This is a genomic window from Ilumatobacter fluminis, from assembly GCF_004364865.1.
In the GTDB taxonomy this organism is placed as follows: domain Bacteria; phylum Actinomycetota; class Acidimicrobiia; order Acidimicrobiales; family Ilumatobacteraceae; genus Ilumatobacter; species Ilumatobacter fluminis.
The window spans coordinates 3,288,006-3,518,691 of record NZ_SOAU01000001.1 but is presented as its reverse complement, the minus strand read 5'-3'; the positions used below and the strand labels follow the sequence as shown (position 1 = coordinate 3,518,691).

General features: G+C 68.9%; 208 protein-coding genes (1 of these 208 running past the window's edge). 120 read left to right on the top strand and 88 right to left on the bottom strand.

What is annotated here, in order from left to right; translation table 11 throughout:
* Positions 1 to 137: 137 nt before the first annotated feature.
* Positions 138 to 2,399, top strand: coding sequence for a YceI family protein (locus BDK89_RS15915; RefSeq protein ID WP_133869890.1), 2,262 nt, complete (start codon positions 138 to 140; stop codon positions 2,397 to 2,399).
* Positions 2,400 to 2,476: 77 nt separating this feature from the next.
* Here the strand turns inward: BDK89_RS15915 and BDK89_RS15910 are convergent, their stop codons facing one another.
* The 5 genes from BDK89_RS15910 to BDK89_RS15890 all read right to left on the bottom strand — a co-directional run bounded on the left by BDK89_RS15910 (position 2,477) and on the right by BDK89_RS15890 (position 8,334).
* The gene (locus BDK89_RS15910) at positions 2,477 to 3,487 is read right to left on the bottom strand and encodes an NADP-dependent oxidoreductase (protein WP_133869889.1); all 1,011 of its coding nucleotides are present in this window, start codon (positions 3,485 to 3,487) and stop codon (positions 2,477 to 2,479) included.
* 99 nt (positions 3,488 to 3,586) lie between these two features.
* Positions 3,587 to 4,321, bottom strand: a complete 735-nt coding sequence (gene otsB, locus BDK89_RS15905) for a trehalose-phosphatase (RefSeq protein ID WP_133869888.1) — start codon at positions 4,319 to 4,321, stop codon at positions 3,587 to 3,589.
* Positions 4,321 to 5,703 (bottom strand): alpha,alpha-trehalose-phosphate synthase (UDP-forming), encoded by a 1,383-nt coding sequence (locus BDK89_RS15900; RefSeq protein ID WP_133869887.1) that lies wholly within the window; start codon positions 5,701 to 5,703, stop codon positions 4,321 to 4,323. The genes otsB and BDK89_RS15900 overlap by 1 nt, the downstream gene beginning before the upstream one ends.
* A gap of 68 nt (positions 5,704 to 5,771) precedes the next feature.
* A complete protein-coding gene (locus tag BDK89_RS15895) occupies positions 5,772 to 6,935 on the bottom strand; it encodes a cystathionine gamma-synthase (RefSeq protein WP_133869886.1) in 1,164 nt (387 codons plus the stop codon).
* Positions 6,928 to 8,334 carry a pyridoxal-phosphate dependent enzyme gene (locus BDK89_RS15890; RefSeq protein WP_133869885.1) on the bottom strand — a complete coding sequence of 469 codons (1,407 nt, stop codon included), beginning with the start codon at positions 8,332 to 8,334 and terminating at the stop codon, positions 6,928 to 6,930. The genes BDK89_RS15895 and BDK89_RS15890 overlap by 8 nt, the downstream gene beginning before the upstream one ends.
* Positions 8,335 to 8,508: 174 nt before the next feature.
* Between BDK89_RS15890 and BDK89_RS15885 the strand changes: the two genes are divergently transcribed.
* Complete coding sequence (locus tag BDK89_RS15885) at positions 8,509 to 9,729, top strand: YibE/F family protein (protein ID WP_133869884.1); 1,221 nt, start codon at positions 8,509 to 8,511, stop codon at positions 9,727 to 9,729.
* Here the strand turns inward: BDK89_RS15885 and BDK89_RS15880 are convergent, their stop codons facing one another.
* Complete coding sequence (locus BDK89_RS15880) at positions 9,730 to 10,041, bottom strand: glutaredoxin family protein (protein ID WP_133869883.1); 312 nt, start codon at positions 10,039 to 10,041, stop codon at positions 9,730 to 9,732.
* 67 nt (positions 10,042 to 10,108) lie between these two features.
* Positions 10,109 to 10,570: an SRPBCC family protein gene (locus BDK89_RS15875; protein WP_133869882.1), complete on the bottom strand. Its 462-nt coding sequence runs from the start codon at positions 10,568 to 10,570 to the stop codon at positions 10,109 to 10,111.
* Positions 10,571 to 10,620: 50 nt separating this feature from the next.
* Here BDK89_RS15875 and BDK89_RS15870 point away from each other — a divergent pair, with 50 nt between their 5' ends.
* Positions 10,621 to 12,027: an SWIM zinc finger family protein gene (locus BDK89_RS15870; RefSeq protein WP_133869881.1), complete on the top strand. Its 1,407-nt coding sequence runs from the start codon at positions 10,621 to 10,623 to the stop codon at positions 12,025 to 12,027.
* A 34-nt stretch (positions 12,028 to 12,061) separates the two neighbouring features.
* Positions 12,062 to 12,847 carry a DUF5691 domain-containing protein gene (locus BDK89_RS15865; protein WP_133869880.1) on the top strand — a complete coding sequence of 262 codons (786 nt, stop codon included), beginning with the start codon at positions 12,062 to 12,064 and terminating at the stop codon, positions 12,845 to 12,847.
* Between the two features lie 83 nt (positions 12,848 to 12,930).
* Here BDK89_RS15865 and BDK89_RS15860 read toward each other — a convergent pair whose 3' ends face one another.
* Together BDK89_RS15860 and BDK89_RS15855 are read right to left on the bottom strand one after the other, a co-directional pair.
* Complete coding sequence (locus BDK89_RS15860) at positions 12,931 to 13,923, bottom strand: GNAT family N-acetyltransferase (RefSeq protein WP_133869879.1); 993 nt, start codon at positions 13,921 to 13,923, stop codon at positions 12,931 to 12,933.
* 51 nt (positions 13,924 to 13,974) lie between these two features.
* Positions 13,975 to 14,424 (bottom strand): MmcQ/YjbR family DNA-binding protein, encoded by a 450-nt coding sequence (locus BDK89_RS15855; protein WP_208294095.1) that lies wholly within the window; start codon positions 14,422 to 14,424, stop codon positions 13,975 to 13,977.
* Between the two features lie 31 nt (positions 14,425 to 14,455).
* Here BDK89_RS15855 and BDK89_RS15850 point away from each other — a divergent pair, with 31 nt between their 5' ends.
* From BDK89_RS15850 to BDK89_RS15840, 3 genes are read left to right on the top strand one after another with little or no spacing between them, the layout of a single operon-like run.
* The gene (locus BDK89_RS15850) at positions 14,456 to 15,547 is read left to right on the top strand and encodes an ATP-binding protein (protein ID WP_133869878.1); all 1,092 of its coding nucleotides are present in this window, start codon (positions 14,456 to 14,458) and stop codon (positions 15,545 to 15,547) included.
* A gap of 7 nt (positions 15,548 to 15,554) precedes the next feature.
* Positions 15,555 to 17,771, top strand: a complete 2,217-nt coding sequence (locus tag BDK89_RS15845) for a DUF5682 family protein (RefSeq protein WP_208294094.1) — start codon at positions 15,555 to 15,557, stop codon at positions 17,769 to 17,771.
* A complete protein-coding gene (locus BDK89_RS15840) occupies positions 17,768 to 18,916 on the top strand; it encodes a VWA domain-containing protein (protein WP_243839189.1) in 1,149 nt (382 codons plus the stop codon). The genes BDK89_RS15845 and BDK89_RS15840 overlap by 4 nt, the downstream gene beginning before the upstream one ends.
* Before the next feature lie 9 nt (positions 18,917 to 18,925).
* Here the strand turns inward: BDK89_RS15840 and BDK89_RS15835 are convergent, their stop codons facing one another.
* Together BDK89_RS15835 and BDK89_RS15830 are read right to left on the bottom strand one after the other, a co-directional pair.
* On the bottom strand, positions 18,926 to 19,633 hold the full coding sequence (locus BDK89_RS15835; RefSeq protein WP_243839188.1) for a potassium channel family protein: 708 nt from the start codon (positions 19,631 to 19,633) through the stop codon (positions 18,926 to 18,928).
* A gap of 35 nt (positions 19,634 to 19,668) precedes the next feature.
* On the bottom strand, positions 19,669 to 21,009 hold the full coding sequence (locus BDK89_RS15830; protein ID WP_208294093.1) for a TrkH family potassium uptake protein: 1,341 nt from the start codon (positions 21,007 to 21,009) through the stop codon (positions 19,669 to 19,671).
* 171 nt (positions 21,010 to 21,180) lie between these two features.
* Here BDK89_RS15830 and BDK89_RS15825 point away from each other — a divergent pair, with 171 nt between their 5' ends.
* The 3 genes from BDK89_RS15825 to BDK89_RS15815 all read left to right on the top strand — a co-directional run bounded on the left by BDK89_RS15825 (position 21,181) and on the right by BDK89_RS15815 (position 24,038).
* Positions 21,181 to 21,642: a hypothetical protein gene (locus BDK89_RS15825; protein ID WP_133869876.1), complete on the top strand. Its 462-nt coding sequence runs from the start codon at positions 21,181 to 21,183 to the stop codon at positions 21,640 to 21,642.
* Positions 21,643 to 21,736: 94 nt separating this feature from the next.
* Positions 21,737 to 22,453, top strand: a complete 717-nt coding sequence (locus BDK89_RS15820) for a hypothetical protein (protein ID WP_133869875.1) — start codon at positions 21,737 to 21,739, stop codon at positions 22,451 to 22,453.
* Between the two features lie 4 nt (positions 22,454 to 22,457).
* Positions 22,458 to 24,038: a DNA polymerase Y family protein gene (locus tag BDK89_RS15815; RefSeq protein ID WP_133869874.1), complete on the top strand. Its 1,581-nt coding sequence runs from the start codon at positions 22,458 to 22,460 to the stop codon at positions 24,036 to 24,038.
* An 18-nt stretch (positions 24,039 to 24,056) separates the two neighbouring features.
* Here BDK89_RS15815 and BDK89_RS15810 read toward each other — a convergent pair whose 3' ends face one another.
* Entirely contained in the window at positions 24,057 to 24,899 is an 843-nt protein-coding gene (locus BDK89_RS15810; RefSeq protein WP_133869873.1) for a response regulator transcription factor, read from the bottom strand.
* 108 nt (positions 24,900 to 25,007) lie between these two features.
* On the opposite strand from BDK89_RS15810, the gene BDK89_RS21845 reads away from it, so the two are divergent.
* Positions 25,008 to 25,562, top strand: coding sequence for an NUDIX domain-containing protein (locus BDK89_RS21845; protein WP_166657622.1), 555 nt, complete (start codon positions 25,008 to 25,010; stop codon positions 25,560 to 25,562).
* 19 nt (positions 25,563 to 25,581) lie between these two features.
* Here the strand turns inward: BDK89_RS21845 and BDK89_RS15800 are convergent, their stop codons facing one another.
* Genes BDK89_RS15800 through BDK89_RS15790 form a run of 3 tightly spaced genes read right to left on the bottom strand, consistent with a single transcriptional unit; the run spans position 25,582 to position 27,628 of the window.
* Complete coding sequence (locus BDK89_RS15800) at positions 25,582 to 25,983, bottom strand: hypothetical protein (RefSeq protein WP_133869871.1); 402 nt, start codon at positions 25,981 to 25,983, stop codon at positions 25,582 to 25,584.
* Positions 25,984 to 25,995: 12 nt separating this feature from the next.
* Positions 25,996 to 26,481, bottom strand: coding sequence for an SHOCT domain-containing protein (locus BDK89_RS15795; RefSeq protein ID WP_133869870.1), 486 nt, complete (start codon positions 26,479 to 26,481; stop codon positions 25,996 to 25,998).
* Between the two features lie 55 nt (positions 26,482 to 26,536).
* A complete protein-coding gene (locus BDK89_RS15790) occupies positions 26,537 to 27,628 on the bottom strand; it encodes an AAA family ATPase (RefSeq protein WP_133869869.1) in 1,092 nt (363 codons plus the stop codon).
* A 130-nt stretch (positions 27,629 to 27,758) separates the two neighbouring features.
* Between BDK89_RS15790 and BDK89_RS15785 the strand changes: the two genes are divergently transcribed.
* Positions 27,759 to 31,190 carry an error-prone DNA polymerase gene (locus BDK89_RS15785; protein WP_133869868.1) on the top strand — a complete coding sequence of 1,144 codons (3,432 nt, stop codon included), beginning with the start codon at positions 27,759 to 27,761 and terminating at the stop codon, positions 31,188 to 31,190.
* Between the two features lie 6 nt (positions 31,191 to 31,196).
* On the opposite strand, the gene BDK89_RS15780 is transcribed toward BDK89_RS15785, so the two are convergent.
* The 3 genes from BDK89_RS15780 to BDK89_RS15770 are packed head-to-tail and all read right to left on the bottom strand — an operon-like array spanning position 31,197 to position 32,380.
* Positions 31,197 to 31,571 (bottom strand): roadblock/LC7 domain-containing protein, encoded by a 375-nt coding sequence (locus BDK89_RS15780; protein ID WP_133869867.1) that lies wholly within the window; start codon positions 31,569 to 31,571, stop codon positions 31,197 to 31,199.
* A 21-nt stretch (positions 31,572 to 31,592) separates the two neighbouring features.
* A complete protein-coding gene (locus BDK89_RS15775; RefSeq protein ID WP_133869866.1) occupies positions 31,593 to 32,072 on the bottom strand; it encodes an NUDIX hydrolase in 480 nt (159 codons plus the stop codon).
* Between the two features lie 20 nt (positions 32,073 to 32,092).
* Positions 32,093 to 32,380, bottom strand: coding sequence for a DUF3039 domain-containing protein (locus BDK89_RS15770; protein ID WP_166657621.1), 288 nt, complete (start codon positions 32,378 to 32,380; stop codon positions 32,093 to 32,095).
* A 37-nt stretch (positions 32,381 to 32,417) separates the two neighbouring features.
* On the opposite strand from BDK89_RS15770, the gene BDK89_RS15765 reads away from it, so the two are divergent.
* The gene (locus tag BDK89_RS15765) at positions 32,418 to 33,083 is read left to right on the top strand and encodes a ferredoxin (RefSeq protein WP_133869865.1); all 666 of its coding nucleotides are present in this window, start codon (positions 32,418 to 32,420) and stop codon (positions 33,081 to 33,083) included.
* 19 nt (positions 33,084 to 33,102) lie between these two features.
* Here the strand turns inward: BDK89_RS15765 and BDK89_RS15760 are convergent, their stop codons facing one another.
* A complete protein-coding gene (locus BDK89_RS15760; protein WP_133869864.1) occupies positions 33,103 to 34,458 on the bottom strand; it encodes a M20/M25/M40 family metallo-hydrolase in 1,356 nt (451 codons plus the stop codon).
* A gap of 216 nt (positions 34,459 to 34,674) precedes the next feature.
* Positions 34,675 to 35,355, bottom strand: a complete 681-nt coding sequence (locus tag BDK89_RS15755; protein WP_166657620.1) for an HD domain-containing protein — start codon at positions 35,353 to 35,355, stop codon at positions 34,675 to 34,677.
* A 28-nt stretch (positions 35,356 to 35,383) separates the two neighbouring features.
* Here BDK89_RS15755 and BDK89_RS15750 point away from each other — a divergent pair, with 28 nt between their 5' ends.
* The gene (locus BDK89_RS15750; RefSeq protein ID WP_133869862.1) at positions 35,384 to 35,695 is read left to right on the top strand and encodes a DUF4031 domain-containing protein; all 312 of its coding nucleotides are present in this window, start codon (positions 35,384 to 35,386) and stop codon (positions 35,693 to 35,695) included.
* Here BDK89_RS15750 and BDK89_RS15745 read toward each other — a convergent pair.
* The gene (locus tag BDK89_RS15745) at positions 35,628 to 36,083 is read right to left on the bottom strand and encodes a hypothetical protein (RefSeq protein ID WP_133869861.1); all 456 of its coding nucleotides are present in this window, start codon (positions 36,081 to 36,083) and stop codon (positions 35,628 to 35,630) included. The two genes, BDK89_RS15750 and BDK89_RS15745, sit on opposite strands and share 68 nt — an antisense overlap.
* Before the next feature lie 202 nt (positions 36,084 to 36,285).
* Here BDK89_RS15745 and BDK89_RS15740 point away from each other — a divergent pair, with 202 nt between their 5' ends.
* Entirely contained in the window at positions 36,286 to 36,588 is a 303-nt protein-coding gene (locus BDK89_RS15740; protein ID WP_208294091.1) for an arsenate reductase family protein, read from the top strand.
* A 56-nt stretch (positions 36,589 to 36,644) separates the two neighbouring features.
* On the opposite strand, the gene BDK89_RS15735 is transcribed toward BDK89_RS15740, so the two are convergent.
* The 4 genes from BDK89_RS15735 to BDK89_RS15720 form a co-directional block, all read right to left on the bottom strand.
* On the bottom strand, positions 36,645 to 38,081 hold the full coding sequence (locus BDK89_RS15735; RefSeq protein WP_133869859.1) for an aldehyde dehydrogenase family protein: 1,437 nt from the start codon (positions 38,079 to 38,081) through the stop codon (positions 36,645 to 36,647).
* Between the two features lie 77 nt (positions 38,082 to 38,158).
* On the bottom strand, positions 38,159 to 38,881 hold the full coding sequence (locus BDK89_RS15730; protein ID WP_133869858.1) for a GntR family transcriptional regulator: 723 nt from the start codon (positions 38,879 to 38,881) through the stop codon (positions 38,159 to 38,161).
* Positions 38,878 to 39,534, bottom strand: coding sequence for a carboxymuconolactone decarboxylase family protein (locus BDK89_RS15725; protein WP_133869857.1), 657 nt, complete (start codon positions 39,532 to 39,534; stop codon positions 38,878 to 38,880). The genes BDK89_RS15730 and BDK89_RS15725 overlap by 4 nt, the downstream gene beginning before the upstream one ends.
* A gap of 3 nt (positions 39,535 to 39,537) precedes the next feature.
* Positions 39,538 to 40,071 carry a VOC family protein gene (locus BDK89_RS15720; RefSeq protein WP_133869856.1) on the bottom strand — a complete coding sequence of 178 codons (534 nt, stop codon included), beginning with the start codon at positions 40,069 to 40,071 and terminating at the stop codon, positions 39,538 to 39,540.
* A gap of 118 nt (positions 40,072 to 40,189) precedes the next feature.
* On the opposite strand from BDK89_RS15720, the gene BDK89_RS15715 reads away from it, so the two are divergent.
* Genes BDK89_RS15715 through BDK89_RS15705 form a run of 3 tightly spaced genes read left to right on the top strand, consistent with a single transcriptional unit; the run spans position 40,190 to position 45,018 of the window.
* A complete protein-coding gene (locus BDK89_RS15715) occupies positions 40,190 to 41,416 on the top strand; it encodes a CaiB/BaiF CoA transferase family protein (RefSeq protein WP_133869855.1) in 1,227 nt (408 codons plus the stop codon).
* A gap of 33 nt (positions 41,417 to 41,449) precedes the next feature.
* Positions 41,450 to 43,234: an ABC transporter ATP-binding protein gene (locus BDK89_RS15710; protein WP_133869854.1), complete on the top strand. Its 1,785-nt coding sequence runs from the start codon at positions 41,450 to 41,452 to the stop codon at positions 43,232 to 43,234.
* The gene (locus tag BDK89_RS15705; protein ID WP_133869853.1) at positions 43,234 to 45,018 is read left to right on the top strand and encodes an ABC transporter ATP-binding protein; all 1,785 of its coding nucleotides are present in this window, start codon (positions 43,234 to 43,236) and stop codon (positions 45,016 to 45,018) included. The genes BDK89_RS15710 and BDK89_RS15705 overlap by 1 nt, the downstream gene beginning before the upstream one ends.
* Before the next feature lie 57 nt (positions 45,019 to 45,075).
* On the opposite strand, the gene BDK89_RS15700 is transcribed toward BDK89_RS15705, so the two are convergent.
* From BDK89_RS15700 to BDK89_RS15690, 3 genes are read right to left on the bottom strand one after another with little or no spacing between them, the layout of a single operon-like run.
* On the bottom strand, positions 45,076 to 47,550 hold the full coding sequence (locus BDK89_RS15700; RefSeq protein ID WP_133869852.1) for a glycoside hydrolase family 2 protein: 2,475 nt from the start codon (positions 47,548 to 47,550) through the stop codon (positions 45,076 to 45,078).
* Positions 47,547 to 48,695 carry an ABC transporter ATP-binding protein gene (locus BDK89_RS15695; protein ID WP_133869851.1) on the bottom strand — a complete coding sequence of 383 codons (1,149 nt, stop codon included), beginning with the start codon at positions 48,693 to 48,695 and terminating at the stop codon, positions 47,547 to 47,549. Before BDK89_RS15695 ends, BDK89_RS15700 begins: the two co-directional genes overlap by 4 nt.
* Positions 48,696 to 48,730: 35 nt before the next feature.
* Positions 48,731 to 50,080 (bottom strand): GH1 family beta-glucosidase, encoded by a 1,350-nt coding sequence (locus BDK89_RS15690; RefSeq protein WP_133869850.1) that lies wholly within the window; start codon positions 50,078 to 50,080, stop codon positions 48,731 to 48,733.
* 246 nt (positions 50,081 to 50,326) lie between these two features.
* On the opposite strand from BDK89_RS15690, the gene BDK89_RS15685 reads away from it, so the two are divergent.
* The 5 genes from BDK89_RS15685 (at position 50,327) to BDK89_RS15665 (ending at position 56,760) form a co-directional block, all read left to right on the top strand.
* A complete protein-coding gene (locus tag BDK89_RS15685) occupies positions 50,327 to 51,328 on the top strand; it encodes a LacI family DNA-binding transcriptional regulator (RefSeq protein ID WP_166657619.1) in 1,002 nt (333 codons plus the stop codon).
* 99 nt (positions 51,329 to 51,427) lie between these two features.
* Complete coding sequence (locus tag BDK89_RS15680; protein WP_133869848.1) at positions 51,428 to 52,999, top strand: ABC transporter substrate-binding protein; 1,572 nt, start codon at positions 51,428 to 51,430, stop codon at positions 52,997 to 52,999.
* A 38-nt stretch (positions 53,000 to 53,037) separates the two neighbouring features.
* Entirely contained in the window at positions 53,038 to 54,003 is a 966-nt protein-coding gene (locus tag BDK89_RS15675; RefSeq protein WP_133869847.1) for a carbohydrate ABC transporter permease, read from the top strand.
* Entirely contained in the window at positions 54,003 to 55,820 is a 1,818-nt protein-coding gene (locus tag BDK89_RS15670; RefSeq protein ID WP_133869846.1) for an ABC transporter permease subunit, read from the top strand. Before BDK89_RS15675 ends, BDK89_RS15670 begins: the two co-directional genes overlap by 1 nt.
* Positions 55,821 to 55,917: 97 nt before the next feature.
* Entirely contained in the window at positions 55,918 to 56,760 is an 843-nt protein-coding gene (locus BDK89_RS15665; RefSeq protein WP_133869845.1) for a hotdog family protein, read from the top strand.
* A gap of 48 nt (positions 56,761 to 56,808) precedes the next feature.
* Here BDK89_RS15665 and BDK89_RS15660 read toward each other — a convergent pair whose 3' ends face one another.
* From BDK89_RS15660 to BDK89_RS15640, 5 genes are all read right to left on the bottom strand, one after another.
* Positions 56,809 to 57,447 (bottom strand): nucleoside deaminase, encoded by a 639-nt coding sequence (locus BDK89_RS15660; protein WP_133869844.1) that lies wholly within the window; start codon positions 57,445 to 57,447, stop codon positions 56,809 to 56,811.
* 4 nt (positions 57,448 to 57,451) lie between these two features.
* Positions 57,452 to 58,234, bottom strand: a complete 783-nt coding sequence (locus BDK89_RS15655; RefSeq protein WP_341785683.1) for an amino acid ABC transporter ATP-binding protein — start codon at positions 58,232 to 58,234, stop codon at positions 57,452 to 57,454.
* Between the two features lie 23 nt (positions 58,235 to 58,257).
* The gene (locus BDK89_RS15650; RefSeq protein ID WP_133869843.1) at positions 58,258 to 59,697 is read right to left on the bottom strand and encodes an amino acid ABC transporter permease; all 1,440 of its coding nucleotides are present in this window, start codon (positions 59,695 to 59,697) and stop codon (positions 58,258 to 58,260) included.
* A 1-nt stretch (position 59,698) separates the two neighbouring features.
* Positions 59,699 to 61,009, bottom strand: coding sequence for an ABC transporter permease subunit (locus BDK89_RS15645; protein WP_243839256.1), 1,311 nt, complete (start codon positions 61,007 to 61,009; stop codon positions 59,699 to 59,701).
* 152 nt (positions 61,010 to 61,161) lie between these two features.
* Complete coding sequence (locus BDK89_RS15640) at positions 61,162 to 62,340, bottom strand: amino acid ABC transporter substrate-binding protein (RefSeq protein ID WP_133869841.1); 1,179 nt, start codon at positions 62,338 to 62,340, stop codon at positions 61,162 to 61,164.
* A gap of 204 nt (positions 62,341 to 62,544) precedes the next feature.
* On the opposite strand from BDK89_RS15640, the gene BDK89_RS15635 reads away from it, so the two are divergent.
* Positions 62,545 to 64,005 carry a leucyl aminopeptidase gene (locus BDK89_RS15635; RefSeq protein ID WP_243839187.1) on the top strand — a complete coding sequence of 487 codons (1,461 nt, stop codon included), beginning with the start codon at positions 62,545 to 62,547 and terminating at the stop codon, positions 64,003 to 64,005.
* A gap of 33 nt (positions 64,006 to 64,038) precedes the next feature.
* Here the strand turns inward: BDK89_RS15635 and BDK89_RS21840 are convergent, their stop codons facing one another.
* Complete coding sequence (locus BDK89_RS21840) at positions 64,039 to 64,410, bottom strand: hypothetical protein (protein WP_166657261.1); 372 nt, start codon at positions 64,408 to 64,410, stop codon at positions 64,039 to 64,041.
* Between the two features lie 396 nt (positions 64,411 to 64,806).
* Here BDK89_RS21840 and BDK89_RS15625 point away from each other — a divergent pair, with 396 nt between their 5' ends.
* From BDK89_RS15625 to BDK89_RS15595, 7 genes are all read left to right on the top strand, one after another.
* On the top strand, positions 64,807 to 65,559 hold the full coding sequence (locus tag BDK89_RS15625; protein WP_133869838.1) for an SIR2 family NAD-dependent protein deacylase: 753 nt from the start codon (positions 64,807 to 64,809) through the stop codon (positions 65,557 to 65,559).
* Positions 65,560 to 65,626: 67 nt separating this feature from the next.
* On the top strand, positions 65,627 to 68,548 hold the full coding sequence (locus BDK89_RS15620) for a TIGR03032 family protein (RefSeq protein WP_133869837.1): 2,922 nt from the start codon (positions 65,627 to 65,629) through the stop codon (positions 68,546 to 68,548).
* Positions 68,549 to 68,648: 100 nt separating this feature from the next.
* Positions 68,649 to 71,615, top strand: coding sequence for a right-handed parallel beta-helix repeat-containing protein (locus BDK89_RS15615; RefSeq protein ID WP_166657617.1), 2,967 nt, complete (start codon positions 68,649 to 68,651; stop codon positions 71,613 to 71,615).
* Between the two features lie 90 nt (positions 71,616 to 71,705).
* A complete protein-coding gene (gene moeB / locus BDK89_RS15610; protein ID WP_133869835.1) occupies positions 71,706 to 72,869 on the top strand; it encodes a molybdopterin-synthase adenylyltransferase MoeB in 1,164 nt (387 codons plus the stop codon).
* A gap of 114 nt (positions 72,870 to 72,983) precedes the next feature.
* Entirely contained in the window at positions 72,984 to 74,297 is a 1,314-nt protein-coding gene (locus BDK89_RS15605) for an SGNH/GDSL hydrolase family protein (RefSeq protein ID WP_133869834.1), read from the top strand.
* Positions 74,252 to 74,929: a TetR/AcrR family transcriptional regulator gene (locus BDK89_RS15600; protein WP_133869833.1), complete on the top strand. Its 678-nt coding sequence runs from the start codon at positions 74,252 to 74,254 to the stop codon at positions 74,927 to 74,929. Before BDK89_RS15605 ends, BDK89_RS15600 begins: the two co-directional genes overlap by 46 nt.
* Positions 74,930 to 74,953: 24 nt before the next feature.
* Complete coding sequence (locus tag BDK89_RS15595; protein WP_133869832.1) at positions 74,954 to 75,796, top strand: TauD/TfdA dioxygenase family protein; 843 nt, start codon at positions 74,954 to 74,956, stop codon at positions 75,794 to 75,796.
* Between the two features lie 163 nt (positions 75,797 to 75,959).
* Here BDK89_RS15595 and BDK89_RS15590 read toward each other — a convergent pair whose 3' ends face one another.
* On the bottom strand, positions 75,960 to 79,928 hold the full coding sequence (locus BDK89_RS15590) for a fibronectin type III domain-containing protein (RefSeq protein WP_133869831.1): 3,969 nt from the start codon (positions 79,926 to 79,928) through the stop codon (positions 75,960 to 75,962).
* A gap of 131 nt (positions 79,929 to 80,059) precedes the next feature.
* On the opposite strand from BDK89_RS15590, the gene BDK89_RS15585 reads away from it, so the two are divergent.
* Complete coding sequence (locus BDK89_RS15585; RefSeq protein WP_133869830.1) at positions 80,060 to 80,749, top strand: response regulator transcription factor; 690 nt, start codon at positions 80,060 to 80,062, stop codon at positions 80,747 to 80,749.
* Entirely contained in the window at positions 80,746 to 81,996 is a 1,251-nt protein-coding gene (locus tag BDK89_RS15580; protein WP_133869829.1) for a sensor histidine kinase, read from the top strand. The genes BDK89_RS15585 and BDK89_RS15580 overlap by 4 nt, the downstream gene beginning before the upstream one ends.
* 5 nt (positions 81,997 to 82,001) lie before the next feature.
* Here BDK89_RS15580 and BDK89_RS15575 read toward each other — a convergent pair whose 3' ends face one another.
* From BDK89_RS15575 to BDK89_RS15550, 6 genes are all read right to left on the bottom strand, one after another.
* A complete protein-coding gene (locus tag BDK89_RS15575) occupies positions 82,002 to 82,871 on the bottom strand; it encodes an EamA family transporter (protein WP_166657616.1) in 870 nt (289 codons plus the stop codon).
* 90 nt (positions 82,872 to 82,961) lie between these two features.
* Positions 82,962 to 83,936: an ABC transporter ATP-binding protein gene (locus BDK89_RS22475; protein WP_133869827.1), complete on the bottom strand. Its 975-nt coding sequence runs from the start codon at positions 83,934 to 83,936 to the stop codon at positions 82,962 to 82,964.
* The gene (locus tag BDK89_RS15565) at positions 83,933 to 84,910 is read right to left on the bottom strand and encodes an ABC transporter ATP-binding protein (RefSeq protein ID WP_243839186.1); all 978 of its coding nucleotides are present in this window, start codon (positions 84,908 to 84,910) and stop codon (positions 83,933 to 83,935) included. The genes BDK89_RS22475 and BDK89_RS15565 overlap by 4 nt, the downstream gene beginning before the upstream one ends.
* Entirely contained in the window at positions 84,907 to 85,764 is an 858-nt protein-coding gene (locus tag BDK89_RS22200; protein WP_133869825.1) for an ABC transporter permease, read from the bottom strand. The genes BDK89_RS15565 and BDK89_RS22200 overlap by 4 nt, the downstream gene beginning before the upstream one ends.
* Positions 85,765 to 85,811: 47 nt before the next feature.
* Entirely contained in the window at positions 85,812 to 86,780 is a 969-nt protein-coding gene (locus BDK89_RS15555; protein WP_133869824.1) for an ABC transporter permease, read from the bottom strand.
* 66 nt (positions 86,781 to 86,846) lie between these two features.
* Entirely contained in the window at positions 86,847 to 88,733 is a 1,887-nt protein-coding gene (locus BDK89_RS15550) for an ABC transporter substrate-binding protein (RefSeq protein WP_133869823.1), read from the bottom strand.
* Between the two features lie 327 nt (positions 88,734 to 89,060).
* Here BDK89_RS15550 and BDK89_RS15545 point away from each other — a divergent pair, with 327 nt between their 5' ends.
* Both BDK89_RS15545 and BDK89_RS15540 read left to right on the top strand, forming a co-directional pair.
* Positions 89,061 to 90,035 (top strand): DMT family transporter, encoded by a 975-nt coding sequence (locus tag BDK89_RS15545; protein WP_133869822.1) that lies wholly within the window; start codon positions 89,061 to 89,063, stop codon positions 90,033 to 90,035.
* Between the two features lie 50 nt (positions 90,036 to 90,085).
* Entirely contained in the window at positions 90,086 to 90,400 is a 315-nt protein-coding gene (locus BDK89_RS15540) for a hypothetical protein (RefSeq protein WP_133869821.1), read from the top strand.
* Positions 90,401 to 90,425: 25 nt separating this feature from the next.
* Here the strand turns inward: BDK89_RS15540 and BDK89_RS15535 are convergent, their stop codons facing one another.
* The 4 genes from BDK89_RS15535 to BDK89_RS15520 all read right to left on the bottom strand — a co-directional run bounded on the left by BDK89_RS15535 (position 90,426) and on the right by BDK89_RS15520 (position 93,911).
* Positions 90,426 to 91,244: a class II aldolase/adducin family protein gene (locus BDK89_RS15535; RefSeq protein ID WP_208294088.1), complete on the bottom strand. Its 819-nt coding sequence runs from the start codon at positions 91,242 to 91,244 to the stop codon at positions 90,426 to 90,428.
* A gap of 21 nt (positions 91,245 to 91,265) precedes the next feature.
* A complete protein-coding gene (locus tag BDK89_RS15530) occupies positions 91,266 to 91,907 on the bottom strand; it encodes an adenylate kinase family protein (RefSeq protein ID WP_133869820.1) in 642 nt (213 codons plus the stop codon).
* 42 nt (positions 91,908 to 91,949) lie between these two features.
* The gene (locus BDK89_RS15525) at positions 91,950 to 92,477 is read right to left on the bottom strand and encodes a hypothetical protein (RefSeq protein ID WP_133869819.1); all 528 of its coding nucleotides are present in this window, start codon (positions 92,475 to 92,477) and stop codon (positions 91,950 to 91,952) included.
* A gap of 129 nt (positions 92,478 to 92,606) precedes the next feature.
* Entirely contained in the window at positions 92,607 to 93,911 is a 1,305-nt protein-coding gene (locus BDK89_RS15520; protein WP_166657615.1) for an HNH endonuclease signature motif containing protein, read from the bottom strand.
* Positions 93,912 to 94,039: 128 nt separating this feature from the next.
* Here BDK89_RS15520 and BDK89_RS15515 point away from each other — a divergent pair, with 128 nt between their 5' ends.
* The 4 genes from BDK89_RS15515 (at position 94,040) to BDK89_RS15500 (ending at position 96,776) form a co-directional block, all read left to right on the top strand.
* Positions 94,040 to 94,435 (top strand): hypothetical protein, encoded by a 396-nt coding sequence (locus BDK89_RS15515; RefSeq protein WP_133869817.1) that lies wholly within the window; start codon positions 94,040 to 94,042, stop codon positions 94,433 to 94,435.
* A gap of 75 nt (positions 94,436 to 94,510) precedes the next feature.
* On the top strand, positions 94,511 to 95,017 hold the full coding sequence (locus BDK89_RS15510; protein ID WP_243839255.1) for a P-loop nucleotide/nucleoside kinase family protein: 507 nt from the start codon (positions 94,511 to 94,513) through the stop codon (positions 95,015 to 95,017).
* 151 nt (positions 95,018 to 95,168) lie between these two features.
* A complete protein-coding gene (locus tag BDK89_RS15505) occupies positions 95,169 to 96,062 on the top strand; it encodes an NAD-dependent epimerase/dehydratase family protein (protein ID WP_133869815.1) in 894 nt (297 codons plus the stop codon).
* A gap of 48 nt (positions 96,063 to 96,110) precedes the next feature.
* Positions 96,111 to 96,776 carry a GNAT family N-acetyltransferase gene (locus BDK89_RS15500; RefSeq protein WP_133869814.1) on the top strand — a complete coding sequence of 222 codons (666 nt, stop codon included), beginning with the start codon at positions 96,111 to 96,113 and terminating at the stop codon, positions 96,774 to 96,776.
* 30 nt (positions 96,777 to 96,806) lie between these two features.
* On the opposite strand, the gene BDK89_RS15495 is transcribed toward BDK89_RS15500, so the two are convergent.
* Complete coding sequence (locus BDK89_RS15495; RefSeq protein ID WP_133869813.1) at positions 96,807 to 97,541, bottom strand: DinB family protein; 735 nt, start codon at positions 97,539 to 97,541, stop codon at positions 96,807 to 96,809.
* 66 nt (positions 97,542 to 97,607) lie between these two features.
* Here BDK89_RS15495 and BDK89_RS15490 point away from each other — a divergent pair, with 66 nt between their 5' ends.
* Both BDK89_RS15490 and BDK89_RS15485 read left to right on the top strand, forming a co-directional pair.
* Positions 97,608 to 97,991 (top strand): RidA family protein, encoded by a 384-nt coding sequence (locus BDK89_RS15490; RefSeq protein ID WP_243839184.1) that lies wholly within the window; start codon positions 97,608 to 97,610, stop codon positions 97,989 to 97,991.
* A gap of 14 nt (positions 97,992 to 98,005) precedes the next feature.
* Positions 98,006 to 98,389: a nitroreductase/quinone reductase family protein gene (locus BDK89_RS15485; protein ID WP_133869811.1), complete on the top strand. Its 384-nt coding sequence runs from the start codon at positions 98,006 to 98,008 to the stop codon at positions 98,387 to 98,389.
* Between the two features lie 4 nt (positions 98,390 to 98,393).
* On the opposite strand, the gene BDK89_RS15480 is transcribed toward BDK89_RS15485, so the two are convergent.
* The gene (locus BDK89_RS15480) at positions 98,394 to 98,951 is read right to left on the bottom strand and encodes a nitroreductase family protein (RefSeq protein WP_133869810.1); all 558 of its coding nucleotides are present in this window, start codon (positions 98,949 to 98,951) and stop codon (positions 98,394 to 98,396) included.
* Positions 98,952 to 98,971: 20 nt separating this feature from the next.
* Positions 98,972 to 99,676 (bottom strand): pirin family protein, encoded by a 705-nt coding sequence (locus tag BDK89_RS15475; RefSeq protein WP_133869809.1) that lies wholly within the window; start codon positions 99,674 to 99,676, stop codon positions 98,972 to 98,974.
* A gap of 75 nt (positions 99,677 to 99,751) precedes the next feature.
* Here BDK89_RS15475 and BDK89_RS15470 point away from each other — a divergent pair, with 75 nt between their 5' ends.
* The 5 genes from BDK89_RS15470 to BDK89_RS15450 are packed head-to-tail and all read left to right on the top strand — an operon-like array spanning position 99,752 to position 103,060.
* Positions 99,752 to 100,654, top strand: coding sequence for a DMT family transporter (locus BDK89_RS15470; protein ID WP_133869808.1), 903 nt, complete (start codon positions 99,752 to 99,754; stop codon positions 100,652 to 100,654).
* On the top strand, positions 100,651 to 101,115 hold the full coding sequence (locus tag BDK89_RS15465) for a universal stress protein (protein ID WP_133869807.1): 465 nt from the start codon (positions 100,651 to 100,653) through the stop codon (positions 101,113 to 101,115). Before BDK89_RS15470 ends, BDK89_RS15465 begins: the two co-directional genes overlap by 4 nt.
* Positions 101,116 to 101,169: 54 nt before the next feature.
* Positions 101,170 to 101,649, top strand: coding sequence for a nitroreductase family deazaflavin-dependent oxidoreductase (locus BDK89_RS15460; protein WP_133869806.1), 480 nt, complete (start codon positions 101,170 to 101,172; stop codon positions 101,647 to 101,649).
* Positions 101,650 to 101,682: 33 nt separating this feature from the next.
* The gene (locus tag BDK89_RS15455; protein ID WP_133869805.1) at positions 101,683 to 101,952 is read left to right on the top strand and encodes a MoaD/ThiS family protein; all 270 of its coding nucleotides are present in this window, start codon (positions 101,683 to 101,685) and stop codon (positions 101,950 to 101,952) included.
* Between the two features lies 1 nt (position 101,953).
* Positions 101,954 to 103,060 (top strand): WD40/YVTN/BNR-like repeat-containing protein, encoded by a 1,107-nt coding sequence (locus tag BDK89_RS15450; protein ID WP_133869804.1) that lies wholly within the window; start codon positions 101,954 to 101,956, stop codon positions 103,058 to 103,060.
* Between the two features lie 32 nt (positions 103,061 to 103,092).
* Here BDK89_RS15450 and ligD read toward each other — a convergent pair whose 3' ends face one another.
* Positions 103,093 to 104,118 (bottom strand): non-homologous end-joining DNA ligase, encoded by a 1,026-nt coding sequence (ligD, locus tag BDK89_RS15445; protein WP_133869803.1) that lies wholly within the window; start codon positions 104,116 to 104,118, stop codon positions 103,093 to 103,095.
* A gap of 40 nt (positions 104,119 to 104,158) precedes the next feature.
* Here ligD and BDK89_RS15440 point away from each other — a divergent pair, with 40 nt between their 5' ends.
* Positions 104,159 to 105,544, top strand: a complete 1,386-nt coding sequence (locus tag BDK89_RS15440; RefSeq protein ID WP_133869802.1) for an aminotransferase — start codon at positions 104,159 to 104,161, stop codon at positions 105,542 to 105,544.
* A 55-nt stretch (positions 105,545 to 105,599) separates the two neighbouring features.
* Positions 105,600 to 106,811, top strand: a complete 1,212-nt coding sequence (locus BDK89_RS15435) for an MFS transporter (protein ID WP_133869801.1) — start codon at positions 105,600 to 105,602, stop codon at positions 106,809 to 106,811.
* 15 nt (positions 106,812 to 106,826) lie between these two features.
* Here the strand turns inward: BDK89_RS15435 and BDK89_RS15430 are convergent, their stop codons facing one another.
* The gene (locus BDK89_RS15430; protein ID WP_133869800.1) at positions 106,827 to 107,693 is read right to left on the bottom strand and encodes a DMT family transporter; all 867 of its coding nucleotides are present in this window, start codon (positions 107,691 to 107,693) and stop codon (positions 106,827 to 106,829) included.
* Between the two features lie 162 nt (positions 107,694 to 107,855).
* On the opposite strand from BDK89_RS15430, the gene BDK89_RS15425 reads away from it, so the two are divergent.
* The 5 genes from BDK89_RS15425 (at position 107,856) to BDK89_RS15405 (ending at position 113,745) form a co-directional block, all read left to right on the top strand.
* The gene (locus tag BDK89_RS15425; protein WP_133869799.1) at positions 107,856 to 109,067 is read left to right on the top strand and encodes a quaternary amine ABC transporter ATP-binding protein; all 1,212 of its coding nucleotides are present in this window, start codon (positions 107,856 to 107,858) and stop codon (positions 109,065 to 109,067) included.
* Positions 109,064 to 111,229 (top strand): ABC transporter permease, encoded by a 2,166-nt coding sequence (locus tag BDK89_RS15420; protein ID WP_133869798.1) that lies wholly within the window; start codon positions 109,064 to 109,066, stop codon positions 111,227 to 111,229. The genes BDK89_RS15425 and BDK89_RS15420 overlap by 4 nt, the downstream gene beginning before the upstream one ends.
* A 61-nt stretch (positions 111,230 to 111,290) precedes the next feature.
* Positions 111,291 to 112,511 carry a glycine betaine ABC transporter substrate-binding protein gene (locus BDK89_RS15415; RefSeq protein WP_166657614.1) on the top strand — a complete coding sequence of 407 codons (1,221 nt, stop codon included), beginning with the start codon at positions 111,291 to 111,293 and terminating at the stop codon, positions 112,509 to 112,511.
* A gap of 93 nt (positions 112,512 to 112,604) precedes the next feature.
* Positions 112,605 to 113,450, top strand: coding sequence for a carbohydrate kinase family protein (locus BDK89_RS15410; protein WP_166657613.1), 846 nt, complete (start codon positions 112,605 to 112,607; stop codon positions 113,448 to 113,450).
* A 10-nt stretch (positions 113,451 to 113,460) separates the two neighbouring features.
* Complete coding sequence (locus tag BDK89_RS15405) at positions 113,461 to 113,745, top strand: hypothetical protein (RefSeq protein ID WP_133869795.1); 285 nt, start codon at positions 113,461 to 113,463, stop codon at positions 113,743 to 113,745.
* A gap of 17 nt (positions 113,746 to 113,762) precedes the next feature.
* Here BDK89_RS15405 and dapD read toward each other — a convergent pair whose 3' ends face one another.
* Positions 113,763 to 114,707: a 2,3,4,5-tetrahydropyridine-2,6-dicarboxylate N-succinyltransferase gene (dapD, locus tag BDK89_RS15400; RefSeq protein WP_133869794.1), complete on the bottom strand. Its 945-nt coding sequence runs from the start codon at positions 114,705 to 114,707 to the stop codon at positions 113,763 to 113,765.
* Entirely contained in the window at positions 114,704 to 116,179 is a 1,476-nt protein-coding gene (gene lysS, locus BDK89_RS15395) for a lysine--tRNA ligase (RefSeq protein WP_341785689.1), read from the bottom strand. Before lysS ends, dapD begins: the two co-directional genes overlap by 4 nt.
* Before the next feature lie 132 nt (positions 116,180 to 116,311).
* Here lysS and BDK89_RS15390 point away from each other — a divergent pair, with 132 nt between their 5' ends.
* A complete protein-coding gene (locus tag BDK89_RS15390) occupies positions 116,312 to 117,691 on the top strand; it encodes a M15 family metallopeptidase (RefSeq protein WP_133869792.1) in 1,380 nt (459 codons plus the stop codon).
* Positions 117,692 to 117,701: 10 nt separating this feature from the next.
* Positions 117,702 to 119,069: a dihydrolipoyl dehydrogenase family protein gene (locus BDK89_RS15385; RefSeq protein WP_243839182.1), complete on the top strand. Its 1,368-nt coding sequence runs from the start codon at positions 117,702 to 117,704 to the stop codon at positions 119,067 to 119,069.
* Positions 119,070 to 119,073: 4 nt separating this feature from the next.
* Here BDK89_RS15385 and BDK89_RS15380 read toward each other — a convergent pair whose 3' ends face one another.
* Positions 119,074 to 120,927, bottom strand: coding sequence for a hybrid sensor histidine kinase/response regulator (locus tag BDK89_RS15380; protein WP_133869790.1), 1,854 nt, complete (start codon positions 120,925 to 120,927; stop codon positions 119,074 to 119,076).
* 2 nt (positions 120,928 to 120,929) lie between these two features.
* Entirely contained in the window at positions 120,930 to 121,601 is a 672-nt protein-coding gene (locus tag BDK89_RS15375) for a LuxR C-terminal-related transcriptional regulator (protein ID WP_133869789.1), read from the bottom strand.
* A 77-nt stretch (positions 121,602 to 121,678) separates the two neighbouring features.
* On the opposite strand from BDK89_RS15375, the gene BDK89_RS15370 reads away from it, so the two are divergent.
* Positions 121,679 to 124,888 carry a putative bifunctional diguanylate cyclase/phosphodiesterase gene (locus BDK89_RS15370; RefSeq protein WP_133869788.1) on the top strand — a complete coding sequence of 1,070 codons (3,210 nt, stop codon included), beginning with the start codon at positions 121,679 to 121,681 and terminating at the stop codon, positions 124,886 to 124,888.
* 27 nt (positions 124,889 to 124,915) lie between these two features.
* Here BDK89_RS15370 and BDK89_RS15365 read toward each other — a convergent pair whose 3' ends face one another.
* Entirely contained in the window at positions 124,916 to 126,673 is a 1,758-nt protein-coding gene (locus BDK89_RS15365; RefSeq protein ID WP_133869787.1) for an acetyl/propionyl/methylcrotonyl-CoA carboxylase subunit alpha, read from the bottom strand.
* Between the two features lie 19 nt (positions 126,674 to 126,692).
* On the opposite strand from BDK89_RS15365, the gene BDK89_RS15360 reads away from it, so the two are divergent.
* From BDK89_RS15360 to BDK89_RS15300, 13 genes are all read left to right on the top strand, one after another.
* Positions 126,693 to 127,391: a biotin--[acetyl-CoA-carboxylase] ligase gene (locus BDK89_RS15360; RefSeq protein ID WP_166657612.1), complete on the top strand. Its 699-nt coding sequence runs from the start codon at positions 126,693 to 126,695 to the stop codon at positions 127,389 to 127,391.
* A 90-nt stretch (positions 127,392 to 127,481) separates the two neighbouring features.
* Positions 127,482 to 128,537 carry an LCP family protein gene (locus tag BDK89_RS15355; protein ID WP_133869785.1) on the top strand — a complete coding sequence of 352 codons (1,056 nt, stop codon included), beginning with the start codon at positions 127,482 to 127,484 and terminating at the stop codon, positions 128,535 to 128,537.
* A gap of 10 nt (positions 128,538 to 128,547) precedes the next feature.
* Positions 128,548 to 129,627 carry a glucose-1-phosphate thymidylyltransferase gene (locus tag BDK89_RS15350; protein ID WP_133869784.1) on the top strand — a complete coding sequence of 360 codons (1,080 nt, stop codon included), beginning with the start codon at positions 128,548 to 128,550 and terminating at the stop codon, positions 129,625 to 129,627.
* Positions 129,628 to 129,640: 13 nt separating this feature from the next.
* The gene (locus BDK89_RS15345; RefSeq protein WP_133869783.1) at positions 129,641 to 130,216 is read left to right on the top strand and encodes a dTDP-4-dehydrorhamnose 3,5-epimerase family protein; all 576 of its coding nucleotides are present in this window, start codon (positions 129,641 to 129,643) and stop codon (positions 130,214 to 130,216) included.
* On the top strand, positions 130,213 to 131,178 hold the full coding sequence (gene rfbB / locus BDK89_RS15340; RefSeq protein WP_133869782.1) for a dTDP-glucose 4,6-dehydratase: 966 nt from the start codon (positions 130,213 to 130,215) through the stop codon (positions 131,176 to 131,178). Before BDK89_RS15345 ends, rfbB begins: the two co-directional genes overlap by 4 nt.
* Complete coding sequence (gene rfbD / locus BDK89_RS15335) at positions 131,178 to 132,023, top strand: dTDP-4-dehydrorhamnose reductase (protein WP_133869781.1); 846 nt, start codon at positions 131,178 to 131,180, stop codon at positions 132,021 to 132,023. Before rfbB ends, rfbD begins: the two co-directional genes overlap by 1 nt.
* A gap of 97 nt (positions 132,024 to 132,120) precedes the next feature.
* Entirely contained in the window at positions 132,121 to 132,690 is a 570-nt protein-coding gene (locus BDK89_RS15330) for a mismatch-specific DNA-glycosylase (protein WP_133869780.1), read from the top strand.
* Positions 132,687 to 133,754, top strand: a complete 1,068-nt coding sequence (locus BDK89_RS15325) for a glycosyltransferase family 4 protein (protein ID WP_133869779.1) — start codon at positions 132,687 to 132,689, stop codon at positions 133,752 to 133,754. Before BDK89_RS15330 ends, BDK89_RS15325 begins: the two co-directional genes overlap by 4 nt.
* Positions 133,751 to 134,869, top strand: coding sequence for a glycosyltransferase family 4 protein (locus BDK89_RS15320; protein ID WP_133869778.1), 1,119 nt, complete (start codon positions 133,751 to 133,753; stop codon positions 134,867 to 134,869). Before BDK89_RS15325 ends, BDK89_RS15320 begins: the two co-directional genes overlap by 4 nt.
* A 13-nt stretch (positions 134,870 to 134,882) precedes the next feature.
* Positions 134,883 to 136,112 carry a glycosyltransferase family 4 protein gene (locus BDK89_RS15315; RefSeq protein WP_133869777.1) on the top strand — a complete coding sequence of 410 codons (1,230 nt, stop codon included), beginning with the start codon at positions 134,883 to 134,885 and terminating at the stop codon, positions 136,110 to 136,112.
* 47 nt (positions 136,113 to 136,159) lie between these two features.
* Positions 136,160 to 137,062, top strand: a complete 903-nt coding sequence (locus BDK89_RS15310) for a hypothetical protein (RefSeq protein ID WP_133869776.1) — start codon at positions 136,160 to 136,162, stop codon at positions 137,060 to 137,062.
* Positions 137,062 to 138,060 (top strand): nucleotidyltransferase family protein, encoded by a 999-nt coding sequence (locus tag BDK89_RS15305; protein ID WP_133869775.1) that lies wholly within the window; start codon positions 137,062 to 137,064, stop codon positions 138,058 to 138,060. Before BDK89_RS15310 ends, BDK89_RS15305 begins: the two co-directional genes overlap by 1 nt.
* Before the next feature lie 17 nt (positions 138,061 to 138,077).
* On the top strand, positions 138,078 to 138,989 hold the full coding sequence (locus BDK89_RS15300) for an NAD-dependent epimerase/dehydratase family protein (protein WP_166657611.1): 912 nt from the start codon (positions 138,078 to 138,080) through the stop codon (positions 138,987 to 138,989).
* Between the two features lie 4 nt (positions 138,990 to 138,993).
* On the opposite strand, the gene cofD is transcribed toward BDK89_RS15300, so the two are convergent.
* Entirely contained in the window at positions 138,994 to 139,962 is a 969-nt protein-coding gene (gene cofD, locus BDK89_RS15295) for a 2-phospho-L-lactate transferase (RefSeq protein ID WP_133869773.1), read from the bottom strand.
* Entirely contained in the window at positions 139,959 to 141,041 is a 1,083-nt protein-coding gene (locus tag BDK89_RS15290) for a glycosyltransferase family 4 protein (protein WP_166657610.1), read from the bottom strand. Before BDK89_RS15290 ends, cofD begins: the two co-directional genes overlap by 4 nt.
* A 75-nt stretch (positions 141,042 to 141,116) precedes the next feature.
* Here BDK89_RS15290 and gmd point away from each other — a divergent pair, with 75 nt between their 5' ends.
* Positions 141,117 to 142,109, top strand: coding sequence for a GDP-mannose 4,6-dehydratase (gmd, locus tag BDK89_RS15285; RefSeq protein ID WP_133869771.1), 993 nt, complete (start codon positions 141,117 to 141,119; stop codon positions 142,107 to 142,109).
* A 12-nt stretch (positions 142,110 to 142,121) separates the two neighbouring features.
* On the opposite strand, the gene BDK89_RS15280 is transcribed toward gmd, so the two are convergent.
* Genes BDK89_RS15280 through BDK89_RS15270 form a run of 3 tightly spaced genes read right to left on the bottom strand, consistent with a single transcriptional unit; the run spans position 142,122 to position 143,916 of the window.
* The gene (locus BDK89_RS15280; protein WP_133869770.1) at positions 142,122 to 142,709 is read right to left on the bottom strand and encodes an NAD(P)H-dependent oxidoreductase; all 588 of its coding nucleotides are present in this window, start codon (positions 142,707 to 142,709) and stop codon (positions 142,122 to 142,124) included.
* Positions 142,709 to 143,299, bottom strand: coding sequence for an NAD(P)H-dependent oxidoreductase (locus tag BDK89_RS15275; protein ID WP_166657609.1), 591 nt, complete (start codon positions 143,297 to 143,299; stop codon positions 142,709 to 142,711). The genes BDK89_RS15280 and BDK89_RS15275 overlap by 1 nt, the downstream gene beginning before the upstream one ends.
* On the bottom strand, positions 143,296 to 143,916 hold the full coding sequence (locus tag BDK89_RS15270; RefSeq protein ID WP_133869768.1) for a GNAT family N-acetyltransferase: 621 nt from the start codon (positions 143,914 to 143,916) through the stop codon (positions 143,296 to 143,298). Before BDK89_RS15270 ends, BDK89_RS15275 begins: the two co-directional genes overlap by 4 nt.
* 54 nt (positions 143,917 to 143,970) lie before the next feature.
* Here BDK89_RS15270 and BDK89_RS15265 point away from each other — a divergent pair, with 54 nt between their 5' ends.
* Together BDK89_RS15265 and BDK89_RS15260 are read left to right on the top strand one after the other, a co-directional pair.
* A complete protein-coding gene (locus BDK89_RS15265) occupies positions 143,971 to 145,128 on the top strand; it encodes a MalY/PatB family protein (RefSeq protein ID WP_166657608.1) in 1,158 nt (385 codons plus the stop codon).
* 89 nt (positions 145,129 to 145,217) lie between these two features.
* A complete protein-coding gene (locus BDK89_RS15260; protein ID WP_133869766.1) occupies positions 145,218 to 146,126 on the top strand; it encodes a cytochrome c biogenesis CcdA family protein in 909 nt (302 codons plus the stop codon).
* 1 nt (position 146,127) lies between these two features.
* Here the strand turns inward: BDK89_RS15260 and BDK89_RS15255 are convergent, their stop codons facing one another.
* From BDK89_RS15255 to BDK89_RS15230, 6 genes are all read right to left on the bottom strand, one after another.
* A complete protein-coding gene (locus BDK89_RS15255; protein ID WP_166657607.1) occupies positions 146,128 to 146,802 on the bottom strand; it encodes a DUF2889 domain-containing protein in 675 nt (224 codons plus the stop codon).
* 190 nt (positions 146,803 to 146,992) lie between these two features.
* Positions 146,993 to 148,789: a phosphoenolpyruvate carboxykinase (GTP) gene (locus BDK89_RS15250; protein WP_133869764.1), complete on the bottom strand. Its 1,797-nt coding sequence runs from the start codon at positions 148,787 to 148,789 to the stop codon at positions 146,993 to 146,995.
* A gap of 204 nt (positions 148,790 to 148,993) precedes the next feature.
* The gene (locus BDK89_RS15245; protein WP_133869763.1) at positions 148,994 to 149,218 is read right to left on the bottom strand and encodes a S1 domain-containing protein; all 225 of its coding nucleotides are present in this window, start codon (positions 149,216 to 149,218) and stop codon (positions 148,994 to 148,996) included.
* A 100-nt stretch (positions 149,219 to 149,318) separates the two neighbouring features.
* Entirely contained in the window at positions 149,319 to 149,507 is a 189-nt protein-coding gene (gene rpmB / locus BDK89_RS15240) for a 50S ribosomal protein L28 (RefSeq protein WP_133869762.1), read from the bottom strand.
* Between the two features lie 93 nt (positions 149,508 to 149,600).
* On the bottom strand, positions 149,601 to 151,490 hold the full coding sequence (locus tag BDK89_RS15235) for a DEAD/DEAH box helicase (RefSeq protein ID WP_133869761.1): 1,890 nt from the start codon (positions 151,488 to 151,490) through the stop codon (positions 149,601 to 149,603).
* A 62-nt stretch (positions 151,491 to 151,552) separates the two neighbouring features.
* Positions 151,553 to 151,759: a hypothetical protein gene (locus BDK89_RS15230; RefSeq protein ID WP_133869760.1), complete on the bottom strand. Its 207-nt coding sequence runs from the start codon at positions 151,757 to 151,759 to the stop codon at positions 151,553 to 151,555.
* A gap of 198 nt (positions 151,760 to 151,957) precedes the next feature.
* On the opposite strand from BDK89_RS15230, the gene BDK89_RS15225 reads away from it, so the two are divergent.
* From BDK89_RS15225 to BDK89_RS15210, 4 genes are all read left to right on the top strand, one after another.
* Positions 151,958 to 153,646 (top strand): DAK2 domain-containing protein, encoded by a 1,689-nt coding sequence (locus tag BDK89_RS15225; protein ID WP_166657606.1) that lies wholly within the window; start codon positions 151,958 to 151,960, stop codon positions 153,644 to 153,646.
* A 13-nt stretch (positions 153,647 to 153,659) separates the two neighbouring features.
* Positions 153,660 to 155,789 (top strand): ATP-dependent DNA helicase RecG, encoded by a 2,130-nt coding sequence (gene recG / locus BDK89_RS15220; RefSeq protein ID WP_133869758.1) that lies wholly within the window; start codon positions 153,660 to 153,662, stop codon positions 155,787 to 155,789.
* Positions 155,790 to 155,833: 44 nt separating this feature from the next.
* The gene (gene rarD, locus BDK89_RS15215) at positions 155,834 to 156,763 is read left to right on the top strand and encodes an EamA family transporter RarD (RefSeq protein WP_133869757.1); all 930 of its coding nucleotides are present in this window, start codon (positions 155,834 to 155,836) and stop codon (positions 156,761 to 156,763) included.
* A 71-nt stretch (positions 156,764 to 156,834) separates the two neighbouring features.
* Entirely contained in the window at positions 156,835 to 157,503 is a 669-nt protein-coding gene (locus BDK89_RS15210) for an endonuclease III domain-containing protein (protein ID WP_133869756.1), read from the top strand.
* An 18-nt stretch (positions 157,504 to 157,521) separates the two neighbouring features.
* On the opposite strand, the gene BDK89_RS15205 is transcribed toward BDK89_RS15210, so the two are convergent.
* Both BDK89_RS15205 and BDK89_RS21830 read right to left on the bottom strand, forming a co-directional pair.
* On the bottom strand, positions 157,522 to 158,487 hold the full coding sequence (locus tag BDK89_RS15205) for a hypothetical protein (RefSeq protein WP_133869755.1): 966 nt from the start codon (positions 158,485 to 158,487) through the stop codon (positions 157,522 to 157,524).
* 100 nt (positions 158,488 to 158,587) lie between these two features.
* Entirely contained in the window at positions 158,588 to 158,764 is a 177-nt protein-coding gene (locus tag BDK89_RS21830) for a hypothetical protein (protein WP_166657605.1), read from the bottom strand.
* A gap of 54 nt (positions 158,765 to 158,818) precedes the next feature.
* On the opposite strand from BDK89_RS21830, the gene rsmD reads away from it, so the two are divergent.
* The 6 genes from rsmD (at position 158,819) to plsX (ending at position 162,344) form a co-directional block, all read left to right on the top strand.
* Complete coding sequence (gene rsmD, locus BDK89_RS15200; RefSeq protein WP_133869754.1) at positions 158,819 to 159,361, top strand: 16S rRNA (guanine(966)-N(2))-methyltransferase RsmD; 543 nt, start codon at positions 158,819 to 158,821, stop codon at positions 159,359 to 159,361.
* A gap of 22 nt (positions 159,362 to 159,383) precedes the next feature.
* Entirely contained in the window at positions 159,384 to 159,872 is a 489-nt protein-coding gene (gene coaD, locus BDK89_RS15195; RefSeq protein ID WP_166657604.1) for a pantetheine-phosphate adenylyltransferase, read from the top strand.
* A gap of 13 nt (positions 159,873 to 159,885) precedes the next feature.
* A complete protein-coding gene (locus BDK89_RS15190; RefSeq protein WP_133869753.1) occupies positions 159,886 to 160,545 on the top strand; it encodes an ATP synthase subunit B family protein in 660 nt (219 codons plus the stop codon).
* Positions 160,542 to 161,072, top strand: coding sequence for a YceD family protein (locus BDK89_RS15185; RefSeq protein ID WP_133869752.1), 531 nt, complete (start codon positions 160,542 to 160,544; stop codon positions 161,070 to 161,072). Before BDK89_RS15190 ends, BDK89_RS15185 begins: the two co-directional genes overlap by 4 nt.
* Positions 161,073 to 161,158: 86 nt before the next feature.
* Positions 161,159 to 161,338 carry a 50S ribosomal protein L32 gene (rpmF, locus tag BDK89_RS15180; RefSeq protein WP_133869751.1) on the top strand — a complete coding sequence of 60 codons (180 nt, stop codon included), beginning with the start codon at positions 161,159 to 161,161 and terminating at the stop codon, positions 161,336 to 161,338.
* Positions 161,339 to 161,348: 10 nt separating this feature from the next.
* On the top strand, positions 161,349 to 162,344 hold the full coding sequence (plsX, locus tag BDK89_RS15175; RefSeq protein WP_208294087.1) for a phosphate acyltransferase PlsX: 996 nt from the start codon (positions 161,349 to 161,351) through the stop codon (positions 162,342 to 162,344).
* A gap of 35 nt (positions 162,345 to 162,379) precedes the next feature.
* Here plsX and BDK89_RS15170 read toward each other — a convergent pair whose 3' ends face one another.
* Positions 162,380 to 162,790, bottom strand: coding sequence for a CBS domain-containing protein (locus BDK89_RS15170; RefSeq protein ID WP_133869750.1), 411 nt, complete (start codon positions 162,788 to 162,790; stop codon positions 162,380 to 162,382).
* Between the two features lie 125 nt (positions 162,791 to 162,915).
* Between BDK89_RS15170 and BDK89_RS22600 the strand changes: the two genes are divergently transcribed.
* From BDK89_RS22600 to BDK89_RS15160, 3 genes are read left to right on the top strand one after another with little or no spacing between them, the layout of a single operon-like run.
* Positions 162,916 to 163,050 carry a hypothetical protein gene (locus tag BDK89_RS22600; protein WP_279586792.1) on the top strand — a complete coding sequence of 45 codons (135 nt, stop codon included), beginning with the start codon at positions 162,916 to 162,918 and terminating at the stop codon, positions 163,048 to 163,050.
* Between the two features lie 14 nt (positions 163,051 to 163,064).
* Complete coding sequence (locus BDK89_RS15165) at positions 163,065 to 163,514, top strand: YlcI/YnfO family protein (RefSeq protein ID WP_166657603.1); 450 nt, start codon at positions 163,065 to 163,067, stop codon at positions 163,512 to 163,514.
* Between the two features lie 16 nt (positions 163,515 to 163,530).
* Positions 163,531 to 164,295 carry a DUF4097 family beta strand repeat-containing protein gene (locus tag BDK89_RS15160; RefSeq protein ID WP_166657602.1) on the top strand — a complete coding sequence of 255 codons (765 nt, stop codon included), beginning with the start codon at positions 163,531 to 163,533 and terminating at the stop codon, positions 164,293 to 164,295.
* 24 nt (positions 164,296 to 164,319) lie between these two features.
* Here the strand turns inward: BDK89_RS15160 and BDK89_RS15155 are convergent, their stop codons facing one another.
* The 4 genes from BDK89_RS15155 to BDK89_RS15140 form a co-directional block, all read right to left on the bottom strand.
* Positions 164,320 to 165,075 carry an iron ABC transporter ATP-binding protein gene (locus BDK89_RS15155; protein ID WP_133869747.1) on the bottom strand — a complete coding sequence of 252 codons (756 nt, stop codon included), beginning with the start codon at positions 165,073 to 165,075 and terminating at the stop codon, positions 164,320 to 164,322.
* Positions 165,072 to 166,133, bottom strand: a complete 1,062-nt coding sequence (locus BDK89_RS15150; protein WP_208294086.1) for an iron chelate uptake ABC transporter family permease subunit — start codon at positions 166,131 to 166,133, stop codon at positions 165,072 to 165,074. Before BDK89_RS15150 ends, BDK89_RS15155 begins: the two co-directional genes overlap by 4 nt.
* A complete protein-coding gene (locus BDK89_RS15145) occupies positions 166,126 to 167,085 on the bottom strand; it encodes an ABC transporter permease (RefSeq protein WP_208294085.1) in 960 nt (319 codons plus the stop codon). The genes BDK89_RS15150 and BDK89_RS15145 overlap by 8 nt, the downstream gene beginning before the upstream one ends.
* Before the next feature lie 61 nt (positions 167,086 to 167,146).
* On the bottom strand, positions 167,147 to 168,271 hold the full coding sequence (locus tag BDK89_RS15140) for a siderophore ABC transporter substrate-binding protein (protein ID WP_166657601.1): 1,125 nt from the start codon (positions 168,269 to 168,271) through the stop codon (positions 167,147 to 167,149).
* Between the two features lie 186 nt (positions 168,272 to 168,457).
* Here BDK89_RS15140 and BDK89_RS15135 point away from each other — a divergent pair, with 186 nt between their 5' ends.
* The 8 genes from BDK89_RS15135 to BDK89_RS15100 all read left to right on the top strand — a co-directional run bounded on the left by BDK89_RS15135 (position 168,458) and on the right by BDK89_RS15100 (position 178,124).
* Positions 168,458 to 168,940, top strand: coding sequence for an RNA polymerase sigma factor (locus BDK89_RS15135; protein ID WP_243839253.1), 483 nt, complete (start codon positions 168,458 to 168,460; stop codon positions 168,938 to 168,940).
* Complete coding sequence (locus tag BDK89_RS15130) at positions 168,937 to 170,841, top strand: PASTA domain-containing protein (RefSeq protein WP_133869743.1); 1,905 nt, start codon at positions 168,937 to 168,939, stop codon at positions 170,839 to 170,841. Before BDK89_RS15135 ends, BDK89_RS15130 begins: the two co-directional genes overlap by 4 nt.
* 351 nt (positions 170,842 to 171,192) lie before the next feature.
* Positions 171,193 to 171,486, top strand: coding sequence for a phosphopantetheine-binding protein (locus BDK89_RS15125; RefSeq protein WP_133869742.1), 294 nt, complete (start codon positions 171,193 to 171,195; stop codon positions 171,484 to 171,486).
* A 4-nt stretch (positions 171,487 to 171,490) separates the two neighbouring features.
* The gene (gene rnc / locus BDK89_RS15120) at positions 171,491 to 172,174 is read left to right on the top strand and encodes a ribonuclease III (protein WP_133869741.1); all 684 of its coding nucleotides are present in this window, start codon (positions 171,491 to 171,493) and stop codon (positions 172,172 to 172,174) included.
* Between the two features lie 4 nt (positions 172,175 to 172,178).
* Complete coding sequence (gene mutM / locus BDK89_RS15115) at positions 172,179 to 173,030, top strand: bifunctional DNA-formamidopyrimidine glycosylase/DNA-(apurinic or apyrimidinic site) lyase (protein ID WP_133869740.1); 852 nt, start codon at positions 172,179 to 172,181, stop codon at positions 173,028 to 173,030.
* A 63-nt stretch (positions 173,031 to 173,093) separates the two neighbouring features.
* Positions 173,094 to 176,573: a chromosome segregation protein SMC gene (smc, locus tag BDK89_RS15110; protein ID WP_166657600.1), complete on the top strand. Its 3,480-nt coding sequence runs from the start codon at positions 173,094 to 173,096 to the stop codon at positions 176,571 to 176,573.
* A 110-nt stretch (positions 176,574 to 176,683) separates the two neighbouring features.
* Positions 176,684 to 177,400 (top strand): flavodoxin family protein, encoded by a 717-nt coding sequence (locus BDK89_RS15105; RefSeq protein ID WP_133869738.1) that lies wholly within the window; start codon positions 176,684 to 176,686, stop codon positions 177,398 to 177,400.
* A gap of 19 nt (positions 177,401 to 177,419) precedes the next feature.
* Complete coding sequence (locus BDK89_RS15100) at positions 177,420 to 178,124, top strand: polyamine aminopropyltransferase (protein ID WP_133869737.1); 705 nt, start codon at positions 177,420 to 177,422, stop codon at positions 178,122 to 178,124.
* 136 nt (positions 178,125 to 178,260) lie between these two features.
* On the opposite strand, the gene BDK89_RS15095 is transcribed toward BDK89_RS15100, so the two are convergent.
* Positions 178,261 to 178,890 (bottom strand): peroxiredoxin, encoded by a 630-nt coding sequence (locus tag BDK89_RS15095; RefSeq protein ID WP_133869736.1) that lies wholly within the window; start codon positions 178,888 to 178,890, stop codon positions 178,261 to 178,263.
* 147 nt (positions 178,891 to 179,037) lie between these two features.
* On the opposite strand from BDK89_RS15095, the gene ftsY reads away from it, so the two are divergent.
* The 3 genes from ftsY (at position 179,038) to ffh (ending at position 183,780) form a co-directional block, all read left to right on the top strand.
* A complete protein-coding gene (gene ftsY, locus BDK89_RS15090; RefSeq protein ID WP_133869735.1) occupies positions 179,038 to 180,186 on the top strand; it encodes a signal recognition particle-docking protein FtsY in 1,149 nt (382 codons plus the stop codon).
* Between the two features lie 19 nt (positions 180,187 to 180,205).
* Entirely contained in the window at positions 180,206 to 182,158 is a 1,953-nt protein-coding gene (locus BDK89_RS15085; RefSeq protein ID WP_133869734.1) for a hypothetical protein, read from the top strand.
* 173 nt (positions 182,159 to 182,331) lie between these two features.
* Positions 182,332 to 183,780, top strand: coding sequence for a signal recognition particle protein (ffh, locus tag BDK89_RS15080; protein WP_133869733.1), 1,449 nt, complete (start codon positions 182,332 to 182,334; stop codon positions 183,778 to 183,780).
* Positions 183,781 to 183,783: 3 nt separating this feature from the next.
* On the opposite strand, the gene BDK89_RS15075 is transcribed toward ffh, so the two are convergent.
* Complete coding sequence (locus tag BDK89_RS15075; RefSeq protein WP_133869732.1) at positions 183,784 to 184,236, bottom strand: hypothetical protein; 453 nt, start codon at positions 184,234 to 184,236, stop codon at positions 183,784 to 183,786.
* Between the two features lie 200 nt (positions 184,237 to 184,436).
* Here BDK89_RS15075 and rpsP point away from each other — a divergent pair, with 200 nt between their 5' ends.
* The 7 genes from rpsP to BDK89_RS15040 all read left to right on the top strand — a co-directional run bounded on the left by rpsP (position 184,437) and on the right by BDK89_RS15040 (position 187,935).
* Positions 184,437 to 184,700 carry a 30S ribosomal protein S16 gene (gene rpsP, locus BDK89_RS15070; RefSeq protein WP_133869731.1) on the top strand — a complete coding sequence of 88 codons (264 nt, stop codon included), beginning with the start codon at positions 184,437 to 184,439 and terminating at the stop codon, positions 184,698 to 184,700.
* Positions 184,697 to 184,951: a KH domain-containing protein gene (locus BDK89_RS15065; RefSeq protein WP_133869730.1), complete on the top strand. Its 255-nt coding sequence runs from the start codon at positions 184,697 to 184,699 to the stop codon at positions 184,949 to 184,951. Before rpsP ends, BDK89_RS15065 begins: the two co-directional genes overlap by 4 nt.
* A 206-nt stretch (positions 184,952 to 185,157) precedes the next feature.
* Entirely contained in the window at positions 185,158 to 185,658 is a 501-nt protein-coding gene (locus BDK89_RS15060; protein ID WP_133869729.1) for a ribosome maturation factor RimM, read from the top strand.
* A 4-nt stretch (positions 185,659 to 185,662) separates the two neighbouring features.
* Positions 185,663 to 186,397, top strand: coding sequence for a tRNA (guanosine(37)-N1)-methyltransferase TrmD (trmD, locus tag BDK89_RS15055; RefSeq protein WP_133869728.1), 735 nt, complete (start codon positions 185,663 to 185,665; stop codon positions 186,395 to 186,397).
* Between the two features lie 52 nt (positions 186,398 to 186,449).
* Positions 186,450 to 186,797: a 50S ribosomal protein L19 gene (gene rplS, locus BDK89_RS15050; RefSeq protein ID WP_133869727.1), complete on the top strand. Its 348-nt coding sequence runs from the start codon at positions 186,450 to 186,452 to the stop codon at positions 186,795 to 186,797.
* Entirely contained in the window at positions 186,794 to 187,156 is a 363-nt protein-coding gene (locus BDK89_RS15045; protein WP_133869726.1) for a YraN family protein, read from the top strand. Before rplS ends, BDK89_RS15045 begins: the two co-directional genes overlap by 4 nt.
* Before the next feature lie 188 nt (positions 187,157 to 187,344).
* Positions 187,345 to 187,935: a hypothetical protein gene (locus tag BDK89_RS15040; RefSeq protein WP_133869725.1), complete on the top strand. Its 591-nt coding sequence runs from the start codon at positions 187,345 to 187,347 to the stop codon at positions 187,933 to 187,935.
* On the opposite strand, the gene BDK89_RS15035 is transcribed toward BDK89_RS15040, so the two are convergent.
* The 4 genes from BDK89_RS15035 to BDK89_RS15020 are packed head-to-tail and all read right to left on the bottom strand — an operon-like array spanning position 187,916 to position 195,201.
* On the bottom strand, positions 187,916 to 191,224 hold the full coding sequence (locus tag BDK89_RS15035; RefSeq protein ID WP_133869724.1) for a UvrD-helicase domain-containing protein: 3,309 nt from the start codon (positions 191,222 to 191,224) through the stop codon (positions 187,916 to 187,918). The two genes, BDK89_RS15040 and BDK89_RS15035, sit on opposite strands and share 20 nt — an antisense overlap.
* Complete coding sequence (locus BDK89_RS15030) at positions 191,221 to 194,232, bottom strand: PD-(D/E)XK nuclease family protein (RefSeq protein WP_133869723.1); 3,012 nt, start codon at positions 194,230 to 194,232, stop codon at positions 191,221 to 191,223. Before BDK89_RS15030 ends, BDK89_RS15035 begins: the two co-directional genes overlap by 4 nt.
* Positions 194,233 to 194,274: 42 nt before the next feature.
* Positions 194,275 to 194,958: a ribulose-phosphate 3-epimerase gene (gene rpe / locus BDK89_RS15025; RefSeq protein WP_133869722.1), complete on the bottom strand. Its 684-nt coding sequence runs from the start codon at positions 194,956 to 194,958 to the stop codon at positions 194,275 to 194,277.
* Between the two features lie 30 nt (positions 194,959 to 194,988).
* A complete protein-coding gene (locus tag BDK89_RS15020) occupies positions 194,989 to 195,201 on the bottom strand; it encodes an SPOR domain-containing protein (protein WP_133869721.1) in 213 nt (70 codons plus the stop codon).
* A 47-nt stretch (positions 195,202 to 195,248) separates the two neighbouring features.
* On the opposite strand from BDK89_RS15020, the gene BDK89_RS15015 reads away from it, so the two are divergent.
* Positions 195,249 to 196,442: a class I SAM-dependent RNA methyltransferase gene (locus tag BDK89_RS15015; protein WP_133869720.1), complete on the top strand. Its 1,194-nt coding sequence runs from the start codon at positions 195,249 to 195,251 to the stop codon at positions 196,440 to 196,442.
* Between the two features lie 31 nt (positions 196,443 to 196,473).
* The gene (locus BDK89_RS15010) at positions 196,474 to 197,382 is read left to right on the top strand and encodes a pseudouridine-5'-phosphate glycosidase (RefSeq protein ID WP_208294084.1); all 909 of its coding nucleotides are present in this window, start codon (positions 196,474 to 196,476) and stop codon (positions 197,380 to 197,382) included.
* Between the two features lie 3 nt (positions 197,383 to 197,385).
* Here BDK89_RS15010 and BDK89_RS15005 read toward each other — a convergent pair whose 3' ends face one another.
* Positions 197,386 to 198,711 (bottom strand): lipopolysaccharide biosynthesis protein, encoded by a 1,326-nt coding sequence (locus BDK89_RS15005; protein ID WP_133869719.1) that lies wholly within the window; start codon positions 198,709 to 198,711, stop codon positions 197,386 to 197,388.
* Positions 198,712 to 198,789: 78 nt separating this feature from the next.
* Entirely contained in the window at positions 198,790 to 199,152 is a 363-nt protein-coding gene (locus BDK89_RS15000) for a hypothetical protein (protein WP_133869718.1), read from the bottom strand.
* Between the two features lie 187 nt (positions 199,153 to 199,339).
* On the opposite strand from BDK89_RS15000, the gene BDK89_RS14995 reads away from it, so the two are divergent.
* From BDK89_RS14995 to BDK89_RS14985, 3 genes are read left to right on the top strand one after another with little or no spacing between them, the layout of a single operon-like run.
* Entirely contained in the window at positions 199,340 to 202,663 is a 3,324-nt protein-coding gene (locus BDK89_RS14995) for a glycosyltransferase (RefSeq protein WP_133869717.1), read from the top strand.
* On the top strand, positions 202,660 to 204,093 hold the full coding sequence (locus BDK89_RS14990; RefSeq protein ID WP_133869716.1) for a DUF5719 family protein: 1,434 nt from the start codon (positions 202,660 to 202,662) through the stop codon (positions 204,091 to 204,093). Before BDK89_RS14995 ends, BDK89_RS14990 begins: the two co-directional genes overlap by 4 nt.
* 4 nt (positions 204,094 to 204,097) lie before the next feature.
* Complete coding sequence (locus BDK89_RS14985; RefSeq protein ID WP_133869715.1) at positions 204,098 to 204,547, top strand: thioredoxin domain-containing protein; 450 nt, start codon at positions 204,098 to 204,100, stop codon at positions 204,545 to 204,547.
* A gap of 48 nt (positions 204,548 to 204,595) precedes the next feature.
* On the opposite strand, the gene ftsH is transcribed toward BDK89_RS14985, so the two are convergent.
* On the bottom strand, positions 204,596 to 206,572 hold the full coding sequence (ftsH, locus tag BDK89_RS14980) for an ATP-dependent zinc metalloprotease FtsH (protein WP_133869714.1): 1,977 nt from the start codon (positions 206,570 to 206,572) through the stop codon (positions 204,596 to 204,598).
* Positions 206,573 to 206,664: 92 nt separating this feature from the next.
* Between ftsH and BDK89_RS14975 the strand changes: the two genes are divergently transcribed.
* The 9 genes from BDK89_RS14975 to BDK89_RS14935 all read left to right on the top strand — a co-directional run bounded on the left by BDK89_RS14975 (position 206,665) and on the right by BDK89_RS14935 (position 217,599).
* Positions 206,665 to 206,889: a DUF3499 family protein gene (locus BDK89_RS14975; protein ID WP_133869713.1), complete on the top strand. Its 225-nt coding sequence runs from the start codon at positions 206,665 to 206,667 to the stop codon at positions 206,887 to 206,889.
* Between the two features lie 74 nt (positions 206,890 to 206,963).
* Positions 206,964 to 207,656 carry a CPBP family intramembrane glutamic endopeptidase gene (locus tag BDK89_RS14970; protein ID WP_133869712.1) on the top strand — a complete coding sequence of 231 codons (693 nt, stop codon included), beginning with the start codon at positions 206,964 to 206,966 and terminating at the stop codon, positions 207,654 to 207,656.
* A gap of 53 nt (positions 207,657 to 207,709) precedes the next feature.
* Positions 207,710 to 210,445 carry a hypothetical protein gene (locus tag BDK89_RS14965; RefSeq protein ID WP_133869711.1) on the top strand — a complete coding sequence of 912 codons (2,736 nt, stop codon included), beginning with the start codon at positions 207,710 to 207,712 and terminating at the stop codon, positions 210,443 to 210,445.
* A gap of 11 nt (positions 210,446 to 210,456) precedes the next feature.
* Complete coding sequence (locus tag BDK89_RS14960) at positions 210,457 to 211,812, top strand: phosphohexomutase domain-containing protein (protein ID WP_133869710.1); 1,356 nt, start codon at positions 210,457 to 210,459, stop codon at positions 211,810 to 211,812.
* Positions 211,813 to 211,848: 36 nt separating this feature from the next.
* A complete protein-coding gene (locus BDK89_RS14955; RefSeq protein WP_133869709.1) occupies positions 211,849 to 212,061 on the top strand; it encodes a Trm112 family protein in 213 nt (70 codons plus the stop codon).
* A 46-nt stretch (positions 212,062 to 212,107) separates the two neighbouring features.
* Complete coding sequence (locus BDK89_RS14950) at positions 212,108 to 213,583, top strand: hypothetical protein (protein ID WP_133869708.1); 1,476 nt, start codon at positions 212,108 to 212,110, stop codon at positions 213,581 to 213,583.
* Positions 213,584 to 213,709: 126 nt separating this feature from the next.
* Positions 213,710 to 215,167 carry an adenosylhomocysteinase gene (gene ahcY, locus BDK89_RS14945; protein WP_133869707.1) on the top strand — a complete coding sequence of 486 codons (1,458 nt, stop codon included), beginning with the start codon at positions 213,710 to 213,712 and terminating at the stop codon, positions 215,165 to 215,167.
* Positions 215,168 to 215,440: 273 nt separating this feature from the next.
* Entirely contained in the window at positions 215,441 to 217,285 is a 1,845-nt protein-coding gene (locus tag BDK89_RS14940; RefSeq protein ID WP_166657599.1) for an alkyl/aryl-sulfatase, read from the top strand.
* A 38-nt stretch (positions 217,286 to 217,323) separates the two neighbouring features.
* Positions 217,324 to 217,599: an antitoxin gene (locus BDK89_RS14935; protein ID WP_133869705.1), complete on the top strand. Its 276-nt coding sequence runs from the start codon at positions 217,324 to 217,326 to the stop codon at positions 217,597 to 217,599.
* Between the two features lie 9 nt (positions 217,600 to 217,608).
* On the opposite strand, the gene BDK89_RS14930 is transcribed toward BDK89_RS14935, so the two are convergent.
* Both BDK89_RS14930 and BDK89_RS14925 read right to left on the bottom strand, forming a co-directional pair.
* On the bottom strand, positions 217,609 to 223,752 hold the full coding sequence (locus tag BDK89_RS14930; RefSeq protein ID WP_133869704.1) for an alpha-2-macroglobulin family protein: 6,144 nt from the start codon (positions 223,750 to 223,752) through the stop codon (positions 217,609 to 217,611).
* 97 nt (positions 223,753 to 223,849) lie between these two features.
* Positions 223,850 to 224,842 carry a MaoC/PaaZ C-terminal domain-containing protein gene (locus BDK89_RS14925; protein ID WP_166657598.1) on the bottom strand — a complete coding sequence of 331 codons (993 nt, stop codon included), beginning with the start codon at positions 224,840 to 224,842 and terminating at the stop codon, positions 223,850 to 223,852.
* A gap of 60 nt (positions 224,843 to 224,902) precedes the next feature.
* On the opposite strand from BDK89_RS14925, the gene panB reads away from it, so the two are divergent.
* From panB to trmB, 3 genes are read left to right on the top strand one after another with little or no spacing between them, the layout of a single operon-like run.
* Positions 224,903 to 225,751 carry a 3-methyl-2-oxobutanoate hydroxymethyltransferase gene (gene panB / locus BDK89_RS14920; protein ID WP_133869702.1) on the top strand — a complete coding sequence of 283 codons (849 nt, stop codon included), beginning with the start codon at positions 224,903 to 224,905 and terminating at the stop codon, positions 225,749 to 225,751.
* Positions 225,752 to 225,755: 4 nt separating this feature from the next.
* A complete protein-coding gene (locus BDK89_RS14915) occupies positions 225,756 to 226,709 on the top strand; it encodes an isopenicillin N synthase family dioxygenase (protein ID WP_133869701.1) in 954 nt (317 codons plus the stop codon).
* Positions 226,709 to 227,374 carry a tRNA (guanosine(46)-N7)-methyltransferase TrmB gene (gene trmB / locus BDK89_RS14910; RefSeq protein ID WP_133869700.1) on the top strand — a complete coding sequence of 222 codons (666 nt, stop codon included), beginning with the start codon at positions 226,709 to 226,711 and terminating at the stop codon, positions 227,372 to 227,374. The genes BDK89_RS14915 and trmB overlap by 1 nt, the downstream gene beginning before the upstream one ends.
* Positions 227,375 to 227,390: 16 nt before the next feature.
* Here the strand turns inward: trmB and BDK89_RS22595 are convergent, their stop codons facing one another.
* From BDK89_RS22595 to ettA, 4 genes are all read right to left on the bottom strand, one after another.
* Positions 227,391 to 228,953 (bottom strand): collagen-binding domain-containing protein, encoded by a 1,563-nt coding sequence (locus BDK89_RS22595; protein ID WP_133869699.1) that lies wholly within the window; start codon positions 228,951 to 228,953, stop codon positions 227,391 to 227,393.
* Between the two features lie 252 nt (positions 228,954 to 229,205).
* On the bottom strand, positions 229,206 to 229,544 hold the full coding sequence (locus tag BDK89_RS14900) for an MmcQ/YjbR family DNA-binding protein (protein WP_133869698.1): 339 nt from the start codon (positions 229,542 to 229,544) through the stop codon (positions 229,206 to 229,208).
* Between the two features lie 221 nt (positions 229,545 to 229,765).
* Entirely contained in the window at positions 229,766 to 230,200 is a 435-nt protein-coding gene (gene merB / locus BDK89_RS14895) for an organomercurial lyase (RefSeq protein WP_133869697.1), read from the bottom strand.
* Positions 230,201 to 230,204: 4 nt separating this feature from the next.
* Positions 230,205 to 230,686, bottom strand: the 3' end of a protein-coding gene (ettA, locus tag BDK89_RS14890; protein WP_133869696.1) for an energy-dependent translational throttle protein EttA. 1,210 nt of this gene lie beyond the right edge of the window; the window shows 482 of its 1,692 coding nt (coding positions 1,211–1,692); its start codon lies off the right edge, out of view — the gene reads right to left on this strand; it ends in the stop codon at positions 230,205 to 230,207.

The window sequence follows — 230,686 nt, the reverse complement described above, 5'->3', positions numbered from 1 at the left end:
GACACGGATGCTCGGACCCACGCCATCGGGTGGTCGGTTGGGGTCTGACCTCATCCGACACGGATGCTCGGACCCACGCCATCGGGTGGTCGGTTGGGGTCTGACCTCATCCGACCGGCTCCACTAACGTCGTCCGGGTGCTGGCACACCTGACGTCGTCGATGGGGTGGAACTGGGCGACCCTGATCGTGGTCGTCCTGATCCTCGCGGCCGTCGTGGCGTTCGCGTGGTCGTGGCGAGCGATGCATCGCGAGGCGTCGTCGCGCCCACCGACCGCCCTCATGTTCGGTGTGCCGGTCGTGGCCGCGGCGGTGGCGTTCGGCGCGTGGTTCACCGCCGACGAGTGGGACTGGCTGCTCGCCGACGGCACGGTCCGCTCGGACGGCGCCGAGGCCCCGCCCGTCGAGGTCGCCGACGGGTCGGAACGGTTCGTGCTCGTCGATGGGTCGCAGGTGACCTACCGCATCGACGAGCGGTTGGGCGGGAGCGATTCGACCGCGGTCGGCACCACGACGGTGTTGGCCGGTGAGATCGCCGTCGACCGCGAGACCCCGTCCGACTCCGTGCTCGGCACGATCGTCGTCAACGTCGAACGGTTCGAGTCCGATTCCACCCTGCGCGACAAGCGGATCCGGCACGACTTCCTCGAATCGACCGAGTACCCGTACGCCACCTTCGTCCCGACCAGCGTCGAGGGCCTGCCCGACCGATCGACCGACGGTCAGCGCATCCCGGTCGAGATCACGGGCGATTTGACCGTGAAGGAGACGACGGCGACCGAGACGTTCGGTGGCTGGGTCCGCATCGACGACGACCGGCTGACCGCCGAGATGTCGACCACGGCGCTGATGTCGACCTACGACGTGGGGCCGATCGCGATCTCCGGGCTGGTGTCGACCAGCGACGAGGTCGAGCTCACGTTCTCCCTCGTGGCCGTACCGAGCGGCGCCGTCGACGAGCTGGACGAGTTCGAGCTGGCCGGCGATCCCGCTCCGATCGACACCACGCAACCCGCTGCGACCTCGGCGCCCGACGACGCCGCGGCAGCGCCGACGACCACGGTCGAGCCGGCCTACGACACCGCGCGCTTCTCCGCGGCGGTGCTCCCCACCATCGAGACCCACTGCGCCTCGTGCCACGTGCCTGGCGGACCGGGCGCAGCAACCGTCGAGTTCGCCACCATCGCCGACGTCGCAGCGGTCGCTGCCGACATCGCCCTCGTCACCGAGTCGCGCTACATGCCGCCGTGGACGGCCAGCGACCTGTCGGTCGACTTCGAACACGACTGGTCGCTCTCCGACGAGCAGATCGCCGAGATCGCAGCGTGGGCCGAGGCCGACGGTGCCGTCGACGTCGAACCGTCGACGGGGTTGGAGCCGCGTAATGCGATCGTCGTCCCACTCGACGCCGACGTCACCGTGGCTGCCGAGCCGTACACCGGCTCGGTCGATCAGCGCGACGACTATCGCTGCCAGATCTACGAGATGCCGCCCGCCGACGACACCCGCTGGATCACGGGCTACACGATCGTCCCCGACCAGGTCGAGATCGTCCACCACGCGATCTTCTTCCGTGCCGACGCTGCCGTGATGGACGACGCACGAGCGCTCGACGCACGCGACGAGGCCCCGGGTTGGCCGTGCTTCGGACTCGCCGGTTTGCGTGGAACCGAGCAGATCGGTGGCTGGGCGCCGGGGCAGCAGCCCAAGACGTATGCCGAGGGCTCCGGCATCCGGATGGAACCCGGCGACTTCCTCGTCACCCAGATCCACTACCACTACGACCACGACGCACCCGCCGACGAGTCCGCCCTCGACGTCGAGTTCGCCGATGCCGATCAGGTCGCCGCCGCCGACGGCGCGTTCGACGACGTCGTCGTCACGACCTACCTCGCCCCCGCAGAGATCCCGTGTCGCGACGACGAGAGCGGTCCGCTGTGCGACCGTGCGACGGTGATCGCCGACATCCGCGACAAGTTCGGCGACTTCGCCGCGATCATCCCCGACGGGCTCATCGCCCAGTGCGGCGCCGACCTGCAGGCGATGATGGCCGACACCGACGGGGTCGGCTACGCCTCGTGTGATCACCGTGCCAGTGCCTACGGCGAGATCGTCGGTGTGCTCGGACACATGCACGAGTTCGGCGAGACGTTCCGGATGACGCTGAATCCGGGCACGGCCGATGAGCAGATCCTGCTCGACATCCCGAACTGGGCGTTCGAGTGGCAGTTCGACTACCGACCGATCGACACGATCGTCGTCGGACCGGGCGACGTCATCCGCGTCGAGTGCACGTGGGACCGCTCACTCGCCCCGATGCCCGAGCCACGTCACATCACGTGGAACGAGGGCACCGAGGACGAGATGTGCTACTCCACCCTCAGCACCGTCGACCGCTGAGTCGGTCGGTTGATGTCAGACATCAACCGACCAGTTCGGCCATGCGCAACCGCTGCGAGGTCGGTTGATGTCTGACATCAACCGACCGGGTCGGGGGAGACGCGGACCATGCGCTTGCCTCGGTTCTGGCCGGCGAGCAGGCCGACGAGGGCGTCGGGCGCTGCCTCGAGGCCGTCGATCACGTCCTCGACCACGGTCAGCCGGCCATCGGCGGCCCACGCCGACAGATCGGCGATCGCGCGCTCCTGCTGATCGGCGTAGTCCATGACGATGAAGCCCTTCATCGTCAGCCGCTTCGTCACGATCAGACCCGGCACGCCACGCGGACCGGTCGGGGCGTCGGAGTCGTACTGCGACACGGCGCCGCAGCACGAGATGCGTCCGTGCAGGTTCATCGCGAACAGGGCCGCTTCGAGGATCGGCCCGCCGACGTTGTCGAAGTACACGTCGACACCGTCGGGGCAGTGCTCACGCAGTGCCCGCGACAGCTTCTCGCCCCGGTAGTCGATGCAGGCGTCGAAGCCGAGCTCGTCGACGACCCACTGGCACTTCTCCGGCCCGCCGGCGATGCCGACGACCCGGGCGCCAGCGATCTTCCCGATCTGGCCGACGAGCGAGCCGACGGAACCGGCAGCGGCCGACACCAGCAAGGTTTCGCCGGCCTCGATCCCGACGACGTCGAGCAGCCCGTGGTACGCGGTGAGCCCGGCGACGCCCAGCACCGACAGATGGTGGGTGAGGGGACGATGGTCGCCGACCGGTGCCAGGTGGCGGGCGTCGAGCGCCGCGTACTCCTGCCAGCCGACCTCGCCCCACACCAGGTCGCCCTCGGCGAAGCGATCGCTGCGCGACTCGAGCACCTCGGCGATCGCGCCACCGTGCATCACGTCGCCTTCTTCGACGGCCGACTTGTAGGTGGCCCCCTGCATCCACGCCCGGTTGGCGGCGTCGATCGACAACAACACGCTCCGCACGAGCACCTCGCCGTCGCCGACGGTCGGCATGTCGCCGTCGCGGATCGTGAAGTTCGACGTCTCGAGCTTCCCGCTCGGCCGTTCGGTCAGGAGCACCTGCGTGTTGCCACTCATCCCCCGATTCTCCCAGACCCACCTCCGCCCACCCCCACCCGGGCAATGCGTGAACAAACTGCGGAATAGTTCCGCAGTTTGTTCACGCCTTCGGCGGGGTCAGAGGCGGTGGAGGAACTGGACGACGGCGTCGGGGCCGGCGAGTCGGTAGCCGGCTGCGGTGTCGCCGTCGCCGACGCGGATACCGAGGTCGCCGTCGACCATGGCCTCGAACACGCTCTCGTCGGTGACGTCGTCGCCGAGGAACACGACCGGCTGACCCGGCTCGCGTAGCTCGGTGATCGTCTCGCCCTTGCTGCCCGTGCGGGCGAGCAGCTCGCACACCATGTGGCCGTGCTTGACGTGGGCGCCGTCGATCATGCTCGCCAGGTTCTCGACGGCCGCGATCGCCCGCTCGGCGAGTGTGCGGTCGGCTTCGCGCACATGGATCACGACACTGGCCGGCTTGTACTCGAGCCAGGCGCCGTCGCCCGCCGCGTCGACGGCTCGGGTGGCCAGCAGTTCGAGCTGTTCGAACGTGTACTGCTCGTCGTCGTCGAGCGCCAACGGCGGCATGCCGCGGCGTTCGAGGCCGTGGCTGCCGACCACTTCGAGCGTGGGCGGGAAGTCGAACCGATCGAGGTCGCCGACCGAGCGGCCGGACACGATCACGACGCGGGCCCGCATCGCCAAGCGTTCGAGCTCGTCGAGCACGCCCGGACTCAGCGCAGCGTCGTGCGCCTTCTCGACGATCGGGGCGAGCACGCCGTCGACGTCGAACCCGACCAGCGCCGAACCGAGCAGCGGTGCGACCTCGGCGGCCAACCGCTCGGGCGTGATGTCGACCGCGGGCATCACGAGTCGATCAGCACATCGAGGAACGACTTCGCCCAATCCGACACGGTCGACGTCTCGAGTCGCTTCCGCATCGCTTCCATTCGCGGACGCCGCTCGTGGCGGTGCATCTCGACGGCGCGCACGATGGTGTTCTGGAGCGCATGGTCGTCGTGCGGGTTGACGAGCAGGGCCTCGCCCAGCTCGTCGGCGGCACCGGTGAACTCGGACAGCACCAGCACGCCGTCGCCGTCGACGTGGGCGGCGACGTACTCCTTGGCGACGAGGTTCATGCCGTCGCGGAACGGGGTCACCAGCATGACGTCGCCGGCTCTGTAGAGCGGGATCAGCTCGTCGAGCGGGAGCGACTGGTACAGGTAGTGGATGACGGGGAAGCCCAGGCGGGAATGGCGCCCGTTGATCTCCCCGACGATCTGTTCGATCTCACGACGCTCGTCCTGGTACTGCTCGACACCCTCGCGGGTGGGCGTGGCCACCTGCACGAGCACGTGACGCTCGGGGTCGAGACGCCCCTGGTCGAGCAGTTCACCGAACGCCTGCAGCCGGTTGCCGATGCCCTTCGTGTAGTCGAGCCGGTCGACGCCGAGCAGGATCACCTCCGGGTCGCCGAGGCGGCTCCGGATCTGAGCCGTGCGCTGGCGCGTCGCACGTCCGCTCGCCTGCAGCTCGAAGTCTTCGACGTCGATCGAGATCGGGTAGGCGCCGACGTTGACGTTGCGTCCCTCGTAGTGGACCAGACCCTCGTCGAGCTCGGTCGCGTCGAGCAGGTTCTGGGCGGCGGACATGAAGTTGTGCGCGCCCTGTCGGCGCTGGAAGCCGAGCACGTCGGCGCCGAGGAGGCCCTTGATGATCTCGCTCCGCCATGGCAGCCGCTGGAACAGTTCGAGCGGCGGGAACGGGATGTGGTTGAACCACCCGATCCGGACGTCGTTGCGGAGTTCGCGCAGCAACCCGGGGACGAGCTGTAAGTGGTAGTCGTGCACCCATACGGCGGCGTGGGGCGGGGCGATGTTGGCGATCTGGATCGCGAACCGCTGGTTGACGTCGACGTAGCTGTCCCATTCGTCGGAGCGGTAGTTCGACTCTCGGATCGCGTCGTGGTAGAGCGGCCAGAGGGTCCCGTTCGAAAACCCTTCGTAGTACCGGTCGACCTCGTCGCTCGTGATCGGCACCGGGTACAGATCGATCCCGTCGGCGTGCACCACCTCGGCCTGTCCATCGCGTTCGCCGGTCCAGCCGACCCAACTGCCCTTGGTCTCCTGCACGGTGGGCAGCAGCGCTCGGACCAGGCCGCCCGGACTGGTGGTCCAACTGCCGTCTTCGGCTCGGGCGAGCGGAAGACGGTTCGCTGCGACGACCAGGGGACGTTCGGTGGGAGCCACGTGTCCGACGTTACCCGCGCCAGTGGACGGCAAACCCCCGAGCGGGTGACGCCCCGGTCACGTCGCGGTTACGGAGCGGTGTCGAGTGCCTGTTCGAGGTCGGCCACGAGATCGGCGGCGTGCTCGATCCCGACCGACAGCCGGACGAGGTTGTCGGGCACCTCGAGCGGCGACCCGGCCGCGCTCGCGTGGGTCATCGCGCCCGGGTGTTCGATCAGGCTCTCGACGGCGCCGAGCGACTCGGCCAACGTAAAGAGTTCGGTGGACGCCGCCACCCGGCGAGCCGCAGCTTCACCGGCTTTCAGGGTGAAGCTCACCATGCCGCCGTAGTCGCGCATCTGCTTGGCGGCCGCCTCGTGGCCCGGGTGATCGGGCAGCTGCGGGTAGAGCACACGCTCGACCGCACGATGGCCCGACAGCAGGTCGACGATCGCCCGAGCGTTCTCGCAGTGACGGTCCATCCGGACACCCAGCGTCTTGACACCCCGCAGCACCAGGTAGCAGTCGAACGGTGACGGGACGGCACCGGCCGCGTTCTGGGTGAAGCGGATTCGCTCGGCGAGCTCGTCATCGTCGACGGCCACGAAGCCGCCGACCACGTCGCTGTGACCGCCGAGGTACTTCGTCGCCGAGTGGACGACGATGTCGGCGCCGAGCGTGATCGGTTGCTGCAGGTAGGGAGTCGCGAAGGTGTTGTCGACCACGACCAGCGCGTCGCGCTCGTGCGCCATCTCGGCGATCGCCTCGATGTCGAAGCAGGTCAGCAACGGGTTGGTCGGCGTCTCGAGCCAGACCATGCCGACGTCGTCGGGCCACGAGGCAGCGACGGCGTCGAGGTCGGACAGGTCGACCGCGGTCCAGTCGAGACCGAGCGGGGTCCAGACCTTCGAGATCAGCCGGAAGGTGCCGCCGTAGGCGTCGTTGCCGAGCAAGATGCGCTGGCCCGGTTGGAGCAGGCGGAGGATGTTGTCCTCGGCCGCGAGCCCGCTGGCGAAAGCGAGACCGTGTTTCGCGTGCTCGAGCGCGGCGACCTGCTGTTCGACGGCGGTGCGGGTCGGGTTGCCCGACCGGGAGTACTCGTACCCCTGGTGGACGCCGACCTCTGACTGGGCGAACGTCGTCGACAGCGAGATCGGGGTGACGACGGCACCGGTCGACGGGTCGGCCGGCTGTCCGGCGTGGATGGCGAGGGTCTCGAACCCCCAGCCTGCTTGTTCTTCGATCTCACCCATGGGAGGCCTCCGCTCGTTGCTGGAAGTAGGTCAGGACGTCGGTGCGGCTCAAGACGCTGAGCGGGCGTCCGCCCGACAGCACCAACAACGCCGGGGCGGTGTGGAGTTGTTCCAACGCGAACTCGATCTTCTGCCCGATGCCGACCGTCGGCAGGGGCGCGCCCATGACGTCTTCGACGGGCAGGTCCATCGAGCCGGGATCGGCGGCGATGCGCTCCATCAGTTCGAGCTCGTCGACCGAGCCCGCGACCTCGGCGTTGGCGAACGGCGGCGTGTTCTTGCACACCGGGAGCTGGCTGATGCCGTGCTCGCGCATCCGCTCGACCGCCTGACGCACCGTGTCGGTCGGGTTGACATAGAGCAGCTTGTCGAGATCGTCACCACGGGCGTCGAGCACGGCGCCGACGCACTGCTCGCACTCGGTGACGAAGCCGAAGTTGACCATCCAGTCCTCGTTGAAGATGCGCGACAGGTAGCCGCGACCCGAGTCGGGGTTGAGGACGACGACGAGATCGTCGGGCTTCGCACGCTTGGCGACCTGGATCGCAGCGGCGACTGCGAGGCCGCCCGAGCCACCGATCAGGATGCCCTCGGTGCGGCTCACGTGGCGGGCCATCGCGAAGCTGTCGGCGTCGCTGACGGGGATCACCTCGTCGTAGAGGTCGGGGCGCCAGGCGTTCGGGAAGAAGTCTTCACCGACGCCTTCGACGAGGTAGGGGCGGCCCGTGCCACCCGAGAACACCGAACCCTCGGGGTCGGCCGCGACGATCTGGATGTCGGCGTTCTGTTCCTTGAGGTACCGGGCGGTGCCGGTGATCGTGCCGCACGTGCCGGCGCCCGCCACGAAGTGCGTGATCCGGCCGGCGGTCTGCTCCCAGATCTCGGGGCCGGTCGTTTTGTAATGCGCCTCGGGGTTGTCGGGGTTGCCGTACTGGTTCGGGCGGTAGGCGTTGCGTTCGTGGGTGAGCCGTTCGGCGACCTTGTAGTAGCTGCGCGGGTCGTCGGGTGCGACGGCGACGGGGCACACCACGACCTCGGCGCCGTACGCCTTCAGGAGGTCGATCTTCTCCTGGCCGTTCTTGTCGGTCATCACGAACACGCACTGGTAGCCACGCTGCGCCGCGACGATGGCGAGACCGACACCGGTGTTGCCGCTCGTCGGCTCGACGATCGTGCCGCCAGGTTTCAGCTCACCGGACCGTTCGGCGGCGAGGATCATCTCGAGCGCCGGGCGGTCCTTCGCGGAGCCACCGGGGTTGGTGGTCTCCATCTTCATCGCCAGCACCGATGGGATCTGTTCGACCTCCATCATGCGGTCGAGTCGGACGATGGGCGTGTTGCCGAACACATCGATCACCGAATCGGCGATGGACGTGCCCGCCAGTCGTGGGTCGGCCATGACCAGGCAACGTAGTGGGCCGGACCGAAGATTCCCCTGCGGAGTCGATCGACGGGCCGTGACGGGCCGTGACGGGCAGCGACGTCGCGACACCAGCGGGCATGACCGGCCGGCCCGGGGTGGGTGTGGCACCGTGGACGTCGTGATCCAGCCCCACGACACGGACGACCACGCATGAGCCACGGGCACGGGCACGCGTCCGGCGACGACGACGTCGTCGTCGATCCGCGGTGGTTGGCGTGGCTCTGGCCGGTCCTGATCGGTCTCGGTGTCGTCGTCGTGATCGCGATGGCGGTGCTCTGGCCGCTCGGCGACGACGAAACGGTCGACGATCCCTTGCTGCTCGACGCCGATCCCGTCGCTGCGGACGTGGTCGACGATCGGCTGATCACCTGCTCCAGCGGCGTCGGCGACTGTCGCTGGATCGAGTTCGAGATGACCGACGGTCCGTACGAGGGAGAGTCGGCGTCGATCGAGCTGCCGGCCGACTCGCGGGTCCGCGAGGGCGACGCGATCCTGCTCACCGTCTTCGAGACCGAGGCCGGGCGGCTCGTGTTCGACTTCTACGACTTCCAACGCTCCACGGCGCTCTGGGTGCTGGTCGCGCTGTTCGCGGTCGCCGTGATAGCGCTCGGACGATGGCGTGGCGTCGGAGCGTTGGCCGGGCTCGCCGTGAGCCTGTTCGTCATCGTCGTCTTCGCGCTCCCGGCGATCCTCGACGGCACCGACGCCGTGCTGATCGCCGTCGTCGCCGCCGCGGCGATCGCCTACGTGGCGCTGTTCCTCGCGCACGGCTTCCACCCCTCGACCGCCATCGCACTGCTCGCGACCCTGGCCAGCCTGCTGATCACCGTGGTGTTGGCACAGCTGTTCGTGGGGTTCACGAACCTGACCGGCCTCAGCGACGACAACAGCCTGCTGCTGTTCGGCCTCGGCGAAGGGGTCGACGCCCGCGGCATCCTGCTCGCCGGGATCGTGATCGGCTCGCTCGGCGTGCTCGACGACGTGACGGTCACCCAGGTGTCGGCGGTGTGGCAGCTCAAGTCGGTGCAGCGCGAGCTGCCGACACGCGAACTCGCCGGCCGGGCGATGCGGATCGGGCGCGATCACATCTCGTCGACGGTCAACACCTTGTTCCTCGCCTACGCCGGTACGGCGCTGCCGTTGCTGCTGCTGTTCACGAGCGCCCAGCAGAGCGTCGGCTCGGTGCTCACACGCGAACTGGTCGCGGTCGAGATCGTCCGCACGCTGGTCGGGTCGATCGGCCTGGTCGCATCGGTACCGATCGCGACCTGGTTGGCGGCGCTGGCCGTGTCGTCGACAGCCGGTCCTTCGCCGGTCGAGGGCGATCCCACCGTCGGTCTCGACGGTGACCCGGCCGACGATCGTGTGTAGTCAGCCGAAGATCTTGCGGAGGAGGCCGGGTTCGGGCGGTTCGAAATCGTCGGGGAGCAGGTGCGGCGCCGTCTTCATCAGGTACTCGGCGACGTCGGATGCGCTCGGGTTCACCATCGCCACGCCGTCGATCACGACCGTCGGCACCGTCTCGTTCCCGCCGGCGTGCTCGCGGACGACGGCCGCTGCCTCGGGATCGTCCCAGATGTTGTGGTCGACCGTCTGGATGCCAGCCTTGTCGAGTCCGCGTCGGAGCATCGTGCAGAACGGGCAGCCGGGGCGCCAGTAGTAGTTCACGCTGTCGGGGGTCATCGCCGTGGTCATCGTGGTGGTGCAACCAGCGTGGGCGTCGGTCTGTTCCCGACCGCGACGGCCCGCGTCAGGCGAACAGGTCGGCGAGGCGCTCGAGGGTGGCGTCGATGTTGGCGCAGTGCTTCTTCGGGTAGCCCATGAGCTCGATGCCCTTCGACGACACCGCCGTCGAGTAGTCGAACGTCTCGGTCACGAGGGTGCCGCCGTCGACCGGCTCGAGCTCGTAGCGCCAGCGGTGCTTACCGAGGTGCTGCCATGCGATCAGCCGGTTCTCCTCGTACTCGACCACCGTGTTGGTGATGCGGTACGGGAGCGGCCCCATCTTCATGTCCATACCGAACCTGGTGCCCATTTCGAGGCGAGCGGTGTCGCCGCGTGCCTGCTGCACCATGCCCGACCCGTCGATCTCGCCGTGGCGGGTCGGGTCGGTGAGCAGGTCGAAGATCTGCTCGGGTGTCGCATCCACGACGCGCGAGCCCGACACCTGCTGGGCCTCGCGGTCGACGGTCGCCTTCGTCACGTCAGCCATGACCCGATGGTACTCCGCACATCGCGACACCCCCTCGGTACGGTGGCGCCGTGGCCGAAGCGTGGACCGTCGAGCAGGTGGCGGCAGTCGCGCCGTCGCCGCGTGCGGTCGCCGCGGCCGAACCGCTCGCCGTCACGGCGCGCTGGTCGGCGTTGGGCGTCGACGATCGAGCGCTGTGGGGCCGGTGCCGGGGATCGGGCGCCGAGCCGTACGACACGATGGTCGACCACGTCGAGGCGGCATGGCGGTGCACGTGCCCCAGCCGCAAGCTGCCCTGCAAACACGCAGTGGCGCTCCTGCTGCTGTGGCTTCGCGGCGGTGTCCCCGACGGGGCGGCGCCCGCCGCGGTCGCGAGCTGGGTCGAGCAGCGCGACCGGCGCTCGAAGCCTGCCCCGGGGGCGGGCGGCGGTGCCGGCGACGATGCCGGAGCGACGAGCGATCCGGCGTCCGACGGGCGCGACGAAGCCGCCGATGCCGACGAACCCGCACCGCCCGACCGCGACGAACTCGACCGTTCGCGCGACGAGCGCATCGCCCGGATGCTCGAGGGGCTGACCGAACTCGACCGATGGCTCGACGACCGGATGCGCACCGGGCTCGCCGACCCGGCGCTCGCCCGCTACGACACGTGGGACGCACTCGCCGCACGCCTGGTCGACGCACGTGCCGGCGCGCTCGCCAACCGGGTCCGTCGACTCGCCGGACTCGTCGGCTCGTCACCCGACTGGCACAGCGACGTCCTCGTCGAACTCGGCATGCTGCACCTGTTGGCCCGGGCCGGTCGCCACCTGCCCGAGTTGCCGGGGCCGCTCGCCGACGCCGTGGCCGTGTCGTCCGGTTGGCAGGTCAAGCGGGCCGACGTGCTCGGGGGTGTTCCCGACACCGACGAGTGGTTCGTCGCCGGTCGCAGCGACGTCCGCGAAGACCGCATCGAGGTGCGACGCCTGTGGCTCTACGGCACTACGACCAAGCGGTGGGCGATGCTGCTCTCGTTCGCCGCCTACCAGCAGGTGCTCGACGACTCGTTCACCGTCGGCACCGTCGTCCACGCCGACCTGCACCGGTACCCGGGCGGAGCACTGCGGGCGCTGGCGGGGGAGCGGTACGCCGACCCGTTGCCGTTCGTCGAACCGGTCGCGTCGAGCCTGGGGGAGGCCTGCGACCAGATCGGTGTTGCGGTCGCTGCCGAGCCGTGGCTCGAACGCTTCCCGGCCACGGTGCGCGCCACGCCGACGGTGCTCGACGGGCGCTGGGTGCTCGTCGACGACACCGGCACGCTGCCGCTGATCGGGCCGAAGCGTTCGCTCGCCACCCTGCTCGCTGCGTCGGCAGGCTCGGCTGCGACCGTCACGGTCGAGTGGACGCCGTGGGGGCTGCAGCCGCTCACCGTCCACCTCGACGATCGAGCGATCGACATCGGCCCGCGCGCCGATCCGAGCTTCGTGGGGGCGACGTGAGGGGCGCGGCCGATCCGAGCTTCGGGGGAGACACGTGAGCGGCGCGACCGATCTGCACGACTACTGGCGAGAACTCGTCACGGCGGCGATGCTCGGCACCGATCGTCGCGAGCCGCCCTGTCCACCCGACGGTCCGGTGGCCGACCTGGTCGCCGACGCACTCCGTCCCGACCCGGGGTCGCGCATGCTCGCCACGGTCGCGGCGGTGGCGGCAGCCCGGCGGGCGGCGTTCGTGCCGGGGCCGTCCGCCGACGCACTGCAGCGGCCCGAACCCGACGACCGGCCACTGTGCCCGCCGTCCGCCGCAACGACGTGGCGTCAGATCGTCGCCGAATGGTCGGTGCTCGAGGACGAGTGGATGCTGACCGTGATCGAGCGTGGTTTCCGACTGTCGCCCGATGTGCTGGTCGAGGCGCTCGCCCGCCACCGCAACGACGGTGTACGACGGGCGCGCACGATGCTGGCGGGCGGATCGGTCGCCCCGTGGCTCGTCGGTCACGTGCCGGAGCTCGGCGCCGGATCGCAGCGCCGCGTGAGTGCCGAGGCGGTGGCATCACTGCCCGAGCTCCCGATGCCACCCGACCTCGACGAGTTGCGGTCGCTCGACGCTTTGACGGTGAGCCGCCGACTGGCGGGTGGGTTCGAGCAGGGACGGTTCGGGGCCCCCGATCGTGCCGTGCTCGTCAACCTGCTCGCCCGCTGCCGTCCCGCCGTCCTGCTCGAGGTCGCCGCGTCACTGCAGGGCACCGGTGTCGGCCAGGCCCTCGCCCTCGCCGACCTCGCCCGCCTCCGCCACCGCATGCTCACCGAACTCGAATGAACAGAAGGGGTCAGGCACCTTCTGTTCGTGCTGGGTGGTGGGGCTCCGAGCAATCTGAACAGAAGGTGCCTGACCCCTTCTGTTCAGGCAGGCTTGGTGTAGATGGCTTCGTAGGTCTGGAGCTCGAAGCCGAGCTTGGTGTAGAGCTGGAAGGCACCACCGGGATTGTTGGTGTCGACGCCGAGCACCGCTTCGGTCATGCCGCGGTCGCGAACGGCGACCAGCGCCCGGGCGAGGAGTGCACCGGCGATGCCGCGGTTGCGGTAGTCGCGGTGCGTCGAGATGTACTCGGTGTAGCCGCGCCGGTAGCCGCGCGCTGCGTTCTCCTCTGGGTTGATGAAGGGCTTCACCTGGCCGACGATGGTGTCGCCGTCCCACGCCACCTGCCACAGGGTCTCGTCGCGGCTCGGATCGTCGATGACGTGGGCGAACTCGCGCTCGGTGATCTCGGTGAAGTCCCATTCGCCTCGGAAGCACTCGTGGTGGGCGGCGACGATCTCACGCATCTGCTCCGGTTGCACCGGCCGGACCTCGATCCCGTCGGGCAGGGGCAGGTCGGGGATGTCGTCGAGGTTCGGCCGACGGAGCGAGGCGCTCCATTCGGTCGGTTCGTAGCCGCGTGCTTCGAGCCAGGCCGCCTCACCGTCGGTCGGCGTGACGCCGGGGCCGGGATGGTCGGCGTAGCCGCGGTAGCGGGCGGGTCGCTCGGTGATCCATTTGCGGAGGTGCGCCTCGCAGCCGTCGGCGAGCCCGTGGAAGAGGTCGGCACCGAAGTGCGTCGGCAGGGTCGGGACGAACACGATCAGGTCGGTCGTCTGTTCGAGGTCGTGGTGGACCGGCCGGGTGTAGGCGACCAGCGTTCCGTCGCGTTCGACGAGGGCGATGTCGAGGTCGGGGTCGCAATCGGTGAGATGGGCGTAGCTCTGGTCGAGTTGCTCGGTGGTGACCGTCTCGGGGTCGCCCGTGACGAGCCGGTACTCGGTGAGCAGTGCCGCCATCGCCGCATGGTCGGCTGCGCCGGCATACGGCCGAGCCGCGTACCCCTCCGGAAGTGACAACCGCTCCGCCAGATGCATACCGACGACGGTAGTGACGCGGTGAGCGCTGATCGCCAGAGGTTTCGACCGTCAGGTCTGGGCGTCGAGGCGTTTGACGAGGGTCTTGGTGGCGACGGCGCGGTACGACTCCTCGACGAAATCGAACAGGACGTCTCGCTCCTCCTCCGGAACGACGTCGACGAAGATCGTGACCCAGCCGTGTTTGCCGAGGCCGTAGCGGGTGGGGAAGGCCTCGGGGAACGAGAGCGCGTGGTCTCGCGACTCGGGCAGCTTGACGGTCACGACCGGTCGATCGGTGTCGCCGAGGAAGACGAAGATCTTCTTGCCGACCTTCACCACCCGGTCACCCCACGGCTCGTCGGGCCACGCCTCCGGGAACGACAGCGCGAGCTCCTCCAACTCCTCGATCATCCCCCCAGCATGCCCCACGCCGAACGGGGTCGGATACGTTTCGTCGGCCAGCACCTCGTGGACCGAGCGGTCGACGAAACGTATCCGACCCCATTCGCTCGACCCCATCTGTGACACCCCTTGGGTAGCGTCGGGAGCGATGGGTGAGAACGACCGGGATGTGTTGCGGCCGCACGCCGAGGTGCAGTACGCCGACGAGTTGGCGGCGCTGGCCGAGCACGACGATCGGGAGCGGCCGCCCAACTGGCGGCTGTCGCCGTGGGCAGTCGTCGAGTACCTGATGGGCGGCACCCTGCCCGACGGCACGGTGATCGCGCCGAAGTACGTCGGCAAGCGTCGCCTGATCGAGGTGGCGGTCGCGACCCTCGCCACCGACCGGGCGCTCCTGCTGCTCGGGGTGCCCGGCACGGCCAAGACCTGGGTGAGCGAACACCTCGCAGCAGCGATCAGCGGCGACTCGACACAGCTCGTTCAGGGCACCGCCGGCACCACCGAGGAGACCCTCCGGTACGGGTGGAACTATGCGCGGCTCCTGGCCGAGGGCCCGACCGAGGCAGCGCTCGTCCCGTCGCCGATCTACCGCTCGATGCAGGCCGGTGCGATCGCCCGCGTCGAAGAACTCACCCGCATGCCCTCCGACGTGCAGGACGCGCTCGTCACCGCGCTGAGCGAGAAGTCGATGCCGATCCCGGAGCTCGACACCGAGGTCTTGGCGACCCGCGGCTTCAACGTGATCGCCACGGCCAACGATCGCGACCGCGGTGTGAACGACCTGTCGGCTGCGCTCCGCCGACGGTTCAACACGGTCGTGCTCCCGCTGCCCGACACCGCCGACGAGGAGATCGCGATCGTCGCGCAACGCGTCAACGAGCTCGGCACGGCACTCGCGCTGCCGCCCGTGCCGTCGTCGGCCGACGAGATCCGTCGGGTCGTCACGGTCTTCCGTGAGTTGCGAGACGGCCAGACCGCCGACGGCGGCACCAGCCTCAAGGTGCCCTCGGGCACCCTGAGCACCGCCGAGGCGATCTCGGTCGTCACGAACGGGTTGTCGCTCGCCGCACACTTCGGGTCGGGGCAGTTGAGCGCCGACGACGTCGCCGCCGGTGTGGTCGGCGCCGTCGTGCGCGACCCGACCCACGACGGTGTTGCCTGGCGGGAGTACCTCGAGTCGGTCGTCGCCCATCGCGACGGCTGGGGCGACTTCTACGACGCCTGTCGCGCCCTCGGCTGAGGTTGTGGTGGCGCAGCTGCACCTGCTCGGGATCCGGCACCACGGGCCGGGCTCGGCCCGGTCGGTGCTCGCCGCGCTCGACGAGCTGGCGCCCGACGTCGTCCTGGTCGAGTCGCCCGCCGAGACGACGGCAGCGTTCGAGTGGGTCGGATCCGAGGGGCTCGTCCCGCCGGTCGCACTGCTCGGCCACGTGCTCGACCAGCCACACCGGGCGGTGTTCGCCCCGCTGGCGTCGTTCAGCCCCGAGTGGCAGGCAATCCGATGGGCGAACGAGCACCGGGTTCCCGTCGAGGCGATCGACCTGCCGCTCGCCAACACCCTCGCCGGCGGTCCCGACGACGAACGGCTCACCGACGCAGGTGGGGCACCGGTCGACCCGCTCGGTGCACTCGCCGCCGCAGCCGGCGAGCCCGATGCCGAGCGGTGGTGGGAGGACGTGATCGAACACCGTGGCGACGGCCTTCCCGCGTTCGAGGCGGTCGCCGAGGCAATGGCGGCAGTCCGCTCCGGCACGATCACCTCCACTGGCGAGGAGCAGCGGGAGGCCCACATGCGCAAGCGCATCAGGGCCGGGCTGAAGGAGCACGACCGAGTGGTCGTGGTGTGCGGGGCGTGGCACGTGCCCGCCCTCGACGTCACTGCGTCGGGGGCCACGACCGCCACCGCCGACAACGCGACGCTGCGCGGACTGCCCAAGGTGAAGGTGGCGGTCAGCTGGGTGCCGTGGACCCACCAGCGGCTCGCCACGGCAACCGGCTACGGCGCCGGTGTGCGCAGCCCCGGCTGGTACGACCACGTCTTCCGCCACCCCGGCCCCGACGGCGTCGCCCGGTTCTTCGTCGACGCCGCCCAGGTGCTGCGCCGCGCCGACCTGTCCGCCTCGCCCGACCATCTGATCGCCGCGACCCGAATGGCCGACGCCCTCGCCGCTCTCCGGCAACGCCCGCACGCCGGGCTCGACGAGGTGCTCGACGCCGCCGACGCGGTGATGGGCGGCCGGCCCCTCGTGCGGCGCGAGCTCGTCGTCGGCGACGCGATCGGTGGCGTACCCGACGACGCCCCGCAGGTGCCCCTCGCCCGCGATCTCGCCAAACGGCAGCGTTCGGCGCGGCTCAAGCCCGAGTCGGGCGACACGACGGTCGAACTCGACCTCCGGACCCCGAACGGGTTGCGCCGCTCGCACCTGCTGCACCAGCTGACCGCGATCGGGGTGCCGTGGGGCACCCTCACCGACGGCCGCGGTTCGAGCGGTACGTTCCGCGAGACCTGGGAGCTGGCGTGGCGGCCCGAGTGGTCGATCCGAATCATCGAGTACGCCGGGTACGGCACCACCGTCGAGCAGGCGGCCACCCGTCGCCTGGTCGAGCGGTCCGGCGACGCCAGCCGGCTCGTCGATCTGGCGTCGTCGCTCGACCTGGCCCTGCTGGCCGATCTCCCCGACGCCGTCGACCCGATCGTCCACGAGCTCGCGACGCGGGCGGCCCACGACCCCGACGTCGGCGACCTCATGGCGGCACTCGGCCCGCTGGCCACCGCGCAGCGGTACGGCGACGTGCGCACGACCGATCGCGATGCGCTCGCCTCGGTGTTCGACGGTCTCGTCGTCCGGGTGCTGGCCGGACTCGTGCCGGCCTGTGCCTCGCTCGACGACGACGCCGCGGCGTTGATGGTCGAACGACTCAGCGAGGCGCAGCAGGCGCTCGCCCTGGTCGACCACGCCGCTCGCCGACGTGCCTACCCGGAGGTGCTCGAGCAGCTCGCCGAGATCGCCGGGCACGGGCTGGTGCACGGCCGGGCGACCCGCATCCTGCACGACGCCGGCCGGTGGGACAGCGGCACCGTCGAGCGCCGACTCGGCCGCGCCCTCTCTGGCGGCACACCGCCGGCGGCCGGTGCTGCGTTCGTCGAGGGATTCCTGGCCGGGAGCGGTGCCGTGCTGGTGCACGACACCGACCTGCTCGCCGTGGTCGACCGCTGGCTGTCGTCGCTTGCGCCGCAGGCGTTCGACGAGACCGTGCCGCTGCTCCGGCGGACGTTCGGCGCGTTCGAGTCGGCCGAGCGACGCCAACTCGGGCGACTCGTGGCCGGTGAACAACGCGACGCCGTCGCCGGCTACGGGCCCGATCTCGACGCCTCCCGTGTCGACGCCGCACTCACCACGGTGCGACACCTGCTCGGTCTCGCCGTGCACTCGTCGAAGGTGTCGTCGGAGGTGTCGTCGTGAGCGATCCGCAGCGGGTGTCGGAGGCCGAGCGGATGCGGCGGTGGCGGCTCGTGCTCGGTGGCGGCGACGCCGACGGCACCGGCGCCGGCCTGAACGGTGACGACGTCCGCATCGACGCCGCCATGGGCGCTGTCTACGACCAGGAGTCGCAGCCACGGCGGGGTGGTCGTGGGAGCGGCCGGGCGGGCGGTCTCGGCAAGTCGGCGCCTCGCGTCGCGCGCTGGTTGGGCGACATCCGCACCTACTTCCCGACCCCGGTGGTGCAGGTGATGCAGCGCGATGCGATCGACCGGCTCGACCTGAAGCAGCTCCTGCTCGAACCCGAGCTGCTCGAGTCGATCGAACCCGACCTGCACCTCGTCACGACGCTCGTCGAGCTCAACCACCTCTTGCCCGACGAGACGCGAGCGACGGCCCGCCAGGTGATCGCCTCCGTCCTCGCCGATCTCGAACGGCGTCTGACCGACCGCACCCGCGCCGCCGTACACGGCGCCCTGGCACGCGCCAACCGGACCCGCCGACCACGTGCCGGCGACGTCGACTGGGGTCGCACCGTGCACGCCAACCTGCGGCACTACCAGCCCGACTACCGCACCGTTATCCCCGAACGGCTCGTCGGTTTCGGTCGACGCCAGCGCAGCTTGGCGAAAGACGTTGTCATCGCTGTCGACCAGTCGGGCTCGATGGCCGACAGCGTCGTGTACGCGTCGCTGTTCGGTGCGGTGTTGGCGCAGCTGCCGGCGTTGCGGACCCAGCTGATCGCGTTCGACACCTCGGTCACCGATCTCACCCCGGTGCTGCACGATCCCGTCGACGTCCTGTTCGGCGTGCAGCTCGGTGGCGGCACCGACATCGCCGAGGCGCTCGGCTACTGCCGCCGACTGATCACCCGCCCGAACGAGACCGTGCTGGTGCTGATCAGCGACTTGTTCGAGGGCGGCAACGCCGACCTGATGCGGGCACGTGTCGCCCGGATGGTGCAGTCGGGCGTGCGGGTGTTGTGTCTGCTCGCGCTGAGCGACGAGGGTGCGCCGGTGCACGATCAGCAGGCGGCCGCCGACCTCGCCGCCCTCGGCGCGACGGTCATGAGCTGTACCCCCGACCGCTTCCCCGACGTGCTCGCCGACGCGCTCGAAGGTCGCTGACTCGGATGGTCAGTCGCGTTCGCTGAAGCGTTCGACGTCGGCGCGGTGGCCGGCGATCACGATCAGGTCGCTCTTCGACAGCACGGTGTCGCGGTCGGCGTACGTGAACTGCCCGCCCGCCGGCTTCACGCACACGACGGTCACCTTGTACTGGGCGCGCAGGTTCGTGTTGCCCAAGGGAACACCGATCAGTTCGTCGGGTGCCGCCAGCTCGCCGATCACGAAGTCCTCGTCGAGGGCCAGGAACTCGAGCAGTTGGCCGGTCACCAGGTGGGCGACGCGTTGGCCCATGTCGGCCTCGGGGAACACGACGTTGTGCGCGCCGACCCGACGGAGGATGTGGCCGTGCGGTTCGGTGATCGCCTTGGCCCAGATGTTCTTCACGCCGAGGTCGGCGAGTGCCGCGGTGGTGAGGACGCTCGCCTCGATGCCGGTGCCGATGCACACGACGGCGGTGACGGCATCGGCGGCACCGATCTGGCGCAGTGCCCGGACGTTGGTCGTGTCGGCCTGCACGACGTGGGTCAGGTTGCCCGACTGGTTCTGGACGATCTCCGGATTCGAGTCGACGCCGAGCACCTCGTAACCGAGCTCGATGAGGGTGGTCGCCAGGGCCGACCCGAACCGGCCCAGACCGATCACGATGATCTCGCCCTCGTGGCGGACCCGCTCGTGGGTCAGCCCACCCAGCATGGTGTTGATGATCTTGTCGGGCATCGTGCTCCGTGGTGCTCCTGGCCGCCGCAGCGGCATCACCCGATGATCGGGCGTTCCTCGGGGAAAGCGTACGCCCGCTGCCGCTGACGGAGTGCGAGCGCCATCACGAACGTGGTGGGTCCGATCCGGCCGGCGAGCATGACGACGACCAGCACCAGTTGGCCGAACGTCGGGAGTGCACCGGTGATCCCGGTCGAGAGCCCGACCGTGCCGAACGCCGACGCCGCCTCGAACGACGTCTGGGTGAAGCTGAACGGCGAGATCGTGTCGAGGATGACGGCGGTCGTGAACACGATCGTGAGCGACAGCAGTGCGATCGTCATCGCCTGACGCGAGATCCCGACCGGGAGTCGACGGCGGAAGATGTTGATGTCGCTGTCGCCGCGCACCTCCGACCACATCGCGAAACCGAGCACGGCGAAGGTGGTGACCTTGATGCCGCCGCTGGTCGACGCCGGCCCGGCGCCGATGAACATCAGGCACGTCATGATGTTGAGGGTCTCGTCGTGCATCGCGCCGATGTCGATCGTGTTGAAGCCGGCGGTGCGCGGCGTGACGCCCTGGAACCAGGCGGCCTGCAGCTTGTCCCAGATCCCCATCGGACCGAGCGTGTCGACGTTGGTCCATTCGAGCACGAGCACGAGGAACGGTCCGGCGACGAGCAGCACGGCGGTGGCCGCGACGGTGATGCGGGTGTGGAGACTCCACCGCCGGGGCTTGATCCGGCGGCCGAACTCGACGAGGACCGGGAAGCCGAATCCGCCGATGATGAACGCGAACGTGATCGGGAACACCACGAACGGGTCGTCGGCGAACTGCACCAGGCTGTCGGAGTAGAGGGAGATGCCGGCGTTGTTGAACGCCGACACGCCGTGGAAGAGGCCGCTGTAGGCCGCTCGTGCGACGCCGATGTCGTCGTGGGCGACGAACCGGACGAACAGGATCGTGGCGATGCCGAGTTCGACCCCGACGGTGATCTTGGCGATCGCCCCGATCAGGCTGCGGAGCTCGCCGATGTCGACCGCCCCGATCTCGGCCTGGGCGAGCATCCGCTGGCGGAGCCCGATCCGCCGTGAGGCGACGAGGGCGAACACCGAGCCGATCGTCATGATGCCGAAGCCGCCGAGCTGGATCAGGCCGAGGAGCACGAGTTCTCCGAACAGCGAGAACCCCGACATGTCGGTCGTGCCGAGCCCGGTGACCGTCGACGCCGAGGTCGACCAGAACAATGCGTCGACGAACCGATGGGACGAGTCGTCGTCCCAGGCGAACGGCAACGACAGCAGGGCCGTCCCGACGAGGATCAGGGTGACGAAAGCGGCGAGGACGAGCTGTGCCGGGTTGCGGATCGCACCGAGTGCTCGCCGGATGACCACGAAATCGGAGCGTACTGTCGCAACACCCGCGTCCCCGTCGTCGCCGAGTCACCACCGTCCGTTCATGTCGCGCTCAGTTCCGCAGAGGGAACTCAGCGCGACATGAACGTGAACGGCGAGCCGCGAGCGCACTGCAACGCTCGGCATCGCCGTGGTTATCCTGTGATCCCTATGGGTCAGCTCGTCGGAGTCGTCGAAAAGCCGAGTGCCACGCCGGGTGTGGTGCGGTTCGAACTGAATCGTTCCCTCTCGGGGATGGGCCACGAGCGGTACGGGTCGTCGGCCGACACGGTCGGCATCGACACGCCGGGCGCCCGCCTCGCGAGCCTGCTGTTCGACACCGGCCAGGTCGGTGCGGTGCACGTGTACGCCAACGTGGTCACGGTCGACGTGGCCAAGGGCCACGACACCGACGGCCTCGCCCCGATCGTCGCCGAGATGTACCGGTACTGGAAGCCGGGTGTGCAGCCGCCGTCGTTCGAAGACCTGCAGCCCGACGAGCCCGCCGCCGAATCGTCGGGTGGCGGCGGCGAGGGCGACGCCGAGTTGTCCGAGGCCGCCAAGCGCGTCCCGGCACACCTGCTCGAGCGCAGCCGCGCCGCCCGCGAACGCTGGAAGGCGAAGCAAGGCTGATCGTCCTCGACCCGATCGTCGGGTCGTCACATCAGGGCTTCACATCGGTCGGCAGCGAGTCGACAAGCGAACACATGTTCGATAATCTGTCCGGGTGGCCGCCAGCCTTCCCTCCGTCATCCGGACCTCCGACTTGGTCCCGGTCCGCGACCGTGCGATCGCGGTCGAGCCGGCGCTGACACCCCTGTTCCCCGACGCCGGCCTCCGTCGCGGCCACGTCGTGTCGTTCGCAGGCGTGGCGGCTCGTTCGCTCGCCATCGCCACCGCCGCCCGTGGTGTCGCCGACGGTGCCTGGTTGGCGGTGGTCGGGGTCGACGGCTTCGGTGTCGAAGCAGCGATCGAACACGGGATCGCTCCCGAGCGCATCGTGCAGATCCCGGCATCGGGGCCGGTCGAATGGGCGGAACGGCTCGCCGCTGCGGCCGACGGGTTCGAGCTCCTGCTCACCTGCCCGCCGCGTGGCGCCGATCGCCAGATGCGCAAACTCCGACAGCGTCTGCAGGCGCGCGGTGGCGTCCTGCTCGCCGTCCCCCCGGTCGGTGAACACGCACCGTCGATCGGGGCCGACATCGACCTGTCGACCGACGAGGTCGCCTGGATCGGCATCGAGCAGGGGAGCGGCAGGCTCATGGCCCGCCGGGTCACGATCGGTTCGGCCGGGCGTCGCGTCCCCCGGCCGGTCACGATCGACTGCTGGTTGCCCGGTCCCGACGGTCGGGTCGACGTGGTGCAGACCGGCGTGCACCCGGTCGACCATCGTGCCGACGACGTCGACCGTCACGACACGGTCGATCTCCACCGAGCGAGTTGACGCCATGTCCACCGCGTCGACCCGAGCGGTGCCGACCCGGATGGTCGCCGTCTGGTGCCCCGATTGGCCGGTCGTCGCCGCGCACGCCGACCCGGAACGGCCGTCGGTGGTGCTGCACGCCAACCGGGTCGTCGCCGCCAATCCACCGGCCCGCGAGGTCGGGGTGCAGGTCGGCCACCGCCGCCGGCAGGCCCAGTCGATCTGCCCCGAACTCGACCTGTTCGAGCACGACCCCGATCGTGACGCACGCGAGTTCGAGCCGGTCGTCCGCCTGGTCGCTGACATGGCGCCTCGGCTCGAGATCGTCGAACCCGGCCTGATCGCCGTCGCCGCCCGCGGCCCGTCGCGCTACTTCGGCGGCGACCGCTCACTCGCCGATCAGCTCGTCGAACGGGTCGGCCCGATCGCCCCGGTCGCCGTCGGGATCGCCGACGGTCGTTCGGCCGCCACGATCGCCGCCCGTGTCGCGTCGCGGCGCGCCGAGCGGACCGTCGTCGTCGAGCCGGACGCCGGCCCCGAGTTCGTCGCCCGATTGCCCGTGTCGTGGCTCGCCGGCCTCGGAGAGATCACCCCCGACCTCGTCGACCTGTTCGTCCGGATGGGGCTCCGCACCCTCGGGCACGTCGCCGAACTCGACCCCGGCGACGTGTTCGCCCGCTTCGGTGACGAGGGCCGTCGCGCCCACCGGGTCGCCAGCGGTGCCGACGATCGGGCGCTGGCCACGACCGACCCGCCACCCGAATGGTGGGCCGAACACCCCTTCGACGACCCGATCCACCAGCTCGACACGGTCGTCTTCGTCGCCAAGCGGTTGGCCGACCAGTTGGCCGGGGGGTTGGCCGCCGACGGTCGGGTGTGCACCCGACTCGTCGTGGTCGCCGAGTCCGAACACGGGGAGCGGTCCGAGCGGGCCTGGTACCGCGACCGGGGGATGTCGGCGACGTCGATGGTCGAGCGCGTCCGGTGGCAGCTCGACGGGTGGGTGTCGCAACCCGGTGCCATCACCGGTGGCATCGTGCTCGTCCGCCTGATCCCCGACGAGGTCCGCAGCGACGACGGGGTCCAGTCGCGGTTGTGGGGTGAACGGTCGCAGGCCGACCTCGACGCCGGCCGTGCCGTGGCTCGCCTCACCGGCCTCGCCGGTGACGACCAGGTGCGCGTGCCGGTGTGGAACGGCGGGCGCCTGCCCGACGAGCGCTACCGGTGGGAGCCCGCATCGTCGATCGACGTCGAGGAGCTGGCCGACCGGGCACGGCCGTCGGGTGGTCCGTGGCCGGGCGCCCTTCCGGCGCCGTCACCGACCGTCGTGTACGCCGAGCCGGTCGAGGTGGTCGTCGCCGGAGCGAGCGGAGCGCCGGTGCGGGTGTCGGGGCGTGGTGACGTGAGCGAGGCACCTGCCGTGCTCGTCGCCGGACACGCTCGCCACGCCGTGCGGGCGTGGGTCGGGCCCTGGCCGGTCGAGCAGCGATGGTGGTCCGATCGGGCGCGTCGTCTGGCGCGATTCCAGCTCGTCACCGAACACGGGGTGGCGCACCTCGTCGCGCTCGAACAGCAGCGCTGGGTGCTGTTGGCGACGTACGGGTGACCGGGTCGGCCGGAGCGTTCAGCCGAGGATGGTGCCGGTGGCGATCGACGAGGCGGGCTCGGGCTCGCGTTCGTCGTGCTCCGGCTCGTCCCGGGTCGTCACCGGCATGCCGCTCGTGACCTGGGCTTCGGCGGCGTCGAGGATCTCGTTGCTGATCCGGAAGCCGACCCCGCGAACCGTGTGGACCACACGGAGCGAGTCGTCGGCCTTGTCGAGCTTGCGTCGCAGGTTCGACAGGTGGACGTCGACCACGTGGGTGTCGCCGACCCAGTTCGGTCCCCACACCGACTCGAGCAGCTCGGATCGTGACGCCACCTCGGTCGGTCGACGGCACAGGTGCTCGAGCAGTGAGAACTCGATGCGGGTCGCCTGGACCTCCTCGTCGCCGAGGCGGATCTCGTGGCGGCCGGTGTCGACCACCAGCGGGCCGAGCGTGATCACACTCTGCTGCGGTCCGTCCCATTCGGCACGGCGGATCTCTCGGGGCCGACGCATGAGGGCATGGCACCGTGCGACGATCTCGTCGGGGGTGACGGGTACCGACACCGCGTCGTCGGCACCGAAGCGGAGCAGCTCGACGCGGGCCCGGTCGCGGCCGGCGGCGTCGATGCACAGCAGATAACTGTCGGTGTCGTCGCGAAGACGCTGGTAGAGCGGCTTGTGGTCGGGACCCTCCATGTCGGTGTCGATCACCAGCACGTCGGGGGAGAAGGATTCGGCCAGGATCTGCACGGCGTCGGCGTCGCTCGGCGCGCTGACGGCGAACCCGGCGCTGCGAAGGCCGGCTTCGTTGGTGCGTCGCAGACGGAGATCGTCGATGGCGAGCAACACTCGGGGTGCAAACTGGTCGTGTGGTTCCATGATTCGTTCTCTGGCCGAGGCGGGGAGGATCGGCTTGATTGCTGTATCGGTCGACGATTCCGGGAACTCAAGCGCCTTGACGAAATTCCTTCTGGATACCGTGAAGACGTGCGTCACGACCTGCTCGAACTCGTCCGCCGAACCGTCACGGAACGTGACCCGATCGACGACGACGAGGCCCGGTCGATCGAACGAACGCTCTCCGAGTTCGATCGCCTGAACGACCCGCTCGATCAGGAACTCGACCCGGTGCACGTGACCGGCTCGGCGATCGTCGTCGGTCCGCGCGGCGTGCTGCTGCTGAAGCACAAGCGGCTCGGACTCTGGCTCCAGCCCGGTGGTCACATCGATCCGGGTGAGTCGCCGTGGGAGGCGGCGTTGCGCGAGGCGGAGGAGGAGACGGGTCTCGCCGTGTCGTTCACCGACGTCGGCGACCGTGACGGCTGGGCCGGTGTGCCGCACCTCGTCCACGTCGATGTGCACGCCGGCGGGCGAGGTCACACCCACCTCGACCTGCGCTACGTGGTCGACGGTGGCGATGCCGACCCGAACCCGCCCGAAGGCGAGAGTCAGGAGATCGAATGGCTCGACTGGCCCGCCGCCATCGAACGCGCCTCCGACGACCGCCTCACGGCGCTGCTCCGCACCCTCGCCCCGTCGTAGCCGAGGCCGCCCGGCCGGGTCAGGATTCGGAGAGCGTCGCCGGCATGTCGCCGGCAGCGGTCAGGAGCGTCCACCCCTGCTCACCGGGGACGTAGGAGCCCACCGGGTACACCGCATCGCCCTCGCACCGGTAGGCGAACGCAACCTGTGCGTAGCCGATGTCGGCCGACGGTGTGGCGGACACGATTGCGTAGCCGTCGCTCGCCCACGACCGGTCGACCGCCCACCGGGTGTCGGGATGGTCGGGGAACGACGCGCTCGCGACCTCGGGCGTGTGGGCGGCGGCTTCGGCGAGCGAACCCGGCGTCGGCGGATCGCCCGGCGCCGCGAGGTCGTGAAAGTGGAGTCCCTGCTCGCGGTTGACGACAGCGACCTCTGCGACTTTCCAGAATGCGTCCTTCGCCTTGTCGAAAATGCCCATTGGCGTCTCTCCTCACGGGTGCTGATGCATGATGCGGGCCTTCTCGGCCGCGAATTCGTCGTCGGTCAGGACCCCGTCGGCGTGGAGCGCGGCTGCCCGCTCGAGGAGCGTGAGCCGGTCATCGGCCGTGTTCGGCGATGCGGTGTCGGGTGTGGTGTCGTGTCTGGTGCCGTGTGTGGCGTCGATGCCGCCGGCGTCGATGATTGCCTGGGCCTGTGCGTCGATGAGGCTCTGGCGTGTCGGGGCCGTGTCCCAGTCGATCTCCCACCTTTTCGGGTTGCCGCGATCGACGGTGACCGGGAGGACCATGCCGGCCTGTGGGATGTTGACGCGTTTGACCATCATCCCGGTGTCGATCTGCTGCGGTGCGACGCCCGGTGCCTCGATCAGCAGTTGCAGTCGGATCCGCATGATTCGGCCCTGACTCTCGGTCGGGACGCCGACGCCGAGGACCTGAGCGTGTCCTGCGACCGGGTCCTTGATCTTCTTGCCGAACATGGGCAGCAGTGTGACAGCGATCCTTCGGGTGCGATTCGGGCGCACCTGGGGTGGCTCAGAGGGGGAAGCGTCGGCGGATCCAGTCGGCGTAGACGGGGTCGACGACGCGCCAGGCGTTGCCGGCGCGCATGATCTCGCCCTGGTCGACCAGGCGGTCGCGGCTCGATTGGCCCGATCCGGCGGTGAGGCCGATCACCGCTGCCGCGGCACCGAAGATCGGCTCTCCGTTCGACACCAGGCGGAGCAGTTTCTGGTCGTTGGCCTGACTGTGGGCGAACAGGGTCTCGTTGGCCATGTCGGTCTGGCGGCGGACGTGGTCGAGCGCGATGCCCCACAGATCGGCCCGGAACGGCTCGTCGGGCACGGCGTGTCGCCATGCGGCGTCGGCGAGCTGCATCGACCGTTGGGGGTGGCCGCCGGTGAACTCGATCAGTGACGACGCCAGGTTGCCCGGGTCGCGGTCGGTCGACCGGAAGCCGTGGTCGACGATCTGCCGCAGCGCACGGGGTGTGAGCGGTCCGACGTCGACGAGCTCGGCCTGGCCGTAGAACGGTCGGGCGACGTCGGTGAACATCGCCCGCATCAGCGACAGCTGCGATCCGGCGAAGATCAGCCCGACGTCGCGGACGTGGTGCTGCAACTTGGTGCGGAGCAGGCCCGCCGCGCCGTCGACCCGGTCGATGCCGCCGAACTCGTCGAACACCACGAGCATCGGCGTGTTCTGGGCAGCGGTCACGAGCCCGTCGAGCAGGTGGTGGACGACGGCGAGGGCGTCGGGCTGGTCGCTGCCGCGACGGCTGAACATCAGCTTCACGAACCCGAGGTTGATCTCGCCGGCGGAGATGAAGTGATGGAGCCGGTCGAGTGCCGGGCCGCGCACCGACGCCAGTGCGTGATCGAGCCGGACGGCGAGATCGGCGGTGGACGACACCTCGTACAGGTCGACGTGGACGACGGTGGTGCCGGCGTCCTCGAGCTCGGCGCCGACCCGGTGCAGGATGCTGGTCTTGCCGAATCGGCGCGGGCCGAGCAGGGCGGTGACCCGGCGTGCCGTGACCCGCTCGATCAGGTCGCCGACGAGATCGTCGCGACCCTGCACGTGGCGGGCGTCGAGCGGGCCCTGGAACGGGAACGGCGATTCCTCCATGTCCCAACTGTACGCACAGGGGTAGGCGACAGCTACGTCGTGAAGTAGGTAATCGCTACGTTCTCACGTACCTGTTCCTCCGTGAGCAGGCAGGTTGCGGTCGGCGAACATTTGTTCGATACTCGCGACCTTGGGTTTCAACAATCCGTCGTGGAGCTGGAACGAGCTCGAAGCCGAGCTGTCCGGGCGCAACGCCCAGTTGCGTCGCGACGGTCGCGCCCCCGGCTCGCTGTCGTGGAACGCCGGCGGCGACTCGCCCGCCTGGGGTCGCAAGCGCCAGGCGTTCGAACCCTCCCTGACCAGGGTGGCGGGCGCCGTCCCCTACGCCGAGTTGCACTGTCACTCGAACTACTCGTTCCTCGACGGGGCGTCGCACCCCGAGGAGCTGGCGACCGAAGCCGCCCGGCTCGGGCTCGAGGCGCTCGCCCTCACCGACCACGACGGGTTCTACGGGGTCGTCCGCTACGCCGAGGCGGCACGTGCGGTCGGGCTGCCGACCGTGTTCGGGGCCGAGATCACCCTCACACCGGGCCTCGGCGTCGACCAGCACGTCGCCCGTGCCGAGAGCGACACCTTGTTCCAGGTCGACACCGGTGAACTGCCCGACGCCCACGCGCCCGACCCGCACGGCACCCACCTGCTCGTGTTGGCCGACGGGCCGACCGGCTACGCCCGGCTGGCACGTGCGTTGAGCAACGGCCACCTGGCGGGGGAGAAGGGGGCACCGCAGTTCACCTTCGCGGACGTCGCCGACCAGGTCGCCGGCAACTCGTGGGTGCTCACCGGCTGCCGCAAGGGGGCCGTGCCGGAGGCGCTCGTCGACGCGGGCCCGGCGGCGGCGCGACGCGAACTCGAACGGTTGGTGAGCGCGTTCGGGCGCGATCGGGTCCTCGTCGAACTGTGGGACCACGGCGACCCGCTCGACACCGCCCGCAACGACGCCCTGGCCGAACTCGCCCATCGGGTCGGGGTCGAGTGCGTGGCGACCAACAACGTCCACTACGCCACCCCGTCGCAGCGCAAGCTGGCGACCGCCATCGCCGCCGTGCGCGCCCGGCGCAGCATGGACGAACTCGACGCCTGGCTGCCCGCCTGTTCGGGAGCCCACCTGCGATCGGGCGCCGAACAGCTCAGCCGGTTCGCCCGCTACCCGGGCGTCGTCGAACTCGCCGCCGAGATCGGCCGGGCCGCCGCGTTCGACCTGTCGCTCGTCGCGCCCGACCTGCCGCCGTTCCCGTGCCCGACGGTCGACGGACGGCAGCTCACCGAGATGGAGTACCTCCGCCACATCGCCGAAGAGGGCGGCCGACGGATGTACGGCGAGCGACCGGCACCCGCCTCCGTGGCGAACGGAATGATCGTGGAGGACCTGAGCCGACGGGCACGGGCCTGGCAGACGATCGACCGCGAACTCGACATCGTCGAACAGCTCGGCTTCCCCGGCTACTTCCTCGTGGTGTGGGACCTCGTCGAGTTCTGCCGTCGCAACGACATCTACTGCCAGGGCCGGGGGAGTGCCGCCAACTCGGCGGTCTGCTACGCCCTCGGCATCACCAAGGCCGACGCCGTCTCGCTCGGCCTGCTGTTCGAACGGTTCCTGTCCCCGGAACGCGACGGCCCGCCCGACATCGACATCGACATCGAGAGCGATCGCCGCGAGGAGGTGATCCAGTACGTGTACGAGCGCTACGGACGCCACCACACGGCCCAGGTCGCCAACGTCATCACGTACCGCGCCCGCTCGTCGATCCGTGACATGGCCAAGGCGCTCGGCCACTCGACCGGCCAGCAGGACGCCTACGCCAAACAGATCGACGGGTGGGGCGGTGTCGAGGCCACCCGCGCCCAACCCGACTGCACGATCCCCGAACCGGTGCTCGACCTCGCGGCCGAGATCGAGGACGCACCCCGCCACCTCGGCATCCACTCGGGCGGCATGGTCATCTGCGACCGACCGGTCATCGAGGTCTGCCCGGTCGAGTGGGGCCGCATGGAACGCCGCAGCGTGCTGCAGTGGGACAAGGACGACTGCGCCAACGCCGGCCTCGTCAAGTTCGACCTGCTCGGCCTCGGGATGCTGTCCGCGCTCCACTACGCCGTGGATCTGATCGCCGAACACCGGGGCTACGACGTCGACCTCGCCACCATCCCGCAGGAGGACGAGGTGTACGCCATGCTGTGCCGCGCCGACACCGTCGGGGTGTTCCAGATCGAGTCGCGCGCCCAGATGGCGACCCTGCCACGACTCAAGCCGCGCCGGTTCTACGACCTCGTCGTCGAGGTCGCCCTCATCCGCCCCGGACCGATCCAGGGCGGGTCGGTGCACCCGTACATCAAGCGTCGCAATGGCCAGGAGCCGGTCACCTACCTCCACCCGCTGCTCGAGAACGCACTCGGCAAGACGCTCGGGGTGCCGCTGTTCCAGGAGCAGCTGATGCAGATGGCGATCGACGTCGCCGGGTTCACCCCGGCCGAGTCCGACGAGTTGCGCCAGGCGATGGGATCGAAGCGGTCGGCGGCGCGGATGGAACGGCTGCGCGAACGGCTGTATGCGGGGATGGCGGCACGCGGCATCACCGACGACGTCGCCGACGAGATCTTCCACAAGATGAAGGCGTTCGCGAACTACGGGTTCCCCGAATCGCACTCGGTCAGCTTCGCCTACCTCGTCTACGCCTCGTCGTGGATCAAGTACCACGAACCGGCGGCGTTCTGCGCGGCGTTGATCAACGCCCAGCCGATGGGGTTCTGGTCGCCGCACACCCTGGTGCAGGACGCCCGCCGGCACGGGGTGACCGTGCGGACCCCCGACCTCAACGCATCCCTCGCCGCGGCGACGCTCGAGGACGGCGGCGACTCGGTGCGGCTCGGCATCGGATCGATCCGTGGTATCGGCACCGACCTCGCTGAACGGATCGAGGCCGACCGTGTCGAGCACGGCGAGTACGTCTCGCCCGAAGACCTCGTCCGGCGCGTCCCCGATCTCACCACCGCGCACCTGGAGGCGATGGCGACCGGCGGGGTGTTCGGCGAGTGCTTCGGACTCGACCGCCGTGAGGCGCTGTGGGCGGCGGGTGCCGTCTCACAGTCACGCCCCGGACGGCTCCCCGGCATCGTGACCGGCGAGCGGGCGCCGCATCTGCCGGGCATGACCCCGATCGAGGAATCGGTCGCCGACCTGTGGGCCACCGGCGTGTCGCCCGACGGCCACCCGACCCGCTTCCTACGCGAGCGCCTCGACGAGTTGGGTGTCGTCACCTCCACCGGATTGTGGGAGTGCGAGCCGAAGAGCCGGGTCACGATCGCGGGCGTGGTGACGCACCGGCAGCGGCCGATGACCGCGCAGGGCGTGACGTTCCTCAACCTCGAGGACGAAACCGGCCTGATCAACGTCGTCGTGTCGAAAGGATGCTGGGCGCGGTTCCGGACCGTGGCGCGCAGCGCGACGGCGATGGTGATCCGCGGACGGCTCGAGCGCTCGGAAGGGGTGATCAACGTCGTCGCCGAGCACCTCGCCCCGCTGGCGACGGCGGCGTCGACCCCGAGCCGCGACTTCCGGTGAGGCTTGTCAGGTGAGCGCAGTGATCACGCGGCCGGCCGCACGCTGCGATGCCTGGACGATCGCCGCGGCGTCGCCGTGCTCGGCCCCGAAGACGGTGAGCGTCGCGGCGTTGCCGATGTCGAACACCCAGACCTGGACGCCCGACGCCCGCACATAGGTGCTGGCGGTCGTCGCCTCGGTGGCGACCCGGGCGAGCTGGGTCGACAGACCGAGCGCAGCGGCGCCCATCGCCGCGACGGTGCTCGGCTCGGCGTCGATGTCGTCGAGGCGGGCAGCCAGCGGATGACCGTCGGCCGACCCCAGCACCGCCCCGCGCACGTGCGCCGTCGTGCCGACGAACTCGTCGACGATCCGGTCGATCTCGGCCTGCTCCCCGCTCACCCCACCAGTATCCCAGAAGGATCAATCGCTGATGTCGATGGGGCTGGGGGGAGGTCCGTCGGTGAGGAGGGTGCGGAGGTGGGTCGTGAGGCGGTTCGGGATGCACGATTCGGGGGAGGCGTCGAGCTCGTCGACGGTCCACCAGCGGACGTCGTGCAGGAACTCGGCGCGCATCTGCTCCCAGCCGATCGCCGGCACCGGGTCGAAGTGGCCGACCCGCACCAGGAAGTAACGCTCGCGCTGGCCGTCGTGGCCGGTCAACATCGGGAACAGATGGCGACGGTCCCACACGTGCGGGCCGATCGTGGCGCCGGTGAGCCCGAGTTCCTCGTGCAGTTCGCGATGCAGGCCGACGATGTGATCCTCACCAGGATCGAGACCGCCACCGGGTGTGCCCCAGCGGACGTCGCCGCTCGGGAAGACGTACTTCACCATCAGGAGTCGGTCGTCCTCGTCGATGACCAGGCCGCGGGTCGCCTCCCGCCAGTTCGGTTCGGTCATGGCTCGCCGATCGAACGTCGTCAGTCGCCGGGCGTGTCGCGGAGGCCGTCGTTGAAGACCTTGTACATCTCGTAGATCTCCTTGCAGGCCTCGCACACCGGCAGCTGCTTCGGGTCGCGGGCCGGCACCCACACGTGGCCGCACAGCGCCTCGATCGGTGTGCCGTTGATGCGGGCCTCGAGCACCTTGGCCGTCGCCGACTCGCCCGGCTCGACCTTGACGATGTGGGCGACGGGTGGTTCGCCGGTCTCGGTGTCCTGGTCGATCTCGGGGATGACCTCGGCGGGCATCGTCTGCAACTCCGACATGCGTCCCAGTGTGCCACCGATCGGTACGGTCGTGACCGTGACGAGCTACCGCGATCTCGCGTCGGCGATCGAGCCGACCGGCATGGTGGCGCGCGGCGGCTTCGCCGTCGGACCGGACGATCCGGTGCCCGTGCTCGCCGACGGGCGTCGGCCGGCGACGGTGGTGATCGTCGGCAACGTCGGCGGCACCATGTGGCCGATCTTCCGGGCCGAGGAGCGCGACGAGCCCGACCCGCTCGACGCCTGGACCCGCCGTCGGCTCCGACCGATCGCCGAACGGTTCGGTGCCGAGTTCGTGCATCCGAGCGACGAACCGTTCCAACCCTTCCAGCGCTGGGCGCAGCGAGCGAGCGACGTGTGGCAGTCGCCGATCGGGCTGCTCGTCCACCCGACCGACGGTCTGTGGCACGCCCTGCGCGGCGCGTTCTTGTTCGCCGATCCGGTCGAGGGGCTCCCGCCGACCGGCGTGGCGACGTCGCCGTGCGTCGGCTGTGATGCGCCGTGCCTGACGACGTGTCCGGTCGACGCGTTCACGGCCGACGGCTACGACCACGTGTCGTGTCGTGAGTACGTGCGGTCGGGCGCCGAACCGGTGTGTCTCGAGACGGGCTGCGCCGCACGGCGAGCCTGCCCGGTCGACGCCGACGGCTTCTACGGACCCGACCAGATGCGCTTCCACATGCGCGCCTTCGTCGGCTGGTGAACCCGGACGGCGTGCCGGTTCAGCCGACGAGGTCTTTCGAGATGCCGATCCAGAACTCGGTGGCGAGGGCGAGGCTCTCGACGTCGATTCGTTCGTCGTGGCCGTGGAACCGGTTGCCGAAGGTGGCGAAGTCCATCGAGGGCGAGAACAGGCCGGCGCCATAGGCGACACGACCGCGTTGCCGATAGAAGCGGGCGTCGGTGCCGCCCACCACGAGACCGGGGACCAGCGTGGCGTCGGGGTAGACGATCTGGGTCCGCTTGCTGATCGTGTCCCACAGATCGTTGTCGGTCGGCGACTCCGTCGCGACGCCCACCTGGAGGTCGGTCACGTCGACGTGGGGCGCGAGGTCGCCGAGTGCGTCGTCGAGCATCGCCTTCACGTCGTCGTACGAGGTGCCCGGCACCGTGCGGATGTCGACCTCGATGTCGACGGTGTCGGGGATGACGTTCGTCTTCTGCCCGCCCTCGGCGACGTTCGGCGAGATCGTCGTGTGGGTGAGCGCATGACACATCCGGGCCTGGGGGACCGGCAGGGTCGAGATCGCGTCGTAGACCCGCTCCGGGTCGAGCATCGCCGACTTCAGCTCGGCCGGGATCGACAACGAGTCGACGAAACCGGTCCACGTGGGACCGAGCCGCGGGTTCGGCCGGTATTCCGACAACCGGCGCACCACCTCGGCCGCCTTCACGAGCGCGTTGTCGGCACCGAACGGCATCGAGCCGTGACCGGGTGTGCCGCTGACCCGCAGCCGGCGCCACGCCAGGCCCTTCTCGCCGACGTTCACCGTCACGTGACGGTGCCCGTGATCGTCGACGGTCGACCAGCCACCGAGCTCGGTCAGGCAGTAGTCGGCGTCGATCGCCTCGGGGTGGTGCTCGAACATCCACTCGGCGCCCCACGTGCCGCCGGCCTCCTCGTCGGCGACGCCGAAGTAGATGAGGTCGCCCTTCGGCCGGAATCCGCTCCGGGCGAGATCGCGGAAGGCGACCGCCATCGACGAGGTGAGGTTCAACATGTCGATTGCGCCGCGGCCCCAGACCTCTTCGACACCGTCGTCGTTGCGCACCAGCTCACCGCCGAACGGATCTCGGCTCCAGCCGTCGGGGCTGACCGGCACCACGTCGGTGTGACCCATCAGGCACAACGACGGAGCATCGGGGTCGGATCCCTCGATGCGGGCGACGATCGACGCTCGTCCCTCGACCGCCTCGAAGCGCTGCACGTCGAGCCCGGCACCCTCCATGAAGTGCTGCAGCGTGTCGGCGTTCCGGGTCTCCTCGCCCGACTCGCGGGTTCCGTCGTTGACGCACGCGTTCTGGATCATGGTCTGCAGCAGCTCGACGGTCTCGGCGGTCAGGGCGCGTTCGGTCATGGCGTCACCCTATGCCGTGGGGTTCGCTCGGCCGGCTGCGGCTCGGGGTGCGTCGCCGTCGTGGCTGAACGTCCGCTGATCCTTGACCGAACCTGCACTGGTCGTCACGTGCGATTGTGCGTACACTGCACGTGATGACGACCCTTTGGTACAGCCTCGCTGCCTTCCTCGGATTGGCTGCCGTGGCGACCGCTCGCGGGCCGCAGGCCGAGCCGATCAGGGTTCGGGTGCGTCGCTCTCGCCGTCTCCGCCGCTGAGCGGCTGCATCGCCGCCAACTCGGCGGTGAAGTTCGCGCGGGCCCGCTTCTCCCACTGCTCGAGTCGGAGCGACGCCGGGAAGATCGAGGCGCGCTCGAGCATCGACCGCACGAACGCCGTTCGTCCCGCTCGCCACGACGCGTCGTCGAGGTGGCCGTACTCCTTGCGCACGTTGCGGACGTAATCGCTGTACGCGCCCGGCTCGGCGGCGAGCACGCCGAGGTCGGCGGCGAGCATGACGCACGTCGCACGGTCGACGCAGTCGGCGCCGTGGTTCGCAGTCGCCTCGATCATGGTCGCGGCGCGTTCGGTCGGCTCGGGCGGCCACCCGAGGTCGGTGAGCGCCCGACGGGCCATGGCGGCGCTCGCCGTCTCGTTGTCGGATGCCGTCGGGTCGTAGACGACGTCGTGGAAGAACGCCGCCGCGACGACGATGTCGAGGTCGGCGTCGGCGACGTCGGCTGCCGGTGCGAGGGTGCGGACGTGCTGCACCACCCAACGCACGTGTCGGGCCGTGTGATAGTGCCGGCCCTCGGCGCGGTGCGCGCCCATGACGGTGTCGAACCAGTGCTCGGCGTCGGCACCGATCCCCACGTGACGCAGCCAGGCGAGGTGGAGCTCTCGCTCGTCGCCACTCATGCACACCAGTGTGGCAGGCTCGGAGCCCGTGACGATCCTGATCGACGAAGCCCGCTGGTGGTTCCGCGGCCGAAAGTGGTGCCATCTCGTCAGCGACGAGTCGCTCGACGAGCTCCACGCGTTCGCCGACGCCAACGGCATTCCGCGCCGAGGGTTCCAGGGTGACCACTACGACATCCCCGACGAGTACCGCGCCGAACTGATCGACAACGGGGCGACGGTCGTCGAGAGCAGAGAGCTCGTCCGGCGGCTGCGGGCAGCGGGCTTGCGCCTCACGCCGAGCGAGCGTCGAGCCCGCGCCAGCGCGGCGGCGCACCCACCAGATCACGCGGACAGCTGATCGTGCGGCCGAAGACGAACCACTCGACGAGTTCGACGCCCGCCTGATCGGTCAGGTCGCACATCTCGAACCATCGATCGGCGTCGCCCGGTTCGGTGCCGCCGTCCGCGGTCCGATCGGTCGCCACGAGGAGCGCGTCGAGGCCGTTCTCGACCAGGGGCGGGTGGGTGAAGCACTCGATGGCACCGAGGACGTGGTCGGGTTCGTCGGTGCCGTCGACGGTCACGATCGAGAAGCCGCATCGCCGGTCGTCGAGGAGGACGATGACCGTCTCGTGGCGCCGGGGGACGGCGAGCGCCCGACGGAACAGGGAGAGTGCGGTCGCCGGATCGACGATCGGGTCGATGTGGGCGCGTGGGAACCGGTGGATGCCGGTGGGTCGGGACATGATGACCTCGAACGGTGGGGCCGGTGGGACACCGGCGGTTGTCGAGGGGAAGTCGGTACGAGGCACCCTACGGAGGGGGTGTCACATCGCGAGCCGCCGGCGTGGATCGACCCGGCCCGCCATCGTGATCTCGGGGTACGGTGGCGCCATGGCCAAGGTGACCATCTACCACAACCCAAATTGAAACTCGTCGAGCAATGCCGTGCGCATTGCAGAAGAACTCGGGGTCGACGCCGACATCGTCGTGTATCGCAAGAACCCGCCCGACGAGGCGACCTTGCGTGACATCATCGCCAAGCTCGAGGACCCGCCGACCGACCTGGTCCGGCGCGACAGCCTGTTCAAGAAGCTGGAGCTGTCCGACGACGACGTCCGGACGGTCGATCAGATCGTCCAGGTGATCCTCGACAACAAGATGATCATGCAGCGTCCCGTCGTCGTGACCGACGACGCCGCCATCATCGGCCGCCCCAAAGAACGCGTCGCCGAGCTCCTGTCGTCCTGACGCGAGCGGGCCGCCGACTCGCGTCGGCGGCCCGGTTCGACTCCGGTGCTCGGTGATCAGCTGGCGGGGGCTCCCATGATCGCCTTCGTCTCGAGGAACTCTTCGAGGCCGAGGCTGCCCCACTCACGGCCGTTGCCCGACTGCTTGTAGCCGCCGAACGGCGCCTGGAAGTCGGGCCCGGCACCGTTCACGTGCATGTTGCCGGTCCGGATACGGCGGGCGATCGCCATGGCGCGCTCGGGGCTGCCCGACACGTAGCCCGACAGTCCGTAGGGCGTGTCGTTGGCGATGCGTACGGCGTCGTCGTCATCGTCGTAGCCGATGATGACGAGGACCGGACCGAAGATCTCCTCACGGGCGATGCGCATGTCGTTGGTGACGTTCGCGAACAGCGTCGGGCGGATGTAGTAGCCGGCGTCGAGTCCGTCCGGGCGACCGGTGCCGCCGGCGACCAGGGTCGCGCCCTCGTCGATGCCGGCCTGGATGAGGTCCTGGATCTTGTTCCACTGCACCTCGGACACGACCGGTCCGATCGTCGTGCCGTCCTGCGACGGAGGGCCGACGACCACGGCCTCCATCGCGGCCTTGGCGATCGCGGCCGCCTCGTCCATGCGGCTCTTCGGGACGAGCATGCGAGTGGCCGCGTTGCACGACTGGCCCGAGTTCATGCACATGCCGAACGCGTCGCGGCCGATCGCCTCGGCGAAGTCGGCGTCGTCGAGGATGATGTTGGCCGACTTGCCGCCGAGCTCCTGGGCGACCCGCTTGACGGTCGGGGCGGCGTTCTTGGCGACCTCGACGCCGGCGCGGGTGGAGCCGGTGAACGACATCATGTCGACGCCGGGGTGGCCCGACATGTACGAGCCGACACCGGCGCCGTCACCGTTCACCAGGTTGAACACGCCGGCGGGCACACCGGCCTCGTCGAGGATCTCGGCGAAGATGATCGCGTTCAACGGGGCGACTTCCGACGGCTTGAGCACCATCGTGCAGCCTGCGGCGAGAGCCGGCGCGACCTTGCACGAGATCTGGTTGATCGGCCAGTTCCACGGCGTGATCATGCCGACGACACCGATCGGCTCCTTGACCAGGAGCGAGTTGCCGAGCTGTTCTTCGAACTCGAAGCTCGGCAGGACGGCGGCCGTCGTCGCGAAGTGAGCGAGGCCGCTCGCCGCCTGCGCGGCCTTGGCGAGACCGAGCGGCGCACCCATCTCGGCGCTGATGGCGTTGGCGAGATCGTCGGCACGTGCACCGATCAGCTCGGTGACCTTGTTGAGGATCGCGGTGCGCTCGTCGATCGAGGTCTGCGACCACGACTCGAAGGCACGCTGGGCAGCGGCGACGGCGGCGTCGACGTCGGCCTGGCCGCCGAGTGCGATCGTGGCGATCGGTTCCTCGGTGGCGGGATTGATGACGTCGAGGGTGTCGCCGGTGGACGACTCGACCCACTGGCCGTCGATGTAGAACTTGGTCGCGTTCGGGGAGATCTCCATGAGTGCCGACACTACGGCGAGCGACGGGCGCGTGCGGAGTCGGCCGCGCGGGCTTCGTGCCGCACGACTCGTCCGGTTCAGCCGGGCCTGGCGGCGAACAGCTCGGCGACGTCGGCGACCTCGGACAAGCCGGCGAGCAAGGTGTCGCGACCTTGCAGCACGTGTTCGACCATCAGGCGTTCGGCCCGCTCGGGCTCACGGGCGCCGACCGCCTCGGCGATCAGTCGGTGGAACGTCGCCGAACGTTCCAGTTCGGTCGGTTCGAAGTGCTGCAGCGCTTGGAACACGAGCGGCGCGTCGACCGCCGCATGGACCAGGCTCCGGATCCGGCTGTGGCGGCTCATCGCGAGCAACGACTCGTGGAAGTCGGCGTTGGCGGCGTCGAGGTCGCGGACGACGGCGCGGTCGTCGCGTGACCGGAGCCCGGCCTCGGTCGCGCGCTCGAAGCGCTCGAGCGCGCTGCGGAGCCCGATCAGGTCGGCGTGCTCGTGGCGCGTCGCCGCCAGCGACGCTGCATACCCCTCGAGCCGGGCGCGCACGTCGTACAGGTCGGCGATCTCGTGCTCCGACAACGGACGGACGCGTGCCCCGCGGTTGCGTTCGACGACGACGAGCCCTTCCGATTCGAGACGGCGTACCGCTTCGCGCACCGGTGTGCGTGAGCAGTCGAACAGCTCGGCGAGTCGTTGCTCCACGAGACGCGTGCCCGGCAGGAAGTCGCCCTCGACGATGCCCCGCCGCACCCCGTCGTAGACGCGGGCGACGTCGTTCGAGGTGGCGGTGGCGAAGCTGTCGGTCATCCGGCCTCGCCGTCGCTGCTCTCGACGTCATCGGCAGAGATGCGGAGCAGGTCGTCGTCGGCATCGTCGACGAAAACCTCGGTGACCCGCTCGTCGACGTCGTCCCACTCGGTGCGCAACGCGCGCGACATGACGCCGTGCATCATGTAGAGCGACGCAACATAAGTGAGTTCGAGCAGCTCTCGGTCGGAGAAGTGTCCACGCAACCGGTCGAACAGGGCGTCGGGCACGCGGCCGAGGTCGTAGACGAGACAGTCGGTGTAGGCCAGGACGAGCCGGTCGACCTCTCCGAAGCAGTCGGCTGCCGACCAGTGGGGGATCGCAGCGATCTGCTCCTCGGTCGCGCCGAGGCCGCGCAGCGCCTTGCAGTGCTGGGAGAACACGAACTGGCTCTGGGTCGCGTACCCGGCGCGGGCTTGTGCCCACTCGCGCAGTATCGGGTCGATGCTGACCGATCGGTACACGCCGAAGCCCTGGATGGCGTGTTCGAAGACCTTGGTGTCGTTGGCGAAGACGGTCCACCAGTCGCCGGGTGTCCCCGTCGCGGTGCCGGGCTCGACCGCCGGGTCGCGGTCGCCGAACAGGAGGCCGTACATCGACTCGACGAGCGGGTCGGTGTTGTCGGCGCGGGAGACGGGATCGAGGCGCGGCACGGTTCAGGCCGAGATCGGTCGAGCCGGCGCGTGGCGGACGTCGTCGGTGGTCAGCCGGCGTTGCCACGCGGCGAACTCGAGCAGGATGCCGTCGGGGTCCATGAAGTAGATCGAGCGGACGAACACCCCGTCGTGGGGTTCGGCGGCGATCCCGAACTCGGAGTCGTCATGGTTGGCGACGTCGGTGCAGTCGACGCCGGCGGCGCGCAGGCGCTCGACGTACTCGTCGATGCGCTCGGCCGGCACGTCGAAGGCGACATGGTTCATCGAGCCGTGGGCGGTCACGAAGTCGCCGCGGTCGACCCGACCCGCCGGGGATGCGATGCCGGGTGCGCGCGCCGGCGCGTCGGGGAACCAGAAGAACGCGAGCGAGTCGCCGCCCCCGCAGTCGAAGAAGAAGTGCTGGCCTCCCCCGGGCAGCTGGATCGTCTTCGTGAGCGGCATGCCGAGCACGCCCTCGTAGAAGTCGACCGTGCGGCCCATGTCCTCGCACACCAGCGCGAGGTGATTGATCCCCCGGAACTCGAACTCGTTCATGTCTGGATTGTGCGCAATTGCTGCATCGACGTCAAGCGGCCGACCGACAGAGTCGTTACAGTCGCTGATGCTCGGCGAGTTGTTGCGCTTGGGCGCAGTCGAGTTGTATGCAATTGGCATGTCGATCGCACCGTCTTCGGCCGGCCCGCTCGAGGGCATCCGGGTCCTCGAACTCGGCAGCTTCATCGCCGGCCCGTTCGCCGGCCAGCTGTTCGGCGACTACGGCGCCGACGTGATCAAGATCGAAAACCCCGGCACGGGCGACCCGATGCGTTCGTGGGGTGTGACCACCGACGACGGCGACAGCCTGTGGTGGCCCGCGATCGCTCGCAACAAGCGGTCGGTCGTCGCCGATCTCCACGACCCCGACGGGCTCGCCTTCGTCCGGGCGCTGGCCGACACCGCCGACATCGTGCTCGAGAACTTCCGGCCCGGCCGTCTCGCCGAGTTCGGTCTCGACGACGAGACCCTGCGCAGCACCAACCCCGGCGTCATCGTCGTCCACGTCTCTGGGTTCGGTCAGACCGGACCGCGAGCCGCCGAGGCCGGGTTCGGATCGATCGGCGAGGCGGTCGGCGGCATCCGACACACGACCGGCGACCCCGATCGCCCACCGGCCCGATGCGGCATCAGTCTCGGCGACTCGCTCGCCGCCATGCACGCGGTGATGGGCGCACTCGCGGCGCTGCACGAGCGAGAGCGGAGCGGCGTCGGGCAGAGCGTCGACGTGGCGATCTACGAGGCCGTTGCCTCGTTGATGGAGTCGACGATGGTCGACTACGAGGTCGGCGGAGTCGTCCGCCAGCGATCCGGTGGCGTCCTGCCGGGCGTCGCCCCCGCCAACGCCTATCCCTGTGCCGATGGATCAGAGGTGCTGATCGCCGCCAACGCCGACACGGTGTTCCGGCGCCTGGCCGCAGCGATGGCGCCCGATCTCGCGGGCACCGACCTGTCGACCGACGACCGGTTCGCCGAACACGGGCCGAGGGGGCGCAACGCCGACGAACTCGACCGGATCGTCGCCGACTGGGCATCGACCCGCACATCGGCCGACCTCCTCGCGCTCCTCGCCGAACACGGCGTACCCGCCGGACGCGTCTACACCGCGCCCGACATGATCACCGACCCGCACTATCTCGCCCGCGACATGGTCGTGCGCCGGACCGCCCGCGCCGGCTTCGAGACACCGATGAACGGCATCGTGCCGAGGTTCTCCCGCACGCCGGGCTCGGTGCGCGACGTCGGGCCGAACCTGGGTGAACACACCGACGAGGTGCGGGCCGAACTCGCCGCACGAGCGGGACGCGCGGAGCATCGTCGGACGAACGAGACTTCCGACGGTTAGGACCGGCCCATCCCTGGGTACGGTGGTCGGAGCGTGAGCGAGCCTTCGAGTACCACCCCATCCCGAGCGGCCTGGAAGCCGCTGCTGGCGCTCTTGCGTCGCCAGTGGCTCGGACTGGCGCTCGGGGTGGGAGTCGGCCTGCTGTGGACGCTCGGCAAGATCGCCGTTCCCCAGCTGGTGCGCCTCGCGATCGACCGCTCGATCGAAGGCGCCGAGAGCGCCTGGGGCTGGGCCGCCCTGATCGCACTCGCCGGTCTCGTGACCGGCACGTTCACCGCAGCCCGCCGATACGTCGCGTTCTCGCAGAGCCGGCTCGTCGAACGACGGCTTCGCGAGCGGCTCCTCGATCACATCCTCTGCCTCCACATCGGTTACCACGACCGGGCCCAGACGGGCCAGCTGATGAGCCGGGCGTCGAGCGACCTGAACCAGATCCAGGCGTTCGTCGTCATGATCCCGCTGACCGTGTCGAACCTGTTCCTCGTCGTCGTGGTCACGATCGTGCTGTTCTCGATGAACGCCTACTTGGCGCTGTTCGCGCTCGTGCCACTGCCGTTCCTCCTCGTCAACGCCCGCACCTTCTCGACCCGCATCCATCCGGCCGTCCGTGCGGTCCAGCAGGAGCAGGCGCAGCTCGCCACGGTGGTGGAGGAGACCGTGGCCGGGGTTCGCGTCGTCAAGGGCTTCGGCGCCGAGCCGGTCCAGGCGAAGAAGCTCGAAGCCGAGGCCGACGACATCCGCAACGTGTCGCTCGACGCCGCCCGGATCCGGGCGATGCACCTGCCGATCAACGAACTGCTCCCGTCGATCGGCCTCATCGCCGTCCTCGGCATCGGCGGCTATCAGGTCATCAACGGCGAGATGCAGCTCGGCGAACTCGTGGCGTTCAACATCTACGTCCAGATGCTCGTCTGGCCGTTGCGCACGATCGGCATGACCGTCGCCTGGGCGCAACGGGCGACCGCCGCACTCGAACGCGTCGACGAGGTGATGAGCGTGACGCCCGAGATCGTCGATCCGGACGACCCCCGGCCTCGGCCTACCGAGGGTGCCGTTCGTTTCGACGACGTCAGATTCGGCTACGACGCCGACGAGCCGGTGCTCGACGGCTTCGACCTCGACATCGAGCCGGGCACGTCGGTGGCGATCGTCGGCTCGACCGGCAGCGGCAAGTCGACGGTGGCCCGGCTGCTCATCCGCTTCTACGACCCCCAGCACGGCTCGATCGCGCTCGACGGCACCGATCTGCGAGACCTCACCGTCGCCGACGTCCGCCGGTCGGTCGGGTTGGTCTTCGAGGACACCCTGCTGTTCCACGATTCCGTCGGCGCCAACATCGCGTTCGCCCACCCCGAGGCGACGCCCGAACAGGTGCGCCGTGCAGCCGAGCTCGCCGGTGCGGCCGACTTCATCGACGACCTCCCCGACGGCTATGACACGATCATCGGCGAACGCGGGTTCTCGCTGTCGGGCGGACAACGGCAGCGGATCGCGATCGCCCGCTCGATCGTGTCCGACCCCGCCGTGCTGATCCTCGACGACGCGACGAGCGCCGTCGACCCGACCAAGGAGCACCAGATCCGAGACGCCATGTCGACGGTGATGGACGGGCGCACCACCATCGTCATCGCCCACCGTGCCGGCACCATCGCCATGGCCGACCGGGTCGTCCTCGTCGCCGACGGACGCGTGGTCGCCGACGGTGCTCACGACGAGCTCCTCGCACGTGAACCGCACTACCGGGCCGTGCTCGCCGCCGCCGAACTCGCCGATGCCGAACTCGCCGATGCCGACGGTGTGACCGAGGGGGCCGGCTGATGTGGGGCGGGAGCGCCGTCAGCGAGGAAGACCGCCTCGACGCCGACGAGGCGAAGCAGGTGCTGCGTCGTGCGGCGCGGTTCGCCAAGCCGCAGCGCAAGCTCGCGCTCGCCACGCTCGGCTTCGTCACCCTTGCCACGAGCACCACGATCATCGGGCCGCTGCTGCTGCGCTACGGCATCGACGAGGGCATCGCCAAGGGCGACCGAGGCGCCCTCAACCTGGCGATCGGCATCTACATCGTCGTGGTGATCGTCGCCCTCATCGGGTCGCGCCAGCAGTACATCTTCGTGAACCGGGCGGGCGAGGGCTTCCTCCGATCGCTCCGGCTCCGACTGTTCGCCCACATCCAGCGACAAGGCCTCGCATTCTTCGATCGGAACAAGGCCGGCGTTCTCGTCTCGCGCATGACCGCCGACATGGAATCGATGTCGGAACTCGTGCAGTGGGGGCTGCTGCAGTTCGTGTCGGCGGCGATCCTGCTGGTGTTCGCGCTGATCGTCCTGCTCATCATGTCGTGGGAGCTCACCCTGCTCGGCCTGCTGGTGATGCCGTTCATCATCGTGGCGACGCGTCGCTTCCAACGCGACTCGAACGAGGCCTACCTCGAGGTGCGCGAGCGCGTCGGCGAGAACCTCTCGGCGATCCAGGAGAACATCACCGGCGTCCGTGTCATCCAGGCGTCGGTGCGCGAAGGCGAGCAGCGACGGCGCTTCGCCGTGATCAACCGCCAGCTCTACGACGCGCACCTCCACAGCGTGAAGGTGTCCACGTGGTACTTCGGCGCGGTCGAGTTCTTCGGTGTGCTCGCCACGGCGATCGTGATCGGAGCCGGCGGCTGGCTGGCGTCGAGCGGCCAGGTGTCGACCGGTACCGTCGTCGGCGTCGTCCTGTTGTTGTCGAGCCTGTTCGAACCGGTGCAGCAGCTGTCGCAGCTGTACAACACGCTCCAGGCGTCGACCGCTTCGCTCGCCAAGATGTTCCAGATCCTCGACACGACCCCCGACGTCGACGAGCACCACGGCGCGGTCGATCTGCCGGAGTCGGGCGAACTCGCCGTCGACGGGGTCGGGTTCACGTATCCCCGCACCAGCACGCCGGTGCTCGCCGATGTCGACCTCACGATCGCGTCGGGCGAGCGGATCGCGCTCGTGGGTCCCACCGGTGCCGGCAAGTCGACGCTCGCGAAGCTCGTCGCCCGGTTGTACGACCCGACCGAGGGGCACGTCCGCTTCGGTGGTGTCGATCTGCGCGACGCGACGCTGGCGTCGCTGCGGAACCGGATCGTCGTCGTCCCGCAGGAGGGATTCCTCTTCGACGGCACGATCGCCGACAACCTTCGCATCGCCCGACCCGACGCGACCGATGACGATCTGGTGCGCGCCCTCGATGCGATCGGTGTGCGGGCTCGATTCGAGGAGTTCCCCGACGGTCTCGCGACCGAGGTGCGCGAACGCGGATCACGCCTGTCGGCGGGGGAGCGGCAGCTCGTCTCGCTGGCCAGGGCGGCGTTGGTCGACCCGGCGGTGCTCGTGCTCGACGAGGCGACGTCGAGTCTCGACCCGGGCACCGAGGCACTCGTCGAGCAGGCGTTCGAACGGCTCACCGACGGACGCACGACGATCGTCGTCGCCCACCGACTGAGCACCGTACAGCGGGCCGATCGGATCGCCGTCGTGGAGCGCGGTCGTCTCGCCGAACTCGGCACCCACGCCGAGCTGGTCGAACTCGACGGCCACTACGCCCGTCTCGCCGCCGCCTGGACCGCCTCCCAACCCGTCTGACCCCCGGTTCACCCCGGTGAATGCGTGATCAATGTGCGCACCGGGTGCGCACGGAGTTCACGCCTTCGTGGGGCGGTCGAGGGAGGTGAGGGTGGCGGTGTGGCGGAGGGCCGGCAGGGTGGTGAGCGCGTCAAGGTCGGACTCGGCCACACCGCTGATGCGGAACGTGGCCGGTTCGCCGGGGAGCAGGTGGACCAGTTGACGATCGACGGTCGCGTCGGGATGGACCCGCTCGGGGAAGATCGCCAGGTCGCGGACCACGACGTCGGACGTCACGGTCACGACCAGGTCGTCGCCGTCGTGTGACGCATCGAACGACAGGTTCGGTGTCGGCAGTGGCGCCTCACGATCGAGGGCGAACCACCACCATGCCCGCCCGGCATCATCATCGACATCGCCGACGGTCAGCACGTCGGAGCGGGCGCCGGTGGTGGGGGTGAGCGTGAACGAGGCGATGCCGTCGGGAGCGACGGCCAGTTCGACCGGTTCGCTCGACACGATGTCGCCGGTCGCCGAACGCCGCACCGCCTCGGTCGTGACGTGCCACGGTCGGTCGGTGTCGTTGATCGCGAACACGACCAGACGGTCGCCACGCGGCTGCACGGTGAGGAGGCGGGGCCGGTAGGCGTCGCGCAGTGCGTACCACGCCGGCTTGCGGCGGGTCCGCGAGTCGATCACCGCCCAGCTGGTGACGGGCCAGCAGTCGTTCAGCTGCCACCACACGGTGCCCATGCAGTACGGCTTGAGCGAGCGGAAGTGTTCGACGCCCGTGCGGATCGCCCGGGCCTGCACGACCTGGGCTGCGTAGCAGAACGCGTCGAAGTCGTCGACCGTGCCGAATCGGGGTTCGATGCCGCGATCGAGCTTGAGGTCACCGTCGGCCGCCTTCTGGTGGGTGAACCAGGCGTCGGACGACCGGTTCAGTTCGGCCGGATCGAGATACTCCTCGAGGGTCCGTACCGAGGGAGGGGCCTGCCAGCCGAACTCGGAGGCGAAGCGGGGCGTTCGATCGCGATAGCGAACGAGGTCGATCTGGTTCCAGACGTCCCACACGTGGACACATCCGTGTGCATCGGCGTTCGGCGCGACATCGGTCGAACCCGAGAACGGACTGCCCGGCCAGTACGGACGGCCGGGATCGAGCTCGGCACAGACCGACGGGAGGAGCTCGTGGTAGAAGCCGGCACCCCACGGTCGCCCCTCGAGCACCTCCTGCCACGCCCAGTCCCAGAAGCCCCAGATGTTCTCGTTGTTGCCGTTCCAGATCGCGAGCGACGTGTGATGCATCAGGCGAGACACGTTGTCGCGGGCCTCGGCCTCGACCTCGTCGGCGAGGAGGTGTTCGGGATAGGCCGCGCAGGCGAACAGGAAGTCCTGCCAGACCAACACGCCGAGCTCGTCACAGGCGTCGTAGAAGGCGTCGTCTTCGTAGATGCCGCCGCCCCACACACGGAGCAGGTCGACGTTGGCATCGATCGCCTGCCCGATCCGTTCGCGGTAGCGCTCGGCGTCGATGCGGCTCACGAAGACGTCGTCGGGGATCCAGTTGATCCCGTGCACGAACATCGGGCGGCCGTTGACGAGGAACCGGAAGGCGGACCCGTTCGCGTCGGGCGTGGTGTCGAGCTCCACGGTGCGGAACCCGATACGCATCGAGCGCCCGTCGACGCGTTGGCCGCCTTGGAGCAGGCTCACGTCGAGGCGGTAGAGGGGCTGGTCGCCGAGCGTGTGTGGCCACCATCGTCGGACCGCGCCGACGTCGAGCGCGACCCGGACGCGATCGCCGGCGAACGCGACGTCGTGTCGGCATACCTCGACACCGTCGGGATCGACGACCGCGACGGCCACGGTCGCGCCGCCGGTCGATGCCACATCGACCTCGACGTCGAGGCGACCGTGGTCGTCGGCGTCGACCGACACGTGCGGTCGGACGTCGCCGAGCCGGGCGGCCGACCATGCAACGAGCCGAACCGGGCGCCACATGCCGGCGTCGGTGAGCCACGGGCCCCAGTCCCAGCCCCAGCTGCACGCCATCTTGCGGATGTAGTTGAACGGACGACCGAAGTTCGCCGTCGGCCAGTCCCCCTCACGCTCGCGTCGACGCTCGGCCGCGTCGGTCGCCGATCGCACGACGACGTCGATCGTGTTGACGCCAGGTCGGGCCAATGCTGCGACGTCGAATCGGTACCGCCGGTGCATGTTCTCGGTGACGGCGATGATGGTGTCGTTGATCGAGATCTCGGCGAGCGTGTCGAGTCCGTCGAAACAGAGCTCGAGATGATCGTGCGCGAGGTGTCCGTCGTCCACGGTGAACTCGCCGTGGAACCGCCAATCGCATCCGGCGACCCACGCCACCGCGGCCTCGTTCGTGCTCTCGAACGGATCGGGGATGACGCCGGCAGCGAGGAGGTCGGTGAAGACGCCGCCGGGCACCGTTGCCGGGATCGGTTCGACGGCGGGTGCCCCCTCGGCGCGGCGGTGCTGGTGGAGCGTCCACCCGTCGTGCAGGTGGGTCGTGACCGGCGCGGTCACGGCGACACGCGTTCGCCGGTGGTGCCGTCGAACACGTGGAGGTGACGTCCTTCGACGGTGAGGTGCAGCGTGTCGCCGGTGTTGACCACGACCGTGTCGTCGCGGACGTTGATGATGAGTCGGTGCGTCGAACCGTCGTCGTCGACGTCTTCGTTGCCCTCGGGCTGGAACAGCTGCATGTCGTCGACTTCGACGTGGAGGATCTGTTCGGAACCGAGATGTTCGACCAGCCGGACGCGGGCGGGAAGTCCCTCGCCCGACGAGGTGAGTGTCACGTGCTCGGGACGCACCCCGAGCACGAACTGGCCGTGTCCGGCGAGGTCGGCGATCGACGCGAGGTCGGGGGAGAGCGCCGTGATGTCGGCGGTACCCGATGCGGCGAGCACCTGGTCGTCGGAGCGACGGATCGTCGCATCGATGCGGTTCATGGGTGGCGAACCGATGAACCCGGCCACGAACACGTTGGCGGGCTTGTTGTACAGCTCGGTCGGGCTCGCGACCTGCTGGAGGACGCCCAGGTTCATCACGGCGACCCGGTCGCCCATGGTCATGGCCTCGACCTGGTCGTGGGTGACGTAGAACATCGTCGCCTTCAGCTTGCGCTGCAACTCGGACACCTCGGCGCGCATCTGGACGCGGAGCTTGGCATCGAGGTTCGACAGCGGCTCGTCCATCAGGAACACCTCGGGCTGGCGCACCATGGCGCGGCCCATGGCGACGCGCTGACGCTGGCCGCCGGACAGCATGCGCGGCTTGCGATCGAGCAACTCGGTGAGTCGGAGCGTCGCCGCCACGTCGCGGACGCGCTGCTCGCGCTCGGTCTTGTCCATCCCGGCGACCTTCAGCGGGTAGGCGAGGTTCCCCGCGACGGTGAGGTGCGGGTAGAGCGCATAGCTCTGGAACACCATGGCGATGTTGCGTTTGCGGGCCTCGACGCCGTTGACGCAGCGGTCGCCGATCCAGATCTTCCCCTCGCTGATGTCTTCGAGTCCGGCGAGCATGCGCAGCGTCGTCGACTTGCCGCAGCCCGACGGGCCGACGACGACGAGCAGCTCGCCGTCGTCGACGTCGAGGTCGAGGTCGGTGACGGCTTCGAAGCCGTTCGGGTAGCGCTTGACGACGTTCTCGAATCGTACGGTTGCCATGGTGTCCCCCAGGTGTTCGGTGTTCGGTCCGGTGCTCAGTCGGTGGGCAGTGAGCCGGATCGGATGAGGTCGGCGTACCAGAGCGCGCTGCGCTTGGGGCGCCGTTCGAGGCTGTCGGGGTCGACTTCGACGATCCCGAACTTGGGGCCGTAGCCCCACGCCCACTCGAAGTTGTCGAGCAGCGACCAGGCGAAGTAGCCCTCGATCGGGACGCCCTGCTCGATGGCGCCGGCCACCTGCTCGAGGTGGCCACGGAGGTAGGCGATGCGATCGTGGTCGGCCACACGGCCGTCTGCGTCTCGTTCGGTGTCGGGCATCGCCGCGCCGTTCTCGGTGATGAGGAGCTTCGGGAAGTCGTACTCGTCGTCGAGGAAGCGCAGCAGGTCGCCGAGGGCAGGCGGGTGGATCTCCCACCCCATGGCCGTCTCGTCGCCTCGGTCGCCCCGCTCGCCGTCGATCGCCGCCACGAACTTGCGGGTGTAGAAGTTGATCCCGAAGAAGTCGACCGGTTGGGCGATGAGATCGAGATCGCCCGGCAGCACCTCGGCCTGATCCCAGCCGAGCCGTTCGGTGGCGAAGGCCGGGTAGCCGCGCCCGGCGATGGGGTCGGAGTACCAGCGGTTCTCGAACTCGTTCACGATCTGCTGGCGTTCGCGTGCGAACGGCGAATCGCCGACCGGGGTGACCGGCGTGAAGTTGATCACGACGCCGACCTCGTGCGAGGGCTCGATCTCCTTGATGGCCCGGAGTGCCATGCCGTGTGCGAGCAGGACGTGGTGGCTCGCGGCGAGTGCCTCGTCCAGGTCTCGGTGGCCGGGTGCGTGCTCCCCGGTCAGGTAGCCGAGGTTGGCGATCACGTACGGTTCGTTCACCGTCGTCCAGCGGGTCACTCGGTCGCCGAGCCGACGGACGGTGGCGGCCGCGTAGTCGGCGAACGCCTCGGCGGTCGCCCGGTTCGTCCACCCGCCCTGGTCTTGCAGGACCTGGGGCAGGTCCCAGTGGTAGAGCGTCGGATATGGCGTGATCCCGGCCGCGAGCAGCTCGTCGACGAGACGGTCGTAGAAGTCGAGTCCGGCGGCGTTGACCTCGCCCGTGCCGCCCGGGACGACGCGCGGCCACGCGATCGAGAAGCGGTAGGCCGTGAGTCCGAGATCGACCATCAGCGCGACGTCGTCGGCGACCCGGTTGTAATGGTCACAGGCGCGGGTGCCGTCGGTGCCGTCGATGATCGTGCCCGGTGTCGCGCAGAAACGATCCCAGATGCTCTCGCTCTTGCCGTCGGCGTCCGACGCCCCCTCGATCTGGAACGACGACGTCGCTGCTCCCCACACGAAATCGGTGGGGAACGCGCGCGATGCAGGCGTTGTGGAAGCGCTTTCAGTCATGGGAGCAACAGCAGTCACAGGATGAGGTTCCTTCAGGTCATCGGTCACATCGGATCGGCATTTGCCCTGGTCAGAGCACAGATCAACGGTCTGTATTGACAGGCGAACGAACCGAACCGTAACATGGAAGCGTTTCCAGTTCAAGGGTCGTTCTTCGGGCGGCAACCTGTCGGAAACATTGCGAGTGGGTCCCGACGACCTGCCCGTGCAACGATACGGCAAGCGAAGATCTCGGGGGGAGGTTGCGTGGAACAGAAGGTCACGCTCGACGATGTCGCACGACTGAGCGGGGTGTCCCGATCGGCGGCGTCGCGTGCACTCAACGACCGTCCCGGCGTCCGCAGCGACGTCCGTGAACGGGTCAACCGGATCGCCGACCACCTCGGCTTTCGCCCGAACCGGGCAGCGAAGAACCTCGCATCCGGTCGCTCGTCGGTCATCGGGCTCGTGATCCCGTCCGACGACCTGCGGGTCGACCCCTACGGCGCCGCCATGACACACGCGGTCGGACGAGCTGCCTCGCAACTCGACCTCGGCATGATGCTCCACCTCGCCGCAGAAGAACCCGGCGATACGGTCAACCACATCCTGCGCGACGGCCTCATCGACGGCTTGCTCATCAGCTCGGTCGCCGCCGACAAGCAGTGGGTCGACGAGCTCTTCGACTCCGTCCTGCCGACCGTCCTGATCGGCACCCACCCCACCCGTGACGACGTGTTGAGCGTCGATGTCGAGAACACCGAGTCGGCCGCCGGCGCCGTGACGCACCTGTTCGAGCAGGGCTGCGAGCGCGTCGGCTGCATCGCCGGCCCGCTCGACCGTGCCGACGCTCGCGCCCGTCTCGACGGCTATCGCCTCGCCCACGACCGGGCCGGTCGTCCGGTCGACGAGGCCCTCATCGCCCACGGCCGGTTCAGTCGTGCATCCGGTCTGCCGGCGGGTGCCGAGCTGTTCGAGAAGGGGGTCGACGGGATCTTCGCCTCGAACGACGAGATGGCCGTCGGTGCGATCCTCAGCGGCGCCCGGTCGGGATTCCGGGTGCCCGACGACGTGCTCGTCGTCGGTTTCGACGGGACGGCGTTCGACGAGGTCATCGAACCGACGATCACGAGTGTCATCCAACCCTTCGACGAGATCGGACGCACTGCGGTCGAACTCCTCAACAAGCTCGTGCACGGCGAGGCCGGACTGACCTCGGTCTCGATCGTGCCGCCACTGGTGCAAGGAGGTTCGACGACCCGACCCTGACCGCCACCCATGCGCGCTGGAGCCCGAGGACGAGTCGGACCCCAGCCGTTCCCACGACTTCAAGCCTGTCTACAGCCCATCAGAAGGAGAACATCCACCATGCTACGCAGGACGCGTACCTCACGCGGTGCCCGAGTCGGCGCCGTCGTGCTCAGCCTGGCGTTGGTCGCCGCCGCGTGCGGCGGCGACGACGATTCGTCGGACGCCGAAGAACCCGCCGAGGAACCAGCGGAGGAGGCCGAAGAACCGGCCGAAGAACCCGCCGAGGAACCGGCCGAAGAGGCCGAAGAACCGGCCGAAGAACCCGCCGAGGAACCGGCCGACACCGCCGCCGAGGAACCCGCCGAGGAACCGGCGAGTGACGCCACCACCGTTCGGTGGTTCGTCGGTCTCGGTACCGGCTCGCAGGACGAGCAGATCGACCGCCAGCAAGCGCTGGTCGACGACTTCAACTCGACCCACGACGACATCCAGATCGAGGTCGAGTTCGTGCCCAACGAGACGGCCGCCCAGACGCTGGCGACCCAGATCGCAGCGGGCAACGCCCCCGACATCATCGGCCCGGTCGGCCGCGAGGGGTCGAACTCCTTCGCCGGCCAGTACCTCGATCTCGATCCGCTGATCGAGTCGACCGGGTACGACCTGTCGATCTACCCGACCGCCCAGGTCGAGGCGTGGGTCGACGACGACGGTGCGCTTCGCGGCCTGCCGTTCGCGTCGTACCCGTCGGCGATGTTCTTCAACACCGAGCTGTTCGACGCCGCCGGCCTGCCGTACCCGCCCCAGGAGTACGGCCCCGACGGCACCGCCGTCTACGGCGAGGGCACCGAGTACGAAGGCACCTGGGATTGGGCCAAGGTCGAAGAGATCGGCAAGCTCATGACCATCGACTCGGCCGGCCTCAACGCCACCGAGGAGGGCTTCGACAAGGACGACACGGTCCAGTGGGGTTACATCCACCAGTGGACCGAGCCGCCGATGGCGCAGGGCACCTTCTTCGGCGCCGGCAAGATCCTCCAGGAGGACGGCACCGCAGCGATCCCCGAGCAGTGGGTCGAGGAGTGGAACTGGTACCACGCCGCCAAGCACGAGTCGGGCTTCGTCCCGGACCAGACCGAGATCGACTCCGACCTCCTCGCCGGTAACGCGTTCAACTCGGGCAAGGTCGCCATGGCGAACACGCACCAGTGGTACACGTGCTGCCTGTTCGACGGTGACGGCAACGCCGCGAAGTTCTGGGATCTGGCGATCGTGCCGAGCTACGAGGGCAACGTCGTGTCGAAGCTGCACGCCGACATCTTCCGGATCCACAAGGACACGGAGAACCCCGACGAGGCGTTCGCGGTGCTGACCTACTTCCAGGACGACATCGCGCTCGACCTGCTCACCATCTACGGCGCCATGCCGGCCCGTCCCGACATCCAGGCCGACTACTTCGCGAATCTGGACGCCACGTTCGACCAGGGCGTGACGTGGGACGTCATCGTCGCGGGCGGTCAGTACCCCGACGTGCCGAGCCACGAGTCGTACATGCCGGCCTACCTCGAGTCGTTGACCCTGATCGAGGAGTTGGAAGGCGAGATCAGCGGTGACCCGACGCTCGACGTCGACGCACGTGCCGCCGAGATCGAGGCCCAACTCAACGAGATCTGGGCCGCAGCCGAAGGCTGACCCGGACCATCAACACCACCTACGACCCGGACTGACACATGACAGCAGTATTCACTGGGGGGGAGGAGTCGGATCACGGCTCCTCCTCCCTCCGGGGCGAACGCGGCTCCATCGCTCGCCGCGAGCGGCGGTGGGGGCTGTTCTTCGTCTCGCCCTGGATCATCGGCCTCTTCGCCTTCTTCCTGATCCCGATCGTCGCCTCGTTCGTGCTCAGCTTCACGAACTACACCCTCGCCTCCACCGAGCCGACCGAGTTCGTCGGCCTCGACAACTGGAAGCGGATGTTCGACGACCCCCGTGTCTCGCACGGTTTGTGGGTCACCCTCAAGTTCGCGTGCTTCGCCGTCCCGCTCGGCATCTTCGTGCCATTGGCCCTGGCCTACCTGCTCACCGCGAAGCACCTCTGGGGGCGCGGCTTCTTCCGCGTCCTGTTCTACCTCCCCTCCATGGTGCCGTTCATCGCCGCCGTGATCGTCTGGCGCTTCTACCTCAACCCGCAGTCGGGTTGGTGGGCGAAGTTCCTCGGCTGGTTCGGCGTCGACTCGCCCGACTACCTCCGGTCGTCCGCCTGGATCATGCCGACCCTCGCCTACATCGGGCTGTGGGGCATCGGCAACGCGATGATCATCTTCATCGCATCGCTCAACGGCGTGCCGCGTGATCTCTACGAGGCGGCCAGCATCGACGGCGCCGGCACATGGCGCCTGTTCCGTGACGTCACCTGGCCGATGATCTCGCCGATCACCTTCTACAACATCGTGATCCTGCTGGTCGGCCTCGGTCAGTACTTCCTCGTGCCGTTCGCGCTCACCGATCGCAACGGCGGCGTCGACAACATCGCACTCTTCTACACGATGCACTTCTACAACGAGACCTTCGTCAACTTCCGGATGGGATACGGCGCGGCGCTCGCCTGGGCGATGTTCATCGTCGTCTTCTCGCTCACCCTGCTGCTGTTCTGGTCGGCGAAGTACTGGGTGCACTACGAGTACGAGGAGCGCTGATGACCGTCACCTCCGATCCCCCCACCGCCGAGCAGAAGCAGCGGAAGCTGCCGAACCTGGGCAAGGAACCGACCACGACGTACAGCGAGCTCGACGGCCGCAGCAAGCGCTTCCTCTGGGGATCGCTGCTGACGATGTTCACGATGGGCATCGTTGTGCTGTTCCTGTTGCCGTTCGGCTACATGTTCGTGACCTCGCTCAAGACCGAGTCGCAGATCGCCCAGGGCACGATCCTGCCGAAGTCGGCGGTCACCGCCGAGTACGCCGACGCCCAGTTCGACCTGGTTCGCATCACCGGACCCGACGGCGAGCTCCAGGCGATCACCCTGCTCCCCGAAGGAGCCGGTGGCGCCGACGCCGAGGTCTTCGACTGGGACGGCAGCTGGGACACGTTCCTCGCCGAACTCGAAGCAGCGGGCGCCGATCCGGCCGACGTGACGGTCTACTCGGCCGGCACGACCGGTCGCTCGGGATCGGGCGTCAGCCTGCTCATGCCGGGCCAGGACGCGGCGGTGCTCATCAGCGGCGCCGCAGCACCCGAACCGCTCGAGTTCGACGGCTCGACCGAGTCACTCGATGCCGCACTCGTCGAGTCGGGCTACGCCATCGACCAGGTCGCCCTGTTCGCGATGCCCGACCCCGACGGGGGCAATCCGTCGCTCGCGCTGTTGCGCCCGGGTGCCGCGATCAACGCCCTCGTGCCGGTCGACCAGTTGCCGACACGCGTCGACTGGGACTTCACCTACGAAGGCCTCGGCCCGGTCGTCGAGGAACAGCTCGGGATCTCGCTCGACGAGGCCGTGCTGTACACGGTGCCGGCCGCCGACGGGAGCCTGAACGGTGTCGGCATCATCTCGCTCGACGGCGACCCGTCCGCCTTCCTCGACCCTGCCGTGCAGGCGCCCGAGGCGGTCGACACCGGCGACGCCGCCCTCGCGACGACGCTCGACGAGACCTTCAACGTCGAGGTCCGCCAGCTCGAGTTGTACGAGGTCCCGACCGACGACGGCACGGTGCAACTCGCCCTGCTCGAACGCGGCGCCGAGTCGAGCGTGTTCGTCGATCCCGACGACGTCGACGCCGAGCCGATCGTGTGGGAGGGCCGCATCCAGACCATCGATCCGGTCCTCGAGTTCGACCCGACGCTCAAGAACTACCCCGACGCGTGGCGTGCGATGGACTTCGGCACCAAGCTCCGGAACACGGCGATCATCGCCGGTCTCGGCATGGCGGGCACGATCATGTCGTCGACGCTCGTCGCCTACGGCCTGTCGCGATTCCGGATGCCGTTCAAGGGGCTAATCATGCTGTCGCTGATCGCGACGATCATCCTGCCGCGGTTCGTCACCCTGGTGCCGACCTACATCGTGTTCGACCGGCTCGGCTGGATCGGCACGTGGTGGCCCCTGATCATCCCGCACTTCTTCGCGAACGCGTACAACGTCTTCCTGCTGCGGCAGTTCTTCCTGACGATCCCGCGCGACCTCGACGAGGCGGCGGCGATCGACGGTGCCGGGCCGCTGCGCACCCTCCTGACGGTGATCCTGCCGCAGGCGAAGGGTGCGTTGCTCGCCGTGGCGCTGTTCCACTTCTTCTTCGCCTGGAACGACTTCCTCGAGCCCTTGCTCTACCTCGCCGCACGGCCCGACCTGCAGCCGATCTCGATCGGTCTGTACCAGTTCCTCGGCCTCTACGACGCCAACATCCCGCTCATCCAGGCGGGCGCCTTGTTGGGCATGTTGGTGCCGATCCTGGTCTTCCTCGGCCTGCAGAAGATCTTCCTCAAGGGGATCGACCTGTCGGGCTCGGTGAAGTAACCGGCCTCTCGGGGATGGCGGATCTCCCCCTCGACCCGCCATCCCCGGAGTACCCGCCGGTTGGGCGCGCGCCGCAGCGATCGTGGACAATCGTCCGATGACCGAGCAGCCGGCCGACGCGCCACGGAACCCGATGGCCGATCACGTGATCAACAAGATCGGTCTGCACGCCCCCGACCCCGACGGGCCGTGCGGCAACCGGTTGCACCTCCATGTGTCGCCGATGGTGCTGGAGGACGACGGCCATGTCGACTTCGGGGTGCTCGGCGTGTTCTGTGACATGGCCTCGTCGCAGGCGGTCGACATGGGCCCGTTCCTGCATGCCGACATCAGCATCAACCGAATCGCCCGGCCGACGGGCGAGCGACTCTTCGCCACCGCGACGGCGTTGCGTTCGGGCAAGCGGACGACGATCGTGCACCTCGAGATCCTCGACGACGCCGGGGTCCGTGTCGCCGAGAGCACCCAACAGATCGTGACGATGAAGCCGTCACCCGAGATGGCGGCGGCGATGCACGACGGCGATCGCGAGGCGTGGCGCAAGAGGTTCATGTCGGCGTTCGACGGTGAGTGCCGCCTCGACGGCCGACTCCACGACATCATCGGCATCGAGCGCGAGCCCGGCGGCACGACCTGTCGGATGTCGCTCAGCGGCGCGAGCCGCAACGGCTTCGGTGGGCTGCACGGCGGTGTCGCCTTCGATCTGGTGACCGAAGCCGCCGTCGGTGCCGCGGGCGAGTCGTCGCAACCCGGGGGAGCGCTGCTGCGTTACCTCGCACCGGCCACGGTCGGTCCGTTCCGTGCCGTCCCGACGGCGCACGCACGCGACGACGGCTCGACGTTCGCCATGGTCGAGGTCATCGACGAAGGCCAGGACGACCTGCGCTGCATCGTCGCCGAAGTCCACCTCACCACCCCCACCCACCCGACCAAGGCGTGAACAAACTGCGGAATCATTCCGCAGTTTGTTCACGCATTCGGCCAGGGGTCAGCGCGGGAGGCGTGGCCAGAGGGTGGCGAGGGCGGTGTCGACCGTGTCGATCGTGCGGAGGTCGTCGATCGAACCGTCCGCCAGCAGTTCGTCGATCAGCGCCGCCAGTTCCGGATGTTCGGTACGCGCCCGCTGATCGGCGGTGCGGCCGGGGAAGTGCCGCAGCGTGAACGACATCGGCAGGAACCGGGCGAACGCCGCCAGCCGGGCGTGCTCGCCGGTGAACGGCCCGGTGGCGGCCGGCAGGCGCTCTCGGGTCAGGGCGTGGCCACCCCAGAGGTCATCGAGGCCCTCGTAGAACTCGTCACCGGCGGCGAAGTGGACGTGGGCGACCTTGAGCAGCATCGATGTCGAGATGCACATGATGCACGGCTCGAGGGTGGTGTAGACGTGCAGACCCTCGGCGTTGAAGCGGTCGAGCGCAGCAAACGCGTTCATCTCGGCGTGCGCCGTCATGTTGCCCGACAGCAGACCGGGCTCCCGTTCCGTCTGCGCGACCCGGTTTCGGCCGGACGACACGATCGAGCCGTCGGCCGGGTCGACGACGGCGGCGCCGATCCCGAAGTTGCCGGCGACCCACGACGCCCACGCCTCCTCGAACGCCACCCGCCACGGCTGCTCGAGGCCGGCGATCATCGGGTCAGAGGATCTGGCTGAGGAAGAGCTTGGTGCGTTCTTCTTGGGGGTCGGTGAAGAAGTGCTCGGGGCTGCCGACCTCGACGATCTCGCCGTCGGCCATGAACACGACGCGGTCGGCGACCTCGCGGGCGAAGCCCATCTCGTGCGTCACACAGATCATCGTCATGCCGTCGTTGGCGAGGTCCTTCATGGTGTCGAGGACCTCTTTCACCATCTCGGGGTCGAGTGCCGACGTCGGCTCGTCGAACAGGACGACCTTCGGCTTCATCGCCAGGGTGCGGGCGATCGCCACACGCTGCTGCTGGCCACCCGACATCTGTCCCGGGTACTTGTTGGCCTGCTGCGGGATCTTCACCCGCTCGAGCAGCTCCATCGCCGTGGCGTCGGCCTCGGCCTTCGGGATCTTGCGAACGTTGCGCGGTGCCAGCGTGATGTTCTCCATCACCGTGAGGTGCGGGAACAGGTTGAACGACTGGAAGACCATGCCGGTCTCGCGTCGGATCTCCTGGATGTTGCGCACGTCGTCGGAGAGCTCGATGCCGTCGACGACGATCTTGCCGCGGTCGTGGCGCTCGAGCCGGTTGATGCACCGGATGAGCGTCGACTTGCCCGAACCCGACGGGCCGATGACGACGACCACTTCCTGCTGGCCGACCTTGAGGTCGATGTCTTTCAGTGCGTGGAAGTCGCCGAAGAACTTGTGCATCTTCTCGACTTCGATCATCACCTGCCCGGTGCCGCCGGTGATCTCGGTGGCATCGGTGTTGACCGTGGTGGGACTCATGGGTGTTGCTCCTGATCCGGATCTCAGCGGCTGGTGTCGAGTCGCTTCTCGAGGAGGCGGCTCTCACGGGACATGTTGTACGAGAAGGCCCAGAACCCGAACGCCACGAACAGCAGCGTGACGGGGGCGAGGCCACGCCCCAGGAACTGGGGCTGGTTGTTGGCGATCGTCGATGCGCCGAGGAACTCGAGGACGCCGGCGGCGAACAGCAGCGAGGTGTCCTTGAAGAGGGAGATGAACTGGCCGACCATCGCCGGGATGACGGCACGCAGCGCCTGCGGCAGCACGATGAAGCGCTGCATCGGCCCGGGGGCGAGGCCGAGCGCCTGCGCCGCCTCGGTCTGGCCCTTCGCCACGGCCTGGAGGCCGCCTCGCACGATCTCGGCGATGTAGGCGGCGGAGAAGCCAGCGATCACGACGATCGCGAGCGTGAGCGCCGCCGGTGTCTCCCACGACGGCGGGAGGAAGAACGGCAGGAAGACGATCGAGAAGATCAGCAGCGACAGCAGCGGCACGCCACGCACGAACTCGATGAACAGCACCGACGTGGTCTTGACGACCGGCAGATCGGAGCGCCGCCCGAGTGCGAGCAGGATGCCGAGCGGCAGACCGAGCACGATGCCGATCACCGCCGTGAACACGTTGACGTAGAGGCCGCCCCAATCCTTCCAGCCGAACCCCTCGAAGCCGATCGAGGCGATCGCGAAGTAGGCCGCCACACCGATGACGATCGGGATGATCCAGCGCACGGCCTCCTGGGCGCCGGAGGTGGACGGGTCGCCGCGGCGGAACTCGGTGAAGGCCCAGGAGAACAGGACCAGGCCGACGACCACGCCACCGAACTTCGAGGTGCCGGCGACCACCAGCATCGACGCGATCACGAGCAGGGCGGCGACGTAGCCCGACCGGAGCCGGACGGCGGCGGGCGACGCCCAACCGACGTACCGGGCGACGATCGCCGTGGCGACCGAGGTGACCACCAGGATCATCGGGGAGATCGTCTTCGCGAACGAGGCGAACACGACCAGGGCGAGGATGATCGGCCAGAACCGTCGCAGCAACCCGAGGAGCGACTGCGGCTCCACGCCGACGCCCTGGAGCCTGGCCTGTTCGAAGCTGGTACGTGCACGCGCCCCGCTCGCGAACCCGATCGCGAACATGAGCAGATACCCCTGCACCCACAGACGCCACAACTCGTCGTCGGGGAAGCTGCCGATCATGAACACGCGCAACGTGTCGCGGATGATCGTGAAGTCGGCGTCGATCAGCCAGGTGATCGAGAAGTAGGCGACCCAGAGCACGATCAGACCGAACACGACCGTGATGACCGAGTTCAGCTTCGAGTTGAAGAGGTTCTTCTTGACCCACTCACCCGGCGGCAGGTGCGGGACCGATGGGTGGTCGTCGAAGGGGACCTGCGGATCTTCTCCACCCATGTGTGTTTCGACGAACTGATCAGCCATGTCAGCGCCCCACGATCTGGAGTCGACGGTTGATGAGGTTGCCGATCAGCGACAGGATCAGCGAGAGCAGCAGGTACATCAGCATGAGCAACAAGGTGAGCTGCGGTGCCGGGAGCGACTGCCCGTTCAGGTTCTGGATGATCGACGTGGTCTCGGCGAAGCCGATCGCGAGCGCCAGCGAGGTGTTCTTCGAGAAGTTCAGGAACTGGTTGATCAAGGGCGGGAACGCGATGCGCATCGCCTGCGGCAGGATCACGAACCGGTAACGCTGGAAGCTCGACAGCGCGAGCGCCTCGGAGGCCTCGACCTGCCCCTTGTCGACGGCCTGGATGCTGCCGCGCACGATCTCGGCGATGTGGCTGGCGGTGTAGAGCACGAGACCCGACACGAGTGCGGCGTACGGCATCTGCATCCAGATGCCGCCGGAGAACTCACGACCGTTCTCGCTGAGGAGCGGCTTGGAGAAGTCGGCCGGCCCGCCCAGCACGACGTAGGCGACCACGGCGATCGCGAGGAACGTGCCGAGCCCCCACAGGATGCGGTGGTGGGCGGCGCCGGTCTTGACGTGGACGTTCGTGCGCCACACGCCGACGACGACGGCGGCGACGAGGGCGATCAGGATGATCCAACGGAATGCCACGAAGTTGTCGAGGCCGACGACCGACGGGAAACCGAATCGGGCGTTGTTCAGCACGAGCCAGCCACCGAGCGGTCGCCACGATTCGGTGGCTCTCGGGAACGAGGTGAGGTAGACGCCCGACCACACGAAGATGATGACGACGAGTGGCGGGATGTTGCGGAAGAACTCGACGTAGGCGGTCGCTGCCTTGCTGAGCAGCCAGTTGGTCGAGAGGCGGGCGATGCCGATCAGGGTGCCGAGCAACACCGAGAGCGGGATGCCGACGATGATCGCCCGGATCGTGTTCATGAAGCCCGCGACGAGGGCTTCCGACACCGTGTCGGCAGGTGAGAGCGGGTTGTCGGCAATGGTGATGCCGGCGGGTTGGTCGAGGAAGTCGAAGTTGAGTTCGAGGCCGATCCGGTCGGTGCGGGTGGTGAAGTTGCCCCACAGGAACCAGCCGACGGCGACGACGACGATCGCGAACGCGATCTGGGCGACGACGGCGATGACCTTGGTGTCGCGCCACGGCGGCGCGAGCTGGCCGTTGGCCTTGTCGTAGCGGCGTTGGCGGATCATCGCCCAGATCTGGTTGCCCAGCCGGTAGATGACGTAGCCGAGTGTGGCGGCCACGCCAGCGCCCAGGAGCCAGAGCAGGCTCATCACCAGCGTGGTGGCATCGATCGCGAGCATCACGATTCCGGTCCTCGTTTCCCCATCGTCCATCCCCTTCGCGGCGCGTCGACTCGCGCCTCGGTCCGACGAGGGCCCGGCCGGTCGACCGGCCGGGCCCTCCCGTTCAGGTGTGTCGGGCCCGGGTGGGCCCGACACACATCAGTGTCCGATCAGCGGAACGGCGGCACGTACTGCAGACCACCGTTGGTCCACAGATCGTTCGGGCTGCCCTCCAGCGTGAGACCGATCGGGGCCAGGTTGGCCTCGAAGATCTCCTGGTAGTTGCCGACCTGCTTGATCACCTGATAGGCGAAGTCGTTGGGCAGGCCGAGGCCGAGGTCCTTGACCGCCTCGTTGCCGTCCGCGTCGGTGACGGGCTGGCCGAGGAACGTCAGGATGTTCGAGTCCTCGCTGGTGAGGAAGTCGTCGACGTTGGTCGAGTCGATGCCGTACTCCCACGCCTGGATGGTGGCCATGGTCGCCCAGTCGACGACCTGCGCCCACTGGCTGTCACCGTCGGCGACTGCGGGGCCGAGTGGCTCCTTCGAGATGATCTCGGGGAGGATCGTCGTCTCCATCTCCATGCCGGCGGCGAACGAGGCGAGCTGCGACGCGTCGGAGGTCCAGGCCTCGCACTGGCCGGCCTGGAAGGCCGGGTTCAGCTGGTCGTTCGACTCGAACTCGAGCGCCGTCATGTTGAGACCACGGTCGGTCGACACGGCGTTCAGGTTGGTGAGGGTCGTGGTACCGGTCTGCACGCAGACGGTCGCTCCGGCGAGGTCTTCGAGGGTGGTGAAGCCGGTGTCGGCGGGCACCATGAAGCCCTGGCCGTCGTAGAACGTCGTGTGCAGGAACGTGGCCTGCTCGGCGCCGTCGCGGCTGGCGGTGCGGGTGGTGTTGCGGATCAGCACGTCGATCTCGCCCGACTGCAGCGTCGGGAATCGCTCGGCTGCCTCGAGTGCCTTGATCTCGATCGCTTCGGAATCGCCGAGCACCGCGGCGGCGAGTGCACGACAGAAGTCGATGTCGAAACCGGACGCTTCACCGGTCGCGGCGTCGATCGAGCCGAAGCCCGCGAGGCCGTTGTTGCCGCCGCACACGAGCGTGCCGCGGTCCTGGACCGCAGCGAGCACGCTGCCGTCCTGGGTGACCTCGACCGTGTCGTCGGTCGAGTCGTCACCGCTGTCGTCGCTGCTGTCGTCGCTGTCGGCGGCGCTGTCGTCGGTGGCGACGTCGTCGTCGCCGTCATCGGCATCGTCGTCGTCGCCTCCGCAGGCTCCGGCAACGAGTGCAACCGCTGCCAGGCCGGCTGCGAACTTCCAGCGCTTGGTCGTGACCGTTCGGGTCATCTGTCCTCCCATGTAGGTGTGTGCGGGCGCACGCGTGGTCGTGCCCCCATGTCCACGCTGCAGAACCGGGAGTCGCACATCGATCGGGAACCATCGCGACGCCACAGTTGTACAAAGCGTTCAAGCGACACTAGCAGTCACGTGTTGCGTGCTTGTCAAGACCCTGTGTGGTCGCCGCCCGCGGAATCCGGCATCATGGCGGGCATGACGAACCACGCCGCAGTAGCGGTTGCGAGCTCTGTCCCTACGTCTGCCGAGGTCGTCGGCGTCCCGGTCCGGTCGTCCGGCACGGTGCCTCGCCAGCTCGGTCTTTCGCGCTCGGCGCTCGAGGCGAACGGGTTCACCGGCGCTGCCGGCCAGGTGCTCGCCGTGCCCTCGTCGAAGGGCGCGACGATGGTTGCCGTCGGCGCTGGTGACGGCCTGAGCGCGAACGAACTCCGCGACGCGGCCGCCGCGCTCACCCGAGCGTGCGGCAAGCGCGCCTCACTCGCCACGACGCTGCCGATGGTGGCGGCCGACGACGTGAGCGTCGCCGCGGCGGCGCAGGCGGTCACCGAGGGCGTCCTGCTCGCGAGTTACCGCTACGTCGGTTCGAAGAACGATGCGTCGATCGCGAACCCGCTCACCGATGCGACGCTGGTGATGCCGGCCAAGGCGTCGAAGCAGGCGAAGGAGGGCGTGACCGCCGGCATCGCCACGTCGAGGGCCGCCCGGCTCGCCCGCGAGCTCGCGAACACGCCGCCGAACCTGTTGAACGCTCGCGACATCGCCGCCCAGGCGGTCGAGCTCGGCGCCGAGTACGGCTTCGACGTCGAGGTGTTCGACAAGGACCAGCTGACGGTGCTCGGTTGTGGCGGCATCCTCGGCGTGAACGCCGGCTCCACCGAGCCGCCGCGCATGGTCAAGCTCACCTACACCCCGCGCCGCCCCAAGGCCGACGTCGCACTCGTCGGCAAGGGCGTCATGTACGACTCCGGCGGTATCAGCATCAAGCCGAGCAACCCCATGCACGCCCTCATGAAGATGGACATGTCGGGTGCGGCTGCGGTCCTCTCGACGATGACGGCGCTGCGCGACCTCGGCTGCCGCAACCGGGTCACCGCGTGGCTCATGTGCACCGACAACATGCCGTCGGGCTCGGCGCTCAAGCTCGGTGACGTGCTCACCATTCGCAACGGCAAGACGGTCGAGGTGCAGAACACCGACGCCGAGGGCCGCCTCATCCTCGCCGACGGGCTGTCGCTCGCCGCCGAGTCCGAACCCGACGTGATCGTCGACATCGCGACCCTCACCGGCTCGGCCATGGCAGCGCTCGGCACCGAGTACGCCGCGGTCATCGGTTCGTCGCAGCCGGTCGTCGACGCGTTGATCGCGTCGGCCGACACGACCGACGAACCGCTGTGGCAGATGCCGCTGGCGCGCGACAAGTACCGCAAGCTGCTCGACTCGGTCGTGGCCGATATGCGCAACATCGGCGGCCCGTACGCCGGGGCCACGACGGCGGCGATCTTCCTGTCGGAGTTCGTCGGCGACGTGCCGTGGGCGCATCTCGACATCGCCGGTCCGATGAACGCCGAGGGCGACGCCGGGTGGAAGTCGAAGGGTGCGGTCGGGTTCGGCACGCGCCTGCTGGTCGACTTCGCCTGCGGCTTCGAACCGGCCTGACGAGCCGCTCGCTCGCCGCCCGCTCGCCGGTCGTCAGCTCGCCAGGGCGGCCGCCTCGCTCGCGCGGGCGGCGGCCGTGGGCGGCACGCCCAGTTCGACGAGGCGCTGCTCGATCCGACGGCGATCGAGCTGGATCGTGCGGCGGGTCCACTCGTAGTGGGCGCGTTGTACGTCGTCGGGAAGGCGGCTGAGATGCCGCTGCGCGACGTTCGGCAGTCTGCGACGGACGACGAACCCGTCGGGCGTCGGCTGGGCGAGTCCGAACATGACGCAACGGTGGAGCGCCTTGCCGAACGGCGAGTTCGCTCCCTTGGTGTACGACAGGCCCATCGTGGTCGCCGTGTGGGCGAGGTCGATCACGAACCCATCGGGGTCGCGGTCGAACTCGTCGGCGAGACGGCGCATGATCAAGGTGGCGGTGGGTCCGATGACGCTGAGCCAGTAGCGCTCGGCATACGCACTGCGCGGGTCGTGCCCGTTGGCGTCGACGACCGGATCGGCCCAGGGCCGAATCCGAGCGTGCGGCGTCCCGGCGCCGTTCGACGGTGTGGGTGTCGGCGGTGTGGGTGTCGACGCAGTGGGTGTCGACGCAGTGGGCGTTGGCGGTGTGGGTGTCGACGGTGCGGGCGTTGGCGGTGTAGGTGTTGACGGTGTGGTGTCCAAAACGGTCTCCAGGAGCGAGGTCGTCCGGAGGGAAGCCGGTGCCCACAGGAAGGTGACGGGACCGCCGTTGCGGAAACCGGACCCATGGGGACGTCGCCCCGGTTCGGCGGATCGGCTCGGAGACGGCACACTGATCGGATGAACGTGGAGGCTGCTGCACAGGCGATTGCCGACGCCGAGCGGATCGTGGTGCTCACCGGCGCCGGGATCTCGACCGACTCCGGCATCCCCGACTTCCGCGGGCCGAAGGGGATCTGGACGAAGAACCCCGCCGCCGAGAAGGCCTCGCACATCAGCCACTACCTCGACGACCCCGAGGTCAGGCGAGCGGCATGGCTGAACCGGCTCGACGCCCAGGTCTGGACGGCCGAACCGAACCTCGGGCACGAGTGCGTCTACGAGCTCGAGCGGCGCGGCCGCTTGCACGCCGTGGTGACCCAGAACGTCGACGGGCTGCACCAGGCGGCGGGGCACGACCCCGAGAACGTGATCGAGGTGCACGGCACCGTCCGATTCACCCGATGCTGGAACTGCAACGACCGGCGCCCGATGAGCGAATCGCTCGATCGTGTGCGGGCCGGTGAGGCCGATCCGCCGTGCCTCGTCTGTGGCGGCATCTTGAAGTCGGACACGATCAGCTTCGGACAGTCGCTCGTCCCCGAGGTGATCGACCGCGCCCTGCGGGTGAGCGAGGAGTGCGATCTCATGCTGGCCATCGGGTCGACGCTGAGCGTGTACCCGGCAGCCAACTGTGTGCCGACGGCGAAGCGGACCGGATCGACCGTGATCATCCTCAACGGTCAGCCGACCGAGATGGACCGCCACGCCGACCACCTGCTGATCGGCCAGATCGCCGACATCCTCCCCGACCTCGTACGACGTACGAAATAACACCAACTTGACGTTCTCGTGACGATCCCCCGGCCGAGGGGCATGTCTCACTAGGTTCCCGGGCTGCATGCAGCTCACCCGCCCGTTCATCCGACTGCCGTATCAGTTCGACGCCGAACGCCTCCGCGCCGACGTCGACGCCCTGCCGGACGAGGCGTGGCGAGGCCACCCGACCGGCCATGTCGGCAACTCAGCGGTGCTGCTCGTGTCGACCGGTGGCGACCCGACCGACGACACGATCGGTGGGGTCCAGGCCCCGACGCCGTGGCTCGATCAGAGCCCGTACCTCGCCCAGGTGGTCGCGGCGTTCGGCGTCCCGGTCGGTCGAACGCGGCTGATGCGCATCGACGCCGGGGGAGAGGCGACCCCTCACTTCGATGCCCACCTGTACTGGAAGGATCGCGTGCGGATCCACGTGCCGATCATCACGACACCCGACGTGACGTTCGTGTCGGGTTCGGCGAGCACCCACATGGCCGCCGGTGAGTCGTGGGTCTTCGACACCCTGGCCATCCACAACGTGGTGAACCCTGGCGAACAGAGCCGCGTGCACCTCGTGGTCGACACCGTCGGCACGCCGCAGCTGTGGGAGCAGATCCGCTCCGGTGCTGATCCGATCGAGGTGCCGTTCGACCCGAGTCGCCGACCGGTCGTGTTGCCCGAGCAGACCAACCTGCCCGATGTGATGCCGCCCGGTCAGCAGCAGGCGATCGCCGAGGATCTGTTCGAGTTGCTGCCCGACGGCGACGCAGCCGCCTCGCTCCGGTCGGCATGCACCGGGTTCCTCGACGCGTGGAAGACACTCTGGGCGCTCCATGGCCCGTCACCACATGCCGCCGGCTACCGCCGGGAGGTCGACCGGTTCGCCACGGAACTCGGCGGCTTGCCGGATGCCCGACTGCCGTACAACGGTGCCTCGGCCGCATCGCTCGCGATGTCGTGGCTTGCACGCTCGGCGCTCACCGACGCACCCGACCCCGCAGCATCTCGGGTCGTCGTCAGCGAACCGGCGCCACTCGAACCGAAGACGTCGCCGGTCCGCGCCGCCGACCCGCGATTCGACCGACCCGTCATCATCGTGTCGCCCCCACGGGCGGGCAGCACCCTGCTCTTCGAGACGCTCGGCAATTCGCCCGACGTGTTCTCGATCGGCGGCGAGAGCCATCAGCTGATCGAACAGTTCCCGGCGCTCCGACCCGACCACCACGACTGGCACTCGAACGAGCTGTCGGCCGCCGATGCGACCGACGCGGTCGTTGCCGCACTCCGAGACGCCTGGTTCGAGCGGCTCGTCGACCGCAACGGTCAGCCGCCGCCGATGAACGCGACCGGCCTCCGGTTCCTCGAGAAGACCCCGAAGAACGCGCTGCGGATCGAGTTCCTCGACACGGTGTTCCCCGATGCCCGCTACGTGTTCCTGTCACGTGGCCCGCGCGACGAGATCAGTTCGATGATCGACGCGTGGCGCTCGGGCGGCTTCGTCACCTATCCCGAGCTGCCGGGTTGGACCGGGCTGCCGTGGTCGCTGCTCCTGACGCCCGGGTGGCAGGACCTCGTCGGCAAGTCGGTCCAGGAGGTGTGCGCCGCCCAATGGGAGTACACCACCAACAAGATCCTCGACGACCTGGAACGAGTCGCTCCGGGACGGTGGACCGTCGCCGGCTACGACCGACTCGTCGCCGATCCGTTGCCCGAGATCGAGCGGATTTGTGCCGCCGTCGATCTGTCGTGGGAACACGACCTCGCCGACCCGTTGCCGCTCTCCCGCCACACGCTCACGCCGCCGAACCCCGACAAGTGGCGCATGAACTCGACCGAGTTGAACGAGGTGCTTCCGCGGCTCAAGGCGACGGCCGAACGTGCCGCCGCCGTTGCGTCGACGGCGGCCGGGACGGCCCCAGCGGCGACGTCGCGGCCGAAGCGCCCCGCCCCGACCGCCGGCGGGAAGCACCCGTTGGCGAGCGTGCACACCGGCACCGTGCCGGAGTTGCTCGCCAAGGCGAACGCCAACGTGCTGTTGTCGACGTACCAGAGCGGCCGGATGATCACGCTGCGGTCGATGGACGGCGTGCTCAACACCCACTTCACTGCGATGCCGCGCCCGATGGGGATGGCGGCCAAACCCGGCGGTCACCTGGCGGTCGGCACCGCCAACGAGGTGTGGACGTACCGCGATCAGCCGGCGGTCGCCGCGAAGATCGAACCGGCAGGCGCCTACTCGTCGGCGTACGTGCTGCGGCAGCGACACGTGACCGGCGACATCTCGATCCACGAGATGGAGTACGACGCCGACGGCGAATTGTGGATCGTGGCGACCAAGTTCTCGTGTCTCGCCACCCTCGACGCCGATCACAGCTTCGTGCCGCGCTGGCGACCTCCGTTCGTGACCGGCCTGAGTGCCGACGATCGCTGCCATCTCAACGGCATGGCGCTGCGCGACGGCCGCCCCCGCTACGTGACGGCGTTCAGCGAGTCCGACCAGGCGCAGGGCTGGCGCGACACCAAGGCGTTCGGTGGGCTGATCATCGACGTGGACGCCGACGAGATCATGACCCGAGGCCTCTGCATGCCGCACTCGCCCCGCTGGCACCGTGACCAGCTGTGGGTGCTCGAGTCGGGCAAGGGGTCGCTCAGCCGGATCGACCCCGACACCGGCGACGCCGAGGTCGTCACCACCTTGCCCGGCTTCACCCGCGGGATGGAGTTCATCGGCCGCTACGCCCTGATCGGATTGTCGCAGGTGCGCGAATCGGTGTTCGCCGGGCTACCGCTCACCCAGAGCACCGAGCCCCGCCACTCGGGGTTGTGGATCGTCGATCTCGAGACGGCGGCGACGGTCGGGTTCGTCCGGTTCGACGGCCTCGTCCAGGAGGTGTTCGACCTCCAGGTAATCACCGGCGACGGTCACGCCCACCTCGTCGATCTCGACGCCGAACAGCACGTCCGCTCGTTCGTCGTCCCGACTCAAGCGCTGGCCTCAGCGGGCTGACCAGGAGTTTCGCCTCAAGTTCTCCCAGCACAACACCGATATCGACCTCGTGCGGCTGGGCGCACACCACATCAGCGGAAGGAAACACATGACACAGCGGATGGATGCACGCGCTCTGGCGCGCGTCGGAGCGGCGGCCACGGTCACCGTGATGGGCGGCTCGATCGTCGTCAACGGTCAACCGGTCTCGGCGGCCTCGTTCGAGGTGACCACCCTCGATGCGGTCGGCGCAGGCAGCTTGCACCAAGCGGTCACGGACGCGAACGCCGCAGCGGGCGCAGACTCGATCACCTTCGCCGACGGGCTGAGTGGAGCGATCAACCTCTACGGCACACTTCGGATCACCGACGATCTCGCGATCATCGGACCGGGCACCGACGCGATCACGATCTCGTCGCCCGCCACGGCGCTCTACTTCGGCCAATACGGACAGCCGCTCGTCGGGTCGGTGTCGGGCCTGACGATCAGCGGTGCCGACGGCTCCGGCATCCTGGCCTACGAGACCGATCTCCGCTTGACCGACGTCGTGATCACCGGCAACGACGGCGTCGGCGTTCGCGCCTCGGGTGGTTCGTTCGTCCTCGACGCCGGCACGGTCTCCGACAACGGTGACGGCGGCGTCCGCGTTCGGCGAGCCGACAACATGGCAACGCTCGACACGTCGAGCGGCGGCATGATCATCCGCAACAGCACGATCAGTGGCAACACGGGGTTCATCGGCGGCGGTGTGTACGCCGACGAGATGGACCTGCCCGTCGTCATCGACGACACCGACATCGTCGACAACCGCGTGCTCGCGTCGGGCGGCGGGATCCTGCTCGACGAGATCTACGCACCCGTGTCGATCTCGAATTCGTACATCGCCCGAAACCGCGCCGGGTCGGGCGCCGGCATCGCCGTCGACGAGCTCTACGACACCACGATGACCATCACGGACACCGTGATCACGGGCAACTCCACGATGTCGGCATACGACGAGCCGTACCAGCCCGAGCCGTTCCTGATCGGCCCTGGCTACGCCGGCCCCGGCGGTGGCATCGAGCTGAACGACGTCTACGAGTCGACCGTCACCCTGCAGGGCGTGACGATCACCGACAACGAGGCCGGCAACGGCGGTGGCGTCCACGCCCAAGGCCTCGACGACTCGAGCCTGATCATCCGGGCGTCCACGATCAGCGGCAACACGGCGCAGATGGAAGGTCGCCCCGAATTCTACGAGGGGCCCGGGTACGCCAGCCCGTACGACTTCGGCGGTTCCGGTGGCGGCATCCTGGTCGAGCGCGGCTACGAGAGCTCGTTCGAACTCGTCGAGTCCACGGTCACCGAGAACACGGCCAACAACGGCGCCGGCGTCTCGATCCGCAACAACGACTACCTGTCGGTCGACATCAGTGGTTCGACCGTGTCGAACAACGAGACGGTGCGCATCTCGTATGGGCCGATCTTGTACGGCCCGGTCGGGATGACCGAGGACATCGTGGTCGAGGAGGCTCCGTACGACACCGTCGGCGGCGCCGGAGGTGGCGTCCGTTTCTCCAACAACTCGTACCTCGACGCCGAGATCTCGGGTTCCACGATCGCCGGCAACGTGTCGGGACTCGGCGCCGGTGTGATGATCGACGACTTCCGCCGTCGAGAGGATCCACGAGAGCAGATCGAACAGATCGTCGTCGAGGGGCAACCCGACCTGCACATCGTCGATTCGGTGATCTCCGGCAACCGCGCCGGGGCCGAGTCCGGGCCGCGCCGTGGTTTCTGGATGGGCGGTGGCGTGCTCGCCGGTCAGGTCGACATCGTGATCGAGAACAGCTCGGTCGCCGACAATGTTGCGTTCGAGGGTGCCGGCGTGAATGTGTTCTACGGTTCGGCGTTGATCCACGGGTCGACGATCTCGGGCAACACGGCGCTCTACGACGACGGAGCGATCCAGGCACAGGGCTCGTTCGTCGACGTGCACGACACCTCGATCGTCGACAACGAGTCGGGCGATGACGTCATCAACGTGTACGAGTCGGAGCTCGTCATCACCGACTCCACCATCTCCGGCAACACGGGCGGTGACGAGCTGATCGACGGCTACGAGTCCGCACTCGCCATCCGCCAGACGACGATCGCGTCGAACGACGTGACGGCGCTGATCGACGTGGCCTACGCCTCGCTCGAGGTGACCCAGAGCACCCTGTCGGGCAACACACTGTCCGACGGCGAAGCGATCGACGCCGAGTACGCCGAGGTGACGGTGAACCGGTCGATCATCGCCGGCAACGGTGCGGCCCGTGCGTTCGAGCTGTACGAGTCGAGCCTCGACGTGCGCAACTCGATCCTGCCGACCGTCGAGCAGACCGACGTCATCGGTACCAACCTCGTGTTCGCCGACGATCCCGAACTCGGGCCGCTGCAGGACAACGGTGGCGAGACCGAGACGCGCGAACCGGTGGTCGGTTCGCCGGCGATCGACGCCGGCGGCGACGAGCCGGCCGAGTTCGTCGAAGACCAGCGCGGCGCCACTCGCGTCGTGCGCACGATCGACATCGGTGCCGTCGAGTTCCAGGACGACCCGAACCCGACCACCACGACGACCACCACCACGACGACCACGACCACCACGACGACGACCGTGCCGGACTCGACGCCCGGCGGCGGCCCGTCGATCTCGCCGCTGGCGAACGTGGTCACCAACCCCGGTGGTTCGCTCACGATCCCGTTCACCGTCACCGACCCCGATGACGACGCAGAGTTCGTGATCACCGTCGAGTCCGACCAGCCCGGCCTCTTCACGAACCTGACCACCGGGCCCGGTGGGGGCGACTCGGAGGCCTTCTTCGAGGCGACCGTCGTCGAACGGGTCATCGAGTTGACGGCCGGTCCGGCCCTGGGGACGGCGACGATCACGATCACCGTCAGCGACGGGGATGCGACGGCGACCGAGACCTTCGAGGTCGAGGTGCTCGCCGCCACGCTGCCGCCCACCGGCAGCGACTCGACGAACGGCCTGATCGCCGCCGTCGGAGCGGGCTTGATCGCCCTCGGCGCCGGCGTTCGTCGGACGGCCAAGCGCCAGAGCTGACCCCGTTCGGACGGTCCGACGGACCGTCCGGATCGAACCGTGACCAACCCGGTCGGGAATACCCGACCGGGTTGGTAGGTTTTCGGGTCTATGGCAACCTTTCGAGACCTGCTGACCGCAGCGAAGTCCGAGATCACCGAGATCTCGACCGACACCGCAGCGCAGCACATCGCCGACGGCTACACCGTGCTCGACGTCCGTGAGCCCGACGAATACCAGGAGGGTGCCCTCGCCGGCGCCATCCACATTCCCCGCGGGCACCTCGAGGCCCAGATCGAGAGTCGGATCCCCGACAAGACCACGCCGGTGGTCGTCTACTGCGCCGGTGGGGTTCGTTCGGCGTTCGCCGCCAAGACGATGAACGAGCTCGGCTACGACGTCGTCGAGTCGATGGACGGTGGCTTCGGTCGTTGGAAGGACGAGGGCCGTCCGTGGAAGGCGCCCGTCTCGCTGAACCCCGAGCAGATGAATCGCTACAAGCGGCATCTCCTGCTCCCCGAGGTGGGCGTCGAAGGTCAGGCCAAGCTGCTCGACGCCAAGGTGCTCATGCTCGGAGCCGGCGGACTCGGTTCGCCCGCCGCGATGTACCTCGCGGCCGCCGGCGTCGGCACGATCGGCATCGTCGACATGGACGACGTCGACGCCTCGAACCTGCAGCGTCAGATCCTGCACAACGTCGACCGCATCGGTCACCGCAAGGTCGACTCGGCCAAGCAGACCCTGACGATGCTGAACCCCGACGTCAACGTCGTCACCTACGACACCCGCCTCGATGCGACCAACATCATGGACATCATCGAGGGCTACGACGTGATCGTCGACGGCGCCGACAACTTCCCGAGCCGCTACCTGCTCAACGATGCCTCGGTGAAGCTCGGCATCCCGGTCGTCCACGGCTCGATCTTCCGGTTCGAAGGCATGGTCAGCGTGTTCCACCCGAAGGCCGGCCCGACCTACCGCGACATGGTGCCCGAGCCGCCCCCGGCCGAACTCGCGCCGAGCTGCGCGGAGGCCGGCGTGCTGGGCGTATTGCCCGGCATCGTCGGGTCGATCCAGGCCCTCGAGACCATCAAGGTCATCCTCGACCTCGGCGATCCGCTGATCGGTCGCATCCTGTCGGTCGACACGACCGAGATGGAGTTCCGGGTCTTCAACCTCAAGGCCGACCCCTCCAACGAGGTCACCTGGGACAATCGAGACCGCATCATCGTGCAAGAGCTCGAGGGCCTCTGCGCCCCCGGCCTCGCCCACTGACCGCCCACCCCGGCGCCTCGACGCCCATCCCGCTGGTTCACCCTCGGTGCTTGACGCGTCACGGCACGGACGCGAACATGAAGGATCATTCACATTTCTTCTGGGGGGAAGAACATGACTCGATCCACTCGATCAACCGCGCCTGCATCGACGCGTGCATTCCGTCGTCGCGTGTCGGTGCTGGGGGCACTGGCGCTCGCCGGCCTCACCGGTGTCGTCGCCGGTGCACCGTCGACGTCGTCGGCGGCGCTGCCGACGGCGGCCGTCGCGATGGGCGACAGTTTCATCAGCGGTGAAGGCGCCGGCGCCTACCGAGCCGTGCCGAACGCCGCCGGGGTGCCCCAGGGCGACCCGGGGTTCTCGGCCGCCAACAGCAACGCCTTCTTCTGCCACCGCTCGGCCAACGCCTCGATCGAGGTCGCGAACCTGAGCGGCATCTCGACACGGTTCAACCTCGCCTGTTCGGGCGGTCAGCCGCACGACATGGCCAACCCGTCGTCGGCACGTGCGAGCGGGCGCGACGTCGCATCGCAGATCGACCAGCTCCGCGCCGTCGCGCAGACCCACGACATCGACCTCGTCCTGATCGGGCTCGGGTCGAACAACTCCTCGTTCACGTTCGGTTCCGCTGCCGCCGAGTGCGCCGGGCGGTTCATCTCCGACGCCTGGATCGGCTGGTGGGAGTTCTGGGTGCCGCTCGCCAGCTGGTGGGAGGGCGAGCCCGTCCCGAGCGAAGACCCGTGCACCGACAACGACCTCGCCACCTCGGCCGAACTCGCGGCGGCCACCGACGAGACCGCAGCCGCGGTTGCGCAGATCCTGGCCGTGCTCGACGAGGTCGACGCCGACGGACAGCACCGCGTCGTGCTGCAGGATTACACGAACCCGCTCCCGCACGACTTCGACGACAAGTTCTACAAAGAGAAGCGTCGCACCGACACCCGCGACAAGTTCCGTGCCCTCGGCGCCGAACGCTACGCCGGCGGGTGCCCGGCGCACCGGGCGTCGCTGGCTCCGGCCCACCGCTTCTCGGCCAACCTCGGCACCATGGTCGAGGATGTGTTCGGACGGATGACGACCCAGTTCCCGGGCGACGATCTCGCCTACCTGAACGTGCAGCAGGCGTTCGACGGCGCCCGCCTGTGCGAGCAGTCGAACAGCCCGAGCGGCACGCTCGCGACACCGGTGCGCGTCACGAACTCGTCGGGTGCCTACATCACCAGCATCTCCGGCTACGACAAGAACGACATCAACCGACTGTTCGCCGACTGTGAGTCGTTCTTCCAGCGCTGCCAGGAGAGCTGGCACCCCAATGCCGCAGGCCATGCGGCGCTCGGTCAGTGTCTCGCAGGAGCGTGGGCCACGACCGACGATCGTGTCACGTGCGCGAGGCAGTCGAACGGTGCGATCCTGGTGACATCGAGCTGAAGTCGACACCGCAGCAGAGCCGGTCGAGGGACACCCTCGACCGGCTCGTCGCGGCCGCCGACGTCGAGTTCGCCCGACACGGGCTGGCCGGAGCGACGACGACCGCGATCGCCGAACGGGCCGGCGTGTCGGTCGGCGCGCTCTACCGCTTCTTCGACGACAAGCGAGCGATCGCCGACGCCCTGGCGCAGCGCTATCTGGACGATGCTGCCCACGCCTTCGCCGCCGTGCTCGACGCCGCCGGCGACGACCGCGACATCGACGCCACGGTCCGCAGCCTCGTCCGCTGCGCAGCCGAACTCCAGCGTGCGCACGCCGGCTACTACCGACTCGCGCAAGACCTCCGACCCGACGGTGACGACTCGCCCGGACGTGTCGTGCGCACCGCGCTCGTCGACACGTTCGTCGAACGACTCGGCCTGCTCGGCCTGCTCGGCCAGCGCGCTCCGAGCGGCCCGAAAGGCTCCTCGCCCGACACCGCCGACGCACGCGACGTCATCGAGCTGATCGTCGAGACGGTCCGACACACACTCGTCGTCCACCCACCCTCGTCGCCCGGTCGGGAGGCGGCGCTCGCCGAGCTCGAGACGATGGTCGCCGCCTACGCGGCGGCACGGCTCGGGTCGTCGTGATGCTCGCGTCTACGGTGCGCGTCCATGGGGATCGAGATCGAACCGACGGGGCAGGTGTGCGGGGCACTGGTGCGAGGGGTCGATCTGACCCGTCCCCTCGACGACACGACGATCGCCGACATCCGGATGGCATGGCTCGAACATCACGTCCTGTCGTTCCCCGACCAGCAGCTCGGTGACGACGACCTCGAACGCTTCACCCTCGCCTTCGGTCCCTTCGGCGACGACCCGTTCATCGCGCCGGTCGACGGCCGGGAGCACGTCATCGCCATCTCTCGTCGCGCCGACGAGACGGCGCCCTTGTTCGCGGAGAACTGGCACAGCGACTGGAGCTTCCAGGAGCGCCCGCCGGCCGGCACCTGCCTCTACGGCATCACCATCCCGCCGCATGGTGGCGACACGCTCTACGCCGACCAGCACGCCGCGCTCGACGCGATGCCCGACGCGTTGCGTCAACGGCTCGAGGGCAAGCAGGCCGTCCACTCGGCTCGCGGAGGGTACGCGCCGAGCGGCATGTACGGCGACGACGACCAGCAGACCGACCGCAGCATGTCGATCCGGCCGAGTGAGTCGGCGATGGCGACGCAACTGCACCCGATCATCCGCCCGCACCCCGAGACGGGGCGGCTCGGCCTGTTCGGCTGCATCGGTTACATCATCGGGATCGACGGGATGAGCGGCGACGACGAGCGCGACCTGCTGTTCGAGATGTACGCGTGGCAGACCCGTGACGAGTTCGTGTACCGGCACCGGTGGGAGCCCGGCATGTTGACGATGTGGGACAACCGGTCGGTGCTGCACAAGGCGACCGGTGGCTACGACGGCTACGACCGCCTGCTCCACCGGACCACCATCGGCGCCGCCTGAGCGTCGCAGCAGCAGCCGGGGGTGAGTGCGGCCCGGGTGCTCGGTTTCCGCCGAAACCCGAGCACCCGAGCGCACTCACGATCGCCGTACCAGGTTCCCGTGGTGAGGCCGGCGATCGGACCGTGTCATCGTGCACGAGGGGCGTGAACGGAGCGTGAACCGCTCACGACAGATGTCCGACGACGTCGAGCAGGAAGTGGGTCGCGGCATGCGTACGCAGGCACAACGTGCCACTCGGTGACAGTTTCACGATCGCGTTGTTCGCCCTCACGGTGCCGGCGGTGTAGTTGATGTTGCTGGCGTTCGGCACCTCGCCGCAGGGGTAGATCGTGGCGTGGCCGGGCCCGTCGGGGCGGATCACCGCCAGGTTCACGATCGCGGCCGTCGCGTCGGCCGGGACCCCGCCGCGACCGGCGATCGGGATCTCGATCGTGTCGCCCGCCCCGAGCGGGCCGAGGTTCGAACGTTTCCCGTCGAAGGTGTCCTCGGGACGGGAGTCGGCGTACCGAGCCGGTGTCTGCGTCGAGATCGTCGGACCGGCTGCCACGAACCCGGCCACGTCGACGAGGACGTGGCTCGTCGCGTGGGTGTACACGCAGATCGACCCACGGTCGGACAACCGCGCGATGGCGCCGTTCGGCACCACCTCGCCGGGTCCGTAGTTGACGTGGGACGCCGTCGGCCGGTCGTCGCACGGATGGATCGTGGCGTGCCCGTTCGCTGCCGGACCGACCATCGTCAGGTTGACGACCGCAGCGACGGCGTTTGCCGGCACCTCGCCGCGTCCGCCGATCCGGATCTCCCACTCCGTGCCGCCGACGATCGGTCCGACGTCGGAGAACGTCCCGTCGAACGTGTCCTGCGGCCTCGAATCGGCGTAGCGGGCAGGGTCGATCGTCGTCAACGGTGTCGACCCGGGTACGTAGCCGTTGATGTCGAGCACGTAGTGGCTCGTGGCGTGGGAGTGGATGCACAGATCGCCGTCCGCCGAGAGCGGGACGACGGTCGAGTTCGCGACCACGTCGCCCGGTGCGTAGTTGAGGTGCGACGCCGTCGGCACCGACCCGCACGGATAGAGCGTGGCGTGACCCGGGCCCTGGGGTCCGACCGCGGTCAGGTTGGCGACGACGCCGGCGGCACCCGAAGGGACGTCGCCGCGGCCGGCGATGCGCACCGTGAGCGATGTTCCGGCCCGCACCGCGCCGAGGTCGCGGAACGCCCCGTCGACGGTGTCCTGCGGCCGCGTGTCGGCGAAGCGGGCGGGGTCGATCGGCACGATGGCGGCGTCGGGCTCGTCGACCGGTGCCGCCGATGGCGTCACCGGCGCGGACGGGGCCGAGGGCGTCGACGTGCCCGCCCGGTTCGTGGCGGTGACCCGGAACGTGTACGCCGTCCCGCCGTCGAGGCCGGTGACGGTGCACGAGGCGCCCGAGCTGGTGCACGACTTCCCGCCGGGCGACGCCGTGGCGCGGTACGACGTGATGTCGGCGCCGCCGTCGTGTGCCGGGGGCGTCCACGAAACGGTGGCCCGCTCCACGCCGGCGACGGCGTTCACCCCCAGGGGCGCGCCCGGAAGGTGCGGCGCGATGTCGACGACGAACGCCTCGGCGCCGTGGACGGGATGTTCGGCGCCGAAGTAGAGGGTGTCGTGGGCGACCGTGAGGCCGTACGGGAACGACGGATACGAACCCGGGTACACGTCGGCGATGAGTTCCGTCCCGGCGGCGGTCCCGTCCGTGCGCCACAGCTCGGTGTTCTCGCTGCCCTTGCGGAGATAGACGTGCCGGTCGGTCGAGACCATGTCGTTCGCGAACTGCGCGTCGCTGACCGTTTCGACGATGCCGTGTTCCGGCGAGTACAGGATCAGATCCGAACCGCCGTTGATCACCAGGGGGCCGGAGGGCCCCTCGGACACGCTGTCGGCGCGATACATCGACAGGTGAGGCAGCGGGGCTGCGGTCGGGAGCCGGGTCGGGTTCTCACCGCCGGGCAACGCCCACACCGAGTCGACCCCGCCGTCCTGCGTGGTGACGTACAACGTGTCGCCGATGGCGGTCAGACCGGTCACGTCCTCGCCGCCCGGCCCGGAGGTGACGGTGGTGCCGGCGATCGTGCCGTCGGTCGTGATCATCTGCCGCTCGACGGTGACCGCGAAGCCGGTGTCTTCCACGACGGCGATGTTCGAGTCGATGCCGAAGCCGTCACTCGTGCCGCTCGCTGCATCGGTGAGGCGGGTGGCGGAGGTGGCGTCGGCGAACCAGAGCTCTCGCCCGTGCGTGGCGGTGTCGCCGAGCAACAGGACCCCTCCCGGGAGTGGCTCCATCTGCGAAGCGCTGAGGTCGGCGATCTCGAACGTACCGGTGTCGGTCCCGTCCGTTCGCCACAGGGCGTTCGCATCGAGCCGGTTCGCGAAGAACAGGAGGCCGAGGTCGTCGGACGCCCCGACCTGGTCGGGCCACGACCGAGCGACCGCGACCTCGTCGCGGTTGCCGATCGGCGTGATCGTGGCGCCGTCGGTCGAGAACAGGTCGAAGAAGGCGCCGTCCTGCAGCGCCGTGAACAACACGACACCGTCGAGCACCCCCAACACCTGTGGGCTCGCGTCGCCTGCCTCGTTCAGGTCGTCGATGATTTCGACGGTGCCGGCAGACCGGTCATGGACGTACAGCTCGTAGCCGTCGGTCGGATGTGTGGCGGAGAAGATCACGTCGTCGCCGAGCGCCGTGAAGTCGCCGGGCCAGGCGTCGCCGGTCGCCGGGTTCGGCGTGCCGACCGAGCGGTAGCGGTCGAGCAGGGTGCCGATGACCCCGAACTGGTCGCCCGCGACCGTCGATCGGGCGAGAGCGAACGTGTCCGTTGCGATTGCCGTCATCGAGCGAGCGTGGTCGCCGTCGTCGTCGGTGGGCGTCACCGTCACCGTCGTGCCGTCGACCACGTGGAGTCGATCGCCGGACGCCGTGGTCGCCCAGAACAGCCCGGCGCTGCCATCGGTCGACGCTGTGAACCCCGCTGGGAACGACCCGGCGACGCCAGGGTTGAGATCGCCGAGCGAGGTGAGGGTGCCCGTCGACGGGTCGAGGTGCCATGGTTCGAGCCCCTCACCGTCGTCCCAGCCGGTGAGGAACGCGCCGTCGCCGTACTGCACCGGCGAGTCGTTCGGGACGAACGTCGCCGACACCTGCGAGGGAAGGGCGCCGTTGTCGGCGATCCGGTACAGCCGGTCGGGTCCCCCGAACTTGACCACGAGGTACTCCTGCGGTCCGTCGGTGATCGTCCGCATCCAGTCGACGTCGGTCGGAGCGAGTGTCTCGTGGTCCTGCAGCATGGTCGCCGCGGACGCGCCACTATCGGGGATGCGATGAAACGCACCGTTGAACTCGGTGAAGTACACGGCGCCGTCGGCGAAGGCGATCTGGTTGATGTACGTGTCACCGCTGCCGTTCAGGTCGATCGCATCGACCACGCCGGCCGGCGTCACCCGCACCAGTTCGTTGCCGGCGGCCGGGGTCTCCGCCTCGAGGAACAGGGTGCCGTGTCGGTCCACGGTCAGGACGTCCGGCGTCGACGAACTCCCGCCCGGGTAGATCTCGATCGTCGTGAGCGTGCCGTCGCCGTCGAACCGGATCAGCTCCTGGCCGGTCGCCGGGGAGGTGCCGGTGACGTAGCCGAACGTTCCGGCGCTCACCAGGTTGCGGTGGTCGATGTCCCAACCCGAGCCCAGCCAGTCGGTCCCGCTCACCGTTCCGTCGCTCGTGTACAAACGCGAGGTGCCACCCACCACGGCGACGAAGAAGAACGTGTCGTCGACGACGGTGGTGGCCCTGATGTCGCTGTCGTCCCACCCCTCACTGAGATCGTGCACCATCGAGATCTCGTCGTCGGCGATCGAATACGCCCACAGTTCACGTCCGAACTCGACGCTGCCACGGGCCTCGAAGAAGACGTGGGTCGACGTCGCCGTCAGGTGGTCGATCTCGGCGTCGACCGGCAGGCCGTGGATGTCGGACAGGAGCTCGACGACCGGCGGGTCGTGGTCGGCGAGCGCGGTGCCGTTCGGCGCCGACATCGTCGACAGCACGGTCGACGTGACGACCAGAGCGGTACCGAGCAGGATGGCGGCGGTTCGACGCATGCGTCCAGGGTGCAAGACCCGGCGGTGGTGCCACACCCGGCCAGCGGTAGGCACCGGGTAAGGACAGCCGTACCCCGCCGGTCCGGGTAGCGGGCACGACCGCTCCGGCCGCCACTGGTACCGTCGCCGACGTGTCCACCGTCCGTCTCGTCGTCGCCGAGGACAACCTGCTCGTTCGTGAGGGACTGGTGAGCCTGCTGTCCACGGTCTCCGATCTCGACGTCGTGGCGACGTGCGCGTCGCTGCCCGAGCTGATCGAGACGGTCGATCGTCACGACCCCGACGTCTTGCTGACCGACATCCGGATGCCCCCCGATCACAACGACGAGGGCATTCGCGCTGCCGAACAGTTGCGCACGACCCACCCCGACGTCGGCGTGGTCGTCCTCTCCCAGTTCGTCGAGCCGTCCTACGCGCTCGCCCTGCTCGATGCGGGTACCAAGGGGCGCGGCTACGTGGTCAAGGATCGGATCGACGAGCTCGATCGTCTGGCCGACGCGATTCGCACGGTGCACGCCGGCGGCTCGTTCATCGACGACATGGTCGTCGACGCCCTGGTCCGGTCGCGGACCCGCATGGTCGACTCACCGCTCGAAGTGCTGACCGATCGCGAACGCGACGTGCTCGGCGAGATGGCGACGGGTGCCACGAACAATGTGATCGCCGAACGACTGGGTGTGAGCGCGCATGCGATCGAGAAGCACTCGAACATGATCTTCACCAAGCTCGGCCTGGCCGAGGACCCGGAGGTCAACCGGCGGGTGAAGGCGGTGCTGGTGTTCCTGGCCGGGAGCGGCACCACCGCCGACGCAGCCTCATGACCGTCGACACCGCCGTGCCCTCGAACGGCACCGACGTCGTCCGGCTCCGCAACGTCATCCTGGCCGATGCGGTGCTCGCGTTCGCGGCCGGCTGTTTCACCGTCGCCATGTCGTTGACGGTCGTCCGCATCGGCTGGCTGCTGGCAATCGGGCTGTTCGTCGTGCTGACGTCACTGGTGATCGCGTCCGCGATCCTTCCGCTGCGCCGGAATCGGGTGTTCGAATCGGTGATGATCTTCGCCGTCGCCAACTGGGTCGTGGCGATCGCCGCTGCGGCGGTGGCGACGTTCGCGTGGCCGCTCCAGATGGTGTCCTGCCTGTTGCCGAGCCTCGTTGCAGCCTCGTTCGTGGCCGCCGACCGCCTGTGGTGGTTCGTGGTCCCGTCGTTCTTCGTGTCGGCGGCCGTGGTGGCCGCCGGCGTGTTGCAGGACTTCACCGGGCTCACCGACGAGGTGCCGGAGTGGCTCCAGACCGGCATCCTGCTCGTTGCGGCACCGGGTTTCGGCGCCGTCATGGTGTTCGTCGCGTTGCAGCACCACTTCAACCTGACCCACGCGCTCGAGGAAGAGCGGATCCTCCGAGCCGACCTCGCCGTCCAGACCGACGAGCTGCGCCGGTCCCGGCAGCGCGTCGTTGCCGCGACCGACCGGGAGCGGCGCCGGATCGAACGCGATCTCCACGACGGTGCGCAGTCGCGCCTCGTCGGCATCAATCTGCAGCTCGCTCGCGTCCGTACCGAACTCCGCACCGATGTCGACGCCGCCGACGACGGTCTGGCGGCGGTCCGCCAGGAGGTTCACCGGGCTCACGCCGAGCTGCGCGACCTCGCACACGGGCTGTACCCGTCGGTGCTGACCCAGCACGGGCTGGCCGCAGCGATCGAGGCGGCGGCCGACCGCAGCCCGACACCGGTGCGACTCGACATCGGCGCCGTCGGTCGGCTCCCCGCCGACCGCGAGGCGGCGGTGTACTTCTGCCTGCTCGAAGCGCTCCACAACGCCGACAAGTACGCCCAGGCGTCGACCGTCGAGATCCGGCTCCGGCGTACCGGTGACGGTGACGCCGCCGTCGTCGTCTTCGAGGTCGTCGACGACGGCGTCGGATTCGACGTCGTCGCCGCCCGGCTCGACGGCGGACAGGGGCTCACCAACCTCGCCGACCGGCTCGGCGCGGTGACGGGCACACTCGAGATCGAATCGTCCGGCGGTGCCGGGACGACGGTCCGTGGCACGGTGCCGGTCGGCTGACGAGCTCAGCTCGGTTCGGGCACGGCGACGATCTCGTCACGTTCTTGCACCGCAACGCCGATCAGCACCAAGCCGATACCCAGGAGATCGAGACCTGACGGGGTCTGGCCGAGCAGGAGCCAGCCGACGAACACCGCCGTGACCGGCAGGGTGGCGAGCAGCACGCTGAATCGTCGGATCGGGATGCGACGCAACACGTACTGATCGATGCCGTAGCCGATCGCGTTCGAGAACACGCCCGTCGCACAGCACAGGAGCAGCAGGGTGGGGGAGACCCACACCGGTCCGCTCCACGGCGCTCCCGCCGGTGCGATCACGATCGAACCGATCGCCAGCCCGACGCCGAGCCCGGCGACACCGGATCGCACCTGGGCCACCTTCGATCCGAAGACGATGTACGCCGCCCACATCGCCGACGAGATCAGGATGAACACGACACCGAGGGTGTTGTCACCGATCTCGACACCGCCGAGCGTGACGACGCCGATCACCGCCAGCACCAGGGCGAAGCCGTTCCGAGCCGAGCGGGTCATGGCGGCGGCGACCGCGATCGGACCCAGGAACTCGATCGCGACGCTCTTGCCCAGGTCGATCCGTGCGATGCCCAGGTAGAAGAACAGGTTCATGAGCGCCGTGGCGGTGCCGAACACGCCGGCGCCGATCAGATCGCGCTTGGTCCAACCTCGATGGAAGCCGGGCGAGATGGCGAGCAGCGCGATCGCCGCGCCGATGACACGGAACCAGGCGACCGTCTGCGGCTCGACCTCGTCGAACACGGTGACGGCGATCGCCGCACCGATGTACTGCGACAACGCCGACACGACGAACAGCGCCTCGGGCGGTGCCGTCGAGAGGATTCGGCTGGATCGGCGCACGGCTGGATCATGGCCGCTCGGACCCCTCGATGTCATGATCGATTCGAGATCCGTCGGCGTCACGACCCGTCGGGAGCGCGAACCGTGGGGTCAGACCGCGTGGCAGGCGACACGATGACCGGGTTCGTCCCCGACGTCTCGCCCGTCGTCGATGCCGTCGGACGGCCCGAGCGCGACGTCGACGCCTCGGCAACGGTCCTCGATGCCGAGCCGTCCCGCCTCGCCGCTCGCCACGACCGGACACCGTGGATGGAACCGGCACCCGCTCGGGATCCGGCGCGGATCGGGCGTCTCGCCGACCAGGATCTGCTGCTCCATCCGCTGCATCTCCGGCACGACCGACAGCAGCGCTCGCGTGTAGGGATGCTTCGGGTCGTCGAGCACCTGTTCCGTCGGGCCGATCTCGACGATCCGACCGAGGTACATGACGGCGATCCGGTCGGCGATGTTCCAGGCCAGCCCGAGGTCGTGGGTCACCGCGACGATGGACAGCCCGGTCTCGTCGACCAGCGAGCGCATGAGCGCGAGGATCTCGCCGCGGATCGACGCGTCGAGCGATGCGACGGGTTCGTCGGCGAGCAGCAGCCTCGGCTCCATCACCATGGCGCCGGCGACGACCACGCGTTGTCGCTGTCCTCCCGACACCTCGTGCGGGTAGCGCTCGAGGAACCGTTCGGCCGGACGCAGCCCGGCTCGTTCGAGCGCGTCGGTGACCTTCGCCGTTTCGTCGCCGCGATCGCGACGGATGCGCAGCCCCTCGGCCACGATCTCGTGGATCGTCTGGCGCGGGTTGAGCGCACCCGTCGGATCCTGGAACACCATCTGGACGTCGCGTCGGCCGGAACGGCGCGACCGCCCCACCTGCTCACCGTCGATCTCGATCGTGCCGTCGCTGAGCGGCTGCAGCCCCTGGATCGCCCGGACCAGCGTCGTCTTCCCCGATCCCGATTCGCCGACCAGGGCCAGCACCTCGCCGGCCTCGACGTCGATTGAGACGCCGTCGACGGCGCGAGCGTCGCCGAATCGGACGACGGCATCGGTGACGCGGACCACGGTCGTGTTCATGTCGGGTCCTCGACGAGCAGACAGGCCGCGCGGCGAGCATCGCCGGCGGGGGACAGTTCGGGTGCGTGGGCGCGGCACCGATCCTCGGCGAGCGCGCAACGAGGATGGAACGGGCAGCCGGTGGGCAGATGCGCCGGGTCGGGCGGGTCGCCTCCGAGCCCGCTCGGGTTCATGCGCGACGCCGGATCGCCGATCGTCGGGAATGCGGCGGCCAGCCCGGACGTGTAGGGGTGCCGCGGGCTGTGGAACAGCTCGCCGCTGCGTCCCTCCTCGACGATCCGGCCGGCGTACATGACGGCGAGGTCGTCGCACACGTCGGTGAGCACCGACAGGTCGTGGGTGATGAAGATCATCGACAGGCCGCGTTCGACTCGAAGACGGGCGAGCAGCGCCAACACTTGGGCCTGCACCATCACATCGAGCGCCGTGGTCGGCTCGTCGGCGATCAGCAGGCTCGGGTCGCACGCCAACGCCATCGCGATCAGGACGCGTTGGCGTTGACCGCCGGAGAGCTGGTGCGGGTACGCCGAAGCCCGGTCGCCCGGCAGGCCGACCTGTTCGAGCAACTCGGCGACGCGGGTGGCGGCCGCCCGTTTCGACGGCTGGGTGCGGTGCAGCAGCATCGGTTCGGAGATCTGGGCGCCGATGCGTTGCACGGGGTTGAGGGCGTGCAATGCACCTTGGAACACGATCGCCCCTTCGGTCCACCGCACGGCACGGAGTGCTCCCGGCTTCATCGCGAGCACGTCCTGTCCGTGCAGGAGCACCGAGCCGTCGACGGTGGTGCCGGCGGGGAGGAGCCGCAAGATGGCGTTCGCCATTGTCGACTTGCCGCACCCCGACTCGCCGGCCAGGCCCAGCGAGGCGCCCCGCTCGAGTTCGAACGACACGCCGCGAACGGCGGGCAGGTCGCCCGACCGTGCGTGGTACGTGACGCGGAGATCGTCGACGAGCAATAGCGGGCCGTCGGTCATCGGCGTCCCGCCAGTCTCGGGTCGGCGATCTGCTCGAGGGTCTGACCGATCAGCGTGAATGCCAGGACGACCAGCAGGATCCCGACGCCGGCGGGCGTGAAGTACCACCAGGCGCGGAGCGTCAGGGCCCCGTTCTCGAACGCCTCCACGAGGGTCTTGCCCCATGACGGGTTGCGCGGGTCGCCCAGACCGAGGAACGACAGCGTCGTCTCGGTGAGGATCGAGATCGGCACGGCGAGCGTCGCCGTGGCCAGGATGAGACCGCTCACGTTCGGCATGATGTGGCGGAACACGATGTGAGCGTTCGAGGCGCCGAGTGACCGGGCCCGGTCGACGAACAGGCGCTGCTTGACCGTCAGCACCTGCGCTCGGACGAGTCGAGCGGTCGACGGCCACGACGTCACCCCGATCACGAAGATGATGTTCCAGACCGAACGCCCGAGCACCGACGCGAGCACGATCGCGAGCGGGAGGAACGGGATGACGAGGAACCACTCGGTGATCCGCATCAGCACGCTGTCGGTGCGTCCGCCGACGAAGCCGGCGACGACACCGACGAAGGCACCGAGCGTGATCGTCACGACCGTGGCGGCCAACCCGACGAAGAGCGAGATCCGGCTTCCCCACACGAACTGGGTCCACACGTCTCGGCGGAGGTAGTCGGTGCCGAGCGGTGGGTGTTCGCCCGGCGACGCCCACTGGGGGACCCCGTCGGCGCGGGCCACTGCAGTGTCGAGTCCGGATCGGTCGGCGATCAGGGGCGCGGCGAGTGCGATCGCGACGAACACGAGCAGGATGAGGAGACCGATCCGGCCGGGTCGTGACGCCCAGAACCGGCGCGTGAACGTGCCCATCGCTCGCCGCCGCCGTGCCCATGTCGGGTTCCGCACCGTCACGGCGCTCACGACGGCCGCACCCGTGGGTCGAGCCAGACGTAGAGCAGGTCGGCGACGAGGTTGAAGAAGATGACTGCCGCGCTGAAGAGCAGGAACAGCGCCTGGAGCACGGGGAGGTCCGGTCCGCGGATCGCGTCGGTGGTGGCGCGTCCGAGACCGGGCCACGAGAAGACCGTCTCGACGGCGATGGCGCCGGACAGCACGAAGCCCAGGTTGATCGCGGCGAGCGTGACGATCGGTAGGAGGGCGTTGGGGACCGCATGACGCCGTCGGACCATCACATCGCGGAGGCCCTTCGCCCTGGCGACGGTCAGGTAGTCCTCGCCCATCACGTCGAGCAGCGCCGAGCGGGCCACGATCGCGTACTCGCCGAGGTAGGCGAGTGTCAGGGTGAGCGCCGGCAGGAACAGGTGTTTCGCGGTGTCGGCCCACGCCGCGATGCCCGTGGCATCGGATCGGAGGTCGGACATCCCGCCGACCGGGAACCACGGCAGGACGACGGCGAAGGCGTACAGCAACAGCATGCCGAGCCAGAAGTCGGGCATGGAATAGAAGACCATCGTCGACGACGTGATCGAGTAGTCGGTCGCCGAACCGCGACGCCAGGCGGCGATGAAGCCGGCCACGACACCGATCACCATCGACAGGATCGCCGAGACCCCCACGAGCAGCACGGTGGGCCAGATCTTGCCCTGGATGTCGTCCCACACCGGCTGACGGGTCTGGAACGAGAGCCCGAAGTCGAGCTGTGCCGTCTGCCGCAGGTACAGCAGGAACTGTTTCCAGGTCGGTTCGTCGAGTCCGAAGTCGCTGCGGAGCTGCTCGACCTTGTCGGTCGGCACCCGGCTGCCGCGCAGCAGGCTGCCGAACGGGTCGTCGGCGACGACGCGGAACAGGAAGAAGTTGATGACTAGGACGAACAGCAGGGTGCTGAACGCCCCGATCACCTTCTTCGTGACGTAGGCGGCGTTCATCGCCGCTCGGTGCTCACCGTCTCGGGTCGACTCGGTGACGAACGCCCCGGTTGCGGGGCGTCGAGGTCACTCACGTTCGTCTGCCGAGCCTCTGCGCTTGGCGAAGAAGAACGCACCCGCACCGGCGACGACGAGCACGCCGACGATCACGGCGATCAGTGCGCCGTTGCCGCCACCGTCACCATCACCGTCATCACCGTTGTCGTCACCGTCGTCGGATCCGGTGTCGCCGTCGGTCGTCGCTTCCGTTGCGCTGCCGTCCGGGGTGGTGTCACCCGTGGCCGTCGTCGCGTCGGATCCGGTGTCGTCGGAGGTGTCCGGGGCGTCGGTGCCGCCGACCGGGGTGATGAGTGCGTACGACGGCGACGACTGCGAGAAGATCACCGGACCGACCTCCGCCGGCTGACGGACGAATCCCTCGAACCGGTCGGTGCGGTACGCCTGCAAGTCGGGCGTGTACCAGAGCGCCGGATAGATCGCCGCGTCGTGGACGATGCGCACCATTTCGTGCACGATCTCCCGACGACGCTCCGGGTCGACCTCCTGGTTCTGTTCCGCATAGAGCGCGTCGTACTCGGGGTCGAACCAGTTGGCGTCGTTCCAGTTCCCGAGCTCGGCTTCGGTGAAGTACGACAGCAGCGGATCGGGGTCGACGAACGGCACCCATCCCCAGTAGAAGGTGTCGTAGGTGCCGTCGACGATCACGCCGAACAGCTGGTCCTGGTCGTACGCCTCGAGTTCGACGCCGATGCCGATCGCGTTCATCCAGTTGCTCCACAGTTCGCCCATCGCACCACCGAGATCGGAGTCGGTGTTCACCGCGTGGCGCAGGACGATGTCGTCACCGCCGCCGGGCATCTCCCGGATGCCGTTGCCGTCGGTGTCGACGTAACCCAGCTCGTCGAGCGCAGCGGCTGCCGCTTCGGGGTCGTAGGAGAACAACTCGTCCTCGGCGATCTCCGGGACCCACGCCAGGTCGGCCGCGACCGAGATGGTCGTCGCCGGGCGGGCGAGGCCGAACCAGAGGTCTTCGGTGGCGCCGACCTTGTCGATCGCCCGGTTCAGCGCTCGCCGGAACTCGACGTCGAGCAGAGCCGGGTGTGGCTGGCCGTCGGCTGCGCCACCGTTGAATGCGATCTCGTCGAACCCGCCTTGCAGCCCGGCGATGGCGACGATGTCGGGATCGGCGTCGATCGACGCGAAGGCCGACGCCGGGATGCCCTGGGCGGCGTCGATCTCGCCGCGCTGCAACGCAGCGACCATCGCATCCGGGTTCGCGAAGTAGCGGAAGATGAGGGTGCCGACGGCCGGTTCGCCGTCGTAGTAGTTCGGGTTGGCCGTCATCGTGAGCGACTCCTCCGACTGGTAGTCGGAGATCGTGAACGGGCCGCTGCCGACACCGTCGAGGGCGTCGTAGCTGTCGATCGTCTCGGGGGTCGCGTGCTCTTCCCAGATGTGCTTCGGGAGCACGTAGATGCCGACGGCGGGCAGGCGGGGATCCGGCACGGACGACGTCACCGTCACGGTGCGGTCGTCGATCACCTCCGCCGACAGGTTCGCAACCGTCGACACATAGTTCGACCACTCCTGATCGCGCGCCGTGTTGATGTTCCATGCGACGTCCTCGGCCGTCAGTGGTTCGCCATCCGACCACAGCAGGCCCTCGCGCAGGGTGTACGTGTACGAGACACCGGGCTCGTTCTCGACCCACGACTCGGCGAGCGCCGGTTCGGGTGAGTAGTCGGCGGTCGACCGTGTCGTGAGCCCGGAGTACTGGATGTTCCAGGCCTCGTACTCGGGGATGGCGAAGCCGACGACCGGGTTCAACGTCTCCCAAGGCTGGGTCAGCCCGACGATCATCGTCGTGTCGTCTTGCGCCGCTGCCGGCGCGCCCAGGGTCCCAAGGGTCACGGTGCCGGCCAGCAGGCCGGCACCGATCAGGCGCCTCAACATCGAACTCTCCCTGTTCCGATCGGGCGCCTCGGCGCCATTGGATTGTCGACGTGATTCTGACGATCGGAGGTCTGGAGCGCAAGTACCAATTTCATGTCGTTTCGGTGCGACTGTTCCGGGTCTCGAGTGAGGCCGGACCGTCCGCCCGAGCCCGCCGCTCCTAGGTAACCGAACGACATCTCACGAGCGGTCGCAGTCGGTCTGGGTCGGCGTTCGGCGCGTGTCGCATCGACCGGATGGAGCGGGTGCTCGTCGGTTCGTCACCCATCTCGCCCGATCGGCGCGCCGTCACGGTTCTGGCTGACCGGGAGCGGGTACGGCACCGTCATGGCAACGGACACGACGACGAGCACGACCACGACGTCGACCGCCGGAACGAGTGTCGACCCGCGGGCTGCGGCCCTGATGGTGATGGGGATGGCGTGCTTCGGCTCGGCGACACCGGTGAGCCGGATCGTCGGGCGCTCGTTCCCCGTGTGGCTCGGCTCGACGACCCGGATGCTCGTCGCCGCAGCGGTACTCGCCCCCATGGTGTGGTGGCGACGTCGGCGTCGCGATGAACCGTCGTTGTGGCAGACGGTCAGGACGATCGACGCGGCCGACCGGTGGCGTCTCACAGCGATCGGCGTGGTCGGCACGTTCGCGTTCACGGCGTTCATGCTGATCGGGATGCGAGAGGCTCCCGGAGCCGTCGGCGCGATCGTCATGGCGACGACGCCCGCCGTCACGGCCGTCGCGTCGGTGCTGTTCCTCGGCGATCACCTCACGAAGTGGAAGACGATCGCGATCGCGCTCGCCGTCACTGGCGTCGTGATCGTCAACATCTTCGGGTCGACCGGCAGCGATTCGGGGGATCTGGTCGTCGTCGGGTCGCTGCTCGTCTTCGCCGCCGTCTGCTGCGAGGCCACCTACACCTTGGTCGGGATGCAACTGTCCGCCGATCTCGACCCGATGAGCCTCACCCTGCTCGCAGCGGTCGTTGCGATCGTGGCGTTCTCGCCGCTCGCGATCTGGGATCTGATCGGGTTCGACTGGACGGAGCCGTCGACGTCGGAGTGGCTCGGTGCCCTCTGGTGGGGCGCCGGCACCATGGCGCTCGGGTCGGTGCTCTGGTTCATGGGCAACCGTGATGTGAGCGGGACGACGGCGTCGGTGTTCATGGGCGTCATGCCGGTCAGCGCACTGGTGCTCTCGTACGTCCTGCTCGGCGAGCCGTTCCAGTGGATCCACGTGGTCGGCATGGCGACGGTGCTCGCCGGGCTCGTGATCACCTCGATGGCGGGCGACGGCCACGGACACTGACACGGTGCGGTCGTCAGCGGTCGTCAGCCGTCGTTGTCTACGCTGCGCGCATGTCGCAGCAACCGGATCGACCGTCGTGGGCGCCGACGGCGCTGACGCTGTCGCTCGTCGGCGGCTTCGTCGTCGGACTGGCCACGGTGCTGCTGGCGATCGGTCGCGGCATTGGCTGCTCGATGGAGGACGACTGCGGGAGCTCCACCTGGCTGCTCGTGCTCGCACTGCTCGCCGTGATGGCGATCGTCGCCCCGTTCGTCGGGTTCGGCGCGTTGAACGGACGCGGTGGCAGCGAGGCGCGCTGGATCATGCTCTCCATGGTCGGCCCGACCCTGATGTGGGTCGTGGCCTTCGTCGTGATCGCCGCCTGACGTCCGTTGCCGCCGGCGGGCGAGTTCAGTCGAACAGGTCGGGGTCGGAGCGCTGGATCTCGTCCCACATCGGCTGGAACTGGTACCAGCCGACGGCGTGGCTGCCCGTCTCGTTGAACGTGTAGCGGGCGTACTCGTCGCGGATCTCGTGCGGGGTGCCGGCGGCCATCGCCATCAGCTGGGCCTGGCACGAGCGCTCCATCGTCACGAACCACCAGCACGCCTCGTCGACGGTCGTGCCGACGGTGAACAGGCCGTGGTTCTGGTGGATCGCCGCCTTGCCGTCGCCGAACTTCGATGCGAACTCCTTGCCTGCCTCGACCTCGAACACGACGGCGCCGCCCTGTTCGGCGATGACGACGTGATCGTCGTAGAAGGCGCATGCGTCTTGGGTGAGCGGGGCGAGCGGGATGCCGAGCGAGCTGAACGACTTGCCGTACGGCGAGTGCGAGTGGGCGGCGGCGACGACGTCGGGGCGTGCCTGGTGGATCGCTGCGTGCAGCACGTAGGCGGCGCGGTTCACGTGGTGGCCGCCGTAGACGACGTTGCCCTCGTGATCGCACAGGATCAGATCGGAGACCCGCATGTGGCGGAAGCTGACACCGAGCGGGTTCACCCAGAACATGTCGGGATACTCGGGGTCGCGCACGGTGATGTGCCCGGCTACGCCCTCGCTGAAGCCGAACTTGCCGAAGATGCGCAGCGCGCCGGCGAGCTTCTGCTTGCGGTGCAGACGCTCCTCCTCGACCGTGTCGAACTCGGGCGGCGTGCGGAAGTACAGGTCGGTCTTCGGGGTGAGCGGAACCCCATCGATCGTGCGGACGGATTCGTCGGTCATCGCCATGAACCGAGCGTACCGAGCCGGTCAGCCGTTGGCGAGACCGAGCTGCGACGTGATGGCGTCGAAGACGTCGTCTTTCGACCGGGTGGCGTCGATCTCGACGAGCTGTTCCTTGGCGGCGAACAGCTCGAGCGCCGGCTCGGTCCGCTCGTGGTAGTCGCGGAGCCGTTGGGCGAGCGCGTCGGGCGTGTCGTCGTTCCGCGCCACGAGCTGACCGCCGCACACGTCGCAGCGACCGTCGACGTCGGGGCGGTGCGACATGTGGTTGTAGTCGAGACCACACTCGGAGCAGACCCGGCGGGCCATGATCCTCGCCTCGACCTCGGCGTCGGGCATGACGAGATGGATCACGGCGTCGATGTCGTAGCGCTCGAGGAAGAACTCGGCCTGGCCGACCGTGCGTGGGAAGCCGTCGATGACGAACCCGTAGTTCCAGTCGTGCGCCTCGAGCCGGTCGCGCACCACCTGCTCGACGACGTCGTCGCCGACCAGCATCCCGGCGTCGATGTCGCGGCGGACCCGCGCGCCGAGCTTGGTGTGGTGCTGCACGTTCCAGCGGAAGATGTCGCCGACCTCGATGTGTTCGAGCTCGAAGTCGGCGGCGAGTCGGCGGGCTTGGGTGCCCTTGCCGCTGCCCTGCACCCCCATGATCACGTACTTGCGCACGACGTCATGTTGGCACGCCCGTGCGCTCGCCCCGAGCGGCGGTCAGGAGCGTTCGGCGGTCACGACCTCGGCGCCGGTGTTGCCGAATGCTTCGACGAGGAGGAACGGTTCGTCGTTGTACGGCTTGCGTCGAAGGGTCGCCTTCAGCATCGTGGCCGACACCAGATGTCGCCCGTCGGGGAACTCGAGGTGGATCACGCGGTTGGACAGTCCGTATCCCTTGGCGTCGAACCAGTGGAGCCGGATGCCGTCACGGTCGATCGCCTCGATCAGGGCGCCGGGCGTCGGTCGGATCGACGTCTGCTTCGGCTTGTGGAACAGGAGTCGGCGATCGGTGACGGTGAGCCAGGAAGCCAGGAGATCGGCGCGGAGCTTCGGGTTGTCGAGGTCGAGACCGCGGTCCTGGGCGTACTGGGTGCCGAGCGCCGACGATCCGCTGCCGTGGACGGTGCCGCCCGACGAGACCCGTCCGGTCCCGATCTGGTTCGCCAGCCCGACGACGGCCTGGATCTGCTCACCCGGTTCGAGGTCGTCGGCGACGATGCCGCGGACCCGCTCGTTCAGCTTCATGCGGCCATGATCCCCGCCGACCTTTCGACAACCTTTCGGCGGTCTTCGGGGCGCGCCGCCGCCCCAGCGCAGGGCTGGGGTCGATCGGTCGGTTCTCGAGTCGGTGAGCTCGGGGTCGGGCGGCGCGCGTCACGCTGCGGGTTGTCGCTCCCGCACCCGTTCCGGTGCCGGTTCCTGTTCGTCGACCGTTCGCCGTCGGCGGCGTTGTGGCGGTACATCCGGTTCACTGACCGTGAACACCTGGCCGTCGGGTTGCCGGACCGTGAGTGTTCGATCGTCGGTGAGTTCGAGTGTCCAGCCGCCTTCGTGGACGACGTGGTGGTGTCGTGAGCAGAGCGGGATGAGGTTGTCGAGATCGGTGCTGCCACCGTGCTCCCACGGGACGATGTGATGCATCTCGCACCGATCGAACGGAACATCGCAGTCCCCGAACCCGCACGTCCGATACATCGCCCGCAGCGCTCGCCGTTGAGCACGGTTCGCGTTGCGTGCCGTGCGCCCCGCCGACAGCGGCACACCGTGTTCATCGACGAACACGACCGTGACGCGGGCGTTGCACATCACCCGCGACACCGTCGCCGGCGCCACGGCTGACCCGTCACCGGTCTCACACACCGATTCGTCGGTGAGATCACCCGAGGCGACCGTGTGAGCGTCCGCGATCAAGGTCACGTCACCGGTGCCCGGGTGCAGATGCCGGTTCCCGGCTGCGACCAACTCGCCCAACGCCTCCGCCGCCAATCGGTTGCGGTCAACGCTGCGGTCGACACACTCCGGATCCCCTGCGGCCGCGCCCTCCTTGATGAGCGTCGAGACGTGTCGGTCGACCGGCCCGAACACCTTGCTGGCCAGTTCCGGATGGAGCGCGAACCGTCCCTCCACCAACCCAGTCGCCGTGTTCGTCTTGCGGGACAGGAACGTGCTGCGCCGCTGTCGAGTCGAGCGTTCGATGCCGTTGTCGCGCTCGATCACCCGAGCCAGATCACGAACCGACCGACCGAACTCCTCCGGCGACAAACGCCTCGCATCGTCCAAGAGGTCGTCTTCACGATCGAACAGTTCATGCTTCACGTCGTCGTCGAGCTTCGCTGTGGCATTCGCCAACGCGTCGACGTGCTCGGCACCGATCTCACCCGCACCCAACGCGTCTTCGAACGACGGCGCCTCATCCAACGTCTTCGAGCGACGCTCCTTCCGCTTCCCCTCCGCCGATGACACACCACCGGTCTGCGCGTGCACATCGGCAGCCGGTGCTGCACCCTGCTGCTCATGGAGTTCGATCATCCGGCGCGTCACAGTGGCTTCGACCTGATCGATGAACCCCCGCAACCGACGCGTCGCACCCAACACCGCAGCACAACCGGTCGGATCAGCCGCAGCCACATCGACCGCGAAGATCGCGGTCAACTCAGCTGCGGGGTCGGGAGAACTCATACACCCCATCATGACGAAGGGGTGTAACAGAGTTTCCCGATTCCAGACCCTCCCGACGAAGAAGTCTCGAGATTTCTTCGACCATCGGAGAGCCTGAGCGTCAGTGCGCCCCGTGCTAGCACGGGTCGATGGGTTTCTCCGTTCGTCGGCGTGACGACGCACTCGTCATCGCGCTGAGCGGATGGGATCGAGCGATGAACCTGCGTGGCCGACTCGTTGTGCCTCTGGCCGACGTGTCCGGTGCCCGGGTCGAGGAACGCCACGAGCTCGAGACGCTGATCGACCATCGTTCCGTCGGCATCGGCACCCACCTCGGGCGCGAGCACCCGAACCGTCGACGGGTCGGCACGATGCTGGGTCGTGGCGTTCCCGGCAACCAGTTCTGGGCGGTCGCGGCCGGCGACGCGACGCGCCCGCTCCTCGTCATCGACCTGGTACCACGCAGAGGCTTCCGCCGCCTCGTTCTCGACGTCGACGACCCACCAGGCATGGCGGCAGCACTCTCGGTACCTCGCTCGCCCTGAGCCGGTGCACGTCGGGCGTCGTGGTGTCGCGGAGCGCCGAGAACGACCCGAGCGCCTACGTTGGTCGACGTGCTCATGGTGTTCGCAGGGTTGCCCGGGGTGGGCAAGACGACGATCTCGGGGTCGCTCTGTCGACGAACGGGAGCGAGCTTCGTTCGGATCGATGCCATCGAGATCGGCTTGCAACGTACGGGCCCGGTCCCGCCGGGCGGACTCGGTGCGACCGGATACGAGATCGCTCATCACGTCGTGCGATCCATGCTGCTCGAGCAGCTGCACGTGGTCGTCGATGCGGTGAACCCGGTCGGTGAGGCTCGACGCGGCTGGAGCGATCTGGCGAACGAACTGGACGTCCGTTTGCTGTCGGTCGAGGTGGTCTGTGGCGACGCCGACGTCCATCGTCGACGCGTCGAGCAGCGCACCGCCGACCTGCCGGGGCACGACCTGCCGACCTGGCACGACGTCGTCGACCTGGCGTACGAACCATGGCCCGACGTCGACCTCGTGGTCGACTCGACCCGCCCGACCGACGACGTGGTCGGGGAGATCCTGCGTCGGCTCGAACCCCCCGGTGGTCGATAGTCGCCTCCGGCCCGGCGAGTTTCGTCGAGCGTCGGTCCCCCTCGGCTCGTCGACTTGTTCCCTCGACGGGGAGCCGTGATCATCCGCCCCGAAGGAACTCGATGGACGGACGCGTCCCTGCCGTCCGGGAACGGTTCGTAGGATCGGCGGCATGCGCATCTTCTTCACGGGTGGGAGCGGCAAGGCCGGCCGGTACGCGATCGACCACCTCGTCGCACAGGGTCATCGCGTCACGAACGCCGACCTCATGCCGCTCGGCCGTGACGGCGTGCCCGATCTGCGCGTCGACCTCACCGACGCCGGTCAGGTCGTCAACGCCCTGTCGTCCTACGCAGACTTCGACGAACTCGAACCGGGAACCGGCGTGCCGACCTACGACGCCGTCGTCCACTTCGCGGCGGTCGCTCGGATCCTCATCTGCCCGGACAACGAGACGTACCGCGTCAACGTCCTCAGCACCTACAACGTGCTCGACGCCGCCGTGAGGCTCGGCATCCCCAAGGTGATCTTCGCCAGCTCCGAGACGACCTACGGCATCTGCTTCGCCGACGGAGAGATGCGGCCCGAGTACGTCCCGATCGACGAGGATCACCCGACCGTGCCCGAGGACAGCTATGCAATGTCGAAGGTCGTCAACGAGGCCACCGCCCGCTCGTTCCAGGCCCGATCCGGCATCGATGTCTACGGCCTCCGTATCAACAACGTCATCGAGCCGCACGAGTACGCCGAGCAGTTCCCGGCCTACGTGACCGACCCGGCGCTCCGCCGCCGGAACATCTTCGCCTACATCGACGCCCGCGATCTCGGCCACATGGTCGAGTGCTGTCTCCGTACCGACGGTCTCGGCTACGAGGTGTTCAATGTGTCGAACGACGACACCTCGGTCGGTATCACGAGCGAGGAGGTGTACGACCGTTTCTACGCCGGCGTCGAGCGCCGCGCCGATCTCGACGGCCACACGACCTTCTACGCCAACGACAAGGCCAAGCGACTCGTCGGGTTCGCTCCGCAGCACACCTGGCGCGACATCGTCGGCGCCACCTGACCCCGAAACCTCGCCGGGGCGCCCGGCTGGAAGCTGCGACACTCGGGCATGGACCTCACGACCGCGTGGCCGCCGTTCGGGCTGCGTCTGCGCCACGACGACCTCGAGCTGCGACCGGTCACCGACGACGACGCGTTGCACATCGCGTCGTGGATCCCCGATCTGCTCCCGGCCGACCAGCGGTACTTCCTGCCCAACCTCTATCGGGCGATGCAGGCCGACACGGCCGAGGAGATGGCCCGTCTCGAGCTCCAGTGGATCTGGCGGCAACGCGCCACGATGTCGCCCGACGACTGGGGCCTGACCCTCACCGTCGTCGTCGACGGCGAACCCGTCGGCATCCAAGGTCTGGAGGCGGCAGCATTCAGGGTGCGGCGCACGATCAACAGCGGCTCGTTCCTCGTTCCGTCACGCCGGGGTTCCGGCATCGGCACCCGAGCTCGAGGCCTCATGCTCTCGTTGGCCTTCGATCACTTCGGTGCTGCTGCCGCCGAATCCGGCTACATGGACGGCAACGACGCTTCCCGCATCGTCTCCGAACGGCTCGGCTACCTCCCGAACGGCGTGATGTTCCACGAGTTCGAGGGGCAGCGACGCCGAGAGCAGCGAGTCCTGCTCGAAGCCGAGCGGTGGCGATCGTTGCGTCCGACCTGGCTCGACGAGGCGTCCGTCGACGGGGTCGATGCCCTGCGTCGACAACTCGACATCGCCTGAACGAACGGGCCGACCCGTCGCCGACTCGGCTCAGCGCAGGAGCGCGAGGTCACGCTGCGCGTACCGGAGGTGCGCCCACTCCTCCTCCAGGATCACCCGGACGCAGTCACCGACCGACGGGTGCCAGTCGCCATCACGGTCCCACGGGTTGTCACGTTCCTCCGCGAGTAACTCCGGAGTGACGTCGGCGAGGAAGTCGGTCACCATCTGCTGCCGCTCGGCCCGCGCCGCCATGATCTCGTCGAACGACGGCTCGTCGGTGCGGAAGATCGTCATGTCGAAACCCATCCGCTCCGCACTCGAGAAGATCTGGCCGATCTCGTGGAACGGCTGCTCGATCCGCATGATCCCGCCGCGCAGCCAGGCGTCGGTCACGAGCACCATGTGTCGCAGCGTCTGGGCGAGCGACCACTCGTCGTCGACGCGGGCGTCTCGCAGCTCGACCGGTGTCTCCGACACGACTCCCGCCCACGCCGCCTGGGCCGCCACCCAACCCTCGCGCAACCCGTCGGGCGTCTCGGCGTGCTGCAACTCTCGGCCGGGGTAGCGCCGGTTCAGCTCGGCCTCGACGAGCGGCACGACGTCGACACCGTTGACGAACAGGCTGCCGAACGGGATGTCGTGGCCGTCGATGTCGAGCCCGTTCGCGTCGACGGCGCGCATCGTCACGCCGCTGAGATCGCACGATCGGAAGGTCGCGCCCCGGAAGCTCGTGCGGGCGAACGCCTGCCCCTCGAAGTCCCCCGATTCCGATGAGGTCGTCATCGCCTCAGTCTTGCCGCGATCGAGGCGGTGCGGAGACCGGCGGCGGCCGGCGCGAGACTCGGCGTCGTGAACCGCGCCGTGAACCCCTCGTCGATCGCTCCGCCCGCCGCCAACTACGCACACGCCGTCGTCACCGAGGGCGCCTCGAAGTGGCTGCACACCTCGGGCGTCGTACCCGTGCAACCCGACGGCACCGTGCCCGACGACATCGCCGAACAGGCCGAGGTCGTCTGGCAGAACATCGGCGCCATGCTCGACCAGGCCGGCATGCGCCCGGCCGACATCGTCTCGGTCACCACCTACGCCGTCGTCGGCGAACCGCTGGCCGAGGTGATGGCCGCTCGTGACCGCTTCCTCGGTGGCCACCGGGCCGCCTCCACATTGGTGACCGTGCCCGCCCTCGCCCAACCGGCGTGGCGGATGGAGATCGCCGTCGTGGCCGCCGCCTGACCTACCCTGACACCATGTCGGAACGGTCGATCGCCACGTGGTTGGGAGAGCACGCCGACGTCGACTGCTGCGACATCGTGACGACCGGCCGCAACACCGGCAATCCGCACGAGATCGAGATCTGGTTCGGGGTCGACGGCGGGACGATGTATCTCATCTCGGGCAACGGTGTCGGCGCTGACTGGTACCAGAACCTCCTGTTCAACCGGGAGGTCGTCGTGAAGCTGGCCGGGTCGACCCATCTCGGCCATGCCCGAGTCGTGGTCGAACCCGACGAGCGACGCCGGGTCGGCGACCTGATGGGCGACAAGTACGTGTGGGGTGGCGATCCGTCGATCGGCCTCACCTACGACGCCTGGTGCTACGACGTCCCCGCCGTCGCCATCGAGTTCGGCTGACGGTTCAGCCCAGGTGGGTCACCTCGACCGGCGGGCGATCCGGTGCGTCGACGGTCGAAACCGGCCAGCCGAGGTAGATCACGCCGACGATCCGGTCGTCGGGCTCGAATCCGCAGAAGGCGAGCGAGTGCTCCCCGTCGAGGATCGGCGCCGTGGACCAGAAGGAGGCCAGTCCGGCGGCCGTCGCCCCGAGGAGCAGATTCTGGATACCGGCCGCCACGGCGTCACGGTTCTCGTCGTGCAGCGACGCGTTCTCGTGCGGTGCGCAGCCCACCACCAGGACGGCGGGGGTGCGGCCGTACTTGGTCATCGTCTTCACCCGCTTGCCGTCGTCGCCGAAGTCGCGATCGATCATGTCGGCGACGAAGGCTTCGCCGAGCCCGAACCGGGCCTCGCCGGTGCAGCTGGCGAACCTCCACGGCCAGGTGCGCTTGTGGTTGGGCGCCCAGGTCGCCAGGTCGCACAGCCGGTCGATCAGGACGTCGGGGACCGCCCGGCCCTGATCGACCAGCATGTGCGTCCGGCGGCTCCGTACCAGTTCGGCGAACTCGTCCAACTGCATGTGCCCACTCTGACAGACGGTCAGGCGGTCACCCAGATCGAAAGTTCGGCGCCGTCGTCGCCGGCGGTGAACGACAGGCCGTCGGGTTCGGTCACCCGTGCGGCGTCGCCCGTGGCGAGCAGCCCGCCGGGCTGCAGCGTGCCGGCGCCGCGAGCCACGAACACGTGCACGTGGCGGTCGGTCGGCAGGTCGACGGTCTCGCCCGCTCTCACCCTGCCGCCCCACAACTCGGCGCCCTGTTGATGGATGTGGACGGCGCCGTCGCCCTTCCCGGACGCAATCCGGAACAGGCGGCCCGAATCGAGTTCGTCGCCGACCTCGTTCTGCTCGTAGCCCGGCGTGATGCCGCGGGTGTCGGGTGGGACCCATATCTGGAGGAAGTGGACGTCGGCGTCGGGGCTCGCATTGTGCTCGCTGTGAAGGATGCCCGACCCGGCCGACATGCGCTGGGCCTGTCCCGGCTCGATGATCCCGTGATTGCCCTCGGAGTCGCGATGCTCGAGCGCGCCCGACAGCACCCAGGTGACGATTTCCATGTCGCGGTGGTGGTGCGTGCCGAACCCGGTGCCGCCGCGGACCACGTCGTCGTTGTTGACGAGCAGTAGGCCGAAGCCGGTGTTCGCCGGGTCGTAGTGGGGGCCGAAGCTGAAGGAGTGCTTGGAGTCGAGCCAGTCGAGCTGGGTGGCGAACCGCTCGTCGGCTCTCCGGATGTCGAGTGTCGTCATGTCGAATCAAACCCTTGTGCTCGCAACAATATTCCCTGACGGGCTCCGTGCTCGGCTCTGCCACAATCGCCGACCGTGCACGTCGTCGCCATCCTCGCCGCTGCCGTGCTGTTCGGTTCGACCGGCACTGCGCAGGCGCTCGGCCCCGATGCGGCGACTCCGCTCGGCGTGGGCGCCGTCCGGATCGCGATCGGTGCGGTCGGACTTTGGCTCTTCGTGCGCGGCGGCGCCCACACCTCGGCCATCCGTCGCGAGTGGCGATGGGTCGCGACCGGCGCCGTCGGTGTCGCCGCGTACCAGCCCGGCTTCTTCACCGGGACCGAGCGCCTCGGGGTCGCGCTCGGCACGATCGTGGCACTCGGGAGCGGACCCGCATTCGCCGGAGTGGTTCAGTGGGGCATGGGAGTGCGCCCCACCGCGGCGTGGGCGCGAGCCACCGGACTCGCCGTCGCCGGCGGATGCCTGTTGGTCTTCGCCGGCGAGTCGGGGGCCCGCTTCAGCCTCGTCGGACTCCTCGGTTCGCTCACGGCCGGCCTCGGCTATGCGCTGTACGCGATTGCGACCCGCCGCCTGATCGAGCGCGGTGTCGGGTCGACCCAGGCCTCGGCATGGCAGTTCTCGATCGGCGCCCTCCTGCTGGCCCCGCTCCTGTTCATCGAACCGATGGGCTGGCTGACCGAACCCGGTGGCCTCCTGATGGCCCTCCACCTCGGCCTGGCGTGCACATCTCTCGCTTACGTCCTGTACGGATGGGGCCTACGAGCGGTCGAGGCGGCGACGGCCACGACCCTCACCCTGGCCGAACCGGTCACGGCAGCGATCTTGGCCGTCACCGTCCTCGACGAACGTCTCGCCTGGTTCGGCTGGGTCGGCGCCGGCCTCGTCGTGCTCGGCCTCGCCACCCTCGGTGGGGGAGCGCGGCCGGCCCCGTGGCGTGGCGTTTCGTGGCGTCGCGGCTCGGGTACCGCGCGGCCATGACGAACCCAGCGACCATCCTCATCGCCGTCGATGCCGAGGAGGGCGCGAAGCGGGCCACGCTCGCTGCCGCCTCGCTGTTCCCCGACGCCACCCTTCGCTTCGCTCACGTGGCGCGCCCGGTTCCGCTCACGCCGCCCGGCGCCTACGGCCCCGCCGGCGTCGCTCCCGTCGGGGTCGCTCCGGTCGACACCGAACTCGACCCCGAGGAAACCAAACAGTCGGCCCGTGCCGTCGCCCAGCAGGCGGCCGCCGACTCGGGCCGCCCCGACGCCGCCGCCGTCGGGCTGATCGGTGACCCCGCCGACGCCCTCATCGACGAAGCCACCGACTGCGGCGCCGACGCCATCGTCGTGTCGGCCCACGATCGCGGCTGGATCGAACGGCTCTTCCACCACTCGGTCAGCGACGACATCCAGCGCATGTCGCCCGTCCCGGTCGTCGTCGTGCCGGACCCCAGCTGATCGCGAAATCCGAACGGCTCAGGGTGACGGTGTCGCCCGTGTAGGTTCCGGCTCATGGCGTTCCTCGACCTGAGCAAGAAGCCCACCGGCGCACTCAAGTGGTTTCTCAAGGCACCGACGTACCTCTTTCGCGCCAAGCTCGGGTTCCTCTTCGGAAAGCGATTCGTGATGCTCGAGCACCGGGGGCGCACGAGCGGCAACGTGTACCGCACGGTGATCGAAGTGGCCGGCCGCAACCCCGAGGCGAATGAGTACATCTGCACCTCGGGCACCGGCCCGCAGGCCGACTGGTACCGGAACCTGCAGGCCGATGGGCTCGATGCGGTCTGGGTCGGGAACAGCCGTCACGCCGATGCGACCGTCCGCTTCCTCGATGCAGAGGAAGCCTCCGTCTTCATGTCCGTGTACGAGCGCGAGCACCCCAAGACGGCCGCCAAGCTCTATGACGTGATGGGTGTCTCGTACGACGGCACCGATGCTGACCGCACCCGCATGATGGGTGAGATCCCCATGGTCGCCTTTCACGTCCCGTGATCACGGGTCCGCTCGGTGGCGTACAGTCGGGACGTGGCCGAGGTCGTGTTCGCGAAGGCGTTCCGGCGACACGTCGAGTGTCCTGACGCCGAGGTGCCGGGAACGAACCTGCGCGCCGTGCTCGACGCCTATTTCGACCGGCACCCGGTCGTGCGTGGCTACGTGCTCGACGACGCCGGTGGCGTCCGCAAACACGTCGCTCTGTTCGTCGACGGCGACCTCATCACCGACCGCACCGAATTGACCGATCCCGTCGGCGAGCACGCCACCGTGCACGTCTTCCAAGCGCTCTCCGGAGGCTGACATGTCCACTGCACTGATCGGTACCCGCAAGGGCCTGTTCACCCTGACCGCCACCGACGGCGCGTTCCAGCTCTCCGATCCGGCCTTCCCCGGCGTTCGAGTGACGAACGCGGTCCACGACCCCCGCGACGGTGCGCTGTACGCGTCGCTCGACCACGGGCACTTCGGTGTCCACCTCCACCGCAGCGACGACGGCGGTGCCACCTGGCCCGAGATCGCAGCACCCGAGTACCCACCCAAGCCGGACGGCGTGAGCGAGCTCAACCCGATGTCGCAGCAGGAGATCGAGTGGGCGACCCAGCTCGCCTGGATCGTCGAACCCGGCCACCCCGACGAACCCGGCGTATTGTGGTGCGGCACGATCCCCGGCGGTCTGTTCCGGTCGAGCGACCGAGGCGATTCCTGGCAGCTCGTGGAGTCGCTGTGGAACCATCCGTCACGACAGAAGTGGTTCGGTGGCGGCTACGACGACGCCGGCGTCCACTCGATCTCGATCGATCCCCGTGGACCGGGTCGCCTCGTCGTCGGCGTCTCCTGTGGTGGAGCGTGGCGTACCGACGACGGCGGCGCTACCTGGGCGATCGCCGCCCACGGCATGCGGGCCGACTTCGTGCCGCCTGACCAGGCCGACGACCCGGACACACAAGATCCGCACCGTGTCGTGCGATGTGCGGCAGCGCCCGACATGTTGTGGACGCAGCACCACTGCGGCATCTTCCGCTCGACCGACAACGGCGACCGCTGGACCGAGATCACCGAGGCCGGACCGTCGACCTTCGGCTTCGCCGTCGCAGTGCACCCCGCCGACCCCGAAACGGCATGGTTCGTACCCGGCGTCAGCGACGAGGTGCGGATGCCGGTCGACGGCAAACTCGTCGTCACCCGCACCCGCGACGGCGGCGCCACGTTCGACGTGCTCCACCAAGGCCTTCCCGACGGCCCGGCCTACGACCTGATCTACCGCCACGCCTTCGACATCGACGACACCGGTGACGAGCTCCTCATGGGATCGACCACCGGTTCGCTCTGGTGGACCGGCGACGGTGGCGACCACTGGCACGAGGTGTCGAGCAACCTCCCGCCCATCGCCTCCGTCCGCTTCTGCTGAGCCCGGTCGGTCGACGTCGACCGACCTGCATCTCACTCCGTCTTGCGGGCCCGGCTGGGCTGCACTCGCGGTGCCTCGTTCGGCATCTTCGGGTACACGGGTGGCCAGGGTGCGTCGGGGACGCCGTCGGCGATCTGGTCGGCGAACCGCTCGACGAACGGACCGATGTCCTGCGGATGATCATCGATGTCGTGCCACGGGTCGCCGGTCTCGGCGTACCGGTCGGGCACCGTGCGCAACGTGAGTGCGTCGGGGTCGACGCTCATCACCTCGTCCCACTCGATCGGCGTCGACACCTGGGCGCCGACCCGCGGCCGCACGCCCCAGGCCCCGAAGACGTTCTTGTGCGGAGCGTTCTGGTTGAAGTCGACGAAGACCTTGCCCTCGCGCAGCTCCTTCCACCACTCGGCGGTGAACACGTCGGGGTGTTGATCGGCCAGGTCGCGGGCGATCACGACCGAGGCGCCGCGCACGGCGAAGCTGTCGAACCCGTCGACGACGCGCACATAGATGTGCATGCCCTTGCTGCCGGTCGTCTTCACGTACGACCGGATGCCGTGCTCGGCGAAGTAGAGCCGGACGAGCATCGCCGCTTCGCGGATGTCGTCGAACGTCTGGCCCGGTGACGGATCGAGATCGATCCGCAGCTCGTCGCTCCACTGCGGCTTGTCGGCCGTGTATTGCCAGACGTGTAGCCCGAGCACCCCCATGTTCGCGGCCCAGATCACGTGGGCCAGGTCGGCGATCACGAGTGCCCGTGACGGCGTGCCGTTGATCGTCTGCACGGTGGTGGTCGTCAACCAGTCGGGCGCCGACTCGGGGATCCGCTTCTGGAAGAAGCTCTTCTGGCCGACCCCGTTCGGGTACCGCTCGAGCAGCACCGGCCGGTTCCGGATCCACCGCATCAGCGGCTCGCCGACCGCCAGGTAGTACTGGGCGAGATCGAGCTTCGTGGCGGCGATCTTGGGGAACAGCACCTTGTCGGGATTCGTCACCGTGACGGCCCGACCCTCGGCCTCGAGCTCGACCGGTTCGCCGAACTCGTTCGCTTTCGCCATGTGCGGAGCGTACGGCATCGCGAGCTGGCACGATGTGCGCATGACCGACGTCGGCCCCGACTCGACCCGAGCGATCGTCGAGCGCGACCGCCGCCACTTCTTCCATCCGTACCAGGTGTTCGACACCTATCTCGTCGACGAGGTCCTCCCGATCGATCGCGGTGCCGGCGTCGAGCTGGTCGACACCGACGGGCGGTCGTACATCGACGCGGTCGGCGGGATGTGGTGCACCAACGTCGGCCTCGGTCGCGACGAGATGGCCGACGCGATCGCCCAGCAGGTGCGTGACCTCGCCTACGCCAATCCGTTCGTCGACATGACGAACGTGCCCGCCGGGCGTCTCTGCGAGAAGCTCGCCGAACTCGCACCGGGCGACCTGAACCGGGTCTTCCTGTCGAGCGGTGGTTCGACGGCGATCGACGTCGCGTACCGCACCATCCAGTTCTACTGGTACGCCAAGGGCCAACCGGAGCGACGCCACGTGCTCAGCCGGATCGACGCCTACCACGGCACGACCTTCGCCGCCGTCTCGATCGGCGGGAAGCCCGGCGACCGGGTGCCCGGCTTCGACTACATCGACGACACGATCCATCACCTGTCGTCGCCCGACCACTACCACCACGGCAACGGCCGCACCGAGCAGGAGTTCGCCGACGATCTCGTCGACGAGTTCGAGGCCACGATCGCCGAACTGGGCGCCGACAAGGTCGCCGCCTTCTTCGCCGAACCGATCATGGGGTCGGGCGGTGTCATCCTGCCGCCGGCCGACTACCTCCAGCGGGTCCGTCGGATCTGTGCCGAGCACGAGATCGTCTACGTCAGCGACGAGGTCGTCACCGGCTTCGGCCGGCTGGGGGAGTGGTTCGCCTCCGAGTCGGTGTTCGGGATCGTGCCCGACATCATCACCTCGGCCAAGGGGCTCACCTCGGGGTACCTCCCGCTCGGCGCAACGATCATCAGCGACCGGATCTACGACGTGATCGCCGAAGAAGGTCACGACCGCTACTTCGCGGTCGGCTACACGTACTCGGGGCATCCGGTGTCGTGTGCGGCGGCGCTCAAGAACATCGAGATCATCGAGCGCGAGGGGCTGCTCGAGCACGTCCGCGACGTCGGCCCGTACTTCATGGAGCAGCTGCGGACCCTCACCGACCTCCCGATGGTCGGCGAGGTGCGCGGCTCGCACCTGATGGCGTGCGTCGTGTTCGTCGCCGACCGCGAGACGAAGGAGCTGTACCCGGAGGAACTCGACGTCGGCAAGCTCGTGGCCAACGCGTGCGAGCCGAGGGGCTTGATCGTGCGCCCCATGGTGCATCTCAACGTCATGTCGCCGCCGCTCGTGATCACCCGCGACGAGATCGACCGCGTCGTGGCGACTCTGCGCGACGCCATCGTCGACGTCCGCGCCGACCTCGACGCCCGCTGACCCGCGGTCTCCGGCACCCGGCCCGACGTTCTGTACCGGTATCGTTCCGGGCCGGATGGATCGACCTCGGCTTTCTCCCACCGACCGGCGTGCGCTGGTCGCCGTCGCGGCCCAGTTCTTCGTGAACGGGGCGATGACGGCCTCGTTCATCGCACGCGCACCCCAGCTCCGCGACCGCATCGGCGTGTCGGTCGACGGCTACGGCCTCCTCATGACCGTCGCCGCGAGCGTCGGGATCGTGAGTAGCGCCTTCGCCGGCCGAATCATCCACACCGCGACGACCCGTCGAGTCCTCCAGGCCGGCGCCGTCGCGCTCGTGCTCAGCCTCCCGATCATCGGCGGTGCCCGTTCACCGGCCGTGTGGCTGATCGGCATGTTCGTCTACGTCTTCGTCGACGCGCTGGTCGACATCTCGATGAACCTCCAGGGGTCGTGGATCAGCGCCCGCCGCCACACCCCGATCATGAACCGCCTCCACGGCCTGTGGAGCCTCGGCATGCTGTCCGGAGGGTTGGGAGCCGTCGCCGCCAACGCCGCCGGTCTGTCGACCTTCGTCCACCTCCTCATCGTTGCGATCGTGACCGCCGTTGCGCTGGCGTTCGTGACGCACCATCTGCTCACCTCCGACCTCGAGGGGCACGGCGAACCGGAGGCGGCGCCCGTCAACGGTCGCAACGGAGCACCCAGCCGGCTCCCGCTGGTGCTGCTCGTGGCGGCCGGCATGTTCGCCGTCGTGATGGAGATCACCGGCGGTGACTGGGCCACCTTCCGTCTCACCGACGACTTCGGCGCCACCGCCGCCGTCGCCAGCGCCGCCTTCGTCGCCTACACCGTCGGCATGACGGCGATGCGTTTCGGCGGGGACTCGCTCCAGACCCGCCTGGGACGGATGGGCCTCCACCGGTTGAGTCTCGCGATCGCCACGGTCGGTTTCGTCACGGCGTCGCTGGTTCCGAACCAGACGGTGTCGCTGGTCGGGTTCTTCCTCGTCGGTCTGGGCGTCGCCACCTTCATGCCCAAGCTGTACGACGATGCCGCCCGCCTGCCGGGTCGGCGCGGCGCCGGCCTCGGTGCGATGAGCGGTGGCATCCGGGTTGCGTTCCTGATCACGCCCGTCGCCGTCGGTGGGCTGGCGGGCACGAGCCTGTCGGTCGGTTCGGCGATCGCGATCTTCGCCCTGCCGGCCGCGTTGGGCTTGGCACTCGTCACCGAGTGGAACGACCGCTTGCTCCGGCCGACTGCTCTGACCGGCGAGGCCGAACGCTGACGCAGCCGGCTGACGTCAGGCGGGCCGGGCCCGCGTTCGCCGGTTGCCGACGGTGCCGAACAGGACGGCGCCGATCACGATCAGTCCACCGATCACGGTGCGGATCGACGGGGCCTCCGAGAAGAAGATCCACGCCCACGCGGTGGCTGCCACGGTCTCGACCGGCGCGAACAGGGCGACCTCGGCTGCCGGCGCGTACTTCGGTGCCGTCGAGTAGCTCATCCGTCCGATCGGGTTGAAGACCAGCCCCATCGCCCCGGCGGCGACGAAGACCCGCCACGGGGCGTCGCCGAGGGAGGCGAGCGGGAGCGCGATGACCGCCATCGCCGCCGAACTCGCAGCGAGCGCAAGCGGGCGGTTCAGTTCGGGGTGGCGTCGCCAGACGATCACACTCATCGAGAACAGCACGATCGCGAGCACCGCCAACAGGTCGCCGTCGATCGTCGGCTCGCCCAGGGACCCGCTCACCACCAGGCCGATGCCGGCGATCACGAGGACGATCGCGACGATCACCTGTCGCTCCGTCCGTTCTCCGAGCGCGATCCGTGCGAAAATGGCGGCCAGGACCGGGGTGGCCGCCACGATGACGACGACGTTCGACACTGCCGTGTTGTTCACGGCGCCCGTGAAGGCGAGCTGGCTCGTGCTCGCCAACACGGCGACGAGCAACAGCGGCCCGGGCGCGCCCCGCGCTGCTCGCCACAGCGGTTCGGGTGTCGTCACCGCCGCAACCGTGCCGAGCGACACCGTCGAGGCGATGCCGAACACGACGGCGATCGTCCACGCGTCGAAGTCGGCCGCTCGGATGAACAGCGAGTCGGTCGACACCATCAACATGCCGAACGCTGCCAGCGCCCACCCCCGCTGGCGGTCGTCGATCATCGGGTCAGTGTGCCATCACCCAGACGGGCGACACAGGTGCCGCCGCTACCACGCTGGGCGCGCGGCGGGAAATATCGCCCGTTTGGGATGGTTCCCGATTCTTTGTAGGGTCAAGTGGGGTTCTCATTCGGAAGCGATCTATCCGTCGCGCAAGGAGTTCGGTTGAAAGAAAAAATCCGCCTCAGCGGCGTGTACAAGATCTTCGGTGATCAGCCTCGGGGTCGAGCTCTCGACCTCGCCAAAGCTGGTGTTCCCAAGGACGAGGTCCAAGCGCGCACCGGCCACGTGGTCGGTCTCACCGATGTCAATTTCACGGTCCGTGAAGGTGAGATCTTTGTGGTGATGGGCTTGTCCGGGTCGGGCAAATCCACCGCAATCCGTACCGTCAACCAGCTCCATACGGTCACCGACGGCGAGGTGCTCGTCGACGGCGAGGACGTGCAGGCCATGACCGGCTCGAAGCTGCAGAGCTTCCGCCGCGAGAAGATGGGCATGGTCTTCCAGCACTTCGCCCTCTTCCCACACCGCTCCGTCATCGACAACGTCGGCTACGGGCTCAATGTGCAGGGCATCGCCAAGCGCGAACGCGACAAGGCGTCGCTGCGAGCGCTCTCGCTCGTGGGTCTCGAGCCCTACGCCATGAACCTCCCGTCCGAACTCTCGGGTGGCATGCAGCAGCGCGTCGGGCTCGCCCGTGCACTGGCCGCCGACCCCGACATCTTGCTGATGGACGAGGCGTTCAGCGCGCTCGACCCGCTCATCCGACGCCAGATGCAGGACGAGATGATGGCGATCCAGGCCGAGCTCCACAAGACGATCCTGTTCATCACCCACGATCTCAACGAGGCGCTCCGCATCGGCGACCGCGTCTGCATCATGAAGGACGGCGCCGTCGTCCAGATCGGCACACCCGAAGACATCCTCACCAAGCCGGCGACCGGTTACGTGGCCGAGTTCGTCCAGGACGTCGACCAGGGCCGTGTCATCCAGGTCAACGAGATCATGGTCGAACCGAAGCCGCTCGACCCCTCGCTCACCGTCCAGCAGGGTCTCCAGCACCTCGGCGACCGATCCGGTGCGTTCGTGCTCGACGCCGAGGGCAAGCCCGTTTCGGTGCTCACGACGGGCGACGGCATCCGCGTGTCGGGCATGGGCAGCAGCAACCTGTCCGACGCTCTCCGCACCGACTTCGCCGTCTGCCGCCCGGAGGACACGCTCAACACCGTCTATGCGGCTGCCGGTCGGGGCATCCCGATCGCCGTCGTCGACGAGTCCGGCCGCTTGGTCGGCAACCTCGACCCACGCCACATCATGGAAGAGATGGGCCGCGTCGAGAGCCTGATCGACGGATTCGAACGAGAGGTGTTCCTGTGAGTCTCATCGCCACCGCCGACCAGGTGCCCGTCACCGACAACGAGGTCCTCGACGAGTTCACGATCCCGTTCGGACAGTGGACCGAAGAAGCGGTCGACTGGATCACCCTCAACCTCGGCGGCCTGCTCGACGCGATCGCCTGGCCGTTCGAGTTCCTCATCGACAACTTCGTCGAGGGCTTTCTCGTCGAGATGCCGTGGCTGTGGCTCGTCGGGATCATGTTCGTGATCGCGCTCCTCGTCCGCAACTTCACCGTGGCCGTCGGCACCGCCGCCGGCCTCGTCGTGTGCGGCCTGCTCGGCAACGAGTACTGGGAGGAGACGGCCCGCACGATCGGGTTGATCCTCGTCGCCGTGCTCCTCTGCGTCATCATCGGCATCCCACTCGGCATCCTCGCCGGGCGAATGGACTCGGTCTGGGGAGTCCTCAGGCCGACCCTCGACGCGATGCAGGTCATCCACTCGTTCGTGTATCTGCTGCCGTTCATCTACTTCTGGGGCGTCGGCGCCGTCGGCGCCACCATGGCGACGATGATCTTCGCCCTGCCTCCGTTGATCAGATTGACGAACTTGGGCATCAGACAGGTACCCGAAGACGTGGTCGAAGCGGCGCGCGCCTACGGTGCGCCCGAGCGTCGAGTCCTCACCGACGTCCAGCTGCCGCTGGCTCGTCCGGCGATCATGACCGGCATCAACCAGACCCTGCTGCTCGCATTCTCGATGCTCGGCGTCGCCGCGATCATGGGCGCCGGTGGCCTCGGTCGTCTGCTGTTCCGTGCGCTCGGCCAGCAGGACGTCTCGCTCGCCGCATCGTCCGGTCTGGCGTTCTTCATCCTCGCCGTGATCCTCGACCGCATCGCCCAGACCGAGGTCGGTCACAAGAACCTGTTCTCCCGCATCACCACCGCCTGGAAGTCGCGCCGTGAGCCCGAGGTGCTGCTCGACGATCCCGCCTTCAACGCCGAACTCCGCACGTCGGAGGCCGACGTGCAGGCGGCTGACCCCTCGATCACCCCCGACGGTGACGACAGCGACGAAGGTCGCATCGCCCCGGTCGGCAGTGGTGAGAAGACGGCCATCTACGCGGCCATCGCCGGTGGCGTCCTCATGGTCGTGTCGCTCTTCCTCACCTGGGCGAACGACGCGTCCAAGCTCACGGGCTACTCACGCCGTTCCGACCAGGAACTGCCGGGCGAATCGTTCGCCGGTTGGGCCGCCGAGGGCGGATCGTGGTTCGCCTTCGGGGTCACCGCGATGGGCCTCTTCGTCATCGTTGCGGCGATCCGCGTCCTCGTCGGTTCGGCCGGCGGACGCTGGCTCTCGCCCGACGGTGCGCTGCTCGGTGCGGTCGGCGGTCTCGTGACCGCCGTCGGCTACCTCCTCACCTCCCCGAGCCCGCTGACGGTCGGCTACTCCAACGGCATCGGCCTCTGGGTCGCGATCGTGGGTGGCATCGTGGCGTCGGCGGCTTCGCTGCGGTGGATGCAGATCGCCCCGTACGGCCCGCGCCGACCGCTCAAGCCGAAGGTCGTGCTCGCGCCGATCGTGCTCGGCATCACCGGCGTGATCTTCGCGGTCGTCTCGATGTTCTCGATGTGGACGCTCGACGAACGTGCCGATGCGGTCATCACGCCCGAGATCCAGGCCGAGCTCGACGACATCCTGGCGCAGGCTGCTGCCGGCGAGATCGGACAGGCCGAGGCGAGCAACGAGATCCTCATCGTTCGTGCCCGGGCCGCATCCGCCGACCGGATCGTCGTCGACGGCAAGTCGTCCGACGGCCCCGGCCTCGGCACCTGGACCCTGATCTTCACCGCCGGAGGTGCGCTGGCTGCTGCTGCGGCGGCGGGCGCCCTCGGCCTCGGTGATCGCCGCCAGTGGCTCGGTGGCGCAATCGCCATGGGCCTCGGTGCCGGCGTGCTCCTGATCGCCGTCGGCTGGGTGGGCAGTCTCGCCCGTGCCACCGACCCGAACTTCTACAGTGGCGTCGGCGCCATGATCGGCGGCCTCGCCGGCTTCATGTTGATCGCCGCCGGAAACACCGTCATCGCCGGCTTCGAGCGTTCGCACGTCTACCGCGAACTCGTCCTCGACGCCGACCAGTCTGCGCCCGTCTCGGCCGATCCCGCCGGTTCGGACGTGCGCACCACCGTCGCGACGTGAGCAGCGTGAACTGCACACCGAGTGACACCCCCACAACCAACCCATGGGAGGGTTCCACATCATGACCAAGAAGCGCACTGCATTCACCGCCGTCGCTGTCTCGCTCGGTCTCGTCCTCGCCGCCTGCGGCAGTGACGACGACAGCGATTCGGCCGACGACGAAACCGAAGAGACCACCGCGGACGCCGGTGACGACGACGACGCCGACGCCGACGCCGACGACGATGACGATGCCGACGCCGGTGACGACGCCGACGCCGGTGGCGACATGGCGATGCCCGGTGAGGGCGTCAGCGTGACGATGGCGAAGGCCGACTGGGTCACCGAAGACCCCAACGCCTACGTCGCCCACAACCTCCTCGAGGAGCTCGGCTACGACGTCTCCGACCCGGCCGACCTCGAGCTCGGCCCCGCCAACGCCTACATCGCGATGGCACAGGGCGACGCCGACTTCTGGATCAACAGCTGGTACCCCGGCCACAACTCGTGGCTGGCCAACGAGCTGCCGGACGGTTCGACCGTCGGTGACCACCTCACGGTGGTCGGCGAGATGATGATGGCCGGTGGCCTCCAGGGCTACCTCATCACCAAGGACTTCGCCGACGAGTACGGCGTGTACTCGCTCGACGACCTGAACGACAACCCGGACGCGCTCGCCGCGTACGACGCTCAGGACCCGACGCCCAACAACGGCGTCGCCGACATCTACGGCTGCCAGGAGAGCTACACCTGCGACGACATCATCCAGTCGCAGATCGCGTTCTCGGGCTGGGAGAACATCGCCCAGGTCGTCGCCGGTTACGACGCGATGGTCGCCGAGGCCGTCACGAAGGCCAACGCCGGTGAGCCGATGGTGATCTACACCTGGACGCCCAGCGCCTACATCACCCAGCTCATCCCCGGTGAGAACGTCTACTGGCTGACGGTCGACGAGGTCATCGACGACTCGAACCCGCTCGGCGTCGAGGGTGGCGAAGGCCACAACCAGCTGCCCGGCACCGCCACCATCGGTGAAGAGCAGTGCCCCGGCTCGGTCGACGGCACCTGCCAGCTCGGCTGGATCGCCGCCGACATCCAGGCGACGACCAACACCGAGTGGCTCGAGGCCAACCCGGCCGCGCAGTCGCTGCTCGAGCAGTTCCAGATGAACGTCGTCGAAGTGTCGCTGATGAACGTCGACATGGCTGACGGCGCCGACGTCACCGAGCTCGCCGCTCAGTGGATCGAGGACAACCGCGACGTCGTCGACGGCTGGCTCGAGACCGCCCGCGCCGCCGGCTGACGAACCACACCCTGACGACCTCGCTCGAGGTCGAGCGAACGACCGGCCCTGCGGGGCCGGTCGTTCCGCGTTCTGGTTCGGTACGGTGACGCCGTGCTGGTCACGCTCGGAGATCTCGTCGACGACATCGTGGTCGACCTCGACCAACCCATCAACGAGGCGGCCGACACGCACGCTCGGATCTTCCACCGCCGCGGCGGGAGCGCTGCCAACGTGGCTGCCCGCTTCGCCCGGACCGGACCGGCCCGGTTCATCGGCCAGGTCGGTACCGACTCGGTCGGGATGCGCCTGATCTCCGAACTGGCACGCGACGGCGTCGACGTGAGTTTCGTCCGTCGTGATGGGCGTTCGGCCTCGATCGTCGTGCTGGTCGACAGCGAGGGGGAGCGAACCATGCTCGTCGATCGCGGTTCGGCACGTGCCCTCGACGGCGTCGAGTCGGCCTGGCTCGAGGGGGCGACGGCACTCCACCTGACCTTCTACTCGCTGCTCGACGAGCCGATCGCGACGACCTCGCGCCGGTTGGCGGCGCTGGCGGCCGAGCGTGGGGTACCGCTCAGTATCGACCTGTCGTCGACCACGTTGTTGGCCGATGCCGGGATCGGCGGTGTCGACGCGATGATCGCCGACCTGCGGCCCTCCGTGGTGTTCGCCAACGCCGACGAAGCTGCAACGGTCGGGATCGACGGCCCGTTCGCCGGCGCCGCAACGGTCGTCAAACGGGGTGCGGCTTCGTGCGTGGTGTACCCGGTCGACTGCGGGTCGTTCGAGGTGCCGTCGATCCCGGTCGGCTCCGTCGCCGACACGACCGGAGCGGGCGACGCGTTCGCCGCCGGATTCCTGGGACACGCCGACTGGTCGGTCGATCTCGCCGGTGCGGCCGCCGCCGGGCACGCAGCAGCGCACGAGCTCCTCGTCGAACGCGGCGCCGGGCGCTAGCGTCGGCCCGATGGGGATCTTCCACTGGATCTTCGGGAAACATCCACCGAAACCGCCCGACCCGGAACGATCGTGTGAGGTCGCGTGGCTCCCGCTGTGGCAGTCGCAGATGGTGCTGCACGAGCTGCTCGAACGCGACATCCCCGCCGTCGTCAGCGAAGACTTCAGCTCGCACTACCGCGGCGGGTCGATCCAGCCGATGGCGCGCATCTTCGTGATGGAGCCCCGCCGTCGGGAAGCCGAAGAGGTGATCGAGGAGATCACCGGCTACCCGCCGGCGCACCAGGATCGCTGAAGTCGGTCGCTCGAACGTCAGTCGTTGGCGTGCAGGGCGGCGTTGAGCTCGCCCCAGCTCTGCGTGCGGGGCCGGGCGATGACCTGACCGGTCTGGCCGTCACGGTAGAAGAGCGTCCCGGTGATACCGGACAGCTCGCGAGCTTTCACGACACCGTCAGGCGTCGAGACCGGCGTGGCAGCGGTGATGTAGAGACCGGCCTCGACGGTGCAGTCGTCACCGAGGCTGATCCCGATGCCGGCGTTGGCGCCGAGCAGGCATCGCTCGCCGACCGAGATCACTTCCTTGCCGCCGCCCGACAGCGTGCCGATGATCGAGGCGCCACCACCGATGTCGCTGCCGTCGCCGACCACCACGCCGGCCGAGATGCGCCCTTCGACCATCGAGGTGCCGATCGTGCCGGCGTTGAAGTTGCAGAATCCCTCGTGCATCACGACGGTGCCCTCGGCCAGGTGTGCGCCGAGCCGGACGCGTGACGAGTCGGCGATGCGGACACCCGACGGCACGACGTAGTCGAGCATCTTCGGGAACTTGTCGACCCCGAGCACCTGCAGCGTGTGGCCCTTGGCGCGTACACGCATTCGGGTGTCGTCGAGCTCGGCCACGGCGACCGGGCCGATGTCGGTCCACACCACGTTGTTGAGTGCGCCGAAGATGCCGTCCATGTTGATCGAGTGCGGCCTGGCGAGGCGTCCCGACAGCAGGTGCAGCCGGAGGTAGGCGTCGGCCGCGGAGGCGGGCGCCTCGTCGACGTCGATGGTCAGCCGGATCGGCCGGACCGTCACGTTGCGGAGTTCGTCGGTGGTCTCTCGCATGCCGAGCTGATCGTCGAGATCGGGGTACGCCGTGGTCATCTCGTCGTCGCCGAACTCACCCCAGTCGAACCAGCGGAACCAGGCGTCGAGGGTCGAACCGTCGGCGGCTTCGGTGGTGAAACCGGCGCCCCAGGCCATGCGTGTCATGAGATCTCCTGCTCGGGTCGGAGGGTCGGGAAGAGGACGACTTCACGGATCGACTCCACGCCGGCGAGCAACATCGCCACGCGGTCCATGCCGATGCCGAGACCGCCGGTGGGCGGCATGCCGTATTCGAGGGCTCGCAGGTAGTCCTCGTCGACGGTGCCGCGCTCGGCGTCGCCGGCCTCCTTGGCGGCCTGTTCGTCCTCGAAGCGCAGCCGCTGCTCGACCGGATCGTTCAGCTCGGAGTAGCCGTTCGCGAGTTCGCGGGAATCGACGAACAGCTCGAACCGCTCGGTGACGTACGGGTCGTCGCGATCGACACGTGCGAGCGGCGAGATCTCGACCGGATGGCCCGTCACGAACGTCGGGCGGACGATGTTCGCCTCGCACAGCTTCTCGAACAGGCCCTCGATGATCCGTCCCGAACCCCACGAGGGTTCGTACGAGACACCGTGCCGGTCGGCCAGCGCACGCACGTCGTCGACCGGCTGCGACGGGTGCACCGTCGTCCCGACGGCCTCGGAGACGGCGCCGCACATCGACAACCGGGGCCATGGATCGGCCAGATCGACCGTGTCTCCGCGGATCTCGATCTCGCTCGTGCCCAGCGCGTCGCGAGCGGCAGCGGTGATGAGGCGTTCGGTGATCGCCATCACGTCGGTCCAGTCGGCGAAGGCCTGGTAGAGCTCCATCATCGTGAACTCGGGGTTGTGCCGGGTCGAGATGCCCTCGTTCCGGAACACACGGCCGATCTCGTAGACCTTCTCCATGCCGCCGACGATCAGGCGCTTGAGGTGCAGCTCGAGGGCGATCCGCAGGTACAGCGGCATGTCGAGCGCGTTGTGGTGCGTGTCGAACGGCCGAGCGTGGGCACCGCCCGCCTCGACGTGCAGGACCGGCGTCTCGACCTCGATGAAGCCTTCGGCGGCGAGGGTTCGACGGAACGACGAGATGACCTCGTGGCGGATCCGGAAGTGCCGACGCGCCTCGTCGTTGACGATCAGGTCGGCGTAGCGCTGGCGGAACCGTGTGTCGGTGTCGGTCAGGCCGTGCCACTTGTCGGGCAGTGGGCGGATCGCCTTCGAGAGCAGCTCGACCCGGTCGGTCTTGACCGACAGCTCGCCGGCTCGGGTCGTCATGACCGTGCCGTGCACGCCGACCCAGTCGCCGATGTCGAGCTCCTTGATGTCGGCGAACGCGTCGTCGCCGACGACCGCCTTCGAGATGAACAGCTGGATCCGGTCGGTGCGGTCCTGGACGGTGGCGAACACCAGCTTGCCGGTGTCGCGCTTGAGCATGATGCGGCCGGCGACGGTGACCTCGTCGTCGGTCTCGGCGCCCGGCTCGAGCGCGCCGTGTGACGCACGAACCTCGGCGAGGCTGTGCGACCGGTCGAACCGGTAGGGATACGGGTTGTCGCCACGGTCACGGATCTCGTCGACGCGACCCTGGCGGCGCTGCTTCTCGGCGGCCAGGCCGCTCCCGGTCGGCGTCGATGCGTCGGGTTCGTCGGGGGGTGTGGTCGGCTCGCTCACGATCATCAGACCGTAGCCGCCTCCGGCCGAGCCGCCACCCTTCGTTGCGGCGTCGCCCGTAGGCTGCGCGCCATGACCACCCGTGCCCGACCCGTCGCGATCTGGTCGACGGTCGTCGGAGCCGTCGCCGCTGTCGTCGTGATGATCGTCGCCGTTGCGGCGTGGGCCGCGCCAGGCGACGGCGCCGTGGTCGCCGAGCGAGCGGAACGATACGTGGAACCACCCGGCGATCTCGTGGTCGTGTTCGATCTCGGCGACGTCGACACCGAGGTCGTCGTCGCTGCCGGCCGAGCTGCTGCCGCCGCCGATGCGGTGGCGACGCCCGCCCGCACCGGCTCGCTCGGCATGCGCTCGATCGATCGGTCCGGGGTGAGCGTGCACGCCGCGCCGACCGGCTACCTCATCCCGATGGTCTATTCGTCGGTGCCGGCGCACTCGATCGGTCGGATCTACGGCGTCGACGTGTCGTCGGTGCTCGGTCCCGACCGTGTCGTCATGAACGAGATGACCGCCGAGCTCATCGGTGCGCAGGCGGGCGACGTGATCACGATGCAGTCGGCCTCCGGCGCTCCCGTTCGGCTGTCGATCGCCGCCATCCGTCCGTACGAGCAGATCGGTTCCGCCGAGCTCGTGTTCACGACCGACGTCGCCGCCCGACTGGGCGCGACCGCCGACACCCGGGTGATCATCTACGACGTCGACCGGTCGACGATCGAGCAGGCGCTCGATGCCCAAGGTCTGTACGACCGACGGAACACCCGCGTCGCCCACAGCTGGGACCCCATGAGCCCCGACAGCACGCTCAGCACCGCCCGCACCAAGGTCGCGCTCGGCGAGCCCCTCTACCGCTTCGAGAGCGACGGGTCGGTCTCGATGCACCCCGACTGGATCGCCACCAACCTTCGCCCCGGCCGCGAGACCCTGAACGCCACGATCCCGATCCGCGCACGATGCCACGTCGAGGTCGTCGACGACCTCAAGGCTGCGCTGGCCGACGTCGCTGCTGCGGGCCTCGCGAGCGCCATCGATGTGGCGAACGCGAACTCGTACGGCGGCTGCTACGCCGGCGCCCGGTTCAGTCGTCTCACCGCCCAGATCGGGTTCTTGTCCCGTCACTCGTACGGCATGGCGCTCGACACGAACACCGTGTCGAACTGCCTCGGCTGCCGGCCGCAGATGAACTGCGACGTGGTGCGGATCTTCCGCAAGCACGGCTTCGCCTGGGGCGGCAACTTCCGCTCACCCGACGGGATGCACTTCGAGTGGGTGGGGGAGCGACGCGATCTCATCGCCTACCCCAGCACCTACTGCCCGAACATCGTCCCGGCCGCCGACCTGACCGAATCGGTGACCGTCCCCACGCTCGGACTCGACGTGGTCACCGACGTCGGCGACGAACACGGGCACGGCCATGAACACGGTCACGAACACGACGAGGGCCACGGCCCGTAGTCTGGACGGCGTGAGCCTGCACTTTCTGATCATCGGCGGTGGCCCGGCCGGCTACCAGGCCGCCACGTACGCCGCCCGCCTCGGGGCCAAGGTCACCATCGTCGAACGTGACGTGTTCGGTGGCGCCGCCAACCTCTGGGACTGCATCCCGTCCAAGACGATGATCGCCACCGGTGGCGCGATGAGCTTCTCCCGCCGGCTCCAGGGAATGGGGCTCGCCCAGGCCGCGCCCGAGGTCGACATCGAGTCGCTCACGTCGCGTGTGCAGGGCATCCAGCACGAGCTCAACGACGACATCAAGCAGCTCCTGCAGAGTCAGGGCGTCACGATGATCAACGGGACGGCACGGTTCACCGGCCCGAACACCGCCGAGGCCGACGGCCCCGACGGCACCCGCACCATCGAGTTCGACGCCGCCCTCGTCTCGACGGGTTCACGGCCCCGCATCCCCGACTGGTGCTCGCCCGACGGCGACCGCATTTTGACGACGCGCGATTGCTACCCGCCCAAGTCGTTCCCCGAGAGCATCACGGTGATCGGTTCGGGCGTCACGGGTGTGGAGTTCGTCCACATGTTCTCGTCGTTCGGCGCCGAGGTCGCGCTCGTCGTGAGCCGCCAGCACGTCCTGCCGGGGAAGGATCCCGAAGTCGCAGGAGTGCTCGAGGACGACTTCATCGCACGCGGCGTCAAGCTCCTGAAAGGGGCTCGGGCCGAGACGATCGAACGCGACGACGAGACCGGCGGCGTCGTCGTTCGCTGTGACGACGGCCGTGTCGTGCGGTCGTCGCACGCCGTGCTGGCCATCGGCTCGGTGCCCAACACCGACGGCCTCGGCCTCGACGCAGCCGGTGTCGAAACCGACGACTGGGGCTACATCCCGGTCAACCACCACTGCGTCACGAACCAGCGTCACATCTACGCCGCCGGCGACGTGTCGGGCAAGCTGCCGCTCGCGTCGGTTGCGTCGATGCAGGGGCGCAAGGTCGCCGAACACGTCATGGGGCTCCACACGGTCGAGCACCGCCACCTCGACTACGACAAGGCGGCATCGGCGATCTTCACCGAGCCCGAGATCGCCGATGTCGGTCTGGCCGAGGCCGAGGCGTTCTCGAGCGGGCGCAAGATCCGGGTGACGAAGGTGCCGTTCGCCACCACCGCCAAGGCGCACATCAACAACGATCCGCGCGGCTTCGTGAAGATCATCTCCGACCCGGCGACCGGGGTCGTGCTCGGTGGGTCGATCGTCGGCCGACACGCGGCCGAGCTCATCAGCGTGATCGCCCTCGCGGTCACCGCCAACCTGAAGGTGAGCGACATCTACGAGTCGTTGCTGGTGCACCCGGCCCTCAGCGAAGCCCTGGCCGAAGCGGCCGAGTAGGGAGCTACGAACGCCCGACGGCGTCTCGGATCGCCCGAAGGAGTTCCGTCTGGCCGTACGGCGAGCGGACGAAGTGCACGCCCGGATCGGCCGCCAGGTCGGGGTGCGTCGTGCGGCCGGACAGCAGCACCGTCGCGGTGTTCGGGTGGAGCGAGCGCAACTGCCGGAGCAGGGCGACGCCCGCTCCGCCGTCGAGGAGTGGATCGAGCAAGACGAGGGCGTACCGCCCCGGGTTCCGGTCGAGCTCGCCGATGATCCTCGAGGGCGTCAGCCGGTTGACGGCGTAGCCGGCGATCTCGAGCGCCTCCATCGTCGCGTCGGAGTCGGGGCCGAACGTGTCGACCAGCAGGAGATCGGACGGCCGCTCGGATGGGTGATCGTCGACGATGGGGATCTCGACGATCACGCTGGTGCCGACGCCGGGGGTCGAATCGATCCGGGCGCTGCCGCCGGCAGCGACGGCCGTCGCCATGACGGTCGACAGGCCGAGTCCGGTGCCGCTGACCTCGTTCGTCGTGAAGAAGGGCTCGAACGCATGCTGTGCGACGTCGGCGGGCATACCGGTCCCGGTGTCGGACACGACCAGTTCGACGAGCATCGGGCTCGCGGCGCCCTGGTCGGCGGGCCGACGCCGGGTCGTGATGGTCAACTCACCCCCGTCTCGGAGCGCAGCCCGGGCGTTGGTGACGAGGTTCAGGAGCATCTGCTCGAGACGGGCCTCATCGCTCTCGACCATCGCTTGCCGACTCTCGAGCCGGAGGTCGACCCGGATGCCGGAGTCCATGGTCCGGTCGATCAGGGGACGGAGGTTCGTGATGACCGAATCGAGCACGACCGGGTGAGGTGGGCCTGCCGTGCCTCGTGAGAAGGCGAGGAGTTGGTGGGTGATCGCCAGGGATCGTTCGGCGGCGTGCGTCGCATCGGCGAGGGCCGCGGTTGCGTCGTCGCCACGTTGCAGTGCCTCGGTTGCCTCGTTGAGCCCGGACAGGACGAGCCGGACGAGATTGCCCACGTCGTGTGCGATCCCGCCGGCCATCTGGCCGAGCGCGTCGAGACGTTCCGCCCGGTGGGTGACGTCGATCCACTTGCGTTCGCGTGACTCGGCCTGCCGTTGTTCGGTGCGGTCCTCGGTGACGACCAGCACGCCGCCGTCGGCCGGGGTGAGCGTCGTCTCGAGCCACCGGTCGGCGACGGGTTGGTGCCAGGCGAGCGTCCGCGGGCGTCCGTCGGCGATCACCTGCTGCGTCAGCTGCCGGAGGAGTTCGGTCCGGCCGGGGAGCACGTCGTCGACCGGCTGGCCGGCGTAGTCGCCGTCGCCGAGACCGGCAATCCGCCGGAGGGTGCTGTTGACGTAGCGGATGCGATCGTCGGCGTCGACGAGCGTGATCGCATCGGTGGTCGAATCGAGGATCGTCGTCAGGAGGTCGTTGAGTCGGCCGGCTTCGGCAACGGCGGTCGCTCGTTCGGTGACGTCCTCGGTGACGCCGGCCATCATGTGCATCCGGCCGTCGTCGTCGAGGAGCGGGATCGTGCGGAGTCGGAGCACCCGCTCGGCGCCGTCGGGGCGGTAGACGGTGTATTCGTATTCTTGTGGGCGTCGGCTCGTGCGTCCGGTGACCAGCGCTCGAGCGATCTCGCCCGTGTCGTCGGTATCGGTCAGCGCGAGCGGGCTGGCCGGGTCGCGATACAACTCGTCGAGCGGGATCCCGTACATGTCCTCGAACGACTTCGACGAGAAGAGGATCCGACGGAGGTCGGGAGTCGCGAACCACACCTGGTCGGGCAGTGCGTACAGCGCGTCGAGGACGAACGGCCGCACCGCCTCCCAGTCTCCCATCTCGCGAGGCGGGAGACCCATGATCAGCGCGGCTCGACCAGGCCGGACCGGGTGGCGACGGCGGCAGCTTCGAGTTTCGAGTGGACCTGGAGCTTCGACAGGATGTTCTGGACGTGGCTGCGGACCGTGTTGTGCGACACATGGAGCCGTTCGGCGATCGCCGGGTTGGTCAGCCCGTCGCACACGTACTGGAGCACCTCGCGCTCACGGTCGCTCAGGTCGGAGCCGACCGTCCCTTCGGATCGTCGACGGATCTGGCGGAGCACCCTGTTCAGCATGATCGGCGAGATCAGCGCCTCGCCGTCGGCCACGGAGCGGATCGCGGCGACCAGTTCGTCGACGGTGCGATCCTTGGTCACGAACCCCGCACAGCCGGCCTCCACGGCGCGCAGGACGAGCCGCTCGTCGACGAGGCTCGTGACCATCACGAGCTTCGCCTCGGGGAACCGCTGGTGGAGTCGGCGGGCGAGCGTCACACCGTCGTCGTCGGGGAGCCCGAAGTCGAGGAGCACGACGTGGGGTCGATGCACGCCGACCGCCGCCTCGCCCTCGTCGGCCGTCGGCGCGATGGCAGCGACGTCGACCTCGCCGGTGGCGCGTAGTGATGCTGCGACGCCTTCGGCGAACATGACGTGATCGTCGATGATCACGACGCGGAGTGATGGATGTGGCTCGATCACCCCATGATCGCGCATCGTTCACGCAACTGCATGAGGGAACGTCGTCCAATGACCTGTTTCTCGAACGCACAATCTGTGGTGTAATCGCTTACATGACGGAGCGTGCGAATGAGACCACCAGCCGCGTCGCACCGCCACACGGGTTCGCAAGCGCCGTCCGCGCCACCGTGGCCGCCGGGCCGTGGCGACTCGCCGCCATCGTCGTGGTCGTGTGGGCGGTGGCGATCGTGGCTGCGACCGGAACGATGCTCGACGCGGCCCTGTACCTGATGCCTGCCTCGGCAGCGCTGGTCGCCGGTCTGACGGCCCTCGGTCGGACGAGAACGGCCGGTCGGTCCGGTCGTGCATCGGCGTTGCTCGGCTCGGGTGCCATCGTGTGGGCCTTCGCCAATCTGATCGAGGCAGTGGGCGAGGTGCGTTCGCCGAGCGGGGTGGAGACGACCGTCGCCGTCCTCGAGATCACCGCCCACTTCCTCATCATCGCTGCCTTCCTCGTGCTGCCGATCGACGGTGCGCGCGTCCGACACGTGCGAGCCCTGCTCGACATCGTCATGATCCTGGTCGCGACGTCGACGGTCGCAGCCGGCCTTCGGTTGCTGTGGCTCGACGACCCTGGCAACGAGGGCGGCGTCATCGACTTCGTCTTCCATCCGGCGGTGGCACTGCTCACCTTCGGCCTGGTGGCCGACACCCTCGGCCGGGTGACACCTCGCTGGCGTCACCCGATCGCATGGTGCACCGCAGCGACGGGTCTGATGGTGCTCGCCGAGTTTGCCGGCGCCGCGCTCGAGTTCGGCGCGACCGCCGAATCGGTCTGGTTGGCGCCGAGTCTCTGGGTGGCGGCATGGCTCGTGTTCGCCTTCGCCATCAGGGCGCCGGTCGACGTCCACGTCCCGCGGGTGTGGTCGGGCGACGCCGGCTGGACCGCCGTGGTGATCGCGGTGGCGGCCGTCGGGTTCATGGTGTGGATCGAGCTGCGACACGGCGTGTTGCACACGGAGCCGTCGTTGGTCGCGCTCGGCCTGATCGGGACCGTGGCCATCCTGTTGCGTGCCATCGCGTTCCAGGTCGAGTCGGCCGCACTGCAGCGAGATCTGCAGCGTCAGGAGCGTCTCGCAAGCGAGCGAGCCGACCGGTACGAAGAGGCGCTCGAGGCCGCCGGCGCCGGCATCTGGGAGTTCGACGTCGTCGGTGATCGGGTCTGGACGTCGCGCGGCCTCGACCAGATGCTCGACCGCGCGGCCGAAGGCACCGAGACGTTCGACGAGTTCCTGCAGTCGGTGTCGCCGACGGCGCGATCGCTCCTCGTCGATCAGCTCCACAAGATCAGCGACGAGACGTCGGCCGAGGCCGTCGAGTTCGTGACGGCTCGATCCGACGGCGACGATTCGCTCGCGGTCGAAACCCGGGGCCGAGGTCGGCGAGACGACTCCGGCCGGCTCGTGTCGCTGACCGGTGTGGCACTCGACGTGACCGAACGCCGTCGAGCCGACGAAGCTCTCCGTCGCCACGCCGAACGCAGCACCAAGCTCGTCGACTTCGGTCGACGAACGCTCGCCGCCTCCACCCTCGACGCGGTCGTGTGGGACGCGCTCGACGTGATCGCGGACGACGTCGGCCTCGCTGCATGCCGCGTGCTCCAACGCGACCCGGTGGGGCACCGCCTCCGGTCGGTCGCCTCTCTGGGGAGTGGACGTCGTGCCTCGACCGACGACCAGGTCAACCGTGCCGTTGCGACGGTGAGCACGAGCCTGATCACGGTCGAACCGGCCGACCACGACGACGAGCCGGCGACGATCGGCGCATGCATCCCTGTCTCGGCTGAACGGGGCGTGTGGGGTGTCATCGACCTCGAAGTCCCCGCGCCGGCGACGCTCGACGACGACGACATCCGATTCGTCGAGGCCCTGGCGACGATGGTCGCATCCGCAGCGGCTCGCGACACCGCTCACACGGAGCTGCGACACCGTTCGCTCCACGACCAACTGACCGGCCTCCCGAACCGGGAACTGGTCACCGACCGCGTCGGCCAGCTGCTGGTCGCCGCCCGGGCGACCGGAGACGGCGTGGTCGTGTTCCACATCGGTCTCGACCGGTTCGGCCAGATCAACGACTCGTTGGGCCACCAGGCAGGCGACGACGCCCTCGTCGAGATCGGTCGACGTCTGGCCGCCGTGTGCCCGACCGGAGGGTCCGTCGCCCGTGCCGGTGGCGACGAGTTCGTGCTGGCGTTCCCACACGGGCCGACCAGCGACCCGGAGACGGTCGCCGACGCCGTGCAGCGAGAAGTCGCCCGACCGCTGTGGATCGACGGGAGCGAGTTGTTCGTCACGGCGAGCATCGGCGAAGCGCACTCTGCACCGGGCGTCACACCCGACGTCCTGCTCGCCAACGCAGCGACCGCAAGCCGTGGAGCGTCGGCGGCGGGTGGCGGCTGTCGCCGTCAGTTCTCGCTGACCGACCGTGAGCGGTCCGTCGACCGCGTCCGCATCGAAGCCGATCTCCGTCACGCGCTTCGGCAGGGCCAGATCGTGCCGTGGTACCAGCCGATCGTGCGCATCGCCGACCGCCGGATCGTCGGCGCAGAGGCGCTGGCGCGGTGGGAACGTCCAGGTGGCGGCGTCGTCTCGCCGGCCGACTTCATCCCGGTGGCCGAACAGGCCGGACTGGTAGGCGAACTCGGCCGGGTCATCCTCGGACGGGCGATGGACGATGCGTGCCGATGGGTGGGCCCGAACGGGGAACGACCGCGGGTGTCGGTCAATGTCGCGACGCCCCAACTCGTCGACGGGAGCATCGTCGACGTCCTCGGCGACGAGCTCGCACGATCCGGGCTCGAGCCCGACCGCCTCACCCTCGAGGTGGTCGAAGGAGAGATCGTCGACGCCAACTACGAACGGGCGCTCGAGTCGGTGCGGGCCGTCAAGCGTTTCGACGGACTCGGCGTGTCGGTGGACGACTTCGGCACCGGGCATTCGTCGTTGGCACGCCTCCACGCCTTCCCGGTCGACGTCGTCAAGATCGACCGGAGCTTCGTCGCTCGGATCGAATCGGACGCGGCCGACCGGGCCCTCGTCAAGGCGATCATCGACATGAGCGCCGCGCTGACGCTGCGCGTCGTGGCCGAGGGCGTCGAGACGGAGGGCCAGTTCGAACTGCTCCGGTCGCTCGGCTGCGACTTCGCCCAGGGATGGCTGTTCGCGCCGGCCATGCCGGCCCACGACCTGTTGGCGCTGCCGCTCGACGAGTTCATGGCCGAGGGCGGTCAGAGCTCGATGTTCGGCCTCGATCTACCGGTCTGACCGACCGACCGATCGACCAGCGCCGGACTACTCGATCACGACGACGACGTCGCCGCCGCCGACGGTGTCGCCCGGCGAGACCTTGATCTCGGCGATCGTGCCGTCCTTGTCGGCGTTGATCTGGTTCTCCATCTTCATCGCCTCGAGGACCACGACGCCCTGGCCAGTGGTGACCTCCTGGCCGACCTCGACCAGCACCTTGACGATGGTGCCCTGCATCGGCACGGCCACCTGGCCGGAACCGGCGGCGCTGCCGCCGGCGCCCGATGCGGCGCGCTTCTTCTTGGCCTTCGCCGGTGCCGCGGCGACGCCGACCGTCTCGGGCACCCACATCTTCACGGCGAACCGCTTGCCGTTGACCTCGACGGTCGTGGACCGCTCGACGAGCGGCTCGGCGTCGTCGTCGGCCGGAGCGGCCGGCGTCGCCGTGACGCCGGTCAGGTCGAGGGTCTGCTCGACCCACTTCGTCGAGTGCTCGACGGCGACGAAGTCGGGATGCTCGAGGATCGCGATGTCGGCGGGGATCGTGGTGGCGACGCCCTCGACCACGAGTTCTTCGAGAGCGCGGAGCGTGCGGCGGATAGCGACGTCGCGGTCGCGTCCCCACACGATCAGCTTGCCGACGAGGTTGTCGTAGTACTGGCTGATCTCGTCACCCGACTCGTAGCCGGAGTCGAAGCGGACGCCGAATCCGTCGGGGGCGACCAGCTTGGAGATCGGGCCGGGCGACGGCAGGAACTTGCCCTCGGCCGGGTCTTCGGCGTTGATCCGGATCTCGATCGCATGACCGTCCTGGCGGGCGCGTACCTGCTCCTGGGTCATCGGCAGCGCTTCGCCTGCGGCGACGCGGATCTGCCACTCGACGAGGTCGATGCCGGTGATGACCTCGGTGACCGGGTGCTCGACCTGGAGCCGGGTGTTCATCTCGAGGAAGAAGAACTCGCCGTCCTGGTAGATGAACTCGACCGTGCCGGCGTTGTAGTAGCCGACGGCCTTGGCGGCCTTGACCGCCGCCTCGCCCATCGCTTCCTCGACACCGTGGGGGAGGCCGGGGGCCGGGGCCTCCTCGATGAGCTTCTGGTGGCGGCGCTGGGCCGAGCAGTCACGGGTCGAGACCCAGACGCAGTTGCCGTGCTGGTCGCCGACGAGCTGGACCTCGACGTGGCGCGGCCAGGTCAGGTAGCGCTCGACGTACACCTCGTCGCGGCCGAAGAACGACTTCGCCTCGCGCTGCGCCGAGGCCATCGCGTCGTCGACCTCGTCGGCGGAGTTCACGACCTTCATGCCGCGGCCGCCGCCGCCGAACGCCGCCTTGATGCAGACCGGCCAGCCGTGGGAGTTGCCGAAGTCACGAATCTCGTCGGGGCCCTGGGCGAACTCGGTGGTGCCGGGCACGATCGGTGCGCCACCGCGCTCGGCGGCGAGACGCGACGACACCTTGTCGCCCATCTCGTCGATCGCCTCGGGTGGTGGGCCGATCCAGGCGACGCCCAGTTCGGTGATCGCCCGAGCGAAGTCGGCGTTCTCCGAGAAGAAGCCGTAGCCGGGGTGGACGGCGTCGGCGCCGCTCTCGCGGATCGCGTCGAGGATCGCCTCGGTGTTCAGGTAGCTCTCGGCAGCGGTCTGGCCGCCGAGGGCGTAGGCCTCGTCGGCGAGACGCACGTGCAGGGCGTTCCGATCGAGTTCGGAGTACACCGCCACGGTGGCGATGCCCATCTCTCGGGCGGCTCGGATGACACGGACGGCGATCTCGCCGCGGTTGGCGATCAGGATCTTCTGCAGCACGGATGCCAATGTAGGTGCTGTGAGCACCGCGGACCATTTCCGGAGCGATCCCGGCGCTGCCGCATGGACGATTCGCTCCGTCCCCGAGACCGGCAGCACCAACACCGACCTCCTCGCCGAGGCCGGCACGGCGCCCGACCGGACGGTGCTCCGCACCGGTCACCAGACCGCCGGCAAGGGCCGACTCGACCGCAAGTGGGACGCCCCGCCCGGAGCGAACCTCCTCGTCTCGCTCCTGTTCCGCGAGGCGTCCGACCCGGGCGAACTGGTCCGACGTGTCGGGCTCGCGGTCGCACGGGCGGCGCGTGCGGAGACCGGTGTCGATGCCCGCCTCAAATGGCCGAACGACGTCGTCGTCGACGGGCAGAAGCTCGCCGGGGTCCTCGCCCAACGCGCCGAGAACGGGGCGGTCGTGGTCGGAACCGGCGTCAACCTGGGCTGGGCTCCCGAGGGAGCGGTTCGGCTCGGCGACATCGACCCCGGCACGTTCCTGCTGAGCGTCCTGACGGCGTTCGACGAACTCCCCGCCGACATCGGCGACACCTATCGCGCCGAGCTGGCGACGTTGGGGCAGCGGGTCCGTGTGATCCGCCCGGCCGACGAACTCGTCGGGACGGCGATCGAGGTCGACGACGACGGGCGGTTGATCGTGGTCGACGAGTGTGCGATCAGCCACCACGTCGACGTGGGCGACATCGTCCACCTGAGGCCCGACTGAGTCGACGTCGGCTCCGCCCCGGCGGCGTCGGAGCGTGACCGGGTCCCGACTCGCTGCGCAGATAGCGTGGTGAGAGTGTCAGATCAGCCCATGACGGAATCCCCCCGCCGTCGCCGTCGTTCGCCGCTCCCGGCCATGCTCGTGGTCGCCACAGCGGTCGCCGGCGCCGGGGTCTGGGGTATCGTGCGTGCCGCGGACGAGCGCGTCGCCGACGTCGAGGTCGTCGCCGGCCTCGACGGTGTGCTGGCCCCGCTCCCGGGCGAGGGGGACTCCGACATCGACGGCGACGGCGTCGTCGACACCATCACCTACCCGGCGCTCAACTACCTCCTCGTCGGCTCCGACAGCCGCGAAGGCGTCAGCAGCGACGACGAGGACTTCGGCATCGTCGGTGACGAGGGCCAGGTGGGCGGTCGACGTTCGGACACGATCATGATCCTCCGCCAGGAGGCGAACGGCGGCGTCGCACTCACCAGCATCCCGCGCGACCTGTGGGTCGAGATCGCCGACACTGGTCGGAGCCAGCGCATCAACTCGGCCTACAACGAAGGACCGGAGCGGCTGGCCAAGACCATCTCGTACGAGTTGGGCATTCCGATCCACCATTACGTCGAGGTCGACTTCGTCGGCTTCAAGGACATCATCGACGAGATCGGCGGCGTCGAGCTGTGCGTCGGCAACGCGGCCCGCGACACCCACAGCGGGCTGAAGCTCGACGTCGGCTGTCAGACGCTCGACGGCGTGATGGCGCTCGCCTACGCCCGCAGCCGCTACTACGAGGAGTGGGACGGTTCGCAGTGGGTGATCGACCCCCGCGCCGATCTCGGTCGGATCGAACGGCAACAGCTGTTCATGCGGGCTGCGGTCGACGGCGCGCTCAGCGAACTGCAATCGTCCCCGTTCGGTTCGGGCGACCTCGTCGAGTCGGTCGCCGAGTCGGTGCGGATCGACGGACGCCTCGACCCGTTCGACGCCGCCGAGACCTTGCGTGCGGCGGTCCAAGAGGGCATGCACACGTACCGGATCCCGGTCAACCCGACCACGATCTCGGGCAACTCGGTGGTCGAACTCGACGGCGGATCGCAGGAGGTCCTCGACTACTTCCGCGGCATCGGTCCCGCTCCGACCGAGTACGAGACTACGTAGACTCGCCGCCATGAAGGCCCTCGTCCTCGCCGGCGGTGCCGGCACGCGCCTGCGCCCGATCACCCACACCCGTGCCAAACAGCTCGTTCCGGTGGCGAACAAGCCGATCCTGTTCTACGGCATCGAGTCGATGGTGGCGGCCGGGATCACCGAGATCGGCGTGATCGTCGGCGACACCCGAGACGAGGTGATGGCCGGGCTGGGCGACGGATCGCAGTTCGGGGCCGAGATCACCTACATCCCCCAGGACGCGCCGCTCGGGCTCGCCCACTGCGTGCTGATCGCACGCGAGTTCCTCGGCGACGACGACTTCGTCATGTACCTCGGCGACAACCTGCTCGAACAAGACCTCGCCGCCTTCGTGTCGGCGTTCGAGGCCGCTCGCTCCGCCGACCAGCCGCCCGAGGCCCAGATCCTCCTCAAGAAGGTGCCCGACCCGCACCGATTCGGTATCGCGACGCTCGACGCCGACGGTCACGTCGTCCAGCTCGTCGAGAAGCCGGCCGACCCGCCGTCCGACCTCGCGCTCGTCGGTGTGTACCTGTTCACTGCTCGCATCCACGACGCGGTCGCGGCGATCGAACCGTCGGGTCGCGGCGAGCTGGAGATCACCGATGCGATCCAGTGGCTGCTCGACCAGGGTGAGCGGGTGCGCTGTGAGTTGCTCGAGGGATGGTGGATCGACACCGGCAAGCTGACGCCGTTGCTCGAGGCGAACCGTCTGATCCTCGAGCGGATGGAACGCCGTATCGACGGCTCCGTCGACGAGGCCTCGTCCGTCGAGGGGCGGGTCGTGATCGCCGAGGGTGCCGAGATCGTGAACTCGACCGTGCGCGGCCCGGTGGCGATCGGCGCCGGGGCGCGCATCGTCGACTCGTTCGTCGGCCCGTTCTCGGCCATCGGTGCGAACTGCGTCGTCGAGCGATCCGAGGTCGAGCACTCGGTGCTGATGGACGACTCGTCGGTCGTCGACATCGCCCGACTCGAGGACAGCCTGATCGGTTCCGACGCCTCGGTCCGCCGCTCGGCTCGCAAGCCGCGGGCCCTCCGGCTGATGATCGGCGACCACTGCCAGATCGACGTCGAGTGAAGCCGTTCGAATCATGAGTGTGCAGATCGTCGACTTCGCCGTCGCGCCCACCGACATCGACGGCCTGTTCGTCGTCACCCCCAAGCAAGTGACCGACGAACGCGGCACGATCCGCGAGCTGTTCCGGCGCTCGGCGTTCGAGTCGGCCGGTGTCGCCCTCGCCCCGTTCGGCCAGATCAACGTGACCGAGACCCGGCTCGGTGCGATTCGCGGTCTGCACGCCGAATCGATGACGAAGCTCGTGTCGGTCGCCGCCGGTTCCGCCTACGGGGCCTACGTCGACCTGCGGCCCGAGTCGGCCACCCGTGGAGCCTCGGTCACGGTCGCGCTCCGGCCGGGTGTACAGGTGCTCGTCCCGTCGGGTGTCGCCAACGGCTTCCAGGCCACCAGCGATGGCTGCCAGTACGTCTACTGCTTCGACGCCGAATGGCAGCCCGGCATGGCCGGGCAGGCGTGCAGCCCACTCGACGCCGGCGTCGACTGGCCGATCGCCGTCGACCCGGACGACCCGATGCAGGTGTCGGTCAAGGATCGGTCGGCGCCGTCGCTCGCCGACGTGCTCGCGAACCATTCGGAGGAGACGACGTGAAACTCTTCGTGACCGGCGCCGCCGGTTTCATCGGATCGAACTACGTGCGATGGGTGCTGGCGAACAGCGACCACGAGATCACGGTGTTCGACAAGCTCACCTATGCCGGCAACCGGGCCTCGCTCGACGATGTCGTCGACGACCGTCGGTGTCGGTTCGTCCAGGGCGACATCTGCGACCAGGATGCGGTCACCGAACACCTGCCCGGTCACGACGCCGTCGTGCACTTCGCCGCCGAGACCCACGTCGACCGCTCGATCAGCGACCCGTATGCGTTCGTGCACACCAACGTCTTCGGCACGAACGTGCTGTGCGACATCGCCCGCCGGAGCGACGTGCAACGGTTCCTGCACATCTCCACCGACGAAACCTACGGCTCGATCGAGGAGGGCTCGTTCGCCGAGGGCGACCTGCTCACGCCGCGGTCTCCCTACTCGGCGGCCAAGGCGGGCTCCGACCTGCTCGCGCTCAGCTATCACACCACCTACGGGCTCCCCGTCGTGGTGACGCGGTGCTCGAACAACTACGGGCCGTACCAGTTCCCCGAGAAACTGATCCCGCTCTTCACGACGAATCTGCTCGACGGCAAGACGGTGCCGTTGATGGGCGACGGCGGCAACATCCGCGACTGGATCCACGTCGAAGACCACAACCGCGCCGCCCACCTGGTGCTCGAGCGCGGCGAGGTCGGCGAGGTGTACAACATCGGCGCCCACAACGAGGTCACCAACCGCGACATCACCGAGCGGCTGCTCGCCCTGACCGGACGCGACGAGAGTGCCATCGAATGGGTCCCCGACCGCCTCGGGCACGACCGCCGCTACTCGGTCGACATCGACAAGATCTCGGCGCTCGGCTGGACGCTCGAACGCGACTTCGACCAGGGCCTCGAGCACACGGTCGACTGGTACCGCACGCACCGCGACTGGTGGGAGCCGCTCAAGGCTCGCGCCGGCCTCTGATGCGCATCCTCGTCACCGGCGCTGCCGGACAGCTCGGCCACGACCTCGTGGCGACCTGCGTGGCGTCGGGCGACGACGTCCACGCCGTCGATCGCGCCGCCCTCGACGTCGGCGACCGGGATCGTGTGGCGTCCGTCGTGGCCGACGTCGGCCCGGACGTCGTCGTCAACTGTGCTGCCTGGACGGCGGTCGACGCATGCGAGAGCGACCCCGAACGGGCGATGCGCGACAACGGCGATGCCGTTCGTTGGCTGCGTGAGGCTTGCGACACCGCCGGTGCGCACCTCGTCCAGATCAGCACCGACTACGTCTTCGACGGCACCTCGGACCGCCCGTACGTCGAGACCGACGAGACCAACCCGCAGTCGGTGTACGGCCGATCGAAGCGGGCCGGCGAAGTCGTCGCGGGGGAGCGCTCGACGATCGTCCGCACCTCGTGGGTCTGCGGTGCGGCCGGCGGCAACATGGTCAAGACCGTGCTGCGGGTCAGTGCCGAGCGCGACACGCTGTCGTTCGTCGACGATCAGCGCGGCTGCCCCACCTTCACCGCCGACCTCGCACCGCTCGTCCGTCACCTTGCGGCCGAACGCCGCTCGGGCATCTTCCACGCCACGAACCAGGGCGCGGTCAGCTGGTACGAGTTCGTCCGCGACATCGTCGCCGCCGCCGGCCGCGACCCGGAGATGGTCCACCCGATCTCGACCGTCGACCTCGATCCACCGAGGCCGGCTCCGCGTCCGGCCAACAGCGTCCTCGACAACGCTGCCCTCCGCGATGCGGGCATCCCCCTGCTGCGGCCGTACCACGAACCCCTCGCCGAACTCGTCGCCCAGCTGGTCGGTTGATGTCAGACATCAACCGACCGATCGCGGACGGTCGGTGGCGCCGGGGGTCGGTTGATGTCTGACATCAACCGACCGGGTTCGGCGTACCCTGCCGCCGATGGGTTTCACGCGTGCCGAACTCGAGTCGTTCCGCGACGCCGAGGTCGACGACCTCGTGGGGCCGGGACTGCGGTTGCTGTTCGTCGGCATCAACCCGGGCTTGTGGACCGCGGCGACCCAGACCCATTTCGCCCACCCCGGCAACCGGTTCTACCCCGCTCTGCTGCTGGGCGGGGTGATCGAGCGGGAGATCGACCGGGGGAGCGGCATGACCGACGACGATCGCAGCCACCTGATCGAACGCGGCATCGGCATCACGAACGTCGTCCGTCGAGCGACGGCGAAGGCGTCGGAGCTGTCCGCCGAGGAGTACCGGCGCGGCGGTGAGGAGCTCCGGGCTCGGATTCGCGAACTCCACCCTGCCGTCGTGGCGGTCGCCGGCGTCACGGCGTACCGCACGGCGTTCCGCTCGCCGAAGGCGCAGATGGGATTCCAGGATGAGCCGTTCGAGGGCGCTCAGCTCTGGATCGTCCCCAACCCGAGCGGCCTGAACGCGCACGAGACCGTCGACTCGCTGGCCGCGGCGTATCGCGAGCCGGCGATCGCTGCTGGCATCATCTCCGCATGATCCGCGTCGCCTACACGCTCGAGCAGTGCTGGCACGACGTGCCGGGTGGCACGGCTGTGGCCACGCTTCGCGTGCTCGACGAGCTGCTCCGGCGCGACGACGTCGAGATCGTCGGTGTCGCCGGACGGCACCGAGCCTCGCCCGACGCCGCCTTCGTACCGGCCATCGACGTCGCGCAGCTGCCGATCGCGCGACCGTGGCTGTACGAGACCTGGAATCGGGTCGGGTGGCCGACCGTCGAACGTGCGACAGGGCCGGTCGACGTCTGCCACTCCACGATCGCGATCCCGGCTGCCACGAAGGCGCCGCACGTCGTCACCGTGCACGATGCGGCGTTCGTCCACACGCCCGAGCGGTTCACGCGGCATGGTGTCCGGGTGATGACCGCCGGGCTCGACCGATGCCGCACCGCCGATCTGGTGCTGTGCCCGTCGCAGGCGACCGCCGACGACCTGACGTCGATGGGGTTCGACCCGGAGCGGCTCCGCGTCGTGCCGTGGGGCGTCGAGCAGGTCGCCGTCCACGCCGACGACGTCGAACGGGTCCGCTCGACCCACGGTCTCCCCGACGAGTTCGTGTTGTTCGTCGGCACGATCGAGCCCCGCAAGAACCTGCCTCGTCTCGCTGCGGCGATGCAGCATCTGGAGCACCGGATGCCCCTCGTCGTGGCCGGCGCAACCGGCTGGGGCGACGTGGAGGTCGATGGTGCGGCCGACGTGCGGTTCCTCGGCTTCGTCCCCCACGGCGAACTCCACGCGCTCTACGCAGCAGCCTCGGTGTTCGCGTATCCGAGTCTGCAGGAGGGCTTCGGGATGCCCATCCTCGAGGCGATGACCACCGACACGCCCGTGGTGACGAGCCGGGGCGGTGCGACCGAGGAGGCCGCCGGCGGTGCAGCGTCATTGGTCGACCCGACCGACGTGGAATCGATCGCCACAGGGATCGACGCGGCACTCGAACGGCGCGACGAGCTGGTCGCGGCGGGCCGCCGGCGGGTCTCCGACGCATCGTGGGCCTCGGCGGCTGCTGCCACGGCCGACGCCTATCGCGAGGTGCTCTCGTGACGATCGGCGTCGCCGTCAATCTGACCTGGATCGCGCCCGGTCGGGTCGGCGGGTCGGAGCAGTATCTGGCGCGGCAGATGCTCGGTCTCGACGCAGTCGGCGCCGACGTCGACGTCCGGATCCTGTGCACACCGTCGTTCGAGCGGGTCCACACCGCGCTCGACGAGCGATTCGAACTCGTGACGACACCGATCGATCGCGACAACCGCGGCGTGCGGATCGCACTCGAGCACACGTGGCTGGCCGCCCGCACCCGGAGCGCCGACCTGGTCCATCACGGCGGTGGCACCACACCGATGGTCGGTCGACGGCCGATCGTGCTGACGATCCACGATCTCCAGTACCGGCGGTTCCCCGAGTACTTCAGCGACGCCCGGCGGCGCTACCTCGACGCGATGATGCCGCGGTCGGTCGCGCGGGCGTCGGTGGTCACCACCCCGACCGAGTACGTCCGTCGGCGCGTGATCGACGTGTTCGGCGCCGATCCCGAGCGCGTGGTCGTGGTGCCGCACGGGGTTCCCCCGGTGCCGGCTCAAGATGCCGACGACGTCGCCCGGGTGCGGGATCGGTTCGGCCTCGGCGACCGCCCGATCGTGGTGTACCCGGCGATCACACACCCGCACAAGCGCCACGACGTCCTCGTTCGGATGCTCGATCACCTCGACGACGACACGACGGTCGTGCTCACCGGTGGGGCGGGTCCGGCCGAGGAAGCGCTGCAGGCGTTGATCGCCGCGTCGGGGCACGCCGAGCGGGTGGTCCGACCGGGCAGGGTGAGCGCCGACGACCTCGATGCCTTGATCGCCGGGGCCGACGCGCTCGCCTTCCCGAGCGAATACGAAGGGTTCGGAGCACCGCTGGTCGAGGCGATGGCGCTCGGCACACCGGTGGTCGCGTCCGACGCGGACGCCGTGCGCGAAGTGGTGGGTGACGCCGGCGTGATCGTCGAGGGCGGCGCCGACCCGGCATCGTGGGCCGACGCGCTCCGTATCGCCCGGTCGCAGCGGGCCGACCTGGCTCGGCTCGGCCACGACCGGCGCGACGCGTTCACGCTCGACACGTCCGGAACGGCACTCGAGGCTGCGTACCGGCTCGCCGTCGAGGTCGGCTCGTGACAGGCTGCCCATCGTGAAGATCGTCGTCCTCGGTCCGCACTTCGCCCCCGACACGGCGCCCACCGGCACCGTCCTGACCCGCATCGTCGAGGAGCTGGCCGCCCACGGCCACGAACTCCACGTGGTGACGTCGCTGCCGTGGTACCGGGCCCACCGGATCGAACCGGGGTGGACCGGGCGTCTCGTGCGAACCGAGCAGGTCGAGTGGGGCACCATCACCCGGATCCACCCGTTTCCGGGTGACGACAAGTCGAACCTGGTCCGCCGGGCGCTCGGTTTCGTCGCCTTCTCGATCCTCGCCGGCGTCGCGGCGCTCCGAGCCGGCGGGTGGTTCCGCCGCACCGACGCCGTCTTCGCGATGTCGCCCCCACTCACGCTCGGCCTCACCGGTTGGCTCGTCGCCCGACTCCGCCGCGGCCGGTTGCTGTTCAACATCCAGGACGTCTTCCCCGACGCCGCCGTCCGAACCGGAGCGATCACGAACCGGCGCGTCATCGCGGTCGCGTCGTGGCTCGAGCGTGTGAGCTACCGGCGAGCCGACGCCGTGACGGTGCTGAGCGACGACCTGCGCGACAACGTCGCCGGCAAGGTCGACGAGCTCACGGCCCGGCGGGTGCACGTGATCCCCAACTTCGTCGACACCGACCGGATCGCCCCCGCCGATCGGATGACCGACTACCGCGCCGAGCTCGGCTTCGACGGCCGCCCGATCGTCCTCTACGCCGGCAACGTCGGGTTCTCGCAGTCGCTCGACCTGATCGTCGCAGCCGCCCGCGCCTGCCCCGACCTCGGCTTCGTCGTGAACGGTGACGGCGCTGCTCGTGCCGAACTCGAGTCGCAGGCCTCCGATGTCCCGAATCTCCGCTTCGTCGGGTACCAGCCGATCGAACGTCTGCCGGAAGTGCTGGCCACCGGCGACGTGCACGTCGTCCCGCTCCGTGCCGGTCTCGGCGACGTCAGCGTGCCGTCGAAGACGTATTCGAGTCTCGCCGCCGGGCGACCGGTCGTCGCGTCGATCGACCCCGGTACCGAGATCCCGAGACTGCTCGACGAGGCCGGAGCCGGCGTCAGCGTGCCGCCCGACGACCCCGACGCGTTCGTCGCCGAACTACGGCGCCTCGCCGACGACGCTGCGACCAGGGAACGACTGGGAGCATCCGGACGGCGGTGGGTCGTCGAGCACGCGTCCCCGTCGGCGATCGGCGCGGCCTACGACGACCTGATGCGCCTGATCACCCGCTGAGATCGCTGCCGGAGGTTCCGGAGCGTGCTCCGATAGCCTTGCGACCCGTGGCAAGCAGTTCGTCGACCAAGAAGGCCGCCAAGCTGGCGCAGAAGGGCAAAGGACAGAAGGTCCGCTTCCAGGGCGGGACCATCTTCCCGCTCGCGGTCGCGATCACGCTGATCGTCGGCCTCGGACTCATCGTCTACGCCCGGCAGACGGTGCCGGCAGCCGATCAGTCGCCTCCGACCATCAACGACCACTGGCACGCCGCCTACGGCTTCTACCTGTGCGACGGCTGGGTCATGCTGAACGGCAACCTGGAAGAGCGCAACTCCCAGGGCCAGTTCACCAACACCGACTTCATCCGTTCGGGCATCCACAGCCACGACGACGGTGTCATCCACTGGCACCCGTACACGTCGCGGGCCACCGGTCGCAATGCCACGCTCGGCGTGTTCCTCGAGAGCTACCAGGTCGAACTCGACGACGAGTCGATCAAATTCCCGTCGGCCGGCTCGGTCGGTCCGAACCCCGAGTTCGTCGCCGAGGCGCCCTCGGAGATCCTCACCGAGTACATCGAAGGCGAGACGCAGTGCGACGGCGAAGACGCCGAAGTCACGGTCGTCGCGTGGGGGTCGTTCACCGACACCGACGGCGGCAACCGCTACATCGCCAACATGAACAACATCCACGTCGACAACGACGGCATGGTGTTCGGCATCTACTTCACGCCCGACGGCACCGACCAGGTCATGCCGCCGTGGGCGCCCGATCTGCCCGAGCTCGGCGCCATCGACAGCGGCCAGCTCCGTCCGGAAGACCTCGAGTCGCTGCTCGAGACCGAGACGCAGACCTCGATCGACGGTGGCACGGTGCCGCCGAGCGACACCCTCGTCGACGACGAGTCCGGTGACGACACCGACACCGACACCGGTGACGACACCGGCGACACGGAAGACGACGGCTGATGCTCGCCGTCGTACTGGTCGGCGGGTTCGGCACCCGGCTCCGCCCGCTCACGTACGACGTTCCGAAACCGATGCTGCCGGTCGGCCACCGGCCGATGATCGTGCAGCTGGTCGAACGCCTCGCCCCGTGCGGGGTCACCGACGTCGTGCTGGCGCTCGGTTTCCGGCCCGAGCCGTTCGCGGCGGCGTTCACCGACGATCGCTGCGGCGACGTGAACATCCACTATGCCGTCGAGCCCGAGCCGCTCGACACCGGTGGGGCGATCGCCTTCGCCGCCCGCCACGTCGGCGTCGACGACACCTTCATCGTCGCCAACGGTGACATCATCACCGACCTCGACGTCGCCGAACTCCTGGCAGCCCATCGTTCGGTCGGCACCGACGCCACGATCCACCTGACCCCGGTCGACGACCCGTCGGCGTTCGGTGTCGTCGAGACCGAGTCCGATGGCCACGTCCGACGCTTCGTCGAGAAGCCGGCCCCCGGTGAGACCGACTCGAACCTGATCAACGCCGGCACCTACGTGTTCGAGCCGTCCGTGCTCGATCTGGTCCCCGAGGGCGAGCGCGTCTCGGTCGAGCGGGTCGTGTTCCCGGCCCTCGTCGCCGATCGTCGGCTCGCCGCGATGTCGACCGACGATTACTGGATCGACGCCGGTCGCCCCGAGCTGTACCTGCAGGCCAACCTCGACATCGTGAGTGGCCGACGCGCCGTCCGAGTCGACGCCGTCGAGTCGGGCGCCGCCGTCGACGCCTCGGCAACGGTCGACGACTCGGTCGTCTCGGCCGGCGCCACCGTGGGCGCCGACGCGGAGGTGCGCGGCTCGCTGGTGCTCCCCGGTGCGACGGTCGCCGCCGGCGCTCGCGTCGACAACTCGATCGTGGCCGGCACGGTCTCGGCGTCGGCCTCGGTGACCGACTCGGTCATCGGTCCGACCTACTCCGTGCCCGAAGGCACGGCGGTGGTCGACGAGCGGTTGCCCGCAGACGCTCCCTGACCGGCCAGAATGGCGCCGTGACGAGCGGTTCGACGGTGACGAGTGCCTTGGTGATCGGCGGTGCCGGGTTCATCGGCTCGCACCTGGTCGAGCGACTCCTGGCCGACGACGTCGCCGTCGACGTGGTCGACGACCTGTCCCACGGCAGCCTCGGCAATCTCGCCGACGCCCGCAACGCCGCCGGAACCCTGAAGATCCACCACCTCGACGCCGGCAGCGCCGAATGCGCTGCGCTCATCGGCATGCGCCGCCCCGACGTGATCTACCACTTGGCTGCCGTGCCCCGCAGCCGGTCGACCGACGAACTCTCCCGGGCGTTCGCCACCACGATGACCGTCGTCGACGCCGCCCGTCACCACGGCGTGGCGAAGATCGTGACGGCGATTCCCGCCAGCGCGATCTACGGCCGGCCGGCGAGCAAGGACGTCCCGGTGAAAGAGCGCCCGCTCGAACCGCGTGGCGTCCGAGGCGTCGTCGCCAGAGCGACGGTCGATCTGCTCGAGGCGGCGCGCGATCTCGACGCCGTCGAGTTCACCGCACTCGCTTTGGGCACCGTGTACGGGCCTCGCCAGCGTCCCGATGGAGGCGTCGTCGCTGCATTCGCGGACGCAGCGCGGTCAGGCGAGCCCGCCATCATCCGCGGCGACGGCCGACAGACCCGAGACTTCGTGTTCGTCGACGACGTGGTCGACGCACTCGGGCGCGCAGGGGCGAAGGGGAGCGGGCTGGTCATCAACGTCGGGACGGGTGTCGCCACGCCCGTCCGTGAGGTCTGGCAGCAGGTGTCGGGCGCCGCGTCGCCCGAACCGGTCGCCGAGCCGGCCCCGATCGACGAGCTCCTGCGCTTTGCCGTGTCGCCCGTGCGTGCCCGTATCCATCTCGGGTGGGCGCCCTGGACCGACCTGTCGGACGGTCTGGCTCAGCTCTGACCGGTCAGCGTGCGAACTGCAGGCAGGTTCGAGCCAGTTCGGCACCGACGCCGGCCTCCGACATGATCGTCGGGGTCACGACACAGCGCATGCCGGCCGCTTCGACGGCGTCGCGGTGGTCGGCGTCGACGGTGTCGACGACGAGTGCCGATGCGACCGGCGCGTAGAGACCGGCGACGCCGGTCACCGACGGCTCGACGCCGAGTTCGGTGAGCATCCGGTCGGCGGGGCCCTTGAGCGCCGCGCCGCCCACGATCGGCGAGATCGCCACCACCGACTCGCGTCGGGCGACGAGCGCCTCATCGATGCCGGGCAGGGCACGCAGGGGCCCGATCGACACGATCGGGTTCGACGGGGCGATGACGACCACGTCGGCGTCGTGGAGGGCAGCGAGCACCGCATCGGTGGGCCGGGCGTCGTGGTGCTCGAAGCGCACATCGGTCACGGGCACGCCGTGCCGGAGGCGTACGAAGTAGTCCTGGAAGGTGACCTCGGACCCGGCCTCGTCGCCGTCGCCGCCGAGGGTCACGAGGGTGCGGAAGCGGTCGTCGGTGACCGGCAGCATGCGCAGCCCGAGATCCCACGCGGCGGCGATCTCGGCGGTGACCTCCGTCAACGACGCGCCCTCGGTGAGGCGAGCCGTCCGGTAGAAGTGCGTGGCCAGGTCGGTGTCGCCGAGGTTGAACCAGGTCGGTGCGGCACCCGAACCGGCGGGACGTACCTCGGCGTACCGGCCGAGTGCCGCCATCGCGTTCCAGGTCTCGCCGGCGAGGCCCCACCCCCGCTCGTCGTCGGTCGCGCCGGCCAGGGTGTAGGTGATCGTGTCGAGGTCGGGTGAGATCGACAAGCCGTGCAGCACGGTGTCGTCGGCGGTGTTGATCACCGCTGTCACGGTCGACGCTTCGACAACGTCGAGCAGGCCCCGGAGGAATCGTGCGGCACCGACGCCGCCGCACAGCACGGTCACGTTCACGAGGAGCCTCCCATCGCGCTCTCGTAGAGGTCGACGACGCCGGCGGCGGTCGTGTCCCAGTCGAACCGGCGGACGTTGCGGTAGCCGGCCTCGAGCAGTGCGAGCCGCCCGTGCCCGTCGATCGCCTCGACGATCGCGTCGGCGAACACCGACGCCGACCGGGTGGGATCGTCGACGAGCACGGCGCCCGTGCCCGCCACCTCGGGGATCGAGCCGACGGCCGTTGCGACGACCGGTGTGCCCGCGGCCTGGGCCTCGAGCACCGGGAAACCGAATCCCTCGTCGATCGACGGGTAGGCGAGCGCCGCCGCGTTCCGGAGGAGCCAGAGCTTCGACGCGTCGTCGACCGGACCCATGCGGTCGACCCCGTCGGCCACGCCGAGCCGCTCGATCGCAGCATCGACCGCATCGCTGTCGTCGCCCGGCGCACCGACGAGCACCAGGCGGAGCCGCGGATGCTGCTCGCGCAGGAGCGCGAAGGCCTCGACGAGCACCGGCAGTCCCTTGCGTCGTTCCTCGGTCCCGATCGCGATCACGTAGCGCGCACCCCGCAGACGATCGACCGGCAGCGGCTCGATGTCGACCGGCGTCGGCGGAGGACCGAGCAGGACGGTCCGGACCCGGTCGGTGTCGAGCAGGTCGCGGACCGCGTCGGCGGTGACGTCGGAGCTCGCATGGATCCACGCGCCGCGCCGGACGGCTCGACGCAGGTTCGCGCCGGCCCGCCGCACGAGCGCCGACGCCTGTTCGGGGTGACGGAGGAACCAGCAGTCGTAGACGGACACGACCGCCGGCATCGCGGTGGCCGGGGCGACGTAGTTCGTCCCGTGCACGAGGTCGGCGCCGTCGAGCCAGCGATCGGCCTTCGGTGCGTCGGCCCTCGACCAGACGTGGGACGCGACGATGCCGGGCAGCGGGAGTCGACGATGACCGGGTTCCGGCGTCGAGCGTCCGCTGACGAGATACGGCACCAGGTCGACGTCGTCGCGTCGGGCGAGGGCGTCGATCATGCCCGCTGCGGCCATGCCGACACCGGTCCGGTGGCCGTAGAGGGGTCCGGCGTCGATCGCGACCTTCATCGGGCGGTCACGGTAGCCGCAGGAACGTCCCGTCCCCCTCGTAGACTCGCTGCGTCCCCGAGTCAGGAGTTCTCCGTGCCACGCGCGTTCATCACAGGTATCACCGGTCAGGACGGCCGTCATCTCGCCGAGTTCCTGCACGGGAAGGGGTACGACGTCTACGGGATGGTGAAGGGGCAGAACAACCCGCGGGCGCAGTCGGTGATCGACGAGATGCCGTTCGTCGAGTTGGTGCCCGGTGACTTGGCTGATCTGCCGTCGTTGGTGGCGGCGCTGGAGTTGTCGCAGCCCGACGAGGTCTACAACCTGGGTGCGATCAGTTTCGTGGCGTTGTCGTTCAACCAGGCCGAGTTGACGGCGAACCTGACGGGGTTGGGTGTGTTGCGGATGCTCGAGGCGATCCGGATGATCGGCGGCACGCACGACAATCCGATCCGCTTCTACCAGGCCTCGTCGTCGGAGATGTTCGGCAAGGTGCGTGAGACGCCCCAGACCGAGTCGACGCCGTTCCATCCGCGGAGCCCGTACGGGTGCGCGAAGGTGTTCGGTCACGACATCGTGGTGAACTACCGCGAGAGTTACGGGCTGTTCGCGTGTTCGGGCATCTTGTTCAATCATGAGGGGCCGCGTCGCGGGATCGAGTTCGTGACCCGGAAGGTGACGAACGCGGTGGCGCGTATCAAGCTCGGGTTGCAGCACGAGTTGGTGTTGGGCAACCTCGACGCGAAGCGCGACTGGGGCTATGCGGGTGACTACGTGAAGGCGATGTGGCTGATGCTGCAGCAGGACGAGCCGGACGATTATGTGATCGCGACCGGTGAGACGCACTCGATCGAGGAACTCGTCGAGCGTGCGTTCGCCGAGGTCGAGATCGACAACTGGCGTGACTATGTGCGTCAGGACCCGAAGTTCTTCCGGCCTGCCGAGGTCGATCTGTTGATCGGCGATCCGAGCAAGGCCCGTGAGCAGTTGGGCTGGAAGCCCGAGGTGAGTTTCCCCGACCTCGTGTCGATGATGGTCCAGAACGACCTCCAGCTCGAAGCCGCGAAAGCCGGCATCGAACTCTGACCCGGGCGTCGGTCAGCGCAGCTTGGAGGCGGCGATCTCGACGCGGTCGAGGAAGTCGGCCCGCTTGACGGGGCCGCACGTGTCGATGCCGTAGAGCGCCACCCACTTGGTGCGCACACGTCGGCTGCACATCGCCCGCAGCGACCGGATGATCGTCCGCTTCCCGGACTCGCCTTCGAGGACGTTGATCCACTTCGAGCTGCCGTGGCTCGTAACGATCATCAGGCGTCGGATGTCGCGCAGCAGCGGTCGGACCACGTTGGAGCCCTCGGGGAGTTCCCATGCCACACCGGATGCCCAGACGCGGTCCATCCAGCCCTTCAGCATCGCCGGCTGGCCGCTCCACCACGTGGGATAGACGAACACGATCGCCTCCGCCCAGCGCAGGTCGTCGGCGTACGACTCGAGGCCGGGAGCGACACCCGGCTCATGATGGCGTTCGATCTCGTCGACGGTGAGCTCGGGCTCGAACCCGTCGGCGTACAGATCGGTCAGTCGCACGTCGTGGCCGGCCTTGCGGAGGCCGGCGAGGGTGCGGTCACGCATCGCTGCCCCGAACGAGTCGGGATTCGGATGGCAGTAGACGACCAGGGTGCGCATCACCACGACCCCACCTTCGTCTCGACCTTGTCGAGGAACGCGGCCCGGTCGGCGTCGGACGACGTGTCGATGCCGTACAGAGCGAGCCAGCTCGGACGCGCTCGCCAACCGCACGACATCCGCAGCGCGCGCGACAGTACGCGTCGCCCGTTGTCGTTCATCAGTATCGCGTAGTGGCGTGGTGACCCCCAGGTGCTCACGCCGACGATCCGTCGCACGTGCTGCAATCCGGGACGCACCTTCCCGGTCCGCTCGTCGAACGTGAACCCGACGCCGGGCACCATCGTGCGTTCGAGCCAGCCCTTCAGGATCGCCGGGAGACCGCTCCACCACGTCGGGTAGACGAACACGAGTAGTTCCGACGCCCGGAGCAGGTCGACGTGTCGCTCGACCTGCGGGTCGAGGATCGGGTCGTCGGTGTCGTAGGCGATGCGCTCGTCGACCGACATCGCCGCCCGGAACCCCTCGGCGTACAGATCGATGGTGACGGCGTCGTGTCCGGCCGACCGCAAGCCGCGCTCGGCCGCCGCTGCGGCGGCGTGACAGAAGCTGTCGTGCTTCGGGTGGGCGATGACGATCAGGGCCTTCATGGTTGCACCCCCATCTTGGTCTGCAGGTGCGTTCGCACATCGGGCCATTCGTCACGAATCACCGAGTACACCGCAGCTTGGCGCGGCGACGGGCTCGGCGTGTCGGCGACGATCCGGTGGTTGCGCAGGATGCCTTCGAACGTCGCTCCGATCGACTCGATGCCACCCCGGCTCCGGGCGTTGCGGGCATCGGTCACGATCTGCACACGCCACGCGTCGTACACCTCGAACGCGTGCCGCAGCAGGAGGTACTTGGCCTCGGTGTTGATGCCGGTGCCCTGCGCCGACCGGGCGAGCCAGGTACCGCCGATCTCGACCTCGTCGGGTACGTCGCGGCCGCGCCACCACCGCAGGTCGAGGTAGCGGGTGCAGCCGACGGCGCGGCCGGTGTGCTGATCGATCTGGGCGAACGGCAGCACGAGCCCTGCCGCGTGGTCGGCCAGCAGCGATGCCACGTAGTCGTCGGTCGCGTCGAGCCCGTCGGGAACCCACGTGAGTCCGAAGGTCGACCGGTCGGCGGAGGCCGCCTCGGCGAGGTCGGCGACGTGATCGGTCGACAACGGTTCGAGACGAACCCGTGACCCGGTGAGGGTGACGGGCGTGAGGGGTGCCGCCATGCGGGCTGAATCTAGCGTCGATCGTCGATCCGGCCGATGTGTCACACTCCCGGGATGGCGAACAACGACCCGTTCGGGCTGCGATCGCTCGACGTCGAGGCGCTCCGTCGACGACGCGGTGCCAAGTGGATGGCACACCCGGCCCCGTTCGCGGCTTGGGTCGCCGACATGGACTTCGAGGTGGCGCCACCGATCGCCGAGGCGCTGCACGAGGTGATCGATCGCCACGAACTCGGCTACCCGAACTGGGGTGGCCCGTACGCTCTTTCTCCGGCAGCGAAGCTGTTCCCGGCCCGGATGGCGCAGCGGTACGGCTGGGATCTCGACCCCGACCGGGTGCACGACCTGATCGACGTGATCCAGGGGGTGCGAGCGGCGATCCACCACCGGAGCGAACCGGGCGACGGTGTCGTGCTCCATCTGCCGGCATACCACCCGTTCCTCGACTCGATCGAACCAGCGAGTCGGCGCCTGATCGGCATCGGCCGCACCGAAGACGGCTTCGACTACGACGACCTCGAGGAACGGCTCCGACACGACTCACGTGCCCGGATCTGGATCCTGTGCCATCCGCACAACCCGCTCGGCCACGTCTTCGACCTGCCCGAGCTCGAACGGATCGCCGACATCGCGCTGCGCCACGGCATCACCGTCGTGTCCGACGAGATCCATGCCGACCTGACGATGCCGGGCACCACGCACATCCCGTTCGCCTCGCTGGCGTCGGAGGTGGCGGCGCACACGATCACCGTGACGTCGGCGTCGAAGGCGTTCAACCTCGCCGGGCTCCGGTGGGCGGTCGTCCACGCCGGCGACCGGACGTTCCACGACGCACTCGACGCCCTACCGGGGCACTATCTCGGCGCACCGAACCTGATGGCCGTGACGGCGGCGACGGCTGCCTGGACCCGTGGCGACGACTGGCTCGGCGCCGTCGTCGGCGTCATCGACGAGAACCGCACCTCGCTCGTCGACCTGCTCGCCGAACACCTGCCCGAGGTGCGATATCGGCCGCCCGCAGCCACGTACCTCGCCTGGCTCGACGTGTCGGCGCTCGACCTCGGCGACGACCCGGCCGCCGTGTTCCGAGAACGGGGCGTCGAACTCAGCGCCGGCCACCAGTTCGGCCGTGGGGGAGAGGGCCACGTCCGAATGAACCTCGCCACCAGCCCGAGCGTGCTCGCCGAGATGGTCGCGGCCATGGCGGGCTGATCCGACCCGGGCCCTTCGCCCCTTTTCGTGTTTGTTTCGCACGGTCGGCATGCGAGGAACACGGTGCTGCTCTACCGTGTTTTCCTGTCGTGCTGAACGGACCATTCGCCCTCGCTCTCACCGCCGGCATGGCGGCGACCGTGAACCCGTGTGGGTTCGCGCTCCTGCCCGCCTACCTGTCGGCGTTCGTCGGCCTCGACGACAGTGCCGCACGTACGACGGCCGTCGCTCGCGGCATGAAGGTGTCGCTGGTGCTCACCGCCGGTTTCATCGCGGTCTTCGGGATCTTCGGCCTCGTGATCTCCGGGGTGGCGAGCGAACTGCAGCGCTACCTGCCGTGGGCGACGATCGTGATCGGCATCGGTCTGGTCGGGCTCGGTATCTACCTGCTCACCGGTCGGCAGATCATGCTCAACATTCCGAAGCTGCAGAAGGGCGGCGCCGACGGCACCTTGCTGTCGATGTTCCTGTTCGGTGTCTCGTACGCCGTCGCATCGCTGTCGTGCACGATCGGCCCGTTCCTCGCCGTGACCTCGACGACGTTCCGCAACGAGAACTATCTCTCGGGCGTGATGGTGTTCGTGCTCTACGGCCTCGGGATGGGGCTCGTCGTCAGCGTGCTCACCATGGCGGTCGCCCTCGCCAAGGACGGCATGGTGGCGAAGTTCCGATCGCTCCTGCCGAAGATGAACAAGATCGCCGGTGTCCTGCTCGTGATCGCCGGCTTCTACGTTGCGTACTACGGCTACTACGAGGTCCAGCTGTTCTTCTTCGACGGCGAACTCGACGATCCGATCATCGACGCCGGCGAATCCGTCCAGTCGTGGTTGCAGGGCCTCATGCCCGACACCGGCAACTACTGGCAGTGGGTGATCGGCGCGCTGGTGCTGCTGGGGGCCGGCATCGGCTGGACCGCGTACCGGTCGCGGCGCTCGGCAGCGGCCGACGAACCCGACCCGCTCGACCCGTCCGACGTCTCCGACGTCGAGACCGTCTGAGTCACCCGTCGAAGTCGACCGGGGTCTCGATCCCGAGCTCGTCGAGTCGGCGCTGCATCGGGATCGGCACCGACGGACCGCCCCCGGCTCGCCGCTCGGCGAGGGCAGGGCCGTCGTCGGCCCAGACGTGGCACGAGTTGATCACGTAGGCGAGGTTGCCGTCGCCGCTCCCGGTGCGTTCGCGCGACACGACCGGATTGTCGGCCCCCGCCCGCTTCGCCGTCGCCGCACGCATCGACCAGAAACACTGCACGGCGACCGGTGCCATTGCCTGGAGCAGCGCCGTGGTGTGCGTACAGCCGCGCGGGCCACCGAAGAGCTCACGCACCTTGTGGGTGAAACCGCGTGCGATCGACAGACCGACCAGCTGCTCGTAGTGCGTCTCGATCGACGGGCAGGTCGGGTGCGGGTGCGACTCGAAGTGCACCGTCGCCGCGACGATCTCGAGGCTCGGGAATCCCACCTCGAAGCTCAGCTGCATGTGGTGGATGGTCAGGGGCTCCGGGTCGTCGGGCACGTAGAGGCCGGGCGGCTTCTGGTCGCGCACCGCTCCCTGGATCAGGAGCCGGTCGTCGGCGATCTGGAACGCCCGCACGCGGTACTCCCGGTCGTGCAGGACCTCGAGCGCGTCCGGTGGCGGCTCGGGCAGGATGTCGTCGGTCGCGAACGAAGTCACCCCGCCGATCTAGCAGAACGGCGGGGTGATCTCCGAGTCGTCAGGTCGTCGACGTCGAGGCGCAGCTGCGCCGTGCTACGAGAGCTGCGCCGTGCTGACTACGAGAGCTGCGCCGTGCTGACTACGAGAGCTGCGCCGTGCTGAATACGAGAGCTGCGCCGTGCTGACTACGAGAGCTGCGCCGTGCTGACTACGAGAGCTGCGCCTCGAGCGTGTCGACGGCCATCTGGAGCTGGGCCGGGAGCTTGTCGCCGAACTTGGCGTAGTGCTCGCGGATCTGCGGGATCGCCGCCTTCCAGCCATCGGCGTCGACCGACAGGATCGCGTCGAGATCGGCGTCGTCGATGTCGAGCCCGTCGAGGTCGAGTGCGTCCTTGGTCGGGAGTCGACCGATGGGCGTGTCGGTCACCTCGGACTGACCGTCGCAGCGCTCGAACACCCACTTCAGCACCCGGCTGTTCTCACCGAACCCGGGCCACAGGAACCGACCGTCGTCGTCGCGCCGGAACCAGTTCACGAAGAAGATCTTCGGCAGGTTGTTCGGGTCGGTCGCCTTGCCGATCGTCAGCCAGTGGGCGAAGTAGTCGGCGTAGTTGTACCCGCAGAACGGCAGCATCGCCATCGGGTCGAAGCGAAGCTCGCCGAGCGAGCCCTCGGCAGCGGCTGTCTTCTCCGACGCCATGATCGAGCCGAGGAACACGCCGTGCTCCCAATCGAACGCCTCGGTCACCAACGGCACCGTGGTACGGCGACGACCGCCGAACAGGATCGCCGAGATCGGCACACCCTTCGGGTCTTCCCATTCGGGGGCGCACACGGGATTCTGGTCGGCCGGCGCGGTGAAGCGTGCGTTGGGGTGTGCCGCCGGCGTGTCGGCGTCGGGGGTCCAGTCGTTGCCCTTCCAGTCGGTCAGGTGCGCCGGAGCGTCGCCGCCGATGCCCTCCCACCAGACGTCGCCGTCGTCGGTGAGCGCCGTGTTGGTGTAGATGCAGTTGCCCGGTTCGAGCGCCCGCATCGCGTTGGCGTTGGTGTCGTAACCGGTGCCGGGCGCGACCCCGAAGAATCCGGCCTCGGGGTTGATCGCGTAGAGGCGTCCGTCGTCGCCGAACTTCATCCAGCAGATGTCGTCGCCGATCGTCTCGGCGCTCCAGCCGGGGATGGTCGGCACCAACATCGCCAGGTTCGTCTTGCCGCACGCCGACGGAAACGCGGCGGCGATGTACTTCGACTCACCATCCGGGTTCGTGAGCTTCAGGATCAGCATGTGCTCGGCGAGCCAGCCGTCGTCGCGGGCCATCACCGAGGCGATGCGCAGCGCGAAGCACTTCTTGCCGAGCAGGGCGTTGCCGCCGTAGCCGGATCCGTACGACATGATCTCGCGCGTCTCGGGGAAGTGCACGATGTACTTGTTCTCGGCGTCGCACGGCCACGGCACGTCGGCCTCACCGTCGGCGAGGGGAGCACCGACGGAATGGACGCACGGCACGAACTCACCGTCGGAGCCGAGGACGTCGAGCGCGCCCTGTCCCATGCGGGTCATGATCCGCATGTTCGTGGCGACGTACGCCGAGTCGCTCAACTGCACGCCGATATGGGCGATCGGCGAGCCGAGCGGGCCCATCGAGAACGGGATCACGTACATCGTGCGACCCTGCATGGCTCCCGAGTAGAGCCGCTTCATCTCCGCCCGCATCTCGTCGGGATCGCGCCAGTTGTTGTTGGGCCCGGCTTCTTCCTCGGTGGCCGAGCAGATGAACGTGCGGTCTTCGACGCGGGCGACGTCACCCGGGTCGGAGTGGGCCCAGTAGCTGTTCGGGCGCTTCGCCTCGTCGAGGCGGGTGAACGTGCCGGAGTCGACCAGCGACTGCGCGAGTCGGTCGTATTCCTCGGCGGAGCCGTCGCACCAGTAGATGTCGTCGGGCTGGAGGATCTCCGCCCACTCGTCCACCCACGCCTCGAGACGTTCGTTCGACGTGGTTGCTGCCATGTTGTTCTCCCCGTGAGTTCAGCGCATCGGCGTCGTTGCCGGGCGTGTGGCGTGTACCCAGTGTGACCGATCGGTGAACGGGCGTGGGAGGCCAGGGGGAGCGCGCCGGGGAGTTTGTGCAGATGTGCGATCGGAAAAACAGATCGCGGGGCGCGCCAGGATCGCTGGGAGTGGGAGAACGGGTGTGTTCGAGGCGGGCCGGCGTCAGTTGACGCCGGGGGTGCCCATGTCGATCTCGGAGCCGAGGCGCAGCCGAGTCGCCAGGCCGTCACCGTCGAGATCGAACACGACGCGCTGGCCGGGTCGCAGCATGCGGAACAGGGAGTTCTCGATGGCGTTGCCGGCCATGTCGTAATCGGCCAGGTCGGTGTCGCACATCACGACACCGATGCCCGTCGCCGGATCGTACGCCTTCACGACACCTTGCATGGGGGAGAGGTTACCGCCCGGGAGCGTCATCGCCCCAGACGCGCAAAAGCCGACCGCGCCACCGTGATCGGCGGTGCGGTCGGCGTCGGACGCGGCCTGATCAGGCCTTCTGGACCTTGCCGGCCTTGATGCAGCTGGTGCAGACGTTGACGCGCTTGGTCGCGCCCTTCACCGATGCGCGCACGCGCTGGATGTTCGGGTTCCAGCGACGCTTCGTACGACGGTGCGAGTGCGACACCGACATGCCCCACGAGGGGCCCTTGCCACACAATTCACAAACCGATGCCATTTGACTGCTTCTCCTGCGACTTCGTTACGTACCTGGGGACGGCCGATCGGGCCTGTCCACACGGCTGACACATGCTATCGGCGGAACGAGGAACTACCTCGCGTCGCGCCGCTGCCCTTTTCGGTGCGGCTTCGGTCCGCGACCGCCCTTCGGGCCCCGGCCGCCACGGTCGTCGTCGTACCGGTCGCGGCGGCCGCCCTTGCGGTCACCGCCACCGTCGTTGTCGACGAACCGGCGGACCTTGGTCGACTTGCCGCGGATCTCCGACTTGTTGAGTGCCGAGATCGCCTCGTCGACCTTGCGCTCGGGGACGCCGACGACGCTGTAGTGGTCGGAGATCCGGATCGGGCCGATCAGGCGGCCCGGCAGGTCGGCCTCGTTGGCCACGGCGCCGACCAGGTCGCCCGGGCGGATGCCGGCACGTCGGCCGAGTCCGATGTAGAGGAACCCGGTCGGCTCGTCGTTGTCGCGGGCTCGCTCGTCGAACGTTCCCGACCGTTCGCGCCTCGGCTCCCGCTTGCGCGGCTCGTCGGTGCGACGGGCATCGGGGATCTCGACATCGTCCTCGTCGTCGGGGACGTTCGCCTCGTGGGCGAGCGACAGGGCCGCGATCGCGATCGAGCGGAGGTCGTGGTGGTTGACGAGGTCGTCCACGACCGCGGCGAGATCGCCGTCGTCGTCGTCTCGTTCGAGTGCGGCGACGAGCGACTCGGCGGTCGACGCGACCTGCTGGTCGCGCAGGTCGGCGAGGGTCGGCACCGACGCCAGCTCGATCTTCTGCTTCGTCAGCCGTTCGATGTTCGACAGCTGACGCTGCTCGCGCGGCTCGGCGAGCGTGATCGCGACACCGTCACGGCCGGCGCGACCCACACGTCCGATGCGGTGCACGTAGCTCTCCGGTGCCGACGGCACGTCGTAGTTGACGACATGGGTCAGGGTGTCGACGTCGATACCGCGAGCAGCCACGTCGGTGGCGATCAGCAACTCGGCGGTGCCGTCGCGCAGGCGATTCATCACCCGGTCGCGCTGCAGCTGGTCCATGCCGCCGTGCAGGGCTTCCGCGCGATAGCCGCGTCCGTTCATCGTCACGGTCAGCTGGTCGACCTCGCCGCGGGTGCGGCAGAACACGATCGCCGCGGTCGGCGACTCCATGTCGAGGACGCGACCGAGCGCTGCCGCCTTGTGGCTCCGCTTCACGACGTAGGCGCGCTGGAGGATCGTGGCGCTCGATGTCTCGCCCTGTCCCTTGGCGATCTTGATGCGGACCGGATCGCGCTGGTACTTCTTGGCGATCGAGTTGATCTTCGGGGGCATCGTCGCCGAGAACAGGATCGTCTGACGGGTCTCGGGGGTCGCGGCGAGGATCGCCTCCAGGTCGTCGGCGAAACCCATGTCGAGCATCTCGTCGGCCTCGTCGAGCACGACCATCTCGACCTCGTCGAGCGGGAGCGATCCGCGACCGATGTGATCGACCGCTCGACCGGGTGTGGCGACGACCACGTCGACGCCTCGCTCGAGCTGCTTGAACTGACGGTGGATCGGCTGACCGCCGTAGATGGGCACGACACGGATTCCGATGTGGCGGCCGTAGTTGAAGATCGCCTCGCTCACCTGCATCGCCAGCTCGCGGGTGGGCACGAGCACCAAAGCGGCGGGCGCCTCCCGGCGACCCGTGTGGGGCTCGACGCGCTGCAGGATCGGCAGGGCGAATGCAGCGGTCTTGCCGGTGCCGGTCGCAGCCTGGCCGAGGAGGTCGTTGCCCTCGATCAGCGGTGGGATCGTTTCCGCCTGGATCGGTGTGGGTTCCTCGTAACCGAGCTCGTCGAGCGCAGCCAGGATCTCGGCGCGCAACCCGAGGTCGGCGAACCGCACCGCGTCGTCGGTGGCCTGCTGGTCGGTCTCGGGCGCGTCGGCCGACTCCGCGGCCTCGTCGTTCTGGCCGCCGTTCTGGTCGGTGTGGTCGTCGTTGTGGTCGTCGTTCATCAGGCACTCGTTCTGCTCGGTCCCGAAAAACGGGAACGCACCACCCTACGGGTTGAACGGCCTCATCGTTGCGGGCCTCCACCCAGGAGTCGTGCCGGCAACGTCACGATCGCCCGCAGCAGTTCGAACACGCCGGCCACCGAGATGCCGACCAGCCTGAACGGCAACGAGATCAGCCACGCCAGCGGATAGACGAGGAGTGCGAGGAGTGCGAGCGGCCAGGCGAGCACCAGCAGGATCAGCCAGAGGACGAGCGAGACGAGTTTCACGGGGAGTCTCCTTGGTAGGCGGTCGAAGCACGCGGTCGAGGTAGGCGGGCGAACCGATGGGTCGAGCGGCGAGCGATCTCCACGGTACGGACGAGTCGGAGCGGGGTCAGCCCGGCAGGCCGCCGTCCTCGTCGTGGGGTTGTCCCCACCCTCGGTCGGAACGAGCGCCCTGAGACATGCGCCACTAGCCTGTGGCGCGTGACCACCCTCGAACGGCTCGACGTCCACGCGCTCCGGAGCGTCATCACGACGTTCCGCGACGCCGTGCGCGATCACGCCGGCGGTCTGAACCGGCTCAACGTGTACCCGGTCCCCGACGGCGACACCGGCACGAACATGGCTCGCACCCTCGAGGCGGTCGTGGCCGAGATGGAGACCGCCGACCCCGACAGCCTCGACGCAACGTGCGACGCCATCAGCCACGGCTCGCTCATGGGGGCTCGCGGCAACTCCGGCGTCATCCTCAGCCAGATCCTGCGCGGTCTCGCGTCGACGCTGAAAGACAAGACCGAGGGAACGGGAGAGCGGGTCGCCGATGCACTCGCCGCGGCGAGCGTCGGCGCCTACCAGGCCGTGCTCAAGCCGATCGAGGGCACCATCCTCACGGTCGTGCGAGAGTCGGCCGACGCAGCGAAATCGGCGTCAGCCGACGACGCCTCGCTCGTCGACGTGTTGCGTGCCGCCCGCGAAGCGGGGCGACAGGCACTCGCCTCGACCCCCGATCTACTCCCGGTCCTCAAGGACGCAGGCGTGGTCGACGCCGGTGGCGCCGGCTATCTCCTCCTGCTCGACTCCGCCCTCCACGTGGTCGACGGCGAACCGCTGCCGGCGCCCGAGGACGATCCCGACGGGCCGACCGCCGACCAGCTCGAGCAGGTGGCGCACCGTGCCGCTGCCCACGACGGCGAGATCGACGTCAGCGAGCAGCGATACGAGGTCATGTACTTCCTCGACCTCGCCGACGAACGCATCGACGAGTTCAAATCGGGTTGGGGGGCGATCGGCGACTCCATCGTGGTCGTCGGCGGTGACGGGCTCTGGAACTGCCACGTCCACACGAACGACATCGGGGCCGCCATCGAGGTCGCGCTCGACCTCGACGGCCGGCCGAAGCAGATCCGCGTCACCGACCTGTTCGAAGAGGTCGACGACGAGCACGCACGACGCGAAGCGGAGCTGCACGGCGACGTCCACGTCGGCACCCGCGCCGGTGCCGGGCTGCCGCCGGTCACCACCGCCGTGGTGGCGGTCTGCTCCGGCGACGGCCTCGCCGAGTTGTTCTCGAACCTCGGCGTGCAGGGCATCGTCACCGGCGGGCAGACCCTCAACCCGTCGACGGCCGAGCTGCTCGACACGGTCGAGCACGTCAACGCCGATCAGGTCGTGATCCTGCCCAACAACAAGAACATCATCCCGGTCGCCGAGCAGGTCGACGCGCTCTCCTCGAAGCGCGTGTCGGTCGTCCCGACTCGGACGATGCCCGAAGCCCTCGCCGCGCTCGTGGTCTACGACCCCGAGGCCGATGCCGACGACAACGTCACCGAGATGAACGACTCGGTCGACGCGGTCCGCACGGGTGAGGTCACCCAGGCCGTCCGCTCCACCAACAGCGACGCCGGCCCGATCGCCGAGGGCGACTGGATGGGCATCGTGAAGGGTGACGGCATCGTCGCCGTCGACACCGAGCTGTTGCTCGTGGTGCAGCAGTTGTTGGGCCAGCTGATCGCCGACGACGGCGAGTTGCTCACCATCATCACCGGCACCGACGCCGACCCGGCCGTCACCGAGCTGATCGAGTCGTGGCTCGCCGACCGACACCCCGACGTCCAGGTCGAGATCCACCGCGGCGGACAACCGCTGTACCCGTACCTGTTCGGCGTCGAGTAGTAGACACGGTCGGGTGAGCGAACGTCCCCCGATCACGCTGCGCGACCTCGCGGCGATCGACGTCGCCCAGCTGCGTGGCGTCGGTGACAAGAAGCGAACGGCGCTCGCCGCGTTCGACGTCCACAACGTGCTCGACCTCGTCACGAACTATCCCCGTCGATGGGTCGACCGCACCAACGAGGCGCGCATCGCCGACCTCGTTCCCGGGGAGGAGGCACTCGTCCTCGTCACGGTCCGCACGGTCACCAAGCGGATGACCCGGAACCGTCGCACCATGGTCAACGTGCAGGTCGGCGACGGCTCGGGGCGCATGCACGTCGTGTTCTTCAACCAGCCGTGGCGCGAACGTCAGCTGAAAGAGGGGCTGCAGATCGCGCTCTACGGCAAGCCCGACACGTACCGGGGCGGTCTCCAGATGGCGAACCCGATCGTCGATCTGATCGGCGATCGCACCGGCCGCATCGTGCCGATCTACCCCCAGAGCGAGAAGGTGCAGCTCACCACGTGGGAGGTCGCATCGTTCGTCGAGGAGGCACTGCGCCGCTGCGCCGAGCGCGGCATCGCCGACCCGGTCCCCGTCGAGGTGACCGACCGCCTCGACCTGATGGCACGTGGGCAGGCGTTCGCCTCGATCCACGCCCCCGAGTCGATGCGGGAGAAGGAGGCAGCTCGCCGACGTCTCGCGTTCGACGAGCTGCTGCGCGTGCAGCTGGTGCTCGTGCTGCGCAAGCGAGAGCTCGAACGGACGTCTCGGGGTATCGCGCACGACGTCGACGGCGAGCTCGTGCAGCGCTTCCTCGAGGCGTTGCCGTACCCGCTCACCGGGGCGCAACGCCGGGCGATCGCCCAGATCGAGGTCGACCTCGCCACACCGCAGCCGATGCACCGGCTCCTGCAGGGCGACGTCGGTGCGGGTAAGACGGTCGTGGCCGTCTCGACACTGCTCGCTGCGGTGCAGGGCGGCCATCAGGGGGCACTGATGGCGCCGACCGAGGTGCTCGCCGAGCAGCACGCCACCGGCGTGCGCGAACTGCTGGGCGAGCTGCGAGTGCCCGACCCCGGCAACCTGTTCGGCGATCGCCCGCTCCGGGTTGAGTTGCTGACGAACCGGGTCACCGGTGCCGAGCGCAAGGACGTGCTGGCCGGACTCGCCGACGGCACGGTCGACATCGCCATCGGCACCCACGCGCTCATCCAGGAAGGGGTCGAGTTCTCGTCGCTCGGCGCCGTCGTCGTCGACGAGCAGCATCGTTTCGGCGTCGAGCAGCGGGCGGCGTTGCGCGACAAGTCGGGCGGCCACGTGCCCGACGTCCTCGTGATGACGGCGACGCCGATCCCGCGCACCGCTGCGATGACCGTCTACGGCGACCTCGACGTGAGCGTGCTCGACGAGCTGCCGCCGGGCCGCACGCCGATCGTCACGAAGTGGGCCAACGGTCCGATGCTCGAAGCCGAGGTGTGGGCCGATGTGCGCCACGAGGTGGGGGAGGGCCGACAGGCCTACGTCGTGTGCCCGCTCATCGACGAGAGCGAGAAGCTCGAGGTCGCATCGGCCGAGGAGACCTTCCAGCGGTTGTCGAACGACGAGTTGAAGGGGCTCCGGCTCGGGTTGCTGCACGGTCGACTCACGCCGGCCGAGAAGGAGATGACCATGAGCCTGTTCCGATCGGGGCAGCTCGACGTGCTCGTCGCCACCACGGTGATCGAGGTCGGCGTCGACGTCCCGAACGCGACGGTCATGGTGATCCTCGACGCCGATCGGTTCGGCATCGCGCAGCTGCACCAGCTGCGTGGCCGTGTCGGGCGCGGCACCCACGAGTCGATGTGCTGGCTCGTCACGCAGGAGCACGACGGTGGCAACCCGCGCGTCGAGGCACTCGTGGCCTCCACCGACGGGTTCGAGCTCGCCGAGGTCGACCTCGATTTGCGCGGTGAGGGCACCCTGATGTCGACGATGCAGAAGGGTCGCAGCGACCTGAAGCTGGCGTCGCTCCGTCGCGACCGTCAGCTCGTTGCGAAGGCTCGCGAGGCGGCGTTCGAGATCGTCGATGCCGATCCGGGGCTGGAGCAGCACCCGGTCCTGCTCGACGAACTCGACCTGCTCTTCACCGACGAAGACGAAGACTTCCTCGCCAAGAGCTGAAACCGGCCGAGCCGAAACGGCCGGGTGGCCGTAGCGTCGGGGCGATGGACCAGCGGGAACGAGCGGGGCTGCAGGCAGCGATCGCGGCGTTCACGACGTGGGGGCTGCTCACCGTCTACTGGAAGCAGCTCGGCGAGTTCGATCCCGTCGAGCTGATCGCGTGGCGTGTTGCGAGCGCAGCGCTGATCATGAGCGTCGCCGTCACCGTCCTGCGTCGCTGGGCGCCGGTGCTCGGCGCGTTCCGTGACGCGCCGACACGACTGCGGCTCGGAGCCGCCGGGGTGTTGCTCACGGTCAACTGGACGGCGTACGTGTGGGCGGTCACCAACGATCGTGTGCTCGAGACGGCGCTCGGCTACTTCCTGTCGCCGCTCGGCACGATGGCGATCGGCGTCTTCGTCCTCGGCGAGCAGCTGACTCCGTTCCGATGGGCGTCGATCGGGTTCGCTGCGACCGGGGTCGTGGTCCTCACGGTGTCATACGGGCGCGTCCCGTGGATCGCCCTCGTCATCGCTGGCTCGTGGTCGACATACGGTCTGATCAAGCGGCGGGTACCGCTCGCACCGGCCGAGAGCCTGACCGCCGAGATGCTCGTCCTGCTCGGGCCTGCGCTGCTCACCATCGTCGTCGCGAGCAGTGGTGCCGGTTGGCCGGGCGCCGAGGCGGTGTGGGCGCAGGCCGACGGGATCGACTGGCTGCTGGTGATCGGCACCGGGGCGATCACCGCGTTCCCGCTGACACTGTTCGCGTTCGCCGCGCAACGGGTGCCGTTCACCCTGCTCGGTCCGGCGAACTATCTGGTGCCGCTCATCAATTTCCTGCTCGGCTGGGTCGTCTACGACGAATCGCTGCCGTGGGTGCGCGCCGTCGGTTTCGGCCTGGTCTGGTTCGCGCTCGGTCTCGTGACGGTCGAGATGGTGCGTGCGCACCGCCGCGCCGTCCGCCTCCGCCGCGAGCCGGCGACCGTCGCCTGACGTCCTGCCTGCCGATTTCCGGGTCTGATCACCGCCGGGGATGGTGAGGCCGGGACGGTAGGTTGCTCGCCGTGAACCGCAAGGAGAAGGCAGCGCTGATCGGGGAGATCCTCGACGACCTCTACCCGGAGATCCCGATCCCGCTCGACCACCGCGATCCGTACACCTTGCTGGTGGCGGTCGCGCTGTCGGCGCAGACGACCGACAAGAAGGTCAACCAGGTCACGCCGGCGCTGTTCGACGCCGCCCCGACGCCGGAGAAGATGGTCGAACTCGGCCCCGATCGGATCCTCGAGTACATCCGCGAGGTCGGGCTCGCTCCGTCGAAGGCCCGCAACCTGTGGACGGCAGCGAACCAGATCATCGACGCCGGGGGCGAGATCGTGCCCGACTGGGAGTTCCTCGAATCGCTCGCCGGCGTCGGCCACAAGACGGCGAGCGTCGTCATGTCACAGGCGTTCGACGTGCCGGCGTTCCCGGTCGACACCCACATCCAGCGGCTCGCCGCCCGGTGGGGGCTCTCGAACGGTACGACGGTCGAACGGACCGAACGCGACCTGAAAGCGGTGTTCCCACGCGAGACGTGGAACGATCGTCACCTCCAGATCATCTTCTTCGGCCGCGAGTACTGCCCGGCCCTCCGCCACGACCTCACGGCGTGTCCGATCTGCAGCTGGGCAGCGACGAAGAAGCGGATACGCGAAGAGATGACCCCGAAGAGCCGCCCCCAGCGACGCTGACGGCGGCTCCCGCGACGGTCAGCTGTACGAGACGCTGATCCCGGTGACGATCACGTCGCCGGTGCACGTGTCGCCGGCCGCCGGAGCGTTCCGGCTGAGCCCGAGCGCCACGGCGTCGCCCGGGGCCAAACCGCCGTTCGGCTGGATCTGGAACCTCGTGCGGACGGCCTGCCCTGCTGTTGCCGGAACCGGATCGGTCTCGACCATGGCGAACCCAGCGGAGGCCGGATCGTCACTGTGTCGGTACATGTGGCCGTACTCGGACTTCCATTCGACGGCGCAGGCGGTCTCGTCGATGTGCCATAGGAGTTCGAGGAACATCGACGAGTTCGCCGTGTAGTCGGTCGGCAGGGTGAACGACACGTCGAACCCCGGCGTGAGGCCGTCGTCGAGCACGACGCCGGTCCGGTCGATCGGACCGCTGGCGACGGTCGCCCCGTCGAACAGGGGCAGCGTCGTCGGCTGGAACGTCAGGAACTTCGACTCGCCGTGGTCGTGGTCGGAGAACACGCCGACGAGGTCGACGACGAGGTGCACCTCGCCTTGGAGGTTGAAGATCTTGAACGAGCCGTTCGAGTCGACTCGGGTCGTGACACCGTTCGGTGTCGGTGGCTGGCCCGGCGCGGGGTTGAGACTCGATGCCGTGGGGACCGACCCGGTGTCCCAGATCGTGAGGTGGGTGATCTCGGTGGCGCCGACGGCAGTGACGTTGAGGGCAACCGCGGTGCCGTCCGGAAGCCCGGAGCAGTTGCCGCCGTCCGGGAGGGCGTCGACCGTCATGGTCTCGCCCGCGCCGAGCGGCGTCGTGCGGCCCCCGACCGATTGGCCGGGGCGGGTGTCGAGCAGCCGACATGCGGTCACCGCCTCGTAGCTGGCGCGTTCGCCGCTGCTCTTGGTCGCCCCGACCAGTCCGGCGCCGCCGGCACCGATCGTGATCGCGACCGCAGCGCCGAGCGCGGCCCATCGTGAGCGTGTGGTTGACATGAGCTGACCTCCTCGTGGTTCCGCCGTGAGCGGGGTTCAGATGGAGGGCAGCTTGGCAGGGTGTCCGCCGTCGCCGCTCGGATTTCCGGCCGGGGTGGGCTCAGTAGTCGGTCGGGTCGTCGTCTTCGAGGACGAGGTCCCAACGGTCGAGACAGTCCTCGCAGCGGTAGGCGACGATGTCGCCGTCCTCCCACACACCGTCCTCGCGGGGCCGTGTGAGCAAGAACGCTCGTCCCCCGCAGTCGATGCAGGTGATCTGCTGATCTGGCTCCAACACGTCGCCCAGTATGCCCTGCTGCCCAGCCGACCGACTCGGCCGTAGCCTGACCGGATGCGCATCGTGGCCGGAGAACTCAGGGGGCGGTTGTTCGAGGGCCCGCCGGGCCTCGACACGAGGCCCACGACCGACAAGGTGCGCGAGGCGATCTTCAATGCGCTGGGGAGCCTCGACGTCGTCCGTGACGCCGTCGTCGCCGACCTGTACGCCGGCTCGGGCGGTCTCGGCATCGAGGCGCTCTCCCGCGGTGCCGCCGAGGTCGTGTTCGTCGAGCGCGACCGGGCCGCGTTGCGCACCCTGCGCGACAACCTCCGCACGCTCGACCTGACCGACCGCTCACGAGTGGTGCAGGGCGATGCCCTGATCGCCGCGCGGTCGATCACCGCCGACGTCGTGCTCGCCGACCCGCCGTACGACTTCGACGACTGGGCGGGGCTGCTCGCCGCCGTCGACGCGCCGTTCGTGGCCGCCGAGGCCGGCCACCCGCTCGACTCGCTCGACGGACTCGACGACCTCGGATGGGAGGTGACCCGGTCGAAGCGCTACGGGCGCACCTGGGTCACCTTCTTCGAACGCATCGACCCGGCGGCCGAATAGCCGCACTACCGTTGGGGAACCCATGGCGAAGGTGCTGATTCCCGGGAGCTTCGATCCGCTCCACAACGGCCACGTCGACGTCGTCGACCAGGCGCTCGAGTTGTTCGACGAGGTCGTCTTCGGCGTGCTCGTCAACTTCAGCAAGCCGTCGGGGTTGTTCAGCCCCGACGAGCGCGTCGGGCTCGCGATCGACACCTTCGCCGACCGATCCGAGATCACCGTCGGCGCCTTCGAGGGCCTCGTCGTCGATGTCGCGTCCGCAGTGGGCGCCGACTTCATCGTCAAAGGGCTCCGCACCGCAGCCGACTACGACATCGAGCAACAGATGGCGCACATGAACCGGTCGGCGAGCGGCATCCGCACCGTGTTCGTGCCGTGCAATCCCGAGTTCTCGTTCGTGTCGAGCCGCTTCATCCGCGAGATCGCCTCCCACGGGGGAGACATCGATCATCTGGTGCCTGCACCGGTGTCGGCGGCACTCACCGATAGATTCGCAGGTCGCGGTCAGTGAGGGCCGCCCGATCATGACCTACGACGACCAGTACGACCAGCGCTACGACGACCGCCAGGGCGATCGCTACGACGACGGCTACGACGAGCCGTTCGACGACTACGAAGAGATCGACGACGACTACCCCGAACCGGGTGAGACGACCGGCCACGTCGGCGATGCCGAGACCCTGCTGCGTCGCGCCATCGATCTGGTCGCCAACGCCCCGACGATGCCGCTGTCGTCGTCACCGCGCGTCGACCGGCACGAACTGATCGAACTGCTCGACGAAGCACTCGCCCGGATGCCCGACGAATTGCGTCAGGCACGATGGATGCTCAAAGAGCGCCAGGAGTTCGTCAACAAGACCCGTCGTGAAGCGAACGAGATGCTCGAAGCCGCCCGCGTCCAAGCCGAGCGCATGGTGCAGCGCACCGAGGTCGTCCGTGCTGCCGAGGCCCGGGCACGCCACGTGGTCGAGACCGCCGACAACGACGCCCGCCGCCTCAAGCTCGAGACCGAAGACTTCCTCGATCAGCGCCTCGCCAGCTTCGAGATCCTGCTCGACAAGCTCGGCCGCACCGTCGCCGCCGGGCGTCAGAAACTGTCGATCGGCGACGGCGGTCATCCGCTCGAACACGTCGACGAGGTCGAAGACGACCCGACCAAGGGCTTCTTCGACCAGGATCGGTGAGCGCTCCCGTGGCGCGTATCCAGGCCCTGCGGCTCAACGCCCGAGAGCTCCTGCGTGAGCCGGGCCTCCAGAAGCACGTCGAACTGACCACGCCGGCCACCGACCTTGGTGTCGACGACGACCGCATCGTCGACGACGTCACGATCGACCTGATGGCGACGTCCGGCGTCGACAGCGTCGTCGTGCACGGCACCCTGACGATGCCCTGGGAAGCTCCGTGTCGCCGCTGTCTGACCGACCTCGCCGGCACGGCGACGATCGAGGTCGACGAGGTCTACCAGTACGCGGGCGACATCCTGTCCGACGACGATCAGACCTTCCCGATCGAGAACGACCAGATCGATCTGCTGTCGGCGGTGCGAGAGCATCTGATGCTCGAACTCCCGGACGACGTGCTGTGCGGCGATGACTGTGCCGGGATCCGTCTCGAGCCGGGCGACGCACCCGACGTCGTGACCCGCGACGACGACACCCCGGTGCGCGACGAGCGATGGGCTGCGCTCGACGACCTTCGACTCGACGATTGAACGCGCCGAATCCGCCGCTAGCCTGGCGCAGCCGTGTCGCGCGATCTGCCGGCACCTGTACGACCTGATATCGCTGGAGTCCCACCGTGGCCGTTCCGAAGAAGAAGAAGTCCAAGTCGAAGAGCCGCAGCACCCGCGCCTCGGCGTGGAAGCTCGACGCACCCGCACGCAGCACCTGCCCGCGTTGCGGCAACGCCAAGCTGCCCCACACCGTGTGCCCGTCGTGCGGCTGGTACAAGGACCGCGTCGTCATCGACGTCGGCTGATCAGCCCCGCATGACGATGCTCCCCATTGCGGTCGACGCAATGGGCGGCGACCACGCACCCGACGCGATCGTCGCCGGTGCCAAGGCCGCCGCTGCCGCCGGCACCCCCGTCGTCCTGGTCGGCCCGTCCAACTTGGGCGAGCTGACCGACATCGGCGACCTCCCGCTCATCGAGGCGAACGAGGTCATCGAGATGGACGAAGACGGTGGGCGGTCGGTCCGGCGCAAGAAGGACGCCACGCTCGTGCGCGCCGCAGAGGCGGTCCGCGACGGCAAGGCGTCGGCGATGGTGTCGGCCGGGAACACCGGCGCGACGATGGCGTCGGCCCTGCTCCGCATGGGGCGGGTGAAGGGCGTCAACCGCCCGGCCATCGCGACGATCATCCCGTTCCCCGGGGGTCGACCCACCGTGTTGCTCGATGCCGGTGCCAACGCCGAAGTGCAGGCCGACTGGCTCGTGCAGTTCGCGCAGATGGGCGCCGTGTTCTCGCATCACCGCTTCGGGGTCGACTCGCCGAAGGTCGGTCTGCTGTCGATCGGTGAAGAGCCGGGCAAGGGCGACTCGCTCCGCAAGGAGACGTTCGGCCTGCTCGAAGCGGCTGCCGGTGACGACCTGAACTTCATCGGCAACGTCGAGGGGCGCGACGTCATGAGCGACACCGCCGACGTCATCGTGACCGACGGATTCACCGGCAACGTCGTCCTCAAGACGCTCGAGGGCGGCATGAAGGCCGTCGTCGCAGCCCTGCTCGGCGCGTTCACCTCGAAGCCCGAGTACAAGGAGCACGCCGACGCCCTGATGCCGGCGCTGCTGCCCCTCTACGAAACGCTCGACCCCGAGGCGTACGGCGGCGCGATGCTGCTCGGCGTCGACGGCGTCTGCATCATCTCGCACGGCTCGTCGAGTGAGCGTGCGATCGTGAATGCGATACAGGTGGCGCGCGAGATGGTCGAAGCCGACGTGGTCGGCGAGATCAGCGCCGCCATCCGACCTGCCGACGCCTGATCGGCCGGCGGCCGGCGTTCGAGTCGGCCTGCGACTCAGAGGTCGCGCAGGTAGCGCACCAGGTCGGTGGTCGTGACGATGCCGCTGAGCGTGCCGCCGTTCAGCACCAGGATCGAGTGCGTCTTGCCCTCGGCGAGGATCTCGGCGGCGTCGTGCACCGTCGCGTCGCTCGTCAGCGTCACGAGATCGGACGACATCGCGTCCTCGATCGTGAACTGGTGGTCGAGCATGCTCGTGAGCATCTTGTCGCTCGCTCCCTCGACGTCGTAGACGAGTCGGAGGATGTCGGTCGACGACAGCATGCCGACCGGCCGATCGACGTCGAGCACCGGGATGTGCTCGAACGGCGCGCCCTGGAGGGCGTGGTACGCCTCCGACAGCGGCTGGTCGAGATCGATCGACACGAGGTCGGTCGTCATGACGGTGGAGATCGGTTCGCTTCGCACGTCTTCATTCTCGTCGGCGCCGTACGAGGTCGACCAGGGCTTTCGTCCCTGTTCTCGAGGGAGGGTTGACTCTGCGACATCAACGTGACATCATGATGACATCATCACGATGTCAAGGAGATGTCATGCACCCGTTTCTCTACCCCGACTACATCGAGGCCGTCCACGGCGATCGCATCCGGTACCGTCGTGCCGGCAAGCGCATCCACCCGGAAGCGACCACGCCCGCCCGGCAATCCCGTCCGGCCGACGAGTACTGATCCCCGCCGCCGACATGCACCTCGACCCCGTCATCAACTCGCTGCGCGCCGCGATCAACGCCAACGTCTCGATCAGCGACGACCCCGACCTCGAACTCGCCGCCGAGCGGCTGGCCGACGCACTCGAGCCGGCAGTTCGTCAGGCGGCGGTCGAACTCGCCCAGCAGGCGGCCAGCGAGATCGGAGCGCAGCTCGCCGACCAATCGGTCGACGTCGTCCTCAGCGGCCGCGACCTCGAACTCCGTGTCGTCGACGCGGTGTCGTCGTCCGAACCGGCCGACGACGAAGAGGATTTCGACGCACGCATCACCCTCCGCCTGCCGCCCACCCTCAAGTCGACGATCGAACGCTTCGCCAACACCGACGGCGAGTCCGTCAACACCTGGGTCGTCGAGGCGCTGTCGCGTAATGCCCGGCGTCAGGGCACGACGGGCGGCACGGTCACGGAGGAGTTCGACCTGTGAGCGGCGAGGGCATTCGTTGAGCGAGCGGTACGAGTTCGCCGTCGGTGACCGTGCGTCGCTCGACGTCCGCACCCACGCGAGCGCCGTCGACGTGTTCGTCGCGGAGGCCGGTCGGGTCGTGGTGACGGTCGATCAGCCCGACAGATGGAGCATCTCGAACGTCGGCGATGCGGTCGTCGTCGCCCCCGCCGGCAAGCGCGGCCGGCGGAGCGGTCGGCTCGCGATCGAGGTGCCACCCGGCACCCGAGTCGACTTCAAGTCGGCGTCAGCCGACCTGCGCGTCGAGGGCGACCTCGGAGCGCTCGCGTTGGCCACGGCGTCCGGCGACCTCCGCCACCACGGGCGGTGCGCCTCGCTCGCGATGTCCACGGCATCCGGAGACCTGCGCTCGTTCGGCTGTGACGGCGATGTCGAAATCACCACCGTGTCCGGCGACGTCGACCTCGGCGACGTCGGTGGGCGGGTCGAGATCACGACGACCTCGGGCGACATCCGGCTCGGCGAGGTCGCCGGCGAGCTGGCCGTCGGATCGACGTCAGGAGATGTGCGGGTGCGGCGGGCCGACGGCACCGAACTCGCGGTGCGCACGATCTCGGGCGACGTCCGGATCGGCCTCCCCACCGGCATCCGGGTCATTCCCGAACTCACCACCTTCACCGGCTCGACCCGTCTCCCCGAACCGCGACGCGACACCGGCCAGGACGACGAGCGCCCCCGCCGACTCGTCCGTCTCACGGTGAAGTCCGTGAGCGGCGACATCGACGTCCAGCGCGCCGACTGACCACCGCTGCAAGGTCGGCTGTCTTCAGTAGTACACGGCGAGCGGGCCGTGGGGTCCGTCGATCACCGTCACCGGCGTGTGGAAGATGCGGGTGAGCGTCTCCGCGTCGATGATCTCGGCGGTGGGGCCGAACTCGGTGATCGTCCCGTCGTTCATCGCCAGGATCTGATCGGCATAGCGGGCCGCGAAGTTGATGTCGTGCAGCACGACGATCATCGTCCGGCCGAGGTCGTCGGCGGCGCTGCGCAACTTCTGCATCATCTGGACCGAGTGCGCCATGTCGAGGTTGTTCAGTGGCTCGTCGAGCAAGACGTACTCGGTGTCCTGCGCGAGGACCATCGCCACGTACGCACGCTGGCGCTGACCTCCCGACAACTGATCGAGGTAGCGGTGCTCGAGATCGCCGAGGTTCAGGAAGTCGATCGCCGCGCTGATCTGTCGCTCGTCCTCGACGTTCAACTTGCCGCGTGAGTGCGGGAAGCGACCGAACCCGACGAGCTGGCGCACCGTGAGGCGGGTGATGAAGTGGTTCTCCTGGCGCAGGATGGCCAGGATCTTGGCGAGGTCTTTCGACGGCGTCGACACGACGTCGAGACCGGCGACCTCGATCACCCCTTCGTCGAGTTGGAGGAGTCTGCCGATCATGGTCAGGACGGTCGACTTGCCGGCGCCGTTCGGCCCGACGAGCGCGGTGATGCTGCCGGCGGGGATGTCGACCGAGACGGGGCCGATCTCGGTGTCGCTGCCGTAGCGCTTCGTGACTCCGGTGAGGCTGATCACAGTCGGCCCTTTCGCATGACGTGGACGAGGAACGCGAGGCCGCCGACGAGTTCGATGATGATCGTCACTCGCCCCTCGGCGTAGAAGACGTGCCGGAGCACGAAGTACGAGCTGCTGAGTGTGGCGTAGCCGACGAGTGCCGACATCGGCAGCAGGTAACGGTGGTCGTGCGTGTCGGCCAGCTGGTACGTGAGCATGGCGACGAGGAAGCCGAGGAACACCATCGGTCCGACCATTGCGGTCGACATGGCCATCAGGACCGACACGAAGAACAGCACGATCATCGTCTCGCGCTTGGGGTGCAGCCCGAGGTTGGCGGCCGCGTGCGACCCGAGTCCGAGCACGTTCAGTCGCTTCGAACGCAGGATGAGCGCGAAGCCGGCGAGCAACGAGATCGGGAGTGCCCAGTCGAGGTAGTCGTCGTCGGCCGCGGCAATGCTGCCGAACAAGCGTGCTGCGAGAACGTCGAACTCGCTCGGGGTGAGGACGCGCTGCATGAACGCGGTGAGGGACGCAAGGCCCCCGCCGATGATCACGCCGACGAGCAGCATCGTGTGCATGTCACCGAACCGGCCCGACAGGAGTGTGGTGTAGAGCAGCGTCGACGCGACCACCATGACCACGGCCAGCGCCAGGAACTGGGTCGTGCCGGTGATCTTGTTGATGCCCTCGGTGCCCCAGTAGAAGACCGACGCCGTCTGCACGGCGACGTACAACGCTTCGAATCCCATGATGCCGGGGGTCAGGATCCGGTTGCCGGTCACGGTCTGGAAGCTGACGGTTGCGAGCGCTTGGCAGAAGGCGACGATGGCGATGACGCGCAGTGCATCGGCACGGAGGTCGACGATCCGCCAGAAGCCGTCGCTCCCGAACGGCATCGGGTTGTCGTACGTCATCACGCCGACCGTCGACGCGATGCAGACGAGGATCAGGACGGCGAGGACGATGACGTAGCGCCGTCGTGCCCGCTGCGTCGGGAACGAACCGGTCGTCCGGCGTTCCGTGGCCGGCGACGCAGCACGTCGCTCGACGGCGATGTCGACGACGGCCTCAGGCACGGCGTTGCTGCCAGAGCACGAGGAACACGAAGAAGACCGCGCCGAACACACCGAGGATCAGCGACACCGGCACCTCGAACGGTTGGATGATCGTGCGGCCGATCAGGTCGCACAGCGTCACCACGGCGATACCGAGCAGGCAGACCCATGGCAAGTTGCCGCGGAGATTGTCGCCGCGGATCATCGACACGATGTTCGGGACGACGAGCCCGAGGAACGGCAGCGATCCGATCACGACGGTGACGACGCCGGTCGCGATCGACACCATCGCCACGCCGAGCAGGATGACGCGGTCGTAGTCGACGCCGACATTGGTGGCGATGTCCTTGCCGAGCCCGGCGACCGTGAAGCGATCGGCGACGATGAACACGACCACCGTGACGATCAGCACGATCCACAGCAGCTCGTAGCGGCCTCGGACGACGGACGTGAAGCTGCCGGCGAACCAGATGCCGAGCTGCTGCAGCATGTCGAACCGGAGCGCGATGTAGCTCGACACCGCGCCGACGACCGAGCCCATCATGATCCCGACGATCGGCACGATCAGCGAGGACTTCAGAGCGACGCGGCGGAGGAAGAGGAAGAACACGAACGTGCCGAGGAATGCCATGGCGATGGCCCCGAGCATGCGCACGAAGATGCTCGCTCCGGGAGAGAGCAGATACACCAGCATCAGGCCGAGACCGGCCCACTCGGTCGTGCCGGTCGTGGTCGGTTCGACGAACCGGTTCTGGGTGAGGAGCTGCATCAGCAGTCCGCACATCGACATGGCGGCGCCGGCGAGCACGAGCGAGATGGTGCGCGGCACCCGGGTGATCGCGAACATGCGCCACCCGTCCTCGCTGCCCGTGATGTCGTACACGCCGACCGTCAGCGACAGCACCAGCAGGCCGACCGTCGCCACGACGGCCAGCCCGAACAGCCAGCCGGACGCGCCTCGGCGCGTGCGCACATCGTCATGCGCACGCGCCGAGTCGAGTTGTTCCGTTGTGGTCACTCGTCGACGACGAGGGTCAGTCCGCGGCGACGGCGTCGGCGAAGTCGTTGATCACCTGGGTGTAGGCCATGACGTCCTCGGTGAGGTAGAAGTCGGCCGGCAGGTAGACCACGTTGCCTTCGACGATGGCGGTCACGTTGGCGAGCGCCTCCGAGCCGAACAGCACCTCTTCGGCCGAGGTGTAGACGTCGAGCGTGTCGGCGAACGACGCGTCGCGGTCGAGGACGATGATCCAGTCGGGGTTGGCCGCAGCGATCGCCTCGACCGAGATGTCGTCACCGGTGTGGCCGCTGTCGCCGTCCTGTTCGATGGCGGGGGTCAGGCCGAGCACCGGGAACAGCGGGCCGATGGCGCGACCGTTGACCGGGGCGACGTATCCGATGTCGCCGCCAGAGGTGATCAGACCCATGACGGTCTCCGACGGGTCGTAGGCGGCCTTGGCGGCGTCGATCGCCGCGTACAGCTCGTCGACGGTGGCCTGCGCCTCGTCCTCGTGACCGAGTGCAGCGCCGGCCATGAGGAGCTGGTCGACGAGGGGACCCACCGGATCGGCCTCGTCGAGGTCGAAGTCGGTGCTCACGACGGTCGCGTCCGGGACGAGCTCGGTGATGTCCTCGTAGAACGTCGAGAAGCGGTAGCCGGTGAAGACCAGGTCGGGATCGGCGGCCACGAACGTCTCGAGGTTGGGCTCACCGTGGTTGCCGAGGTCGGCGACGTCGTCGTTCGACTGGTACGAGATGCTGTCGGGGAAGATCTCGAGCGGCGCTGCGACGAGCTCGACACCCCAGTCGTCGAACGAGCGGACGAGGCGGTTGTCGGTGAGCACGATGCGCTCCGCATCGAGCGGCACCTCGACCTCGCCGTAGTAGTCGGCAACGACGACCGTGCCGGCCTCGGCCGACTCGGTCTCCTCGGCGGGGGCCTCGGTCGACTCGGTCTCCTCGGCGGGGGCCTCGGTCGACTCGGTCTCCTCGGCGGGGGCCTCGGACGACTCGGTCTCCTCGGCGGGGGCTTCGGACGTCTCGGTCTCCTCGACGGGTTCGGCGTCGGTGCCGGCATCGTCGTCATCACCACCGCATGCGGCGGTGAACAGCAACAGGCCGGCGGCCAGAGTCGGGACGACGCGTCGTCGGAAAGTCATCGTGGGGGCTCCATCATCATGTCAGCGGGGACCTCACCGGGTGGTAAGGCGGCCTAACAATAGACATGCGGTGTACCTCTGGCAAGCCGAAAACCTCGCTGTCCGGCGGTCGGGCGTCACACTCGTCCCGACACCGCCGTCGCGGCCCGTGTAACGAATCGTGTCGTTCGCTCCCTGTACGACGTGATGGAATCAGTGGTGATGCAGACCGATGCGGTCGTGGAGCGGGTGCGCTCGGTCTACGAGACCGATCATGCGCGCCTGTGGCGTTCGATCTACGCCTTCGCCGGCTCACGAGACGTCGCCGACGAGGCGACCGCCGAGGCGTTCGCCCAAGCCCTCCGACGGGGCGACGAGCTGCGCGACGTCGCAGCATGGGTGTGGCGCTCGGCGTTCGCGATCGCTCGTGGTGAACTGCAACGACGACGCAGGGCAAACGGGGAACCGGCCGAGGTTCCGAGCGTCGACACCGTCGACGGCCTCGGCGGTCTCCTCCGGCGACTCGCTGCGCTGTCGGAGCAGGATCGTGAACTGATCGTGCTGTGCCACGTCGGCGGATGGAAACCCGGCGAACTCGCCACGGTGCTCGGCGAGCCCGCCGGGCGCGTGCGCGTGCGACTCCATCGAGCCACCGAACGAGCCCGCGAGATCCTGGAGAACGACCGATGAGCGACCAGCCCGACCGGCCCGACGAGCACGCCCTGGATCGGATGGGGCTCGACGCATTCGACGCCGTCGCCGTGCCCGACCAGTGGGACGACATCACCCGCCGCGCCGACGGCGCCGAGCTCGGCTCGTCATCGTCGGCCAGCTCGCGCCGGTCACCGGCCACCTGGTTCATGGCTGCCGCCGCCGTCGCCCTCGTCGCGGTCGCAGCCGTGGCCGTCTCGGTCCGATCGGGCAACGACAGCGCCCCGACGCCGGCCACCACACCGGATGCCACCATGCCGCCGCCCGACACCACCGTGTCATTGCCGGTGGTATCGCCCACCGAGCCTCCCGAGTCGACGATCGCAGACGACCTGGTCGAGCTGTCGGACTGGACCGGCATGCCGGCCGGCCTTGCGATCGAGGACCTGCAGGCGGTCGGGCTGAGGTTCCAGCTCGTGGAAGTCGTCGACGAGACGGCCGGGCACGACGTCGTGCTCGGCTGGTCGGTGCTCGGAGACGTCGATGCAGCGCCGGGATCGCTCGTCCCGACGGGCTCGGTGGTCGAGCTGACGGTCGCAGTGTCGCCGGAGACGGCGGCGCCGCCGCCCGACACCGTGCCCGACAACGTGCCCGACATGGTCGATGGCGAGGTCGTCGCGGCGTGGAACCCGGACTGTGTCGAACGAACGAGTGGTGCCGCAACCCTCGGTTCGATCGACCAGGCCCTCACCCAGTTCACGACGGTCGGCGCCGAGCCGACGCTCGACCTGGGGGTCCCGACGATCGAGACGCGCAACGGCAGCGAATCCCCACTCCTGTCTCCTGTCGTGGTCCCGGGTGGCGTGGCGCTGACGCTCTACGGACAGTCCCTTGACGGCACCGACGCGATCACCGTCGAGGTCGTCGATCTCGACGGCGCCGTCAGGTGGCGACGCTGCCTCGAGGGCGTCGGTTGGCCGAGGGCGCTCGTCCCGGCCGGGCGACAGCTCTGGCTCGCCGCCGGTGACGGGGAGGCGCTGCTGCTGCCGTTCGACCTCTCGACCGGTGCCGACTTCTCGCCACCGTTCAGCACCGGTGACCGGACGATCGACGGGATTCTCGGCGACCGCGTCCTCGTCGGTGTTCCCTGGGACGCCGGCGTCATCGATGCCGACAGCCGCCTCGGCGTCATCGATCTGGACGGCTTTACCGCGACCGACATCCCGTACCCGGACGTCGCAATCGGAACGCCGTCCGACCGGGTGCGCTACGAACTCATCGAGGGCGACGGCGCGCTCCTGGTTGCCGCGACGCCCATCGACGGCAGTCTGCCGGAGACCGTGTGGACCGGCGAGGCCTGGTCGAGCGACCCCGACGATCTCCGGTCGCTGCCGCCGACGCTCCGGATCCCGTACGGCGAGGACTCGGTGCTCGAGCTCCTCGACGGTGCCGGTGATGTCGTCTGGTCCGAACCTGGTTTCCATCACATCAGTCGTGAGGGCTTCGCGTCGGCGGTCTCCGGCTCGGTCGCGCTCGTCATGGAGTGCCTGACCTGGACCGACGGCGCCGGGTGCCAGTGGCTCGACGAGAACACACCGCCCGACGAGCAGCTGGTGGCGTTCGATCTCGAGACCGGCGAGCGGCTGTGGAGTCGTCCGGGCGGGCAGGCCTTCGCCGCCCTCGACGGGAACCGTGGGATCGTCACGGCGGATGTCGGCTGGGAGCTGATCGACCTCCGCACCGGCGAGCGGGTGGACGACGTCGCGGTCGCCGCCTGGCCGCAGGACGACATCTTCTTCAACGAGTGCTGCGGCGCCGGCGACTACATCTGGACCCGCCTCGACGGTGGCGTGCTGTTCGAGGCGACCGGCGATCGCCTCCGGGTCTGGCTCCCACCCGAGGCGTCGACCCCGACCATCACCACCGACGCCTTCTCCTGACCCGGACTCCTGGTCGATTAAATCGCCTGGGCGTCCACCGGTGGACGCCTGGTGGATTTAATCGCCTGGGCGTCCGCTCGGGGTGGTGCCGTGGTCGGTGACCCGGACTCCTGGTCGATTAAATCGCCTGGGTGTCCACCGGTGGACGCCTGGTGGATTTAATCGCCTGGGCGTCCGCTCGGGGTGGTGCCGTGGTCGGTGGCCCGGACTCGTGGTGGATTGAATCGCCTGGGTGTCCACCGGTGGACGCCTGGTGGATTTAATCGCCTGGGCGTCCGCTCGGGGTGGGGGAGGCGCCGGCGCAGCATCGGTTCGGTGACCCGGGCGGGGGCGGTGGGTAGGCTTGCGGCCGTGCCTGCAGAGACTCATGTCAACAACGACCCGATCGGGCGCGACGAGATCTTCGAGATCGTCCGCGACCGTCTGGCCGACATCCTCGAGATCGAGCCGTCCACCATCGCCGAGGGACAGTCGTTCGTCGACGACCTCGACGCCGACTCGCTCGCCCTGATCGAACTCGTCGAGTCGCTCGAAGAGGAACTGTCCGACCGCACCGTCGGGTTCCGCATCGAGGACGAAGACCTCGAAGACCTGAAGACCGTGCGAGATGCCGTCGACTACGTCCACGAGCGGGTCGGCGGCTGATCCGATGGGCCTCGGCGCACTCGAACAGCGTCTGGGCCACTCCTTCGACGATCCGAACCTCCTCCACCGGGCGATGTGTCATCGCTCGTGGGTCGCCGAGTCGGCCGAGCCGGAAGTCAGCAACGAACGCCTCGAGTTCCTGGGCGACGCCGTGCTGGGATGGGTCGTCGCCGACCTCGTCTTCCGCAACTTCCAGCACCTCGCCGAGGGTGCGCTGACCGACCTGCGCAAGAGCGTCGTCAACGCCAACGCCCTGGCCGAGGTCGCCGTGGAACTCGGCCTCGGCGATCACCTCCTGCTCGGCCGAGGCGAGGACGCAGCCGGTGGACGCCGGAAGACCTCGATCCTCTCCGACGCCATGGAGGCAGTGATCGGCGCCGTCTATCTCGACGGCGGTCGCCAGGCGTCGTTCGACTTCATCGAGCGCTTGTTCGCCGACCGTCTCGACGACGCCGTCGACTCGCTGCACCGGCTCGACTACAAGGCCGCGCTCCAAGAGCTGCTCGGGCGTGACGGCAAGCCGAACCCCGACTACAAGGTCAGTTCGACGGGCCCCGATCACGACAAGACCTTCACGGCGAAGGTAATGGTGGCGCGCCAGACGATCGGTCGTGGTGAGGGCCGGTCGAAGAAGTCGGCCGAGCAGGCCGCGGCGGCCGACGCGTACGAGTCGCTCGTCGAGTCCTGACCCGATGCCCGAACTCCCCGAGGTCGAGACCGTCCGGCGCGGGCTCGAACGACACGCCGTCGGACGCCGCGTCGGTCGCGTCGAGGTCGGTCGTGAGCGCACGGTGCGTCGCACGTCGGCGCAGGCCGTCATCGACGGGCTGACCGGCACGACGATCCTCGCAGCGAACCGGCGCGGCAAGTACCTCTTCCTCCCCCTCGATTCGGGCGACGAGGTCATGATCCACCTGCGGATGAGCGGCCAGGTGCTCGTCGCCGAGGCCGGCTCGCCCCGGCCGCCGCACACCCACGTCGTGCTCCATTTCGACCCCGATGCAGCAGGGGAGCGGCACGAACTGTGGTTCGTCGACCCACGCACCTTCGGCGAAGTGGTCGTGTTCGACCCCGACCACGTCGAGACCGAGCTGCCCGACGTCGCTCGCCTCGGTGTCGATCCGATCGTCGACGACCTGTCGCTGCCCGAACTGCGCCGCATCCTGCGCTCACGACGTCGGCTGCTCAAACCGTTGCTGCTCGACCAGCACCTGATCACCGGCATCGGCAACATCTACGCCGACGAGATCCTGCACGAGGCTCGTCTGCGGCCCAACCGGATCAGCAACGAGCTGTCGACGCAGTCGGAGCGGCGCCTGCACGCCGCCATCCACCGGATCCTGAACGAGGCGATCGACGCCGGTGGGTCGACCCTGAGCGATGCCCAGTACGTCGACCTCTTCGGCGAGGGAGGGAGCTATCAGGACGCCCACCACGTGTACGGCCGGGCGGGGGAGCGGTGCCGCACCTGCGGCGTCGGCTGGATCCGCCTCACGGTGAGCGCCCAACGTTCGACCCACTACTGCCCCCGCTGCCAACGCTGACCCCGGGCCGCCGACGCGGCATGCGGTGGGGTTGGCGGACTGGGCAGTAGATTCGGGGCCGCCGTGTTTTTGAAGAGCCTCACCCTCAAGGGCTTCAAGTCGTTCGCCGACGCCACCAACATGCACCTCGAACCCGGGGTGACCGTGGTCGTCGGCCCGAACGGCTCCGGGAAGTCGAACGTCGTCGACGCGATCGCGTGGGTGCTCGGCGCCCAGGCACCCAAGTCGGTCCGCTCCCAGAAGATGGACGACGTGATCTTCGCCGGAACCGAGAAGCGCCCCGCCCTCGGTCGCGCCGAGGTCGGCCTGACCCTCGACAATACGTCCGGCCTGTTGCCCGTCGAGTTCAACGAGGTCACGATCACCCGTGTCCTGTTCCGCTCCGGCGACAGCGAATACATGATCAACGGCGCCCCGTGTCGCCTCCTCGACATCCAGGAGTTGCTCTCCGACGCCGGCGTCGGACGCCAGCAGCACGTGATCGTCAGCCAGGGCCAGATCGACGCGGTGCTCAACGCCCGCCCCGAGGATCGTCGCGGGATCATCGAAGAGGCCGCCGGCGTGCTCAAGTTCCGCCGTCGCAAGGAGAAGGCCGAGCGCCGCCTCGACGCGACCGAGGCCAACCTGCTGCGCCTGCAAGACCTCTTGCGTGAGGTCCGGCGCCAGCTGCGGCCGCTCGAACGCCAGGCGGAGGCTGCTCGCCGCCACGGCGAGATCGTCGTCGAACTCCAGACACTGCGTGTGTTCGTCGCCGGGCGTGAGATCGCCGGGCTGCGCACCAAGCTCGAGTCGATCGCCGCCGACCGTCTCGACGCCGGACGACTCGAAGGCGAGCTCAAGACCGAACTGGCCCGCCTCGACACCGAGATCATGTCGCTCGAAGCCGAGTTGTCGGCCCGCGGCGAGAGCGACGTCGCCGACCGCCTGATGCAGGTCGAGCAGCTCCGCGAGCGCGCCCGCGGCCTCGCCGCCGTGCTGGTCGAGCGCAAGCGGTCGCTCGAACGCGACAAGGGCTCACTGCTCGACGCCGGTGTGGTCGCCAACCTCGAAGGTGACGCGGCCAAGTTCGCTGCCGAACTCGACGAGGTCGAAGAGGCACTCGGTCAGGTCCAGCCCGAATCCGAGCAGCTCGAAGCCGACGAAGCGGCGTTTCGCGAGGAGCGCGAGAAGATCGCGCCGACCCTGTTCGAGAACGAGAAGAGCAGCGCCAAGGCGGCCAGCGCCGCCGCCGAAGTGCGTGGCGAGCTGCGCTCGATCCGCAGCGGCGTCGAACGCAGCGAGAGCGAGCGCCGCCGCGCCACGACGCGCCGCGAAGAGTTGACGGGTCGGATCGAACAACTCGAGGCCGATACCGAGCGCCTGCGGGCCGATTGCGCCCAGGCCGAGTCGGTCGAGTCGCCGCTGGTCGACCAGATCGCCGCCGCAGAGCAGGAACGTGTCGAGGCCGACGCCGACGTGGAGCGGCTCACCACCGAACGTGCCGACGCCAACGAGGCGTCGTCGCGGGCCTCGGCCCGCGTCGAGGCGTTGCAGCTCGCGCTCGACGCGGCGCACGCCCGCGCCGGCGCCGAACGACTCGCCGGCGTCGACGGGGTGCTCGGCACCCTGCTCGACCTCGTCGAGATCGACCAAGGCTGGCAGGAAGCCGTCGAGGCATCGCTCGGCGAGGCCCTCACCGCCGTCGTCGTCGAGAACCCCGAGGCGGCACAGCGGGCACTCGAAGCGCTCCAGTCGTCCGACACCAGCGGTGCGGTCCTGGCCGCCGGCGGACGTCACGGTTCGATCACCCCGCCGCCGGTCGGCGACCCGGTGCTGCCGCACGTGCGCTCCGGCCGTCCCGGCGTGAGCGGGCTGCTCGAGGCCTTGATCGCCGGCGCCGTCCGGGTCGACTCGGTCGACGCCGCCGTGTCGGCGGCCATCGAGCACCCCGGGGCCGTCATCGTCACCGCCACCGGCGATCGCTTCGCCCCGACCGGCTGGCGCGTCGGCGCCGCGGCCGGCGGCGCCACCGCCGCCGCGCTGGCCGACGCGCAGGAGCGAGCCGAACAGTGCACCCGAGCCCTCGCCACCGCTGACGAGGCGCTGCGCGGGGCGAAGGAACGGCAGTCGGCCGCTCGTCAGACCGAAGCCGACCTCACCCGCCAGCTCGACCAGAACGATGCTCGCTTCACCGCTGCGTCGGAGGGCCTGTCGCGTGTGCTCGGTCAGCGTCGTGAGGCCGCCGCCGAATGCGACAACCTGGATCGTTCGATCGAGGAGCTGACGACCCTGATCGACGGCGAGCAGACTCGCATCGCCGAACTCGAAGCGGTGCTGCCGGCGCTCGATGCCGAGGAACAGGCCGAGGCCGACGCGGCCAAAGCACGCGGCGAAGCCCGCGCCGAACTCGAGGCCCGCGCCGCCGTGCTGGCATCGCGTCGTCGCGAACTCGAAGTGCGCAACGCCGGCCTGCACGAACGCAAGCAGCTGCTCGAGAACCGCATCGCCGAGACCGAACGACGCCTCGAGGCCGACAAGGAGGCGCGTGCGCTCGCCGCCGAGCGCCGGGTCCAGGTCGAGAAGGCGATCGTCGCCATCGACCGGCTCGCCACGCTGGTCGACACCCACCGTTCGGTGATCGAGGTGGAGCACGACGACCTCGTCGCCCGACGCCGTCGCCAGAGCGAAGAGGTGCGCGGCCTCACCACGGCGCTCGACTCCGCCCGCAAGGGCCGCTCCGACGCCGAGCGCCGCCTCGAAGAGCTGCGGCACAAGCTGCACCGGTCGGAGGTCGAAGAGGCCGAGGCCAAGCTCCGACTCGAGACGGCCGTCGAGACCCTCCGCCGAGACCTCGACGTCGAGCCCGAGATTGCCGAGGCGGCGGAGCAGCCCGAGCTGCCCGAGGGTGCCACGGCGGCCGGTCGGGTGCGTGAACTCGATCGCGAACTCCGACTGCTCGGACCGATCAACCCGCTCGCGCTCGAGGAATACAACGAGCTGCAGCAGCGGCACACGTTCCTCGAGGAACAGCTCGAAGACGTCCGGTCGACGCGTCGCGAACTCAGCCGGGTCATCAAGGCGGTCGACCAGGAGATCCAGACGGTGTTCGCGTCGGCGTTCGCCGACGTGAGCGAGAACTTCACGAACCTGTTCTCGACCCTGTTCCCCGGTGGCTCCGGCAAGTTGAAGCTGACGGTGCCCGACGACCTGCTCAACACCGGGATCGAGGTCGAGGCCAAGCCGAGCGGCAAGAACGTGAAGAAGCTGTCACTGCTGTCGGGTGGTGAGCGCAGCCTCACCGCGCTCGCGTTCCTGTTCGCCGTGTTCCGCAGCCGCCCGTCGCCGTTCTACGTGATGGACGAGGTCGAGGCCGCGCTCGACGACGTCAACCTGCACCGCTTCCTCGGACTCATCAACGAGTTCCGCAAGGACGCCCAGCTGGTCATCGTGTCGCACCAGAAGCGCACGATGGAGGCCGGCGACAGCCTGCTCGGCGTGAGCATGCAACCCGGCGGCAGCAGCAAGGTCGTCACCGAGAAAGCCGGCACCGCCACCTCCAGGTGACGTGTCGGTTGATGTCAGACATCAACCGACGGGTGTTGCCGGGCGAGCGTGAACGGCCTGTCGGTTGATGTCTGACATCAACCGACCGCGGGCGTGGCAAGCTGGGTCGCATGGGGCAGTACGAGGGATTGCGGGCGCTGTACGTCAACACGTCGTTGAAGCGGGAGTCGGTCGACAGCCACACCGGGCTGTTGCTCGGTGCCTCGGCGGCGATCATGGAGAAGCAGGGCGTCGAGGTCGACCACGTGTACCTCCTCGAACACCAGGTGCCGCCCGGCGTGTACCCCGACATGACCGAACACGGCTGGGATCGCGACGACTGGCCGTCGATCTGGGAACGGGTGAAGGCCGCCGACATCCTCGTCGTCGGCACACCGCTCTGGCTCGGTGAGGAGAGCTCGGTCTGCCGAGTGCTGATCGAGCGGCTCTACGCGATGTCGGGCAACCTCAACGACAAAGGCCAGTCGATCTACTACGGCAAGGTCGGCGGGTGCGTGGTGACCGGCAACGAAGACGGCATCAAGCACGCCGCCATGACGATCGGCTACGCGCTCTCACACCTCGGCTACACCATCCCGCCTCAGGCCGACTGCGGCTGGATCGGCGAGGCAGGGCCGGGCCCGTCGTACGGCGACGAGACCGACGACGGGGGTCGAGTCGGGTTCGACAACGAGTTCACCCAGCGCAACACCACCATCATGACCTGGAATCTGATGCACCTCGCATCGATCCTGAAAGCCAACCCGATCCCGAACGAGGGCAACGACCGCAACGCCTGGGCAGCCGGCGCACGCTTCGACTTCGAGAACCCCGAGTACCGCTCGTGACCGACTCGGTCGGTGCGACGTGAGTCGCGCGTTCGAAGTGCTCGACGTCCGGCCGACGCGGATGGGCGAGTTGATGCTGAGACGGCGGCTCGAACCGGTGCTGCAGATCGACATCTGGGAGGTGAAGCTGGGCGAGGCGTTCCTCATGTCGAGCATGTTCACGGCGACCGAGGAGGCCGTGGGCCGGCTCGGCATCGCCGACACCCAGGGCGACGCCCTGCGTGTCGTCGTCGGCGGACTCGGCCTCGGCTGCACCGCCGCAGCAGCGTTGGAGAGCGACCGGGTCGCCGAACTGACCGTCATCGACGCCCTCGCCGAGGTGATCGAGTGGCACGAACGTGGCCTGGTCCCGCTCGGCCCGACGCTCGTCGCCGACGAGCGGTGCCGCTTCGTGCACGGTGACTTCTTCGCCATGGCGCACGACGGCATCGACGTCGGTGGGGGACCACCGTTCGATGCGATCCTCGTCGACATCGATCACACCCCCGACTTCCACCTCGACGAGAGCCACGCCGGCTTCTACAGCGAGGGCGGGTTGCAGCGGGTCGCCGACCAGCTCGTACCGGGCGGCACGTTCGCGCTGTGGTCGGACGACCCGCCCGACGCCGGGTTCACGGCACTGCTCGGGCGGGTGTTCGGCGACGTCCGGGCCGAGATCGTCGAGTTCCCGAACCACTACACCGGCGCCAACAGCGCCTGCACCGTCTACCTCTCCCACCCCTGAGCTCGCGAGCGAGCCCCGGGCCCTCGACGAGGGGGACCCGGGGCTCGGCGCGGCTCGGTCTTCGCTACGACTGTGCGCCACGAGTCTGCGAAATCAGACGTGACGTCAACGCAGCGATCGGGCGAACCGGGCCGACTCAGGAGGGTTGGTCGGCGTAGCGGAGGTAGGGCTTGACTTCCTCGACGTTGGGGAGCTTGGCCTTGGCGTCCTCGGTCGACATGGCGGGCGACACGATGACGCGGTCGCCGGGGCGCCAGTCGGCGGGGGTGGCGATCGGGGCGGCGTCGGTGGCCTGGAGGGCGTCGATCACACGCACGATCTCGTCGAAGTTGCGACCCACCGACTTGGGGTAGGTGAGCGTCAGGCGGACCTTGTTGCTCGGGTCGATGACGAACACCGAGCGGACGGTCGACGTGTCGCCCTCGCCCGGGTGGATCATGTCGTACGCCTCCGACACGGCGCGCTCGGGGTCGGCGATGATCGGGAAGTTGAGGTCGGTGCCGCCGACCTCGCCGATGTCGGGAGCCCAACCGTGGTGGTCCTCGATCGGGTCGACCGACACGGCAATCGCCTTCGTGTTGCGCTTGCCGAAGTCGTCCTTCAGCGCGGCGGTGCGACCGAGTTCGGTCGTGCACACCGGGGTGAAGTCGGCAGGATGGCTGAACAGCACGGCCCACGAGCCGTCCTTCCAGTCGTGGAACGTGATCTCACCCTCGGTGGTGACCGCGGTGAAGTTGGGGGCTTCGTCGCCGAGACGGATGGACATTGGGGTACTCCCTCGAGTCGTTGTTCGGACCTTTCCCGACCACTTCGGTCGGGATTGAAGCATGGCAAACGTCATGCCCTTGCGGCAACGTCGGTCGACCGTTTTCCATTCCGGCCGTCGCGACCCGCCGCTAGCGTCGGGGTCGATATGGACATCCAGTGGCTTTTCCTGATCCTCGCGATCGTCGTCCTCGTCTTCGGGGTCGGTGTCGTCGTCGCCAACCGTCGCAAGATGGGCAGCGGGCAGCGCACCGAGCTGCCGCCGCGTCCGGCTCCGTCGGCACCGTCGACCACCACCGAGGAACCCGAGGGCGACACCCTCGTCGAGGAGCCGCCGGTCGTCGAACCGGAACCCGAACCGGAACCGGTCAAGCCGCTGTCACTGCGCGACCGCCTGTCGAAAGCACGCGCCTCGTTCAGTGGTGCGTTCGGCAGCATCCTCGGGCGCGGTGCCATCACCGACGAGACCTGGGACGACCTCGAAGAGGCGTTGCTGCGTGCCGACGTCGGCCTCGGTGTCGCCGACGGTCTGCTCGAGCCGCTCAAGGAGCGCGTGAAGGCGAAGGAGATCACCGAGCCGTCCGACCTGCTCGCAGCGCTGCAGGCCGACATGATCGCCCGATTGGCAGATGCGGATCGTGAAGTCCACTTCGACGAGTCGCTCGAGCCCGGTCAACCGAACGTCTGGCTGTTCGTCGGGGTCAACGGTGTCGGCAAGACCACCACGATCGGCAAGGTCGCCCGCCAGCAGACCGAAGCCGGCCGCACCCTGCTCCTGGCCGCCGGCGACACCTTCCGCGCCGCCGCGGCCGAGCAACTCGGCACGTGGGCCGAACGCTCGAACACCGAGTTCGTGCGAGGCACCGAAGGCGGCGACCCGTCATCGGTCATCTTCGACGGCATCGAGCGTGCCGCCTCCAAGCAGATCGACCTGGTGCTGGCCGACACGGCCGGCCGCCTCCACACCAAGACGAACCTGATGGAGGAACTGAAGAAGGTCCGTCGTGTCGCCGAGAAGGGTGCCGGCACCGTCACCGAGACGCTGCTCGTGATCGATGCGACCACCGGCCAGAACGGTCTGGCGCAGGCCCGTCAGTTCAGCGAGGCCACCAACGTGACCGGCGTCGTGCTCACCAAGCTCGACGGCTCGGCCAAGGGCGGCATCGTCTTCGCCGTCGAAACCGAGCTGGGGATCCCCGTCAAGCTCGTGGGCGTCGGCGAGCAGGTGAACGACCTCATCCCGTTCGACCCCGACGAGTTCGTCAACGCGCTGTTCGACACGGGAACCGACGGCTGATCCGAGACGTCCAACGGGCATGCGCAACCACCTCACGCGTTTCGTCCCCGTCACCGCGGCCCTCGCACTCGTCCTGAGTGCCTGCGGCAGCGACGACTCGTCCTCCGACCCGATCGACTCACCCGACACGACGTCGACGGCCGACGACGGCGGCCTCCGTGCCCCGTCACCCATCCAGATGACGGGCGGAGGCTCGTCCGACACCCGTACTGCCGGAGCGTCGGTCGAGGTCGCCGCCTCCGACATGGCGACCGACATGATGATCGCCCCGTACGTCATCGCCGACTTCGTGGTCGGCGACTTGCCGCCGTTGCCCGACAACACGACCGGCTACGTCTTCGACGCCAACGGCATGCCGACCGCCGCCGACGCGGCGACGATCGCCGCCGCACTCGGTCTCGAGGGCGAGGCCCAACAGATCGACGACGGCTACTCGGTGTACTGGCGGGTCGGCCCCGACGACGGCACCGCCCCGTCGATGACGCTGTGGGACGACGCCATGCAGTCGTGGAGCTACGACTGGGGCTGGGCCGGACGCGACGCCGGGATGGTCGCCTGCGAGACCGCAGCGATGCCGGCCGTCGACCCCGAGACCGTCGACACGATCGAGCTCGGCGAGGGCGAGACCACGGTGGTTTCCGCCGTGCCCGAGACGATCCCGGTCGAGCCGTGCCCCGAACCCGAGCCGCCGACCGGGCTGCCGTCGGCAGCCGACGCCGAGCAGCGGGTGACCGACATGCTCGCCGCCATGGGCGTCGACACAGCGACCGTCACGTTCGAGACCTACACCGACGAGTGGACGACGAGCGTCACCGCCGGCGAAGAGATCGACGGTGTCAGCGCCCGCAGCTGGGGTTTCTCGTTCGGTGAGAACGCCGAGCTCCAGTACGCGTGGGGGAGCAGCGCCACCCCCGCCCCGGTCGGGCCATATCCGCTGATCGACCTCGACACGGCCGTCGCCCGCCTCGAGGACCAGACCTTCGGCGGGTGGGGCGGCCTGCCCCGGGCCGAACCGGCCCTGCTCGACGAGGCCGTGAGCAGCGACGCCGCGGTCACGGACGATGCGGTGTCGGAGCCGATGCCGGTCGATGTGCCCGAGGGCCCGGTCGACACGATCCAGCCCGAGGAGATCACCGTCACCCTCGTCGACGTCCAGCCCGACCTCTGGTGGGCCTGGGACACCGACGGCTCTGCGTGGCTCGTGCCCGCCTACCGGTTCATCGGCGACGACGGCGGCTGGTACACGGTGCCCGCCGTGACCGACGAGTTCCTGATCCAGGCCGAGCCCACCGAACCGCCGGTCACGGAGCCGGCCCCCGAACCGGTCGATCCGCCGGCGACGACCGCTCCCGCCGAGCCGGTCCCCGTCGACACGACCGTGCCCGGCGAGCCGCCTGCGACGGTCGTTCCCGACGGGTTGGGCACGAACGTCGGCATGAGCCTCGACGAGTACACCGACACTGCCTCAGCGCTCGGGTTCACGGTGCGGGTCGTCGAACGCAACGGGGAGCCGCTCGCCGTCACGGACGACTTCCGGACCGATCGGGTGAACGTCGCCGTCGTGGGTGACGGCGGGTCGGAGTACGTCGTGCGGGCGACCCTCGACGACGGCACCCTGCTCGGTGAAACCGACATCCCCGGTGTGACCCTGATGACGATCACCGAGGTGGTCGAAGGCGTCGAGTACTACCCGGCGTGCGGCAACGAGATCCTCGACCTCGACGGTGTGCTCTGGTACCCGATCGACGAGACCATCGCCCCCGAGTTGTGGGCAGCGGCGACGACGATCGACCGCGATGCGTTCGAGATCGCAGCGGCGAGTGGGTTCGCCCGTGTCGCCGAGCCGGGCCCCGGCGACGACATCGGCACGTTCGTGCTCTACGAGGACGGCATCGCCCGCTTCGTCTCCGACAGCGGCAACCTCGACCGCTGGCTCACCACCCAGGAACAGACCTACCCCTGGGAGTGCTGACCGCGCACCGGGTCGGGTGATCTCCGGAAACGGCTCGGCTGCGCCTCGCCGTTCCCTTCGACACCCGACCCGGCGGACCCACCCAACGGGTCGGGTGTCGTACGGGACGGCGACGGAGTCGACGTTTCGGGAGATCACCCGACCCGGGGACCGCCGGTAGCCTGGGGGGTCTCATGTTCGACAATCTGTCCAACCGACTCGACGGGATCGTCAAGCGCCTCCGCGGCAAGGGCCGCCTCACCGAGGCCGACGTCGACGAGATCATGAAAGAGATCCGGGCGGCGCTGCTCGAGGCCGACGTCAACGTCACCGTCGTCCGCTCGGTCTGCAACCGGATCCGCGAGCACGCGATCGGCGCCACCCGCAGCCAGGCGCTCGACCCCGGCCAGCAGGTCGTCAAGGCGGTCAACGACGAACTCGTCCGCATCCTCGGCGGCGAGACCCTCACGGTCCAGTACGCCTCCAAGCCCCCGACCGTCATCTTGATGGCCGGTCTGCAGGGTTCCGGTAAGACCACGGCCACCGGCAAGCTCGCCCTCTGGTTCAAGTCGCAGGGCCGCCAGCCGCTCCTGGTCGGTGCCGACCTCCAGCGTCCCGCCGCCGTCGAACAGCTCCGCACCCTCGGCCGCCAGGTCGACGTGCCGGTCTACTCCGACCCCGAAGACCCGATCCTCACCGCCTACGAAGGCGTCGAGGAAGCCAAGCGTCTCGGCCGTGACGTCGTCATCGTCGACACCGCCGGCCGCCTGTCGATCGACGCCGAGATGATGGAGCAGGTGCGCCTCATCTCCGGCGCCGTCTCGCCCGACTACACGTTCCTCGTCATCGACGCGATGACCGGTCAGGACGCCGTCCAGACCGCCGAGGCGTTCCACGAGACGCTGCAGATCGACGGCGTCATCCTCTCCAAGCTCGACGGCGATGCTCGCGGCGGTGCCGCATTGTCGGTGAAGGAAGTCATCGGTCGGCCGATCGCGTTCGCCTCCACCGGTGAGAAGCTCGACGCCTTCGAGCAGTTCCACCCCGACCGCATGGCGTCGCGCATCTTGGGCATGGGCGACGTGCTCACCCTCATCGAGCAGGCCGAACGTGCCTTCGAGGCCGATCAGGCCGAGCAGGCCGCCGCCCGCATGATGGAGGGCGAGTTCACCCTCGACGACTTCCTCGAGCAGATGCAGGCCATCAAGAAGATGGGATCGCTCAAGAGCATCATGTCGATGATGCCCGGCATGCCGAAGGAGCTGAAGAACGCCGAGATCGACGACGAGATGCTCGTGCCGATCGAGGCGATGATTTCCTCGATGACCGCGGAAGAGCGTGCCCGGCCTCAGATCATCAACGGCAGCCGCCGCGGCCGCATCGCGAAGGGTGCCGGTGTCGAGCCGGGCGAGGTCAACCGCCTCGTCAAGCAGTTCGGCGACATGCAGAAGATGATGAAGAAGATGGGCATGACCGGCGGGGGCAAGAAGGGCAAGGGCAAGCGCGGTGGCTTCCCGGGTCTCGGTGGCCTCGGCGGCATGAAGGACATGCCCGACATGGCCGAGCTCCAGGAGATGATGGGCCAGGGCGGCCCCGGGGCGCCCGGCGGCCAGCTCCCCGGCGGCTTCAACCCGCCGCGCTGACCGTCACGCCGAGGCGAACGCGGCCGTCTCGACGACGACCGGCGTCTGTCGTGTCAGCCGGCGCGGCAGCATGCGGTCGATCCGGGCCGTCGACGCCGGGAGCACGATCCGCTCGCACGGGTGCTCGGCGACGACCGAGATCAGCTCGTACGCGGCGTCCGGGCCGGACGCCACGATCGTCCCGACGACGCGTCCGCTGCGGCTCACCCGCAGCGCCACCTCTTCGAGGTAGCTCCACGCTGCGCTGGTGACGCTCACGCCCTGGTCGTGTGCGCGGTTCCGAAGGGCGTTGCAGGCGCGTCCGCTGGTGAGCACGACGATCAGGACGTGGCGGTCGGCGTCGTGCAAAGCGTCGAGTGAGGTTTCACCGTCGGGCGAGGTCGGGTCGACCAGCACGACGGTCGCCCGGTCGGTCGACGTGGCGGTCGGTTCGGTGGACGGGGTGGGGGTGTTCACGAGAGAGTCCTCCGTCTGGTGTGGGTGGTCGTTCGCGACGGTACGGAACTCGTGTGTCGGCTTCGTGAACGGCGTGTGGCGGATACTCGGACTGTGTGAGACATCGGTCACCGGACCCCTCACGAAAGTGAGGCGTTCGGATTCGCGCCGGACGCCGCTAACCTTTCGTGGTTCTCAAATTCGCCTGTAGGAGACAGTTCATGGCAGTCAAGCTGCGCCTCACACGAGTCGGCAAGAAGAAGCAGCCCCAGTACCGCATCGTCGCGGCCGACGCCCGTTCGCCCCGCGACGGTCGTTTCATCGAGATTCTCGGTCACTACGACCCCCGTCAGGAGCCCTCCGGCCTCACCGTCGACAACGACAAGGCCGTGAAGTGGTTGAGCGAGGGTGCCCAGCCGACCGAGCGAGTGGCCAAGCTGCTCGAGATCTCGGGCGCGATGGAGCAGTACAAGGCCGCCAAGTGAGCGACCAGGCTGCACCCACCGCCGTTGCCGTCCTGACCCACATCGTCACCTCGATCGTCGACAATCCCGATTCGGTCACGGTCGACGAGGTCACCGACGAGGGCAAGCTCCGTCTCGACGTCCGTGTCGCCGACGGCGATCTCGGTCGCGTGATCGGCCGTCGCGGCCGCACCGCTGCGAGCATCCGCACGGTCACCCGAGCCGCGGCGAGCAAGGACGGCGTAGAGCTCGACATCGAGTTCTTGGACTGACCGCTCCGGCCAGATCGCCCGATCGCTGCGTTGGCATCGCCCGCTCGTTGCCGGAAGGCAACTCGGGGCTCGCCTGCCTTGCGCTCGAACGATCTGACTCGGAGCGGAAACCAGAAGAAGTTCCAGGTCCCGGACCCGTTGAGGGTCCGGGATTCTGCGTTTTCGTGGGATGAGGTCTGACCCCAACCGACGGTACGTTTGGGGGCATGCGTGATGTCGTGCCGGAGGGGTTGTTGGAGGTCGGGAAGTTGGGGCGGGCGCACGGGGTGCGTGGCGACCTGTTCGTCGACCTCACCACCGACCGCACCGAACGGGCCGACGTCGGGGCCCGGCTGTGGGCACGCGGCACCTGGTACACGATCGAACGCTCGAACCGGGCCAACCGTCGCTTCCGAGTGCACCTCACCGGCGTCGACGGTCGCACCGAAGCCGAAGCACTGACCGGCGCGGTCCTCTACGCCGAGCCGATCGACGACGCCGAGGCGCTCTGGATCCACCTCATCATCGGTGCCGACGTGGTCGAGACCGACGGCACCCGCCGTGGCAGCTGCGTCTCGGTGATCGACAACCCGGCCGCCGACCTGCTCGAACTCGACTCGGGTGCGCTGGTGCCGGCCACGTTCGTCACCGGCATCGATCGCGACGCCGACCCGGTCGTCGTCACGATCGATCCGCCCGAGGGCCTGTTCGACCTGATCGAGGGCTGATCCGGTGCGGATCGACGTCTTCACCCTGTTCCCGGGCCTGGTCGACGGCTTCTGCTCCGACAGCCTGCTCGGCAAGGCGCGCGACAACGACCTGCTCGATCTGCGCCTCCACGACCCGCGCGATCACACGTCCGACGTCCATCGCACGGTCGACGATGCACCCTTCGGTGGCGGCGCCGGCATGTTGATGAAGCCGGAGCCCCTGTTCGCCTCCGTCGAGGCAGCCGATCCACCCCGACCCCTCTTCCTGCTCGGTCCCGGCGGCCGCACCTTCGACCAGGGCATGGCTCGCGAGCTGGCCGAGCTCGACGGGTTCAGCCTGCTCTGCGGACGCTACGAAGGTGTCGACCATCGGGTCCGCCGGCATCTCGTCGACGACGAGCTCAGCATCGGCGACGTCGTGCTGAACGGCGGCGAGGTCGCTGCCTGCCTGGTCGTCGAGGCCGTCGTGCGCCTGCTCCCGGGCGCGATGGGCAACGCCGAGAGCCCGGTCACCGAGAGTTTCGGGGCGTCCGGGTTGCTCGAGGAGCCCCATTTCACCCGGCCTGCCGACTTCCGGGGGTGGTCGGTGCCCGACGTCCTCCGCAGTGGCGATCACGCCCGCGTCGCCCGTTGGCGCCACGCCCAGGCCCTCCACCGCACGATCGCGGCCCGCCCCGACCTGATCGACGCCCGCGGTGGTCTCACAGATGACGACCGCGCGTTGTTGGAAGAGTTCCCACCTCACCCGTATCATTGATCCGCCCCTGTGGCACGCACCTGCCCGGACGGCCCGAGATCGAGAGAGACCCATGAAGACGACCGACATCATCGACAACGATTCGCTCCGCGACGACATCCCCGAGTTCTTCCCCGGTGACGAACTCAAGGTCCACGTGCGCGTGGTCGAGGGTGGCAAGGAGCGCGTCCAGGTGTTCCAGGGCAACGTCATCAAGCGCCAGGGCAGCGGCCTGCAGGAGACCTACACGGTCCGCAAGCTGAGCTACGGCGTCGGAGTCGAGCGCACCTTCCCGATCCACGCCCCCACGGTCCAGAAGATCGAGGTCGTCAAGCGTGGCGACGTGCGTCGCGCCAAGCTCTACTACCTGCGCGACCGTATCGGCAAGGCCGCCAAGGTCCGCGAGAAGCGCGAGTTCTGACGCTCGATCGCTCGAACCAGGCACGCGGTGCCTGGGGAGAGTCCCGAGCGGCTCGCCATCTGCGGTCGCTCGGTTTCGACATCGTCGACCAGCAGTGGCGCGCGCCCGAGGTCGAGCTGCGTGGTGACATCGATCTCGTCGCCCGACTCGACGACCTCGTCGTGTTCTGCGAGGTGAAGGCCCGCCGCAGTGGCTCGCCCGGTGGTGCCGTGGCTGCCGTGACGCCCGCCAAGCAGACCCAGGTCCGCACCCTCGCCGAGAGCTGGCTCCGGGCTGCCGGTTCGCCGGCGGTCGACGTCCGGTTCGACGTGATCGCGATCGACGGGGTCACCCTCACCCACTACGAAGCGGCGTTCTGACGCCCGAGAGCGCCTTCTGACGACGCAGCTCGTCGAATGATCACGTCAGCTCATGAAGCCCCACACGACCAGTGCGGCGGCGGTGAGCATCCCGATCGCCAAGACGATGTAGTCGGTCGGGCGGGCCTTGAACTTTCGTTGCGGGTTGTACCCCATCGCTCCCAGTATCGCCAGTATCTTCGGAAAACATGTGGCGAGCAGCGCTGGTCGGCCTTCTCGGGCTCTCACCGGCCGCCTCCGACCCCCTGGTACCGGTGCCGGAGGGGTGCACTGCACCGACCGCCCCGCACGTGGTGTTCGTCGGTGAGGTCGTCGATCGTGACTACCGCACGATCCGATTCGAGATCGACCGGATCCGGGCCGGCAACCCCGCCCCGTTCGGGTTCGACGACGACCTGGTCGACGTCCGGTACGGCCTCGACGCCCAGTACCTCGACGACGGCGAGACGTATCTCGTGTCGGCAGTCGTCCACCCCGACCTCGGCCTGCTCACCTCGAAGGTGACCGACCCGATTGAGAACTTCGGGGGTGACGAGGTCATCGGTGTGTCGGAGACCGACGTCGACTGTCCCGAGTTCGACGATCCGATGCGGACCCTGCACGTCGACGGCACCACGATCGAGACCAGCCTGCTGCAGCCGTTCTTCGACGCCCGGATCCGGATCCTCGGCGCCGTCCTGGTGCCGATCGGCCTCGCGTTCGGCGCGATCTTCGCCCTCGCGACGTTCCGGCTCAGCCTCAGCGGCCTGTTCAACGCCGTCAGACCGTCTCGGCGATGAGGCCCCGTGCCTCGTCGAGTGCCTCCGGCCACCGGTCGATGACGATCTCCTCGGCGGGGCCGTCGGGGCGACAACGGACCAGCATCGCCGCCTCGACCGGCGCGCCCAGCAACTGCTCGACCACCACGCCGTAGACCGCCAGCTGCTTGCGGTAGCGGGCGACCCGGTCGGCGCGCTGTGCGTCGTCGGGGTCGTCGGGCCACTGGTCGGTCTTGTAGTCGACGATGATGCCGCCGCCCGGCGTCTCGACGAACAGATCGAGATAGCCCTCGACCGTGCGGCCACCGACCGGTGCGGCGACGAACAGCTCGCGATGGTGGGGCAGTTCGAGCGCCCGCTGCACGATCGGGGCGGCGATCGCCGACCGGGCGAGGTCGGCGACGGTGTCGTCCATCCCCACGATGCCTTCGGCCGCGCACTGTGCTGCCGCCTCGGCGTCGACGTCGCCCCCGGTGCGGAGATCGGCGTACTGGAGCACGGCGTGCACCGCACGGCCGACGGCGGTGCCGTACCGGCCGCGCTGCCACGGCGGGAGGTCGAGGTCGACCGCGCCCTTGTCGAGACCGGGGTCGGTGTCGGCCTCGCCGGCGAGGTACGTCGCGCTGACGCTCGGCCGGAATCGCGCGTCGGCGATCGCCCGCCGACGCTCGGTTTCCCATTCGTCGTACCCGGGCCAGTCGAGTTCGGGGGCATCGGCGCGGTCGAGCACGAACCGTTCGGACGTCGGCGACAGCGCGGTCGCCCCGGCTGCCTCGTCGGCGGCACCGTTGGCGACGAGCAACCGGCCGCTCTCGGCGGTCTCGCCGGGCTTGCTGTCGGGGTAGCGGTGCAGCGACACCACGAGGTGATCGACGGCGCGCGTGCACGCCACGTAGAGGAGGCGACGACGCTCGGCGTCGCTCATCTGCTCGTCGATCGGGATGAAGTCCTCGAAGACCGGGTCGGGCGTCGATGTGTTGGAGATGGTCCAGGTGTCCTGATGCCACACCACGGCGTTCGACTTCGTGGCGTGCGGCTTCGTGGTCATGCCCGACACGACCGTGATCGGGAACTCGAGGCCCTTCGCGGCGTGCACGGTCATGATGCGCACGGCGTCGTCGTCGTGTTCGGGCAGGATCGTGTCGGCGTTGCGGCTCTCGCTGGCGAGCAGGTGTACCCAGGCGAGGTAGCGCCGCAGCCCGTGGCCGCCGGCGTCGCTCCAGGCCCGGGCCTGGTCGACGACGTAGCGAACGCGACGCCACACGTCTCGGGCATCGGGTCGGTCGAGTGCGACGTCGAGGGCGCGTCGCTCGTCGACGAGCGCCGACAGCAGGTCGGATGGGCTCATCCGGCTCGCCCGGCGGGCGAGCGATCCGAGATGTTGCAACGCCTCGCCGACCGGATGGTCGACCAGCGCAGCCGGGGTGTCGTCGTCGGGGCGCCACCAGACGGTCCACCGCCCGCCGGCGGCCTTCCATTCGTACAGCTCGACGTCGCTACAGCCGTAGAGCGGGGTGCGGAGCGCGGCGACCAGGGCGAGTTCGTCGGTCGGGTCGGCGGCAGCGCGCAACGCGAGCATGAGGTGTCGGATCTCGGTGGTGGCGTAGACGACCGAACTGTTCTCGGCCCGGTACGGGACGCCGCGTTCGTCGAGAGCCGACTCGAGCGCCGGCAGCGAGGTGCGAGCCGGGAGCAGCACCGTAATGTCGCCGGGTCGGCACGGACGGATCTGGTCGCCCTCGGTGACCTGCCACCCCTCGACGAGCGCGGTGGCCACGGCGTCGGCGGCGTCGGCCGCCTCACGGCGACGGATCTCGTCGGCCTTGCTGCGTCCGAGGTCGTCGTGCTCGTCGACCCCGAAGACGGTGACCGAGCCGTGTTCGAGGAAGTGGCGTCGGCCGGGCGTGAGGGCTTGATAAGCGGGTTGGGCGTCGGGCTGTTCGGTGATCAGTTCGCCGAAGACGGCGTTGACCCAGTCGAGCACCGGACGCGACGACCGGAAGTTGGCCGACAGGACCTCGGTGTCGGCGCCGACCTGGTCGGCGGCCTGCATGTACTGGGCGATGTCGGCGCGGCGGAACCGGTAGATCGACTGTTTCGGGTCGCCGACGATGAACAGCCGACCGGGGAGCGGGCGCAAGGCGCGCCAGTCGGTGTCGTGGGCCGGGTCGTCGGGTGCGGCGGTGAGCCGGACGGCGATCTCGAGCTGGATCGGGTCGGTGTCCTGGAACTCGTCGAGCAGGATGCGGGTGTAGCGCTCGTGCAGTGCCCGGCGGATGTCGGGGTGGCGGGCGACGAGCCGACGGGCGAGCACCAGGAGATCGTGGAACTCGAGCGTGCCGGCCGCAGCGCGTTCGCGAGCGGCGTCGAGCACCCATCGCCCGAACACGGCACCCAGCACGACCCGCCGTCGTTCGCGAACCGTCGCCAGGAGGTCGCGAGCCTCGGCAGCGAGTTCGAGTTGGTCGGAGCGGAGGATGTCGAGGCCCTCGGGGTCGAGACCTGCTTTCTTCCACGTCGTCTTCGAGCCGCAGCGTTTGACCTTCTCGCAGCGGTCTTCGAGCTGGACCAGCCGGGCGACGCGCTCGCCCAGGCGGGTGGCCTCGAGCCCGGCGGTGGCGCTGCTGCGGAGTTCGGCGAGGCGGCCGGCCTGCTTGTCGTCATCGGGCACCGGTGTGTCGCACAGGGCGAGCACCCGCCGGAAGAAGGGATCGGCGTCGAGCTGCCACGGCGCCGGATCGCTCCGATCGACCCGAGTCTCGACGAGGTCCCAGTTGTCGTGGAAGCTGTCGGCGAGTCGGCGTCCGCCGCTCTCGAGGCGGAAGTTGTCGAGCTGGCACAACTCGACCAGCTCGCTCCCGCCGGCGACCACGCCCTCGACGGGTTCGGCGTCGTCGAGGAGTCGGTCGACGAGTGCTTCCCACCGTTCCTCGGATGCCAGGTGGCTCTCGAGCTCGTCGAGCACGGTGAACCCGGGTGGCAGCTCGGCGGCGATCGGGAAGTCGTTCAGGAGCCGTCGGGCGAAGGCGTGCAGGGTGCCGATCGGGGCATGGTCGAGTGCGGCCACCGCAGCGTGCTCGCCGGCCGCGGCGAGTTCGTTCCGCAGCCGGTGGCGCAGCTCGGCCGCCGCCTTCTCGGTGAAGGTGATCGCGGCGATCGACCCGATGTCGATCCCGGACCGGACGAGGCCGACGATGCGGCCGACGAGGCTGGTGGTCTTGCCGGCGCCGGCACCGGCCTCGACGAACAGATTGGCCGTGAGGTCGGTTGCGATGCGGTCGCGTGCGGGCTGGTCGATCGGTGCGCTCATCGTTCGGCTCCCTGCTCGTCGGCCCCGTCGTCGGCGAACACGGCCACCAGCCGCGGGTCGTCCTGCTTGCGGCTCCAGTCGGCGTAGCGCTCGTCGACACCGAGACCGTCGGGGTCGCAGTAGTGGCAGTCGACGTAGAACGTGAACTTCGGCGGCTCGGTGATGGCGGGGAACAGCCCTGACTCGATGCCGTCGACCAGCCACCGGAGGTCGTCGGTCACCTGATTCCAGACCTCGTCGTCGAACGAGTAGCCGTAGCGCTCGTAGTTGCCACGATCGAAGAATCCGTATTCGGCCCGGACAGGCGTCGAACCCGGCGCTTCGCCGATCGTGGCGAGTGCTGCCGCCGCGTAGATCGGCAGCTGGAACTTCGTCCGACCCTCGGTCGGGTCGGTGCGGTCGATCTTCTTGAACTTGTCGGCCTTGCCGGTCTTGTGGTCGACGATGACGAGTTCGCCGGTGGCCGTTCGGTCGATCCGGTCGGCGGCGCCGAACACGGCGAGCTGACGCCCGTCGCCGAGCGGGAGCGACACCTCGACGTCGGGAGCGCGACCGAATCGCAGCTCGGAGTGGACGACCCGTGCGCCCCGTGAGCCGGCGAGTCGTCCGTCACGGACGAACCAGTTGAACAGCTCGGCTCGCACCGAGGGCCGCTGGAGAAACCAGTTGGCGGCGCGGCCGGTGCGGCCGGTCTGCTCGAAGCGATCGGCCGTCTCGGTGAAGATCTGCTCGAGTGCAGCCGTCGCCTCGGGCGACCAGCCGTCGGGCCCGGGCTGGGGAATGTCGCCGGCGATGACCCGACGATGGAACACGTCGAGCGTGTCGTGGATGACGTTGCCGCGCTCCATCGGTGACAGACCGAGCTCGTCGGTCGGGTCGTCGATCGGGCGGACCCCGAGCAGGTACCGCATGAAGTACGCGTGCGGGCACGACGGCCACAGCTCGATCTGCGACGCGGACACCGGACGTGGGAAGTGATCGATCGTCACCGAACTCAGGTCGCCGTCGAACTCGGTGACCCGGTCGCTGCGGCGACTCGCACGGAGACGGAGTCCGCGGATCGCAGCGGGATCGTCGGCGCACCCGGCGACGAGTGCATCGACGCCGCTCGCCGCGGCGACGGCCCGTGCCCGCAGTCGGTGCTCGGGAGCGGAGCCGGGGAACTCGCAGGCGACGAGGCCTGCGTGGTGGCTCGGGACCGAGTGGGGCGAGACCGACGGGAGGTGCTCGGCGATCCAGCGCGACGGCAGTCGGTCGGTGGTGGCTCGCAGGTCGCCACGCGGTGTGTGCACGATGAGCGTCGCCGACGTGGTGGCGTGAGACAGGAAGCTGCGGTGGATCCGGTTGGCGCGAGCGTCGGCAGAGCCGAGCCCGGCAGCGCGCCGGTCGGCGTCGGAGATCAGCGGGTCGGACGGGGGCGGGGGAGGCAGGAGCCCGTCGGCGGCGCCGAGCACGATGGTGAGATCGGCGCCGAGACCGACCGTGCCCGCCAACGATCCGATGGTGATGCCGTCGCCCAAGCGGCCGAGACGGCCCGGGGCGGCCTCGAACTCGGCGGCGAAGGCGGCGCGGAACTCGCTGCGCGTGACGGGTTTGCCGACGGTGTCGAGGTAGCGCAGGCGGTCGAGCACACGGTTGGCATGGTCGGACGCGAGGCGCTCGGCTTCGTCGAGTTGGTCGAGCACCGAACGGCCGAGGCGATACAGCACCTGGCGTTCGCACCACTCGGCCCAGTCGCTCCAGCTGCGGGTGCGCGAGCGCGGCCCCAGGTCGCGCCGGAGGTCGTCGACGAACGCGGACAGCGCTTCGGCGTCGTCGGCGTGACGCTCGCGCTCGGTGGCCCGCATGGCGGCGGCGTGGGCTGCGAGCCGGGGCGTCCAGTGGGCGTCGGTGCTGACGCCGGCGGCGCGCGCCCGGCGTTCCCATGCGGCGACGGACACTCGCGCGCCGTCGGGACCGTTGATCGGGACGTCGGCGAGCAGGTCGAACAGCTCCGATCGCCGCAGGCCGCGTCGGTCGAGATCGAGCAGGTCGAGCAGGAATCGCGGCACGAGCCGCTCGGTGACCAGCGTGCCGGGTCGGCCGTTCCAGGGCAGACCGGCGACGCCGAGGTGGTGTTCGACGAGGCGGGCGTACGGACGGTCGGTGGGCCACACGAGCGCCATGCGGGCGAACGGGGTGCCGCTGCGTGCCGCGTCGACCAGCTGCCGGACGGCGTGGCGGACCTCTTCGTCGGCGTCGGTGGTGGACACGACGCGTGTGTCGGCCGGCACGACCGGGATGGCATCGGCGACGGGATCGACCGAGGCGCCGAGCGCCGTGGCGAAGTCGACCGTCTCGGCGTCGACCGACGCGATGCCGGTCCACTCGACGAGGACCTGGAGATCGGTGACGTCGCCGATGGCGCGTAGCAGGTCGGCCGGGAGACCACGGTCGACGCGGGGGAGGAACACCACCGCCCGTTCGAACGGACGCTCGCCGGCCCGGATGCGCTCGATCGCCGCTGCGATCAGGTCGGCCTCGTCGAACCAGTGAGCGGCGAGCCGCTCGGACACCATCGACGACACCCGCGCTGCCTCGCGTCCACGAGCCGACGCGCCCCGGAGCGCCGCGGCACCGAGCGGACCGGCCAACCGCAGTTCGCGGTGGAGGTTGCGCAGGCTCGTCACCGTGGACGGGTGGTCGGCGACGGATTCGTAGTGGCCGGGTGCGTGCCGCAGCACCTCGCGGACCGTGATGTCGATCAGCGGGGTGCTGACCGGACGGCGGCCTGCTGCTGCCAGGTCGGCGCCGGCGATGCGCTCGGCGAGGCGGCCGGGCGTGACGAGCTCGATGGCAGCCACGCCACCGTCGGCGCCGAGCCGGCGCCGCGCCGTGACGCCCACGGCGTTGGTGGGGACGATCACCGTGACCGGCGCGAGCGGGTTGCCCTGTTTCGCGGCGCGAACGGCCGCGGCCAACGCCTGGATGGCGTCGGGGGCGAACACGGGGGTGCACCGAACGGACATGGTTCCGAGCGTACGGGCGGGGTGTCGCAGGGTTTCGCGCCGTCAGGCGCGAGCGCCCTCGGCGAGCGACCGCAGGTGCGACACGGCGTGCTCGAGGCCGTCGGGGTCCTTGTAGAGCGCGCTTCCGGCGATCAGGACGTTCGCGCCCGCTCGAACGGCGCCTTCGATCGTCGCCGGGCCGATGCCGCCGTCGACCTCGAGGTCGACGCTGTCGCTCAACCCTCGTTCGTCGAGCATCGCCCTGACCTCGGCGATCTTGCGCTCCATGGTGGCGATATAGGCCTGACCGCCGAACCCGGGGTTGACGGTCATCACGAGGACGAGGTCGACCAGGTCGAGCACGTGCTCGATCGCCGACGCCGGCGTCGCCGGGTTGAGCGCCACGGCGGCACGGGCACCCATGCCGTTGATGTTGTCGAGGGTGCGGTGCAGGTGCGGCGCGGTCTCGGCGTGCACGATCAGGCGCGAGCATCCGGCGTCGACGTACTGCTGTGCCATCGCGTCGGGCGTCAACACCATCAGGTGCGCCTCGAACGGCACGGAGCAGTGAGATCGCGCTGCCGCGATGACGTCGGGCCCGAAGGTGAGGTTGGGGACGAACTGGCCGTCCATCACGTCCCACTGGACGAGGTCGACGCCGGCGGCCTCGAGCGCGGCGACCTCGTCACCGAGGCGGGCGAAGTCGGCGGGGAGGACGGACGGGACGATCTGGATCGGTCGTGTCACGGGAGCGAACCTACTCGCCGACGTGGCGGGTCAGTCGTCCTCGTCGTTCTCTCCCCACGACTCCCATTCCTCGTCGTCGTCGTCCCAGGCTTCGTTGCGCTGCTCGACCTTGGCCTGCCAGTTCTCGGCCTCGCCCTTGGTGGCGTACGGCCCCATCATGTCCTCGGCGGGTCCGCGCTCGTCGGCCGGCACCGCCTGCTCGCGGCGCAGGTCCCAGTACCACTGCTCGTCGGGGTTGCTCATGGCACCAGCATCGCGAACGAGCGACCGGTCTGCCTAGGCTCGAACGGGTGACCACGCCCGACGACCGCACCACCTTGCGAGCAGAGCGGTACATCGCCGGCGGCGAGGCCATGGCCCACGAGCCCGACGGCAAGGTCGTGTTCGTCCGTGGCGCCGTGCCCGGCGACGAGGTGTTGGCCACCACGACGGAACGCAAGGACGGCTGGAGTCGCGCCGTCGTCGGCGAGGTCGTCGTGGCGTCGTCGGAGCGGGTCGAGTCTCCCTGCCCGCAACGTCGCCTCGGGTGTGGCGGGTGCGACTGGCAAGAGCTGGCCGTCGTCTCGCAGCTCCCGCACAAGGTCGAGATCGTGCACGACGCGTTCCGTCGCACCGCCAAACTGCCCGACGCGATCATCACCCGCGGTGCCGCCGTCGACCCCGACGGCTACCGCACGACGATCCGTGTCGTCGGCGACCATGACGGGCGGCCGTCGTATCGTGCCGACCGGTCGCACGATCTGGTGCCGGCCACCGGGTGCCTCGTGGCGCATCCCGCACTGCGCTCGCTGCTCGACTCGATCGTGATCGACGCCGGGCTCGAGGTAACGCTCCGGGTGTCGGCCGCCACCGGCGAGCGGACCGCCCGCTGGGATCGCCGGCGCGGCGACGTGCAGAGCCTGCCCGCCGACGTGGGGGTGGGGGCCAAGGCCCAGCTGACCGAGCGGGTCGCCGGCCACGACTTCCGCGTGTCGGCCGGATCGTTCTTCCAGAGTGGGCCGGCGGCCGCGGAGCTGCTCGTCGACGCCGTCAAGCGTGCGGCGCCCGAACTCGCCGGTGCCGGGGCGGTGCTCGACGCCTACGCCGGCGTCGGGCTGTTCGCGCTCGCCGCCACCGACCCGGCGTCGTACCTCATGACGGTCGAGAGCTCGCGGACTGCGGTCGCCGACGCGATGCACAACCTCGCCGACCGTCGTGCTGCCGTCGAGTTCGACCAGGTCGGCCGGTGGCGTCGGCCCGACGGCCTCGACATCGACGTCGTGATCGCCGATCCGGCCCGCTCCGGTCTCGGGCGACCCGGCACGGCGGCCATCGTGAGTGCCGGCGCTCCCGTCGTGGTGCTGATCAGCTGCGACCCGGTCGCCGCGGCCCGCGACACGGCGCTGTTGCACCAGCACGGGTATCGCCACGACGGCACCGAGGTGCTCGATCTGTTCCCGCACACGCACCACGTCGAATGCGTCACGCGGTTCGTCGCGGTGTAGCGCGTCGGTCGCCGCCCGGCAGACTGTCCGGGTGATCTCCCCGGTTCTCTCCGACGACGTCGCTGCCGCTCTCGCCGATGGTGCGCCCGTGGTGGCGCTCGAGTCGACGATCTTCTCCCATCTCGGTCTGCCGTCGCCGAACAACCGGGAGGCGCTCGACCGGTGCCTGTCGGCGATCGTCGACGGGGGAGCGGTCCCCGCCGTCACGGCGGTGCTCGACGGGGTGCCCCGAGTGGGCCTGTCGGCCGACGAGCACGCCCGCATCCTCGGCCCGGCCCGCAAAGCCGCCGAGCGCGATCTCGCCGTGGCGATCGGCCAGGGCTGGGCGTTCGGTGCGACGACGGTCTCGGCATCGGTGGCCCTCGCCGCCCACGCCGGTGTGAGCGTGTTCGCCACGGGCGGGATCGGGGGCGTGCACCGCGGCGCCGAACTCACCGGCGACATCAGCGCCGACCTCGACGCGATGGCACATCATCCGGTGATCACCGTCAGCGCCGGTGCCAAGGCGTTCCTCGACCTGCCCCGGACGCTCGAGTACCTCGAGACCGTCGGCGTGCCCGTCCTCGGGTGGCGCCACGACGACTTCCCGGCGTTCTACACGCGATCGTCGGGCGTCCCGGTGCCGCATCGCGTCGAGTCGGCCGACGAGGTCGCCGCGATCCTGGCCGCCCGCAGCCGCGACCGCTCGGGCATGCTCGTGGCCGTGCCGATCCCCGAGGGCGACGCGCTCGACGCCGACACGCTCGACGGTGTGCTGGCCCAGGCGTTGACCGACGCCGACGCCGCCGGCATCGGCGGTGCCGCCGTCACGCCGTTCGTGCTCGGCCGGATCGGTGAGGCGACCGCCGGCGAGAGCGTGCCGGCCAACCTCGCACTGGCCGAGAACAACGCGAGGGTGGCAGCAGAGATCGCCGTGGCGGTCGCCGGCCGGGCCGGCTGAGCGTCAGCCCTCGACGGGCATGTCGGTGATGGCGTCCATCACCGAGTCGCTCGTGGGCGTCGCCCCCGACGACAGCTTCTGACGCAGCGCGAACGCGAAGATCGCGAGCGCCGATGCGCTCGAGATCACGAGGCCGATCTCGATCCGGCGGAACAGCAGGTCGCTCGACAGCCACGTGCCGAGGACGAACATCACCACGCCGACGCTCCACCCGAGTGCGACCCATTTGTGGCCCTGGAGGGCAATGACGGCCTGCGCGGTGGCGAGCCCGGCCATGTAGATGGCGCTCGACAGGGCGAGCATGGCGAGGGTGCGGCCCGACAGTTCGGTGTCGTACACGGTTTCGATCACGAACGGGCCGATGATGAACGCACCGGCGGTCCCGACGACGCCGACCGCGGCGACGAGGTACATCAGCTTGCGGAGACCATCGCGGAACTCGGCGAACTCGCCCTTGGCCGCGAGGCGCGACAGCCGCGGGAGCAGGGCGGCCTGGACGGCCTGGAACAGGAAGAGCGGGATGCGGGCGAGCAGCACGCCGTAGCCGAATCGTGCGACGAGGCCCTGCTCGTTCGGGCCGGCGAGGAGGGTGGCCGTGACCGGGCCGGCGTTGAGCAACGCCGCTGCGCACACGGTGCCGACGAGCAGCCAGCCGAGGTTCTGGCTGACCTCCTGCCATTCGGCGGGCGGACCGGGCTTGGTGCGGAGCTGGCCGCGGAGCCCGACGTAGGTGACGGGCACGAGCGGGGCGAGCGCCACGGCGAAGCCATAGGGCCCGGCGGCGGTGATGCCGATCGCCGCCAGCGCCACGCAGGCGACGATGCGGACGATGCCGTCGGAGCTGATGACGATCGCGTACGACGTGAAGCGACCGGTACCGGCACAGATGCCGCGGGCCAGGTGAGCGGGTGCGTAGGCGACGAACGCGGTCGCGAGCGCGGCGAACATCCACCAGTCGCCGTCGAAGTACTCGGACGTGATGATCGGGCTCGCGAACAGGATCGCGACGAGAACGAGCCCGACGATGATCGCGCCGAGGGTGACGAGGCGCTTGACGACGGGGAGCCCGCCTTCGGCGCGGGCCTTGCGGTGCGAGAGCGCTCGACCCATCTCCTGCTCGAGCGGGAGGAAGAAGCCGGGAGCGAGCGAGAAGGTCGCGAACCAGAGCGAGACGATCGGGGCGAACGCCTCTTCGCTGCCGAGTGCCTGCTCGCCGACGATGAAGAAGGCGTACGTCGCGATGCCCGCGACGAGCAGGCTCAGGCCGACCGGCAGGGTGCCTTCGGGGAGGGGGACGCGACGAAGCGCAGGAGAGGCGGACGAGGACACGAGGTCTCTACGTTATCCGCCGTCCTGCGCTTCGTGGGGGGACGGTGCGGGCGTTCGGCCCGCGCGATGTCGGTCGGTTCAGGCGGCCTTGGTGGCGAGCTTGCGGACCTCGCTGTCGACCTTCTGGGCGGCGATCACCCAGGCGCCGATGCCGGCGTAGGTGACGTCACGGACGAAGTCGGCGACGCGGTCGACCTCGGCCGGCACGTCGATCTCGGGCATGTCGAACTTCGGCAGGTCGAACTTCGGCATATCGAACTTCGGCAGGTCGATCTCGGGCATCTCGAACTTCGGGAAGTCGAACGTGGGCATGTCGAACTCGGGGAGTTCCACCTTGCGGGGGTCGAGCTTCGACAGGTCGAGGTTCGTGAAGTCGATCTTGGTGACGTCGAGCTTCTGGAGGTCGAGCTTGCGGGGGTCGAGGGCGGTGATGTCGATCATGGTGGTGCCTTTCGGGTTCCGGCGGTGTGATTGCAAGTGTGCCTCAGAGTGCTAACTATTGCAAGCACTTCGACGGGATTTCCGGTTGAAGGGGCTGTGACGTCGGTAACAGCGTTCGCGTGCGTCGAGCCCCTCGAGGTCGATCCGCCGCCAACTCGGCACCGCGCGGGAGTAGCCTCGATCCATCGTGGAGACGGACCCCCAACTCGTTCCGTCGGTCGTGTCCGTGATGGTCGTGCACGAACCGGGTGACTGGTTCGACGAGACCCTCGCATCGCTCGCCGCCCAGGACTACGCCAACTTCCGCACCCTCTTCCTGCTCACCGAGCGCGACGACGGCCGTGCGGCGGACATCTCGGCGCGCATTCGCGACGTGCTCCCGAGCGCGTTCATCCGCACCCTGCCCGGCACGATCGGGTTCGGCGCCGGTGCCAACGAGGTGTTGCGACTCGTCGAGGGCGACAACGGCTTCTTCCTGATCTGTCACGACGACGTCGCCCTCGCACCCGACACCGTTCGGGTGCTCGTCGCCGAACTGTTCCGCTCGAACGCCGGTGTCGTCGGGCCCAAGCTCGTCGACTGGGACGAGCCCCGGCGTCTCCAGCACGTCGGCCTCGGCCTCGACCGCTTCGGCGAGGTCGACAGCATCATCGAGCCGGGCGAGTTCGACCAGGAGCAGCACGACGCCGTTCGCGACGTGTTCGTCCTGCCGTCGGCCTGCTTCCTCGTCCGTGCCGACCTCTTCCGCACCCTCGGCGGCTTCGACCCGGCCATCACGTTCCACGGCGACGACGTCGACCTGTGCTGGCGTGCCCACATGACGGGGGCCCGGGTGGTCGTCGTGCCCGATGCCGTCGTCCGCCACCGCGAACAGCTCGAGCTGCGCCGACCCGACCTGCCGCACCGCACGATGCGGGCCCGGCACCGGATGCGGGTCGTCGCCACCCTCACGGGGGCGTCGCGACTGCTCGGGCGTTCGATCCAGATGGTCCTGCTGACCATGGTCGAACTCGTCGTCGGCCTCTTCACCGGCCGGTTCGGCGAGGCGCTCGCCTCGCTGCGGGCGCTCGGCGGGCTGATCCCGCGCACCGGGTCGATCGTCAAGCGTCGGCGAGCGATCGCCGGTCAGCGGATCGTGCACGAACGCGAGGTGCTGAGCCTTCAAGACCGCGGCAGTTCGCGCCTGACGTCGTACCTGCGCGGCAAGGAGACGACGACGTACGTCGGCGCCGACAGCACCGTCCGGCGGTGGCGCGAGGCTTCGTTCGGACCGCCGCTCGCCTGGTTCCTGGTCGTGCTGGCCATCGTGATCGGCAGCCGCCAGTTCATCCGCGGGGGCGTGCCGTCGGTCGGCGAGTTCCTGCCGTTCCCCGAGAGTCCCGGCGACCTGCTCACCGACTATCGGTCCAGCTTCGACGGCCGGTCGTTCGGTTCGGCGTCGCCGCTGCCGACCGGCTGGGTCGTGATGGCCGGCGCCTCGGTGCTCACGCTGTTCCGGATGCAGGCGCTGCTGATGTTCTCGATCGTCGGCGGCTATCTCGTCGGAGCGCTCGGTGCCTGGCGCCTCGTGACCGTGTTCCCGCTCAACCGGGCGCGGATCGCCGGCATGGTGGTCTACGTCGGGACCCCGCTGGTGCCAGGGCTGCTCGGGCACGGTGACTGGTCGACGATCGCCTGGTACGCGGCACTGCCCTGGCTCGTCCACCTCGTGCGCCGCGCCGCCGGCCTCGAGCCGGCCGACCCGACCGTCGTCGACCTCGACATCACCGACGGCATCGCACCGGTCGGCTGGCGCCACCGCGTCCGTGCGATCGGCTTCCTGAGCCTCGTACTGGGCGTCGCCACGGCGTTCGTGCCCGTCGTCATCGTGCTGTGGGCCGTCGTCGGACTCGTGCTCGGAGTCGCGACGCTGATCGCCGGTGGCTCGTGGAAGGTCGCGGCCTGGCTGAGCGGTGCCACCGCCATCTCGGTCGTCGTCGCCTTCGTCCTGAACCTGCCGTGGAGCCTCGAGTGGATGCAGGGCGCGCTGTGGAGCCCGGAGGCGTCGGGCTCGACCGGGCGCTCGATCGCCGACATCGCGACGCTCGGCACCGACGACCAGCGCTTCGTCGTGCTGGCGTTGGCGCTGTACGTGCCGGTCATCGCTGCGGTGGCGATCACCCGCGCCTGGCGCTTCACCTGGAGCGTCCGTGCTGCGGCACTCGTCGTCGTGTTCGGCGCCGCGCTGATCGCCGTCGAATGGGACGTGATCGGCCTCGACATCGACCCGATGCTGCTCGCACCGCCGATCGCGCTCGGTCTGGCGCTCAGCGCATCGGCGATCGCCGGCGGCTTCGGTACCGACGTGCTGGCCCGAGGCTTCGGCTGGCGTCAGCCCGTCGCCGTACTCGCCAACCTCGCCGTGATCGTCGGGCTCGCCCCGGCGATCCTCGCCGTCGGCAACGGCCGATGGGACGCCCCGAACACCACGATGGCGTCGCTGCTCGCCGCCCAGTTGCCCGATGATCCGGCGGCCGGCGACTACCGGGCGTTGTACGTCGGCGACCCCCGTCTCCTCCCGGTGCCCGGTCGCACGTTCCAGCCGGGCGTCGCCTACGCCGTCACCGACGACGGCCCACTCGAGTTCACCGACCGGTTTTACGTCCCCGACACCCGCGGTGACGAGGCGATCGAGGAGGCACTGGCGTTGATCGCGAGTGGCTCGACGCTCCGTGCGGGCCGCCTGTTGGCGCCGCTCGGTATCCGGTACGTCGTGATCCCGTACGCCGACGGTGCGAACTCGACGACCGCCGACCCGCTCCCGCTGCCGGACGGTCTCGTCGCCGCGTTCGAGAACCAGCTCGATCTCGGGGCGATCTACGGCCCGCCGTCGCTCGAGATCTTCGTCAACCAGGCCTTCATCCCCGTCGGTGCTCAGCTGACGGGTGCCTCCGCCGAGGCGTCGCGCATCGCCGGCGAGGAGAACCTCGCCCAGGTCGACCTGGAGGCGCAGCCGTCGATGCTGGGTGTCGACACCGGTCCGCCCACCGCCGCGAACCAGGTCATCCCCGGCGTCGTCCACATCGGCATCCCGTACGACGAACGCATCACCTTGACGGTCGACGGCGACGACGTGCCCGGCCGCCCCGGCTTCGGCGTGACCACGGCGTTCGACGTCGACGCCGCCGGCACCGGACGCATCACCTACGACCGCGACGAGAGTCGCGGCTGGTGGACGGCCACCCAGCTCACGTTGTGGTTCGTCGTCTTGGTCGTCGCCGCGGGCGCCCGTGCGCCGTTCGTGCGCCGCCGTTCCGGCCCGGCGCACGACGAGACGCTCATCGACCTCGACGAGCAGTGGGACGATCACGGCGACACCGTGTACGACCGCGACCCGACCGGCGGCATCGCCGGCGAGGCACTCGACCCGACGCTCGCGATCGAGGTGCCCGACGAGGAGTGGCTCGACGACGTGCCCGATGACGGACCGGATGACGGTCCGGGCGGCGAGCCCACGGAGGATCGATCGTGAAGCGCCGACTGCCCGGACTCTTGCTCGTCCTCGTCGCCGTCGTCGGTGTCGTGGTCGCCTCTCGCAACACGGCCGAGTCGTCGGTGCCGCAGTTCAGCGTCACCACCGCGGGGTGGATGCCGTCCGCTCCCGCCGCCGGTGGTCTCATCGAGTCGTGGTTCTGCCCCGGTGTGCCGGCGACGGGCGTCGACGGCGTGGACGGTGAGATCGTCATCGCCAACCGCGGTGGCCAGTCGCTCGAAGGCACGGTGCTCGTCCTCAACGACGACGCCGAGAGTCGACGACTCGATCTGCTCGTCGATCCGTGGACGACGGCGACGCTCGACCTCGACGAGACCCTGCCCGGCGCGATCACCGGCGCCGTGGTCGAGATCGAGGGTGGCGGTGCGCTCGTCGAGCAGGTGGCGCTGAGCCCCGATGGAAACAGCTACGCCGCGTGTGCGAACGCCACGTCCGACGCCTGGTATCTCGCCGACGGGTTCACCGTCGAGGGCAGCATCGACCAGGTCATCCTCACGAACCCGTTCGAGCAGACGGTGGTCGCCAACCTGTCGTTCTCGACGCAGGAGGGCTACCGCGAGCCGGGTTCGTACCGCGGTCTCACGGTGCCGCCGCGCAGCATCCGGGTCGTCGACCTCGGCGCTCCGGGCGCCGGCGCCCAGAGCGAGCCGGTGTTGGCGGTCGACGTCGAGGTGACGCGTGGCCGTCTGGTCGTCGGACGTTCGCAGGACTTCGTCGGCGGCGGCCGCTCGGGCACCCAGGTCTCCCTCGGTTCGCCCGTGACCCGTGAGCAGTGGTGGTTCTCGAACGGTGCGTCCGGTCCGGGTATCGACGAGGAGTACGTCATCTACAACCCGACCTCGCAGTCGGTCGAGGTCGACGTGCTGTTCATCGGCATCGAGACGCCGGTGCTGGTCGATCCGATCGAGGTGCCCGCCCGCCAGGTCGTCACCTACGACTCGAGCACGCAGGAAGGACTGCCCGACGGCGGTCACGCGGTCGTGTTCGCCACGGCCTCGAGTGAACCGTCAATCGTCGTCGATCGGGTGATCACCGAGACCGACGGCGAGGTGCGCGGCACCGGTGTGCTCACCGGTGCGCTGGCCCGCAACGGCTACGTCGCCTCCACGTGGTACGTACCGCGCGGCCCCGAGGAGTCGGTGAGCGAGGCGATCGTCATCTACAACGTCGACAACGAGCCAGGCACCGTCACGGTGTCTGCCGTGGGCACCTCCGGCCCGGTTCCGATCGAGGGGCTGATCGACGTCGACTACGGCGCCGCCGGGCGCGTGTCGCTCGATCTCGACGATCCGTTGATCGCCGGACGCCAGCTGATCGTCGAGGGAACGACGCGCATCATGGTCGAGCGGTCGTTCCCGAACGGTGTCGGTGGTCTGCGGACCCCGTCGTGGGCGATCCCGCAGGGCTGAGCCGATGGAACGGTTGCTCATCGCCGTCGCCGTCGTGGCGATCGCTGCGATCGTGGGCGAGGTCGTCCGCCGACGTCGTGCGATCGACCCGCCGACCCAGCCGAAGTTCGAGGCGCCGGCCCAACTCGACCGCGCCGACTTCGACGGTGACGGCTGGCTGGTCGCCGTGTTCACGTCGGAGACCTGCTCCACGTGCGCCGACGTCGTCAACAAGGCCGAGGTCGTCCGCAGCGACGAGGTGGCCGTCGAGGTGGTGCCGTTCCAGAGCCGCAAGGCCCTGCACGAGCGCTACTCGATCGACGCGGTGCCGTGCCTCGTGATCGCCGACGCCGACGGAGTCGTTCACCGGGCCTTCCTCGGCCCGGTCACCGCCACCGACCTGTGGGCAGCGATCGCCAACGCCCGCGAGCCCGGCAGCATCGACCAGAGCAACGGCTGCGGCAACCACGACTGACCCCCGAAAACGCCGAATGTCGGTTGATGTCTGACATCAACCGACGGGTTACTCGGGGGTGCCGAGGACGTTGGCGTCGATCTGTTCGTCGACGCCGGCCTCGTCGAGGCCCTGCTGGATCAGGCGGGCGACCGCCGGTCCGTCGATCGTCTCGTGCTCGAGGAGCGACTCGGCGATCAGTTCGAGGCCACGGCGGTGCTTGGTGAGCAGGTGATGGGCACGCTGCTCCTGGCCGTGCAGGATCTTGGCGATCTCGTCGTCGAGCAGCTTGGCCGTCTCGTCGGAGTACTCGCGGCCCTGCGACATCAGGTCTTCGCCGAGGAACACCTGCTGCTGGCTGTGCCACGCCATCGGGCCGACCTCGTCGCTCATGCCCCACTCGCGGACCATGCGGCGGCCGATGTTGGTGGCCTGCTCGAGGTCGTTGGCGGCGCCGGAGTTGAGGTGCCCGAAGACGATCTTCTCGGCCACGCGGCCGCCCATCGCCTTGCAGATCGTGTCCTCGAAGTACTCCTTGGAGTACGTGTGACGCTCCTGGGGGAGACTCCACGTGACGCCGAGTGCCATGCCGCGGGGGAGGATGGTGACCTTGTGGAGCGGGTCGCCGTTCGGCAGCACCACCGACAACAGGGCGTGACCGCCCTCGTGGTAGGCCGTGGCCCGCTTCTCCTCGGCGTTCATGATCAGCGACTCGCGCTGGGCGCCGAGCACGACACGGTCGCGGGCGTTCTCGAAGTCGATCCGTTCGATCTCCTTCGAGCCACGACGGACGGCGATGAGCGCCGCCTCGTTGACGAGGTTGGCGAGATCGGCGCCGGCCATGCCGGGCGTCGCCCGCGCCATCGTGTCGAGGTCGACGTCGCCGCCCATCCGCTTGTCGCGGCTGTGCACCTCGAGGATCGCCTTGCGCTCCTCGTACTCGGGCAGCGGCACGACGATCTGGCGGTCGAAGCGGCCGGGGCGCAGGAGCGCCGGGTCGAGGATGTCGGGGCGGTTGGTGGCCGCCATGATGACGATGCCCTCGGACGTCTCGAAACCGTCCATCTCGGACAGCATCTGGTTGAGGGTCTGCTCGCGCTCGTCGTGACCGCCACCCAGACCGGCACCACGCTTGCGGCCGATCGAGTCGATCTCGTCGATGAAGATGATGGCCTTGCCCATCCGGCGGGCCTGCTGGAACAGGTCGCGGACGCGGGAGGCACCGACGCCGACGAACATCTCCATGAAGTCGGAGCCGGTGACCGAGAGGAACCCGACACCCGCCTCGCCGGCGACGGCTCGGGCGAACAGGGTCTTGCCGGTGCCCGGAGGGCCGACCAGCAGCAGGCCCTTCGGCACGCGGGCGCCGATCTCGTGGAATCGCTCGGGCATGCGCAGGAAGTCGACCGCTTCGGTGATCTCCTGCTTGACGCCCTCGTAGCCGGCGATGTCGGCGAACGTGGTGGACGGCTTGTCGGCCTGGTACGCCTTGGCCTTGCTGCGCCCGATCGACATCACGTTGCCCATCTGGCCCTGCGCACGGCGCTGGAGCCAGACGAAGAAACCGATGATCAGCAGGATCGGCAGGAGCAGGCTGAGGATGCCGAGGAACCAGTTGCTGCTCGGCTGGGTGAAGTTGAAGTCGGGGACGTTCTCACGGATCGTCGCCTCGTCGGCGTCGGACGGACCCGCTGCCTGGCCGGTCGTGTTGAACCGGTCGCCGGTGTCGAACTCGCCGGTGATGCTGCCGGTCTCGTTCTCCCATTCGGCCTGCACGACGTCGCCCGCGGCGACCTCGGAGATGAACTCGGAGTAGGAGATCTCGTCACCGTTGTCGCCGGACGTGAACGCCGGCACGAGGACGATCGCGAGGAACAGGCCGACCGCGATCCAGGGCAGCCAACGCTTGACCCACGGCGGCGTGGAGCCGCGCTCCTCGTCGTCGCCACCGGAGGTGGGACGCCGGTCGGGCCGCTCGGGCCTCTGACCAGGCGATCGCCCGTTCCCCGGTGGTGGTGGAGGTGGAGGCGGAGGCAGCTTGTCCATTGCCCCACAATCCTACGGTCGTTCGGCCGCGAAACGGGGCCGCTGCGAAGTGGTCCGCCTTCAGCGAGCCCACAGGATCTACCGTGTCACACGTGGCGAGACAGTGTTCGAGGACGGGATGCAGCGAGGCGGCGACCGCCAGCCTCACCTACGACTACGCCCATGCGATGGCGTGGCTCGACCCGCTGCACGCCGAACGCGACCCGCACGCCTACGACCTGTGTGAGCGTCACGCCGCTCGCCTGTCGCCCCCACAGGGCTGGCAGCTGCGTGACCGGCGCTTCGTCGAACCGGCGAGCGCCCTGATCGCCGTCTGAGATCGCCGTCCGAGATCGCCGTCCGACCGGTGCGGTCGAACGGCGGCGGTGCCACAGCGGTACCCTGCCCCGCCGTGCATGTCCCACTCAGAGTCGCCGGCTTCGCCTGGGTCACCGGCTGGATCGTCGGTGGACTCCTGCTCGCCTGGCTGGCGCTGGCCGCGATGGGTGTCGACCTGTCGGGCGACCAGGACCTCACGATCCCCCAGCTCTCCGTGTCGGCGGTCGCGCAGTGGACGGCCTTCGGCGTGGTGCTGTTCGTCGTCAGCCGCCAGTTCGGCACCGGTGAGCCCCTGGTCGACTACGCGGTCGTGTTCCGCCCGGTCGACCTGCTCGCCGTCCCGGCCGGCGTGATCGCCCAGGTCGCAGCCCTACCGGTGCTGTACTGGCCGCTCCAGCAACTCTGGCCCGACACCTTCTCGCAGGAGGCACTCGAGGAACGGGCGCGTGACCTCGCCGACAGCGCATCGGGCGGCGACGTGGTGTTGCTCGTCCTCGTGGTCGCGATCGGGGCGCCCATCTTCGAGGAGTTGGTCTACCGAGGACTGCTGCAGCGATCGCTGGTCGACACGATCGGGCGCTGGCCGGGCCTGGTGGCCGCGTCGCTGTGGTTCGCTGCGATCCACCTGGCGCCCGTCGAGCTGCCCGGTCTGTTCATGGCGGGCATGGTGTTCGGCGGCGCCATGCACCTCACCGGACGGCTCGGGCCGGCGATGCTCGCCCACTTCGGCTTCAACGCCGCCGGGCTGGCGATCGCCTTTTCGTAGATCTGCCTCGATGACCGCCCACCGTGGCCACCGGCTGACACAATGGATCGGTCATGACTGATCGACTCGACCCCCCAACCGACGCGCCCGACGAGGCGTCGACGGTCGACGAGACCACGATTCCCGTCGACGAACCGATCGATGAGGGTCCCGTCGGCGACACGGAGACCGAACCGTCGCTGCTCCATCGTGCGGGTGCCCGCATCGTGCGTCGACCCGTCGCCTGGTGGCGGCGCCCCTGGACCGACGAACGCATCGTGCGGGTCTCGTTCACGACGCTGACCCTGCTCGTCACGACGTACATCATGACCAACGTCGTCCACCTGAGCATCCTGCCGGGCCGCGACCTCGTGTTCGACGACACGACGCCGACGGGTGGCGACTTCGGCGCCCACGTGTGGGGACCCGCTTATCTACGCGACCACCTGCTCGGCGGTTTCCGACTCAACGGGTGGACGATGGACTGGTACGCCGGTTTCCCGGCCTACCGCTTCTACATGGTGCTGCCGGCGCTGGCCGTCGTGCTCGTCGATCTGGTGCTGCCGTACGGCGTGGCACTCAAGCTCGTCAGCGTGCTCGGCCTCATCACCCTGCCGTTCTCGTGCTGGGCGTTCGGCCGACTCGCCTCGTTCAAGTACCCGCTGCCCGAACTGTTCGCCTTCGCCGGACTGTCGTTCGCCCTCGACGAGAGCTTCTCGATCTACGGCGGCAACCTCAAGTCGACGATGGCGGGCGAGTTCTCGTTCTCGATCTCGCTGTCGATCGCCATGCTGGCGCTCGGCCTGCTGGCGAACGGGCTCCGCACCGGCCGGTACCGGGTGTGGACCTCGGTGTTGCTCGCGGCGGCGTGCGTCTCCCACGGTGTCGTGCTGATCGCGTTCCTGGTGCCGGCGGCGGTCGTGTTCTGCCTCATCTGGATCGACCGGACGCGCTGGCGCTACGCGTGGACGGTCGGCGTCACGACGATCCTGCTGTCGGCCTGGTGGGTGCTGCCGTTCCTCTGGGATCACGAGTACCACACCGACATGAAGTACGGAGCGCTCACCAACTGGTGGGAGATGTACTTCCCGCTGACGATCCCGCTCGACATCATCATCACGACGCTGGCGATCCTCGGGTTCCTGTTCAGCATCCTGCGACGCGACCTGAACGGGTCGGCGCTCGGCGTGCTTGCGCTGGTGCTCGTCGCCGGCGTGTATCTCGGCAAGGACTCCATCCCGGGTCTCGGCCTGCTCTGGAACCCGCGCGTGCTGCCCGGCCTGTACCTCGTGCGCTACCTGCTCATGATGATCGGCGCCTACTCGCTGCTCGCCCTGATCTGGAACGCGATCCGAGACCGGCGGGCGAACGACGAACCGTCCGCCGTCGCAGCGACCGGCCTGGCAGTCGTGCCCGCGGTCGGCGTGCTCGTGGTGCTCGGATTCCTGTTCCAGGAACTGCCGGGCGGCGGCAACACGACCCTCGACGACGGCACCTCCGTCTACTCGTGGGGCCCGTTCGTCGCCACCTCGACCAACGCCGACGCCCAGGGCGACGGCTGGTCGAGCTACAACTTCCGCGGCTACGAAGGTCGCGGCCAGTACTACACCGAGTACCGCCAGGTCGTGACGACCATGGAAGGCCTCGGCGACGACCCGAACCACGGGTGTGGACGTGCGCTCTGGGAGAACTCGGGCGACAACGGCCAGTACGGCACGACGATGGCGCTGATGCTCCTCCCGTTCTGGACCGACGGCTGCATCGGTTCGATGGAGGGTCTGTTCTTCGAGGCGTCGGGCACGACGCCGTACCACTTCCTGACGGCAGCGGCGATGTCGAAGCAGTCGTCGAACCCGGTTCGCGAACTCCGCTACACCGACAACGACGCATCGGTCGGCGTGCGCCACCTGCAGGATCTCGGTGTGCGGTATGCGATGGTCCGCACCGACGAAGCCAAGAACGAGGCCGCACAACAGCCCGAACTCACCCTGGTCGCCGAGTCGGCGCCGTGGGAGATCTACGAGGTCGCGAACAGCGACATCGTCGTCGGGCTCGACATGCAGCCCGTCGTGGTCGAGGAGCGCCTCGGCGACGGCGACGGCGCGAACGATCCTCGTGAACGCCTGCTCGAGATCGGCGCCAGCTGGTTCCAGCAGCCCGACGAATGGGTGGCGATGCCCGCCGAGGGCGGCCCCGACTCGTGGCAGCGGATCGATGTCGAGCCCGACCTGACGCGACGCCTCGAAGAGGGCGACCCGAACGGACCACGGGTCGACATCGTCGTGCCCGCCGAGCCGATCGAGCCCGTCCCGCTGCCGGCCGTGACGGTCAGCAACGTCGAGATGTACGAGCAGTCGCTCGAGTTCGACGTCGACCAGGTCGGTGTGCCGGTGCTCGTCAAGGTGTCGTATTTCCCGAACTGGCAGGCCGACGGTGCCGAGGGGCCGTGGCGGATCGGGCCCAACATGATGGTCGTCGTCCCGACCGACACCCACGTCGAGTTGTCGTACGGGCGCAGCGCCGCCGACTACCTGTCGATCCTGCTGACGCTGTTCGGCATCGCCCTCTGTTTCTGGTGGCGACGCGAGGGCGACGTCGTCCATGGCGCCCCGGTGCCGGCCGGCTTCGGCAAGCCGACCGACGCAGACGGCGACGACGGTGACATCGACGACGAGCTGACCGACGGATCGACCGGTCATGCGCCGCGCGACGAATGGTCGACCGATCGACGCACGGAGGTCGAGCTGGTGCCGTCCGGGGCACCCGACGACTCGTCGGCACCGGCCGACGACGAACCCCCGCTAGCGTAAAGGACCGCTCTATGTCAGTTCTCGATGAGATCGTCAAGGCGTACGACATCCGCGGCACCGTTCCCGACCAATTCCATGGAGAGGTCGCACACGCGCTCGGAGTCGGATTCGCCCGCTTCACCGGAGTCGACCAGATCGTGGTCGGCCGAGACATGCGCCGTTCCGGCGACGATCTCGTGGCCGAGTTCGCTCGTGGTGTCCAGGAACAGGGTGTCGACGTGCTCGACATCGGCCTGGCCTCCACCGACCTGCTCTACTACGCGGCCGGCTCGCTCGACATGCCCGGCGCCATGTTCACCGCCTCGCACAACCCGGCGCAGTACAACGGTGTGAAGTTCTGCCTCGCCGGCGCCCGCCCGGTCGGCATCGACAGCGGGCTCGCCGAGATCCGAGCCACGGCGTCCACCGTGCTCGACGGTGTCGGACCGCGCCCCGCCGAGACCGCCGGTTCGTACTCGCAGCGCGATCTGCTCGACGCCTTTGCCGACCATGTCGTGTCGTTCCTCGACGCCGACGCCATCCGGCCGATGCGGGTGGTGGCCGACACGGCCAACGGTATGGGCGGCCTCGTCGTCCCGGCCGTGTTCGACCGGCTCGCGGCCATCGAACTCGAGGTCATGTACGGCGAACTCGACGGATCGTTCCCCAACCATCCCGCCGACCCGCTCCAGCCGGCCAACCAGCGCGACCTGCGTGCCCGAGTGGTCACCGGCGAGTTCGACCTGGGCCTGGCATTCGACGGCGACGCCGACCGGGTGTTCATGGTCGACGAACTGGGCGAGGGGCTGAGCGGCTCCACGACCACGGCGCTGCTCGCCGCGTCGGTCCTGCGGTCCAATCCCGGCGCCACGATCCTGCACAACCTGATCTGCTCCCGGGCGGTGCCCGAGGTCGTCCGCGAACTCGGTGGCGAACCGGTGCGCACCCAGGTCGGCCACTCCTACATCAAGCAGGTCATGGTCGAGACCGGCGCCGCGTTCGGTGGCGAGCACTCGGCGCACTACTACTTCGCCGACAACTACCGGGCCGACTCCGGCCTGATCGCGTCGATGCTGATGATCGGCGAGATGAGCCGCAACGGTGAGGCGCTGTCGGTCATGCGCAAGCCGTACGAGCGCTATGCCGCGAGCGGCGAGATCAACACCCAGGTCGACGACCCCCGTGCCGTCATCGAGGCCGTCAGCGCCCACTTCGACGGCAAGCCCCAGGACCGGCTCGACGGGCTCAGCGTCGACTGCGACGACTGGTGGTTCAACCTCCGCCCGTCGAACACCGAACCGTTGCTGCGACTCAACCTCGAAGCCGTCGACCGTGAGATCTGCGACGATCGCGTCGCCGACATGCTCGCCCTCATCACCCAGTCCTGACCACCACCGATCTCCCGACCTCGAAAGGCCCCGCCGATGTCGCTCGATTCCACCCTCCTGGCCATCCTCGTCTGCCCCGAGGACAAGGGTGAACTGCACTATCTCGAGAGCGAGCAGGTGCTGTTCAACCCCCGGCTGCGGCGTACCTACGAGGTCCGCGACGGAATTCCGGTGATGTTGGTCGAGGACGCGACCGCGTTGACCGATGAAGAGTTCGACCGTCTGTCGGCCCTGGTCACGGACGGATGATCGCCCTGACGTCCCCTGATATGACGAACACGTTACGATGACCGCCGTGCCTGCCCTTCGCCGACGCCTCACCAACGCCGCGCTGACCCTCGGCGCGGTCGCCGCAGCCGCCACCCTCGCGATCGTCGTGTCGCCCGGTGGCGGCGGACGCACCATCGCCGCGGCCGATCCCGCGCTCGGCGCCGGCGGCGAGTTCCACGAGATCGACCCGGTCCGCATCTACGACTCGCGGCCCAGCGAGACCAGCGTCGCCACGCCGGCCAGCAAGGGTGCCCGCCAGACGGGCAGCTCCACCGGCGTCCGGTTCGACGTGCCGCTGCTCGGCAGCGGCGGCTTCAAGCCCTTCGTCGACGGCGACAACGACGGCTTCGACGACGACGTGCTCGCCGTCGTGGCGAACGTGACCGTCGTCAACCCGACCCAGGCCGGGCACGCCACGATCTTCCCGGCGGGCACCACCCCCGGTGAGTCCTCGGTCGTCAACTACACCCCCGGTCGCACGGTCGCGAACTCGGCGATCCTCCGCCCCGGCGCCGAGGGCAAGGTCACCGTCCACCTCGAGACCCCCAACGCCAACGGCACCGCCCACTTCATCGTCGACGTGTCGGGCTGGTTCTCCACCAGCGGCTACGTCGACAACGGCGCCCGAGTCCAGACGATCGACCCGGCCCGCATCTACGACTCCGGCTCCGCCACGCTCAAGGGCGCCCGCAAGGTGTCGCTCGACATCCGTGGCGCCACCGACATCGACTCGGGCCAGACGATCGTCCCCGACGACGAGAACGTGGTCGGCGTGATCGTCAACCTCACCGGCGTCAACGCCTACGGCGGCAGCACGGCGACGCACCTGTCGCTCGTCCCCGACGACTTCAACCCGAGCATCGTCGCCCAGCAGCCGTCGACGAGCAACCTCAACCTCGTCACCGGCCAGACCCGTGCCAACGTGGCGTTCGTGCCCGTCGGCGACGACGGCCGCATTCACCTGTTCAGCCTCCGAGGCGAGGTGCGGGCCGTCGTCGACGTCACCGGCTACCTGGTCGAAGGTGTCGACGAGTCGTCCCGGGCCGGCCGTGTCATCCCGCTCGTGTCGTCGTTCCGTGCGTTCGACACCCGCGACTCCGACTTCCACGATCAGCCGCTCGGCCCCGCCCGCGCCGAACCGTGGAGTTTCGAGGCGTTCGTGAACGACGTCAAGATCAACGGCACGTGGGTCGGCCCGCAGGAAGGCCTGATCGGCAACTTCACCGCCACCGGCCTCGAGCGTCAGTACTCGTGGGCGCCGGTGCGCACCCACATGACGGCGTACCCGTACCCCGACGACGCGACCCAGAACTCGCCCGACGAGTGCAAGCCGGCGCCCGAGATCTCCAACGTCAACCTCGGCGAGGCCGAGGCCGTGCCGAACATGGCGCTCCTGCGCTACGGCGACAACGAGAACGTGCCGTCGCAGCTGTGCGTGTTCAACTACGCCGGCTACGTCGACTACCTGCTCGACGTGTACGCCGTCGTGCTCAGCGACTGACGTCGCCGGTGGTCCGCTAGCGTGTGACGTGCCCTGCGGGCTGAACAGATGGGTGCCAGGAGGCCCCGGCTCGCTCCATCCGAACACCCACGATCTGTCGATCGCGCACCCTCACGGAGGAGAACCATGTCCACCCTCGCACGTCCTGACGGCAAGCTCGACTTCCGAGTCGCCGACCTCTCACTGGCCCCCTTCGGCCGCAAGGAGATGCTGCTCGCCGAGCACGAGATGCCCGGCCTGATGGCGATCCGCGAGGAGTACGGCCCGACGCAGCCGCTCGCCGGCGCCCGCATCTCCGGCTCGCTGCACATGACGATCCAGACGGCGGTGCTGATCGAGACCCTCACGGCGCTCGGCGCCGAGGTGCGCTGGGCCAGCTGCAACATCTTCTCGACCCAGGACCACGCGGCCGCCGCGGTCGTCGTCGGCCCCGACGGCACCGTCGACGACCCGCAGGGCGTCCCGGTCTTCGCCTGGAAGGGCGAGACGCTCGAGGAGTACTGGTGGTGCACCGACCAGATGCTCACCTGGGACGGCCAGGACGGCCCGAACATGATCCTCGACGACGGCGGCGACGCCACCCTCCTCGTCCACAAGGGCGTCGAGTTCGAGAAGGCCGGCGAGGCCCCCGACCCGACGTCGGCCTCGAACCCCGAGCTGGCGCTCGTGCTCGGCCTCATCCAGCGTTCGATGAAGGACGACCCGCAGAAGTGGACCCGCATGGCGGCCGGGATCAAGGGCGTCACCGAGGAGACCACCACCGGCGTGCATCGTCTGTACAACATGTTCAACAAGGGTGAGCTCCTCTTCCCGGCCATCAACGTCAACGACTCGGTCACCAAGTCGAAGTTCGACAACCTGTACGGCTGCCGCCACTCGCTGGTCGACGCGATCTCGCGTGCGACCGACGTCATGCTCGGTGGCAAGACCGCCGTCGTGCTCGGCTACGGCGACGTCGGCAAGGGCTGCGTCCAGTCGCTGCAGGGGCAGGGTTGCCGCGTGGTGGTCACCGAGATCGACCCGATCAACGCGCTGCAGGCCGCGATGGAGGGTCTGCAGGTCCTCACGCTCGACGAGGTCGTCGAGACCGCCGACCTGTTCGTGACCGCCTCGGGCAACATGGGTCTGATCACGATCGACGACATGCGCAAGATGAAGCACAACGCGATCGTCTGCAACATCGGCCACTTCGACAACGAGATCGACATGGAAGGCCTCGCCCGCTCGGGTGCCGTCCGTGACGAGCTGAAGCCCGGCACCGACGTGTGGCGCTTCGACGACGGCAAGCAGATCATCATCCTCGCCGAAGGCCGCCTCGTGAACCTCGGTTGCGCGACCGGTCACCCGAGCTTCGTGATGAGCTGCTCGTTCTCGAACCAGGTGCTCGCCCAGATCGAGCTGTTCCAGAAGATCGACGACTACCCGCTCGGCGTCTACGTGCTGCCCAAGCACCTCGACGAGAAGGTCGCCCGCTTCCACCTCGACGCCCTGGGCGTGAAGCTCACCCCGCTCACCGACGAACAAGCCGAGTACATCGGCGTCGAGCCGTCGGGCCCCTACAAGCCCGACCACTACCGCTATTAGTGGCAACCGGCCGGTTTGCCCGCTGGCTGCGTTCCGCCGACCCGCTCGTTGCCGAAAGGCAACTCGGGGTCAGCGCGCCTTGCGCTCGACGAAACCGACCCCGCCTGATGTACCGATGATCACGCACGTCTGAAAGACCGCCGAGGGCCCGACGCTCTCGGCGGTCTGCGTTCTCCGCCGGGGGACCGGGTGGGTCAGACTCTCGGGATGCCGTCGTTACCGAAGCCTGCTTCCGAACACACACGGGTCGCGAATGCCCCTCGCGACCTCGGGATGGACCCTGCCGACCTCGAGCGGGCGTCTCGAGGGCTCGTGGCGCAGCACCCGACCGGACAGATCGAAGGCGCCTGGGGCATCGCGTGGGACGTCGCCAAGTACGACTTCATCGAGCAGGGGAGCGACAACCCCGACACGGTGAACCCGAGCCTGTGGCGGCAGGCGCAGCTCAACAACCTGCACGGCCTGTTCGAGGTCGGCCCCGGCATCTGGCAGGCACGCGGGTACGACATCTCCAACATCACCTTCATCGAGGGCGAGACGGGCTGGATCGTGATCGACCCGCTCACCGTCGAAGGATGCGCGCGCGACAGCCTGGCGCTGGCGAACGAGCACCTCGGCGAGCGGCCCGTCACGGCGGTGATCTACACCCACTCCCACACCGACCACTTCGGCGGTGTGCTGGGCGTGACGAGCAAGGAAGCCGTCGACGCCGGCGACTGTCAGATCATCGCGCCCGAGCACTTCCTGTACGAGGTCGTCAACGAGAACGTGATCGCCGGCTACGCGATGACCCGCCGGGCACTGTTCCAGTTCGGTCCGCTGCTGCCGCCCGGCCCGCGGGGGCACGTCGACTGCGGCCTCGGCAAGGCGATCCCGCTGTCGCCGCCCGGGCTGCTCGCCCCGACCCACGACATCACCCACACCGGCCAAGAGATGGTGGTCGACGGGGTCCGGATCGTGTTCCAGATGACGCCGGAGGCCGAGGCGCCGGCCGAGATGAACTTCTTCTTCCCCGACCGAATGGGTGCCGGGAAGGGCTGGCTGTGCATGGCGGAGAACTGCTCGCACAACATGCACAACCTGATCCCGATCCGCGGCGCCCAGGCCCGCAACTCGCTCGCCTGGTCGAAGTACATCGGTGAGGCGATCGACCTGTTCGGCTCGGCGAGCGAGGTCATGTTCGCGTCGCACCACTGGCCGCGCTGGGGCAACGACGACGTCGTCGGTTTCCTGCGCAAGCAGCGCGACATGTACCGCTACATCCACGACCAGACCATGCGCCGGGCCAACCACGGCATGACACCGCTCGAGATCGCCGACGACCTGGCGTTGCCGCCCGAGCTGCACACCGAGGGGCACACGACGGGCTACTACGGCCACCTGGCACACAACGTCAAGGCCGTCTACCAGCGCTACCTGTCGTGGTACGACGGCAATCCGGCCAACCTGTGGAAGCTGCCGCCGACCGAGGTCGGGGAGCGGTACGTCGATCTCGCCGGTGGCCCGGACGCGTTGCTGGCCAAGGCACGCGAAGCATTCGACCGCGGTGACTACCGCTGGGTCGTCGAGGTCGTCAACCATCTCGTGTTCAGCGACCCGTCGAACGAGGCGGCCCGCGAGCTGCAGGCCGATGCGTTCGAACAGCTCGGGTACCAGAGCGAGTCGGCGACGTTCCGCAACGCGTTCCTGTACGGCGCCCAGGAGCTGCGCAACGGCAGCCCTGTCGGCAACCCGGCGATGCGGCGCGGCTACCTCGACGCGATGACGATCGAACAGCTGATGGACGCCGCCGCGGTGCGGTTGAAAGCCGACGAGGTCGGCGGCGTCGACGTGACGGTCAACATGCACATCGGCGACACGATCGACGTAGACGGGCCCGACTGGAAGGTCTCGGTCTCGAACCGCGCGATGAGCACCTCTCGGGGCCACGTTGCACAGGCCGACGCCACCGCATCGTTCGACCGGTCGGTACTCGTCGAGATCGGGTCGGCGGAGCTGACCATCGACGAGGCGATCGACGGCGGTCGGGTCTCGGTCGACGGTGACGCCGACGCAGTCCGTGCCGTGTTCGGCCACCTCGACGTGTTCATGTCGATGTTTCCCGTTGTCGAACCGTGATGGGGGTCGAACCGTGATCAGCGTTCTACCCTGACGTCATGGGTTTGTTCAGCAGCAGGAACATCAACAAGGCGAAGCGTCTGTTCGACAAGAACAAGGACAAGATCGGCTCGACCGTCGGCAAGGCGACCGACACCATCGACAAGAAGACCGGTGGGAAGTACGCCGATCACCTGAAGAAGGTCGACGACGCCGCGAAGAAGATCTCCGGCGAGCAGCCCGACGACGAGCGTGATCGGCTGCGTCCGGACGAGAGCGAGGGCACCGCGTCCGGTCTCCATCCCGACCCGGACGCGCCGAAGCCGAACGACTGAGTTCGGCCGTCAGCCGACGACGACCGTGTCGGTCGCCGAGCGGCCGAACACCTCGGGGGCGTAGATCTCTTCGGCCTTGGTGGGCGGCACCACGAACGTACCGGGTGTCGTCGCACGTGCCAGATAGCTGTACTCGTACGTGCCGCCGTCGAGGTAGCGGGCGAACGCCTCCGCACGGTCGTCGCGCAGGTTCTGGTGGTCGAACCACGACCACCACCACGTCGACCTCGTCAGCGGTTCGACCTCGCCGTCCTCCGGCTCGTCGGGGGCGATCACGCCGGTGACGGCGAGCGCCGGGTTGAGCGGTTCGAGACCGGCGGGAAGCGGATCGACGAGCGCCACGTTGGTGCGCCGGGCGTCGGCGACCATCGTCACCCGCACCCGGACCGTTGCTCCCGGCTCGATGCGCCATGCGCCGTTCTCGTCGCGCGAGACGGTGTCGTCGTCGCCGATCGGTTCGTACGTGCGCTCGACGACGAACCCCTCGTCGCGCGGGTCGAGCTGGAGGTCGGCAGGGGCGTACTCGAGCCCCAGTCGGTAGTAGAGGCGGCCGTCGCCGTCCTTCGAGACGACCAGTTGCTGGCTGCTGCCGTCCTCGGTGGTGGTGAGGCGCGTGTACTCCGACATCGGGATCAGGGTCGACACCTGCTCGGTCGTACGGCCTTCGAACTCCGACTCGGCGACATAGGTCTCGCCGAGCCACGCCCGCGCGACGAACGACGGCTCGACGTCTTCGAACGTCTCGAAGTAGCGGTGCATCGCGAGCAGGATGAACGAGTTCTCCTGTGCGTTGTTCCAGCGGCCGTTCTCCTGCCGGGAGAGAAGCCCGCTGACGACCTTCGGGATGAGGTCGCTCTCGGGTTGCTCGGTGATCAGCGCATCGAGGATGATGCCGTCGGAGCGGCGTTCCGAATGGGCGATCAGGTAGTCGCCCTCGCCGTAGTCGAGCGGGAACGTCGCGCCACCCGGCGTCTCGGTGACGCTGTTGGCGAATCGGAGTTCGATCAGGGTTCGCAGATCGGGGTCGGTGACCGACGGCCAGATCCAGGCCAGGGCGTCGAGGCCCAGCTCGTCACCGGCATCGATGAAGAGATCGGCGGCCTTGCGAGCGTCGCCCTGCCCCGCCTCGTTGCGGACGAAGAGGGAATAGGCGATGACGGTGTTGCGGACGTCGTCGGGGTAGTCGGCCGGGATGTGCGCCTCGATCTCGGCGAGGAAGGCCAGCGCCCGGTCGAGCGCCGAGGCCGACACGACGTAGCCGGCCTGGTCGGCGAGGACGAGTGCGTGGGTCGCCTGCACCGAGTTCCACGGGATCGACTCGCGACCTCGCTGCCAGAACGGGAAGCCACCGTCGTCGTTCTGCAGCGCGGTGAGCCGGGTCAGATCGCTGGCCACACGCTGCTCGAGCTCGGCGGTCGGCGGGAGGCCGGCGGCGTCGAACGCCTCGAGCACGTCGCGCAGCGCCGCCACCGCCATGATGCGTGAGGCGTAGCCGTCGGACGACTGGTAGTCGTACTCCTCGAGATAGAGCACCGCATCGGTGAGGGTCTGGACGGCCGTCGACGACGTACCGATCTCGAAGCCGCCGAACTGTGGGATGACGTCGGTCGGTGTGATCACGGACTGGCCGATGGCGCCGCCGTCGCTCGCGTCCTGGTCGATGGTGCCGTACACCGCGAACGCTTCGCTCGTCGCCGGGGTGTACACGGGCATGGCGATCTCGTTGGCGTCGGCGAAGTCGCCGCTCACCGCCGCCACCCGCACCCTGGCCGTGCCGACGTCGACGGTCTCGAGCGGGAACCGGACCTCGACCCGGTCGTTCGCGGGCACGGTCACCCGCTTGCCGGACGGCCCCGAGAGCGACAGGTTCGACACCTGCACCACGACGTCGACGTCGAGGGGTTCGTCGGTCTGGTTCTGGAGGGTGACGGGTAGCTCGAACTGGTCGCCGAAGTTCAAGAAGCGCGGCGCCGAGGTGCGAGCCATGAGCGGGAGGCGGGCGGTGATGGTCGACTCGCCTTTGCCGAAGTGTTCGACGCCGTCGACCGCGACGGCCATCACCCGGTAGCGGGTGAGGTTGTCGGGGAGCGGCACGTCGACCGTCACGGTGCCGTCGGCACCGGTGATCTCGGTCGGTGCGTACACGGCGACGGCGTCGAAGTCGGACCGCACGTCGATCGACGGTTCGTCGGCCGAGCGGCCGGCCTCGTCGCCGCCGGAGTCGTCGGCGGCCATGTCACCGTCGGCCATGTCGTCGGACTCGCCGGCTGCCGGTTCGAACGCCGACTCCTCGGTCGCCTCGCTCTCGCGGTCGAGCTGGACGGTCGACGCGAGCCGGATGGTCGAGCGGAGGTACGTCGAACGGATCGCCGCCCACACGTCGCGGTAGAAGACGTCGACCGGATCGGTCAGTTCGTACCCGGTGAGCGACAGCACGGCCTCGTCGACGATCACCACGGCGACCTCGGCGCCCTCGACGGCGGCACCGTCGGGGTCGACGACCGAGACGGTCACCGACGTCTCGGTACCCGGCTCGACGGCGTCGTCGGCCGGGGTGACGGTGACGTCGAGCGTGCGGTTGGTCGGTGGGACCGGCAGGTCGATCGTGCCGGTCGCGAAGGCGGGGCGGGCCGGCAGGTCGTCTCGGACGTTGCCGTCGTCGTCGTAGCGCGGCGCGGAGCCCGTCATGTCGATCTGGATCGTCAGGTTCGGAACGTGCTCGCCGGTGATCGGGATCTCGATCACCGCGCTGCCGTCCTCGGCCTCGAAGCTCTCGACCGAGACGATGTCGTGGTGGGCGATCGTGACCGTGCCCCAGGCCGGAGCGAACGGCGCCTGGACCAGGAGTTCGGCGATGTCGCCCGGGGCGTAGTCGTCGCCGTCGGGGACGATGTTGACCTGCTCCTGCTCGACGTTGCGGACCGGGCGACCCGTGCCACCCGACACCCACTGGGTGAGCTCGGTGCGGTTGCGGTTGCCGTCGCCGTCGGTGACGATCGCCGTGATCTCGTACGTGCCGCCGACGTCGGTCGCGAACTCGCACCGCATGGCATCGTCGCCCTCGGTCTCGGTGGAGGTGAACGAGCATGTCTGCGGGTCGATGACGACCTCGGTCCACGTGCCGCCGTCGTAGGTGTAGTCGACGCGCCCGGCGGTCACCTCGACCTCGTTGCCGGCCACCAGCCCACCGTCGACGTCGGTGACGATGGCGTCGATCCGGATCGGTGTGCCCTGACGGACGAAGTTGCGGTCGGAACGCAGGCCGACGTAGGTCTCGGCCGGGTGGACGAGCAGGTCGGTGGTGGATGACCACGCCTGCCGGTTGACGTCGTACACCGTCGCCTGTGCCGACACCGTCGACGGCAGATCGACGTCGTCGCCACCGAAGGCGAGTTGCAGGTAGTGCGAACCCTCGGCGTCGGTGCGGCCGCTGAACTCCTCGTAGGTGACATCACCGGACGGGCCGCAGTCCCAGCAGGCGTCCGATTCGTACGCCACGTCGGCTGCCACATCACCCGCGAATCCGATGCCGTCGTACCACCACCACGGCTGCCACACGCCGAACGAGTAGTCGTCTCGGTCGGGCGGGGTGAACGTCGTGTCGGAGGTGGCGACGAGCCAGTCGACCTCGGCGTCGGGGAGTGGGCCCCCGGCGAAGTACTCGGCGTCGACCGCGACGGTGGCCGGCTCGTCGGCAAAGTGCGGTGCCGGGGTCTCGACCCTCGCGGTCACCTCGAACTCCGGTCGGCGGAACTCCTGCACCTGGATCGTGTGGGTCGTCGAGCTGAAGCCGTCGGGGCCGTCGACGGAGAACTCGACGTAGGTCGGGCCGAGGTTGGCTCCTGCCGGGATCTCGAGGTCGAGGGTGAAGCGCCCGAGCGCGCTCAGGTCGAGCGCGCCGCTCCCGAGGTCGGCGCCCTGCGCGTCGTACGCCTGCCAGGTCACGGACGATTCCTCGTCGTACAGTTCGAGCTGGGCACCCTCGCTCCAGTCGAAGCGACGCAGCCAACCGGTGAGGTAGGCGGTCTCGCCGGGACGGTAGATGCCGCGGTCGTCGAAGACGTACCAGCGGCCCTCGGAGCCGTACTCCTCGGCGGTCCAGCCGTTCCACTCGTCGGCGGGGAGGAAGGCTCGCCGGTCGCCGGCGTTGCCGAACAGACCGATCACCGGGTCGTCGGCGAGCTCGATCTCGACGGTGCCCTCCTCGTGGGTGGTCGCGACGCGGCCGTCGCCCACCAGCTCGACGGGGACGTCGCCGATCGGTTCGCCGGTGGCGAGGTCGGTCGTGATGATCACGAGGCTCTCGCCGTCGCGGATGGCGTCGATACCGAGGGTCGTGTTCTGGACCCACGACACGGTCGGCTGATTCGCCCAGTACGCCTCGTCGTCGCGACTGATGTCGATGAGCGGGTCGACCCGCACGACGAGCTGGCCGTTCGACGCGTTGAAGGCGTCGGTGAGGTCGATCGCCGTCTCGACCCAGCGGTCTTCGACGTTGTCGATCTCGATCTCGTCCTCGAACGCGAGCGACCACTCGGGGGCCGGGGCGTCTTCGTCGCTCCAGAGCGAGTCGACGTAGTCGCGGTACTCGACGAATTGCGGTGGCGTCACCGACCAGGCGGTGACGAGGACCTCGTCGTGGTTGATGGTGTCGATCGAGACCGTCGGCGTCTCGGCGGTCGGGTCGGTCGTGATGAAGCCGTTGGACAGGCCGCGCAGTGCCGGGTCGGCCGTGCCGACCTCGAACGTGACCTCGACGTCGTCGCCGAGCTGTTGGCCGAACACGTCGGTGAGGTCACCGTCGAGGGTGACCGTGTAGTCGGTGCGGCCGGCGGTGTCGCCGCGGAGCTCGATCACCGATCCGTAGACGTCGATGCGGAGTCCGGGGATGGCGGGCTCGACCGAGATCTGGGATGCGTCGAACGATTCGGGGTCGAGCGGATTCGAGAACTCGATCTGGAACGACTGGCCGGGCTGGCAGCGCTCGTCCCATCCGCAGCGCGTGGTGCGGACCTCGAGCGCCCCGAACGTGGCGCCGGTGAACCGCTCGACGTCGGAGCCGGTCAGTGGACCCTCGGCAGAGGGTACGTCGGGCCCGATCTGGATCTCGATCGTCGTGTCGACCGGCAGGTCGGTGGTGGGGGTGAAGGCCACGGCGCGCGCCTCGAGTGCCCCTTGGACCGCGTTGCGTGCGACGTCGTCGTCGGTGATCTCGGCCTCACCGGCGACGCGGATCGGCACGTCGGCGCCGCCCGCCGTCACCGTGATCGCCTCGATCACAGCGGCCGGATCGACGCGTTGGTCGAACGTGGCGACCCAGATCGGCTTGGTGTTCATCGCGTCGGAGACACCGGCCAGATCTCGCAGCGTCGGCGTCGGCGTCGTGAACGACCAGGCGACCGACTCGTCGAGCACGCCGCCGTTCTCGGAGCGGGTGCCGGCCGGGATCTCGACGAAGTACTGGGTCGCTGCCGGCAGCCGATCGATCGCGCCGGGGATCACCTCGAAGCGCAGGGTGCGGGTGCCGATCCAGCGCCACCGGCCCTCGATCGCCGGGGTGATGACGGCCGGCACGTCGGCGTCGTCGAGCTGGTCGAGCGTCGCGACCGGCACCATCGGTTGATCGAACGTGACGGCGATGAACGGCGCCACGTCGACCGGTCCCTCGGGCTGGTAGCGGAGTACCTGGAGGGGGCCGGTGACCGGCTCGTCGACCGGGTCGTCGCCGTCGGGCGGGAAGGGGACATCGACGGTGCCGCCGATCTCGGGCGGCAAGAGGGTGTCGGGAGGGCGTCGGAACTCGTCGTCGTCGGTGTCGGTCGCCGGCACGTCCCACTCGGGGAGGTCGTCGACGACCTCGTCGATCTGGCCCTGGTCGAGCGCGGCGCCTTCGGCCACCGGCGTCGGCTCGACGGTGTCGTCACCCGAGGAGCCTTCGCTCAGCTGGACCTCGAGGTCGGCGTCGTCGGGTCGGTCGTCGGCGGGCAGCCCATCGACGGTGACGATCGGGTCGGTGTCGACGACCGTCGTGTCGGCCGACGAGTCGAGGGTGTTGGAGGTGACCTCGTCGCCGCCGCCCCAACAGGCCGACAGCACGAAGCCCGCAGCGAGCATCCCGGCGATCGATCGCCGCTTGTTCGATCTGCTGGCCATGGTCCACCTTTCCGTCCGTCCCCAGACTACGAACGTGCTGGTGGTTTGACGTGACGCGCGGGCGAACGGTTCCGGTTCGTCGAAGAATTCCTGGTGCTCAGCCGATGGGAGCGACGACCACGGGGGTCCACCGCAAGATGTCGACCGGGTCGCACGGACCGCTGTCGCCGTCGGCGACCTTCGTGCCGATCACCTCGAAACGGATGAGCTGGCCCGAGCCGGCGTCGACCCGCTCGACCGGGGTGTGGGTGAACTCGACCAGGTCGCCCTCGAACGCCGGGCCGATGTGGTCGCAGCCGTCCCAGGCGACGACGTGCGCGAGGCCGGGGAGCATGCGCGTCAGCGAACCCTGTGCGAGCCCCTGGACGTGGCCGCCATACACGAGCCGACGGCCGTTGGCCGTGAGTGTGATGTCGCGGTGCACCGCTGCCTGGTTGAACGTGAGACGGGCCAGCGGTGCCGCCAGGTCGACGTGGTCGCGCAGCGGGTCGGTCTTGGACTCACCGTCGGCCCACGACGTCGCCGGCAGGCGACCGAGATCCCAGGACGGGACGAGCGACGCGACGTCGGCGAGCGGCGTCGGGTCGGACGGGCCGGGGATGTCGTCGGCGTGGCCGGGCTGGCCGGGTCCGCGGCCGCGGACCAGCGCACAGCGTTCGTACTCGACGACCGGGCCGTCTTCCGAACTGGTCGTGATGCCGAGCCACACCTTGCCGCGGAACTGGTCGCCCTTGGGCGCCGAGTCCTTCAGGCCGAGCACGGTGGTCGTCGTGGTGAGTGTCTGGCCGATGAAGACCGGACGCAGCACCCGCACCGAGCGGTAGTACAGGTTCGCGATCGCCTGGCGCGTCGCCATGGTCGTCTGGCCGATCGAGTACTGGAGCGCGAGGCCGGGGTTCGCCACACCGGCGTCGTTGCCGGTCACCGCAGCGGCGATCGAGCGATCGGCGGCCAGGAGGTTCTGGTCGCCGGTGATCGCCCGGTAGATCGCGTTGTCGGCTTCGGTCAGGGTGATCGAAGGGAGAGGCGGGAGCGTGGCGCCGACGGAGAAGTCCTCGTACAGCGGCCCGAGCTGCGACGTGTCGAACATGGGCTTCATCGTGCCACCTCGCCCTCGCCCGCACCGCATCGACCCGGTACGGTGGGCTGGGTGAGCGAGCAAGAACGTCCCTACGGGGGCGGCACCAGCGACCCGGCCCTCAAGCGCGTACGAACCCGTCATTTCCAGCGGGCCAAGGAGAACGGGATCAAGATCACCGGTCTCACCAGCTACGACACCTTGTCGGCGCAGATCTTCGACGAGGCGGGCATCGACTTCCTGCTCGTCGGCGACTCGGCCGGCAACACCGTGTTCGGCTACGACACGACGCTGCCGGTCACGATCGACGAGCTGATCCCGCTCACCCGCGCCGTCGCCCGCTCGGTGACCCGTGCGCTCGTCATCGCCGACCTGCCGTTCGGCTCGTACGAGAACGGACCCGACGACGCCCTCAAGTCGGCGATCCGGTTCATGAAGGAGACCGGCTCGCACGCGGTCAAGCTCGAAGGCGGCGAACGCAGCTACAAGCAGATCAAGCGGATCGTGAACGCCGGCATCCCCGTCATGGGACACATTGGCTTCACCCCGCAGAGCGAGCACGGTCTCGGCGGCCACGTCATCCAGGGTCGCGGCGAGAGCGCCGATCAGTTGCTGGCCGACGCCAAGGCTGTCGAGAAGGCCGGCGCGTTCGCCGTCGTGCTCGAGATGGTTCCGTCCGAGGCGGCCGCTCGCGTCACCGCCGAGTTGTCGATCCCGACGATCTCGGTCGGTGCGGGTCCGCACTGCGACGGGCAGCTGATGGTGTGGAGCGACTGGGCCGGTTTCAACCGCGGTCGCATCCCCCGGTTCGTCAAGCAGTACGCCCAGATCGGCGAGACCATCCTCGAGGCGGCTCGCGCCTACAAGGACGACGTCGAGCGCGGCGAGTACCCCGCGCCCGAGCACGAGTACAAGGAGTAGGACGGTGGGGTTGGTCCCCACCATCGACCTGACGTCCGACGACGCGCCGCAGGCGATCGATCGCGCGTGCCGCGAGGTGGGTTTCTTCCAGATCGTCGGCCACGGACTCGATCCGGTCGTCGAGCGCGCCGCGTGGGACGCTGCGACCGAGTTCTTCCGACTCCCGCTCGACGACAAGCTCGCGTTGTCGATCCCGGAGGGCGACGCATACGGCTACGGGCCGTTCGCGGTGGAGCGGTTGGCGGCGAGTCGTGGCGCGCACACGCCGCCCGACCTGAAAGAGACGTTCTCGGTCGGTCCGTTCGTCGATCCGCCAGCCGCGGTTCGTGACGACCCGTCGGCGGCGTTCGTGTTCTCGCCGAACCGTTGGCCGTCGTCGTTGCCGGGCTTCGAGTCGGCAATGCGCGCCCAGTACGAAGCAATGGCAGGGTTGGTCGACCGGCTGATGTCGATGATGGCGACTGGACTCGGACTACCGGCCGATTTCTTCGTGCCGTCGATCGACCATCACACCTCGGCGCTGCGCGTGTTGCACTACCCCGATCTCCGTGGTCGAGGCGTCGAGCCCGGACAACTGCGGGCCGGTGCACATTCCGACTACGGCACGCTGACGCTGTTGCGACAGGACGACGCACCGGGTGGGCTCGAAGTGTGTGGAGTCGATGGTGCGTGGCACCCGGTCGCCGCCGTCGACGGCGCCTACGTGGTGAACGTCGGCGATGCACTCGAACGGTGGACGAACGACGCGTGGCGTTCGACGTTGCATCGGGTCGTCGTGCCACCGGCCGGTGTGGCAGGGAGCCCCGAGCGTCAGTCGATGGCGTTCTTCCACAACGCGAACTGGGATGCCCGGATCGAGTGCATTCCGACGTGTGTGGCTCCCGGGGACGTGCCGCGTCACGAGCCGATCACGGCGGGCCGCCACCTGATGGACAAGTTCCGGAGCACCCAGTACTGATGCCGGAGCCCGTCCGACCGCCGGTGCGGACCTTCAAGCCACGCCGTCGCCCGCTCTCGACCGAACGAGCGGCGTTGATGGAGCGGTTGACGCCGATCTGGTGCGTCGACGAGGCGGGGGAGGGGTTCGACCCCGTCGCCGTGTTCGGTCGCGAGGCACCGCTCGTCGTCGACATCGGGATCGGCTTCGGCGACACGCTCACGGCCATGGCGGCGAACGAGCCCGACGTGGACGTCGTCGGGTGTGACGTCCACACGCCCGGTATCGCATCGACCCTCGCCCGCATCGAGACGATGGGCCTCGACAACGTCCGCCTCCTGCACGGCGACGCGCTCGGCTTCCTCGACCGCGTGGCGCCCGAGTCACTGGCGGGCATCAGGATCTACTTTCCCGATCCGTGGCCGAAGGCACGCCATCGTCACCGTCGGATGGCGAGCGAACGCAACGTCGACCGGTTCGTGGCGCTGCTCGCGCCGGGCGGCTTCGTGCACATCGCCACGGACATCGACGACTACGCCGCCCAGGCGTTGCGGGTGTGCGATGACCACCCGGATCTGACCGGCGGCGTCATCGACCGTCCCGACTGGCGCCCGGTCACCCGCTACGAGCGCAAAGGGCTCGCGGCCGGCCGCACGGCGACCGATCTGCTCTACCGGCGCACCTGACCGGGGTCGATGTCCGTCAGGCGTTGCGTCGTCGGCTGACGATCAGTGCCATGGCGCCGACGGCGACGAGCACGATCGCCAGTCGAACGCTCTCGCCGGCCGACGAACCGGTGCTCGGCAGCGTCGCAGGCGTCGGCGTCACGAAGGTCGTGGGCTGCTCGACGATCAAGCCCTCGTCGCCCCCTGGCACCTGCGGCGACTGGCCGAACGTCGGGTCGACCGTCGTCGTCGGACGAACCACGCTGGTCGGTGCGGTGGTGGTGGGTGCGACCGTGGTCGTGGGGGTGGTCGTGGGGGTGGTCGTGGTGGTGGTCGTGGTGGTGGGCGCTGCGGTGGTGGTGGGCGCAACCGTGGTCGTGGTGGTGGGCGCTGCGGTGGTGGTGGGCGCGACCGTGGTCGTGGTGGTGGGTGCGACCGTGGTGGTGGTGGTGGTCGTCGTGGTGGGTGCGACCGTGGTGGGGGTGGTGGTCGTGGTGGTGGGTGCGACCGTGGTGGTGGTCGTGGTGGTGGGTGCGACGGTGGTCGTGGTGGTCGTCGTCGCCGGGGTGTCGATGCAGTCGATGGTGCCCTGGAACAGGTGGCCGTTGTGGATCTCGCCGGCGTCGCCGCCGGGCGCGACACCCATCACTGCGGAAGCGGCGATGACGTTGCCCTCGGTGTTGCCCGACCCGTTGTCGACGAAGCGGGCGAACGGGGCGAACACGGTGCCCCAGATCGTGTTCCCACTCGTGACGACGATCTCGGTCGCGTTCGGAAAGTTCCACAACACGTACGACGCGGCGTTCTGGGTGGCTGCCCACGTCGGCGGGGTGAAGACGATCGCGCCGGGGTCCGTCACATTGATGACCAGCGGCGTCGAACTGTTCGGCGATTCGTTGTTGACCGAGGTGAGCGCGGCGATCGTCGCCAGGTCGATGTTCAAGACGTTGGTGACACCAGGCGTCAGGTCGAGATTGCCGCTACCGAAGCCGGGCCACGGCCCCTGGTTGTTCTGGTCGCGCAGCAGCACCTCGGCCACGGTGGCGCAGGTGTCGCTCGACAATGACGACATCGCCGTGGAGGAGGCGCGGAGGGTGGTGAACGCACCGGTGAAGTTGATCGGCGCGTTTTCGATCAGGGTGCCGGCACCGTTGAAGCGGAGTTGGGGTAACGAGCCCGAGTCGCCGCCCGGCGAGACGAAGTGGTTGGTGCCGCCATTGAGGACGAGTTCGCCGTTGGAGGTGTCGCCCACGATCGCAGCGGAACCGGACTGCACCTCCATGACGCCTGCGCTCGACGCCAGGTCGACGATGCCGCCGACCACGAGACCGACGTCGGAGACCGTGCCGACGGTCGGACCGGTGCCGATGAACTGCGAGCGGTAGTTGCCGTTCATCGTCAGGTCACCGCCGATGGCGACCGCACCTTCGGATTCGTTGCGGTTCAGTTCGGCGTCGTTCTCCACGAAGAGGTTGAAGCCGAGGGCCGGGTCGACCGGGTTGATGCCGGCCGCCGAGAGCGAGGTGTTGCCCGTCGTCGTGATGATGGTGATGGCTGCCAGCGCTGCGGCGCCGAGCACCGTGGGGATTCGAATGCTCATGTCCTGACCTTTCGGCCACCATCCGAGCGGTCACATCCGTGGTCACGGTCGGGTTCTGTTCAGGATCTGGGCAAGACGGGTGCCGACGAGCGGACGCGACAACACCCCACGTGCTCGGCGGGTGACTGGCGTCGCTTGTGGTCAGCGAACAGCGGAGGGGAAAGGGAGGCGTCAACCGGGCTCGTGGGGTGTTGTGCGGACCATTCGAGCGCGCCTTCCCTCAGGGAGGTTCGGGGAAAGATCAAGAACCGCTCAAGCTGTGACGGTCGAGTGGGCTTCGCCCAGGATCTGGGCGATCTCGTCCCAGTCGACGTCGCCGGTGAGCAACACGCCGATCCAGCCGCGACCACCGACGTACGGCGGAACGAAGAAGCGTTCGGGGTCGTCGTCGACGAGTTCCTGCTGCACGCCGGGTGGTGCGGCGCACACGAGGTGCGGCGCGGTGCGGTCGTGATGGCCGTCGGGCCGCACCGCCGCGTACTGCTTGCCGGCGAAGAACGAGGGAGCCCCGTGGCTCATCTTCTCGGTCGTGCCGGACAACTCGGCACAGATCGTCCGCACTCGTTCGACCAGGTGGTCGCCCGTCGTCATGGGGCGATGCTAGGTCGTCTTGGTCAGGTCAGCCGCCAGAACGACGAGGTGAGGCCGGCGTCGGTGAGGAGCGTCTGGAGACGGGCGACGTCGGCCGGTCGCCACGCAGGGTCGAGCCGGTCGCCGTACCACTGTTGCGTCATCGACCACATCGACGGAATCGGCACGCTCGCTCCGAGTTCGGGCGCTGCGTCCTCCGACCGGAGGAACCGGATGGTGCGTCAAGTCTCCTCGATGTCGTCCCACCAGCGGCGGGCCGGCACGTGGAAGTGGACGAAGCCTTCGGTGTCGCCGACGAGGTCACCGTCGCGTACTGCGAGGTCGACCGGTCGACCGGTGTCGAGCCAGTCGGCCTCGATCGTGGCGTCGCAGCCGATCGCCGCCGGGATCGCGAGCGCGTCCCAGGCACAGTTGGCCCACCACGACATCTCGTCACCGACGACGACGTGCCCGGTCGGGCGGTTGGCGAACGGCAGTGCCATCGTGATGTCGCCGTCGGCTCCGAGCACGACCATGTGCGCGTCCTGCAGGTCGGCGAGTGCGGTGGTCGCTGCTGCCTCGCCACCGACACGGTCGGCAACCTCGTGCTTCGACGGTGCCCGCCCCCTCGTCGCCAGGGCGTCGTAGATCCAGTGGCGCAGCGCGAGGTCGGGCACAGGCCTATGCCAGCTTCTTGTATTTGATGCGGTGCGGCTGGTCGGGGTCTTCGCCGAGCACCTTGCGCTTGTAGTCCTCGTACTCGCTGAAGTTGCCCTCGAACCAGCGGACCTGGCTGTCGCCCTCGAACGCCAGCACGTGGGTGGCGATGCGGTCGAGGAACCAGCGGTCGTGGCTGATCACGACGGCGCAACCGGGGAACGATTCGAGGCCGGCCTCGAGTGCGCGCAAGGTGTCGACGTCGAGGTCGTTGGTCGGCTCGTCGAGCAGCAGCACGTTGCCACCCGATTTGAGCAGTTTCGCGAGGTGGACGCGGTTGCGCTCGCCACCGGAGAGCTTGCCGACCGGCTTCTGCTGATCGGTGCCCTTGAAGTTGAAGCTGGCGCAGTAGGCGCGACCGTGGATCTCGCGGTTGCCGACCTTCATGTGCTCGACACCCTCGGTGATCTCCTCGTAGACGGTCTTGTCGCCGTCGAGGTGGTCGC

Bases quoted from the DNA above. Each gene is read 5' to 3' on its own strand.
- BDK89_RS15910 (WP_133869889.1), bottom strand. From the start codon at position 3,487: ATGAGTGGCAACACGCAGGTGCTCCTGACCGAACGGCCGAGCGGGAAG.
- otsB (WP_133869888.1), bottom strand. From the start codon at position 4,321: ATGCCCGCGGTCGACATCACGCCCGAGCGGTTGGCCGCCGAGGTCGCA.
- BDK89_RS15895 (WP_133869886.1), bottom strand. From the start codon at position 6,935: ATGGGTGAGATCGAAGAACAAGCAGGCTGGGGGTTCGAGACCCTCGCC.
- BDK89_RS15890 (WP_133869885.1), bottom strand. From the start codon at position 8,334: ATGGCCGACCCACGACTGGCGGGCACGTCCATCGCCGATTCGGTGATC.
- BDK89_RS15885 (WP_133869884.1), top strand. From the start codon at position 8,509: ATGAGCCACGGGCACGGGCACGCGTCCGGCGACGACGACGTCGTCGTC.
- BDK89_RS15880 (WP_133869883.1), bottom strand. From the start codon at position 10,041: ATGACCCCCGACAGCGTGAACTACTACTGGCGCCCCGGCTGCCCGTTC.
- BDK89_RS15875 (WP_133869882.1), bottom strand. From the start codon at position 10,570: ATGGCTGACGTGACGAAGGCGACCGTCGACCGCGAGGCCCAGCAGGTG.
- BDK89_RS15860 (WP_133869879.1), bottom strand. From the start codon at position 13,923: ATGCATCTGGCGGAGCGGTTGTCACTTCCGGAGGGGTACGCGGCTCGG.
- BDK89_RS15855 (WP_208294095.1), bottom strand. From the start codon at position 14,424: ATGGGGTCGAGCGAATGGGGTCGGATACGTTTCGTCGACCGCTCGGTC.
- BDK89_RS15850 (WP_133869878.1), top strand. From the start codon at position 14,456: ATGGGTGAGAACGACCGGGATGTGTTGCGGCCGCACGCCGAGGTGCAG.
- BDK89_RS15835 (WP_243839188.1), bottom strand. From the start codon at position 19,633: ATGCCCGACAAGATCATCAACACCATGCTGGGTGGGCTGACCCACGAG.
- BDK89_RS15825 (WP_133869876.1), top strand. From the start codon at position 21,181: ATGGGTCAGCTCGTCGGAGTCGTCGAAAAGCCGAGTGCCACGCCGGGT.
- BDK89_RS15815 (WP_133869874.1), top strand. From the start codon at position 22,458: ATGTCCACCGCGTCGACCCGAGCGGTGCCGACCCGGATGGTCGCCGTC.
- BDK89_RS15810 (WP_133869873.1), bottom strand. From the start codon at position 24,899: ATGGAACCACACGACCAGTTTGCACCCCGAGTGTTGCTCGCCATCGAC.
- BDK89_RS15800 (WP_133869871.1), bottom strand. From the start codon at position 25,983: ATGGGCATTTTCGACAAGGCGAAGGACGCATTCTGGAAAGTCGCAGAG.
- BDK89_RS15795 (WP_133869870.1), bottom strand. From the start codon at position 26,481: ATGTTCGGCAAGAAGATCAAGGACCCGGTCGCAGGACACGCTCAGGTC.
- BDK89_RS15790 (WP_133869869.1), bottom strand. From the start codon at position 27,628: ATGGAGGAATCGCCGTTCCCGTTCCAGGGCCCGCTCGACGCCCGCCAC.
- BDK89_RS15775 (WP_133869866.1), bottom strand. From the start codon at position 32,072: ATGACCGAACCGAACTGGCGGGAGGCGACCCGCGGCCTGGTCATCGAC.
- BDK89_RS15770 (WP_166657621.1), bottom strand. From the start codon at position 32,380: ATGTCGGAGTTGCAGACGATGCCCGCCGAGGTCATCCCCGAGATCGAC.
- BDK89_RS15760 (WP_133869864.1), bottom strand. From the start codon at position 34,458: ATGACCGAACGCGCCCTGACCGCCGAGACCGTCGAGCTGCTGCAGACC.
- BDK89_RS15755 (WP_166657620.1), bottom strand. From the start codon at position 35,355: ATGAGTGGCGACGAGCGAGAGCTCCACCTCGCCTGGCTGCGTCACGTG.
- BDK89_RS15745 (WP_133869861.1), bottom strand. From the start codon at position 36,083: ATGTCCCGACCCACCGGCATCCACCGGTTCCCACGCGCCCACATCGAC.
- BDK89_RS15735 (WP_133869859.1), bottom strand. From the start codon at position 38,081: ATGGAGATCTCCCCGAACGCGACCAAGTTCTACATCGACGGCCAGTGG.
- BDK89_RS15730 (WP_133869858.1), bottom strand. From the start codon at position 38,881: ATGACCGACAGCTTCGCCACCGCCACCTCGAACGACGTCGCCCGCGTC.
- BDK89_RS15720 (WP_133869856.1), bottom strand. From the start codon at position 40,071: ATGAACGAGTTCGAGTTCCGGGGGATCAATCACCTCGCGCTGGTGTGC.
- BDK89_RS15715 (WP_133869855.1), top strand. From the start codon at position 40,190: ATGTCGATCGCACCGTCTTCGGCCGGCCCGCTCGAGGGCATCCGGGTC.
- BDK89_RS15705 (WP_133869853.1), top strand. From the start codon at position 43,234: ATGTGGGGCGGGAGCGCCGTCAGCGAGGAAGACCGCCTCGACGCCGAC.
- BDK89_RS15695 (WP_133869851.1), bottom strand. From the start codon at position 48,695: ATGGCAACCGTACGATTCGAGAACGTCGTCAAGCGCTACCCGAACGGC.
- BDK89_RS15690 (WP_133869850.1), bottom strand. From the start codon at position 50,080: ATGACTGAAAGCGCTTCCACAACGCCTGCATCGCGCGCGTTCCCCACC.
- BDK89_RS15680 (WP_133869848.1), top strand. From the start codon at position 51,428: ATGCTACGCAGGACGCGTACCTCACGCGGTGCCCGAGTCGGCGCCGTC.
- BDK89_RS15675 (WP_133869847.1), top strand. From the start codon at position 53,038: ATGACAGCAGTATTCACTGGGGGGGAGGAGTCGGATCACGGCTCCTCC.
- BDK89_RS15670 (WP_133869846.1), top strand. From the start codon at position 54,003: ATGACCGTCACCTCCGATCCCCCCACCGCCGAGCAGAAGCAGCGGAAG.
- BDK89_RS15665 (WP_133869845.1), top strand. From the start codon at position 55,918: ATGACCGAGCAGCCGGCCGACGCGCCACGGAACCCGATGGCCGATCAC.
- BDK89_RS15660 (WP_133869844.1), bottom strand. From the start codon at position 57,447: ATGATCGCCGGCCTCGAGCAGCCGTGGCGGGTGGCGTTCGAGGAGGCG.
- BDK89_RS15655 (WP_341785683.1), bottom strand. From the start codon at position 58,234: ATGAGTCCCACCACGGTCAACACCGATGCCACCGAGATCACCGGCGGC.
- BDK89_RS15650 (WP_133869843.1), bottom strand. From the start codon at position 59,697: ATGGCTGATCAGTTCGTCGAAACACACATGGGTGGAGAAGATCCGCAG.
- BDK89_RS15645 (WP_243839256.1), bottom strand. From the start codon at position 61,009: ATGCTCGCGATCGATGCCACCACGCTGGTGATGAGCCTGCTCTGGCTC.
- BDK89_RS15640 (WP_133869841.1), bottom strand. From the start codon at position 62,340: ATGACCCGAACGGTCACGACCAAGCGCTGGAAGTTCGCAGCCGGCCTG.
- BDK89_RS15635 (WP_243839187.1), top strand. From the start codon at position 62,545: ATGACGAACCACGCCGCAGTAGCGGTTGCGAGCTCTGTCCCTACGTCT.
- BDK89_RS21840 (WP_166657261.1), bottom strand. From the start codon at position 64,410: ATGCGCCGTCTCGCCGACGAGTTCGACCGCGACCCCGATGGGTTCGTG.
- BDK89_RS15625 (WP_133869838.1), top strand. From the start codon at position 64,807: ATGAACGTGGAGGCTGCTGCACAGGCGATTGCCGACGCCGAGCGGATC.
- BDK89_RS15620 (WP_133869837.1), top strand. From the start codon at position 65,627: ATGCAGCTCACCCGCCCGTTCATCCGACTGCCGTATCAGTTCGACGCC.
- BDK89_RS15615 (WP_166657617.1), top strand. From the start codon at position 68,649: ATGGATGCACGCGCTCTGGCGCGCGTCGGAGCGGCGGCCACGGTCACC.
- moeB (WP_133869835.1), top strand. From the start codon at position 71,706: ATGGCAACCTTTCGAGACCTGCTGACCGCAGCGAAGTCCGAGATCACC.
- BDK89_RS15605 (WP_133869834.1), top strand. From the start codon at position 72,984: ATGACTCGATCCACTCGATCAACCGCGCCTGCATCGACGCGTGCATTC.
- BDK89_RS15595 (WP_133869832.1), top strand. From the start codon at position 74,954: ATGGGGATCGAGATCGAACCGACGGGGCAGGTGTGCGGGGCACTGGTG.
- BDK89_RS15590 (WP_133869831.1), bottom strand. From the start codon at position 79,928: ATGCGTCGAACCGCCGCCATCCTGCTCGGTACCGCTCTGGTCGTCACG.
- BDK89_RS15580 (WP_133869829.1), top strand. From the start codon at position 80,746: ATGACCGTCGACACCGCCGTGCCCTCGAACGGCACCGACGTCGTCCGG.
- BDK89_RS22475 (WP_133869827.1), bottom strand. From the start codon at position 83,936: ATGAACACGACCGTGGTCCGCGTCACCGATGCCGTCGTCCGATTCGGC.
- BDK89_RS15565 (WP_243839186.1), bottom strand. From the start codon at position 84,910: ATGACCGACGGCCCGCTATTGCTCGTCGACGATCTCCGCGTCACGTAC.
- BDK89_RS22200 (WP_133869825.1), bottom strand. From the start codon at position 85,764: ATGGGCACGTTCACGCGCCGGTTCTGGGCGTCACGACCCGGCCGGATC.
- BDK89_RS15555 (WP_133869824.1), bottom strand. From the start codon at position 86,780: ATGAACGCCGCCTACGTCACGAAGAAGGTGATCGGGGCGTTCAGCACC.
- BDK89_RS15550 (WP_133869823.1), bottom strand. From the start codon at position 88,733: ATGTTGAGGCGCCTGATCGGTGCCGGCCTGCTGGCCGGCACCGTGACC.
- BDK89_RS15545 (WP_133869822.1), top strand. From the start codon at position 89,061: ATGGCAACGGACACGACGACGAGCACGACCACGACGTCGACCGCCGGA.
- BDK89_RS15540 (WP_133869821.1), top strand. From the start codon at position 90,086: ATGTCGCAGCAACCGGATCGACCGTCGTGGGCGCCGACGGCGCTGACG.
- BDK89_RS15535 (WP_208294088.1), bottom strand. From the start codon at position 91,244: ATGGCGATGACCGACGAATCCGTCCGCACGATCGATGGGGTTCCGCTC.
- BDK89_RS15525 (WP_133869819.1), bottom strand. From the start codon at position 92,477: ATGAAGCTGAACGAGCGGGTCCGCGGCATCGTCGCCGACGACCTCGAA.
- BDK89_RS15520 (WP_166657615.1), bottom strand. From the start codon at position 93,911: ATGAGTTCTCCCGACCCCGCAGCTGAGTTGACCGCGATCTTCGCGGTC.
- BDK89_RS15515 (WP_133869817.1), top strand. From the start codon at position 94,040: ATGGGTTTCTCCGTTCGTCGGCGTGACGACGCACTCGTCATCGCGCTG.
- BDK89_RS15510 (WP_243839255.1), top strand. From the start codon at position 94,511: ATGGTGTTCGCAGGGTTGCCCGGGGTGGGCAAGACGACGATCTCGGGG.
- BDK89_RS15505 (WP_133869815.1), top strand. From the start codon at position 95,169: ATGCGCATCTTCTTCACGGGTGGGAGCGGCAAGGCCGGCCGGTACGCG.
- BDK89_RS15500 (WP_133869814.1), top strand. From the start codon at position 96,111: ATGGACCTCACGACCGCGTGGCCGCCGTTCGGGCTGCGTCTGCGCCAC.
- BDK89_RS15495 (WP_133869813.1), bottom strand. From the start codon at position 97,541: ATGACGACCTCATCGGAATCGGGGGACTTCGAGGGGCAGGCGTTCGCC.
- BDK89_RS15485 (WP_133869811.1), top strand. From the start codon at position 98,006: ATGTCGGAACGGTCGATCGCCACGTGGTTGGGAGAGCACGCCGACGTC.
- BDK89_RS15480 (WP_133869810.1), bottom strand. From the start codon at position 98,951: ATGCAGTTGGACGAGTTCGCCGAACTGGTACGGAGCCGCCGGACGCAC.
- BDK89_RS15475 (WP_133869809.1), bottom strand. From the start codon at position 99,676: ATGACGACACTCGACATCCGGAGAGCCGACGAGCGGTTCGCCACCCAG.
- BDK89_RS15465 (WP_133869807.1), top strand. From the start codon at position 100,651: ATGACGAACCCAGCGACCATCCTCATCGCCGTCGATGCCGAGGAGGGC.
- BDK89_RS15460 (WP_133869806.1), top strand. From the start codon at position 101,170: ATGGCGTTCCTCGACCTGAGCAAGAAGCCCACCGGCGCACTCAAGTGG.
- BDK89_RS15450 (WP_133869804.1), top strand. From the start codon at position 101,954: ATGTCCACTGCACTGATCGGTACCCGCAAGGGCCTGTTCACCCTGACC.
- ligD (WP_133869803.1), bottom strand. From the start codon at position 104,118: ATGGCGAAAGCGAACGAGTTCGGCGAACCGGTCGAGCTCGAGGCCGAG.
- BDK89_RS15440 (WP_133869802.1), top strand. From the start codon at position 104,159: ATGACCGACGTCGGCCCCGACTCGACCCGAGCGATCGTCGAGCGCGAC.
- BDK89_RS15435 (WP_133869801.1), top strand. From the start codon at position 105,600: ATGGATCGACCTCGGCTTTCTCCCACCGACCGGCGTGCGCTGGTCGCC.
- BDK89_RS15430 (WP_133869800.1), bottom strand. From the start codon at position 107,693: ATGATCGACGACCGCCAGCGGGGGTGGGCGCTGGCAGCGTTCGGCATG.
- BDK89_RS15415 (WP_166657614.1), top strand. From the start codon at position 111,291: ATGACCAAGAAGCGCACTGCATTCACCGCCGTCGCTGTCTCGCTCGGT.
- BDK89_RS15405 (WP_133869795.1), top strand. From the start codon at position 113,461: ATGGGGATCTTCCACTGGATCTTCGGGAAACATCCACCGAAACCGCCC.
- dapD (WP_133869794.1), bottom strand. From the start codon at position 114,707: ATGACACGCATGGCCTGGGGCGCCGGTTTCACCACCGAAGCCGCCGAC.
- BDK89_RS15390 (WP_133869792.1), top strand. From the start codon at position 116,312: ATGACCACCCGTGCCCGACCCGTCGCGATCTGGTCGACGGTCGTCGGA.
- BDK89_RS15380 (WP_133869790.1), bottom strand. From the start codon at position 120,927: ATGGGTCTCCCGCCTCGCGAGATGGGAGACTGGGAGGCGGTGCGGCCG.
- BDK89_RS15375 (WP_133869789.1), bottom strand. From the start codon at position 121,601: ATGCGCGATCATGGGGTGATCGAGCCACATCCATCACTCCGCGTCGTG.
- BDK89_RS15370 (WP_133869788.1), top strand. From the start codon at position 121,679: ATGACGGAGCGTGCGAATGAGACCACCAGCCGCGTCGCACCGCCACAC.
- BDK89_RS15355 (WP_133869785.1), top strand. From the start codon at position 127,482: ATGACGGAATCCCCCCGCCGTCGCCGTCGTTCGCCGCTCCCGGCCATG.
- BDK89_RS15350 (WP_133869784.1), top strand. From the start codon at position 128,548: ATGAAGGCCCTCGTCCTCGCCGGCGGTGCCGGCACGCGCCTGCGCCCG.
- BDK89_RS15345 (WP_133869783.1), top strand. From the start codon at position 129,641: ATGAGTGTGCAGATCGTCGACTTCGCCGTCGCGCCCACCGACATCGAC.
- rfbD (WP_133869781.1), top strand. From the start codon at position 131,178: ATGCGCATCCTCGTCACCGGCGCTGCCGGACAGCTCGGCCACGACCTC.
- BDK89_RS15330 (WP_133869780.1), top strand. From the start codon at position 132,121: ATGGGTTTCACGCGTGCCGAACTCGAGTCGTTCCGCGACGCCGAGGTC.
- BDK89_RS15325 (WP_133869779.1), top strand. From the start codon at position 132,687: ATGATCCGCGTCGCCTACACGCTCGAGCAGTGCTGGCACGACGTGCCG.
- BDK89_RS15305 (WP_133869775.1), top strand. From the start codon at position 137,062: ATGCTCGCCGTCGTACTGGTCGGCGGGTTCGGCACCCGGCTCCGCCCG.
- BDK89_RS15290 (WP_166657610.1), bottom strand. From the start codon at position 141,041: ATGAAGGTCGCGATCGACGCCGGACCCCTCTACGGCCACCGGACCGGT.
- BDK89_RS15280 (WP_133869770.1), bottom strand. From the start codon at position 142,709: ATGCGCACCCTGGTCGTCTACTGCCATCCGAATCCCGACTCGTTCGGG.
- BDK89_RS15275 (WP_166657609.1), bottom strand. From the start codon at position 143,299: ATGAAGGCCCTGATCGTCATCGCCCACCCGAAGCACGACAGCTTCTGT.
- BDK89_RS15270 (WP_133869768.1), bottom strand. From the start codon at position 143,916: ATGGCGGCACCCCTCACGCCCGTCACCCTCACCGGGTCACGGGTTCGT.
- BDK89_RS15265 (WP_166657608.1), top strand. From the start codon at position 143,971: ATGGCGAACAACGACCCGTTCGGGCTGCGATCGCTCGACGTCGAGGCG.
- BDK89_RS15250 (WP_133869764.1), bottom strand. From the start codon at position 148,789: ATGGCAGCAACCACGTCGAACGAACGTCTCGAGGCGTGGGTGGACGAG.
- BDK89_RS15245 (WP_133869763.1), bottom strand. From the start codon at position 149,218: ATGCAAGGTGTCGTGAAGGCGTACGATCCGGCGACGGGCATCGGTGTC.
- rpmB (WP_133869762.1), bottom strand. From the start codon at position 149,507: ATGGCATCGGTTTGTGAATTGTGTGGCAAGGGCCCCTCGTGGGGCATG.
- BDK89_RS15235 (WP_133869761.1), bottom strand. From the start codon at position 151,490: ATGAACGACGACCACAACGACGACCACACCGACCAGAACGGCGGCCAG.
- rarD (WP_133869757.1), top strand. From the start codon at position 155,834: ATGGACCAGCGGGAACGAGCGGGGCTGCAGGCAGCGATCGCGGCGTTC.
- BDK89_RS15205 (WP_133869755.1), bottom strand. From the start codon at position 158,487: ATGTCAACCACACGCTCACGATGGGCCGCGCTCGGCGCTGCGGTCGCG.
- rsmD (WP_133869754.1), top strand. From the start codon at position 158,819: ATGCGCATCGTGGCCGGAGAACTCAGGGGGCGGTTGTTCGAGGGCCCG.
- coaD (WP_166657604.1), top strand. From the start codon at position 159,384: ATGGCGAAGGTGCTGATTCCCGGGAGCTTCGATCCGCTCCACAACGGC.
- BDK89_RS15190 (WP_133869753.1), top strand. From the start codon at position 159,886: ATGACCTACGACGACCAGTACGACCAGCGCTACGACGACCGCCAGGGC.
- plsX (WP_208294087.1), top strand. From the start codon at position 161,349: ATGACGATGCTCCCCATTGCGGTCGACGCAATGGGCGGCGACCACGCA.
- BDK89_RS22600 (WP_279586792.1), top strand. From the start codon at position 162,916: ATGCACCCGTTTCTCTACCCCGACTACATCGAGGCCGTCCACGGCGAT.
- BDK89_RS15165 (WP_166657603.1), top strand. From the start codon at position 163,065: ATGCACCTCGACCCCGTCATCAACTCGCTGCGCGCCGCGATCAACGCC.
- BDK89_RS15140 (WP_166657601.1), bottom strand. From the start codon at position 168,271: ATGACTTTCCGACGACGCGTCGTCCCGACTCTGGCCGCCGGCCTGTTG.
- BDK89_RS15135 (WP_243839253.1), top strand. From the start codon at position 168,458: ATGGAATCAGTGGTGATGCAGACCGATGCGGTCGTGGAGCGGGTGCGC.
- BDK89_RS15130 (WP_133869743.1), top strand. From the start codon at position 168,937: ATGAGCGACCAGCCCGACCGGCCCGACGAGCACGCCCTGGATCGGATG.
- rnc (WP_133869741.1), top strand. From the start codon at position 171,491: ATGGGCCTCGGCGCACTCGAACAGCGTCTGGGCCACTCCTTCGACGAT.
- mutM (WP_133869740.1), top strand. From the start codon at position 172,179: ATGCCCGAACTCCCCGAGGTCGAGACCGTCCGGCGCGGGCTCGAACGA.
- BDK89_RS15105 (WP_133869738.1), top strand. From the start codon at position 176,684: ATGGGGCAGTACGAGGGATTGCGGGCGCTGTACGTCAACACGTCGTTG.
- BDK89_RS15095 (WP_133869736.1), bottom strand. From the start codon at position 178,890: ATGTCCATCCGTCTCGGCGACGAAGCCCCCAACTTCACCGCGGTCACC.
- ftsY (WP_133869735.1), top strand. From the start codon at position 179,038: ATGGACATCCAGTGGCTTTTCCTGATCCTCGCGATCGTCGTCCTCGTC.
- BDK89_RS15085 (WP_133869734.1), top strand. From the start codon at position 180,206: ATGCGCAACCACCTCACGCGTTTCGTCCCCGTCACCGCGGCCCTCGCA.
- ffh (WP_133869733.1), top strand. From the start codon at position 182,332: ATGTTCGACAATCTGTCCAACCGACTCGACGGGATCGTCAAGCGCCTC.
- rpsP (WP_133869731.1), top strand. From the start codon at position 184,437: ATGGCAGTCAAGCTGCGCCTCACACGAGTCGGCAAGAAGAAGCAGCCC.
- BDK89_RS15060 (WP_133869729.1), top strand. From the start codon at position 185,158: ATGCGTGATGTCGTGCCGGAGGGGTTGTTGGAGGTCGGGAAGTTGGGG.
- rplS (WP_133869727.1), top strand. From the start codon at position 186,450: ATGAAGACGACCGACATCATCGACAACGATTCGCTCCGCGACGACATC.
- BDK89_RS15040 (WP_133869725.1), top strand. From the start codon at position 187,345: ATGTGGCGAGCAGCGCTGGTCGGCCTTCTCGGGCTCTCACCGGCCGCC.
- BDK89_RS15035 (WP_133869724.1), bottom strand. From the start codon at position 191,224: ATGAGCGCACCGATCGACCAGCCCGCACGCGACCGCATCGCAACCGAC.
- BDK89_RS15030 (WP_133869723.1), bottom strand. From the start codon at position 194,232: ATGTCCGTTCGGTGCACCCCCGTGTTCGCCCCCGACGCCATCCAGGCG.
- BDK89_RS15020 (WP_133869721.1), bottom strand. From the start codon at position 195,201: ATGAGCAACCCCGACGAGCAGTGGTACTGGGACCTGCGCCGCGAGCAG.
- BDK89_RS15000 (WP_133869718.1), bottom strand. From the start codon at position 199,152: ATGATCGACATCACCGCCCTCGACCCCCGCAAGCTCGACCTCCAGAAG.
- BDK89_RS14985 (WP_133869715.1), top strand. From the start codon at position 204,098: ATGGAACGGTTGCTCATCGCCGTCGCCGTCGTGGCGATCGCTGCGATC.
- ftsH (WP_133869714.1), bottom strand. From the start codon at position 206,572: ATGGACAAGCTGCCTCCGCCTCCACCTCCACCACCACCGGGGAACGGG.
- BDK89_RS14965 (WP_133869711.1), top strand. From the start codon at position 207,710: ATGACTGATCGACTCGACCCCCCAACCGACGCGCCCGACGAGGCGTCG.
- BDK89_RS14960 (WP_133869710.1), top strand. From the start codon at position 210,457: ATGTCAGTTCTCGATGAGATCGTCAAGGCGTACGACATCCGCGGCACC.
- BDK89_RS14955 (WP_133869709.1), top strand. From the start codon at position 211,849: ATGTCGCTCGATTCCACCCTCCTGGCCATCCTCGTCTGCCCCGAGGAC.
- ahcY (WP_133869707.1), top strand. From the start codon at position 213,710: ATGTCCACCCTCGCACGTCCTGACGGCAAGCTCGACTTCCGAGTCGCC.
- BDK89_RS14940 (WP_166657599.1), top strand. From the start codon at position 215,441: ATGGACCCTGCCGACCTCGAGCGGGCGTCTCGAGGGCTCGTGGCGCAG.
- BDK89_RS14935 (WP_133869705.1), top strand. From the start codon at position 217,324: ATGGGTTTGTTCAGCAGCAGGAACATCAACAAGGCGAAGCGTCTGTTC.
- BDK89_RS14930 (WP_133869704.1), bottom strand. From the start codon at position 223,752: ATGGCCAGCAGATCGAACAAGCGGCGATCGATCGCCGGGATGCTCGCT.
- BDK89_RS14925 (WP_166657598.1), bottom strand. From the start codon at position 224,842: ATGTTCGACACGTCGCAGCTCGGGCCGCTGTACGAGGACTTCTCCGTC.
- trmB (WP_133869700.1), top strand. From the start codon at position 226,709: ATGCCGGAGCCCGTCCGACCGCCGGTGCGGACCTTCAAGCCACGCCGT.
- BDK89_RS22595 (WP_133869699.1), bottom strand. From the start codon at position 228,953: ATGAGCATTCGAATCCCCACGGTGCTCGGCGCCGCAGCGCTGGCAGCC.
- BDK89_RS14900 (WP_133869698.1), bottom strand. From the start codon at position 229,544: ATGACGACGGGCGACCACCTGGTCGAACGAGTGCGGACGATCTGTGCC.